We start from the raw sequence: 198,467 nt of genomic DNA on the forward strand, positions 1-198,467 counted from the left end.
TCCGCCTCCAGCGCCGCGATCTGCTGGGAGACCGCGGACTGGGTGTAGCCGAGCTCGCGGGCCGCCTCGGAGAACGAGCCAAGCCGGGCCACGGTGACGAAGGTGCGCAGCTGCTGCGGCTCCACGGCTATCACGTCCACTGATCGTCGGGTAAGGAATCATCGTTGGCGCTGATGCCGCGCCGGCGGTCAGGATAGCCGTATGACGCATCCCGCATCCCGCCTGGCCCTGGTCGGCGACCGCTCCGCCGCCGTCCGCTCGCACGCCCGCATCCCGGGCCTGCTCGACGCCCTCGCCGAGCGCGAGCAGCTCGTCCTGGACGCCTACTGGATCCCCACCGAGGACGCCGCGGCGCCCGGCGCGCTCGACGGCTTCGACGCGATCTGGCTGCTGCCCGGCAGCCCCTACCGCAGCGAGGACGGCGCGGTGGCCGCCGTCCGCACCGCCCGCGAGCGGCGCATCCCCTTCCTCGGCACCTGCGCCGGCTTCCAGCACGCGGTGCTGGAGTACGCGCGGCACGTCTGCGGCATCGACGGCGCCACGCACGACGAGAACCAGCCCGGCGGGGCGGAGCAGGTGATCGTGCCGCTCAGCTGCTCCCTGGTGGGGCACGAGGGCGCCGTGCGCCTGACGCCCGGTTCGCTGGCCGAGCGGGTGCTCGGCGCGCCGCGCACCGCGGAGCGCTACCACTGCGCATACGGGCTGAACGACGGCTACCTGGAGCGGCTGCGCGCGGGCGGCCTGCGGTTCACCGGCGCGGACGACGCGGGCCAGCCGCGGATCCTGGAGCTGCCGGCGCAGACCCACCCGTTCTTCCTGGCCTCGCTGTTCCAGCCGGAGCTGGCCGGGGACGGCACCAGGGCGCACCCGATGATCCGGGCCTTCGCCGCCGCGGCGGTCGCCCACGCCACCGAGGCCGCCCCCACCGCCTCGGTCTGATCCCGCGGGAGCCGGGGCCGGTCACCGACGGGCGGTCAGCCGCTCCCACACCTCGGCGACCCGGGGGGCCAGCTCCTCCAGCGGGCCGCTGTTGTCGATCACCAGGTCGGCGATCGCCAGCCGGTCCGGGCGGCTCGCCTGGGCGGCCATCCGGGCCCGGGCCTCGTCCTCGGTCATGCCGCGCAGCCGGACCAGCCGGTCGATCCGTACCTCGTCCGTCGCGTCGACCACGGCCACCAGGTCGTACAGCGGGCCGAGCCCGTTCTCGGCGAGCAGCGGGACGTCGTGCACCACCACCGCGTCGGGCGCGGCCGCCGCCTCCAGCTCGGCGGACCGCGCCCGGACCAGCGGGTGGACGATCGCGTTCAGTGCCTGGAGCCGGGCCGGGTCGGCGAAGACGATCGCGCCGAGCGCGGGCCGGTCCAGCGAGCCGTCCGCGGCGAGCACGCCCGGGCCGAACTCGGCGGCCACGGCCGCGAGCCCCGGCGTCCCGGGGGCGACCACCTCACGGGCGATCACGTCGGAGTCCACGATCACCGCGCCGTGGGCGGCGAGCAGCCGCGAGACCTCGCTCTTGCCCGCGCCGATGCCGCCCGTCAGTCCGATCTTCAGCATGGCGTCAGGCTACCCGTGCCGGTCGGCCCCACCCCGGGTCGGACCCACCCCGCTCGCCCCCGACCGCCCTCGACCCGCTCACCCCCGCCCCACTCACCCCAGGTCGAGGCTCTCCCCCTCGCCCAGGGTGCGCAGCTCCGCGCCGCCCGGACCGCCCGGGCCGACCAGGCGGGTGTGCACGGCGAGGCCGACCGGGCTGAGCACCGCGTCGTGCACCGGCACGGCCTGCCGCGCCCCGGCCTCGCGCACGTAGTCGACCAGCTCGCCGACCTTGGTCCAGGGCGCGGCGATCGGCAGCAGCAGGGTGTCCACCGGGTGCGGCGGGACGAGCAGCGCGTCACCGGGGTGGAAGAGCCTGCCGTCGAAGAGGAATCCGATGTTCCGTACCAGCGGGATGTCCGGGTGGATCACGGCGTGCCACTCGCCGTGCACCGAGACCGCGATCCCGCCGAGGTCGAAGGCGTCGCCCTCGCCGACCGCGGTCACCCGCCGGGCGACCCCGTCCAACTGCTTGGCCACGTCCGTGTTGGTCCACACCCGCAGCTCCGGATCCGCCTCCAGGGCGGCCCGCAGCCGGGCCTCCTCGAAGTGGTCCATGTGCTCGTGGGTGATCAGGACGGCGTCCGCGCCGGCCAGCGCGGCGGGGTCGGTGAAGGAACCCGGGTCGACGACCACGGTCGTCCCCCCGTGTTCGAGGCGTACGCAGGCATGTCCGAACTTGGTGATCCGCATAGGCAGAACATACAGCAAAGCTGCACAGTTTTGCTGTAGATATTCGCGGTAGGCTTCTCCCGTGAACAGTCCGCACCCCGAGACCCTCGAACTCGCCGCCGACCTGCGCAGCGCCATCGGCGAACTCGTCCGCGCACTGCGCCCCGACGACACGCTGCCGCAGAACCAGGCCGGCGTACTCGGTCTGCTGGTCCGCGACGACCGCTCCTACACCGTCGCCGAACTGGCCGCCCGGCAGCGCGTCCGACACCAGTCGATGGCCCGCACGGTCGCGCTGCTCACCGAGGCCGGCCTGGTCGCCCAGCAGCCGCACACCACCGACCGCCGCAAGCTGCTGGTCACCGCCACCGAGGCCGGCCGCGCCGCCCTGCACGAGCAGCGCGCCCGCCGCGAGGCCCGGATCGCCACGGCGATCGAGGCCCGCCTCAGCTCCGACGAGCGCGAGACCCTGCGCGCCGCTGTCGCCCTGCTCCGCCGCCTGCCCTGACCGGGCCCGCCCGCCCCGCCGCCCGCCTCTGACCGGGCCCGACGCCCGTCGAGCCCCCGGGAGACTACGAGGCCGCGCTGACCAGTTCCTCGGCCGGGCGCTGGGCGGGCAGTACGGCCGCCGGGGCGAGGTCCGGCAGGTCGACGTGCTCGCTCAGCCCGAACCGCTCGTGCAGCCGGCGCAGCGGGGCCGGCGCCCACCAGTTGAACTCGCCGAAGAGGCTCATCGTGGCCGGCACCAGCAGGCAGCGGACCAGGGTCGCGTCGACCGCCACGGCGACGGCCAGCGCGATGCCCATCTGCTTCACCATGAGCATGTCGCCGAGGGCGAAGCCGGCGAAGACGATCACCATCAGCAGCGCCGCCGAGGTGATGATCCTGCCGCTGCGCTGCACGCCCAGCTCCACGGCCCGGGTGCAGCTGTGGCCCTTGTCCCGCAGCTCCTTGATCCGGGCGAGCAGGAAGACCTCGTAGTCCATCGACAGCCCGAAGGCGAAGGCGAACACCAGCACCGGGATGAAGGTCTCCAGCCCGCCGGTCGGGCTGAAGCCGAGCAGGCCGCTGAACCAGCCGTCCTGGAAGACCAGGGTGAGCGCGCCGAGCGAGGCCCCCAGCGAGAGCAGGTTCATCAGCAGCGCCTTGACCGGCATCACCACCGAGCCGGTCATCAGGAAGAGCAGGATCAGCGTGCCGAGGGCCACCAGGCCCAGTGCGATCGGCCCCCGGGTGAGCAGTTCGTCCTGGAAGTCGACCACCGAGGCCGCCCCGCCGGTCACCTGGGTGGTGAGCCCGCCGCGGTCCGCGCGCAACTCCTCGACCACCTTCTTGGCCGCTCCGCCCTGCGGATCGCCGTGCACCAGGACGTCGATGGTGGAGACGGTGTCGCTCACCGGGGTGACGGCCCGCACGCCGCTGACGCCGGGCAGCTTGGCCACCACGTCGTCCGCGTAGGCCTGGGCGACCTTCGCACCGCTCTCCACCACCACCGTGATCGGGGCGGCGGAAGCCTGCGGGAAGCGCTGGTCGACGGTCTCGGCGACCTGCCGGCCGGCCGAGGAGGCGGGCAGGACGGCGGCCCCGGAGTTACGCATCTCGGCGTGCAGGAACGGCGCTCCGGCGGCCATCAGCACCCCGGTGCAGACCAGGGCGACGAGCACCGCCCGCTTGCGGACCCGGCGCACCGTCCGGCTGAAGAAGCCCTCGTCGGGGACGGGCGCGGTGGGCGTCCTGATCCGGCGGCCGGCGAAGCCGAGCAGCGCGGGGACGAGGGTCAGCGCGGCGGCCACCGCGATCACCACGACGCTCACCCCGGCCGCGGCGACGGCCCCGAGCACCGGGCTGGTGAAGACGAACAGGCCGGAGAGCGCGACGGCGACGGTCAGACCGGAGAAGGCGACGGTGCGCCCGGCGGTGGCGGCGGTCCGCTCGACGGCGGCGGCGATCGACGCGCCGTGGCCGCGTTCCTCGCGGAAGCGGTTCACCATGAGCAGCGCGTAGTCGATCGACAGGCCCAGCCCCAGCACGGTGGCGATCGGCAGCACGCTGGTGTCGATGTCCATGATCTTGCTGAAGCCGAACATGGCGAGCAGCGCGCCGCCCACCGAGGCGACGGCGCCGATCACCGGCAGGCTCGCGGCGGCCAGACCGCCGAACACCAGGACCATGACGATCAGGGTGAGCGGCAGGGTCACGATCTCGCCGAAGCGGGTGTCCTTTTCGGTCTGTTTCTTGACCTCGTCCTGGAGCACGAGGTCCCCGCCGACGGTCACCTCGGCGCCGTCGGCCTTGATGGCGGCGAGTCGCTGGGTGACGGCGGTGGTCTGCGCGGAGGTGCTGCTGTCGGCCATCCGTACCGAGACCAGGCTCGCGGTGCCGTCGGCCGAGCGGAGCCCGGCGGCGTCCGGGCCGGGGCCGTAGGCGTCGACGGCCGAGGAGACGCCGGGGAGGGCGGCGATCTCGGCGGTGGCCCGGGTGACGGCGTCGCGGACGGCCGCGTCGTCGACGGGCTTGCCGTCCACCACGGCCGTCACGGTGCCCCTGGCCGGGTCGGCGGCGGCGACCACGGCGCTGCCGCGGTCCGCCTCGGAGGAGGCGGAGGAGGCTCCGGCCACCGTGCCCTCGAAGACCCGCCCGCCGATCAGCACGCCTATGACCAGGACGACCGCCCAGAAGCCGAGCACCCAGCGCCGCTGCCGGTAGCAGAACCGGCCGAGCGCAGCGAGGCGTCCGGCGACCCGGAGGTCGTCGGACGTGCGGGGGGAGGCAGGGGTCACGGCGGTGCGACGGCGCATGTGCGGGGGGTGCCTAGCGTGTGGGGCCGGGTGAGCGGCCCATCGGGCAGTTCCACCCAAGGTAGGCCCTAGGTCCTGAATCGCCCATAGACATCCGATGAGCCCCTAATCACAAAAATCCCCCCATAAGGAATCCCTAAAGGAAAGCCGAAAAACAATGAACCCCGCTCGGAAACCGAGCGGGGTTCATCGGTGACGCTGTGCGCTATGTGCTCATCAGCGCGCGCCGATCAGCATCAGCGGCAGGGGCAGAGCCTCAGCTCTGGCCGCCGGCCAGCTTCTCGCGCAGGGCGGCCAGGGCCTCGTCCGAGGCCAGGGCGCCGGAGCCCTCGTCGCTGCTGGACGAGTAGGAGCCACCGGCCGCGGCGGCGACGGCGTCGCCACCCTCGGCAGCGGCCTCCGCGTCGGCCTCGCGGCTCTTGATGACCTGGGCCTGGTGCTGCTCGAAGCGGGTCTGGGCCTCGGCGTACTGCCGCTCCCACTCCTCGCGCTGCTTCTCGAAGCCGGGCAGCCAGTCGTTCGCCTCGGGGTCGAAGCCCTCCGGGTAGATGTAGTTGCCCTGGTCGTCGTAGGACGCGGCCATGCCGTACAGGGTCGGGTCGAACTCGACCTCGGCCGGGTTGGCACCCAGCGCCTCGTTGGCCTGCTTCAGCGAGAGGCTGATGCGACGACGCTCGAGGTCGATGTCGATGACCTTGACGAAGATCTCGTCGCCGACCTGGACGACCTGCTCCGGGATCTCGACGTGGCGCTCGGCCAGCTCGGAGATGTGGACCAGACCCTCGATGCCCTCGTCCACGCGGACGAACGCACCGAACGGAACCAGCTTGGTGACCTTACCCGGAACGACCTGGCCGATCTGGTGGGTACGGGCGAACTGCTGCCACGGGTCCTCCTGGGTCGCCTTCAGCGACAGGGAGACACGCTCGCGGTCCATGTCGACGTCGAGAACCTCGACGGTGACCTCCTGGCCGACCTCGACAACCTCGGACGGGTGGTCGATGTGCTTCCAGGACAGCTCGGAGACGTGCACCAGGCCGTCGACGCCACCCAGGTCCACGAAGGCACCGAAGTTGACGATCGAGGAGACGACGCCGGAGCGCACCTGGCCCTTCTGCAGGGTGGTGAGGAAGGTCTGGCGGACCTCGCTCTGGGTCTGCTCCAGCCAGGCACGGCGGGACAGGACCACGTTGTTGCGGTTCTTGTCCAGCTCGATGATCTTGGCCTCGAGCTCCTTGCCCACGTAGGGCTGGAGGTCGCGGACGCGGCGCATCTCGACGAGCGAGGCCGGGAGGAAGCCACGGAGGCCGATGTCGAGGATGAGACCACCCTTGACGACCTCGATGACGGTACCGGTGACGATGCCGTCCTCTTCCTTGATCTTCTCGATCGTGCCCCAGGCACGCTCGTACTGAGCGCGCTTCTTGGACAGGATGAGACGACCCTCCTTGTCCTCCTTCTGGAGAACCAGGGCCTCGATGTTGTCGCCGACGGCGACGACCTCGTGCGGGTCGACGTCGTGCTTGATCGACAGCTCGCGGGACGGGATGACGCCCTCGGTCTTGTAACCGATGTCGAGGAGGACCTCGTCACGGTCGACCTTCACGATGACGCCCTCGACGATGTCGCCATCGTTGAAGTACTTGATGGTCTCGTCGATCGCGGCCAGGAACGCCTCGGCGTCGCCGATGTCGTTGAGCGCGACCTGCGGGGTGGTGCTGAGGGAGGAGTCGGTGGGGCTCGTCATTAGGAAAAGGGCTCCGGTACGGACATGAAAGTCGTAGGTAATGCCACGCGGAGGGCCCGTATCGCTCCCACCGAAAGCCGGACAGCCAAGAACACGGAGCACCGGAAATCCCGTACAGGGAAGATCGGCGTCCGTCTTGCGACCGTGGGGTCTTCGACAGATGCGAGCGCGACCTGCTCCGTCCGAGGCGCGCAGGCCCGCAGCGCAACTTGTAGCATACGGGGACGGCCAGGCACGGTCAACGCCAACAACGGCAAGACGGTGGAGCCCGGCACGGATCAGGCCATATCCTCCGATTGCGCACCTCATGGGTGGCGGCCGCAGGGAACCCTTTCCCCGGATGCCACCGCCGGGACACCAGACCTTTCCGGGCCCGGTAGACGGCAGCGGCGCTTCCGCAGAACGACACCCTACGCGATGGGCCTTCTCACCGTGACCGGCACCCCCCACCCCGACCCGCACGATCTTGACGAGGACGGCGACGACGCGGTAAGGCGCTCCGCCGGCGTCGGCGAGAGCAGCCGCGCCAGCCGCCACTGGTGGGACCGCAACGCCGACGAATACCAGGACGAACACGGCGAGTTCCTCGGCGACGACCGGTTCACCTGGTGCCCCGAGGGCCTCGACGAGGCGGACGCCCGACTGCTCGGCGACGTCGCCGGCCGTACCGTGCTGGAGCTCGGCGCCGGCGCCGCCCAGTGCTCGCGCTGGCTGGCCGGCCGCGGCGCCCGCCCCGTCGCCCTCGACATCTCGCACCGCCAGCTCCAGCACTCCCGGCGGATCGACCTCTCCCGCGGCGCCGTGCCCGTCCCCGTCGTCCAGGCCGACGCCGCCGTGCTGCCCTTCGCCGACGCCTCCTTCGACCTCGCCTGCTCCGCCTACGGCGCGATCCCGTTCAGCGCCGACACCGGCGCGCTGATGCGCGAGGTGCACCGGGTGCTGCGGCCCGGCGGGCGCTGGGTCTTCTCGGTCACCCACCCGATCCGCTGGGCCTTCCCCGACGAACCCGGCGTCGAGGGGCTCACCGCCGTCTCGTCCTACTTCGACCGCACCCCCTACGTCGAGGAGGACGAGCAGGGCCGCGCCACCTACGTCGAGCACCACCGCACGCTCGGCGACCGGGTCCGCGAACTCGTCGCCGCCGGCTTCCGGCTGGTCGACCTCGTCGAGCCCGAGTGGCCGGAGGGCCACGAGCAGGACTGGGGCGGCTGGTCGCCGCTGCGCGGGCGGCTCATCCCCGGCACCGCGATCTTCGTCACCGAGCGGGGCTGACACCTTGCCACCCCACCGATCAGCAGGGGCGGCCTGGCGCGAGCTGCCCGTCCGCACCGCCCTGCCCGCGCTGCACGAGGCGCTGGACGGGCCGGGTGCCGCTGTCCTCGCCGCGCCGCCCGGCACCGGCAAGACCACCCTGGTGCCGCTCGCCCTGGCCGGGCTGCTCTCCGACGGGCCCCCCTCCGACGGGCGGCCCGTGCGCCGGGTGCTGGTCGCCGAACCGCGCCGGCTCGCCGTCCGGGCCGCCGCCCGGCGGATGGCGTGGCTGCTCGGCTCCGCCGTGGGCCGCGAGGTCGGGTACACGGTGCGCGGCGAGCGCCGGGTCGGGCCGGAAACCGTGGTCGAGGTGGTCACCACCGGCGTGCTGCTGCAACGCCTCCAGCGGGACCAGGAACTGCCCGGCGTCGACGTGGTCGTCCTCGACGAGTGCCACGAACGGCACCTCGACGCCGACACCGCGCTCGCCTTCCTGCTGGACGTCCGCGCCGCCCTGCGCCCCGAGCTGCGGATCGTCTGCGCCTCCGCCACCTCGGACACCGCGGCCTGGGCCGAACTCCTCGGCGGCGCACCCGTGGTCGAGGCGCACGGCGTCTCGCACCCGGTCGAGGTGGTGTGGGCGCCGCCGCCGCGCGCCGTCCGGCCCGCGCACGGCACCCGGGTGGACTACGCGCTGCTCGACCACGTCGCGGCCGTCGTCCGGCGGGCCCTCGACGAGCGCTCCGGCGACGTGCTCTGCTTCCTGCCCGGCGTCGGCGAGATCGCCCGGGTCGCCGGGCTACTGGCCGGTGTGCCGGTGGACGTCCTGCAACTGCACGGCCGTGCCCCGCAGGACGTCCAGGACGCGGCGCTCACCCCGTCCCCTTCACGGCGGGTCGTCCTCGCCACCGCCGTCGCCGAATCCTCGCTCACCGTGCCCGGCGTGCGGATCGTGGTGGACGCCGGGCTCGCCCGGGAGCCGCGCACCGACCACGCGCGCGGCCTCGCGGCGCTCGTCACCGTGCGCGCCTCGCTGGCCGCCGCTCGCCAGCGCGCCGGCCGCGCCGGACGGGAGGCGCCGGGCACCGTCTACCGCTGCTGGCACGAGGCCGAGGACGCCCGCGCCGCCCGCTTCCCCACCCCGGAGATCGCGCTCGCCGACCTGACGTCGTTCGCCCTCCAGGCCGCCTGCTGGGGCGACCCGGACGCCACCGGCCTCGCCCTGCCCGACCGGCCCCCGGCGGGCGCGATGGCCGCCGCGCGGGAGACCCTGCTCGCCCTCGGGGCGGTTTCCTCGGACGGCCGGGCGACTGAGCGCGGGGGGCGCCTCGCCCGCACCGGGCTGCACCCGCGGCTCGGGCGGGCGCTGGTGGACGGCGCACCCGCCGTGGGCGCCCGCCGGGCGTCCGAAGTGGTCGCGCTGCTCTCCGAGGAACCGCCGCGCGCGCTGGGGGACGACCTCGGCGCGGTGTGGCGGACGGTGCGCTCGTCGCGTGACCCCTATGCCGGCCGCTGGCGCGACGAAGTCCGCCGCCTGCAACGCGCCACCTCCGACGAACCCGCCACCCCGCTGCCGGACGCCACGGCCGTCGGCCTCGTCGTCGCCTTGGCCTTCCCCGAACGCATCGCCCGCGCCCGGGTCGAGCGACCCGCCCCGGGCGAGCGCAGCCCGTACCTGATGGCCTCGGGGACGGCGGCCGAACTCGCCCCCGGCACGGCGCTCGGCGCGCTGCCCTGGCTCGCCGTCGCGGTCGCCGACCGCCCGGCGGGGTCGCCGTCCGCGCGGGTGCTGCACGCCGCCGCGCTCGACGAGGGCACCGCCCTGCTCGCAGGCGCGTCGCTGCTGACCGACCGCGCCGAAGTCCACTGGGACACCCGGCGCGGTGAGGTCGTCTCCCGTCGCGTCGAATCCCTCGGCGCGATCGAACTCGCCGAGAAGCCCCTGCCCCGCCCCGACGTCTCCCTCGTACGCGCGGCCATCCTCGAAGGCCTCACCCGCGAGGGCGTCAGCGCCCTCCTGACCTTCCCCTCCAACCTCCGCGAACGCCTGGCCTTCCTCCACACGGCGATCGGCGACCCCTGGCCGGACGTCTCCGACGCAGCCCTCCTCGAACGCGCCGAGGAGTGGGTCGAACCCGAACTCTCCCGCGCCCGCCGCCGCGCCGACCTCGCCCGCATCAACACAACCGCCGCCCTGCAACGCCTGCTCCCCTGGGCGAGCGGACAGGCCGGCCGCCTCGACGAACTGGCCCCCGAACGCATCACTGTGCCCAGCGGTTCGAAGATACGGGTCGACTACAGCACCGAACGCCCGGTGCTGGCCGCCAAGTTGCAAGAACTCTTCGGCTGGAAAGCCGCCCCCGCCCTGGCCGGCGGCCGAGTCCCCCTCACCGTGCAGTTGCTCTCCCCCGCCGGCCGCCCCGCCGCCATCACCGGCGACCTGGAGGGCTTCTGGAAGAACGGCTACCACGCCGTCCGCGCCGACCTCAGAGGCCGCTACCCCCGCCACCCCTGGCCCGAGGACCCGACCACTGCCGAGCCGACGAAGCGCACCAACGCCAGGAAGTGACAGGCAGGTGTTGGCGAAACAGCGGCGCTCGGGTTGCACGACTGCGACTTGTGTCCTGAGGCAGTGGCTCCCGAAGGGACCGGGGAAGTACGGATCCCAGGCGAGGCCGGCATCGCATACGCCGCTCCGTTCCTGATCACGCACTACATCACCGTTCACGGCTATCGGCCGCCCCAGGTCTTCATCGACGCCGTTCTTGCCGTCGATCTCGACGCATGGGCTGCCGCAAGGTGGCCCGACGTCCCCTTCCCGTGGGTTCCCGATGAAGTGGAACGCATGCTGGAGTGAGACGAGCGAACCCCATGGATCAGACCATCTAGCGCACCGGGTCGTCCTCGTAGTCACGCCTGGGCACGATCTACCACCTCAGCTCACACGACGCGTCAGACGTCACCGAACTCGCCGGACCGGACAGCCGTCACGAACGCCTGCCACGCGGTTACCGGGAAGGCGAGCGCCGGCCCCTCCGGGTCCTTGGAGTCACGTACGGGAACAGTGCCGGGCAGGCTGTTGGACACCTCGATGCACTGCCCGCCATTGCTGCTGTAGGTGGACTTGAACCAGTCGAGGGTCATAGTTGCCTCCGTAGCTCGCGGATCATCGCCACCGAGTCCGCCTGTGAAAGAGCATGCGTTTGTAGCTGATAGTAGGACGCCAACTCGGCCGTCACAGCGCTGGCCTCCCTCTCCAACCGCCCTTGGTGCGCACTCTCGGCATAGGAGATCAGCGATCGGTCCGGCAACGTCAGAATGGACACCGGAAGATCGAATGCCCTGTCCTCCCCCAGCTGGTACGGGGCAAGCTGGAGCCTCACGGTGGGCTCGTCGGCGAACTCGACCAGGCGGTCGAGCTGAGCCGCCATCACAGCGCCCCCACCCACGATCCGACGAATGCAACTCTCATCCATGACCACATGGATCAAGGGCGGCGGCTCCCGACGCAAGCCGGCCTGGCGGTTTATGAGAACGCGCACTCGCTCGTCCGCCTGGTCCTGAGTGATGCTTCTCCGGCGCACAGCGCCCGCCGTGATGGCCGTTGCGTACTCCTTCGTCTGCAGCAGGCCCGGCACGATGCCGAGCTCGAAGAGTCGCAGTTCAACGGCCCGACGCTCTTGAATGACGAACTCGGCGAAGCCTTCCAGCAGCGCGCTGTACTTGACGTCGCTCGCCTTGTGCTTGAACGTGGCCGCCTGCGATGTACCAAATGCGCCGTCAAGTGCTGCCGCGATCCGCCGGGTTGGTTTCCTTCGACCATTTTCGAGAGCCGAGATGTGGGACGAGGTGCAGCCAACCAGCCCAGCAAGGCGCTCCTGCGTCCACCCTCGTTGCTCGCGTGACTCGCGAAGAAACGCTCCGAACTCAGCCGCAGGGGAGGACTGAGGATCAAGTTCCCTCTTGTTCACAGCGATTCACCCCACCAATCAAACAGCACAGTCAAGTTGAACAGCTCTGAAGCCTAGGGGAAAGTGGACGCGTTGAGTAGCCGTATCGCTACGCAATGAAGCAGCGCGCGCCGTCACTCCGCGCCGGCCTCACGCCCCCTCATCCACCCCCCGAGGTACTCCGTCATGCCCCTATACCGCCGCCCCCGCACGTTCGCCGCCCGGCTCGACTCCCACGCCGCCTCCACGCCCCTCGCCCGCCGCCTCCTCCGGGCCTACCTCGCCGCCCTCCCCACCGGCGACCGCTACTCCGACATCGCCGAACTCCTCCTCGGCGAACTCTTCGCCAACGCCGTCCAGCACAGCGACGCCGACGACGACCGCCTCATCGAGATCCGCTTCGCCGTCGTCGACGACCGCCTGCGCCTCGAAGTCCACGACGCCGGCACCGGCCGCCCCACCCTCCGAACCACCACCCCCGACGACGAGCACGGGCGCGGGCTCTTCCTCGTCAACGAACTCGCCGATCGCTGGGGCTGCTGCCCCCGCGCGGGTGGGATCGGCAAGTTCGTCTGGGCCCTGATCGCCCCCGCATTCACCCCGCCACCTGAAAGGCACGCAGCCCCGGCTCGCCGGACCGGAAGCCGCTCCCCGGCCGCCCGCGCCGCCCAAGCAACCGCCCCCTGAGCGCGGGAAGTCGGCCGCACCGACTTCCCGCGCTGAAGCACGCGGGCGGCACGGTCCCCAAGCCCGTGTGGCACACCTCGCACTCGGTCGGCGAGCAGGCTCAGGCCGTCTGGGTCCGCGAAGTCCGCACCGGGGAGATCACCGTGGCCGTGACGGTGTGCCCGCACATGTTCCAAGCCAGCCTTCCAACCCGAACGGGCAATGGGCGTGGCAGCCGACCGGGACCACCCATCAGATCGCGCACGCGATCGCCGACCGGCTGGAAAAAGCCCACGACCGGTGCCCACCTCCGGCATCCTGCGCGCCGCCTTGCTTCATGATCGCCCGCCCTCACGACCGGCCTCCTCGCCCGACCCTGGCGCTGCTCCCGGGGAGCAGCGCGCGAGCCGGATCGACCCCACGAAGCTCGATTCGTGGACCGGAAGCTGGGTCACTCAGCTCGCGGCGCCCTCGGCCGAACGGATGAGCAGTGGTGGGCAGCAGATCCTCTCGGACGTGGCCACCGGCTCGCAGGCCCGGACCGTGGTGCAGCGCGGGCCACTCCGCCTGTGGGACCAGGTGGAGACCGCCATCGAGACCTGGCAGGACGCGGGCGCGCCGCACCAGGTCGCCTTCGGCATCACCGTCTCGGCAGGCGGGCAACGGATCTGGCTCGACAACGAGGACGGTCCGGGCTGGAACCTGCCGATCTGCCCCGGGGGGACACCTCGGCACCCGAACCAACGCGCAGGAAGTCGGCCACACCGACTTCCTGCGCGCTCACCACCCCGCCGCGCCGCCCGCCCAGCGGCCGGCGCCCTACCTGGCGCGTCTGCGCACCTAAGCGGTGAGCCGGATCTCCGAAAGGATGCTCTCCGCACCCTGGTCCAGCAGGAGTCCGGCCACCTGCCCACCCAGCTTCTCCGGCTCGCCCAGCGGGCCGGAGAGGCGGGCCTCCACCTGTCGTCTGCCGTCCACGGAGGTGACCTGCCCGTGCAGGGTCAGCACGTCGCCGTCGACCTTGCCGAAGGCACCGACCGGCACCGAGCACCCGCCGTGGAGCTCGGCCAGCATCGCCCGCTCGGCCCGCACCTCCGCGTCGGTCACCGGGTCGCCGGAACCGGCCAGGATCTCGCGGGCCGACTCGTTGTCCTCCCGAATCTGGATACCCAGCGCACCCTGACCCGGCGACGGGGGGAACAGCCCGATCGACAGGATCTCGCTGATCTCCTCGCTGCGGTCGAACCGCTTGATCCCGGCTGCTGCCAGGACCACGGCGTCCAGCTGCTGCGTCCGGAGCTTGCCGAGCCTGGTCGGGACGTTCCCCCGGATCTCCACCGGCACCAGGTCCGGGCGGACGTGCAGCCTGGATCTGCTTGAGCCGGTGCTTCACCGCTCGGGTGATCTGGCCGAGATCAGCACGACATCACCCAATCAAGTTCAGTACCCACCTCGAACATGCCTGTTTTCCGATGGTATGTCGGAAAACAGGAAAGAAGCCTTCATACCGAAGGCCATCCGGACCATCCGCATCGGCGCCCGCACCTCCCCGACGTCGCCGGCCCGGGCCTCCCGGGTCACCAAGGAACTGCGCGACCGCTACCCGGACGCCCGGGTCAAGCTTGTTCCGTTCACTGCGGCCGGCGATCTCGAACCCGGCCAGCAGGCCGAACTGCTCCTTGGTGCCGTGGACCACCAACACCGGAGCGCGGACGGCGTCGAGGGGGAGGACGGGGCCCACTCGGACGGAAGGGGCGCACGGGAAGTCGGCGGGGCCGACTTCGCGTGCGCGGCGCCGTGGCTCAGGAGGAGGCCCACCAGGCCGAGGGCGATGCCACGGTGTAGCCCAGTGACTCGTACAGGGGCCTGCCCAGCTTCGAAGCGGTGAGGGTGGCCGGGTGGTCCGTCAGGTGGGCGAGGGCGCCGAGCATCACCGCCCGGCCCACACCCCGTGAGCGGAAGGCCGAGGACGTCGCGATCCAGTAGTGGCTGGCGACGCCGTCGGACACGACGCTCACGCCGGCTCCCGCGGGCACGCCGTCGACCGAGGCTATGAACACGTCCACGCCCGGCTGTTCGATCAGCGTCGGCGGGAAGAGCTCGCCCGGGTGGTAGGGCTCGAAGCCGGTGAGTTCGAAGCCCTCGATCACGATCCGCTCGGCCGCCTGGAGGTCCTCGGGCTGCCGTGCCCGGGTCACGTCCAGGGCCGGGGCGGCGACGGGGCCGGGCTGGCGCAGCATGATCGGCATCTGCCAGGTGCGCATGGCCAGGTGGCTCAGGTCGGTCGAGCTGAACGGGTCCTCGACGAGCGCCGGGCCGGCGGCCCGGCGGGTCAGCTCGCTCAACTCGGCCACTTCGCCCGGGGCGAGGTCGGGCTCCTGGACCAGGATCCGCAGGCCCGCACGGTCGTCACCGTCGACGGCGACGAAGCCGCGGCGCCGGATCACCTCGTGGCCCCGGGATCGGCCGGTCGCGGTCCAGAAGGCGGCGGAGTTGCGGGCCTGGAGCGTCGGTGCCTCGGCCAGGGTGGTGGGCCGGTCGGTCGAGAGGGATTCCGTCGTCATCGGGCCTACGGTAGTGCGAAATTGACCCCGTCACACGGACCGGCGAAGCGCACCGAGGCGCGACGCCGGCCCGGCGGCGGAGCGGCGGTGGAGCGGTGACGGAGCGGTGATGGTCAGAGCTGGCTGACCCAGTACGGCTCGACGGTCATCCAGCCGTTGCCGCGGGCGCCGTTGAGGCGGCCGCTGCTGGTGCGGGCGAGGGTGTACCAGGACTCCACGTAGTCCGGGTCGTCGGTCCACCAGGAGGTGGGCAGTGCCGCGAGGACGGCGTTGACCAGCGGGATGTAGGCGCCCTGGTCGGCGATGGTGAGCAGGACGGCGGCGACGGCCTGGGCGAGGGCCAGGTAGTTGGTGTCGCCGTCGTCCTCCATCAGCACGACGTCGGCCAGGTTGTACTTGTAGTTCGACCAGTTCACCAGGATCTGGTTCGGGTAGTACACCGTGCCGTCGTACTGGAGGTACGGCATGGCGACCGAGTCGACCCGGACCTTGCCGTCCAGGCCGAAGCCGGAGACCAGGCTGAACATCTCCGCGGCGCCCTTGAACCAGGGCTCCTCGTCGTCGTTCACCTGGACGGAGGTGAGCTTCGTGCCCCACCAGCCGGCGGCGGCCTGGGCGGCATCCGAGGCGGCGGCCGGGGCGATCCCCTGGGCGGCCAACTCCCGCTGGAGCAGGGCGATCCCGGCGGTCAGGGCCTTGGCCGTGTCGATGTCGACCAGGTAGACCGGGCGGGTGGGCAGGGTGCCGGCGTCGAGGCCGCGGGCCCGGCCGGCGGTGTCGTAGGCGCGGACGGTGCGGGCGTGCTCGTCGGTGCCGGCGGTCGCCACCAGCGGCGCCGTGCCCGCGTCCAGGGCCGCCCGCATCGACGGGTCGGCGAGTTGGACGCGCAGCAGCGGGCCGAGGTCGGCGCCGAGGCCCTTGGCGGCGGCGATGCCGCGGTCCGCGCGCGCGGTGGCGTCGGCGAGTCCGCGGGCGGCGGAGCCGGGCAGGCCGGCGTCCCGCCGGGCGAGTTCGGCGCCGTCGGCCAGGGTGGCGGTCGCGGCGCGCAGCCGCTCGCGCAGGGCCGGGTCGGCGAGCGAGGCGGCCAGCGTACGGGCGACCTCGTCCTCGATCGCCGTCACCTTGGAGACGGCGGCAGGGGCGGAGGCGGGAGTGGGGGTCGGGGCCGGGGCGGCCAGGGCCTGGCCGGCGCCGAGGGCGAGCAGGGGCAGAGCCGCGAACGCGACGGCGGCGCGCCGCAGGCGGGACTGGGACATACGGGATCTCCAGACTCGTCGGGTGAGGCGTCGGAGCATCGGAGCGGGTGGAGCGAGTGGAACGGGGTGGTGCGGCGCCCACGATCAAGGACGGCGGCGCCATGACAAGTGAAGTGCCTGTCCGACGCCGGATCAACCCCTGTCTCCCCACTCCGGTTCACCCGCCGCCGGAGAAGCTCCCGCCGGAGTTGGCCGAGCCCGAGCCGCCGTAGGCCCAGCCGCCGGAGGGGGTCCGGGGCTTGCGGCGGACGCGGCGTTCGGTGCGGTGGCGGACGAGGCCGCCGGCCGGGCCGAACAGGTCCTCCAGTGAACGCCGGAGCGCGTCGACGTCGGTACCCTTCGGCGCGCGGTGCGAGCGGCCGTCGGCGCCGGTCAGGGTCACCACCGTGATGTCGACGGTGTGGACGGCCGGCGCGGGGTCGCCCTCGTAGGGCTCCTCCACGGTCTCGTCCAGTTGGATGTGCCGCAGGTCGGAGATCGGGGCCCAGGCGTCGGCGCGGGCGCCGCGGACGAACCGCAGTTCGGTCGGAGCCTGGGCCGGGGCGAACTGCACCCGGCGGACCGACTCCAGTTCGGCGACCGCGGCGAACGGCCACAGGACCAGCACGGCGGACGCCCACAGCACCGCGCCCACGGTCACCGTGCCCACGAAGGTGGCGCCGACGATCACCGCGACCTCCACCAGCAGCAGGCCGGCGGGGAGGAAGGCCACGCCCATGGCGAGCAGGACGCCGAGGGTGCGCAGCACCAGGAGCGCGGCGGCGGGCCAGGAGCCCCCACCGGGCTCGAAGACCAGGTCGACGGTGGTGCCGTCACGGCCGCGGCGGATCAGCTCATCGGCAGGCATACCTGCCAGGGTAGGACCGCTCCCCCGCGCAGAGAAGACCCCGGGCACCGCCTCGACGAAGCGCTGCCCGAGGCCTGTTGACGGCGCGTCAGTGCGCGGCGGCCTCCCAGTCGGGGCCGACGCCGACCGAGACGTCCAGCGGGGCGCGCAGCGGGTAGGCGCCGGCCATCTGCTCGCGGACGATCGCCTCGACCGGCTCTCGCTCGCCCGGGGCCAGCTCCAGCACGATTTCGTCGTGCACCTGGAGCAGCATCCGGGACGCCAGCCCCGCCGAGCGCAGCGCCTCGTCCACCCGCAGCATGGCGATCTTGACGATGTCGGCGGCCGAGCCCTGGATCGGGGCGTTGAGCGCCATCCGCTCGGCCATCTCGCGGCGCTGGCGGTTGTCGCTGTTGAGGTCCGGCAGGTAGCGGCGGCGGCCGAGCAGGGTCTCGGTGTAGCCGGTGGCGCGCGCCTCCTCGACCACCCGGTGCAGGTAGTCGCGCACGCCGCCGAACCGCTCGAAGTAGGTGTCCATCAGGCCCTGCGCCTCGGCGGGCTTGATGCCCAGCTGCTGGGAGAGCCCGTAGGCGGAGAGCCCGTAGGCGAGGCCGTAGGACATCGCCTTGATCTTCCGGCGCATCTCGGCGTCGACGGCGGCGCCCGGGACCTCGAAGACCTGGGAGGCGACGGTGGTGTGGAGGTCCTCGCCGGTGGCGAAGGCCTCGATCAGCGCCGCGTCCTCGGAGAGGTGGGCCATGATCCGCAGCTCGATCTGCGAGTAGTCGGCGGTGAGCAGCGACTCGTAGCCCTCGCCGACGACGAAGGCGCGGCGGATCATCCGGCCCTCCTCGGTGCGGACCGGGATGTTCTGCAGGTTCGGGTCCTGCGAGGAGAGCCGGCCGGTGGCGGCGACCATCTGGTTGAAGGTGGTGTGGATCCGCCCGGCCGGGGAGACGGTCTTGAGCAGGCCCTCGACGGTGGTGCGCAGCTTGGCCTGGTCGCGGTGGCGCAGCAGGATGACCGGCAGTTCGTTGTCGGTCTGGCTGGCGAGCCAGGTGAGCGCGTCGGCGTCGGTGGTGTACCCGGTCTTGATCTTCTTGGTCTTGGGCAGCGCCAGCTCGCCGAAGAGGATCTCCTGGAGCTGCTTGGGCGAGCCGAGGTTGAACTCGCGGCCGGCCGCGGCGTGCGCCTCCTCGACCACCCGCTGGATCTCGGCGGCGAACTGCGCCTCCAGTCCGGTGAGCCAGGCGCCGTCGGCGGCGATGCCGGTGCGCTCCATGCGGGCGAGCAGGGCGGCGATCGGCAGCTCCATGTCGCGCAGCAGCTCGGTGGCGCCGACCTCGGCGAGGCGGGTGTCGAAGAGCGCGGCGAGGTCGAGGACGGCGCGGGCCTGGAGCATCAGCGCCTGCGCGCCGGCCGTCGGGTCCTCCTCCGGGGCGTCGAAGGCGAGCTGGCCGGACTCGGCGGCCGGGGCCGGGGCGAGCGAGCGGGCCAGGTACTCCTCGGCGAGCACGTCGAGGGTGAAGGTGCGGCGGCCGGGCTTCTCCAGGTAGGCGGCGAGGGCGGTGTCGGCGACGACCCCCTCGACGGTCCAGCCGCGCTCGGCGAAGGCCCGCATGACCTGCTTGGCGATGTGCAGGGCCTTGGGGGCGGCCGGGTCGGCCAGCCAGGCGGCGAAGGCGCGCTCGTCCTCCTCGGCGAGCAGCGCCGGGTCGAACCAGGCGGCGGACTCCCCGGCGGCGAGCGCCACCTCGGTGACCTCGCCGCTGCCGAGCGCCCACCGGTAGACGGCGGCCAGCGCGACCGGGGCCTTGTCCGTCGCGTGCTGCCGCAGCCAGCCGGCGAGGGTGCCGGGGTCGGTGAGGAGCTCGCCGTCGACCTCGACGCCGGGGGCGAGTTCGGCGGCCTCGGGCTCGGTGGCGGCGGCCGGGTCGATGCCGTAGACCCGGTCGCGGAAGTTGGCGTTGCGGAACTCCAGCGACTCCATGAGCGCGCCGACGGCCGGCTTGTCGAACGGCGCGCGGGTCAGCTCGGCGACGCCGAGCGGGAGTTCGACGTCGCGGACCAGCTCGGTGAGCACCCGGTTGCGCTTGACCGAGTCGAGGTGCTCGCGGAGCTTCTCGCCGATCTTGCCCTTGACCTCGTCGGCGCGGGCGACCAGCTCGTCGAAGGAGCCGAACTGGTTGACCCACTTGGCGGCGGTCTTCTCGCCGACCCCGGGGATGCCGGGCAGGTTGTCGGACGGGTCGCCGCGCAGGGCCGCGAGGTCCGGGTACTGGCGGGGGGTGACGCCGTACTTCTCGGCGACCTTCTCCGGGGTGTAGCGGGTGAGCTCGGAGACGCCCTTGGTGGGGTAGAGCACGGTGACGTGCTCGGTGACCAGCTGGAGCGAGTCGCGGTCGCCGGTGACGATGTCGACGTCGTAGCCGGCCGCCTCGGCGGCGGTGGCCAGGGTGGCGATGATGTCGTCGGCCTCGAAGCCCTCGGCGGTCAGCCGCGGCACGTTCATCGCGTCCAGCAGCTCGCCGATCAGGCCGACCTGGCTGCGGAACTCGTCCGGGGTCTTGGCCCGGTTGGCCTTGTAGTCGGGGAACTCGACCGAGCGGAAGGTCTGGCGGGAGAGGTCGAAGGCGACCGCGAGGTGGGTGGGCGCCTCGTCCCGGACGGTGTTGGCGAGCATCGAGGCGAAGCCGTACACCGCGTTGGTGGGCTGGCCGGTGGAGGTGTTGAAGTTCTCCACGGGCAGCGCGTAGAACGCCCGGTAGGCCATGGAGTGCCCGTCGAGCAGCATCAGGCGGGGCCGCGATCCGGCTCCGGCGGCACCCGCCGCGCCCTTGTCCGTACTCTGCGTAGCCACGTCAACGTCCGTTCCTGCCGATTCCACTACCGGCCACCGATCCTAGGGCCCACCACCGACAAAAGGGGCACGCCAGGGGTGGCGGCCCCTCGGGTGCGCTCACGCCGGGGACGGGCGCCCCTCGGGTGCGCTCGCGCCCCGGGTGCCACACCCGTTTCCCCCGGCCACCGCCTCTACCGCCGAGTAGGACGGTCGTACGATCACAGGCAGCACGACGACGCGACCCCCGAGCGGCAGGAGCTCCCCCATGACCGACCCGGCCCCCGACGCCGACCCGGCCACCGCCACCGCCAGCGGCACCGCCACCGACGCCGGCACCGCCCCCGGCGACGGCCGGCACCCCGCCGGCGGCCCCGGCGTCCCGCCCCGGCTGGACGTCCCGCAGGAGATGCTGGACCACTTCGCCAAGCTCGGCGTCGACCCGGCCACCTTCTCCGGCGGCCGGCTCGGCGACAAGCTGGGCATCCGGATCGTCGAGGCCTCGGGCGACCGGGTGGTCGGCACCATGCCGGTGGACGGCAACCAGCAGCCGTACGGGCTGCTGCACGGCGGCGCCTCGGCGGCGCTGGCCGAGACGCTCGGCTCGGTCGGCGCGATGCTGCACGCCGGCCCCGGCCGGTACGCGGTGGGCGTGGACCTCAACGCCACCCACCACCGCTCGGCGACCTCCGGCCTGGTCACGGGCGTGGCGACCGCGGTCTTCAAGGGCCGCACGGCCGCCACCTACGAGATCGCGATCACCGACGGCACCGGCAAGCGGGTCACCAGCTGCCGCCTCACCTGCATGCTGCGCGACCTCTGACCCGGTTCTCCATCAAATCCCTTGCCCGCCCTCTTGTTTGACCTTCAACTTCCATGGGAAGGCGTTGGTCCGGACAAGGGGGCGGTCTCGTCTCGGCCCAACCGCCTTGATGTCACCGTGCGTAACAAGCAGGAAATCCGCGCAGGCGAAGGCACCCGTGGGGCGAATCCACCCGAAACCTGCGCGACACCTCGCCGAACGTCCGATATTCGGATGCACACGCCCGATTCCAACGACCCGGACAGTTCCGTCCGGTAATCGGCGAGTTCAGGAGTCACCTGCTGTTCTACGCCTTACACAGGGCCAGTTGGTAAGGGAATCCCGGGGTGTGGCGCAACCGGCCGGGTCGAAACGACCACATGGTGAGACGACTCTCCGTGTGCTCATAACAAGAGAATCACAGGTCCGCCGCAACCCTGCCAGAGCCGCCGAACGGCATCTAGAGTCACGGCCAGTCACCGCGCCAGCGGACTGGGCCAGGCCCACCGCGTATCCAGGCTCCCGCCGTTCAGGCGCGGCGCCCTCCTGAACCGAAGGGGACCCCCCGTGCGTCATCGTTCAGCAGTTGTCGTGAGCATTGCCGTGATCGGCGCCCTCACCCTCACCGCCTGCGGCTCCCGCGACGACAAGAAGTCCGGGGACAGCGGTCAGGGCGGCGGCTCCACCACCGTCACCATCGGCATCTCCGTCCCGCTCACCGGCGACCTCTCCGCCCTCGGCCTCGGCATCCGCAACTCCGTCGAGCTCGCGACCAAGCAGGCCAACGAGAAGAACGAGGTGCCCGGCGTCAAGTTCCAGATCAAGGCCCTCGACGACACCGCCAAGCCCGCCCCCGGCCAGCAGAACGCCACCCAGCTGGTGGGCGACAAGGACGTCATCGGCGTCGTCGGCCCGCTCAACTCCAGCGTCGCCCAGTCGATGCAGCAGATCTTCAACGACGCCAACCTCGTCGAGATCTCGCCCGCCAACACCGGCGTCGCCCTCAGCCAGGGCGAGAAGTGGGCCAGCGGCACCAAGGCCCGCCCCTTCAAGACCTACTTCCGCACCGCCACCACGGACGCCGTCCAGGGCCCGTTCGCCGCGGACTTCCTGGCCAAGGACGCCAAGAAGAGCAAGGTCTTCCTCATCGACGACCAGAAGACCTACGGGGCCGGCCTCGCCGCCACCTTCAAGGGCCAGTTCATCAAGGACGGCGGCCAGATCGTGGGCGAGGAGCACGTCAACCCCGACGACCGCGACTTCGCCGCCGTCGTCACCAAGGTCAAGTCCTCCGGCGCCGAGGCCGTCTACTACGGCGGCGAGTACCCGGCGGCCGGCCCGCTCTCCCTCCAGCTCAAGGACGCCGGCGTCAACATCCCGCTGATGGGCGGCGACGGCATCCAGAGCGGCGACTTCATCAAGCTCAACCCCAAGAGCCAGGGCGACTACGCCACCGCCGTCGGCCTGCCCGTCGAGCAGCTGCCGACCGCCGCCAAGTTCATCGCCGACTACAAGACCGCCGGCTACAAGGACGCCTACGAGACCTACGGCGGCTACTCCTACGACAGCGCCTGGGCCATCATCGAGGGCGTCAAGGCCGTCGTCGCCGCCAACAACGGCAAGCTCCCCGACAGCCCCCGCGCCAAGGTCGTCGAGGCCGTCCAGAAGGTCTCCTTCGAAGGCGTGACCGGCAAGGTCTCCTTCGACGAGTTCGGCGACACCACCAACAAGCAGCTCACCGTCTACGCCGTCAAGGACGGCAAGTGGGCCGTGGAGAAGTCCGGCACCTTCACCGGCTGACCCTCGCCTGACCCAGGGTCAGGAACAGCACAGAACGTCGGAGTTACCGCGCGGGGGTGCCACGAGTGCCCCCGCGCGGACCCACATCCACCACCCACGCGGACAACCCCACACGCACAACGGAGGCCCAGCGGTGCACGACCTACCGCAGCAGCTGGCCAACGGCCTGATCCTCGGAGCCCTCTACGGCCTCGTCGCGATCGGCTACACGATGGTCTACGGCATCGTCCAGCTCATCAACTTCGCCCACGGCGAGATCGTCATGGTCGGCGGCTTCGGCGCCCTGACCGCCTACCTCGCCCTCCCCGGCGGCACCACCCTGTGGCTGGCCCTACCGCTGATGCTGATCGCCGGCATCCTGGTCTCCACCCTCACCGCCGTCGCCGCCGAGCGCTTCGCCTACCGGCCGCTGCGCTCCGCCCCCCGGCTCGCCCCGCTGATCACCGCGATCGGCCTGTCCATCGGCCTGCAGCAGCTGATCTTCGCCTTCTACCCGGACGCCAAGAAGGCCCGGGTCTTCCCGAAGATCCCCGGCGACCCCTTCGAGATCGGCTCCGTCGCGATCCAGCGCAGTGACGTCTTCCTGCTGATCGCCGCGCCGCTCTGCATGCTCGCCCTCGGCTACTTCGTCACCCGCACCCGCTCCGGCCGCGCCATGCAGGCGACCAGCCAGGACCCGGACACCGCGAAGCTGATGGGCATCGACACCGACCGGATCATCGTGATGGCCTTCGCCATCGGTGCCGCGTTCGCCGCCGTCGCCGCCGTCGCCTATGGCCTGCGCAGCGGCCAGGTCGACTTCCGGATGGGCTTCATCCTCGGCCTCAAGGCCTTCACCGCGGCCGTCCTCGGCGGCATCGGCAACATCTACGGCGCCATGCTCGGCGGCATCACCCTCGGCCTCGCCGAGGCCCTCGCCACCGGCTACATCCAGCACCTGCCCGGCATGCACCTCTTCGGAGGCGGCGCCTGGAAGGACGTCTGGGCCTTCGTACTCCTCATCGTCGTCCTGCTCGTCCGGCCCCAGGGGCTGCTGGGCGAGCGCGTCGCGGACAGGGCGTGAGCACCATGACCACCAGCAGCACCGAGACCACCCCGGTCATCGCCCTCCCCGGCCGCACCGCCGCGCTCCTCACCGGACTCGGCGCGGCCGCCACGGCCGGCTCCGCCCTGATGGCCTGGACCTGGACCTCCGAGTACCCGGGCGACCTGACCTACTACGGCTCCCCCGCCGGCCTCCAGTGGCTGGCGCTCACCGCCGGGCTGGTCACCCTCGTCCTGCTCCTCGCCAACCAGGGCGTCCCCGGCCTGCGCTGGGCCGCCCCGCGCCGCAGCAACAACGCCGTCGTACTGGCCGCCGTCGGCGGCCTCGCCGTCGCCTGGTTCTCGGTCATCTCGATCTCCACCGACCTCGGTGGCCTCGCCAATCTCGAGCCCGGCGGCTGGGTCCTCGCCGTCGGCTCCCTGCTCGCCCTCGCCGGCTCCCTCGGCCTGCCGCTCGACCGGCGCACCGCCGTCCCGCTGCGGATCCTCGACCGACGGCTCTTCCTGCTCGTCCCGATCGCCCCGGTGGTCTGGTTCGCCACCCACGCGATCCCCGAGGACAAGCCGGTCGCCCCCGTGCTGACCGCCCTCGCCGGCGGCCTCGCGATCGCCACCGGCGCCGTCCTGCTCGTCCAGCTCGGCCACCTCGCGAACAGCTGGCTGCGGCTCGGCACCGTCAACCGGCCGCTCCCCGCGCCGCGCGCCCTGCCCTCCTGGGTCGAGGTCGCGCTGATCGTGGTCGCCTTCGCGATCGGCCTGTTCGCCATCACCTTCGGCATCGACACCGAGTACGGCGAGCTCTTCACCGGCTACCTGCTGCTGGCCGCCTCGGTGGCCGCCGCGCTCGGCCGCTCCGGCCTGATCCCGCGGCTGCGCTCGCTGACCGTCAAGTACCAGACGGTCACCACCGGCGCCGCCTTCGCCGCCGCCGCCAGCTTCCCGTTCACCCAGACCAGCGACCAGTACACCTCGGTCGCCACCAACATCCTGATCTTCGCCACCGTCGCCCTCGGCCTGAACATCGTCGTCGGCCTGGCCGGCCTGCTCGACCTCGGCTACGTCGCCTTCCTCGGCGTCGGCGCCTACAGCGCCGCCCTGGTCTCCGGTTCCCCCGCCTCGCCGATCCACGTCCAGTTCCCGTTCTGGGGCGCGGTGCTGACCGGCGCCGTGGTCTCCATGGTCTTCGGCGTCGTCATCGGCGCCCCGACCCTGCGACTGCGCGGCGACTACCTCGCCATCGTCACCCTCGGCTTCGGCGAGATCTTCCGCATCACCATGCTCAACCTCAACGGCACCACCGGACCGAAGATCACCAACGGCTCCAACGGCATCCCCCGGATCCCCGACCTGGAGATCCTCGGCTGGAACCTCGGCAAGCCCACCACGATCTTCGGCTTCGAGCTCGGCCGGTTCTCCAACTACTACCTGCTGATGCTCCTCGTCACCGCCTTCGTCGTCCTGGTCTTCGCCCGGGTCGGCAACTCCCGGATCGGCCGCGCCTGGGTCGCCATCCGCGAGGACGAGACCGCCGCCGAGGCCATGGGCATCAACGGCTTCCGCCTCAAGCTCCTCGCCTTCGCCCTCGGCGCCTGCCTCGCCGGCCTCGCCGGCACCGTCCAGGCCCACGTCAGCTACACCGTCACCCCCGACCAGTACACCTTCGCCGAGGCCCTGCCGCCCAACTCCGCCTTCCTGCTCGCCGCCGTCATCCTCGGCGGCATGGGCACCATCAGCGGACCCCTGGCCGGCGCGACGCTGCTCTTCCTCATCCCGAAGAAGCTCGAATTCCTCGCCGACTACCAGCTGCTCGCCTTCGGCATCGCCCTCATCGTCCTCATGCGCGTGCGCCCCGAGGGCCTCATCCCCAACCGGCGCCGCCAGCTCGAGTTCCACGAGGCCGACATCCCGGCCCAGGCCACCGGCGACAGCGTCGCCCTCTCCAAGGCAGGGGCGTGACCCTCCACATGACCACCACCGACGCCCCCGCCCCCACCCCGGCTCCGGCACCCGCCCCGGCCGAGACCCTGCTCGACGTCTCCGGCGTGACCATGCGGTTCGGCGGCCTCACCGCCGTCAACAACGTGTCGCTCACCGTCGGCCGCGGCGAGATCATCGGTCTCATCGGCCCCAACGGCGCCGGCAAGACCACCTTCTTCAACTGCCTCACCGGCCTGTACGTCCCCACCGAGGGCACCGTCACCTACCAGGGCGCCGTCCTGCCGCCCAAGCCCCACCTGGTGACCCAGGCCGGCATCGCCCGCACCTTCCAGAACATCCGGCTCTTCGCCAACATGACCGTCCTGGAGAACGTCCAGGTCGGCCGGCACAGCCGGATGCACCAGGGCCTCTTCTCGGCCGTCCTGCGCGGCCCCGGCTACCGCCGCTCCGAGCAGGAGAGCCGCGACAAGGCCATGGAGCTCCTGGAGTTCACCGGCCTCGCCGGGAAGGCCGAGCACCTCGCCCGCAACCTCCCCTACGGTGAGCAGCGCAAGCTGGAGATCGCCCGCGCCCTCGCCTCCGACCCCGGCCTGCTGCTCCTCGACGAGCCCACCGCCGGCATGAACCCGCAGGAGACCCGCGCCGCCGAGGAACTCGTCTTCGCCATCCGCGACCGGGGCGTCTCCGTCCTCGTCATCGAGCACGACATGCGCTTCATCTTCAACCTCTGCGACCGCACCGCCGTGCTCGTCCAGGGCCAGAAGATCGTCGAGGGCGACCGCGAGACGGTCCAGAACGACGAACGCGTCATCACCGCCTACCTCGGCGCCCCGCTCGAAGGCACCGCCCCCGTTACGGAGACCGACCAGTGACCGCACTCCTCGAAGTCCAGGACCTCCGCGTCTCCTACGGCAAGATCGAAGCCGTCAAGGGCATCAGCTTCACCGTCAACCAGGGCGAGGTCACCACCCTGATCGGCACCAACGGCGCCGGCAAGACCACCACCCTGCGCACCCTGTCCGGCCTGCTCAAGCCCACCGCCGGCACCATCACCTTCGACGGCCGGCCGCTGGCCGCCGTCCCCGCCCACAAGATCGTCGCCCTGGGCCTGGCCCACTCCCCCGAGGGCCGGCACATCTTCCCGCGCATGACCATCGAGGAGAACCTCCTCCTCGGTGCCTTCCTGCGCAACGACGCCGACGGCATCACCAAGGACGTCGAACGGGCCTACGGCCTCTTCCCCATCCTCGGCGAACGCCGCAAGCAGGCCGCCGGCACCCTGTCCGGCGGTGAGCAGCAGATGCTCGCCATGGGACGCGCCCTGATGTCCCGTCCCAAGCTGCTGATGCTCGACGAGCCCTCGATGGGCCTCTCGCCGCTGATGATGCAGAAGATCATGGCGACCATCATCGAGCTCAAGGCCGACGGGACGACCATCCTGCTGGTCGAGCAGAACGCCCAGGCGGCGCTCTCGCTCTCCGACCGCGGCTACGTCATGGAGACCGGCAGCATCGTCCTCCAGGGCACCGGCGCCGACCTCCTGCACGACGAGTCGGTCCGCAAGGCCTACCTCGGCGAGGACTGACCCGCACCGACCCGCTCCACGACGAAGGGCCCGGCACTCAGGTGCCGGGCCCTTCGTCTCGCTGCTGCTACTCCGCGGGGTCCGCGGCCTCGTCGGCCTTCTTGCGGTCCTGCGCGGCGCCCTCCTCGATGACGGCCTCGGCCACCGCCGCCATCGTCATCCGGCGGTCCATCGAGGTCTTCTGGATCCACCGGAAGGCGGCCGGCTCGTTCAGGCCGAACTTGGTCTGGAGCACGCTCTTCGCGCGGTCCACCAGCTTCCGGGTCTCCAGCCGCTGGGTGAGATCCGCGATCTCCTCCTCCAGCGTCCGCATCTCCGTGTACCGGGACACCGCCATCTCGATCGCGGGCACCAGGTCGCTCTTGGAGAACGGCTTGACGATGTACGCCATCGCCCCGGCGTCCCGGGCCCGGTCCACCAGCTCGCGCTGCGAGAACGCCGTCAGCATCAGGACGGGCGCCAGGTGCTGCTCGTGGATCCGCTCGGCCGCGGACAGCCCGTCCAGCACCGGCATCTTCACGTCCAGGATCGCCAGATCCGGCTTCAACTCCTCCACCAGCCGGACCGCCGTGGCCCCGTCCCCGGCCTCGCCGACAACGGTGTACCCCTCCTCCTCCAGCATCTCCTTCAGATCGAGGCGGATCAACGCCTCGTCCTCGGCGATCACAATGCGGGTGATCTGGGGCGAATCGGTCTCAAGCGGCGATGCCTGCTCGTCGGCGGTGCTCACGGGGCTCCTCGTTCCGGCGGGGTACTGCATGCACGAGGGTACCCAGACACGGTATGTTTGAGTTCAAGCAGGGTCGGGGGCAACCTTCGAATCTGTGGATGCCCCGGTAGCCCAGCGGTAGAGGCAATGGTCTCAAACACCATCTAGCGTGGGTTCGAATCCCACCCGGGGTACTTTTCCTTCCATTCCAAAATCCCTCAGGAATCCTGAGGGTGGCGATCTCCCTATCCCACGCGCTGACGGCGGCGCGGCCCCCCGTCGAGGAGGGGCCGCGCCGCCGTCGGCGTGCGGGTCAGTTGTCCAGGGTGCCCACGTGGTGGACGCGGACGAGGTTGGTGGAGCCCGCGAGGCCGGGCGGGGAGCCGGCGGTGATGACGACGATGTCGCCCTTCTGGCAGCGGCCGAGGGAGAGGAGGGCCGCGTCGACCTGTTCGACCATCTCGTCGGTGGTGGGCGCGAACGGGCCGAGGAAGGTCTCCACGCCCCAGGTGAGGGCGAGTTGGCTCCGGACGGCCGGTTCGTAGGTGAAGGCGAGCACCGGGATCGGCGAGCGGTAGCGGGTCAGCCGGCGGGCGGTGTCGCCGGACTGGGTGAAGGCGATCAGGTACTTGGCGTGCAGGAAGTCGCCGATCTCGGCCGCCGCGCGGGCCACCGCGCCGCCCTGGGTGCGGGGCTTGTTGCTCGGGGTGAGGGCGGGCAGGCCGTCGGCCAGGACGTCCTGCTCGGCGGCCTCGATGATCCGGCCCATGGTCCGGACCGTCTCGGACGGGTACTTGCCGACCGAGGTCTCGCCGGAGAGCATCACGGCGTCGGTGCCGTCGAGGACGGCGTTGGCGACGTCGGAGGCCTCGGCGCGGGTGGGCCGCGAGGAGTTGATCATCGAGTCGAGCATCTGGGTGGCGACGATGACCGGCTTGGCGTTGCGCCGGGCGAGCTTGACGGCCCGCTTCTGGACCATCGGCACCTGCTCCAGCGGCATCTCCACGCCCAGGTCGCCGCGGGCCACCATGATGCCGTCGAAGCGGTCGACGATGGAGTCGAGGTTCTCCACCGCCTGCGGCTTCTCGATCTTGGCGATGACCGGGACGCGGCGCCCCTCCTCGTCCATCACCCGGTGGACGTCCTCGACGTCCCGGCCGCTGCGGACGAAGGAGAGCGCGACGAGGTCGGCTCCGGTCCGCAGGGCCCAGCGCAGGTCGGCGACGTCCTTGTCGCTGAGCGCGGGCACCGAGACGGCGATCCCGGGGAGGTTGAGGCCCTTGTGGTCGGAGACCAGGCCGCCCTCGACGACGAGGCAGCGGACCCGGGGCCCGTCCACCTCGACGACCTCCAGGGTGACCCGTCCGTCGTCGACGAGGATCCGCTCGCCGGCGGTGACGTCCCCGGCGAGGCCGGCGTAGGTGGTGCCGCAGCCGTTCTGGTCCCCCGCGACGCCCTTGTCGGTGGAGATGGTGAACTCGTCGCCGCGTTCGAGAAGTACGGGCCCCTCGGCGAAGGTGCCGAGGCGGATCTTCGGGCCTTGAAGGTCGGCGAGCACGCCGATGCTGCGGCCGCTCTCGTCCGCGGCCTTGCGGACCCGGCGGTAGCGCTCCTCGTGCTCGATGTGGGAGCCGTGGCTCAGATTGAATCGGGCGATGTCCATCCCGGCGTCGACCAGGGACTTGATCTGGTCGTAGGTGTCGGTGGCGGGCCCGAGGGTACAGACGATTTTTGCTCGGCGCATAGTGCTGAGCGTAGGCATTACCGGCGCGTAACTTCGACGTTGCTCCGGACAACGGGATGGCCGTTGCCATAAGGAGAGTTGAACACTCTGACACAACGTCGGACCGGCGTGCGAGAGGTCCCCGGAAGCCCTGCCGCACTCGATCCCCGATGCGATTCCGTGAAGGCCTGTTCACCCCCGGTTCACCGGAACTTACGCCCCCGCTCCCGGCCCGGCGGGACGCTCGTCACCCGGGTGGGGCCGAGATCGGCAGACGAGGGGGAAGCGTCCGGCATGAAGCGCGTGATCGGGGTGCTGACGGCACTACTGGTGCTCGGGGGCCTGGCGTTCGCGGTCCTGAACAGATCGAAGGACGACCCGAAGGCGGACCAGGGCAAGACCGTGACCGTGACCGGCATGGTCGGCTCGGAGAAGGGGGCGTTCTTCGACGACCAGCGCGTCAAGGAGGCGCTGAAGGCCCGGGGGCTCGTGGTGAACACGCAGAGCGCCGGCTCCTGGCAGATGAGTGAACTCAAGGACGACAAGCTGGACTTCGTCTTCCCGGCGAGCCAGCAGCCCGCCGAGGCGATCAAGGCCAAGCACAGCCTGAAGAGCACGCCGACCCGGCCGTTCTACTCGCCGCTGGTGATCGTCGCGCACAAGTCGACCGTCGACGTGCTCAAGGAGAACAACCTGGCGAGCCAGGACCAGAACAAGGTCTGGACCTTCGCCATGGACGCCTTCCTCAAGGGGATCGACGCCAACCAGACCTGGCAGCAGCTCCCGAGGCCGCCGGAGAAGCCCGGTGACCTCTCCGGGTCGATCTTCCTGACCACCACCAACCCGGAGACCTCCTCCTCGGGCGCCCTGTACGTCGCCATGGTGTCGTTCCTGCTGAACAACCGGCAGGTGGTCACGGACACCGGCGCGGTGCCGACGATCGGCGGCACGCTGCGCTCGGCGGTCACCAAGCAGGGGGTCATGAAGAACTCCACCGAGGAGCCGTTCATGGACTTCGTGTCCGGCAACGGCCGCCCGCTGGTGCTGGCGTACGAGTCCCAGGCGCTCGAACTGGTGCTGAAGCAGAAGGCGCCGGCGGACATGGTGATGCTCTACCCGGACACCACCGTGCTGTCCGACCACACCATCGTCGGGCTCTCCGACAACGGCCAGAAGCTCGCCGACGCGCTGGCCGACGACCCGAAGCTGCGCGAGCTGGAGATCCAGTACGGCTTCCGGCCGTCGGGCGCCGCCGGCGCGGACGCGTTCGCCGCCCAGCTGCGGAAGCTGCCGCAGGGCACGGCGGAGCCGCTGTTCGCCTTCGCCCCCGACCTGGGCGCGGCGAAGGTGGCCCAGGCCACGGTGCCGACGCCGGAGGTCATGACGAGCCTGATCGACGCCACCAAGAAGCAGTGACGGGGGACACGGTGACAGGAGCAGAGGCGATGCGCAGGAGCGGTGTGCGAGGTCTGGCGGCCGGGCTGGCGCTGCTGGTGGCGACGGTGACGGCGTGCACGTCCTCGCCGTCCGCGCCGCCGAAGCCCGGGCCGAGCGACCCGCCGGCCACCAACGCGCAGCCGGGGGTGCTGCGGGTGCTCGCGGGCAGCGAGCTCCAGGACATGGCACCGGTGCTGGAGGAGGCCCAGAAGGCCACCGGGGTGACGGTGCAGTTCGCCTGGACCGGTTCGCTGGACGGCGCGGACGCGGTGTCCTCGGGCAAGGCGGACGGCAAGTACGACGCGATCTGGTTCCCGTCCAACCAGTACCTGCACCTGGACGGGGGGAGCAAGGCGAAGCTGCTGTCCGAGACGCCGGTCATGACCTCGCCGGTGGCCTTCGGCATCCGCTCCTCGGTGCTGGCCGACCTGGCCTGGGGCGACGGCTCCAAGGTGACCTGGGGCAATCTGGCGGAGGCGGCGGCGGGCGGCAAGCTGGCCTACGGCATGGCGGACCCGTCCCGGTCGAACTCGGGCTTCTCGGCGCTGGTGGCGGTGGCCTCGGCGTTCTCGGGGGCGAGTTCGGCGCTGACGGAGGCGGACGTGCAGAAGGCGACGCCGCAGCTGAAGCAGTTCTTCACCGGCCAGAAGCTGACCTCCGGTTCGTCCGGCTGGCTGGCCCAGGCGTACGGCCGGGCCGAGCGGGGCTCGGTCGGGGCGCTGGTGAACTACGAGTCGGTGCTGCTGTCGATGAACCGGACGCTGGCCCCCGACCAGCAGCTCACCGTGGTCCGTCCGACCGACGGCGTGATCTCCGCCAACTACCCGCTGACGCTGCTGAGCTCCTCGCAGGAGCGGGAGCGGGAGGCGTTCCAGCGGCTCACCTCCTACCTGCTGAAGGAGGACGTGCAGAAGCGGATCTCGGAGCTGACGCTGCGCCGTCCGGTCACGCCGGGGGCCGGCCCGGCGGCCGGGCTGCCGACGGACCGGCGGCACGAGCTGCCGTTCCCGGGCACCCGGGAGGTGGCGGACGGGCTGCTGTCCGCGTACCAGAACGAACTGCGGCGGCCCTCGCGCACGGTGTACGTGCTGGACACCTCGGGGTCGATGGCCGGGCAGCGGCTGGCCTCGCTGAAGTCGGCGATGGGCCGGTTGACGGGCGCGGACGACCCCCGGGGGGTGCGCCGGTTCCGGGAGCGCGAGGAGGTCACGCTGGTCTCCTTCGCCTCCAAGGTGAAGTCGACGAAGACCCACTCGGTGCCGAAGGGCGCGGGGGCGCAGCAGGAGCTGGCGTCGATCGACGGGGACGTCCAGGCGCTGTCGGCGGACGGCGGGACGGCGGTGTACTCCTCGTTGCAGGAGGCGTACCGGGTGATCGAGCGGCAGCAGTCGGCGGCCGGGGACGACCGGTTCACCTCGATCGTGCTGATGACGGACGGGGAGAGCAACGAGGGGGCGACGGACAAGGACTTCCGGACCTTCTACGGGGGGCTGTCGCCGGAGCGGAAGGCGGTGCCGGTGTTCCCGATCCTGTTCGGTGACGCGGCGAAGGGGCAGTTGCAGGGGATCGCGGACCTGACCGGCGGGAAGCTGTTCGACGGGACGGGGTCGCTGGACGGGGCGTTCGAGGAGATCCGTGGCTACCAGTAGCGGTGGCGAGGGCGGGGGCGCCGCTGGTGGGCGGGGCGGCCGGTTCTGGGCGTACCTGACCTCCACCAAGCACTACGTGGCGGGCGGGGCGGCGGTGGCCGGGGCGGGGGCGGCGGTCGGGCTGCGGAGCCCGGTGGCGCTCTCGGCGCTGCTGGTGGCGGGGCCGTACGTCGCGACGGTGGCGCTCTGGCCGCGGGGGCCGGTGGGCCCGCCGGATCCGCCCCGGGTGGATCCGGGGGCGGGGGCGGCCCCGGCGGCGGCCCCGCCCGCCGTGGCGCGACCGCCGCGCCTGTGGCCGCAGTTGGAGGAGTTGGCCGCGTTCGTCGGTTCGGCGCCGCTGCCGCCGTCGGCGAACGTGCCGGGGCTGCTGGAGCGGTTGCGCAGCGCCGGGCCGGGGCCGACCACCGAGCCGATCGTCCGCCGTCGGCTGCCGCTGGCGGTGGACGGCTATCTGCGGGCGCTGACGTGGCAGCCGTGGGTGGTGGACGGCGCCGACCCGGTGGCCGAACTGGCCCGGGCGGTGGACGAGATGACGGCCCTGGTCCCGGCCGCCTGACCCGTTCTGAACACCTCTCCCGACGCCGCCGGTCAGGCCTCCAGCGCGCCGGAGAGTTCGAGCCGGCGCCGCACGCCCAGCTTGCGGAAGCTGTTGGTGAGATGGGTCTCCACCGTCCGCACCGCCAGGTGCAGCATGGCGGCGATCTCGGCGTTGGAGTGCCCCGCGGCGGCGAGCCGGCAGATCCGCAGCTCGCTGTCGGTGAGCGCCTCCGCGCCGGCGTGGTCGCCGCGGCCGATGCGCGCGCCGGAGGCCCGCAGCGCCTCCAGCGCGGCGGCCCGCTGCCGGACGGCGCGGAGGCGTTCGGCGCGACCGGCGGCCTCGCGCAGGGAACGGCGGGCGGCGCCGCGCCGGCCGCCGTCGGCGAGCAGTCGGCCGTAGGTGATGAGGGCGGGGATGAGTTCGGTGTCGACCTCGGCGGTGCGCAGCAGCAGGACGGCCTCGGCGGCGAGGTCGAGGCCGTGGCGGGGGCCGGGGGCGGCGGCGAGGGCGCGCAGGGCGCGGCCGACGGTGCGCGGGGTGCCCCAGGTCCGGGCGAGGCGGAGTTCCTCCTCGGCGAGGGCGACGGCGGGGCCGGGTTCGCCGAGTTGGAGGTGGCATTCGGCGGCGATGGAGCGCCAGGGGGTGACGATGGGGCTGTGGACCTGGCGTTCGCCCTGGCGGCGTCCGCATTCCAGGAGGTCGGCGAGGGCTTCGGCGGGTTCGCCGGAGGCGAGTCGGAGCAGGCCGCGGGCGTAGAGGAACTCGTTCCACTCCCAGGAGCCCTGGGCGCGGTCGGCGGCGACGACGCGGGCGAGGCCGTGGGCCTGCCAGAGCCGGCCGGTCTCGACGAGGGCGATCACGGCCTGGGCGACGAGGTGGGCGTTCTGCTGGCCGAGGAGTTCGGCGTAGCGGCCGGGGCCGGTCTCGTCGGGGCCGGTCTCGTCGGGGGCGGTCTCGTCGGGGGCGGGGCGGGGGTCGGGGGCGGCGGCGTTCCACCAGGAGCGGTCGGTGGCGGCATCGGGGGTGGCATCGGGGGTGCCGGGGGTGGGCGGCCCGGGCGGGCCCCAGGGCGTGGTCCGCAGGAGCGCGGGAGTGGCGGTGGAGCCGGCGGCGGTGAGGCCGTAGTCGTCGAGCAGGGCCTGGTACTCGCCGCGCATGATCCTGGTCTCGGCGCGGACGCTGAGCAGGCACTGGTAGCCGGGGTCGAGCGGGCCGCCGCGGTAGCCGGCGAGGCCGCGGACGACGAGGTCGTCGGCCTGGTCGAGGAGGTCGCACCACTGGGCGAGGGTGGCGAGGGAGACCAGCAGGTAGGAGCGGCAGAGCGGATCGACGGGCGCGTCCCGGAGCTCGTCGACGCGTTCGGCGACCTCGGTGGCGGCGAGCAGGCCGCTGGTGGCGTCGAACTCGGTGAGCAGGGCGTAGGCGGGCGGCGCGAGGCGGTGCGGGGTGCGGGCGGCGAGGCGTTGGACGCCTTCGACGACCTGGAGCCAGCTGCGGCCGTCGTGGGCGGCGATCTGGGCGGTGGCGGCCTGGACGGCGTGGAGGACGTCCTCCTGGTCGGCGAAGCGGTGCGCGAGCTCGTCCATGAGTTCGAGGGCGGCGGCGGTGTCGCCGCGGGTGGCGAGGACGGCGCCGAGGGTGCCGGCGGCGCGGAAGACGCCTTCGTCGGTCTGCTGGAGGTGGACGGCCTCGGCGAGGTGGCGCAGGCCGATGGTGCGTTCGGCGGGGCCGAGGGTGACTTCGAGGCTGCCGAGTTCGGTGAGCAGCAGTCCGCGCCGGCGGTCGGTGAGGGGTTCGGCGAGGACGCGGCGCAGCAGGGCGACGGCGTCGGCGGGGTGGTCGGTCTCGGCGGCGTTGCGGGCGGCGCGGCGCAGGGTGTCGACGGCCCAGTGCGGGGTGGGGGCGGGGGTGAGCAGGAGGTGGCCGGCGACGAGTTCGTCGGGGGCGCCGGTGTGGTGGAGGTGTTCGGCGGCGGCGAGGTGGACGTCGGCGCGGTGGCCGGGGGCGTGGCCGGTGAGGACGGCGTCGGCGAGCAGGGGGTGGGCGAAGCGGGGCCAGCTGCCGGCGTCGGGGGTGTCGAGATGGTGGTGGGCGGTGAGTTCGGCGAGCCAGCCGGTGAGCCGGCCGGGGTCGGCGGCGGAGAGGTGGGCGAGCAGGGGGACGGGGTCGAGCGGCGGGGTGCCGGGGGCGGGGAGGGCGTCGGCGGCGGGGTGTTCGCGCATTCGGGCGAGGACGCGGGCGGCGGTGACGGCCCGCTCGCCGGCGCCGTGCAGCCAGGTCTCGACGGCTTCGGCGAAGGCGCCGCCGGGCAGGGCGCCGCAGCTCTCGGGGAGAAATCCGGGGAGGGGGGACGCGCCAGGGAGGGCAGCGGAGCCCGCCGGGCCGGCCGCCGTGAGGTCGGCGAGCAGGGCCGTGAGCAGCAGCGGGTTGCCGCCGGTGGCGCGGGCGCAGTCGGCGGCGAGTCCGGGGGGCGTGCCGGGCCCGAGGCGCCGCTCGGCGAGGCGGCCCGCTGCCTCGGCGGCTAGCGGGGCGAGCCGCAGGGTGGTGGCGAGTTCGGGCGGCAGGTCGCGGGCGAAGCGGTCGGTCCGGCCGGCGAGGGTGGCCTGTCGGCGTTCGGTGGCGATCAGCAGGGCGGGCAGCCGGTCGATCCGGCGGGCGACCTGGCGCAGCCAGCGGCGGGAGGGTTCGTCGGCGAGGTGGATGTCGTCGATCGCGAGCAGCAGCGGGTGGTGGGTGCCGTGCAGGCGGAGCAGGGACCAGAGGGTGGCCTCGGCGGTGTCGGGCGCGTCGCCGTCCGTCGGGGTGCCGGCCGGGGTGCCGGGCGCGGGCTCGGGCGGGGCGCCCCAGGGGGTGCGGCCGTAGGGGACGGCGGGGGTGGGGCCGGTGTCGAAGAGCTGGCGGGCGGCCGCGTAGGGGGTGCCGCTCTCCTCGGCGGAGCAGCGGGCGCGCAGCACGGTGGTTCCGTCGGCGGCGGCGCGGCGGGCGGCTTCGGCGAGCAGCGCGGTGCGGCCGGTGCCGATGGCGCCGGTGAGCAGCAGGACGTGGCCGGCGCCGTGGCGGGCGGCGGCGGCCCGGTCGGCTATCAGGCTCAGCTGCGGTTCGCGGTCCACCAGGTGGGTGGACGTGGCGGTGCTCATCCGTGTTCTCCCTTCCTGCCCTTTCCGGGCGTTCGTCGGTGTCCGAACGGGCAGTGTCTGCCGTTGTACCGGCTGAACGGCTTGACGTCCTAACCACGCGTTACCGGTGAGGTCCGGTTTCCGCACCGTGAACCGGGGGCGCCGATCGGACGGGTGCGGGCGCCCGATCTGGCGGTGTCGCGGTGTCCCGCACGGCGTTCCCGCCGGCCTCCCCCGCATCCCTGACCACCTGGGGGGCCGGTTGCGTTGCCTCCGCCGATCGGCGGAGGCCGTCCGGCGGGCCCGATCTCGTGGTGGACCACGATGGCCGGGAGGCTGCCCCGGCGGGAAGCATGGTGGCTGTTTCCGGGGCACGGGCAGCGCTCCCGGAACGCCGTCGAAACGGTCGGCCTTCCCGGTTGGGGCGCCACGCCCTGACGTTCGGGGTCCGCCGGGTGGCCGGGCCGGCTTCTCAGAAGGGGGCCAGAATTTGACTGTTCTGCACACGGAGTACGACCGCCGGGGCACGGCGGTGCGGGCATCGGCGTCCGCCACGCGTACCGCTGCGCCGCAGCGTCCGACGGCAGCCCGTCCGGTCGCCGCGAGCGCCCACACGGTCGGTGCCGCCGCGACGGCCGCCCACTCCCAGGTCTCCGCCGCCGTGCGCGGCACGGCGGGTTCGGCCCGGCCCGCCGCCTCGGCGGCGGCCCGCAGCTCGACGGTGCCGGTCGCCGTCCAGGCCGCCGATCCGCTCTCCCGGGCGGGGGCGGAGGCGCAGTTGCGCCGCTTCCCCGGGGTGGCGGTGGTGGATCCGAGCGGTACGGCCACGCCGGGCGCGGTCACCGTGCTGGTGGCCGAGTCCGCCGACGCCGCGGCGACGGCGGCGCTGCGCCGGCTGGTGCGCGGGGCCGGGCAGCGGGTGGTGCTGGTGGTCGAGCGGTTGCGCGAGACCGAGCTGATGGAGGCCGTCGAGTGCGGGGTGGCGGCCATCCTGTGGCGCCGCGAGGCGACGCCGGAGCGGCTGGGCCGGGCGGTGCTGGCCGCGGCCCGGGGCGACGGCGACCTGCCGGCGGACCTCCAGGGGCGGCTGATCGCCCAGGTGGGCCGGTTGCAGCGGTCCGTGCAGGGCATGCCGGGGCAGGCGCCGACGGGTCTGTCGGAGCGTGAGTCGGACGTGCTGCGGCTGGTCGCCGAGGGCTGGGACACCGGGGAGATCGCGGCCCGGCTGTCGTACTCCGAGCGGACCGTGAAGAACGTGCTGCACGGGCTGACGACCCGTCTGCAGTTGCGCAACCGGGCCCACGCGGTGGCCCACGCGGTGCGCGAGGGCTACATCTAGACGAGTCGCCACATCGGGACGGGTCGCTGCATCGGGACGAGTCGCCACATCTGGACGGGTCCTCACGAATCGCGACAACACGGGCGGGCGGGTACAGCACCCGTCCGCCCGTGTCACGAACGAGTCGCCAAGATCTCACCTGTTGGAAATGTCGGGGGGCTATCCGCCGGCGGTGCCCGCACGGCAGACTTCTACGCGCGTACCTCTACGCGCGTCACCGAGCCTGTGCGCCGCCGCCTTGGGCGATGCGGTCCTCGTTGACGGTCCGTTTGCCGCCGTCCCCACCGGGAGAGTCGTCCATGCCCCTGAACCGCCGTGACTTCGTCACCCGGTCCGCCGCCACCGCCGCCGGCGCCGCCCTCGTGAGCGGTGCCGGCCTCGCCGCCGCCACTCCCGCGGCGGCGGCCGGACCGGACGAGGCCCGCGCCAAGGGCCGGAGCAAGCGTCAGGCCTTCACGGTCATGGGCACCACCGACCTGCACGGCCGGGTGCTCAACTGGGACTACTTCACCGACGCGGTCTACGCCGACAAGGCGCACAACGAGGTCGGCCTCGCCAAGATCTCCACGCTCGCCAAGCAGGTCCGCGAGGAGAAGGGCTGGGACCGCTGTCTGCTCATCGACGCCGGTGACACCATCCAGGGCACCCAGCTGACCTACTACTACGCCCGGGTCGAGCCGATCGCCACCGAGGCCGACACCGCGCCCGAGCACCCGATGGCGCTCGCCATGAACACCATGGAGTACACCGCCGCCGCGCTCGGCAACCACGAGTTCAACTACGGCATCGACACCCTGCGCGCCTACGAGGAGCAGCTGGACTTCCCGCTGCTCGGCGCCAACGCGCTGAACGCCCGCAACGACAAGCCGGCCTTCCCCCCGTACGTGATCCGCAAGCTGAAGCTCGGCAACGGCCCGGTCCTCAAGGTCGGCATCGTCGGCCTGACCAACCCCGGCATCGCGATCTGGGACAAGGCCAACGTCGCCGGGAAGATGACCTTCCCGGGCATCGTCGAGACCGCGAAGGTCTGGGTGCCCAAGGTGAAGGCCGCCGGCGCGGACGTCGTCGTGGTCGCCTGCCACTCCGGCATGGACGAGGCCACCTCCTACGGGGACCAGCTGCCGTGGGCGGAGAACTGCTCCGTCGCGCTGGCCGAGCAGGTCCCGGGCATCGACGCCGTCCTGGTCGGCCACGCGCACAAGGAGATCCCGCAGCGCCTGGTCGTCAACAAGGAGACCGGGAAGACCGTCGTGCTCTCCGAGCCGCTCTGCTGGGGCCAGCGGCTGACCTGCTTCGACTTCGAGGTCGAGCTCGACAAGGGCGCCTGGAAGGTCGTCTCGCTCGCCGCCCGGGTGCTGAACTCCAACACCGTCCCGGAGGACCCGGAGATCGTCGACCTGATGACCGACCAGCACAAGAAGGTCGTCGCCTACGTCAACCAGGTCATCGGCACCGCCAAGATCGAGCTGTCGATCGCCGAGGCGCCGTTCAAGGACACCCCGATCATCGACCTCATCGGCCGGGTCCAGGCCGACGTGGTGCGCGCCGCGCTGGCCGGCGGCCAGTACGGCAAGCTGCCGGTGCTCGCCCAGGCCGCGCCGTTCAACCGCTCCGCCCGGATCCCGGCCGGCCAGGTCAAGCTGCGCGACGCGGCCGGCCTGTACATCTACGAGAACACCCTGGAGGCCCGGATCCTGACGGGCGCCCAGATCAAGGACTACCTGGAGTACTCGGCGAAGTACTACAACCAGCTCGCCCCGGGCGCCCCGGTCGACAAGGCCACCCTGACCAACGCCCAGAACACGCCGGACTACAACTACGACTCGGTGTACGGCGTTTCGTACGACATCGACGTCGCCCAGCCGGCCGGCTCGCGGATCGTCAACCTCAGCTTCGAGGGCCGCCCGATCGACCCGAACGCCCAGTTCGTCCTCGCGGTGAACAACTACCGCGCCAACGGCGGCGGCAACTTCCCGCACGTCGCGGCCGCCCAGAAGGTGTGGGCCAACTCCGACGAGATCCGCAACGCGATGATCTCCTGGGTGAAGGCGAAGGGCACCATCGACCCGGCCGACTTCGCCGCCGAGTCCTGGCGCCTGGTCCGCGCGGGCCAGCCGGTCTTCTGACCGCACCGCACCACACCACACGCACCACACCCATCGGCACCCCGGGCGCACCCGCGCCCGGCACCGACCGGAACAGCCCCGGGGCCCGCACCCCGGGGCTGTTCCCCTTGGCGGGGCGGCGCCGTCAGGACCGGCCGACGCCCTCGGCCGACGCCCTCGGCGGACGGGCCCTTCCGCCGAGGCGGTCGGGTGGCGAGACGCTGGGACATCTTCCCGAGACAGCAGGATATTCAGCCGCGCGCCGGGGCTCCCTACCGTTGATCACGTCACCGAGAGAGCCACCTTCCGAGAAGGAGCAGTCCCATGCGCGCAGTCGTCCAGAAGACCCTTGGCGGCCCCGAGGTGCTGGAGGTCGTCGAGACCGAGCGGCCCGCCCCGCGCGGCGGCGAGGTGCTCGTCCGCGTCCACGCCAGCGGCGTCAACCCGGTGGACGTGGCGGTCCGTTCGGGCGCCTACCCGCTGCTCGGCGAGCCGCCGTTCGGTGTCGGCTGGGACATCTCCGGCGTCGTCGAGGTGGCTGGCCCCGGCGCCCGTTTCAAGGCCGGCGACGAGGTGTTCGGCCTGCCGTTCTTCCCCCGCGCCGCCACCGGCTACGCCGACTACGTCGCGGTGCCGTCCCGTCAGGTGGCCCGCAAGCCCGCCTCCTTGGACCACGTGCAGGCCGCCGCGCTGCCGCTGGCCGCGCTGACCGCCTGGCAGGGCCTGGTGGACGCGGCGGGCCTGTCCGAGGGCCAGCGAGTGCTGATCCACCGGGCGGCCGGCGGCGTCGGCCACCTCGCCGTGCAGATCGCCAAGGCCCGTGGCGCGTACGTGATCGCCCTGGCGAGCGAGCCGAAGCACGAGTTCGTGCGCGGCCTGGGCGCCGACGAGGTGATCGACTACCGCACCGAGGGCTTCCTGGCGCAGGTCGGCCAGGTGGACGTTGTGCTCGACTCCTCCTCGCAGGGCACCGCCTCGCTGGAGGTGCTGCGCGAGGGCGGCGTGCTGGTCTCGATCATGGAGCACTGGAACACCGCGCTGGCCGCCGAGGTCGAGGCCGCCGGGCGGCGGTTCGCCGGGGTCTCGGTGGAGCCGGACTACGCCTCGCTGGAGGCGATCGCCGCCCTGGTCGACGAGGGCCGGATCCGGCCGCACATCGCCGAGACCTTCCCGCTGGAGGAGGCCGGCAAGGCCCACGAGCTGATCGCCACCGGCCGCACCCAGGGCAAGATCGTCCTCACCGTCGCCTGACTCACCATCGCCTGACGCACCGTCGCCTGAGCCGTAGATTGCTCGGGGACACGACCACAGCGACCGGGGGAGGCCACGTGGACATCCTGACCGAGGCACTGAGCTCGATGCGGACCGGGCAGCCCGCCTCCGTCCGCACCGAGGGACGGGCCCCGTGGGGGCTGCGGCTGCCCCCGGTCGCCGGCGCCGGGTTCCACGTGGTGCTCTACGGCACCTGCTGGCTGGTGCCGCTGGAGGACGACGCGGCCGAGCCGATCGCGCTCAGCCCGGGGGACGTGGTCTTCCTCCGGGACGGCCGCGGCCACGTCCTCGCCGACCGGCCGGAGACCCCGGCCTTCCCCGAGCAGCCCTCGCAGTTCCGGCCGAGCCTGCCGATCGGCACCGTCAGCCTCGGCGGGGACGGGCCGCGCACCAGCCTGCTGTGCGGCAACTACCACCTCGACCAGGCGCGCCCGCACCCGCTGGTGCGGCAGCTGCCGGAAATCGTCCACCTGCAGACCCGGCACGGGCGCCACCCCGAGCTGAGCGCGGCCGTCCAACTCCTCGGCGCCGAGCTGGAGAACCCGCGGATCGGCTCGGCCGGCATCGTGCCGGCGCTGATCGACTCGCTGCTGCTGTACATCCTGCGGGCGTGGTTCGAGGAGCAGCCGCCCGCCACCGCGGCCGGCTGGGCGGCGGCGCTCGGCGACGCGGCGGTGGCCCCGGCGCTCACCGCGATCCACGAGGCGCCGTCGGCGTCCTGGACGGTGGAGTCGCTGGCCGCCCGGGCCGGGCTCTCCCGGGCGGCGTTCGCCCGGCGCTTCACCGCCCTGGTCGGCGAGCCGCCGATGGCGTACCTGACCCGCTGGCGGATGACCACGGCGGCCCGGCTGCTGCGCGAGTCGGAGGCGCCGCTGACCACCGTGGCCGCGCGGACCGGGTACGGCTCGGAGTACGCCTTCGCCAAGGCCTTCAAGCGGGAGTTCGGCCTGGCGCCGGGCGGCTACCGCCGCGAGTCCCGGGCCGCCTGAACCCGCCCACCCCGCGCGACCGCCCGACCTGCTCACCCCTTCGCGACCGCCTCCCGGACCGCCGGGGCGACCTCCCGCGCCCACCGTCCGAGGGTGACCGGGTCCGGCGAGCCGTGGTCGGTGGCGAAGAGGGTGAAGCCGGACGCGCCGTGCTCCAGCACCGCGCCGGTCAGCTCCTCCACCCACTGCCCCACCGAGCCGCCGAGCCACCTGCCCTCCGCGTCGCGGGTCGCGGCGAGCGGCCGGTCGGTGATCCGGCCGGGCAGGAAGCCGAGCGCGGCGTGCGCGTCCACCCGCCCGCCGAGGTAGGGGTGGTCGGACAGTGAGAAGTGGTCCAGCCCGTCCCGGTCGGCCTGCTGGACGACGTCCAGCAGCCGCGCGGTGCCGGCGAGGTCGCCGGGCGCGCCGATGCCGAAGACGACGGCCGTGTTCTCGATGCTCATCTCGTCCCTCTCCCCAGGTCTCAGGCGGTGCCGAAGAGTTCGGCGAACCGGCCGGTGAAGAGGTCGGCGCCCTTGTACTCGGCCACGGTCCGCGCCGGCGCCAGGGTCGGCCCGTCGGGGCCGGGCAGCTGACCGACGCCGCCGCGCGGGCCGAGCGGCACCAGCATGAAGGGTTCGGCGGTGGGCACGTGGACCGCCTCGGCGGGCTCGCCGCGCAGCTGGGCGGCGATGTTCTTCGCGACCACCTCGGCGTGCCGCATCGCGTTCCCGGCCATCTTGAGCTCCGGGACGGCGCTGAGGTCGCCGATCGCGTAGACGTGCGGGTGCTGTTCCAGGGCGAGGGTGGCGCCCACCGGGACGTGACCCCGCGCGGTGCGTTCGACGAGCCGGCCGTCGGCGAGGTAGTCGCCGTTGATCCGCACCCCGTACGCGCGGAACCAGAGGTCGGCGGTGAGCTCCTCGCCGGTGTCCAGCCGCACCGTGAAGGTGCCCGTCCGGCCGGGTTCGGTCGCGGGTTCGGCCACGAGCCGGACGCCGAGCCGCAGTTCGACGCCGAGGGCGTCGAGCTGGCGGTGCAGCTCCTCGCGCACCTCGGGGCGCAGGGCGGGCAGCAGCCGGTCGCCCGGGGCCACGACGGTCACCCGCTTCTCCGGCCACACCTCCTTGATCTCCCCGGCGAGCTCCAGCCCGACCGGCCCGGCGCCGGAGATCAGCACCCGGTCGGCCCCGACGAGTTCCTTGTGGGTGCCGCGCAGCTGCTCCAGCGCCTCCTCCCGGGAGTCGGCGGCCGGCTTGCCGGGGTGGGCGTAGTCGGAGCCGGTGGCGAGGACCAGGTAGTCCGCCGCCACCCGCCGTCCGGAGGCGAGCGTGACCCCGCCCGGGTCCGCCGAGACCACCCGGTCGCGGATCACCTCGCCGTGGGCGAGGAGGGTGTCGAACGGGAAGAAGATGCTGTGCGCCCAGTCGGGCCGCACCAGGGCCCGGAGCGATCCGGCGGAGTTGACGAACGCGTCACGCGGGTCGATGAGGACGACGTCGGCCTCGGCGTCCAGCGCCTTGGCGACCGCGGCCCCTCCGTAGCCCCCGCCGACCACGACAACGGTACGACTCATGTTCTCTTGCCCCCAAAACAGAAAAGAGCTGCAGTTCGTGCTACGAACCTATTAGTTCGTAGCACGAACTGCAACCCTCTTCCGGAGTCAGCCCGACTCGCCGAACACCGGAGGCACCTTGTTCTCCCGCACGATCCGCCCGAGCAGGCCGCCCAGCAGCTCCCGCTCCTCGGCGGAGAACCCGGCCGGCAGCTCGTCCACCCGGCGGCAGGTCTCCGCGTAGAAGCTCTCCGCCAGCACCGCCCCCTCCGCCGTCAGCGCCACCCGCACGGCACGCGCGTCACCCTCGCAACTCTCCCGCCGCACCAGCCCGTTGCGCTCGGTCCGGTCGACCAGCCCGGACAGGCTCGACTTGGCCAGCCGCAGCACCCCGCCCAGCTCCCCCATCACGTACGACCGCCCCAGCAGCACACAGAGCAACTGCCCCTGCTGCGGTGTCAGCCCGTGCACCCGCGCCGACTCGGCATACACCGCGTCCACCAGAAACGCCGCCCGCACCAGCCCCCCGACGACCCCGGTGTCGCCATCCTCAATCTTCGCCATCCCGCCACCCTAACAGCCGTAATTCGCGCCACGAACTACCACGTCGAAGCCCACCACCGGATGAGAGGATGGCCCCATGAGCGAGCTCCGGATCCCCGAACGGCATGCCCAGCTGCTGGCCTACGCCCAGAGCCTGACCCCGCCGTCCGGCTGGAAGATCGAGGTGTCGGGCGACGAGATCATCATGATGGCCGGGCCGTCGGTGATCCACCAGCGCGACCTGCTGCTCGTCCGCCGCCAGTTCGACGCCCACTGCCCGGCCGACCTGATGCCCAGCGAGAACACCGACCTCGCCTCCCCGCACACGGGCAAGCTCCGCAATCCCGACCTCACCTACATCCCCCTCGACACCGTCGAGCTTGGCGGCAACCAGGTCCCCGCCGAACTGGCCGCGATCGCGGTCGAGATCGTCTCCCCCTCCAACCCGGAGAACGACCTGGTCGGCAAGGTCCGCGACTACCCGCAGATGGGGATCCCGCTCTACCTGGTGATCGACCCGCGCGAGGGCACCCTCACCCTGCACTCCGAGCCCGGCCAGGGCTCCTACCACCGCCGGTGGACCGGGAAGTTCGGCGACACCGTGCCCGTCCCGGCGCCGTTCGCCTTCGAGCTCGCGACCGCCGAGCTGCTCCGCTACCCCGCTTAGGGCTTCTCCGCCACGCCCGCCCAGATGCCGACCTGGGAGTCGGTGGGCTGTTCGGGGGTGTCGGGGCGCCAGAGGGGGGCGGTGACCAGGCCCGGGTCGGTGAGCTTCAGGCCGTCGAAGAAGCGCAGCACCTGGGCGCGGTCGCGCATGCTGAGCTGGGCGGTGGCGCCGCGGTAGACGGCGGGGCCGCGGGGGGCGTCGGCGGCGGGGGTGAAGTCGAGGGTGCCGTGCGAGAGGACGAGGCGGCTGCCGGGCGGCAGGGCGTCCACCAGGGTGCGCACGATGCCGTACGGGTCGTCCGCCTCGTCGATGAAGTGCAGGACGGCGACGAGCAGCAGCCCGACCGGCTCGCCGGAGTCGAGGGCCGCGCGGACCTCGGGGGCGGCCAGGATGCCCGCCGGGTCGCGCAGGTCGGCCTGGACCACGGCGGTGCTCTCCGGGGTGGTGCCGCTCAGCAGGGCGCGGCCGTGCACCAGCACGATCGGGTCGTTGTCGAGGTACACCACGCGCGCGTCGGGCCGCACCCGCTGGGCGATCTCATGGGTGTTCCCGGCGCTCGGGATGCCGGTGCCGATGTCGACGAACCGGCGGATGCCCTCGGCGGCGAGGTGCCGCACCGCGCGGCCGAGGAAGGCCCGGTTGGCGAGGGCGCTGAGCCGCACCATCGGGCTGATCGCGAGCACCTTCTCGGCGGCCTCGCGGTCGGCCGGGAAGTTGTCCTTGCCGCCGATGTAGTAGTCGTACATCCGGGCGGGGTGCGGGATCTCGGGCCGCAGGTCGGCGGGCGGGCGGACGTCACCGCCGTCGCCGTCGCCGACGAGCCACTCCCGACTGATCTCCTGAAACTCGGTCACCCCGGCCACCCCTTCGGTCCGTTCCGGTCGAACACGGTCTCCGCGCGTTCCGATACCGCCGCATCATAGGCAACGGTGATCGGCAAGCGGAACCCGGCCGTCCCCTCCGCGGGGGCCGGCCGGGTCCGCCTCGGCGCGCCGCTCCGGCGGCGCGCCCGGTGCCACTCAGAACGGGAAGCGGCTGCGCCCGTGCTGGATCGAGATCCACTTCACCGTGGTGAACGCGTCCACCGTGGCCTCGCCGTTCAGCCGGCCGACGCCCGAGTTCTTCTCGCCGCCGAACGGCACCAGGGGCTCGTCCGCGATGGTCCCGTCGTTGACGTGGATCATGCCGGTCTCGATCCGCTGGGCGAACCGCACACCGCGCTCCACGTCGGCCGTGTGCACCGCCCCGCTGAGCCCGAACGGCGTGTCGTTGGCGATCCGCACCGCCTCGTCCTCGCCGTCGAACGGCACCACCAGCACCACCGGCCCGAACAGCTCGCGCCGCAGGATCGGCGCGTCGGCCGGCAGGTCGCCGAGCACGACCGGGTCCATCAGGCTGCCGACGGTGGTGCCGCGCAGCAGCGCGGTGGCGCCGCCGGCGATCGCCTGGTCGACCTGCGCGGAGAGGGCGTCGGCCTGGACGGGGTTGATCAGCGGGCCGATGTGGGTCGCCGGGTCCCTCGGGTCGCCGACCTTCAGGGAGGCGACCTTGGCGACGAAGCGGCGGGTGAACTCCTCGGCCACACCGCGGTCGACGAGCACCCGGTTGGCGGCCATGCAGACCTGGCCCTGGTGCACGAAGCGGCTGAACACCGCCGCGTCCACGGCGTAGTCGAGGTCGGCGTCGTCCAGCACGATCAGCGCGCTGTTGCCGCCGAGCTCCAGGACGGTCCGCTTGAAGTGCGAGGCGGCGACGGTGGCGACGTGCCGGCCGACCTTGTCGGAGCCGGTGAAGGAGATCACCTTGGGGACGGGGTGCTCGATGAACGCGTCGCCGATCTCGGCGATGTCGGTGATCACGACGTTCAGCAGGCCGGCCGGCAGGCCCGCCTCCTCGAAGATCTTGGCGATCAGGGTGCCGCCGATCACCGGGGTCTCCTGGTGCGGCTTGAGCACCACGCCGTTGCCGAGCGCCAGCGCCGGGGCGACGGCCTTCATCGACAGGAGCAGCGGGAAGTTGAACGGGCTGATCACCCCGACCACGCCCACCGGCAGCCGGTAGACCCGGTTCTCCTTGCCGTCCACCGGCGAGGGCAGCAGCCGCCCCTCGGCGCGCAGCGACAGCTGCATCGCCTCGCGCAGAATGTCCTTGGTCAGCGAGAGCTCGAACCAGGCCTTGACGGCGGTGCCGCCGAGCTCGGCCATGATGTCCCGGGTGATCTCCTGCTCGCGGTCCTCCAGGATCCGCAGGGCGCGTTCGAAGACCAGCCGCCGGGTGTAGGGGCTGGTGGCCGCCCACTCCTTCTGGGCGAGCGCCGCGGCCCGGTAGGCCTGGTCGACCTCGTCGACGGTGGCCACCGTGATGCTGGCGAGCTTCTCCCCGGTGTAGGGATCGACGTCGACGATGTCCCAGGAGCCGCTGCCCTCGCGCCACTCACCGTCGATGAACTGCAGCGCCAACTCGGAAAGGTACGACATCCGATCCCTCTCATGCCGTTCGGGAACGCCCGCGATTCACCGACGGTCGTTCGCGATCAGAACTGATCGAGCATCATCGTACTTACCTGCTACAGCTCTTGGCGTACGGAGCGGAGAAGTTCTCGTGTCCGCTCGGGGGAGAGGCTGTCCGACACCAGGCCGTCCATCGCGCCCGCGTACTCGGCGACTTCGGCCGGCTTGTCGAGGTAGAGGGCGGTGGTGAACTGCTCCAGGTACACGATGTCCGGCAGTTCCTGCTCGTCGAAGGCCAGTACCGAGAACGCCCCGCCCTCCGCGCGCAGCCCGCCGAAGACCAGCGGCATCACCTGGAGCACCACGTTCGGCAGTTCGGTGAGTTCCAGCAGGCGGTCGATCTGCGCCCGCATCAGCGCCGAGCCGCCCCAGGGCCGGCGCAGCGCGGCCTCGTCCAGCACCGCGACCAGCCGCGGCGCCCGCTCGGCGTCCAGCACCTCCTGCCGCTTGAGCCGGACCTCCACCCGCCGCTCGATCTCGGCCGGCTCGTGGACGTGGCCGCCGTGGGCGATCACCGCCCGCGCGTAGTCGGCGGTCTGCAGCAGCCCGTGGACGAACTGGACCTCGTAGCTGCGGATCTCGGCGGCGGCCTCCTCCAGGCCCAGGTAGTTCTGGAACCAGCCCGGCAGGACGTCCCCGTACCCGTGCCACCAGGAGGTCGCGTTGGACGCCCGGACGAGCCCGAGCACTGAGGCCCGCTCCGGCTCCGCCTCCACCCCGTACAGGGTCAGCAGGTCCGCGACGTCGCGCTCCTTGAAGCCGACCCGGCCGAGCTCCATGCGGCTGATCTTCGACTCGGAGGCCCGGATCGAGTACCCGGCCTCCTCGCGGCTGACCCCGCGGGCCTCCCGGAGCCGTCGCAGCTGCGACCCCAGCAGCAGACGCCGTACCGTGGCCCCGCCACCCGCCGCCTGAGTCGCACTCATCGCCTCAACCTCCGCACCTCACACAGCCCCCCGGCCGTGGCCGCAGTCTTCCACCAGGGACCGACGAACAACAGTCCTCGGACCGCCCTCGACGGGATCTCCGGTCCACGCCGGGGCCGCCGGACGACCAGCGTCCGGATACGCGCGGTAGCCGACCGGTAGCTCCCCGGAACGCACTCTAGTCCCCAGAAGTCGCCATGGACATCCCCAACCCCCGACGCGGCTCGGCCGGATCCACCGCGACTCAACCCCAGCGGCCCGCCCCCGGGCATGCGAACGGCGCCTGCCCCCAAACTGGTCGGGGATGTGGGCAGGCGCCAAGGACCGCGACGGCCCGGCAACGCTGACGGGGTGCGGCTCGGTGGGACCCGGCGATGCGGCGCCGGGTCACCTGGACCGGATCAGACCACCAGGGGGCGGTCCGTCGGCCGGATCGGTGCGGGCAGCGGGGTCTTGCCGCCCAGGTACTTGTCGACCGCCGCGGCGGCCGAGCGGCCCTCCGCGATGGCCCAGACGATCAGCGACTGGCCACGACCGGCGTCGCCGCAGACGTAGACGCCATCGACATTGGTGGCGAACTTCCCGTCCCGGGACACATTACCGCGTGCGTCGAGGTCCACGCCCAGCTGCTCGACCAGACCGTTCCGCACGTCCGTCCCGGTGAAGCCCATCGCCAGGGTGACCAGCTGCGCCGGGATGGCCCGCTCGCTGCCCGGCACCTGCTCGAACTTCCCGTCCTTGAACGCCACCTCGACGAGGTGCAGCTCCTGGACGTTGCCCTCCTCGTCACCGCTGAAGTTGGTGGTGGAGACGGAGTAGATCCGCTCGCCGCCCTCCTCGTGCGCGGAGGTGACCTTGTAGGTCATCGGCATGGTCGGCCACGGCTGGTTGCCAGGACGGTCCTCGCCCGGTCGCGGCATGATCTCCAGCTGGGTGACGGAGGCCGCCCCCTGCCGGTGGGCGGTGCCGACGCAGTCCGCGCCGGTGTCGCCGCCGCCGATGACCACGACGTGCTTGCCCTTGGCGCTGATCGGCGGCTCGACGAAGTCGCCCTCCTGCACCTTGTTGGCCAGCGGCAGGTACTCCATGGCCTGGTGGACGCCCTTGAGCTCGCGCCCGGGCACCGGCAGGTCGCGGGCGGTGGTGGCGCCGGCCGCGACGACCACCGCGTCGAAGCGCTCGCGCAGCTGCTGGCCGGTGATGTCCTCGCCCACGTGCACGCCGGTGCGGAACCGGGTGCCCTCCGCGCGCATCTGCTCGACGCGGCGGTTGATGTGGCGCTTCTCCATCTTGAACTCGGGGATGCCGTAGCGCAGCAGGCCGCCGATCCGGTCGGCCCGCTCGTACACCACCACGGTGTGCCCGGCCCGGGTGAGCTGCTGGGCGGCGGCCAGGCCGGCCGGCCCGGAGCCGACCACGGCGACCGTCTTGCCGGACAGCCGCTCCGGCACCTGCGGGGTGACCCCGCCGCGGTCCCAGGCCTTGTCGATGATGGTGACCTCGACGTTCTTGATGGTCACCGCGTCCTGGTTGATGCCGAGCACGCAGGCCGACTCGCAGGGCGCCGGGCAGAGCCGCCCGGTGAACTCCGGGAAGTTGTTGGTCGCGTGCAGCCGCTCGATCGCGCTCGCCCAGTCGTCCCGGTAGGCGAGGTCGTTCCACTCGGGGATGAGGTTCCCGAGCGGGCAGCCGTTGTGGCAGAACGGGATGCCGCAGTCCATGCAGCGGCCGGCCTGCTTGGTGATGATCGGCAGCAGGCTGCGCTCGACGTAGACCTCGTTCCAGTCCCGGATGCGCACGTCCACCGGACGCCGCTCGGCGAGCTGCTTGGGCGTGGTCAGGAAGCCCTTGGGGTCAGCCATGTGCCGCCTCCATCATCTTGCGGGTGGTCTCGGCCTCGGAGAGGCCATCGCGCTCCGCGGCGTCCTTGGCGGCGAGCACGGCCTTGTAGTCGGTCGGCATGATCGTGGAGAAGCGGGAGACACCGCTGCCCCAGTCCGCCAGGAGTTCGGCCGCGACGGTGGAGCCGGTCTCCTCGTAGTGCTGCTGCACGGTCTCGCGCAGCCATTCCCGGTCGGCGGCGGTGGGGGCCTCGATGCCCACCATGCCGCTGTTGACGTTCGCCGGGCGCAGGTCCAGCACGTAGGCGACACCGCCGGACATGCCGGCCGCCAGGTTGCGCCCGGTCTCGCCGAGGATGACGACCCGGCCGCCGGTCATGTACTCCAGGCCGTGGTCGCCCACGCCCTCGACGACCAGGGTGGCACCCGAGTTGCGGACGGCGAACCGCTCGCCGGCCTTGCCGCGCAGGTGGATCCGGCCGCTGGTGGCGCCGTAGCCGATGGTGTTGCCGGCGATGACGTGGTTCTGCGCGTCGTTGCCGATGGCCGCCGCGTCGCGGGCCGGGCGGACCACGAGCACGCCGCCGGACAGGCCCTTGCCGACGTAGTCGTTGGCGTCGCCCTCCAGCCGCAGCGTCACGCCGCGCGGCACGAAGGCGCCGAAGGACTGGCCGGCCGAGCCGGTGAAGGTGACGTCGATGGTGCCCTCGGGCAGGCCCTCGCCGCGGTACCGCTTGGTCACGTGGTGGCCGAGCATGGTGCCGACGGTCCGGTTGACGTTGCGGATCGGCAGCTGGATGCGGACGGCGTCGCCGTTCTCCAGGGCGTCCTGGGCCAGGTCGATCAGCTGGTTGTCCAGGGCCTTGTCCAGCGCGTGGTCCTGCGTGGCGGTGCGGTGCAGGGAGGCGCCCTCGGGCAGCTCGGGCACGTGGAACAGCGGGGCCAGGTCCAGCCCGGCGGCCTTCCAGTGGTCGACCGCGGCCTCGGAGTCGATGTGCTCGGCGTGGCCGACGGCCTCCTCGATCGAGCGGAAGCCCAGGGAGGCCAGGATCTCCCGGACCTCCTCGGCGATGAACTCGAAGAAGTTGACCACGAACTCCGGCTTGCCGGAGAACCGCTCGCGGAGCACCGGGTTCTGGGTGGCGACGCCGACCGGGCAGGTGTCCAGGTGGCAGACGCGCATCATGATGCAGCCGGAGACCACCAGCGGGGCGGTCGCGAAGCCGAACTCCTCGGCGCCCAGCAGCGCGGCGATCACCACGTCGCGGCCGGTCTTGAGCTGGCCGTCGGTCTGCACCACGATCCGGTCGCGCAGGCCGTTCAGCAGCAGGGTCTGCTGGGTCTCGGCGAGGCCGAGCTCCCAGGGACCGCCCGCGTGCTTGAGCGAGGTGAGCGGCGAGGCGCCGGTGCCGCCGTCGTGGCCGGAGACCAGCACGACGTCCGCGTGCGCCTTGGAGACGCCGGCCGCGACCGTGCCGACGCCGACCTCGGAGACCAGCTTCACGTGGATGCGGGCGTCGGGGTTGGCGTTCTTGAGGTCGTGGATCAGCTGCGCCAGGTCCTCGATCGAGTAGATGTCGTGGTGCGGCGGCGGCGAGATCAGACCGACACCCGGGGTGGAGTGCCGGGTCTTGGCGACCCACGGGTAGACCTTGTGGCCGGGCAGCTGGCCGCCCTCGCCGGGCTTGGCGCCCTGGGCCATCTTGATCTGGATGTCGTCCGCGTTGACCAGGTACTCGGAGGTGACGCCGAACCGGCCGGAGGCGACCTGCTTGATCGCCGAGCGGCGCTCCGGGTCGTACAGGCGGTCCGCGTCCTCGCCGCCCTCGCCGGTGTTGGACTTGGCGCCGAGGCGGTTCATCGCGATGGCCAGGGTCTCGTGCGCCTCCAGCGAGATGGAGCCGTAGGACATGGCGCCGGTGGAGAACCGCTTGACGATCTCGGCGACCGACTCGACCTCGTCGATCGGCACCGGGGTGCGGCCGAGCGCGTCCAGCTTGAACAGGCCGCGCAGCGTCATCAGCCGCTCGGACTGCTCGTTCACCCGGTCCGTGTACTGCTTGAAGATGTCGTACCGGCGGTTGCGGGTGGAGTGCTGCAGCCGGAAGACCGTGTCCGGGTCGAACAGGTGCGGCTCGCCCTCGCGGCGCCACTGGTACTCGCCGCCGATGTCCAGGGCGCGGTGCGCGGCCGGGATGCCGGAGGCCGGGTACGCCTTGGCGTGCCGGGCGGCGGTCTCCTTGGCGATCTCCTCCAGGCCGATGCCGCCGAGCTTGGTGGTGGTGCCGGCGAAGTAGGCGTCCACCACCTCCTGGGAGAGGCCGATCGCCTCGAAGACCTGCGCGCCGCGGTAGGAGGCGACGGTGGAGATGCCCATCTTGGACATCACCTTGAGCACGCCCTTGCCGAGCGCCTTGATCAGGTTCTTGATGGCCTTCTCGGGCTCCAGGGCGCCACCGTCCTGGTTCAGGTACGTGCCCTGCGCGACGAGGTCCTCGACCGACTCCATGGCCAGGTACGGGTTGACCGCCCCGGCGCCGTAGCCGATCAGCAGCGCGACGTGGTGCACCTCGCGCACGTCACCGGCCTCGACCAGCAGCGACACCTGGGTGCGCTGCTTGGTGCGGATCAGGTGGTGGTGGACGGCCGAGGTGAGCAGCAGCGAGGGGATCGGGGCGTGCTCGGCGTCCGAGTGCCGGTCGGAGAGCACGATGATCCGGGCGCCGTCGGCGATCGCCGCGTCGGCCTCGGCGGCGATCGCGGCGAGCCGGGTGGCCAGGCCCTCGCCGCCGGCCGAGACCCGGTACAGGCCGGACAGCGTGACGGCCTTGAGGCCGGGCTGGTCGCCGTCCGCGTTGATGTGGACCAGCTTGGCCAGCTCGTCGTTGTCGATCACCGGGAAGGTGATGCCGACGGACCGGCAGGAGGCCGCCTCGGCGGTCAGCAGGTTGCCCTCGGGGCCGAGGTTGGACAGCAGCGAGGTGACGAGCTCCTCGCGGATGGCGTCCAGCGGCGGGTTGGTGACCTGCGCGAAGAGCTGCACGAAGTAGTCGAACAGCAGCCGCGGCTTCTCGCTCAACGCGGCGATCGGCGAGTCGGTGCCCATCGAGCCGAGCGCCTCGCCGCCGGTCCTGGCCATCGGCGCCAGGATGACCCGCAGCTCCTCCTCGGTGTACCCGAAGGTCTGCTGGCGGCGGGTGACCGAGGCGTGGGTGTGCGCGATGTGCTCGCGCTCGGGGAGCGTGGCGAGCTGGATCTGCCCGCCGTCGACCCACTCCTCGTAGGGGTGCTCGGCGGCCAGCGCCGACTTGATCTCCTCGTCCTCGACGATGCGGTGCTCCGCGGTGTCGACGAGGAACATCCGGCCGGGCTGCAGCCGGCCCTTCTTGACCACCCGGGTCTGCTCGATGTCGAGCACGCCGACCTCGGAGGAGAGGACGACCAGGCCGTCCTCGGTGATCCAGTAGCGGGCGGGGCGCAGGCCGTTGCGGTCCAGCACGGCGCCGATCTGGACGCCGTCGGTGAAGGTGACGCAGGCCGGGCCGTCCCAGGGCTCCATCAGGTTGGAGTGGTACTGGTAGAACGCGCGGCGGGCCGGGTTCATGGTGGCGTGGTTCTCCCACGCCTCCGGGATCATCATCAGCACGGCGTGCGGCAGCGACCGGCCGCCGAGGTGGAGCAGCTCCAGGACCTCGTCGAAGGAGGCCGAGTCGGAGTGGTCGGGGGTGCAGATCGGGAAGATCCGCTCCAGGCCCTGGCCGTTCCGGTTGGCCGGGATCAGGTCGGTGGCGAGCTGGGACTCCCGGGCGGTCATCCAGTTCCGGTTGCCCTTGACCGTGTTGATCTCGCCGTTGTGCGCGACGAAGCGGTACGGGTGGGCGAGCGGCCAGCTCGGGAAGGTGTTGGTGGAGAACCGTGAGTGCACCAGGCCGAGCGCGGAGGCGTAGAGCCGGTCCGACAGGTCGGGGAAGAAGGGCTCCAGCTGGCCGGTGGTCAGCATGCCCTTGTAGACGATGGTGCGCGCGGAGAGCGACGGGAAGTAGACCCCGACCTCGCGCTCGGAGCGCTTGCGGACCACGAAGGCGACCCGGTCGAGCTCGATGCCGCTCCGGTCCGCGCCGCTCAGGAACAGCTGGCGGAACCGCGGCATGACGCCGCGCGCGGTGGCGCCCAGCAGGTCCGGGGTGACCGGGACGTCGCGCCAGCCGAGGACGGTCAGGTCCTCCTCGGCCGCGATGGCCTCGATCTGGGCAACGGCGGCGGCGTCCTCGGCGTCGGCGTCGGGCAGGAAGGCGATGCCGACCGCGTAGGAGCCGGCGGCCGGGAGGTCGAAGTCGACCTTGGCGCGCAGGAAGGCGTCCGGGATCTGGGTGAGGATGCCCGCGCCGTCACCGGAGTCGGGCTCGGCGCCGGTGGCACCGCGGTGCTCCAGGTTGCGCAGGACGGTCAACGCCTGCTCGACGACGGTGTGGTCGGCGATGCCGGTCAGCGTGGCGACGAATCCGACGCCGCAGGCGTCGTGCTCGTTTCGCGGGTCGTACAGGCCCTGAGCAGCAGGTCGCGCATCCGGAACGAGCGCGTACGGCGGGCGGGCGGCGCCGGCCTGGGGCTCGTTGGCGGAGTGCATGGATGCAGACAGCATCGGCTCTCCCGTCGTCGTCTTTGGAGGCTGGTGCAGTAGGGACGACGTTGGCCCTGATGCGATTTCGTGCAAGTTACATGATGCCGAAAATCCCGGGAAGCGGAATATCTCGTCCACATCGCGGGACGGATCCGCAGGTCACGGGCGTGGGGGGAGGACGTGCCGCGTCGCACGTCCCGACGATTGTGCCCGCGACTCGACCGCCTGAAACAGAGGCGAAATCCCCCCGCCACAGGGATCGATCAAGGGCACCTGCGAATCCATCCCGCCGCTCGATGCATGGGATGCGATTCCTCGGCCGACGAGCCCGAATGATGAGACAAGCCAGGCGGGTCCGGGTCGCCGTGTGCGCAACGTCACCCGGCTCTCTGCATAACAATGCAACGGCACACAGACCCACAAGCGGCCGCCAGACACGTCCTACCCCACATGGCCGCCGATCAGCCACCCCAGCAGGTAGGTCACCCCGGCCGCCGCCCCGCCCAGCACCAGCTGCCGCAGTCCGCTGAACCACCAGTTGCGCGCCGTCACCCTCGCCACCGCCGCACCGCAGGCGAACAGCCCGGCCGCCGAGAGCAGCAGCGCCGGCAGCAGCGAGGTCGCGCCCAGCAGGTACGGCAGCAGCGGCAGCAGCGCGCCCACCGCGAAGCAGACGAACGAGGACCCGGCCGCCACCCACGGCGAGGGCAGGTCGTTGGGGTCGATGCCCAGCTCCTCCCGGGCGTGGATCTCCAGCGTCCGGTCCGGGTCGGCGGACAGCTGCCGGGCCACCTGGTGGGCCAGCTCCGGGTCCACCCCGCGCTCGACGTACAGCTGGGCCAGCTCGGCCAGCTCGCCGTGCGGGTTGCGGTGCAGCTCCAGCCGCTCCACCTCGATCTCGGCCTGCACCAGCTCCCGCTGGGAGGCCACCGAGGTGTACTCCCCCGCCGCCATCGAGCAGGCGCCGGCCGCCAGCCCGGCCAGGCCGGTGAGCACCACGGTGCCGCTGGAGGCCGCGCCGCCGACGACGCCGGTCATCAGCGCGAAGTTGGAGACCAGTCCGTCCATGGCGCCGAACACGGCGGGCCGCAGCCAGCCGCCGTTGACGTCCCGGTGGTGTCCCGCGGCGGGTATCCGCGGGTGGTGCCCGGCCTCGTGCTCCAGGGTGGTCGCGGTCACGGCCGTTCCCCCTCCGTCCCTTGGGTCCTGTCCATTGGTCCGATCGCCTTACTTATCGACCGTAGCCCGCGTGACCTGGGCACTTCCAGCAAAGTAAGGCTGTCCGAACATGGCGGCGGCCGCCCTCCGCACGGGTGCGGAGGGCGGCCGGGGGTACGGATCCGCGCAGGTCAGGCCGGGTTCCTGGCGTCCTTCTCCAGCTTGTCGAGCTTCTCGGCGAGGGCGTCCGAGGCCTTGCCGCCCGACGTGCCGCCCGGCTTGTCACCCGGCTCTCCGTCCGACGCGCTGCCCGACTTCTCGGCCGACTTCTCGGCCGACTTCTCGCCCGACGTGCCGCCCGGCTCGTCACCGCTCCGGTCGGCCGGCTTCCCCGCCTCCTCGGCCTCGTGCGCCAGGGGGTCGATGCTCGCCGGGTCCTCGCGGCCGGGCCGCTTCTTCCCGACGATCACGAAGGCGGCGACGGCGCCGACGAAGACGAGGATCGCCACCCAGTCGTTCAGGCGCAGGCCGAGGATGTGGTGCGCCTCGTCGATCCGCAGCCACTCGGTCCAGAACCGGCCGAGCGTGTAGGCGGCCACGTACAGCGCGAAGGCCCGGCCGTGGCCCAGGGTGAACCGCTTGTCCGCCCAGATCACCAGCGCCGCGACGCCCACGCACCAGAGCGACTCGTAGAGGAAGGTGGGTTGGTAGATCCCGGTGACCACCTCACCGCTGGGCAGCGTCTTCTTGATCTCCAGGCCCCACGGCAGCGTGGTCTCCCGCCCGTAGAGCTCCTGGTTGAACCAGTTGCCCCAGCGGCCGATCGCCTGGGCCAGCGCGATGCCCGGGGCGATCGCGTCGGCGTAGGCGGGCAGCGGGACGCCGCGCCGGCGGGCGCCGATCCAGGCGCCGACCGCGCCCAGCGCGATCGCACCCCAGATCCCGAGGCCGCCCTCCCAGATCTTGAAGGCGTTCCAGGGGTTCTTCCCCTCGCCGAAGTACAGCTGGTTGTCGGTGATCACGTGGTACAGCCGGCCGCCGACCAGGCCGAACGGCACGGCCCAGACGGCGATGTCGCCGACGGTGTGTCTGCCACCGCCCCGGGCGACCCACCGCTTGCTGCCGAGCCAGACGGCCACGACGACACCGAGGATGATGCAGAAGGCGTAGGCGCGCAGCGGGACCGGTCCGAGATACAGGACGCCCCGCGACGGGCTGGGAATGTAGGCGATATCCATGGCAGCTCCGACGCTACAGGGTCGACGGCCCGTCCCGGGCACCCCGGCGGGTCACAGTCGGTGCACAGATCGGCCCGCGGGCCCGGCGCACGGCACGCCGCCGCCCTCTCCGGACGGGGAGGGGCGGCGGCCGTTCCGCAGCGTACGCGCCGGTCTCAGCCGGCGTTCGGCGAGGGGTTGTTGCTCTCCGAAGCGGTACTGGTCGGTGCCGGTGACTGCCCGTGGGTGCCCGGGGTGCCCAGGTTCTTGCCCTGGTTGGCGGCGTCCACCCACTTGACCAGGTTGGCCGGGGTGATCTCCTCGTTGTTGTACTTCGGGTAGATCGGCTGCCCGTTGAGCAGCACGGTCGGGGTGGACTTGTAGCTGGACTTGTCGAAGTCCTGCTGCACCGCCGACACCCATCCGCTGTACGTGGAGCCGTTGACGCAGGCCTGGAAGGCGGGGGTGTCCAGCCCGTTGACCTGCTTGGCGAGGTTGATCAGGGTCGCCTTGTCGCCGAAGGCGTCGTTGGTCTCGTCCGGCTGGTTGCGGTACAGCACGTCGTGGTAGTCGCGGAAGTGCCCGGCGTCCTGGGCGCAGGCGAGCGCGTTGGCCCCGTAGCGGGAGCCCTTGCCCGGCACCGCCCGGTCGATGAACGAGACGATGTGGTAGTTGGTGTAGATCTTGCCCGCGTCCTCCAGCTGGCTGATGGTGGGCGAGAACTCCCGCTCGAAGAGGCCGCAGGCGGGACAGCGCGGGTCCTCGTAGACGGAGAGGACGGCCGGCGAGTTGTCCGAGCCGACCGGAATGATCAGGTTCTTGTCCCCGATCGCGCCGGCCGGGGCCGCGGTGGGGGTCTCCGGCTTGGAGCGCTGGTCCTGCACCACCACGCCGGTGGCCACCGCGGCGGCGATCACCGCGAGCACCACCCCGCCGATGATCAGCTTCTTCCTCTTCCGGTCGCGGGCCTCCTCATCGGCCCGTTCCGCCAGCATCCGCTCACGGGCGGTGCGCTTGCCTTCTCGGTTCTTCTCGCTCATCAGCCTTGGACATTCCAGGTTCGGGGGCGGGGGTTCGGTGGCGGGGCGGGCCGGGCGCTCAGCGCGCCAGCCAGCCGTCCACCGAGAACTTGGTGCGCGGCCAGCGGATCAGCCAGCCGGCCAGCAGCAGGAACCCGGTGTCGCGCAGGATCTCCTGCAGGTACTCGGTCTGCGAGGAGTCGACCGCGCCGCCGCCGCCGAAGCATCCGCAGTCGATCGAGATGCCGCGCACCCAGGCGGAGGCGATTCCGCCGATGAAGGCGAGCAGCAGCACCGCCGAGACCACCGCGACCAGCCGCACACCCAGGCCGATCACCAGCAGCAGCGCGAGCGCCAGCTCCAGGAAGGGCAGCCCGTGCCCGACCGGCTTCACCAGCGACTCGGGGAGGATCTCGTACGCGCGCACCGCCTGGGCGGCCTCCGCCGGGTCGGCGATCTTCGCCATCCCGGCCCAGCCCCAGACCACGGCCAGGCCCAGTCGGGCCGCCGTGCCGATCCACTCCGTCACCGGCCCGGCCATCCGGACAACCCCCTCGGGAAACACCGTCACGCCCTATGAACCGCTTCCGGTGACGCCGGGTTCCTCCGGTTTCGCCACTTAAGCCGAAAGAGTGCGGATTGATGACGCTTGAAGCGCTTTCACCCTAACGAGTGAGGGGGTCGCAGCCGGGCGGCCACCCGAGGTCGTACCGGTCGACCTCGTACCGGCCCGGATCGTCACGACCGGCACCGGGGAAGGCGGGCCGCCCATCCGGCTCCGAGCGCCCGGCCCGCACCACCGCCTCCATCCGGACCGCCTCGGCGCACACGTACGCGTCCCGCTCGGCCCGCTCCACCCCCCGCTTGGCCAGCGCCGGGACGACCGCCGCCTGCGCCCCGAGCGCCGCGCCGAGGGCCAGGGCGGCCGCGGCCGCCCGCAGCAGCACGGCTCGCTGAAGTCCGGGCATCGGCCGACCCCTTCCGCTCGCTCCGCGCCTCCGGGGCACGTGGTTCGTGCACTCGTCCCTCCAGTCAACGCCGGTCAACCCCCGCTGATGCGCGTGCCCGGCACTGTTCACCCGTTCGGGTCGACCCGGCCGGGAAACGACGACGGCCCGCCACCTCCGCAGAGGTGACGGGCCGTCAGGATCTTTCGGACCTACCGCCGGCGGACGCCCTCCGCCAGCTCGCCGGCCAGCTCGCGCACCGCAGCCAGCGCGGCCGGCTCGTCCCCGTCCGCGTCCAGGATCCGCTGGACGAAGGCCGAGCCGACGATGACACCGTCCGCGAACCCGGCGACCTGCGCCGCCTGCTCACGGGTCGACACCCCGAGGCCGACGCAGACCGGCAGCTCGGTGGTGGCCCTGGTCCGGGCGACCAGGTCCTCGGCCAGGTCGCCGACCTGCGCCCGACTGCCCGTCACACCCATCACCGCGGCCGCGTACACGAAGCCGCTGCCGGCCGCCGTGACCTCCGCCAGCCGGCGGTCCTTGCTGCTCGGCGCGACCACGAACACGGTGTCGAGACCGTGCTCCTCGGCCGCCTTGCGCCACTCCACGGACTCCTCCACCGGCAGGTCCGGCAGGATGCAGCCCGCCCCGCCGGCCGCGGCCAGGTCGGCGGCGAACCGCGCGACCCCGTACCGGTCCACCGGGTTCCAGTAGGTCATGACCAGCACCGCCGCCTCCGGGTGCGCGGCGGCCACCTCCTGGACGGTGCGCAGCACGTCCTTGATCCGCACACCGCCCTTCAGGGCGATGTCGTCGGCGGTCTGGATGGTCGGGCCGTCCAGCACCGGGTCGGAGTGCGGCAGGCCGATCTCGACGACGTCGCAGCCGCCCTCGATCAGCGCGTTGACGGCGCGGATGCCGCCGTCGACGGACGGGAAGCCGGCCGGCAGGTAGCCGATCAGCGCGGCGCGGTCCTCCGCCTTGGCGGCGGCCAGGATGCCACTGAGCTTGGAAGCCATGGTCACTTACCCCCGTGGGCGGAGCCGGCGCCCGGCTCGTCGTAGAGGCCGAAGTACTCGGCGGCGGTGTGCATGTCCTTGTCGCCGCGCCCGGAGAGCGAGACCAGGATGGTGGCCTCGGGCCCGAGCTCGCGGCCCAGCTCCAGGGCGCCGGCCAGCGCGTGCGCGCTCTCGATGGCCGGGATGATGCCCTCGGTGCGGGACAGCAGCCGCAGTGCCCGCATGGCGGCGTCGTCGGTGACCGGGCGGTACTCGGCCCGGCCGGTGTCCTTCAGCCAGGCGTGCTCCGGGCCGACGCCCGGGTAGTCGAGGCCGGCCGAGATGGAGTGCGACTCGATGGTCTGGCCGTCCTCGTCCTGGAGGACGTAGGTGCGCGAGCCGTGCAGCACGCCGGGGTCGCCCTTGGTGAGGGTGGCCGCGTGCCGCGGGGTCTCGGCGCCCTCGCCGGCCGCCTCGCAGCCGATCAGCCGCACCCCGGCGTCCGGGATGAACTCGTGGAAGATGCCCATCGCGTTGGAGCCCCCGCCGACGCAGGCGACGACGGCGTCCGGCAGCCGGCCGGTGCGGTCCAGCACCTGCTGGCGGGCCTCGACGCCGATGACCCGGTGGAAGTCCCGGACCATCATCGGGAACGGGTGCGGGCCGGCGACCGTGCCGAACAGGTAGTGGGTGGAGTCGACGTTGGCGACCCAGTCGCGGAAGGCCTCGTTGATGGCGTCCTTGAGCGTCCGGCTGCCGGACTTCACGGCCACCACCTCGGCGCCGAGCATCCGCATCCGGGCGACGTTCAGCGCCTGCCGCTCGGTGTCGACCTCGCCCATGTAGATGGTGCAGTCGAAGTCGAACAGGGCGCAGGCGGTGGCGGTGGCCACGCCGTGCTGGCCGGCGCCGGTCTCGGCGATGATCCGGGTCTTGCCCATCCGCCGGGTGAGCAGGGCCTGCCCCAGGACGTTGTTGATCTTGTGCGAGCCGGTGTGGTTGAGGTCCTCGCGCTTGAGCAGGACGCGTGCGCCGCCCGCCTCGGCGGAGAACCGGTGCACGTCGGTCAGCGGGCTGGGCCGGCCGGTGTAGTCCTTGAGCAGCGCGTCGAGCTCGGCGGCGAAGGCCGGGTCGGCCTTCGCCTTCTCGTACTCCTCGGCGACCTGCTCCACGGCGGCGACCAGCGCCTCCGGGATGAAGCGGCCGCCGTACGCGCCGAAGTAGCCGCGCGCGTCCGGCACCTCGGCACCGGGCAGGTAGTCCTTCTCGGACCTTTCGGACTTTTCCGGATTTTCGGACATGGTGAAGTCCCTCGGGGTGATGACGACGGATGACGGTGACGTCTTGTGGCTGCGGTCAGCCGGACGTCGCGCGCCATCGCCGCCCCGGCACCTGCCCGGGCTCGCAGCCGATGACGTACCGCACCCGCCGCCCCAGCACCCGGCGCGCGGGCGCGCGGCAGCCGCGCGGGCGGCAGCCCGGGGCGAGACGAGTGGCGATCTTCATGGCGGCGGGATCAGTCCTTGTGCCGGATCGCCGGGTGGGCCCCGGCCGCGACCAGGTCGGCCACGGCGGCCCGCGGGTCCCGGCCGGTCACCAGGGACTCGCCGACCAGGACGGCGTCCGCGCCCTGGTTGGCGTAGGAGATCACGTCCAGCGGGCCGCGCACCCCGGACTCCGCGACCTTGACGATGCCGTCCGGAATCGCGTGGACGACGTTGCCGAAGGTGTTGCGGTCGACCTGGAGGGTCTTCAGGTTGCGGGCGTTGACGCCGATGATCCGCGCGCCGGCGTCCACCGCGCGCCCGATCTCCTCCTCGTCGTGCACCTCGACCAGCGGGGTGAGGCCGATCGACTCGGCGCGCTCGATCAGCGACACCAGGGCCGGCTGGTCGAGCGCCGCGACGATCAGCAGGGCGAGGTCCGCGCCGTGCGCGCGGGCCTCCCACAGCTGGTAGGCGGTGACGATGAAGTCCTTGCGGAGAATCGGGGTGTCCACGGCGGCGCGGACGGCGTCCAGGTCCGCCAGCGACCCGCCGAAGCGGCGCTGTTCGGTCAGCACGCTGATCGCGGCGGCACCGCCGGCCGCGTAGTCGATCGCGAGGGCGGCCGGGTCCGCGATCGTGGCCAGCGCGCCCTTGGACGGGCTGGAGCGCTTGACCTCACAGATCACCCGGATGCCGTCGCCGCGGAGCGCGGCCACGCCGTCCTTGGCGTCCGGGGCCTTGGCGGCGAGCTCCTTGAGCTCGTCCAGCGGGACCCGGGCCTGCCGCTCGGCGAGGTCCTCAAGGACCCCTTCGACGATCGAGTCGAGCACACTCACTCGGGCGCCCCCATCATGTTTGCCGATACTTCTGGCGAGGAGCCGGCGGCCAGTGGGCCTCCGGACCCTTCGATGGTATCGGCAAGGGGGGGCGCGCAGCGCATCCACCCGGCGCGCGTCTCGCCGTCCGGACACCCCACGGGGGCTCCGGCCTGCGCCTTCACCGCTCCGCCACCCGATTTCGCGGCCTCGCGGCCCCGCGCTCAGAGCGGCGGCGGGGCCAGTCCGGCGCCGACCGGCAGGTTGCGGACCACCGTGAAGACCAGGACGAACAGCGCGACCAGCACCCAGCGACGGGCCCCGAGCGCGAGGCGCGGACCGGGCAGCCCGCGCAGCGCCGCCCAGAGCCAGCGCGCCCAGAGCACCGCCAGCACGGCGAACAGCAGCACCGCCACCGCGTTGTCGTGCAGCGCGCCGTTGAAGTCCCCGTGGGTGAGCGCGTGCACACAGCGCAGACCGCCGCAGCCCGGGCACCACCAGCCGGTGGCCGCGAGGAAGGGACAGTCCGGGTAGTGCCCGGGGGCGTTCGGGTCCACCGCGGCGATGTACCCGACGGGGAGGGCCACGGCGACCGGTACGGCCAGCGGCGGCACCAGTCGGCGCGGCCCGGACGGCCGGGCGGAGACGGTGGGAGCGGGGGCGGCGTTCACGCCCATGATTGTGCCCCTCCCGGCGCCCGCGCGGGAGAAACGAAACGGCGGGCCCGTCCTGGGGTCCCGCCGTTCACGTGAGGTCTCGCGCCCGGTGTCAGGCCGAGGCGGGCGCGGCGGCCAGCGCGGCCTGCTCCTCGTGGGTGTACACCATGGTGCTGGGCTGCTTGCCCATGCCGGCCATCGACATGACCATCCCGACCACGCCACCCGCCACGACGACCGCCAGGCCGGCCCCGACCAGCAGCACCGACGGCAGGATCATCGCGACACCCGCGATGGCGAAGCCGATGAAGGCGATGGTCACGCCGGTCCAGGCGGCGAGGGTGTGGCCGCTAGCAGCCTTCGTTCCTGCTGACATCAGTCGTGCTCCTAGGCTCTCGGGGCCCGGCCGGGCCTTCGGGACCCCGGCGGGTTGACGCCTCCATTGTGCCGGGCCACACACCGACGGCCCAAAGCGGGTGGCGGGTCTATCGCGTCACACTGACGTCCGGCCCGCGCGGTCAGGCCTCGGTCAGCTCTCGGTCGGGTCCTCGCCCCGGTCCAGCGCCTTCCAGAGGTCCGCCGGGGTCCCGTCGGACGCCGTCCGACGGGCCTGCGCGCGGCCGGTCGGCGCCTCGTAGCGGCTGCCCAGGGCCGGCCAGCCGCGCCCGTACCGGGCGGTCAGGAATCCGGCCAGCGCCAGCAGCAGCCCGCCCAGCAGCGCCACCCACGGCCAGGCGGTGTGCCCGACCCCGGTCGCGGTGGAACCGGTCAGCGCGAGCTTGCTGGCCGCCTCGGCGTCCAGCGCGGCGGTGTCCCCGGCCCCCGCCGCGGCGGCCGCCGCGGCGCCCAGCCCGGCCAGCACGGTCAGCACGCCGACCGCCGACCGGCCCGCGCCGCGCACCGCGAACACCGCGACCGCCGCCGCCAGCGCCACCAGGGCCAGCCCGGCGGGGAGTTCGGAGATCCGCCCGCCGGTGACGGACACCTCCAGGGTGCCGGCCAGGCCGTCGGCCCAGACCCGGCCGGCGGCGGTCAGCACCAGCACCGCGCCCAGCACGGTGAGCAGCAGCATCACCATGAGCGTGCGCCGCCCGGCCCGCGCGGACGGCGCGGGTGCGGCGGCGGGCTCGGCGGACACGGTGTCGGTAGGGGCTTCAGCGCTCACCGGACCAGTGTCCCCCGCCCTCACCCCACCGCCGCACCCGGGGTGGGCGGCTCGACCGGGAAATCCCCCGTCTCCAGCACCAACGTCCGCTCCCCCAGCGGCAGGAAGAGATCGTTCCCGAACGGCACCCGCTCCGCCTCCCGGTACCCCGTACCGGGCAGCGGCCGGCTGTGCACCGTGCAGACCGCCTCCCCCGGATCCACCACGACGTACAGCGGGACGCCGCATTCGGCGAGGTACCGCTGTTTTCGGACGAAGTCGGTGTCCTGCCGCGCCCTCGGCACAACCTCCAGCACCGACACCACGTCCCGGGCCTCGTAGCGTGCCCGCGCGTTGTGGCGCGCACCGGGCGCGACGAGCGCGAGGTCGGGCGCGTAGCCGTGCTGGTCGCTCGGGAAGTCGACGACCACGCCCGACAGGACCCGCCCCGGAAACTGCTCCTTGGCCTGCGCGGCGGCGCTGAGAATGATCTCCGACGCCTCGGTCGTGCGTGGCGTCATGATGATCTTCCCGGCCGTGATCTCGACCCGGTACCCCTGTGGAAGCCGCACGCCCTCCAGCACGTCCCAGGCCGATCCGGTGCCCTGCTCGTCCGACATCCCGGCTCCCTACAGCGGCTCACACCGTCGGTGCCCGCAGCGTATTCGCGGTGGCCACCGCGCGCAGGACGGCGGCGGCCTTGTTGCGGCATTCGGTGTCCTCGCCGTGCGGGTCGGAGTCGGCCACCACGCCGGCGCCGGCCTGGACGTACGCGGTGCCGTCGCGCAGCACCGCGGTGCGGATCGCGATCGCGGTGTCGGAGTCCCCGGCGAAGTCCAGGTAGCCGACGCAGCCGCCGTACAGGCCTCGGCGGGTGGGCTCCAGCTCCTCGATGATCCGCATCGCCCGCGGCTTGGGCGCGCCGGAGAGGGTACCGGCCGGGAAGCAGGCGGTCAGCACATCGAAGGCGGTCCGCCCCGGGGCGACCCGGCCGGTCACCGTGGAGACGATGTGCATGACGTGGCTGTACCGCTCGATCTGCATGAAGTCGACCACCTCGACGGTGCCCGGCTCGCAGACCCGTCCGAGGTCGTTGCGGCCGAGGTCGACCAGCATCAGGTGCTCGGCCCGCTCCTTGGGGTCGGCGAGCAGTTCGGCGGCCAGCTCGGCGTCCTCGTGCGGGGTGGCGCCGCGGTGCCTGGTCCCGGCGATCGGGTGCACCATCGCCTCGCCGTCGGTGACCTTGACCAGCGCCTCGGGGCTGGAGCCGACCACGTCGAAGCCGCCCTCGGCGCCGCCGTCCGGGCCGGGGAAGCGGAACAGGTACATGTACGGGCTGGGGTTGGTGGTGCGCAGGACGCGGTAGACGTCCAGCGCGGAGGCCGGGCAGGGCGCCTCGAAGCGCTGCGAGGGCACCACCTGGAAGGCCTCGCCGGCCCGGATCCGCTCCTTGATCTCCTCCACCGCGGCCCGGTACGGCTCCCCGCCGAACGGCGAGCGGACCTCCCCGGGGCCGGTCGGGGTGAAGGTGGCCAGTCCCGGGTCGACCGGCCTGAGCAGGTCGGCCTCCATCGCGTCGAGCCGGGCCACGGCGTCCGCGTGGGCCTCGTCCACCCCGCTCGCCAGGTCGTTGTGGTTGACCGCGTTGGCGATCAGCAGCACGGTGCCGTCGACGTGGTCGAGCACGGCGAGGTCGGTGGCGAGCAGCAGGGTCAGCTCGGGCAGCTTCAGGTCGTCCGGGTTGAGGTCCGGCAGCTTCTCCAGCCGCCGCACCACGTCGTAGCCGAGGTAGCCGACCAGGCCGCCGGTGAGCGGCGGCAGTCCGTCGTCGGCGTGCCGCGGGGTGTGCAGGGCGCGCAGCGCGGCGCGCAGCACCTCCAGCGGGTCACCGGCGGTGGGGATGCCGACCGGCGGGTCGCCGAGCCAGCGGGCGCCACCGTCCGGGCCGACGGTCAGGGTGGCGTCGCTGCGGACCCCGACGAACGAGTATCGCGACCAGCTGCGGCCCTGCTCGGCGGACTCCAGCAGGAAGGTGCCGGGGCGCTCGGCGGCCAGGCTGCGGTAGAGGCCGATCGGGGTGAGGCCGTCCGCGAGGAGCCTGCGGGTGACCGGGATGACCCGGGTGTCGACGGCGAGCTTGCGGAAGGCTTCGAGATCCATGGCGGGCGGCACCTTACGGGGGAGGGCGGAACGGTCGGTCAGCCGAGCGGGAGCAGGTCGGCGTCGAAGCAGGTGCGGTCGCCGGTGTGGCAGGCCGCGCCGGTCTGGTCGACCTTGACCAGCAGGGTGTCGCCGTCGCAGTCCAGCGCGACCGACTTGACCTGCTGGACGTGGCCCGAGGTGTCGCCCTTCACCCAGTACTCGCGGCGGCTGCGGCTCCAGTAGGTGCAGCGGCCGGTGGTGAGGGTGCGGTGCAGCGCCTCGTCGTCCATCCAGCCCAGCATCAGCACCTCGCCGGTGTCGTACTGCTGCGCGACGGCCGGGAGCAGGCCGTCCTCGGTGCGCTTCAGCCGGGCGGCGATCTCGGGGGCGAGGGCGGTGGAACCGGGGGCGGCGGGTGTGGTGGACAGGTTGGTGGACATGGGGCCATTGTGTCAGCCCGGTCCGGCCGCCCCGGCCGCCGTCCGGATCGCGGCGGCGCCCGTGAGCTGCGGCGCGGCGCCCGGCACGGGCCCTAGCACGGGCCGGGCCGACCATCCGATCGAAGGAGTTGTGCCAACCTCCTGTCGGGCGCCCCCGGTCTGCGCCATTCTCGTGGTCATGACCTCCGAGCAGCACGCCGCCGAGCCCGCCGAGCCGCCCGGCGGGGACCGCTCCGACGCCGGCCGCTCCGACGCCGGCCGGTCCGCCACCGACCGGTCCGCCGCCGACCGCCCGGGCGGCGACGCGGCCCGGTCGTCCCGGGGCCTGCGGATCGGTGTCGCGGCGGTGCTCGCGGTCCTGCTCGCGGTGGTGGCGACGGTGCTGCTGTGGCCCGAGGACGACCCGGCCCCCCAGCCGCCCCCGCCCTCCCCCACGGCCACGCCGACCCCCACGCCGACACCCACCCCGACCCCGACGCCGACTCCCACCCCGACCCCGAGCAGGGTCGTGCCGTACAGCTTCTTCCCGGTCGGCACCTGCCTGGACCACCCGCAGCTGAGCAGGACGGTCACCAAGCCGGAGGCCCGCCCCTGCGAGGACAAGCACGACGGCGAGGCGATCGCCGACCAACTGCTGCCGGACGGCCTGTCCGGCGACTACCAGGTCGCCAACGCGATGCGGGACGGCTGCAAGGACGCCCAGGCCGCCGCCGAGGCGCGGCAGGGCGGCGGCGGGCCGTACTACAGCTACCCGGTGGGCCCGAGCTACGCCCTCTACCAGCAGGGCTGGCGCGACTACACCTGCATCCTGACCGCGGGCAACCGGCCAGATACGGGCAAGCTCACCGGCAAGCTTCGCTGAGCGGCCGTCCGGCCTCATAGGGTGGCCGCATGTCAAACCACGCCCTCGCCGAACGCCACCGACTGGCCGAACTGCTGGCCGCCGCCGGACCGGACGCGCCCACGCTCTGCGCCGGATGGTCCACCCGGGACCTCGCCGCCCATCTGGTGGTCCGCGAGCGGCGGCCGGACGCCGCCGCGGGCATCCGCGGCGGCCCGCTGGCCGGCTGGACGCAGCGGGTGCAGGACTCGTACGCCGAGCGGCCGTACGAGGAGCTGATCCGGCTGTTCCGCTCCGGCCCGCCGGCCCTCTCGCTGTTCGCCCTGCCCGGCGCGGACGAGGCGGCCAACACCATCGAGTACTACGTGCACGCCGAGGACGTCGCCCGGGCCGGTGACGACCCCCGGCCGCCGCGGCCGGTGCCGGCCGGCCGGGCCGAGGCGCTCTGGCGCCGGCTGTCGCTGCCCGCCCGGCTGGAGGCGGGCCGCCGTTCGCCGGTGCGGCTGGAGCTGTGCCACCCCGACGGCCGGAGCCTGGCCGTCGGCCCGGCCGGCCCGTCGACCGTGCGGATCACCGGCGAGCCGGGCGAGCTGGTGCTCTTCGCCTTCGGCCGGGGCGCCCGCACCGAGCTGGAGGTGGACGGCCCGTCGGACGCCGTCGAGGCACTGCGCCACGCCCTCCCGCTCCCCGAGCGCCCCTAGCGCCGTAGCCCTCCCGGCTGCGGATGTCGGTGGCGGGGTGCAGACTCGCAGATGGCCGGGAAGGGCCGCCGCCGGGCCCCCCTGCGGCGGCCCGCCCGGCCCCCCGCCCGTCGTTACCGTCTCCTTCGAAGGGACGCGACATGCTCACCACCGACTTCCCCGCCGGCTCCCCCTGCTGGGTCGACCTCGGCAGCCCGGACCCGGCCGCCGCCGCCGCGTTCTACGGCACGGTGTTCGGCTGGACCTTCCAGTCGGCCGGGCCGGAGGCCGGCGGCTACGGCTTCCTCCAGTTGGACGGCCGGACGGTCGCGGCCGTCGGCCCGCTCACCGAGGAGGGCGCGCACTCCGCCTGGACGACGTACTTCCGCACACCGGACGCCGAGGCCACCGCCACGGCCGTCGAGCAGGCCGGCGGCACCGTCCGGGTCGCGGCCTTCGACGTGATGGACGCCGGGCGGATGGCCCAGCTGACCGACCCGCAGGGCGCGCAGTTCGCGGTCTGGCAGCCCGGCAGCGTCAGCGGCCTGGACGCCGTCTCCGAGGACGGCGCGCTGATCTGGATCGAGCTGCACACCGGCGCGGTGGACGCCGGCTTCGACTTCTACCGGAAGGTCTTCGGCTGGCGCTCCGAGGACTTCCCGGCGCCCGGCATGACGTACAAGGTGCTGTCCTCCGCCGAGGGCGGCGATCTGCAGGCGACCAGCTTCGGCGGCATCGCCCCGGTGATGGACGCGGCCCAGCCGGCCGCCTGGACGCCGTACTTCGGCTCCTCCGACGTGGACGCGGTGGTCGCCCGGGCCACCGGCGCCGGCGCGACCGTGCTGATGGGCCCGGAGAGCGTCCCGGACGTCGGCCGGCTCGCCTGGCTGGCCGACCCGTTCGGCGCGCCGTTCGCCCTGATCAAGGGCGAACCGCCGAAGGAGACCTGAGCCCCCCCCGGGCCCGCGCTCAGCGGACCGGGTGCCCGGCCTCCCGCAGCGCGTTCTTGACCTCGCCGATCCGCAGGTCGCCGAAGTGGAAGACGCTGGCGGCCAGCACCGCGTCCGCGCCGGCCTCCACCGCCGGGGCGAAGTCGGCGAGCTTCCCGGCACCGCCGGAGGCGATCACCGGGACGGACACGGCCTTGCGCACGGCCCGGATCAGCTCCAGGTCGTAGCCGTCCTTGGTGCCGTCCGCGTCCATCGAGTTGAGCAGGATCTCGCCCGCGCCCAGCTCCGCGGCGCGGCCGGCCCACTCGACGGCGTCCAGGCCGGTGCCCTGGCGGCCGCCGTGGGTGGTGACCTCGAAGCCGGACGCGGTCTCGGTGCCCTCGGGGCAGCGGCGGGCGTCCACCGAGAGCACCAGCACCTGGCGGCCGAACCGCTGGGCGATCTCCCGGACCAGCTCGGGCCGGGCGATGGCGGCGGTGTTGACGCCGACCTTGTCGGCGCCGGCCCGCAGCAGCTTGTCGACGTCCTCGACGGCCCGGATGCCGCCGCCGACGGTGAGCGGGATGAACACCTGCTCGGCGGTGCGGCGGACCACGTCGTAGGTGGTCTCGCGGTCGCCGGAGGACGCGGTGATGTCGAGGAAGGTCAGCTCGTCGGCGCCCTCGGCGTCGTAGAGCTTCGCCATCTCGACCGGGTCCCCGGCGTCCCGCAGGTTCTGGAAGTTGACGCCCTTGACCACACGGCCGGCGTCGACGTCCAGGCAGGGGATGACACGTACTGCGAGGGTCACGGCTGATTGCCTTCCAGAGCTTCCAGGGTGGCGGCGAGTCCGGCGCGGTGGGCGTCGAGTTCGACCTCGACGAGGATCCGCGAGTCGACCAGGCTCTGGACCACCACGACGGCGGCCACCGGCCGCACGGCGCCGAAGAGGTCCTGGTGGGCGCGGCCCGCCGCGTCGATGTCACGGGAGTGGGTCAGGTACATCCGGGTGCGGACCACGTCGTCCGCCGTCAGACCGTACGCGGCCAGGGCCTCCAGCGCGTTGCCGAAGGCCGCCCCGGCCTGCTCGTAGGGGTCGCCCTCGCCGTGCAGCACGCCGTCGACCAGCGGCCTGGCGCCGGCCACGTGGACGTGGTCCCCGGCGGCCACCGCCTGCGACGCGCCGAGGAGTTCCTCCCAGGAGGAGAACCCGCCGACCCGGCCGCGCACGATCCGACGTTCCGTCATCCCGAAACCGCCTCCAACGCCTCTTCGAGGGTGAACTTGTGCTCGTAGAGTGCCTTGCCGACGATCGCGCCCTCGACTCCCTCGCCGACCAGGCCGGCGATCGCCCGCAGGTCGTCCAGCGAGGAGACGCCGCCGGAGGCGACGACCGGCCGGTCGGTGGCGGCGCACACGTCGCGCAGCAGCTGGAGGTTGGGGCCGGTCAGGGTGCCGTCCCGGTTGACGTCGGTGACCACGTAGCGGGCGCAGCCCTCGGCGTCCAGGCGGGCCAGCACGTCGAAGAGCTGGCCGCCGTCGCTGGTCCAGCCGCGGCCGCGCAGGGTGGTGCCGACCACGTCCAGGCCGACGGCGATCTTGTCCCCGTGCTCGGCGATGACCTTGGCGACCCACTCGGGGCTCTCCAGCGCGGCGGTGCCGAGGTTGACCCGGGTGCAGCCGGTGGCGAGGGCGGCGGCCAGCGAGGCGTCGTCGCGGATGCCGCCGGACAGCTCGACCTTGATGTCGAGGGTCGCGGTGACCTCGCGCAGCAGCTCGCGGTTGGAGCCGGTGCCGAAGGCGGCGTCGAGGTCGACCAGGTGCAGCCACTCGGCGCCGGCCTCCTGCCAGGCGAGGGCGGCGGCGAGCGGCTCGCCGAAGGAGGTCTCGGTGCCGGAGGCGCCCTTGACCAGGCGGACGGCCTGCCCGTCCCGGACGTCGACGGCGGGCAGCAGTTCGAGGCGGTTCATGGTGGACAACTCTTCCGTCGTCAGAGGGTGTTGACCCAGTTGGTCAGCAGGGCGGCGCCGGCGTCGCCGGACTTCTCGGGGTGGAACTGGGTGGCCCAGAGCGGGCCGTTCTCCACGGCCGCGACGAACGGCTGCCCGTGCGTCGACCAGGTGACCAGCGGCGGGTTGATCCGCGCGCTGTGCGTCTCCAGCTCCCAGTGCCGCACCCCGTAGGAGTGGACGAAGTAGAAGCGGGCGTCGGCGTCCAGGCCGGCGAACATCCGGTTGCCCTCGGGGGCGTCCACGGTGTTCCAGCCCATGTGCGGGACGACCGGCGCCTCCAGCGGCTCCACGGTGCCCGGCCACTCGTCGCAGCCGGCGGTCTCCACCCCGTGCTCGACGCCCTTCTCGAAGAGGATCTGCATGCCCACGCAGATGCCCATGACCGGCCGGCCGCCGGCCAGCCGGCGCCCGACGATCCAGTCCCCGCGGACCGACTTCAGCCCGCGCATGCAGGCCTCGAAGGCGCCGACGCCGGGGACGAGCAGGCCGTCGGCCTCCATCGCGGCCTGGTAGTCCGAGGTGACGGTGACGGTCGCCCCGGTCCGCTCCAGGGCGCGCTGCGCCGAGCGGAGGTTGCCCGAGCCGTAGTCGAGCACCACGACGTTCTTGCCCATGTTCAGGTGTCCAGTCTTTTCGTTCGCTCGGCGGTTACAGGCGCATCAGGCCGGCGGCCAGGCACATCGCCGAGCCCAGCGCGAGCACGAGGATGACGCCCTTCGACTGCTTCTGCTTCCAGAAGGAGATGACGCCGCCGGCCAGGAAGAGCCCCACGAAGATGAGGACGATCGTCACGTTGTTCACAGCGCACCCTTGGTCGACGGGAGGATGCCGGCCGCGCGCGGATCGCGCTCGGCGGCGTACCGCAGGGCCCGGGCCAGCGCCTTGAACTGGCACTCCACGATGTGGTGCGCGTTGCGCCCGTACGGCACGTGGACGTGCAGGGCGACCTGGGCCTGGGCCACGAAGGACTCCAGGATGTGCCGGGTCATGGTGGTGTCGTAGGCGCCGATCATCGGCGCGATGTTCTCCGGCTCGGTGTGCACCAGGTAGGGGCGGCCGGAGAGGTCGACGGTCACCTGGGCGAGCGACTCGTCCAGCGGCACGGTGCAGTTGCCGAACCGGTAGATGCCGACCTTGTCGCCGAGCGCCTGCCGGAAGGCGGCGCCGAGCGCGAGGGCGGTGTCCTCGATGGTGTGGTGGGTGTCGATGTGCAGGTCGCCGTCGGTCTTCACGGTGAGGTCGAAGAGGCCGTGGCGCCCGAGCTGGTCGAGCATGTGGTCGTAGAAGCCGACGCCCGTGGAGATGTCGGTCCTGCCGGTGCCGTCCAGGTCTATCTCGACCAGGACGGACGTCTCCTTGGTGGTGCGCTCGACGCGTCCGATACGGCTCATTGCGGGGTTACAGCTCCTTGATCACAGTGGCGACGGCGGCCAGGAAGGCGTCGTTCTCGGCGGGGGTGCCGGCGGTGACGCGCAGCCACCCGGGGACACCGTTGTCGCGGACCAGGACGCCGTGGTCGAGGATGGCCCGCCAGACGGCGTGGGTGTCGGCGAAGCGGCCGAACTGGACGAAGTTGGCGTCCGAGTCGGTCACCTCCAGGCCGAGCCCGCGCAGCGCCTCGACCAGCCGGTCGCGCTCGTCCTTGAGCCGGCCGACGTAGCCGAGCAGGGTGTCGGTGTGCTCCAGGCAGGCCAGCGCGGTCGCCTGGGTGACGGCCGACAGGTGGTACGGCAGGCGCACCAGCTGCACCGCGTCCACCACCGCCGGGTCGGCGGCCAGGTAGCCCAGGCGCAGCCCGGCCGCGCCGAAGGCCTTGGACATGGTGCGGCTGACCACCAGGCGGGGGCGGCCCTCGATCAGCGACAGCAGCGAGGCGCGGTGCGAGAACTCGACGTACGCCTCGTCGACCACCACCAGGCTGGGCCGGGCGGCCTGCGCGGCCTCGTACAGCCGCAGCACGGTGTCGGCCTCGACGGCGGTGCCGGTCGGGTTGTTCGGCGAGCAGACGAACACCACGTGCGGCCGGTGCTCGGCGATCGCCGCGACGGCGGCGTCCACGTCGATGGTGAAGTCGTCGCCGCGCGGGCCGGAGATCCAGCCGGTGCCGGTGCCGCGGGAGATCAGCGCGTGCATCGAGTACGAGGGCTCGAAGCCGAGCGCGGTGCGCCCGGGGCCGCCGAAGGTCTGGAGCAGCTGCTGGAGCACCTCGTTGGAGCCGTTGGCGGCCCAGACGTTCTCCCGGGCGACGGCGAAGCCGGTGGTCCGGGAGAGGTACGCCGCCAGGCCCTCGCGCAGCTCGACCGCGTCCCGGTCGGGGTAGCGGTTGAGGTGGCGGGCGGCCTCGGCGACCCGCTCGGCGATCCGGGCGACCAGCTCCTCGGGGAGCGGGTACGGGTTCTCGTTGGTGTTCAGCTGGACCGGGACATCGAGCTGCGGGGCGCCGTACGGGGACTGGCCGCGCAGCTCGTCCCGGACGGGGAGGTCGTTGATCTTCGTCACGTGCCCGGCACACTCCAGTCGAATCGGGCCTTGATCGCGTCGCCGTGACCGGGCAGGTCCTCGGCGTCCGCCAGGTTGACGACGTGCGCGGCGATGCCGGCCAGCGCCTCGCGGTCGTACTCGACGACCTGGACGCCGCGCAGGAAGGTCTGCACGGACAGGCCTGCGGAGTGGCAGGCGCAGCCGCCGGTGGGCAGCACGTGGTTGGAGCCGGCCGCGTAGTCGCCGAGCGAGACCGGGGTGTACCGGCCGAGGAAGATCGCGCCCGCGTTGCGGACCTTCGCGGCGACCGCGTGCGGGTCCCGGGTCTGGATCTCCAGGTGCTCGGCCGCGTACGCGTTGACCACGGCCAGGCCCTGCTCCAGGTCGCCGACCAGGATGATGCCGGACTGCCGGCCGCCGAGGGCCTCGGCCACCCGCTCGGCGTGCTTGGTCCGGGCGACCTGGGCCTTCAGCTCGGCCTCGACCGCCTCGGCGAGCGCCACCGAGTCGGTGACCAGCACCGAGCCCGAGGTCGGGCCGTGCTCGGCCTGGCTGATCAGGTCGGCGGCGACGTCCACCGGGTCGGCGCTGTCGTCGGCGAGGACGGCGATCTCGGTCGGCCCGGCCTCGGAGTCGATGCCGATCCGGCCGGCGAAGTAGCGCTTGGCGGCGGCCACGTAGATGTTGCCCGGGCCGGTGACCATGTTCACCGGCTCGCACTCCTCGGTGCCGAGCGCGAACATCGCGACCGCCTGGGCGCCGCCGACCGCGTACACCTCGGTGACGCCGAGCAGCGCGCAGGCCGCCAGGATCGTCGGGTGCACCCGGCCGCCGAACGCCTTCTGCGGCGGCGAGGTCACCGCGATGCCGCGGACGCCCGCCTCCTGGGCCGGCACCACGTTCATCACAACGGAGGACGGGTACACGGCCAGGCCGCCCGGCACGTACAGGCCGACCCGGTCCACCGGCACCCAGCGCTGGGTCACCGTGCCGCCCGGCACCACCTGGGTGGTGTGCCCCTCGCGGCGCTGGTCGGCGTGGACCAGCCGGGCCCGGCGGATCGACTCCTCCAGCGCGGCGCGCACCTTCGGGTCCAGCTCGGCGAGGGCCTCGGCGAGCTGCTCGGCCGGGACCCGGGTCGACTCCAGCCGCACGCCGTCGAAGCGTTCGGTGATCTCGATCAGCGCCGCGACCCCGCGATGATGCACGTCCTCGGCGATCGGGCGCACCGTCTCCAGGGCGGCCGCGACGTCGAAGTCGGCACGGGGCAGCAGGTCGCGCGGGTCGTCGAGCGAGCCGCGCAGATCGATTCGAGAGATCACGCCACCCAGTGTAAGGAGTGGCCGGAACCGACGGTCCCGCATTTCAGTCCGTGATACGAAGGTCGAGACGACCGGGGGACGCGGGGGGAAACATGACGGAACGGGCACCGGACGGCTGGACGGCGGCCGAGCAGGCCCTGTGGGGGGCGTTCCGGCACGGCCGGATCCACGACCTGCGCACCGGCGACCCCGCGCTGGACGACCCGTTCGGCGAGGCCGTCTGGGGCACCGACCGGACGATCCGCGCCCAGGTGCTCGCCCGGCTGCTGCTGGACGGGCCCGCCGCCGTCCCCGGCCGGGTCGCCTCGCTCAAGCTGACCGGCGCGCTGGTCACCGGCCCGCTGCGACTGGCCGGCGGCACCATCGGGCACTACGTCGAGCTGCACGACTGCCGCTTCGACCAGAAGATCCTGATGTCCGAGGCCGAGGCCGGCACCCTGCGCCTGGTCGGCTGCCTGCTCCCGCGGCTGGAGGCCTCCCGGCTGGTCACCTCCGGCGACCTCCACCTGGCCCGCTGCCGCGTCCCGCAGGGCGTCCGGCTCACCGACGCCCGGATCGGCACCGACCTGCTGCTCAACCAGGCCGTCCTCGGCGGCGACCGGTTCGGCCGCGCGCTGTCCGCCGACGGCCTCGCCGTCAGCCAGGACTTCGAGGCCGAGCGGTTGCAGTCCGTCGGCGAGCTCAGTCTGCGCACCGCCCGGATCGGCGGCCGGTTCTCGCTGCGCGGCGCCCTGCTGCGGGCCGCCCCCGACAACCCCAACGCGCTCAACGCCCCCCGAATAACCGTCGGCCACACCCTGTACCTGAGCAGCTCCGCCGACCACGGCTGGTCCGACTCGCAGTCCTACTACGGCTCCGGCTACGGCCAGGTCGTTCCGCCCGGCGCCGCCAGCACGCCGTTCCGGGCCTACGGCCGGGTCCGGCTCTCCGACGGCCGGTTCGAGAACTCCTGCCTGATCTCCGGCGCCGAGTTCCACCTCGGCGAGGGCGAGGAGCTGGCGCTGCGCCGGATCCAGACCCCCGAGCTGCGGTTCACCTGCCGCACCCCGCCCACCGGGACGGTCTCGCTCTCCCGCGCCCGGGTCGGCAACCTCGTCGACGCGCCCGACGCCTGGCCCCGGGGCAAGCACCTGGGCCTCACCGGCTTCACCTACGAGTGCCTGCGCCCGGCCGCGCCGTTCACCGTCCAGCAGCGGATCGCCTGGCTGGAGAGCGCCTCGGTGGAGTTCCAGCCGGAGTCCTACGAGCAGCTCGCCGCCGCGCTGCGCCGGGACGGCGCCGACGACGACGCCCGCGAGGTGCTCTACGCCAAGCAGCGCCGCCGCCGGCACACCCTGCCGCTGCCCGCCCGGGTCTGGGGCCGGATCCAGGACGCCACCGTCGGCTACGGCTTCCGCCCCGGCCGGGCCGCGCTCTGGCTGCTGCTCGCCTGGGCGCTCGGCAGCGCCTACTTCGCCACCCACGAGCTCCAGCCGCTCAAGGCCGACGAGCGGCCGCACTGGAACCCGGTGCTGTACGCGCTCGGCCAGCTGCTGCCGGTCGTCGACCTGGGCCAGGCCGGCTGGAACCCCGGCGGCGCCGCCCAGTGGGTCTCCGCCGGCCTGGTCGTGGTCGGCTGGGTGCTCGCCACCACCGTCGCCGCCGGCGCCACCCGGATGCTCCAGCGCGGATAACGCGGACAACGCGGACAACCCCGAAGCGCGCGTGCCGTCGGGGGAACTACGCTGTCCGCCGTGACAGAACGGCTGCCGCTCTTCCCGCTGAACAACGTGCTCTACCCGGGCCTGGTCATGCCCCTGAACGTCTTCGAGGAGCGCTACCGCCGTCTCGTCGCCGATCTGCTGGACGGGCCCGAGGACCGGCCGCGCCGCTTCGGCGTGCTCGCCATCAAGGACGGCCGCGAGGTCGCCCCGGTCCGCCTCGACGAGGGCCCGGCCGGCCCGCTGGACGGCCTCGGCACCGCCACCGGCGACCCGCTGGAGGCCCTGCACCACATCGGCTGCGTCGCGGACGTCACCTCCGTCCAGCCGCGGCCCGACGGCCGCTACGAACTGCTGGTGACCGGCACCACCCGGTTCCGGCTGCGCTCGGTCGAGGTCGGCGGCCCCTACCTGGTCGGCGAGGCCGAGGCGATCGAGGAGCGCGCCGGCGAGGGCTCGGGCGCCCTGGCCGCCGAGGTCGAACGCGCCTTCCGCACCTACCAGCAGCGGCTCGCCGGCGCCCGGGAGGCCAGCACCGTCGGCCGCCAGGAGCTGCCCGACGACCCGCAGGTGCTGTCCTACCTGGTCGCGGCGGCGGCCGTGCTGGAGGTCCCGCTCAAGCAGCGGCTGCTCGCCAGCCCGGACAACGCCCAGCGGCTGCGGGCCGAGCTCGACCTGCTGCGCCGCGAGAGCGCGGTGCTGGGCTGGCTCCCCTCGCTGCCCGCCGTCAACCTGACCCGTCAGTCCTTCAGTCCCAACTGATCGCGGAGGCCCCGTGGCCAAGAAGCCGAAGAAGGGCGGCCAGGGCACGCCCGCGACGGCCGCCCTGGAGACCGCCGCCGTGCCGTACACCGTGCACGCCTACCCGCACGACCCGGCGGCCGCCTCGTACGGCGGCGAGGCCGCCGAGGCGCTGGGGGTGCCCGCCGAGCGGGTGTTCAAGACCCTGGTCGCCGATGTCGACGGCGTCCTGACGGTGGGCGTCGTGCCGGTGGCCGGCAAGCTCGACCTCAAGGCGCTGGCCGCGGCGGTCGGCGGCAAGCGCGCCGCGATGGCCGATCCGGCCGCCGCCGAGCGCAGCAGCGGCTACGTCCTCGGCGGCATCTCGCCGCTCGGCCAGCGCCGTCCGCTGCGCACGGTCGTCGACGCGAGCGCGCTGGACCACCCCACCGTCTACGTCTCCGCCGGGCGCCGCGGTCTGGAGGTCGAGCTCTCCCCCGACCACCTCGTCGCGCTCACCGGCGCCCGCACCGCCGCCATCGCCCGCTGACCGGCGGCGCTGTTCCGGGAGGGGCGGCGGGGGGCCGTCAGCCCTCCCGCCGGTCCTCCGGCGGGGCGGCCGCGTCCACGACCGGGGGCCCCGGCACCCAGTACGGCGGCGGGTCCTCCTCGCGCTTGCCGAACGCCGCCGACAGCGCCAGCAGCAGCACCATCGCCGCCATCGGCCAGGTCAGCACCGCGCCGTACGCCCCGAGGTCGATGTCCGCCTGGAAGTGACCGCCGTTGCCGACCCGCCGCGCCTGCGCGATCAGGTCCCGGCTCGGCCCGAGCCACCGCCCGAGCCCCCACGCGCCCACCGAGGCCAGCAGGCCGCCGACCGCCAGCCCGACGGCCACCGCGATCCCGCCGCCCCGCCGCCGGGTGAACAGGAACGCGCCCAGCGCCGTCAGGACGCCCATGCCCAGGCCGATCAGCACGAACACGCTGTCGGCCCCGGCCCGCTGCTCGCCCTCCGGGTCCGCGTAGAGGATCTTGTTGCCGTCCACCACCAGCGGCACCTTGGGCGCCAGCCAGACCCAGAGCCCGGCCATCACGACGCCCAGCACCAGACAGGCCAGCACGGTGACCGCCCCGATCCGCAGCTCGGGCAGCAGCCGCCGCGCGAGCGGCTCGGCCGGCCCGGCCTTCCCGGACACCCCGTCCAGCCCGGGCGGCAGCCCGTACGGCTCGGACGCGGGCGCGGGCGCGGCGTACGGATCACGGTCGGCGGCGTACGGGGCGGGCACGGCGTCCGCCACGGAATCGGCGCCGCCGTCGGCGCGCGCGGGATCCGGAGGTGTGTTCGGTACGGTCACGCCCCCATCGTTTCACGGTCGCCGCCCCCACGACCCGGCCACCCACCGAAGCGGCCGGCCCCTCGGCGGAGGCTACCGCCGGGTCGCCCGCCGGTACGCGCGGGTGGCGACGGCGAGCGAGACCACGCCCACCCCCGCGCACACCCCGAGGTTCGCGATCACCGCCGCCCAGTCCGGCTCCGGCCGGAACGTCCGGGCGAAGGCCTCCACCGCGTAGGTGGACGGCAGCAGGTCGCGCAGCCACAGCACCGGCTGCGGCAGGTGGTCGACCGGCAGGACGCCGAGCAGCAGCGCCGCCGACATGCCGAGCTGCCCGAGCATGGTGGCGATCTCCTGCCGGGGAGCGAGCAGCCCGCAGGCCGCGCCGAGCCCGGCGAGCGCCGCCCCGGCCAACGGCACGACGGCCAGCAGCACCCACAGCTGTCCGAGCGGCAGCCCGAACATGATCGCGCCCGCGCCCGCCGTGACCAGCGTCCCGGGCAGGGTGAACGAGGCGAACGCGGCGGCCGCGCCGAGCACCACCGAGGCGGCGGGCACCGGCAGCGTCGCGTAGTGGTCCAGGCCGCCGCTGGCCCGCAGCCGCCCGAAGTACTGGGCGAGCAGGTTGAGCGCCACGAAGGCGACCACCAGCACGCTGGAGCCGGCCACCACGTACCGGGCGGCCGAGGTCTGCCCGGCGTCGACGACGCCCCGCATCATCACCAGGATGCCCAGCGACTGGAAGGTGGCCACGAACAGCAGCGGGATCCGGGCCACCCGGGCCCGGGCGAGCTGCGCCCGGTAGACGGCCGCGAGGGCGGGCAGCAGCCGGGCGGCGGGGGCGAGCGGGGCGGGCCCGCCGGCTGCGGCCGGGGTGGTGCGCGGCGGTGCCGAGAGCAGCGTCACTTGGCCAGTCCTCCGTGGCGGCCGCCCAGCTTGAGGTAGGCGTCCTCAAGGCTCGGGGTGGCCAGGGTGAAGTCGTCCAGGGCGGCGAAGGCCGGGCCGGTGGTGACGGCCGAGACCAGTTCGCGGGCCTGCTCGGGGGTGGTGCGGACGGTCCAGCGGCGGCCGGTGCGCTCGGCCCGCTCGGCCAGCGCGGCCACTGCGGGGACGCCCAGCGGTGCCTCGTCCCGCCAGACCAGGTCGAGCCGGACGTCGCCGTCGACCAGCGCCTTGAGCCCGCCGGGGGTGTCGCAGGCGATCACCCGGCCCTCGTCGATCACCGCGACCCGGTCCAGCACGGTCTCGGCCTCGATCACGTTGTGGGTGACCAGCAGCACGGTGGCGGAGCGCTCGGCCCGGCGGCGCTCGACCGCCGCCCAGACGGACCGGCGCGCGACCGGGTCCATCCCGGTGGTCGGCTCGTCCAGGACGAGCAGCGGCCGGTCGCCGACCAGCGTGGCGGCGAAGCAGGCGAGCCGGCGCTGGCCGCCGGAGAGCTTGGCGAGCGGCCGGTGGGCGAGCGGTTCCAGGGCCAGTTCGGTGATCACCTCGTCGGCGGCCGCCCGGGCCTCGGCGCGGCCGAGGCCGCGCAGCCGTCCGGTGGTCTCGGCGGCGAGGGCGACGGTCAGCTCGTCGAGCGCGGAGGACTCCTGGCCGAGGTAGCCGAGCAGCCGGGCGGCCCGTTCGGGGTGCCGGACGATGTCGTGGCCGAGGATCTCGATGCTGCCGGAGTCGGGCCGCAGCAGTCCGGTGAGCTGGCGGACCAGGGTGGACTTGCCCGCGCCGTTGGGCCCGAGCAGGCCGAAGATCTCGCCCTGCCGGACGGTCAGGGTGATGCCGTCGTTGGCCCGGATGTCGGTGGCGGCGGCGCCGCGCCCGGCGCGGTACGTCCGGACCAGGTCGCGTACGGCGCAGCACGGCGCGGTCTCCTGGGGTGCCCGCCCGGCCGTCTCGCTCACGTCCGAAGACTCTACGCGGTACGACCGGCGAACCGGACAACGGGGCCCGCTCCGCCCCGCCCCCCGCCGTCCGCCGCAGGTCAGTCGTCGACGACGACCAGGTGACCGCCGGGGACCCGGGTGGCGAGCTCCTTCCAGAAGCCGGCCCGGATCGCGTAGCGGTCGTGCTCGTCGATCTGGTCGTCCTTGTGCGCGAGCAGCCCGAACCGGGCGGCGTAGCGCAGCAGCTCGCCGTCGACCCGGTGCGGGATCCGCGGGTAGTCGGGCCACAGGACGGTGAGCCGTTCGACGTCGCCGATCCGGGTGGTCCAGCGGCGGGCGAAGACCTGGCCCACCTCGTGGGCGTCGCCCCCGATGGAGGTGATGTCCTCCTCGCGATCGGCCCAGCGCTGTTCGGCGGTGGTGACCTGGGCGAGGGTGGGCAGGCCGTCGCCGGCGGTGACGGCGGGTTCCTGGACGGGGCGCTCGATCCAGCCCCGGTCGGAGGACCAGCGCAGCACCGGGCCGGTCTGCTGGCGGTCGGTGGCGGTGGCCTGCCGGTCGGCGCTGCGCCCGGCGAGGTCCTTGGGGGTGGGGACGACCTTGAGCCCGGTGGCGGCGGCCGGCTGGGCGCGTCCGTTGACGGCCGGGACGGCCGCCGCGGCGACGGCGACGGCTGCGGCGGGGGCCCCGGCGGCGGGGCGGCCGGGCACCGGGGTGGCGGGCAGCGGGCCGGGCAACGGGCCGGGCAGGCCGGCCGGGGGCGCGGCGGGCGGGGCGGCGAGGATCTTGGCGATCTCGTGCCGGGCCCCGGGGGCGGGGAAGACGCTGGAGGTGTCGCGCAGGGTGAACGACCCCTCGATCCACTCGCGGTCCAGCACCCGCCGTTCGTCGGCCTCGGCGACGAGGTCCTCGGACTGGTTGAAGTCGCCGTCGGCGGCCTGGAGCGCCCAGAGATGGACGACGACGCCGTGCTCCTTGGCGGACATCATGCCGGGCAGCAGGTCCCCGTCGCCGGTGATCAGCACGACGTCGGCGCAGGCCCGGTTGCGGGCGAGTTCGGAGAGTTCGGCGTGCATCGCGGCGTCGACTCCCTTCTGCACCCAGCGGCCCTCGGCCCGGGTGAGCGCGCCCAGCCGGACGGTGACCCGGGGCAGTACGCGCAGCCGCCGGTGCTCGGGCATCGGGCGGCGCTCGGGCGCGGCGTCGAACCAGTAGATCCGCAGCAGCGGGAGGCCGGTCTCGGCCTCGGCGCGCTCGCGCAGGGCGGCGATCAGCGCGATGTGGTCGACGGTGACCTTGGAACGGGACGGGTCGCCGGCGAGCAGGCTGGCGGCGGCGCCCAGCAGGTATCCGGCGTCCACCAGGACGACACAGCGGTCCATCGCGCACCTCTTTCCGCTCGCCCTCGGGGTGGGGCTCCGCCGGGCCGGCGGTGCCGGGGTGGGCGCGCTCCGCCCGTCGTTCCGGGCGGGGTGGGGTGAGGGGGTGCCCCCAGCCGCCCGATCGTTGGGTCACCTTTTCCCCCTGACCCGCCCGCCGAACCTCGGGCTTTTGTCGCTGTCCGGCAACAGGCCGAAGGGCCCCGTCCGGGAGCGGACGGGGCCCTTCGGCGCGACGCGGCGGGTCAGCCCCGGAGTTCGGCGGCGACCAGCTCGGCCAGCTGGACGGCGTTGAGGGCGGCGCCCTTGCGCAGGTTGTCGTTGGAGATGAACAGCGACAGGCCGTGCTCGACCGTCTCGTCGGCCCGGATGCGGCCGACGTAGCTCGGGTCCCGGCCGGCGGCCTGGAGCGGGGTGGGGATCTCGCTCAGCTCGACGCCGGGGGCGGCGGCGAGCAGCTCGGCCGCGCGCTCGGGGCTGATCGGGCGCTCGAAGCGGGCGTTGATCTGCAGCGAGTGGCCGGAGAAGACCGGGACGCGCACGCAGGTGCCGGCCACCTTGAGCGCGGGGATGCCGAGGATCTTGCGGCTCTCGTGGCGGAGCTTCTGCTCCTCGTCGGTCTCGTTGGAGCCGTCCTCGACGATCGAGCCGGCCAGCGGGAGGACGTTGAAGGCGATCGGGCGCTTGTAGACCTTGGGCTCGGGGAAGTCCACCGCCGAGCCGTCGTGGGCCAGCGCGGCGGCGCCGTCGACGACCTTGGACGCCTGGTCCTGGAGCTCGGCCACGCCGGCCACGCCGCTGCCGGAGACGGCCTGGTAGGTGGAGACGACGAGGGCGGCGAGGCCGGCCTCCTCGTGCAGCGGGCGCAGCACGGGCATGGCGGCCATCGTGGTGCAGTTCGGGTTGGCGATGATGCCCTTGGGGCGGTCGGCGATCGCCTCCGGGTTGACCTCGGAGACGACCAGCGGGACCTCGGGGTCGCGGCGCCAGGCGGAGGAGTTGTCGATGACGACGGCCCCGGCGGCGGCGACCCTGGGGGCGAGCTCCTTGGAGGTGGCGCCGCCGGCGGAGAAGATCACGATGTCCAGGCCGGTGTAGTCGGCCGTGGCCGCGTCCTCGACGGTGACCTCGGTGCCCTGCCAGGGCAGGGTGCGCCCGGCCGAGCGGGCCGAGGCGAACAGCCGCAACTGCTCCACCGGGAGGTTGCGCTCGGCCAGGATCTCGCGGACCACGCCGCCGACCTGACCGGTGGCCCCGACAATACCGATCTTCATCCGACTACTCCTCTTGCTATCGCTGTTCACAGCCGCACTCCGCCCATCATGCCTTGTCACGGGCATCGGCCGACCGGGTATTTCACCCTGTGGTCATCAGTGGTCCAGACCACTAACCAGCTCCAGCGCCCGCGCGACCTCCGCCGGCCCGGCCGGCAGCAGCGGCAGCCGGACGTCCGGCGTCGGAATCCGCCCCTGCGCGTGCAGCACCCCCTTCACCACCGCCGGGTTCGGCGCCGCGAAGGCCGCCACCGCCAGCGCGGCCAGCCGGTGGCCCAGCGCCCGGGCGCGCACCGCGTCCCCGGCCCGCCAGGCCTCGGCCAGCTCGACATGGCGCGCGGTGGCCAGGTGGGCGGAGGCCAGGATGCCGCCGTCCGCACCCAGCGCCAGCAGCGGCGCGAGCACCGCGTCGTCCCCGCCCAGCACCGAGAACCCGGCCGGCGCCGCGGCCAGCAGCTCCACCGCCGCCTGGTCCACCCCGCCCGTCGCGTACTTGACGCCCACCACCCCGGGCACCGCGGCCAGCTCCAGCAGCGCGGCGCCGGACAGCCCCTGCCCCGTCCGGTACGGGATGTGGTAGACGACCAGCGGCACCGAACTCGCCGCGGCCAGCGCCCGGAAGTGCGCCACCGTCCCGGCCTCGCCCGGCCGGACGAAGGACGGCACGGTGACCAGCGCGCCCGCCACCCCCGGCACCCGCCCGGCGAGCCCGGCCAGCTCCTCGGCGGCCCCGGCGGTGCCCGGCCCGCCCGCGCCGACCAGCAGCGGCACCCCGCGGTCGGCGCAGACCGCCGCGCAGACCCCGGCCACCGCGCTCCGCTCGGCCGCGGTCAGCGCGGCCGGCTCGCCGGTGGTGCCGAGCGCCACCAGCCCGGCCGCGCCGTCGTCCAGCAGCGAGCCGGCCAGCTTCTCCAGCGCGTCCAGCGCCACTGAGCCGTCGGCCGCGAACGGGGTGACCAGGGGGACGAAAATGCCCTTGAGTTCCATGCCCACGATCCTGCGGCCGGGCAATCCCGCAGGTCCAGTTCATCTTTCTGACGCTTCTCGTAAGCTGAGCCGATGCTCGACGTCCGACGCCTGCGCCTGCTGCGCGAACTCGCCCACCTCGGCACCATCGCCGCCGTCGCCGAGGCGCTCAGCTTCAGCCCCTCGGCGGTCTCCCAGCAGCTGTCCGTCCTGGAGAAGGAGGCCGGCGTCCCGCTGCTCGAACGCACCGGCCGCCGGGTCGCCCTCACCCCGGCCGGCCGCAACCTGGTCCGGCACGCCGAGGCCGTACTGGAGCGGCTGGAGCAGGCGGACGCCGAACTCGCCCACGCCCGCGAGGGCCTGGCCGGCCCGCTGCGGATCGGCACCTACCCGTCGGCGGCCCGCGCGATCGTCCCCGCCGTCCTCGCCGAACTGGCCGGCTGGCACCCGGGGTTGGAGCCGATGGTCACCGAGGCCGACCCGGCCGCGGTCGCGCCGGCGCTGCGCGCGGGCGAGCTGGACGTGGCGCTGGTGCACGAGTACGACCTGGTCCCGGCCGACCCGGAGCCCGGCCTGGCGGTGACCCGGCCGATCTTCAGCGAGCCGATGTACCTCGCGGCCCGCGCCCCCGGCGGCGTCGCCGACCAGCGCGCCGAGCCGTGGATCCTCGCGCCGCCGGGCACCCTCTGCCACGCCATGGCCGTCCGCGCCTGCGAGAGCGCCGGCTTCGCGCCCCGGATCCGGCACCGGATCGACGACTTCGCCACCGTGCTCGCCCTGGTCGCGGCCGGCCAGGGGGTGGCGCTGGTCCCCCACCTCGGCATCGACCGGCCGCCGGCCGGGGTCGTCCTCACCCGGCTGCCGATATACCGCCGTACCCGCGCCGCCTTCCGGGCCGGCGCCGGGGCGCACCCCGCGATCTCCGCCTTCGTCTCGGCCCTGCACACGGCCGTCCCCGCCCCGCTGCGCAACTCGGCCTGAGGCCTGAGCGGGGCGTACGTCGGGGGCCCACCGTTCGACGGGCCCCCGACGTACGTTCGTCAACCCGCCAGGCAGCTCGGCCCGAGCAGCTGCTTCAGGTCGCCGAACAGCGCCGGGTCCGACTTCACCCGGTGCCGGTCCAGCCGCAGCACCGTCGTCCGGTCCCGCGCCTCCAGCCGGACCCGGACCTCCGTCGTCCCCCGGTGGCTGCTCAGCACCTCGCCGAGCCGCGCCACCAGCGGCGGCGTCACCTTCCCGGTCGGGATGTTGATGACGATCGGCGCCTCGGCGTGCGCGTTCGACAGGTCGGGGACGGACAGCTCCATGCCCATCAGCCGCGGCACGTCCTCCCGCTTGTCCAGCTTGCCGCGGACGAACACCACCGCGTCCTCGACCAGTTGCGAGGACACCAGCTGGTAGCTGGCCGGGAAGAACATGCAGTCGATCGAGCCCGCGAGGTCCTCGACCGTCGCGATCGCCCAGGCGTTGCCCTGCTTGGTCATCTTCCGCTGGAGGCCCGAGATGATGCCGCCGATGGTGACGATCGTCCCGTCCGGCCGCTCCGCGAGGTCGGCCACCGCGCAGTCCGCCCGGTCGGCGAGGACGTGCTCGATGCCGTGCAGGGGGTGCGAGGAGACGTACAGGCCGAGCATCTCCCGCTCCTGGGTGAGCAGGAAGGCCTTCTCCCACTCCTCCTCGGAGAAGACCACGTCCAGCCCGAAGCTCGGCTCGTCGCTCGTCGCGTCGCCGCCGAAGAGGTCGAACTGGCCCTCGGCCTCCTTGCGCTTGATGCCGACCACGTTGTCGATCATCGGCTCGAACTGCGCGGTCAGGCCCTTGCGGGTGTGCCCGAGCGAGTCGAAGGAACCGGCCTTGATCAGCGATTCGACGGTCCGCTTGTTGCAGACCACCGACTCCACCTTCTCCAGGAAGTCCGGGAAGGAGGAGAACTTCCCCTTCGTCCTGCGGGTCCGGATCATCGACTCGACGACCGGCCCGCCGACGTTGCGGATGGCGGTCAGGCCGAACCGCACCGTGGTGTCCCCGTGCGGGGTGAAGTCCGCGTCCGACTCGTTCACGTCCGGCGGCAGGACGTTGATGCCCATCTTCCGGCACTCGTTGAGGTAGACCGCCGACTTGTCCTTGTCGTCCTTGACCGAGGTGAGCAGGCCGGACATGTACTCGGCCGGGTAGTTGGCCTTGAGGTACGCCGTCCAGTACGAGACCAGCCCGTACCCCGCGGTGTGGGCCTTGTTGAACGCGTAGCCGGAGAAGGGGACGAGGACGTCCCAGACCGCCTGGATCGCCGCGTCCGAGTAACCGCGCTCCCGGCAGCCCTTCTGGAACGGGACGAACTCGGCCTCCAGGATCTCCTTCTTCTTCTTGCCCATCGCGCGGCGCAGCAGGTCGGCCTGGCCGAGCGAGTAGCCGGCCAGGATCTGCGCGGCCTTCTGCACCTGCTCCTGGTAGACGATCAGGCCGTAGGTGGGCCGGAGCACCTCCTCCAGGGGCTGCTCCAGCTCCGGGTGGATCGGGGTGATCTCCTGCTGCCCGTTCTTGCGCAGCGCGTAGTTGGTGTGGGAGTTGACGCCCATCGGGCCGGGCCGGTACAGCGCCAGTACGGCGGAGATGTCCTCGAAGTTGTCGGGCTTCATCAGCCGCAGCAGCGAGCGCATCGGGCCGCCGTCGAGCTGGAAGACGCCGAGCGTGTCGCCGCGGGCCAGGAGTTCGTAGGTCGGCTTGTCGTCGAGCGGCAGCTGGAGCAGCTCGATCTTCTCGCCCTTGTTCCGCTCGATCGCCTTGACGGCGTCGTCCATGATCGTCAGGTTGCGCAGGCCGAGGAAGTCCATCTTGAGAAGGCCGAGGCCCTCACAGGTGGGGTAGTCGAACTGCGTGATGGTGACGCCGTCGGTGTGCCGGGTCCAGACCGGGATGTGGTCGGTGAGCGGCTCGGCGGACATGATGACGCCGGCCGCGTGCACACCGGGCTGACGGATCAGGCCCTCGATGCCGCGCGCGGTGTCGATGACCTTCCGCACGTCGGGGTCGTTCTCGTACAGCCCGCGGATCTCGCCGGCCTCGCTGTAGCGCGGGTGGCCGCTGTCGGTGATGCCGGACAGCGGGATGCCCTTGCCCATGACGTCCGGCGGCATCGCCTTGGTGATCCGGTCGCCCATCGCGTAGGGGTAACCGAGGACCCGCGAGGAGTCCTTGATGGCGGCCTTCGCCTTGATGGTGCCGTAGGTGACGATCATGGCGACCTTGTCGGACCCCCACTTCTCCGTCACGTACCGGATCACGTCACCGCGCCGGCGCTCGTCGAAGTCGATGTCGACATCGGGCATGGAGATGCGCTCGGGGTTGAGGAAGCGCTCGAAGATCAGACCGTGCGGGATCGGGTCGAGGTCGGTGATGCCCATCGCGTACGCGACCAGCGAGCCGGCCGCCGAACCACGGCCGGGGCCCACCGCGATGCCCTGCCCCTTCGCCCACATGATGAAGTCGGCGACCACGAGGAAGTACGCCGGGAACCCCATCTGGATGATGGTGTCCATCTCGTACTCGGCGAGCTTCTTGTGCTCCTCGTCGTACCCGCCCGGGAAGCGCCAGTCCATGCCCTCCCAGACCTTGGACTTGAAGAAGTCCGCCTCGGACTCGAAGCCCTCCGGGATCGGGAAGCGCGGCATCAGGTTGCGGAACTCGAACATGCCGGCGGTGTCGACCCGCTCGGCCACCAGCAGCCGGCTGTTGCGGCAGCCCTCCTGCCAGGCGTCCGACTGGTCCAGCGCGTACATCTCGGCGGCCGACTTGATGTAGTAGCCGGTGCCGTCGAACCGGAAGCGGTCCGGGTCGGAGAGGTTCTTGCCGGTCTGCACGCAGAGCAGCAGGTCGTGGGCGCCGGCGTCGGCCTCGGTGGTGTAGTGCGAGTCGTTGGTGACGACCGGCGGGATGTCGAGCTTCCGGCCGATCTCGATCAGCCCGTCGCGGACCCGCTTCTCGATGTCGAGGCCGTGGTCCATCAGCTCCAGGAAGTAGTTCTCCTTGCCGAAGATCTCCTGGTACTCGCCGGCCGACCGCAGCGCCTCGTCGAACTGCCCGAGGCGCAGCCGGGTCTGCAGCTCGCCGGAGGGGCAGCCGGTGGTGGCCATCAGACCGCCGGACAGCTCGGAGATCAGCTCCTTGTCCATCCGGGGCCACTTGACCAGCCAGCCCTCGGAGTACGAGCGCGAGGTCAGCTTGAAGAGGTTGTGCAGGCCCTCCTTGTTCCGGGCCCAGATCGTCTTGTGGGTGTAGGCACCGGACGCCGAGACGTCGTCCTTCTTCTGGTGCGGCTGGCCCCACAGGATGCGCTTGGTGTTCGAGCGGGACTCCGGGGCGACGTACGCCTCGATGCCGATCACCGGGGTGATACCGGCGCCGGTGGCCTGCTTGTGGAACTCGGCCGCCCCGTACATGTTGCCGTGGTCGGTCATCGCGACATGGGTCTGCCCCAGCCGCTCGACCTCCTTGAACATCTGCTTCAGCCGGGCTGCACCGTCCAGCATCGAGTACTCGGTGTGGACGTGCAGGTGCGCGAACGGCTGATCGCTCAAGGCGGGGCCTCCGTAGGCTCGTGCTGGCAGGTGGGCCGGCGAACGCGCAGGTCACAGAGGGTGCCCGGAAACAGTTGCGGCCCGAGCCACTCACGGGGCCCGGACCAGCACTCACACGCTCACGCTCCTACTCTAGCCTCCTGAGGCAGCGTTGTTCCCGGCCACCCGCCGAGCCCGAAGGATCCCAAATGTCCCATCAGCCGTCCCCCGCCACCGACCGTGCCGAGGCCATCCTCGGCGTCTTCGAGACGGCCTTCGGCGACCTCCTCGCCCAGGACCCGGCGGCCTTCCGGGTGAAGTTCCGCAAGATGGCGGCCTCCGCCTTCGCCTTCTACCGGGGCACCGCCGCCCTCTACTACGCGGACCTCACCACCGCGCCGTTCGATTCCTTCGGCGCGCCCTTCCTCGACGACCGCACCGGCCGCGTCTGGATCCACGGCGACCTGCACGCGGAGAACTTCGGCACCTACCTCAACGCCGAGGGCCGCCTCGTCTTCAACGTCAACGACTTCGACGAGGCCTACGTCGGCGCCTTCACCTGGGACGTCCAGCGCCTCGCCGCCTCGCTCGCCCTGATCGGCTACGCCAAGGCGCTCTCCGACGACACGATCACCGAACTGGTGACCGCCTTCGCCGAGGCCTACCGGGCCCGGATCGCCGCCCACGTCACCTCCGGCGACGCCGACCCGTACACCCTGGACACCGCCACCGGCCCGGTCCTCGCCACCCTCCGGCAGGCCCGCCTCCAGACCCGGGTGTCCCTGCTGGACGGCGACACCGTGATCGAGGGCTACGACCGCCGCTTCCGCCTCGGCGGCGGCGCGATCGAGCTGGACGAGCCCACCAAGGCCGAGGTGCTGGCCGCCTTCGAGGCCTACCTGTCCACCCTCCCCGCCTCCTCCCGCGTCACCCCGACCGCCCTGCGGGTCAAGGACGTCGTCGGCCGCCGCGGCATCGGCATCGGCTCGGCGGGCCTGCCCTCCTACAACGTGTTGCTGGAGGGCCACACCGACGCCCTCGAGAACGACGTGATCATCTACATGAAGCAGGGCCAGACCCCCGCCGTGTCGCGCCACGTCACCGACCCCGCCATCGCCGGCTACTTCCAGCACGAGGGCCACCGGACGGTGATCTCCCAGCGCGCCCTCCAGTCCCACAGCGACCCGTGGCTCGGCTACACCACCCTGCGCGGCCGCGGCCAGCTGGTCGCCGAGGTGTCGCCGTACGCGGCCGACCTCGACTGGCGGGACCTCAACGAACTGCCCGACCTGCTCGCCGTCACCGAGTACCTGGGCCGGGCCACCGCCACCATGCACGCGGCGGCGGATGAATCGTCCAGCGGCCACACCCTGGTCCCGTTCTCCACCGAGCACGCCATCCACGAGGCCATCGCCCACGACGAGGCCGGCTTCACGGCGATGCTCGTCGACTTCGCCCACACCTACGGAGCCCGCGCCCGCGCCGACCACCAGCTCTTCGTCGACCTCTACCGCAACGGCCGCATCCCGGGCCTCTAACCCCTACCCGGTCAGGGCCGCCAACCGCTCCCGCGCGGCGGCCCTGACCTCTGCCGTCTCCAACTCGTCGTCCCGGAGGTACACCAACCTCCCCCGCACCGCCGGTTGATCCGGAGCCCGCTCGACCCCCAGCAACCGGGCGTCCTCCTCACAGTCCCAAAGACACTCCACGTACACCGACTCCAACCCCGTCGGGTCGATCTCCCTCAACGCCTCCAGGTAGCTCACCCGCTCGTAGGAGTGCGGCGTCCGCAGCCAGAACCGCCTGAGCAGCGACACCGCCCCCCGCGCCTCGGCCCCGAACCGCGCCAACCCGTCGGCCGTCCGCTTCGGCCCGCACCACCGCCGCTCCACCCAGTCCCGCTCCAGGTCCGCGACCAGTACAGGGATGTCCTCGACCTCCCCGCACTCGGCCAGCACATTGCGGCCCCGCAGCCTCAACCACTCCGGCTCCGTCACAGCAGCCCACTCCCGCGCGGCGGGCAGCGCCAGCGCCCCGAGCTTGTCGACCACTCCGACCAGCGGCCACAGGATGTACTTCCCGTCCGCTGTGCCCAGCGACGGCACCAGCGGGATCACCCCGGGCTCCGGCCCCCGATGATCGATCACGTCGAGCGCGGCGGTCTTCCGCTCATCCGACTCCTCGGGGTCCGCCAGCAACTTCAGCAACCCGGCGTTGTCGACCTCCGCCAACGGCTTCGGCCCCCGGGGCCCGCTCACCGGACGCGGCCCGGCCAGCCCCCCACCGGTGCCAAGGATCGGCCCACAGCTCCGCCCGGCCCCGGTCGCCCAGGCGCTCACGGGCCATCTCCTCCAGGTCGTCCCACCACTCCACTGGCCAGCGGCGTGCCATCTCCTCCAGCGCGGCGACCCAGTGCTCCCCCTCCCCCACGTACGCCCGCAAGACCTCCCGGGCCTCCCCCGACCCGTCCAGCGCCAGCAGCGCCAGCACTCGGGCAGCCCGCTCGCTCGACTCCTCCCCCGCTCCGAGCCCCTCCGCCACCGGCCCGAGCGGCAACTCCAAGTCCCGCACCAGCCGGGCCAGATACAGCGCCCGCTGATCCACGGAGTCCCACCGCCAGTCCCACCGGATGCACCCGTGGACCAGCTCGGCAGCAGCGGCCGGATCCTCGGCGGCCATCCGCGCCCCGAGTCCCCGCCCCCGCTGCACCAACCCGATCAACGACCCCGCCGGCGCATACCGCCCGTCATTCATCACCATCCCCCCATCCTCCCCTCCACCCCGGGGCGTTCAGCAACCGAATACATCCACCCAGGCGCAGACCGCCTTCCCCTCCGCCAACGGCTCCCGCCACACCCGCCGCCCGAAGAACCCCGGGTGCGATTCACTGACCCGAATCACCACCCTGCCCTCCGTGGCCATCCAAAGGGAGACGCCGACAATTTGCCCGCCGGCATCGCATTGGTCACCAGCTCTGTGACGACCAGCTCCACCCCAAGGAGTCGTGCAGCCCAATCCCCCAGGGCGGGAGAAGTCCCCGTTCAGCGGTGGCAGCGACAACTGCGTGGAGTTCGGCACCGTCGGCCAGTTCATCACCATCCGCGAATCCAAGAACCCCACACAGACCCCGCTGCTCTACACCCCCGCCGAAATCGGCGCCCTCCTCGACGGCGCGAAGTCCGGCGCCTTCGACCACCTGCGCTGATTCACGGCCGCCTTCGTCGCACACGACGAAGGCGGCCGAACCCCTTGCACAGGAAGTCGGCCAGCCCGACTTCCTGTGCAAGGGAGAGCAACCTCAGCCGGCCTATTCGTCCAGCTCGTCCAGGAAGCCCAACGCAGGCACGTCCTACACGGCTACCGAACGGATCATGGCGGCCCACGCGTTGGACTCGGCGAACGAGGTTGTGGCACGAATCGAAACAGCACCGCAGCCGCGGCGAATCCGGGGGCCCTCGCTGGGTCGGCCGACTACCTCAACCGCTTCCGCCTCGAAACCCCGCCCCACGACGACGTCGACCTCGGCCGGCTCCTGATGTTCCTCCTCAGGAGACTCGACTCCACCGCCTGGTTCGACAACGACGCTCAGAGCTTCGAAGCCGCCTGGGACAGCGCAAGACCCCGGACGCCCGAACCCGAGGGGACGACCCCGACGCCCCGAAGGCCAACACCCTGATCCCCGCCAGCAACCTGCTCGTGGTCGACGACAGCGGCGCCATCCTGCTGCAGCGCCGTCGCGACACCGGCCAGTGGGCGCTGCCGCGTGGAGCGCAGGACATCGGCGAGACCGCCGCCCATCGAGCGCCTGCGACACCCGGATCCCCCGCGCAGAAAGTCGACCACGCCGACTTCCTGCGCAGGGCACGGCACCCTCAGGCGGACTCTTCGTCCAGCTCCGTCAGGAAGGCCAGGGCCACCGCCCAGGTCTGGTCCGCCGCCTCGGCGTCGTAGTCGGGGAGGTCCTCGTCCGTGAAGACGTGGCCGGCGCCGTGGTAGCGGTGGATCTCGACGTCGGTGCCGATCTTGCGCATGTTGAGGTACCAGGCGTTCAGCCAGTCCTCCGGCTCGAACGGGTCCGGCTCGGCGACGTGCAGGTGGACGGGGATCGAGCTGGCCGCATCCTCGCGGATGTCCGAGGTGCCGTGCAGGAGGAGCAGGCCGCGCGCGTTCTCGTCGGCGAGTGCGAGGTTCTGGGCGAGCGCGCCGCCGAGGGAGAAGCCCGCGTAGACGAGGGTGGCGCCGGAGGCGAGCAGCGGGGCGGCCGCGGCCACGGCCCGGCGCAGCAGTTCGTCGCTGCCGACCTCCTCCTTGTACGCCATGCCCGCCTCGATGTCGTCGAAGGTCTTCCCCTCGAAGAGGTCGGGGGTGTGCACGGTGTGCCCGGCGGCGCGCAGCCGGTCGGCGGCGGTGTGGACGGCGGGACGCAGGCCGTACACGGAGTGCAGGAGCAGGATCTGGGCCACGAGAACAAACTTCCTTGCTGCGGAAGGGGGACCGCCCCATCATCGCGCATGTCCGCCGGGTGACCGTGACCACCCGGCGAAGTGGCGGGACGTCACGCGCCGGTGAATCGGCGACGAACAGTCAGTCCGACATATGGAACCCCTCGTTACCCGCCGGTAGCCTGTCGGCCGTGACTGACCTTGTCAATGACATGACCGCCGCCCGCCCCCACCGCCGCCAGGTGCTGAAGGCCACCGCCGTGGTCGCGGGCGCCGCCGCCCTGCCGCTCTCCCTCGGCGCGGCCGCCCAGGCCGCCACCGCCCCCCGGTTCCTGCACGGCGTCGCCTCGGGCGACCCGCTCCCCGACGGCATACTCCTCTGGACCCGGGTCACCCCGGCCCCCGAGGCCGTCCCCGGCTCCGGCCTCGGCGCCGACACCGAGGTCCGCTGGGAGCTCGCCGCCGACAAGGGCTTCACCCGGATCGCCGCGAGCGGCACCGTGACCAGCAGCGCCGCCACCGACCACACCGTCAAGGTGGACGTCCGCGGCCTCACCCCGGACACCGCCTACTGGTACCGCTTCTCCGCCGGCGCCGTGACCTCCCCCGACGCCGTGACCTCCCCCGTCGCCCGCACCCGCACCACCCCGGCCGCCGACGCCGCCGTCGACAGACTCCGCTTCGGCGTGGCCTCCTGCGCCAACTGGGAGGCCGGCTACTTCTCCGCGTACCGCCACCTGGCGGCCCGCGGCGACCTCGACGCCTTCCTCTTCCTCGGCGACTACATCTACGAGTACAAGAGCGGCGAGTTCTGCGCCCGGGGCTCCGTGGTCCGCCCGCACGCCCCCGCCCACGAGATCCTCACCCTCGCCGACTACCGCACCCGGCACGGCCGTTACAAGACGGACGAGGACCTCCAGGCGCTGCACGCGCAGGTCCCGACCATCGCGATCTGGGACGACCACGAGTTCGCCAACGACGCCTGGTCCGGCGGCGCCGAGAACCACACCCCGGGCACCGAGGGCGACTGGACGGCCCGGATGGCCGCCGCCAAGCAGGCCTACTTCGAGTGGATGCCGGTCCGCCCGTCCATCGCCGGCACCACCTACCGCCGGCTGCGCTACGGCAGGCTCGCCGACCTGCACCTGATGGACCAGCGCTCGTTCCGCTCCCAGCAGGTCAAGGTCGGCAACGGCGAGGTCGACTCGGCCGACCGCACCCTCACCGGCCGCGCCCAGATGGACTGGCTGAAGTCCGGCCTCGCCGCCTCCGACACCACCTGGCGCCTGATCGGCAACGAGGTGATGATCTCCCCGGTCGCCCTCTTCTCGCTGCCGGACTACCTGCTGCGCCCGCTGGCCAAGCTGCTCGGCCTGCCCGGCGAGGGCCTGGCGATCAACACCGACCAGTGGGACGGCTACACCCACGACCGCCGCGAGCTGCTCGACCACCTCCGGACGAACGGGATCACCAACACCGTCTTCCTGACCGGCGACATCCACTCGGCCTGGGCCGCGGACGTCCCGAACGAGGCCGCCACCTACCCGCTGTCGGGCAGCGTCGCCACCGAGTTCGTGGTCACCTCGGTCACCTCGGACAACATCGACGACATCCTCAAGGTCGCGCCGCAGACCCTCTCGCTGGTCGCCGCCGCCGCGATCAAGGGCGCCAACCGCCACATCCAGTGGGTCGACCTCGACTCGCACGGCTACGGCGTCCTGGAGGTCACCCCCGCCCAGACGCAGATGGACTACTTCGTCCTCTCCGACCGGACCCGCAAGGACGCCACCACCAAGTGGTCGCGCTCCTACCGCACCAGGTCCGGCACCCAGCAGATCGAGCGGGTCCACTCCCCCGTCAAGTAGCCCCCGTCAAGTAACCGCCTCGCCCCCGTCAAGTAGCCACCGCACGGAGGAACCCGCCCGCCGGTCAACGGCGGGCGGGTTCGCGCTTCCTCCGGGTGATCATCGGCGACGCCCCCGGCCCCGGCTCGTTGGTCGGACGGACAGCCCACATCACCCGTAAGGAGCAGCACCCATGAACCGCGCCACCCTCGCCACCACCGCCCTCGCCCTCACCCTCGGCTCCGCCACGCTCGCCGCCGCCACCCCGGCCGGCGCCGCCGGCCCGCAGGTCCCGATCAAGGGCGCGGCCACCCTCTGCCTCACCCCCGCCGCCGACCAGGCGCTCGCCGCCCAGGGCGTCGAGCTCGAAGCCACCGCCCCGGCGACGCTCGACACCACCGGCCCGACTCCGTGCGTCACCACGCCGGTCACCTCGGGTGCCGTCTCCCTCGACCTGGCCTCCGGCGGTGCCCCGATGGACGGCGCGCTCGCCTTCGTCCGCACCGCCGACGGCCGCCGCGCCGACTTCACCGAGCTGTTCAGCCACCTGGCCACCCGCACCATCACGGCCACCACCGCCGTCGACCACGGCACCCCCGCCCCGGTCGACTTCCTCACCTACACCGTCTCCGTCGACCACGTCCGGGTCAACCTGTCCGGCATCGACGCGGCCGGCCTGCCGATGAAGCTCGCCCCGGGCGGTGCGCAGACCCTCCAGGAAGCCTTCGGCGCCACCCCGGTCGCCGTCGGCGAGCCGCTGTTCACCATCGACGGCCACGCGGACCTGCTCCGCAGCGTCCTCGCCGTCCCGGTCGGCCTCACCGGCTGACAGCCCCCGAAGAGGCCGACCAGGCTGACGGACGACCAGGCTGACGGACGACCGGGAGTCCGACGGACCGCTACGACGCCCTACGACACCACGTCCTTGCGCGCGAACCCGCGGAAGGCCAGCGCCAGCAGCACCACCGCGTAGGACAGCGACAGCGAGACGCCCTGCACCATGCCGCCCCACTCCATCCGCGGCTGCAGGGCGTCCGCCCACGCGTACTGCCAGTGCGCCGGGAGCCAGCCCCGCAGGTCGCCGAGCGCCGTGATCGCGTCCAGCACCCCGGTGACGATCGAGGCGAACACCGCCCCGCCGACCGCGCCCAGCGGCGCGTCCGTGGCGGTGGAGAGCCAGAACGCCAGCGCGGCGATCACCACCTCGCTCAGGAACACGAACGCCACCGCGACCGCCAGCCTGGGCAGCGCCTCCCCGGCGGTCAGGCTCGCCCCGGCCGGCAGCTTCAGGTCCCCCCAGCCGTACGCCGCGGTGCCGACCGCCAGGCCGACCAGCGGCAGCAGCATCACGGCCGCCGCCGAGAACAGCAGCCCGACCAGGAACTTGCGCATCAGCAGCCGCGCCCGCGGCACCGGCGCGGCCAGCAGGTACCGCAGCGAGGACCAGCTGGCCTCCGAGGCCACCGTGTCGCCGCAGAACAGCGCGACCGGGATCACCAGCATGAAGCCGGTGCCCATGAAGAGCATGGTGGCGGCGAAGTTCGGCCCGGAGGAGGTCGCGAGCTCGATGAACGTGGTCCGGTCGGTCCGCCCCGGCGTGCCGGCCACGGCGAAGGCCGCCAGCACGATCAGCGGCATCGCGGCCAGCACCCCGCCGATCACCATCGTGCGGCGCCGCCGCAGCTGGCGGACCACCTCGACCCGGAACGGCAGGGTCCGCCCCGGCCGGTACCCGACCGCGTGATCGGACGACACCTCAGCAACCGCAGCGCTCACGCCGCACCTCCGATCAGCGACAGGAACGCGTCCTCCAGCCGGCGCTGCGCCCCGGCCGACTCCACCGGCACACCGAGCCGCACCAGCTCGGCCAGCAGCTGGCTGGGCGCCATGCCCTCCAGCCGGACGAGCAGCCCGCCCTCCACCGCCTCCGCCGCGCCGACCCCGGCCAGCGCGCCGACCTTGTCGGCCGCCGCGGCCAGCTCCGCCGCGCCGAACGAGGCGTCGGTGCCGATCAGCAGCTGCCCGCCCGCGCCGACGATCTCCGCGACGGCGCCGGTGGTGACCAGCCGACCGCGGTCCATCACCACCAGGTCGGTGCAGCTCTGCTCGACCTCGGCCAGCAGGTGGCTGGAGACGATGACGGTCCGGCCGGCCGCCGCGTACCGGATCATCACCTCGCGCATCTCACGGATCTGCGGCGGGTCGAGTCCGTTGGTCGGCTCGTCGAGGATCAGCAGGTCCGGCAGCCCGAGCATGGCCTGGGCGATCGCCAGCCGCTGCCGCATGCCCTGCGAGTAGGTGCGCACCGCCCGGTCCAGCGCCTCGCCGAGCCCGGCGATGGCCAGCGCCTCCGCCAGGTGCGCGTCCGCCTCCGGCCGGCCGGTGGCCTGCCAGTACAGCCGCAGGTTGGCCCGCCCGGTGAGGTGCGGCAGGAAGCCCGCGCCCTCGACGAAGGCACCCACCCGGGAGAGCACCGGCGCACCGGGCCGGACGCGGTGGCCGAAGATCCTGATCTCGCCGGCGTCCGGCCGGATCAGGCCCATCAGCATCCGCAGGGTGGTGGTCTTGCCGGCGCCGTTCGGGCCGAGCAGGCCGAGCACCTGCCCCTGCTCCACCCGGAAGCCCAGGTCGCGGACGGCGTAGCGGTCGGCGGCGCCCTTGTAGCGCTTGCTCAGGCCGGTGATCTGCAGCGGCACCCCGGCGAGCGCCGGGTCGTACGCCGGTCCGTGCGCCCGGCGCCCGGCCCGGGCGGCGCGCAGCCGCGGCAGCAGCACCAGCCCGACGGCCAGCGCGAGCGCGACCAGCGGCAGCACCCAGGTCCGGGAGGGCAGCGGCGCGGCCTCGGTGACCAGCCCGTCGACGGTCGGCAGGGTCACCGGTCCGGTGACGGCCGCCCGGTAGGTGGCGGGTTCGACGGGCGAGGCGTACGCGAGGTCGGTGGAGGCGAGCACCAGCCGCAGCCGGTGCCCGGCGTCGAAGGTGTGGTCGACGGTGGGCAGCGCCACCGTGACGTCCCTCCCCCCGGGCGCGTCCGCCCCGGTCACCCGCAGCGGGGCGGAGAGTTGCTGCGGCAGGCTCTGCTTGCCGTCCGGGGCTACGTCGTACAGCTTGGCGAAGAGCACCGCGTCCGGCCGGTCGGCCCGTACCCGCAGCGGCACGGTCGGCTGCCCGGTGAGGTGCACCGAGGCGCCCAGCGGCGCCGACTCGAAGGCGGCGTACTGTCCGGGGAAGTCCAGCGCGAGCCCGGCGCCCAGCGCGGACGCCTGCCCGAGCAGGCCGCCGAGGCCCGGCACCGCGGAGATGTTGGACGGCGCGCCGCCGGCCGGGTTCGCGAAGGTCTGCTCGGGTCCACCGGTGGGGGACTTCAGCTCGAACTGCCGCGAGCCGGTGCCGCCCAGGCCCGGGTAGCGGTCGGCGGTGGCGCCGCGCAGCACCGCCTGGAAGCCCGTCGAGTCGACCCCGCCGGTCCTGGTCACCCGGAACGCCGCGCCGGTGTCGCCGCCCGTCGAGCCGCCGCGCTTCAGGTAGTGGTCGAACCAGCCCGTCACCCGGTCGTCCACCCGGTCGCTGGTGTCGGTCGCGCCGTCGTGCCCGCCCGCGAACCAGTCGACCGCCACCGGGGCGCCGTTGGCGGCCACCGCCCGGGCGATCGCGTCGCCCTGGTCGAGCGGGAACAGCGAGTCCTGCTGGCCCTGGATCACCAGCGTGGGCGCCTTCAGCCGGTCCGCGACCGAGGAGGGGCTGGACCGGTCGAGCAGGGCGACGGCCTCCGGATCGGCGTGCCCGGCGGTCGCCACCCGGTCGTACATCCGGCACAGCTCGTCCAGGAACCGCCCGCAGCCGACCTGTCCGGCGCCCTGCTCGGGGGCGAGGGCCGGGCGCGCCGCGCCGCCGGACGGGCCGAGCTCGCCCACCGAACCGGTGGTGAAGAAGATCCCGGACCACAGCTTCTTGAACACGCCGTCGACCGCGCCCGAGCCGCGCACCCCCTGGGGGAACAGCGCGTCGGCCAGGTTCCACCAGGTGATCGAGGAGGCGACCGCGTCGATCCGGGGGTCGTAGGCGGAGCCGAGCAGCGCCACCGCGCCGCCGTAGGAGGCACCGGTGATGCCCACCCGCGGGTCACCGGGACCGTCCAGCTGCACCTCGGGGCGCTGGGCCAGCCAGTCGACCAGGTGCTTGACGTCCTCGACCTCGCGGTCCGGCGCGTTCAGCCCGATCTTCCCGCCGGAGCGCCCGAAGCCGCGCGCCGACCAGGTCAGCACCGCGTACCCCTGCCGGGCGAGCTTCTGGGCACGCTCGCGCTCGCCCTCCTTGGAGCCGCCGAAGCCGTGCCCGAGCAGGACGGCCGGGCGGGGGCTGCTGCCGGTGGTGAAGAAGGAGGTGTCGAGCTGGACGACCTGGTCGCTGCCCGGTGTCTCGGCCATCGCGAGGAAACGATCCTCCTGGCGGACGGACTGTTCGCCCCCGTCCGCGACGGCCACCGCCGTCCCGACTCCGGCCACGGCCACCAGGGCCACCGCCCCGGCCACCAGTCTCCGTCCGGCGACCGTCCCACGGCCTCGCCACCGGCGCCACGCCCCACCGAGCTCCATGGGCGTGATCGTAGCCGCCCCCGGAGTAGGCGTCCGATAAAAGCACCGCGGGCGGCGGACGATAGGGGCCCCTAGCGCGGGCCCGGACACGACTCCGCCGCCCAGCCCGGGCGGGCGTGAGCGGCGGAGCAGCGACTAAAGCAAGCGACTAAAGCAAGCGACTAAGGCAAGCGACTGAAGCAGGCGGCTACAGCACCCGGGTCATCGTCCGGTGCGGGATGCCGGCGTCGTCGTAGACCGGCCCCTCCGCCGCGTACCCGAGCCGCTCGTAGAACCCGAGCGCCTGCACCTGGGCGTGCAGCTCCACCTCGCGGGCCCCGCGCGCCAGGCCTGCGGCCTCGACGGCCCGCACCAGCTCGGCGCCGAGCCCGGTCCCCCGCGCCGTCTTCAGCACGGCGAGCCGGCCGAGCAGCACCCGCCCGTCGACACCGCCGGTGATCCGGAGCGCCTGGTCCCCGAAGATCAGCCGGGCCGTCCCAACGCCCTCACCCTCCGGGCCGACCGCCAGCAGGTGCTCCGAGGTGGGGTCGAGGTCGTCCCACTCCTCCTCCTCGGCGATCCCCTGCTCGACGATGAACACCTCCCGCCGGACCTCGTGCACCAGCGCGAGGTCCGCCTCCCCCCGCGCGATCCGGATCGTCACCGTCATGCCGGCTCTCCTCAGCTCTCCGAAGCGATGATGTCCAGCGCCTTCCGCAGGTCCGCGGGGTACTCGCTGGAGAACTGCACCCAGCCGCCGTCCGAGGGGTGCTCGAAGCCGAGCGACACGGCGTGCAGCCACTGCCGGGTCAGGCCCAGCCGCTTGGCGAGCGTCGGGTCGGCCCCGTAGGTGAGGTCGCCGACGCAGGGGTGGCGCAGCGCGGACATGTGCACCCGGATCTGGTGGGTGCGGCCGGTCTCCAGCTTGATGTCCATCAGCGACGCGGCCCGGTAGGCCTCGATGAGGTCGTAGTGGGTGACGGAGGGCTTGCCCTCGCGGGTGACGGCCCACTTCCAGTCGGAGCTGGGGTGGCGCCCGATCGGCGCGTCCACCGTGCCGCTGAGCGGGTCCGGGTGGCCCTGGACCAGGGTGTGGTACTTCTTCTCGGTCACCCGGTCGTGGAACTGCCGCTTGAGGTCGGTGTAGGCACGCTCCGACTTGGCCACCACCATCAGCCCGGAGGTGCCGACGTCGAGCCGGTGCACGATGCCCTGGCGCTCGGCGGCGCCGGAGGTGGAGATCCGGTAGCCGGCGGCGGCCAGCCCGCCGATCACGGTCGGGCCGGTCCAGCCGGGGCTGGGGTGGGCGGCGACGCCGACCGGCTTGTCGACGAGCACGATGTCCTCGTCGTCGTGGACGATGCGCATGCCCTCGACCGGCTCGGCGACGATCCGCACGGGTGCGGCGGGGGCGGGGATCTCGACCTCCAGCCAGGATCCGGCGGTCACCCGGTCCGACTTGCCGGCGACGGCGCCGTCGAGCGTCACCTTGCCCTCGGCGGCCAGTTCGGCGGCCTTGGTCCGGGAGAAGCCGAACATCCGGGCGAGGGCGGCGTCGAGGCGTTCGCCCTCCAGGCCGTCGGGAACGGGGAGGCTGCGGGTCTGCGCTGCGGTACTCACCCGTACGAGTATGCCGGACGCGCGGGCCCCCGCCCGCGCCCTGCCGGGGGCGCTACTCCGCCCCGCCGGCCTTCCCGGCCTTCTCGGCCCTGTCGTGCTTGTCGCTCTTGTCGTGCTTGTCCGCCTGCTGGTGCACGGTGCCGTCCGGGTTGCTGCCGCGGAAGGAGAGCAGGACGACCAGGATGCCGCCGCAGACGATCGCCGAGTCGGCGAGGTTGAAGACCGCGAAGTGCTGGACGGAGATGAAGTCGACCACGTGCCCGCGGAAGACGCCGGGCGAGCGGAACAGCCGGTCGGTGAGGTTGCCGAGCGCCCCGCCGAGCAGCAGGCCGAGCGCGATCGCCCAGGGCAGGCTGTACAGCCGCCGGGCGATCCGCCAGATCACCACGATGACGGCCGAGGCGATCATGGTGAACACGACGGTCAGCGCCTGCCCCATGCCGAAGGCGGCGCCGGAGTTGCGGATCACCTGGAAGGTCATCACATCGCCGATCACCTTGATCGCCGAGTGGTTCTCCAGCCGCGCCACGACCAGCAGCTTGCTGCCGAGGTCGACGAGGAAGGCGACCAGGGCGACGGCCAGGAGCACGCCGATCCGCCTGCGCCCCTTCGGCGCATCGGGCGCATCAGGCGCGCCTGGCACGTCAGCCTCGGCCGGGGTGACCGCGGGCGCCCCGGCCCCCTCGGGGGCCTCCGGCCCCGCGGCCGCCCCGCCGCCGGGCCCGGCCGGGCCCGGCGCCACGACGTCGGCGGGCGTCGGGACGGACTCGTCCCGCGTCTGGGGAGAACCTTGCGTACTGATGATCAGCTCCGCTGCCGTCACATGGGGGGCCGATGGGCCGGTGGGAACCCGATCTCCGAGGGATCAGGCGACGTTACGGGGTCGAGCCTACGGCAAGCCCGACCCCTCGCGTCGTCCCGGGCGACCGCCCGGAGCCGTCGGCCGGACAGGGCCCAGCCGTCAGCGGCGTTCCTGCTTGGCCTTGCACTGGACGCAGAGCGTCGCCCGCGGGAAGGCCTGCATCCGCGCCTTGCCGATGGCCTGGCCGCAGGACTCGCAGATGCCGAATCCGACGCCCTCCAGCCGGGCCAGCGCGTGCTCGGTCTGGGCGAGGCTGTCGCGGGCGTTGTTGGCCAGGGCCAGCTCGCTCTCCCGCGAGATGTTCTTCGTCCCGGCGTCCACCTGGTCGTCGCCGGCCCCGTCGTTGGAGTCGCGCATCAGACCGGTGATGGCCGCCTCGGCCGCGTCGATCTCGTGCTGGAGCCGCTCCAGCTCGCTGATCAGCTCGGCGTGCAGCTCGTGCACCTCCTCGGAGGTCCACGGGTCCTCGCCGGGGCGGACCGGCAGCTCGGCCGGGTCGACCGACTCGGCGCCCGCCGGACGCGCGGCGGTCCCGGCCGGGGCCGGGGTACGGGTGCGGCCCGGGGCCACGAGAGTGGTGTCGGTGGTGTTCTTGCGCCGTGCGGTAGTGGTCACGGTCCCCTCCCCTGGATCGCCTGCCACGGCCTTGCGTGCCCGCTTGGTGGCGGTACCCGCGCCGGTTGCCTTCTCAGCCATGGCTTCGACCCCATCTACGAACGAATCGAGCCGCCGGTTCCCGGCGGCCTCCAGTGCCGGAACGATAATCCCGATCAAAAATGGTCACAACATGACATACCGACGCCTCACAATGATCCCACCCAGCCAGCCGCCACAGGCGACACGCCCAGCACGCCGAACAGAGTTGTGCCCCCCGCGCGGGCGCGCCGAAACCGACTTGCGACGGCCGATACACTGGGCCTGCAAGGCGCAGATGGGGACGAGTACCGCAGTACGCAGCCACCAGCGACCCGGGGACGGTGCGAGCCCGGGGGTGTGCACGGCGCGAAGATCACCCCGGAGCCGCCGGAAGAACGGTCCGCGACACCCCTCGTCGGCCCGCTAGACCCGGCAGCAAGACCAAACAAGAGGGCCGCACGCAGCACCGCGGCCAAGGAGGGTGGTACCGCGGGGCGGCATGCCGTCTCGTCCCTCCGTCGGATCCCGTCCACGCATCCGCCGGAGGTAGACGCCCGCGATGGCCAGCTCTTACAACCCCGTTCCCGCGCAGGTCGACCTGCCCGCCCTCGAACACCAGATCCTGTCCTTCTGGCAGGACAACAAGGTGTTCCAGCGCAGCCTGGAGCAGTCCGAGGGCCGCCCCGAGTGGGTCTTCTACGAGGGCCCGCCGACCGCCAACGGCATGCCCGGCGCCCACCACATCGAGGCCCGCGTCTTCAAGGACGTCTTCCCCCGCTACCGGACGATGAAGGGCTACCACGTCGCCCGAAAGGCCGGCTGGGACTGTCACGGCCTCCCGGTCGAGCTCGCCGTCGAGAAGGAGCTCGGCTTCTCCGGCAAGCAGGACATCGAGGCGTACGGCATCGCCGAGTTCAACGCCAAGTGCCGCGAGTCGGTGACCCGCCACACCGACGCCTTCACCGAGCTCACCAACCGGATGGGCTACTGGGTCGACCTCGACCAGGCCTACCGCACCATGGACCCGTCCTACGTGCAGTCCGTCTGGTGGTCGCTCAAGCAGATCTTCGACAAGGGCCTGCTGGTCCAGGACCACCGGGTCGCCCCCTGGTGCCCGCGCTGCGGCACCGGCCTCTCCGACCACGAGCTGGCCCAGGGCTACGAGACGGTCGTCGACCCCTCGGTCTTCGTCCGCTTCCCGCTGACCAGCGGCCCGCTGGCCGACCGGGCCGCCCTGCTGGTCTGGACCACCACCCCGTGGACCCTGGTCTCCAACACCGCCGCCGCGGTGCACCCCGAGGTCACCTACGTGGTGGCCACCGACGGCACCGAGCGGTTGGTCGTCGCCGAGCCGCTGCTGGCCAAGGCCCTCGGCGAGGGCTGGGAGCCGACCGGCGAGTCCTTCACCGGCGCCGAGATGGAGCGCTGGGCCTACCGCCGCCCGTTCGACCTGGTCGAGATCGAGAACGCGCACTACGTCCTCAACGCCGAGTACGTCACCACCGAGGACGGCACCGGCATCGTCCACCAGTCGCCCGCCTTCGGCGCCGACGACCTCGCGACCTGCCGCAAGTACGGCCTCCCGGTGGTCAACCCGGTGCTGGCGGACGGCACCTTCGCCCCCGAGGTCCCGCTGGTCGGCGGCCAGTTCTTCAAGAAGGCCGACGAGGCCCTGGTCGCGGACCTCAAGGAGCGCGGCCTGCTCTTCCGCCACCTCCCGTACGAGCACAGCTACCCGCACTGCTGGCGCTGCCACACCGCGCTGCTCTACTACGCGCAGCCGTCCTGGTACATCCGCACCACCGCGGTCAAGGACGCCATGGTCCGGGAGAACGAGGCCACCAACTGGTACCCGGAGAACGTCAAGCACGGCCGCTTCGGCGACTGGCTGAGCAACAACATCGACTGGGCGCTCAGCCGCAACCGCTACTGGGGCACCCCGCTGCCGATCTGGCGCTGTGAGGAGAACCACCTCACCTGCGTCGGCTCCCTGGCCGAGCTGTCCGAGCTCACCGGCACCGACCAGAGCGCCCTCGACCCGCACCGCCCGTACATCGACGCGGTCACCTTCGACTGCCGCGACTGCGGCGGCACCGCCACCCGGGTGCCCGAGGTGATCGACGCCTGGTACGACTCGGGCTCCATGCCCTTCGCCCAGTACGGCTACCCGTACCAGAACAAGGAGCTGTTCGAGAAGCGCTACCCGGCGCAGTTCATCTCCGAGGCGATCGACCAGACCCGCGGCTGGTTCTACACGCTGATGGCGGTCGGCACCCTGGTGTTCGACAAGAACGCGTACGAGAACGTCGTCTGCCTGGGCCACATCCTGGCCGAGGACGGCCGCAAGATGTCCAAGAACCTGGGCAACATCCTGAAGCCGATCCCGCTCATGGACCAGCACGGCGCCGACGCCGTCCGCTGGTTCATGGCAGCCGGCGGCTCGCCCTGGTCGGCCCGCCGGGTCGGCCACGGCACGATCCAGGAGGTGGTCCGCAAGACCCTCCTCACCTACTGGAACACCGTCGCCTTCCAGGCCCTGTACGCCCGCACCTCCGGCTGGGCGCCGTCCGCGGCCGACCCGGCCCCGGCCGACCGCCCGCAGCTGGACCGCTGGGTGCTCTCCGAGCTGAACACCCTGGTCCGCGAGGTCGACGCGGCCTTCGAGGCGTACGACACCCAGCGCGCCGGCAAGCTGCTCTCCGGCTTCGTCGACGACCTCTCCAACTGGTACGTGCGCCGCGGCCGCCGCCGCTTCTGGCAGGGCGACGCCGCCGCGCTCGCCACCCTGCACGAGGCGCTGGAGACCGTCACCCGGCTGATGGCCCCGCTCACCCCGTTCATCACCGAGCGGGTCTGGCAGGACCTGGTCGTCCCGGTCGTCCCGGACGCCCCGGCCTCGGTCCACCTGGCCACCTGGCCGGAGGCGGACGAGTCGCTGATCGACGCCGAGCTCTCCCGCCACATGGCGCTGGTCCGCCGGCTGGTCGAGCTCGGCCGGGCCACCCGCGCCGAGTCCGGGGTGAAGACCCGCCAGCCGCTGTCCCGCGCGCTCGTCGCGGCCCAGGGCTGGGACGAGCTGCCGGCCGACCTGCGCGCGCAGATCGCCGAGGAGCTCAACGTCTCCACCCTGGAGTCGCTGGCTGAGGTCGGCGGCTCGCTGGTCGACACCACCGCCAAGGCCAACTTCCGAGCCCTGGGCAAGCGCTTCGGCAAGGGCGTGCAGGACGTCGCCAAGGCGGTCGCCGCCGCGGACGCCGCCAAGCTCGCCGCCGAGCTGCGCGCCGAGGGCACCGCCTCGGTCGAGCTGAACGGCGAGCCGGTCGCCCTCTCCCCCGAGGAGGTGATCATCACCGAGACCCCGCGCGAGGGCTGGGCCGTCGCCAACGAGTCCGGTGCCACCGTCGCCCTCGACCTGGCGATCACCCCCGAGCTCAAGCGCCTCGGTGTCGCCCGTGACGCGATCCGCCAGATCCAGGAGGCCCGCAAGAACTCCGGCCTGGACGTCGCCGACCGCATCGTCCTGCGCTGGCGGGCCACCAACGACGAGACCGCCGAGGCCATCGCCGAGCACGGTGCCCTGGTCGCCGAGGAGGTGCTCGCCACCGACTTCGCCGCCGGCGCCGCCGACTGGCAGTCGGACACCTTCGCCGACGACTCCCTCGGCCTGGCCTTCCAGCTCCGCAAGGCCTGACCGAACCCCGAAGCCGCCGCCGCCCCCCCCGGCGGCGCCGGCTTCGCCGTTCTCCGACCCTCCCACCCCGCGCACAGCGAAAAGCGCCCCCTCCCCGACCCCGAGGGGTCGAGAAGGGGGGCGCTCCGGCCGGCGACTACCGCTTAGTTGTCGCCGTCCTCGTCGATCAGGAAGCCCCGCATCGGCGCCGGAGCCTGCTGCATCGGCTGCGGCGGCTGCGGTCGGACGGCCGCCATCGGCTGGGTCATCCCGGCCGGCTGCATCTGCGGCGCACCCGAGTTGCCCGCGGAGGACGGCCCGCCGAAGCTCGACGCACCGGCGTTCCCACCGAAGGAGCTCTGCCCGCCGAACGAAGGCTGGCTACCGCCGAAGGACGGCTGGTTGCCACCGAAGCTCGGCGACGGGCTGCTCATCGCGCTCGCCCCGGCCGGAGCCATCGACGACGCGGCCGGCGGCAGCGAGGCGGTGGCCGGGATCCGCGGCGGCGCGAGCGAGTCGTCCGCCTGCGACTCCAGCTGACGCAGCTGGGTCTCCAGGTAGGACTTCAGGCGCGTCCGGTACTCACGCTCGAACGCCCGCAGGTCCTCGACCTTGCGCTCCAGCGTGGCACGGGCGGACTCCAGCGAACCCATCGCGACGCGGTGCTTCTCCTGGGCGTCCCGCTCCAGCGCGTCGGCCTTGGCGCGGGCGTCCCGCTCCAGACCCTCGGCCCGGCTGCGCGCCTCGCCGACGATCTTGTTGGCCTCGGAGCGCGCCTCGGAGATCGCCTGGTCGGCGGTCTGCTGGGCGAGCGCCAGCACACGGGCGGCACTGTCGCCGCCGGGGCCCTGCTGCTGCTGCATCGGAGCGCCGAGCGGGCCGCCCATCTGCTGCTGCGGGCCGCCCATCGGGCCGCCCATCTGCTGCATCTGCTGCTGGCCCATACCCTGCTGGCCCATGCCCTGGCCCATGGGGTTGCCCATGCCCTGCGGGCCGCCGGGGCCGCCCATCGGCTGGAGCATCTGACCGCCCATCGGCTGGACCAGCTGCTGCTGGCCGCCCATGGTCTGGCCCATCTGCTGCTGCTGCGGGCCGGGGCCCATCTGCTGCTGCGGACCGCCCGGGCCGGCGGGGAGCTGCGGGGCGCCGGACGGCAGGCCGAGCGGCTGGTTGCCCATCTGCTGCTGCTGCGGGCCGGGGCCCATCTGCTGCTGCTGGGGACCGGGGCCCATCTGCTGCTGCTGCGGACCGCCGGGGCCGCCCTGCTGGCCGGGGACCGGCGGGCCGGATATGGCGGCCGGCACCGGGGCGCCGGAGCGGGCGTCCTGCGGGGGCTCCTTGCGCATGTTGGCCTGGTTCTGCGCGGCGGCCCGGGTCGCGGCGGCCAGCTTGGCGCGCAGGTCCTCGTTCTCGCGGAGGAGACGGGTCAGCTCCGCCTCGACCTCGTCGAGGAAGGCATCGACCTCGTCCTCGTCATAGCCTTCGCGCAGGCGGACGGTCGTGAACTGCTTGTTCCGAACGTCCTCGGGGGTCAATGGCATCTCTTCACCTCAACGTGATCGTCGGCACACCGGCATCCTGTCGCATCGCTCACCTACGACTAGGGCCGCACAAGCGAGATCAGGACATACACAATGATCATCAGTACGAAGAAGGACAGGTCGAGCGCCACGCCCCCGAGACGCAGCGGCGGAATGAACCGCCGCAGAAGCTTGAGCGGCGGATCCGTGACAGTGTACGTGGCCTCCAGGACCAGGACCATGGCCTTGCCGGGCCGCCACGAACGCGCGAACTGGAAGACCCAGTCCATCACCAGCCGCACGAGCAGGAACACCAGGAAGACGGTCAGTGCGTAATAGAGCACTGCCCACACGATCTCCATCGCGCTTCCCTCTCCCCGGTTCTCGGCCCTGGGGCCGCTCGCCTGTCTAACTCACTGTCGATCAGATCCACACGTAAAGTCGTGGCCGGGTCAGCTCTGGTTGAAGAACCCACCCTCGGCGATCCGAGCCTTGTCCTCCGCCGTGACATCGACGTTAGCAGGCGACAAGAGGAACACCTTCTGTGTCACGCGCTCGATACTGCCGTGCAGACCGAAGACGAGTCCAGCGGCGAAGTCTACGAGTCGCTTGGCGTCGGTGTCGTCCATCTCGGTGAGATTCATGATCACAGGAGTCCCGCCACGGAACTGTTCCCCGATGGTACGGGCCTCGTTGTAGGTCCTCGGGTGCAGCGTGGTGATGCGGTAGGGCTCTCGTTCGTTCACTACCTTGGGCATGATCACCGGGGCGCTCTTCTCCAGGTTGTGGCGGCGTTCGGGTGTGATGGACGACACTGGGGCCATCCTCGGCGTCTCCTGGCGGATCGGGACCGCGGCCGGAACCGGCTGCGGGGTGATCGAGGAGACCGGCGCGGGCGTCGGCGCGGCCGGCCGGGGGATGTCCTCGGTGCGGCCGGTGCGGATCGGCTCCGGATCGGCGTCGTAGTCGTCGTCGGGGTCGTACCCCTGGCCGTCGTACGTCTCGTCCTCCACGAGGCCGAGGTAGACCGCCATCTTGCGCATTGCGCCGGCCATGCTCCTGTCTCCTCCGCTTGTGGTGGACCGACTCCGTCCCGACGGCCGGGCCGACGGGCCCCGTCCGCGGATTCCACGGTCCGCCCACGACGCTTCGTCAGGCCGACGGCCAATCAGAGTTCGTGGATGAGGGCCGCGGAGCTGCGATCCACGGTTGGCTAGCGCTCAGATAAGCTGCTAGCTTCTGTCCTATTTTGTCCTGCAGTCTGATCTACTACCCGGTGACGTTACCTGAGGGGTGACCGCACTCCGAGTACCGCCGTTCCGACGCGCACATGTGTCGCTCCGGCGGCGATGGCCTGTTCCAGATCGCCGCTCATCCCTGCCGAGACCATGGTGGCAGCCGGATGGGCCGCCCGTACGGCGGTTGCGATTTCCGCCAGCCGATCGAAGGCCGCGGCCGGGTCGCCGGCCAGCGGGCCCGCGAGCGGAGCGACCGTCATCACACCGTCCAGGCGCAGCCCGGGCGTGTCGGCGATCGCGTCGGCCAGCGCCAGGACGTCCGCCGGGGCGACCCCGGCCCGGTGCTCGACCTCGTCCCGCGCGGCGGAGCCGCCGAGCGGCCCCTCCTTGTCCAGCGCGATCTGCACCAGGCACCCGAGGTCGGCGCGCTCCACCTTGCGGACGGCCGCGCCGAGCGACTCCACCAGCCGCGGCCGGTCCACCGAGTGGACGTGGTCGGCGTACCGGACGACCGAGCGGACCTTGTTGGTCTGGAGCTGTCCGACGAAGTGCCAGTCAAGAGGAAGGTTTCTGCACTGCTCCGCCTTGGGCGCGGCGTCCTGGTCGCGGTTCTCCGCGACGTCGGTCACGCCCAGCCCGGCCAGCAGCGCGGTGTCCTCGGCGGGGTAGGTCTTGGTGACCACGATCAGCCGGACCTCCTCGCGGGCCCGCCCGGCCGCGGCGCAGGCGTCGGCGATCCGCCGCTCGACGACCTCCAGGTTGGTGCCCAGTTCCTCGTACCGGGCCCGCTGCCCCTCCGTCAGGGCGTCCAGCCAGACCTTGTCCGGAAAACGGGCGGGATCGCCCGGGAACGGTCCGAAGATGTCGTTCGTCATCACTGTTCAGAGCCCAACCAGACGTAGCTCGCGAGCCGGCCCGTGCGCTGCTCGCGGCGGTAGGAGTAGTGATCGGCGGATTCGAGGGTGCAGACCGGTGAGCGCACCGGCTCGGTGACGCCCGCAGCGGCCAGCTGCGCCGCGACTCCCGCCGGCACGTCCAGCGCCGGGGTCCCCCAGGAGGTCCGCGCGTAGGCGGCGGGCACCAGTTCGGCGACTTCGGCCCGCAGCGGCGCGGGCACCTCGTAGCAGCGGCCGCAGACGGCGGGGCCGGTGGCGGCGGTGATCCGACCGGGCTCGGCGCCGAGGGCCACCATCGCCCCGACCACCGCCGGGACCACGCCCGCGGCGAGGCCGGGCCGTCCGGCGTGGGCCGCGCCGACCACCCCGGCGACGGGGTCGGCCAGCAGCACCGGGGTGCAGTCCGCGGTCAGCACCGCCAGCACCAGCGGCCGGTCGGTGACCACCGCGTCGACCGTCGGGGCCTCCCCCGCCGGCTGGCGCTCCGTCACCACCGCGACGTCCGCGCCGTGCACCTGGTTCATCCAGACCACGTCGGCCGGCTCGACGCCGAGCGCGCGGGCCGCGATCGCCCGGTTCTCCCGGACGGCGGCCGGGTCGTCCCCGACCGCGCCGCCGAGGTTCAGCTCCCCGTACGGCGAAGTGCTCACCCCGCCCCACCGAGTGGTGAAGGCGAAGTGAGCACCGTCGCGGACCGCGTGGTCGATCACTTAAGGAAGTCCGGCACGTCGAGTTCCTCGGCCGGGCTCTCCACGAACGGCTGGCGGGCGGGCTGCACCTGCGGCGGCACCGGAGCGGCCGTCGCGGTGGCCGGCGCCTCGGCCGGACGCGCCGGAGCGGCGCTCTCGCCCTCCGGACGGGCGGTCACCGAGCCGATGCCACCGTACGCGGGCCGGCCGGCCGAACGCTCGGAGGCGGCGGACGGGGCCGGCGGGGTGGCCGGGGTCGCCTTGACCACCGGGTCGCGGACGATGGCCGGCGGCTGGCCGCCGTCGAAGCCGGCCGCGATGACGGTGACCCGGACCTCGTCGCCGAGGGCGTCGTCGATGACGGCACCGAAGATGATGTTGGCCTCGGGGTGCGCGGCCTCGCTGACCAACTGGGCGGACTCGTTGATCTCGAACAGGCCGAGGTCGGAGCCGCCGGAGATGGACAGCAGCACGCCGCGGGCGCCGTCGATCGAGGCCTCCAGCAGCGGCGAGGAGATCGCCATCACGGCGGCGGCCTTGGCGCGGTCCTCACCGCGGGCCGAGCCGATCCCCATGAGCGCCGAACCGGCGTCCGACATGACGGACTTGACGTCGGCGAAGTCGAGGTTGATCAGACCGGGGGTGGTGATCAGGTCGGTGATGCCCTGGACACCGGAGAGCAGCACCTGGTCGGCGGAGCGGAACGCGTCCAGCACGCTGACCTGGCGGTCCGAGATGGACAGCAGCCGGTCGTTGGGGATCACGATGAGGGTGTCGACCTCTTCGCGCAGCGAGGCGATACCGTCCTCGGCCTGGTTGGCGCGCCGCCGGCCCTCGAAGGTGAACGGGCGGGTGACCACGCCGATGGTGAGCGCGCCCAGCGAGCGGGCGATGTTGGCGACCACCGGCGCGCCGCCCGTGCCGGTGCCACCACCCTCGCCGGCGGTGACGAAGACCATGTCGGCCCCCTTGAGGACCTCCTCGATCTCCTCGCGGTGGTCCTCGGCGGCCTTGCGGCCGACCTCGGGGTTGGCGCCGGCGCCGAGGCCCCGGGTGAGTTCACGGCCCACATCGAGCTTGACGTCGGCGTCGCTCATGAGGAGGGCCTGCGCATCGGTGTTGATCGCGATGAACTCGACGCCCTTGAGACCGACCTCGATCATCCGGTTGATGGCGTTGACACCACCGCCGCCGATACCGACGACCTTGATGACTGCGAGGTAGTTCTGCGGTGCTGCCACGTCGAAGGCCTCTCGCCTCGAATTTCCGGGTCGGCCCGGGTGCCCCGGTTGAGGGCCGAACCGACGGATGTCGATGGGTAGGGAGCCTGGTTCCTGACGTAATGTCCGAAATGCCGACCGCCGACCCCAACCCTAAACTTGACCTTTAGGGTTAGTGCTGTGCCTCTGTCAGATCACCAGGGAACACAGTCTGGTGAGACAGGACACTAGGTGGCTCCGGCCACGCGTTTCAACGAACACGCCGAGCTTCCCTTTTTCTTTTGAGCCTATGTGATCATCAACCGGCGAATGACACCGGGGTGACCACCAAGGGTCGGGCCGACACGAAACCGCGTCAAGCCCGCCCGTCGCCCGCCGCCGCCCTTTCGACGACGCGCTCCGTGCACGCCCCTGCGCAGAGAACCTACCGGATCATCCGGACACCGCCGGCGCCTCCGGAGCGCTCACATCGAAGTTCGTACCCTTCTGATGCAGCAGCGCCACCAGCACCCGGGCTTTGCGATCCGTCTGCTCGGGGCTCCCCCAGCGCACCGTCGTCCCCCCGCCGAGCTGCAGCTGGATGTCGTCGTACGAATGCACGAGCACGGCCCCGGCCCGCTGCCGGACCTCGGCCGGGAGGCCGGCGGCCACCGCCACCGCGCCCTCCACCAGCCGCGCCCGGCCGATCACCGACTCAGCGTCGAGGGCCTGCTGGCTGAGCCTCAGCTCCACCACCGGCACCCCGGACGGGGCAGCCGGCTCGGTGGCGAAGCTCACCCCGCCCGCGTCGACCTGGGTGAACTGGCTGTCCTCGCCCTTGACCGCGGCGACCGCCGTCCGCTCGGTGACCTTCACCCGCAGGGTGTTCGGCCAGCCCCGCCAGACCTCCGCCCCGGCCACCCGGGGGATCGCCTCCACCCGCCGGCGGGCGTCGTCGAGGTCCACCCGGGCCAGCGGTCCCGACCCGACCCCGTCGATCGCCGCCCGGACCTCATCGGCCGTCAGCCGCTCGTCCCGCAGGCCCTGCACGGCGACGGAGCGCACCTCCAGCACCGAGGAGAAGAAGACCAGCCAGGACAGCACACCGAGCAGGAGCGCGACCAGGCCGCCCAGCACCACCACACCGCGCTGGGAGAGCCGGAGCCGGGGAGCGTGCTCCCCGGCCTCGAACTCCTCGTCCAGCGGGTCGGCGAGCCGGGCGTCAGCCACGACGGCGGCCGCCCCTGGCTGCCTCGATGGCCTCGTAGACCATGCCGACCAGCAGCTCGTCGGCGTCCCGGCGGCCGAACTCGGCGGCCGACCGGCTCATGTCCCAGAGCCGCTGCGGGTCGGTGAGCACCGGCAGCACGCTCTGCAGCACCCAGTCCGGGGTCAGCTCGGCGTCGTCGACCAGCAGGCCGCCGCCCGCCTTGACCATCGGTTGGGCGTTCAGCCGCTGCTCGCCGTTGCCGATCGGCAGCGGCACGAAGGCGGCGGGCAGGCCGACCGCGGCCAGCTCGGCCACCGTCATGGCGCCGGCCCGGCAGAGCATCATGTCGGCCGCCGCGTAGGCGAGGTCCATCCGGTCCAGGTACGGCACCGGGCGGTACGGCGGCATCCCGGGGATGTCGTCCACCAGGGGCAGCTCGTTCTTGGGGCCGACCGCGTGCAGGATCTGCACCCCGTACTGCTGGAGCCGGGGGGCGATCGCGGTGATCGTCTCGTTCAGCCGGCGGGCGCCCTGCGAACCGCCGGAGACCAGCAGGGTGGGCAGCCGCTGGTCGAGGCCGAAGTAGTGCCGTGCCTCCGGACGGGACGCGTTCCGGTCCAGGGTCGCGATGGTCCGGCGCAGCGGGATGCCGATGTACCGGGAGTCGCGCAGCTTGCTGTCCGGCGTGGAGACCGCGACGAAGTCGCTGTACCGGGCGCCGATCTTGTTGGCCAGGCCGGGCCGGGCGTTGGCCTCGTGCACCACGATCGGCACACCGGCCCGCTTGGCGGCCAGGTAGGCGGGCATCGCGACGTAGCCGCCGAAGCCGACCACGGCGTCCGCGTTGACCCGCTCGATGATCTCCTGGGCGGCCCGGACGGTGCCGCGCAGCCGGCCCGGGACGGTGATCAGCTCGGGGGTGGGCTTGCGGGGCAGCGGGACGGCCGGGATCAGCTCCAGCTGGTAGCCGCGCTCGGGGACCAGCCGGGTCTCCAGGCCGCGCTCGGTACCGAGGGCGGTGATCCCGACGGACGGGTCGTGCCTGCGGAGGGCGTCCGCGAGGGCCATGGCCGGCTCGATGTGACCGGCGGTCCCCCCGCCGGCGAGTACGACATGCACCGAAATTCACCGCTCCCTGCGTGCCGGTCCGGGGACCGGGCGCGCTGTGGTTCGTCGTCGTGGCAGCACCCGGGCCAGCTGCTTCCTGATCCGGGAGTTCTTGCTCCGGGCGGCCAGGGCCGCCTTCGCGCCCGAGCTGCTGCGTGCCAGGCAGAGCAGCACCCCGATCGCGGACATGGCCGACAGCATGGCGGAACCGCCGTAGGAGAACAGCGGGAGCGGGACGCCCGCGATGGGCAGCAGTCCCAGCGCCGACCCCAGGTTGATCACGGCCTGAGCCATGATCCAGGTGGTGGCGGCCCCCGCGGCGTACCTGACGAAGGGTTCCCTCGTACCGATGGCCACACGGATACCCGCGTAGCCTAGTGCCGCGAAGAGGCCGATCACCGACAGCGTCCCCACCAGACCCAGTTCCTCGCCGGTGGTGGCGAAGATGAAGTCGGTGTGCGCCTCGGGGAGCTGGCCCCACTTCTCCACGCCGGCGCCGAGTCCGGAACCGAACAGGCCACCCAGGCCGAACGAGTAGACGCCGTGCAGCGCCTGGAAGCAGGCGCCGGCCGGGTCGAGCTTGGTCACCCCGATGCAGGCCAGCCGCTCGGCCCGGTGCGGGACGGTGACCACCAGGGCGGTGCAGACCACCACCGCCACGCCGAGGGTGGCGACGAACAGCCGCAGCGGTGCCCCGACCATCCACAGCAGGCCGAACAGCATGGCCACCAGGATCATCGTGGTGCCCATGTCGCCGCCGATCATGATCAGCGCGAGCAGCAGCAGGGTGCCCGGCACCAGCGGGACCAGCAGGTGCTTCCACTGGTCGAGGGTTCCGGTCTTCTGCTTGCGGGCCAGCAGGTCGGCGCCCCAGAGCACCAGGGCGAGCTTGGCGAACTCGGACGGCTGGAACTGGAACACGCCGAAATCCAGCCAGTTCCGGTTGCCGTTGACCTCCATGCCGATGCCGGGGATCGCCACCAGCACCATGGCCCCGATCACCGCGAGCATCACCGGGTAGACGATCACCCGCAGCACGGCCACCGGGACCAGCGCGAAGCCGAGCAGCAGGGCGAAGCCGAGCACCACCGCGAGCAGCTGTTTGAAGAAGTAGAACTGGGTCGAGCGGTGCTGGCCCAGCGCGAGGATCTGCGAGGCCGAGAAGACCATCATCAGGCCGAGCACGACCAGCAGCAGCGCCGTGCCGGCGATCAGCAGGTAGGGCGTGAGCGGCCGGTCCAGGGCGTACCGCAGGCGGGCCCGGAAGGCCTGCAGGCGGACCATCGGACCGGCCGACTTGTAGGCCGTGGTGGTGGCCGAGATCACCCGCAGGGACTCGGCCTGGCGGCCCTTCTCCGGCGCGCTCGGACCACCCGCCCTGCCACCCTGCCCCGCCACAACGCTCCCCTTTTTTCGTGCCTCGCGCGCCTGTGCCTCGCGCGCCTGAGGGCCGCTCCGGTCCGGTGCCGGCGGTCGGCGCGCCCCTTCGGCTCACGAGGCGGGAAGGGGCGACGGCGGCCGGGGGCCGGCCGGGCCCGCTACCGGTTCCCGTCCGCCAGCTCCCGGACGGAGGCGGCGAAGAGGTCGCCGCGCTCGCCGTAGTTGGTGAACATGTCCATCGAGGCGCAGGCCGGGGCCAACAGCACCGTGTCACCCGTTCGGGCGAGCGACGCGGCCACGCGGACCACCTCGGTCATCGCCACCGCGCCAGTCTGGCCCTCGGCCGCCTCGATCACCGGGACATCCGGCGCGTGTCGCGCCAGCGCCTCCCGGATCAGCGCGCGGTCCTCGCCGATCAGCACGGCGGCCCGCAGCCGCTCGGCCGCGCCCAGGACCAGGTCGTCGAAGGTCGCGCCCTTGGCCAGGCCGCCGGCGATCCAGACGATCGGCCGGTACGCGGCGAGCGAGGCCGCGGCGGCGTGGGTGTTGGTGGCCTTGGAGTCGTCGACGTACGTGACGCCGTCGACCACCGCGACCTGGGCGATCCGGTGGGCGTCCGGCCGGAAGGCCCGCAGGCCCTCGCGGACGTCCTTCGGGTCCACCCCGTAGGCCCGGGCCAGCGCCGCGGCGGCCAGCGCGTTGGCGATGTTGTGCGGGGCCGGCGGGTTGACGTCCTCGACGGAGCCGAGCTCGGCGGCGTTCTTGGCCCGGTCCGGCACGAAGGCGCGGTCCACCAGCAGGCCGTCGACCACGCCGAAGTTCGACGGGCCGGGCGCGCCGAGGCCGAAGCCGATCGCCCGGCAGCCCTCCTCGACGTCGGCCTCGCGGACCAGCGCCTCGGTGGCCGGGTCGGCCAGGTTGTAGACGCAGGCGACGGTGTTGCCCTCGTAGATCCGCCCCTTGGCGGCGGCGTACTCCTCCATCGAGCCGTGCCAGTCGAGGTGGTCGGGGGCCAGGTTGAGCACGGCCGCCGAGTGCGGGCGCAGCGAGGAGGACCAGTGCAGCTGGTAGCTGGAGAGCTCGACGGCGAGCACGTCGTACGGCTCCTCGGCGAGCACCGCGTCCAGCACCGGGACGCCGACGTTGCCGACGGCGGCGGTGCGCTTGCCGGCGGCGGTCAGGATCGAGGCGAGCATCTGGACCGTGGTGGTCTTGCCGTTGGTGCCGGTGACGGCCAGCCAGGGGGCCGGCTCGCCGGTGGCGGCCAGCGGCCTGCGCAGCCGCCAGGCCAGCTCGACGTCGCCCCAGATGTCGAGGCCGGCCCGGTCGGCGGCGGCGAACAGCGGGCTGCTCGGCGGCCAGCCGGGCGAGGTGACGACGAGCCGGGTGCCCTCGGGCAGGGTGGCGCCGTCGCCGAGGCGGACGGTGATGCCCTCCGCCTCCAGCTCGGCCGCGCGGGCCCGCAGGCCCTCGCCGGAGCCGCCGTCGACGACCGTGACATGGGCGCCGAGGCCGTGCAGGACGCGGGCGGCGCTGACGCCGGAGACGCCGAGCCCGGCGACGGCGACCGGCATGCCGGGCCAGTCGGGCAGGTCCGACGGGCACCAGGGGCGGTGGGGCTCCCAGCGCTCGGGCCGGTCGGAGGAGGTCATCCGGTCACCCATCCCGCGTAGAAGAGGCCGAGGCCGACGGCCACGCACAGGCCCTGGATGATCCAGAACCGGACCACGACCAGGACCTCGCTCCAGCCCTTGAGTTCGAAGTGGTGCTGGAGGGGGGCCATCTTGAAGACGCGCTTGCCGGTCATCCGGAAGGAGCCGACCTGGATGATCACCGAGAGGGTGATGATCACGAAGAGGCCGCCCAGCAGGACGAGCAGGATCTCGGTGCGCGAGCAGATCGCCAGACCGGCCAGCGCGCCGCCGAGGGCCAGCGAGCCGGTGTCGCCCATGAAGATCTTGGCGGGCGAGGTGTTCCACCAGAGGAAGCCGAAGCAGGAGCCCATCAGGGCGGCGGCGACCACCGCGAGGTCCAGCGGGTCGCGGACGTCGTAGCAGTTGGCGGTCGCGGAGGAGACGTAGGCGCAGCTCTGGCCGTACTCCCAGACGCCGATGAAGGTGTAGGCGCCGAAGGCCATCACCGAGGCGCCGGTGGCCAGGCCGTCCAGACCGTCCGTCAGGTTGACGCCGTTGGAGGTCGCGGCGATCAGGAAGTACGCGAAGATGACGAACAGCACCGGGCCGACCGCCCACTCGAAGTCCCGGACGAAGGACAGGTGCTCCGAGGCGGGGGTGCGGCCGGCGTTGTCGGGGAACTGCAGGGCCAGGATCGCGAACGCCAGGCCGACGATGGACTGACCGGCCAGCTTGGCCTTGGCCCGCAGGCCCAGGGAGCGGCGCTTGACGACCTTGATGTAGTCGTCGAGGAAGCCGACCAGGCCCAGACCGGCCGTCAGGAACAGCACCAGCAGCCCGGAGGCGGTCGGGGTCTCGCGCGTTATCGCCTTGGTGGCGAAGTAGGCGACCAGGGTCGCCAGGATGAACGCGATGCCGCCCATGGTGGGCGTGCCCTTCTTGCTGTGGTGCGCCTTGGGGCCGTCGTCGCGGATGTACTGGCCGTAGCCCTGCCGGGCGAGCAGCTTGATCAGCGCGGGAGTGCCGGCCAGCGACAGGATCAGACCGATCATGCCGGAGAAGAGGATCTGCTTCATTACTCGGCCGCACCGTCCGCGAGGAGGGCCTCGGCCACCTTCTCCAGCCCCACCGAGCGGGACGCCTTCACCAGCACCACATCCCCCGGCCGCAGCTGACTGCGCAGCAGTTCGACCGCCGCGTCCGCGTCGGACACCAGCACCGACTCCTCACCCCACGAACCTTCGTTCCTCGCGCCCAGTTCCATGCAGGCCGCCTCGCGTCCGCCGACCGCCACCAGCTTGGTGACGTCCAGCCGGACGGCGAGCCGCCCGATGGCGTCGTGCTCGGCCAGGCTGTCCTCGCCGAGCTCCCGCATCTCGCCGAGCACCGCCCAGGTGCGACGGCGCTCCGGGCCGCGTCCCCCCATCGAGATCAGCGCCCGCAGCGCGGCCCGCATCGAGTCGGGGTTCGCGTTGTAGGCGTCGTTGACGACGGTGACACCATCGGCCCGGTCGACGACCTCCATGCGCCAGCGGGACAGCGCACCCGCCTCGCTCAGTGCTTCGGCGGTGTCGTCGACGGTCATCCCGAGCTCCATCGCCACCGCGGCGGCGGCGAGGGCGTTCGAGACGTGGTGCTCACCGTACAGGCGCAGCTGCACGGGTGCGGAACCGGCCGGGGTGCTCAGCGTGAACGATGGACGTCCGGTGGCGTCCAGGCGAACATCCCGTGCCCGGACGTCGGCCTCCGCGGACTCGCCGAAGAACACCACCCGGGCCCGGGTGCGCGCGGCCATGGCGCGCACCAGCCGGTCGTCCGCGTTGAGGATCGCCGCGCCGTCGGCCGGCAGCGCCTCGACGAGTTCGCCCTTGGCCTCGGCGATCGCCTCCTGCGAGCCGAACTCGCCGACGTGCGCGGTGCCGACGTTGAGGACCAGGCCGATCCGGGGCGGGGTGATCGAGGTGAGGTACTCGATGTCGCCCTTGTGCCGGGCGCCCATCTCCAACACCAGGTGCCGGGTGGCGTCCTCGACCCGCAGGGCGGTCATCGGGTGGCCGATCTCGTTGTTGAGCGAGCCGGGCGGGTAGACGGTGTCGCCGAGGCGCTGGAGCAGCTGGGCGATGAGGTCCTTGGTGCTGGTCTTGCCGGCCGAGCCGGTCAGCGCGACGACGGTGGCGTCGGCGCGGCCCACGACGGTGCGGGCCAGCTTGCCGAGCGCGTCCACCACGCTGTCGACCAGGACGGTCGGCCCGCCGACCGGGCGGGAGGCCAGCACCGCGACGGCGCCGGCCCCGATCGCGGTGGCGGCGTAGTCGTGGCCGTCCACGTGCTCGCCGACGAAGGCCGCGAAGAGACCGCCGGGGCGGACCTTGCGGGAGTCGACCTCGACCGGGGCGGTCACCAGGGCGTCCGGGTCGGCGTCGGCCAGGGTTCCCCCGACTGCGGCGGCCACCTCGGCGAGGGTCAGTGCGATCACGGCTGCTCTACTCCTCCGGTGCCCCGGGCGGCCGTGGTCCGCGCGATGGATTCGCGCAGCACCTCCCGGTCGTCGAAGGGGCGGATCTCGTCTCGTACGTACTGGCCCAGCTCGTGGCCCTTGCCGGCCACCAGCACGGTGTCGCCGGCCTGGGCACGGGCGACCGCCAGCTCGATCGCCTCGGCCCGGTCGGGCACGACCAGGACGGCGCCGCGCTCGGCCTCGGGCACCGCGGCGGCGCCGTTCAGCATGGTGGCCAGGATCGCCAGCGGGTCCTCGCTGCGCGGGTTGTCGCTGGTCAGCACCGCCGTGTCGGCGAGCCGGGCGGCGATGCCGCCCATCGGGGCGCGCTTGTGCGGGTCGCGGTCGCCGCCGCAGCCGACCACCACGTGCAGCCGCCCCTTGGTGACCTCGCGCAGCGAGCCGAGGACGGCCTCCAGGGCGTCCGGCTTGTGCGCGTAGTCGACCACGGCGACGTACGGCTGGCCGGCGTCCACCCGCTCCAGCCGGCCGGGCACGCCGGGGACGGCGGCGACCCCGGCCACGGCCCGCTCCAGCGGGAGCCCGGCGGTGGCCAGCACGGCGATCGCGGCCAGCGCGTTGGCGACGTTGAACGGGCCGGGCAGCGGGACGGCCGCGTCGGCCTCGGCACCGTCCGGGCCGAGCACCCGGAAGGTCGAGCCGACCGGGCCGAGCTGGACGTCCACCGCGCGCCAGTCCGCCTCCGGGGCGCCGGTGGCGGAGAAGGTGGCGACCGGGATCTTCGCCTCGGCGGCGAGCCGGCGGCCGTAGGCGTCGTCCAGGTTGGCCACGCCGGCCCGGGACTTGCCGGGCTGGAAGAGCCGGGCCTTCGCCTGGAAGTAGTCCTCCATGTCCGGGTGGAAGTCGAGGTGCTCGGGGGTCAGGTTGTTGAACAGCGCGACGTCGTAGACCACGCCGTCGGTGCGGCCGTAGACCAGGGCGTGGCTGGAGACCTCCATGGTCACCGCGTCCGCGCCGCGCTCGCCCATCACGGCGAGGATCGCGTGCAGGTCGGTGGCCTCGGGGGTGGTCCGCTCGCTCTTGATCCGCTCCTCGCCGACCCGCATCTCGACGGTGCCGATCACCCCGGGGTGGCGCCCGGCGCCGCGCAGGCCGCCCTCGACCAGGTAGGAGGTGGTGGTCTTGCCGTTGGTGCCGGTGAGTCCGATCATCAGCAGCCGCTCGGAGGGCCGGTCGTAGACGGCCGCGGCGAGCTCGCCCATCCGGGCCCGGGGCCGGTCGACGACCAGCAGCGGCAGGCCTGCGCCGGCCGCCAGCTCGGCCCCGGCCGGGTCGGTGAGCACCGCGACGGCGCCGGCCCCGGCGGCCTGTCCGGCGAAGGCCGCGCCGTGGTGGTTGGCCCCCGGGAACGCCACGTAGAGGTCGCCGGGGCGGACCTCGCGGGCGTTGTGGGTGACGCCGGTGACCTCGGGCCCCTCCACGGGGTCCAGTCCCAGCAGGCGGGCGACCTCGGCGAGCGGCCGGGCGCCGGTCCGCTCGGGGCGGGGCGGGCTCACGGTCTTTTGATCGGGTTTCGGCACGGCGGAGAGGCTATCCGCCGAAGGGTGTCCAGGGCCAAACCGGCCCTTTTCCGGGCCGGCGGCCGCACCCGCGCGGTCGTTGCTCATGGTCGATCACGGCTTCCACTCGACGGGCAGATTGGGCGCCTCGCTGCCGCTCGGCGGGACCTGGAGGGTCTTGAGGGTGAACTCCATCACCTGCTTGAAGACCGGGCCGCACAGCTGGCCGCCGAAGTGGCCGTTGACCGGGTCCTGGATCACGCAGGAGACGGTGACCCGGGGCTGGTCGGCCGGTGCGAAGCCGATGAAGGAGGCGGTATACCCGCGATAGCCGCCGTTCTTCGGGTCCACCCGGTTGGCGGTGCCGGTCTTGCCGGCGACCCGGTAGCCCGGGATCGCGGCCTTGCCGCCGGTGCCCTGCTCGTCGGAGACCACCGACTCCAGCATCTCGGTGAGGGTCTTGGCGGTCTGCTCGCTCACCACCCGGGACTGCGCGCCCGCCGGGGCCGGGGTGTACCTGCCGTCCGGCGCGGTGGTGCCCTGGACGACGCTGGGCGCCACCCGCACGCCGCCGTTGGCGATGGTGGAGAACACCGAGGTCGCCTGGAGCGCGTTGACCGACAGGCCCTGGCCGAACGGGATGGTGTACTGCTTGGACGCCTTCCAGTCCTCCGGCTTGTCGAGCAGTCCGGCGGTCTCGCCGGGGAAGCCCAGGCCGGTCTGCTGGCCGATCCCGAACTTCCGCAGGTAGTCGTAGAGCACCCGGTTGGCCTCGGGCTGGGTGGCGCCGAGGGTCTGGGCGGCCTCGATGGTGCCGATGTTGGAGGACTTGGCGAGCACGCCGGCCAGGGTCAGGTACCAGGTGTCGTGCTCGACGTCGTCCTTGAACGCGACGTCGCCGCGGACCAGCGGGTACGGCACGGTGACCTTGGTGTCCCAGGTGGCCTTGCCGGTGTCCAGGACGGCCGCCATGGTCATCAGCTTGGCGGTGGACCCGGGCTCGTAGGCGTCCTGCAGGGCGGCGTTGCCGAGCTGCGAGTTCCTGGCCGTGCTGAGGTCGTTCGGGTTGAAGCCGGGCGAGGTCGCCATGGCCAGGACCTGGCCGGTCTTCACGTCCTGGACGATCACGTAGCCCTTCTCCGCCCCGGCGTTGGCGACCTGGTCGGTGATGGCCCGCTGGGCGGCCCACTGGATGTCCCGGTTGATGGTCAGCCGCAGGTCGGTGCCGGGCACGGCGGGCTCCAGCGAGCCGCCGGCGGTCGGCACCAGCCGGCCGCCGGCCTGGGCGTAGCTGCTGTGGCCGTCCTTGCCGGCCAGCTGCTTCTGGAACTGCTGCTCCAGCCCGCCGGCGCCCTCGCCCTCGGCGTTGACGAAGCCGACCAGGTTGGCGGCCAGGCCGTCGGACGGGTAGACCCGCTTCTGGGTGTCCCGGTTGAAGACGCCGACCAGCGGGTTGACGCACTCGTTGTCGACCCGGGTGCGGCCGCCGTTCTCGACGGGCTTGTGCAGCAGCCGCCGCTGGGCCTGGCAGGCGCGCGAGCCGGCCTGCTTCTCCAGGCCGGCCTTGAGGTCGCTGATCTGGTTCTTGACGTCCGGGGTCTGCTGGGCGGCGAGCCGCTTGTAACGGGTCTTGGGGGTGTGCAGGTCGGCGGCGATCTTCTCCTTGGGCACGCCGAGGATCGGCGCCAGCAGGGCCGCGGCCTGCTCGGGGGCGTCGGGGAGGCCGGTCGCCTCGGGGGTGAACATCGCCGGGTCGGCGGTGATGTCGTAGGCGTCGACGGTCGCGGCCAGGGCGACGCCGTCGGAGGACGTTATCGAGCCGCGTTCGGCGGTGATCGGGATGTTCAGGTAGCGGTTGGTGTTGGCGTCGGCGGCCAGCGCGTCGGAGTCCAGCAGCTGGAGCTGGACCAGGCGGCCGGCGAACACCGAGAACACCACCGACAGCACGACGGTGATCACCCGCAGCCGGCGGCGCGGATCGGCCAGCCGGATCCCCCGGGCGACCGGGCGGCCCTGCCGGTGGCGGCGCGGGCCGTCCGGCGGGCCCCCCTCGGGGCGGCGCTGCTGCGGGGCGCGCGGACCGAGCCCGGCGGCACGGACCGCCTCGGCGGAGGGCTGCCCGGCCCGCGGGGACCGGGTCCCGGAGGGCTGCGGCCGGGCCGGGCGGACCTTGACGGGCGGTTCCTTCGGGGCCTGGCCCCGGGCGCCCTGGCCCTTGGCGGCCGGGGGCTTGGGCGGCGGCGGCTTGCCGGGCTGGGCCTTGGGGCTCTGCGCCTTCGGGTTCTGCGCCTTGGGGTTCTGGGCCCTGGGCGGCTGCGGCTTGCCGCCGGACTGTCCGCGCGGGGCGGCCGGGCGCGGGGCGGCGCCCTTGACGATCCGGCGGCCTCCGCCGGCGCCGCCGCCGGGGGGCTGACGAGGTGTGCTCATCGGCCGGCACCCCCGCCCGCGGCCGGCGCCGGCTGGGCCGGACCGGGGTTGACCTGGACGGTGACGTCGCCACCCGCCGCCGGTGCGGTGGTGGCGGGCGCGGCGGGCGCGCCCGGGGAGGGCTGCGCGCTCGGCTGGACGCTCGGCGCGGGCTGCTTCCCGGGCCACGGTTCCACGGTGGACCGTTTCACCGGCGGGCTGTCCTGGGCCGGCTTGGGCGTGCCGACCACCGCGCCGCCGTTCGGCAGGTCGAGGAAGGCCAGCCCGCCGGCCGGCACCATGCCCAGCTCGCCGGCCCGGCGGGCCAGCGAGTCCGGCGCGGAGTTCTGGTCGATCTGGTGCTGCAGCCCCTGCTGTTCGTCGGTCAGCGCGGTGGTCTGCCGGTTCAGCCGGGAGAGCTCGAAGGAGCCCTCGTTGAGCGCGGTGTTCAGCGCCAGCAGCCCGAGCAGCCCCGCCCCGAGCAGCAGCACCACCAGCACCGCGAACGGCGTCCGCCCCCGTACCGGCCGGCCCGGACGCACGGTGATCCGCGCCCTGCCGCCCTGCCCGGGGAACACCCGGCTCCCCGCCCCGCCTCCGGCCACCGGCCCCACCGTCTTTCCTCCGCCTTTCGGACCGCCCCGGTTCCGGTCAGCCCCGGGTGCTTCGGTCCCTGATCCTCTCCGCCACCCGCAGCCGCACGGGCGCGGCGCGCCGGTTCTCCTCGATCTCCTCCTCGGTGGCCAGCTCGGCACCGCGGGTGATCAGCTTGAGCCAGGGCTGGTGCTCCTCGGGGACGAACGGGAGCCCCGGCGGCGCGGTGCTGGTCGCCCCCGCCGCGAGGTACTGCTTGACCAGGCGGTCCTCCAGCGACTGGTAGGACATCACGACGATCCGCCCGCCGAGCGCCAGTACGTCCAGCGCCCCGGGGATCGCCCGGTCCAGGACCTCCAGCTCGCCGTTGACCTCGATCCGCAGCGCCTGGAACGTCCGCTTGGCCGGGTTCCCGCCGGTGCGGCGGGTGGCGGCCGGGATGGCGTTGCGCACCAACTCGACCAGACGCGCGCTGGTGGTGAACGGTTCCTTCTCGCGCTCCCGGAGGATGACCGAGGCGATCTTCCCGGCGAACCGCTCCTCGCCGTACACCTTGAGGATCCGGGCCAGCTGGCCGTGGCTGTAGGTGTTGAGCACCTCGGCCGCGCTGATCCCCCGGGTCTGGTCCATCCGCATGTCCAGCGGCGCGTCCTGGGCGTAGGCGAAGCCGCGGTCGGCCTCGTCCAGCTGCATCGAGGAGACGCCGAGGTCGAAGAGGACGCCGTCGACCTTCGGGATGTCCAGGCGGTCCAGCACCTCGGGGATCTCGTCGTAGACGGCGTGCACCAGGGTGGCGCGGTCACCGAAACGGGCCAGCCGCTCACCGGAGAGCTTGAGCGCGGCCGGGTCGCGGTCCACCGCGACCAGCCGGACGTCCGGGAACTGGGTGAGCAGCGCCTCGCTGTGGCCGCCGAGGCCGAGGGTCGCGTCCACCACCACCGCGTCGGGCCGGGAGATCGCCGGGGCCAGCGCGTCCATGCACCGCTGCAGCATCACCGGGACGTGCTTGGGGGCCGGATCGTTGGTGGTCATGCGCAGTGGCGCCCTTCCTCGGTGCGAAACCCGCCCGACGTCCCGGGGAGCTCCGACCATTCTCTCCCACCGGGTGGCGGAGCCGTCCCACGGGCCGGGCCGCGCGGCCCGTGGTCCCCGCCCGCTCCTGGGGAAGGTCGTGACCGCCCGGCACCGGGGAAGGTGCGCCAGGTGGCACGGGGAGCGGGTGGAGGCCACGGGCCGCGTCGGTCACGCACGGCCGGAAAGGCCCGGTTGACGGGCCTCGTCGGGTGTGCTCCACTGCGCCGCAACTCTATCGCGCACGCCCCGCCAGTCAATGGCCCGCTCCGGCGCACCACCCGGGCGGCGGTACGGATCACCGCAGGTCGCGAGGGTTGCTCGTGGCACATGCCAGGCACCGGCCGGCCCGCTCCCGGAGCCCGGGCGGCCCGGCGGCGGGCGTTGTGGATATGCGCTCGGTCACAAGGGCCCGCTCTGTAGCAATCAGCCTCACCACGACCGGGTAAATCGCACTAACGTCTTCACCATGACAGTGACCCCCGACCGGCCCACGCCGACCGCCGCTGCCGATTCCGCCACCCCGACCATCATCGACCGGTTCGTCGCCTCCAACCGCGAGTACGCGGTGACCTTCCGGGACGGCGGCATGGACGCGCGTCCCGTGCAGAAGATCGCCGTGGTCGCCTGCATGGACGCCCGGCTCGACCTGTTCGCCGCGCTCGGCCTCGAACTCGGCGACGCCCACGTCATCCGCAACGCGGGCGGCGTGGTCACCGACGACACCATCCGCTCCCTCACCATCAGCCAGCGCGCCCTCGGCACCCGCTCGATCGCGCTGATCCACCACACCGGCTGCGGCCTGCTCGGCCTCACCGAGGACTTCCGGCGCGAGCTGGAGCTGGAGGTCGGCCAGCGCCCGCAGTGGGCGGTCGAGGCCTTCGTCGACCTGGACGGCGACGTCCGGCAGTCGATGCAGCGGGTCCGCACCTCCCCGTTCCTGCTCCACACCGACGACGTGCGCGGCTTCGTGTTCGACGTCCACACCGGTCTGCTGCGCGAGATCCACTGATCCCCTGCCCGCCCGACCGGCCCGGCCGACGACGTCCGGGCCCACCGGGCCCACCCGCGCGGGAGACGCGGGAGGCAGGTGGACGATCCCACCCGACCTGAGCCCCGTTCAGGAGGCGGGCGGGCGACCCCGCCGGCGCTGAGCCCCGGTCAGGAGGCGGGCGGCGGGAACAGGGTGACTTCCGGCCCCCGCGCGGGGGAGAATGCGCCTGCCGGTCTGACCTCGAACCACCTGGGGCGGCCTGCCGCGAGCCGTACCCCGGCACCGGCTCCCGTCCGCGGAACCGCGCCCGGAGAGGCCGCGTCCAGCATGGGGTGGGGGGCCGGGCTCGGACGGAGCCGGCCGTGGTGTGCCAGGGAGCTAACGGGTGACGAGCTACAGCGATCAGGCCGATCTCAACGGTCGTGCGGGGGGCGACCGGGAGGCGGCGGACTACCGCCCGATCGGTCTGCCGGAACTCGCCGCCGTCGTCGACCGGGTCCGGGGCAACATCGAGAGCGTGATCGAGGGCAAGCCGGAGGCCGTCCGGATCGCCCTGACCGTCCTGCTCGCCGAGGGCCACCTGCTGCTGGAGGACGTGCCCGGCGTCGGCAAGACCATGCTGGCCAAGGCGCTCGCCCGCTCGGTCGACTGCACCGTGCGGCGCATCCAGTTCACGCCGGACCTGCTGCCCTCGGACGTCACCGGGACCAACATCTTCGACCAGCAGCAGCGCGACTTCGAGTTCCGCCCCGGCGCGATCTTCGCCCAGATCGTGGTCGGCGACGAGATCAACCGGGCCTCGCCGAAGACCCAGTCCGCGCTGCTGGAGTCGATGGAGGAGCGCCAGGTCACCATCGACGGCACCAGCTACGAGCTGCCCTCGCCGTTCATGGTGGTCGCCACCCAGAACCCGGTGGAGATGGAGGGCACCTACCCCCTCCCGGAGGCGCAGCGGGACCGCTTCATGGCCCGGATCTCGATGGGCTACCCCAGCCCCGAGGCCGAGTTCGCCATGCTCGACGTGCACGCCGGCGCCAGCCCGCTGGACGACCTCCAGCCGGTCGCGCACGCCGCCGACATCCTCAAGCTGATCGAGCTGGTCCGCACCGTGCACGTCGCCGACCCGGTCCGCCGCTACGCCGTCGACCTGGTCTCCGCCACCCGCACCAGCCACGAGCTGCGCCTCGGCGCCTCCCCCCGGGCCACCCTGCACCTGGTCCGGGCGGCCCGCGCCGCCGCCGCCCTGGACGGCCGCGAGTACGTCACCCCGGACGACGTCCAGCGCCTCGCCGTGCCGGTGCTCGCCCACCGCCTGATGCCGACCGCCGAGACGCAGCTCAGCCGCCGCACCGCCGAGCAGATCGTCACCGACCTGATCGCCCGCCTGCCGCTGCCGCGCCCGCAGGGCGGCCCGGCCGTCCGGAGGGGCTGAGGTGGGCCCGTCCGACGAACCGTCGGGCCTGCGCGCCGGCCTGCGCGGCCTCACCACCCGGGGGCGCTCCTTCCTCGCCGCCGGCCTGACCGCGGTGGTCTGCTCGTACCTGCTCGGCCAGGACGCGCTGCTGCGGGTCGGGGTGCTGCTCGCCGCGCTGCCGCTGGCCGCCGCGCTGCTGCTCGCCAACACCCGCTACCGGGTGGCCAGCGGTCGCCGGCTCAGCCCGCACCGGGCGGTCGCCGGCCAGGAGGCCCGGGTGCACCTGCGGGTGGACAACGTCTCCCGGGTGCCCACCGGCCTGCTGCTGCTGGAGGACAAGGTCCCGTACGTGCTCGGGCCGCGCCCGCGGTTCGTGCTGGACCGGGTCGAGCCGCGCGGCCACCGCGAGGTCGCCTACCGGGTCCGCTCCGACCTGCGCGGGCGCTACCCGCTCGGGCCGCTCCAGCTGCGGCTCTCCGACCCGTTCGGGATGTGCGAGCTGAACCGTTCCTTCGCCGCCTCCGACGTGCTCACCGTCGTCCCGCAGGTGCTGCCGCTGCCGCACGTCCGGCTCACCGGCGAGTGGGCCGGGCAGGGCGAGAGCCGCACCCGCTCCCTCGCGACGGCCGGCGACGACGACGTCATCCTGCGCGAGTACCGGGCCGGCGACGACCTGCGCCGGGTGCACTGGAAGTCCACCGCCCGGTACGGCGAGCTGATGGTCCGCCGCGAGGAGCAGCCCCGCAGGGCCCGGGCCACCGTCCTGCTGGACACCCGCGAGATCGGCCACCGGGGCAGCGGCCCGGCCTCCTCCTTCGAGTGGGCCGTCGCCTGCGCCGCCTCGGTCGCCGCCCACCTGCTGGAGCGCGGCTACCAGACCCGGCTGCTCACCGACACCGGCCGCGCCGTCCCCGGCACCGACGACGGCCACACCGCCGCCGACACCTCCGGCGTGATCCTGGACGCGCTCGCGGTCCTCGAACTCTCCGACGGCGCCGGGCTCTCCCGCGCCGAGGAGCCGCTGCGGGCCGGCGGCGAGGGCCTGCTGGTGGCCGTCCTCGGCGAGCTCGACGAGGAGCAGACCGCCCGGCTCGCGCGGCTGCGCGGGCGCACCGGCGGCGCCGTCGTCTTCCTGCTCGACACCGGCACCTGGACCGGGCTGCGGATGCTCGCCCCCGGGACCGGCGGCGAGGAGTTCCGCGACCGGGCCCGCCGGCTGCGCGAAGCCGGCTGGACGGTCCTGACCGTCGCCGCCGGCGACTCCCTCCCCGACCTGTGGCAGGCCGCCGACCGGCCCGAGTCGTCCGCCCCCTACCGAGAAGAGGCCGGCGCGTGACCACCCGGGCCAAACTGACCGTGTACTCGGCGCTGGCCACCGCCCTGGCCGCGCTGTGCCTGACCCCGCTGCTGACCACCAAGGGCTGGCTCACCCACGCCTTCCTGGTGGTGGCGGCCGTCGCGGCGGTCGGCGCCGGGCTGCGCCGCACCCCCTTCTACCGGTGGACCGTCCCGGCCGGCCAGCTGCTGGCGCTGTTCGTCCTGCTGCTGATCGGCTTCGCCTCCTCGGCGGCGGTCTTCGGCGGCCTGGTGCCCGGCCCCGAGTCGGTCCGGCTGCTCGGCCGGGTCCTCGGCCAGGGCCTCCACGACGTCCGCGACTACGCCATCCCCGCCCCGCCCAGCGCCGGGCTGCGGCTCATCCTGGTCGGCGCGGTCGGCCTGATCGCCGTCGTGGTGGACGCCGTCGCGGTCACCTACCGGCGCTCGGCCCTGGCCGGGCTGCCGCTGCTCGCGCTCTACTCGGTCGGCAACGGCCTGGCCGGCGACCAGGGCAACTGGCTCTGGTTCGCCGCCGCTGCCGCCGGCTACCTGGTCCTGCTCTTCGCCGAGGGCCAGGACCGGATCTCCCGCTGGGGCCGGATCTTCCGCGGTGCCGACCGGGGCGAGGGGGGCGGCGGCGTCGGCGCGCTCGGCCAGAACGGCCGCCAGATCGGCGTCCTGGCCCTGGCGCTCGCCCTGCTGCTGCCGGCCTTCCTGCCGCGCTGGGGCGACGGCCTGCTGCACGCCGGCTCCGGCACCAGCGCCGGCGGGCGCGGCCCCGGCGCGGTCAGCAGCCTCGACCCGCTGATCACCCTGACCGGGGCGATCCCCCGGCCGCGCAACATCGAGCTGTTCAGCTACCGGTCCGACAACCCGGACGCCGACTCCATCTATCTGCGCACCGGCTCGCTGGACGCCTTCGACGGCACCAGCTGGAAGCGCGGCTCGGTCGCCACGGTGCCCTTCACCGGCACCTTCCCGGCCCCCGAGGGCCTGGGCAGCGTCGACCTGGCCGCCGGGCAGCTGAAGACCGACGTCCGGATCGGCCCGCAGCTGGACGACGCCTGGCTGCCGATGCCCTACCCGGCGGTGGGCGCCACCCTCCGCGACAACTCCGCCTGGCAGCTCGACCCGGTCACCTCCAGCCTGCTGCCCGCCAGGGAGAAGGCGATCAAGGGCCTCAGCTACTCGGTCACCGCGCTGGACGTCCGGCCCACCGCGACCAGCCTGCGCACCGCGCCCCCGGCCCCCGACCGGATCCGCGACCAGTACCTCACCGTGCCGCGGGACCTGCCGCCGATGGTCCGGGACACCGCCCTGCGGATCACCGCGCGGGCGAAGACCGGGTACGACAAGGCCGTGGCCCTGCGCGACTGGTTCACCGGCCCCGATTTCACCTACGACGCCACCACCAGGACCGACAGCGGCAGCGACGCGATGAAGGACTTCCTGGAGCGCCGCCGCGGCTTCTGCGTCCACTTCGCCTCCACCATGGCCGTCATGGCCCGCATCCTGGGCGTCCCCGCCCGGGTCGCGCTCGGCTTCACCCCCGGCAACACCAAGGGCAACAACGTCTACTCGGTGACCGACGCGATGTACCACGCCTGGCCCGAACTGTACTTCGAGGGCTACGGCTGGCTGCGCTTCGAGCCCACCCCGACCCGCGGCGTCCAGCCCGACTACTCGGACCCGGTCTCCGCCCCGGCCACCCGGCCGACCAGCCAGCCGACCGTCCAGCCGCAGGCCAGCGCGCCCGTCCAGCTGCCGTCCGCCCACCCGGACTGCGACGCGAAGCTGCGCCGGACCGGCGACTGCGGCGACCGGCCCGAGAGCGCCGGCGGCGCCGCCGAGGAGTCCTGGCTGCTCTCCGGGAAGGTGCTGACCGGCCTGGTCACGGCCGCGCTGCTGCTCGCCCTGCTGCTCACCCCGATGGTCTGGCGCACCCTGCTGCGCCGGCGCCGGCTGGGCGCGGGCGGGCGGCGCCGCCCCGGCGGGCCGGGACCGGTCCGGCTCACCGACGCGCAGGTGCTGGCCGCCTGGGACGAGCTGATCGACTCCGCCTGGGACCTCGGCATCCCGCCGGACGACTCGCGTACCCCGCGCGCCACCGCCCGTCGGATCGCCGAGACCGCCGAACTGGACGAGACCGCGACGGCGGCGGCCGGGCGGGTGGCGCTGGCCACCGAACGGGTGCTCTACGCCCGCTCCGCCGAGGTCGACGAACCGCTCGCGGCGGACGTCCGGACGGCCCGGAACGGTCTGCGGGCGCACGCCGGGCGGCGCGGCCGGGTCAGGGCGGTGCTGCTGCCGGCCTCCTCCGCCCAGCTGCGGTGGCGCATCTCGGAAGCGCTGCTGACCGCCCGGCTGGCGGTCGGCGGCGTGGTGTCCCGGGCGGTCGGGACGGTCACCGGACCGGTCCGCCGGCTGGCGGCCCGGCGGCGCGACCGCCCCCGCAAGGGCGGCGGCGCGGAGTCCTGACCCCGCAGGGTGAAACGGTGAAACGGTGAAACGGTGAAACACCGAGGGCGGGCAGTCGGTCGACTGCCCGCCCTCGGTGCGTCCGTACCGGCGGCGGTACGGACCACAGGTCTCAGAATCCGCCACCGGTCTGCTCGTCGCGCCGGCGCTGCCAGCGCTGCTCGACCCGGTCCATCATCCCGGCCTTGCGGCGCGGCGCGGCGTCCGGGCCGGGGCGCTGCGCCTGGCCGGCGGGCCCGCGACGCCAACCCGTCACGGCGAAGACGGCACACCCGAGCATCACCAGGAAGCCGACCACACTGACCCAGATCTGGTCGGGTACGACCATGCCGCCCATCAGCAGGCCGATACCGATCACGAAGCCGCCGACGGCGAGATAGACCCGCCGCCGGGTGTAGGTGCGCAGACCGGTTCCCTCAAGCGCGGTAGCGAATTTGGGATCTTCGGCATACAGCGCTCGCTCCATCTGGTCGAGCAGTCGCTGCTCGTGCTCCGAGAGCGGCACGGAGTCCTCCTACTCGTCGGTCGCGGGTGCGACCGGTCCGCCGCCCCGGTCGGGGTGGCAAGTCCAAATCAGCCATCAGAACACGCGGTCGGACGCCTGTGCGGGGGCCCGGGCCCGTGTCGTCCATATGCCCCGAGCGTCCGGCGGTCATGCTTTCCGGCTTTACCCAGATCATACGGTCCACGGGCCCTCGACGGAGTGGTCGACCACGCGTGGGCCCGGCCACTTCGGCGGCTCCTCGCCGCACCAGACTCAACGCGGCGGGGCGCGGACAAGTGCCCGATCCGTTGGAATCGGCTCGGACCTGGGGAGATCCCGAGGAGAAGACGGGGGGACGAACGGGGGACGCGGCGTCGATCCGTCGGCGAACGGTGCGAGGCCCGTCGGCGAACGGCGGGCGTCCGTCGGGGGTCCGTCGGGCGTCCGTCCGGTCAGGCCAGGGTGGCCAGCAGGTGGAGCTGGGTCGCCACGGCGTGGAAGGCCGGCTGCCCGGCGGCGGCCTCCTCCAGCTTGAGCAGCGCCTCCATCGCCCCCGGCTCGGTGTCCACCAGGACGCCCGGGACGAGGTCGGCGAAGACCCGGACCCCGTGCACCGAGTCGACCCGCAGACCGGCCCCGACCGCCAGGCGGTCCAGCTCCTCGCCGGTGAAGCGGCGCGGCATCGGGTCGTGCTCGCCCCAGCGGCCGTCGGCGGCGCCCAGCACCGCGCGGGCCTCGGCGAAGTGGCCGCCGAGCGCCCGGGCGAGCACCGCGCCGTTGCGGTTGGCGGCCAGCAGGCTCACGAAGCCGCCCCGGCGCAGGGTGTCGGCCAGGCTGCCGAGCGCCTCGGCCGGGTCGTCCACGACCTCCAGCACGCCGTGGCAGAGCACCGCGTCGACGGTGCCGGGCGCGACCAGCTCGGGGAGGGTCTGGGTGTCGCCCTGGACGGCGCGGACCAGGTCGGTCACGCCGGCCTCGGCGGCCCGCCGCTCCAGCGCGAACAGCGCGTCCGGGCTCGGGTCGACCACGGTGACGCGGTGGCCCAGCCGGGCCACCGGCACGGCGAAGTTGCCGGTGCCGCCACCGGTGTCGACCACGTCGAGCACCGGCTGGTCCAGCTCGGCCGCGCGCTTCTCCAGGGCGGCCCGCACCACCTCCCACACCACGGCGGTACGCAGGGCGCTGCGGGGACGCGTCGGGTACAAGGCGAGGCTCCTTGGCACGTGCAGGGTCGATCAGGTTGTCTCCAACCTTAGGCCCTGTCCGCCCCGGCACCCGTCCGGCGGCTCCCCCGCTCCCCTCCTCTGTGACTTGTGCTCACCCCGCGCCGATCACCCGGCCTCCCGGGCGTCGGCCTCCGGACCGGCCGCGCCGTCCAGCGGCAGGCGCGGGGCCGGCGGGGCCGCGTGCAGGCCCAGCAGGCGCTCGACCAGGCGGAGGAACAGCGCCGAGTTGCGGATCAGGTCGTCGGCGTCCCGGGCCGAGGCCGCGCCCCTGATGCCCGCCTCGGCCGCCGCCCGGCGGCGCGCGCCCGCCGCGAAGTACGGCGCCCACTCGGCGAGCTCGGGTGCCACCTCGGGCAGGACCTCCCAGGCGCTGCGGATCGCCCGGCGGCGGCGTTCGCTCTTCTCCGGACGGCCGCGCACGGCGAGCACCGCGGCGACGGTGCGCAGCGCCGCGAGGTGCGCGGCGGCGTACCGCTCCAGCGGGTCCTCCCGGGCGCGGGCGCCGTCGAGGGTGCGGTGCGCCTCGGCGAGCAGGTCGAGGGCGGCGGGCGGGGCGGCGAGCCGGCTCAGCACCGGGTGGACGTCGGTACCGGCGGACGGACGGTGGGCGGCGGGGCGCGGTGCGGCCCCCGGTCGGTAGGCGGCGGAGTGGAGGCGGGCGGTGACGTGCTCAGGGTGGCTGATGGTCATGGTCTCCCCCGTTCCGAGGCAGCGCGCGGACCGAGTGGTCCGTGCCCCTCCATCGTGAACGGCACCACTGACAATCGGGCCCGGACGTGACAATCGGGCCCGGACGTGACAATCGGGCCCGGACGCCCTCCCCCACCGGTCGCCGAAGCGCCGTCCCCCCACGGGACGGCGCTTCGGAACTTCCCGGTCCCCCGGAGATGCCGGTCCCCCCTGACCCGCTCCGCCGCCCCGTGCCGGCGGTGCGCGGTCTCCGACCGGCTCCGGGGCGGACACCCCCCTCGGCACCACTCCGCCGGTCCCCCGTGAACCGGCGGCGGCCCGATCGTCCGCCCCTCGGGCCGAGGCGCCCGACGCGCTTCGTCCCGATGCGACAACTTTGACGTCTTCGCAGGTCGCAGGCCATCCGTGCAGGTACTCAATCGCGCGTCTGAGTATCCGTACTCAGACGGTCGGGGTGGGAACCGCAGGCCCGGCCGACGGCGTCCCGGTACGGTACGGCGAGCCGGATCGAACACCGGCGCGGACCGCGAGCAGAAAACGGACGGTGAACGGATGACGATCGTCCCGCTGATCTTCACCAGCGGACTGGCCAGCGGGATCAACGCCTACGCGGTGGTCCTGCTGCTCGGCCTGCTGGGCCGGTTCGCCGGGGCGGACTCGGTGCCGCCGGCGCTGGAGCGCACCGACGTGCTGATCGCCGCCGCCGTGCTCTTCCTGCTGGAGGCGGTCGCCGACAAGATCCCGTACGTGGACAGCGTCTGGGACGTCGCCCACACGGTGATCCGCCCGATCGCGGGCGCCACCGTCGGCGCGCTGATCGCCGCCGCCGACCCGGGCTCGCTGGGCGAGGTCGCGGCGGGCGCGATGGGCGGCACCACGGCCCTGGTCAGCCATCTGGTGAAGGCCTCGCTGCGGATGGCGGTGAACACCTCGCCCGAGCCGGCCAGTAACATCGCGGTCTCGCTGGCCGAGGACCTCTCGGTGGCCGGCCTGGTCACCCTGGCGATCTTCCACCCGTGGCTGGCCGCCTCGATCTCCGCCGTCCTGCTGCTGATCGGCGCCCTGCTGGTGTGGTTCGCGATCAACCGGATCCGCGCCTTCCGGGCCCGCCGCCGCGAACGCCGGGCCGCCCGCACCGCCGCGGCCGGCCGACGGCCCGTGGCGGAGGGGCTGCGGCGGCAGACCTAAGATCGAGGTCATGGCACGGATCGTCATCATCGGCGCAGGAATGAGCGGGCTCGCGGCGGCCTCCCGGCTGGCGACCCTCGGGCACAAGGTGACGGTCTGCGAGGCGCGCGACACCTACGGCGGCATGGTCGGGCGCTACGAGCGGGACGGCTTCGCCTTCGACACCGGCCCCGGCCTGCTCACCCTGCCCGCCGTCTACCGCGACCTCGCGCTGAAGACCGGGCGCGAGCCGCTGGAGCAGCTGGTCGGGCTGCGCCCGGTCGACCCGGAGAGCCGGCACCTGTTCGCGGACGGGACGGCGGTCTCCCTGCCCAACGCCTCCCGGGGCGGCGTGGTCCAGGCCCTCGACCAGGCCTTCGGCCCCGGCGCCGGGGAGCGGTGGGCCGCCGTGCTCAACCACGGCCGCACGGTCTGGGAGGCCACCCGCCGCCCGCTGCTGGAGGAGCCGCTGCCGGCCGACCCGAGGCCGCTGCACACCGATCCGTACCCGGTGCCGGACGCGGCCCCGGTCCGGCGCGGCCTGTTCGGCCGGCGGCGTGCCCCGCGCCGGTGGACGCTGGCCGACGTCGCCGCGGAACAGCTCGGCGGCCACCCGGGGCTGACCGCCCTGCTGCACGAGCACGCCCTGCGGTTCGGCCTCGATCCGCGCACCACCCCGGCCGGGGCCACCGTGCTGCCGTACATGGAGCAGTCCTTCGGCGTCTGGTACGTCGACGGCGGCCTGCGCGCGCTGGCCGCCGTCTTCTTCCGCCGTTGCGAGCAGCGCAAGGTGGAGTTCCGCTTCGGGACGCCGGTCGCCCGGGTGGTCGTCGAGGACGGCCGGGTCCGCGGTGTGCAGACCAAGGGCGACCGGATCGACGCCGACCTGGTGGTCTCCTCGATCGACGCGCGGGTGCTGCACACCCAGTGGATGGGCCCGGCCGAGAGCTCGGACGACTGGCCCGCCTCGGCCGACCGGCTGCACGGCGTCCCCGGCCGGGTCAGCGTGCTGCTCGCGCTGCGCGGCGCCCGCCCGGAGGGCACGGCGCACCGCACGGTGGTGCACGCCGCCGACCCGGCCGCCGAGCTGGCAGGCGTGTTCGACCCGGGTGCGCCGCTGTCCGGGCGGCCGACCGTACAGGTGCTGCGCCCGGACGACCCGTCGCTGCACCCGGCGGGGCACGAGGCCGTGGTGCTGACCGCGACCACGCCGTCCCTGGACCTCGGCTGGGGCGCGCCCGGGGTCGCGGAGTCCTTCGCCGACCGGATGCTCGACCACGTCGACGCGGCCGGTCTGGGCCTGCGCGAGCGGATGCTCTGGCGGGTGGTCCGCACCCCCGAGGACACCGAGCGCGAGACCGGTGCCTTCTTCGGCTCCGTCCCGCCCCCGGCCCTGGCGGGTGTCGACGGCGGCCTGCTCCAGGCCCCGAACGAGGACCACCCCGGGCTCTACCTCACCGGCGGCGCGGCCCACCCCGGCGGCGGACTGGCCCGGGTCGGCATGTCCGCCTGCATCGTGGCCAACCTCATCGGCCCGGCCTGAGCGGCCCCGGTCCGGCCGGGCTCAGCCCTGGTGCTGCTGCCAGGTGGGCTGCTGCTGGTAGCCGTACTGGTCGTACTGCGGCTGCTGCGGCTGCTGGGGGATGCCGGTGGGGTGCGGGTCGGGCTGCTGCTGGACCTGCCACTGCTGCTGTTGCTGCTGGTCGTAGCCGTACTGCTCGTGGTGCTGCTGCTCGTGGTGCTGCTGGCCGGTGTGCTGCTGCTCGTGCGGCTGGGGCTGGACGTGGGGCTGCTGCTGGTAGCCGCCGTAGGGGTCGGCCTGCTGCTGGTAGCCGCCACCGTACGGGTCCTGCTGCGGGTAGCCGCCGTAGCCCTGGTCGTAGCCGAAGGCCGGCTGCTGCTGGGCCTGCCACTGCTGCTGTTGCTGCTCGTAGCCGTACTGGCCGAGCTGCTGCTGCGCCGGGTCGTAGCCGGCCTGGTAGGCCTCCGCGTAGGCGTCCTGCTGGGGGACGGCCTGGGCGGTGCCGACCGACTGGAGCACCTCGGTCTGCTGCTGCTCGTAGTAGGCGGGCGCGTACACGCCGTCGGCGACCAGCTCCTGCATGGCGAACGCGGCGGTCTGCTCGACGGCCGGCGTCTCCTCCTCCGGCGCCGTGTCGGCGGACAGCTCCGCGGCCTCCTCGACGGCGCCGACCTCGCCGACCCGCTCCACCGCGACCGCCGCGGCGGCCACCACCGCGCCCCCGCCGGTGAGCGCACCGAGCAGCGGCACCTTGGCGAGCGGCCCGGGCAGGCCGCCGTCCGGCTGACGCAGCGACCACCCGGCCGCGTACCCGCGCTTCACCGAGAGCGTGACGAAGGTCTGGCCCACCGCGAACATCGCGGCGCCCCCGCCGATGACCGGGACGGAGCCGATCGCCATCCCGACGGCCACCGCGAGGAAGCCGACCAGGGCCAGGACGCGCCAGTGCACCGGGGCCCGGTTCTGGAACAGCAGCTCGGCGACCAGCCAGAGCGCCACCACCGCCAACGCGCCGTACAGCAGCAGGTATCCGATGCCCATCCCGCCCGCTACCTCCAGTCGCGTGCCCGCGCTCGCCGCGCGTGTGCCGCGACTGTACCGGTTCAACGGCCCGGGTACCGCATCGCGTTCCCACCCGTCGGGCGTACCGGGAAAGGCTGCCCGGCGGGCGGGAAGCGCGCAGCTCAGCGCTGGTGCAGACCGAGGTTCTGGTAGATCTCCAGGGTCGCCGTGGAGTGGTTCAGGGTGATGAAGTGCAGGCCGGGGGCGCCCTCCGCCAGCAGCCGCTCGGACATCGCGGTAGCGTGCTCCATGCCGATCTCGCGCAGCGCCGCCGGGTCGTCGATCACCGCGCGCAGCGCGGCCTCCAGGTCCGGCGGGAACGCCGAGCCGCTCAGCTGCGGGAACCGGTCCAGCTGCTTGGCGTTGGTGACCGGCATGATCTCCGGGATGATCGGCGCCTCGCAGCCCGCAGCCGTCACCCGGTCACGGAGCCGCAGGTAGTCGTCGACCTCGAAGAACATCTGGGTGATGGCGTAGTCGGCACCGGCCCGGATCTTCCCGACGAAGTGCCGGATGTCCTCGTCCCAGTCGGTCGACCGCGGGTGCATGTTGGGCGAGGCCGCCACGCCGACGCAGAAGTCGCCGATGCCCTTGATCAGTTCGACCAGCTCGTACGCGTAGGTGACGCCCTGCGGGTGCTTGACCCACTCGCCCAGCGGGTCGCCGGGCGGGTCGCCGCGCACCGCGAGGACGTTCCGGACGCCCTGGTCGGCGTACTGGCCGATGATGTTGCGCAGTTCCGCGACCGAGTGGTCGACGGCGGTCAGGTGGGCGACCGGGGTGAGGGTGGTCTCGGTGGCGATCCGGCCGACCATGTTCACGGTGCGCTCGCGGGAGGATCCGCCGGCGCCGTAGGTCATGCAGACGAAGTTGGGGTCGAGCGGTTCGAGCCGCCGGATGGCGTCCCAGAGCTTCTGCTCGCCGACTTCGGTGCGCGGTGGCATGAACTCGAAGGAGAAGGACCGCTTTCCGGCCGCCAGCAGGTCGCGGACGGTCTGTGCGCGGTCCGGTCTGGTCGAAGCGATACCGAGTGCCATGGTGGCAGGTTAGCCGTCGGTGGAAGGGCGCGGACAACTCGGTTCCACGTTTTGAGACACCGGATGGACGGCGGGTGGACCCCCGGTGGACGGCGCCCCGGGCGGGTGCGACGCGCGCGCGAACAGCCGCTCACCCCCGCGGCCGGAACTCGCCCGTACGGCTGTTCGCCCCTACCCCGGATACCCTTGCTGCACCCCAGCTACCTCCGGAGCCCCATCGTGACCTGGTCCAGCCAGCCGGCCAACCCCATTGACGTGGAGGACGTGCGCGAGCGCGTCAACGCGGCCCTCGTCGGCTTCATGGACGGCCAGTCGGCCCTGCTCAGCAAGGTCTCCCCGCAGCTGGACCCGGTCACCGACGCCCTGCGCGACTTCCTGCTGGACGGCGGCAAGCGGCTGCGCCCGGCCTTCTGCTACTGGGGCTGGCGCGGTGCCGGGGGCCCGGCGGCGGGCGAGGGGATCACCCGGGCGGCGGCGGCGCTGGAGCTGCTTCAGGCCAGCGCGCTCGTCCACGACGACCTCATGGACCGCAGCGACACCCGGCGCGGTCTGCCCTCCGTGCACCGCCGCTTCGAGGCGCTGCACCGCGAGCGGGGCTGGCGCGGCGACCGCGAGCAGTACGGCTCCTCGGCCGCGGTGCTGCTCGGTGACCTGCTGCTGATCTGGTGCGACGAGCTGTTCCTGAACTCCGGCCTGGACCCGGCGGCGGTGCTGGCCGCCAAGCCGATGTTCGACCTGATGCGTACCGAGGTGATGGTCGGCCAGTACCTGGACGTGCTGGAGCCGGTCGCCGGGGACTCCACCGACCAGGGCGCGCTGGAGCGGGCGCAGACCGTCCTGCACTACAAATCGGCCAAGTACACGATCGAGCGTCCGCTCCAGGTCGGCGCGCTGCTCGCGGGCGCCTCGCCGCGGCTGGTGGAGGTGTACGGCGCCTTCGGCCTGCCGCTGGGCGAGGCGTTCCAGCTGCGGGACGACCTGCTCGGGGTGTTCGGCGACCCGGCGGTCACCGGCAAGCCGGCCGGCGACGACCTGCGCGAGGGCAAGCGGACGCTGCTGGTCGCGCACGCGATGCGGGGGCTGTCGGCCGCCGAGGCCCGGCGGCTGGACGAGCGGCTGGGCGCGCCCGACCTGACGCCCGCCGAGGTCGCCGGGCTGCGCGAGCTGGTAGCCCGCAGCGGGGCGCCGGAGCGGGTGGAGCAGCGGATCGAGGAGCTGCTGCGCCAGGCGCTGGGCGCGCTGGAGGCAGCCCCGCTGGCCGACGAGCGGGCCCGCGAGGCGCTGCTGGCGCTGGCCGAGGCCGCCACCGTCCGCAAGTACTGACAGGTACTGACAGGTACTGAGCCGAACGGGCGACGGCGGCCCCGGGAAAGGCTGAGGGCCCCGAGGGGCCCCGGCAGGTCAGACGGCGCGCAGCCGCCGGGCGAACTCGGCGGCCGCCGCGCCCGGGTCCGCCGCGGCGGTGATGGCCCGGACGACCACCACCCGGCGGGCCCCGGCGTCCAGCACCTCGTCCAGGTTGTCGAGGTCGATGCCGCCGATGGCGAACCACGGCCGCGCGGTGGAGAGCTTCGCCGCGTACTCCACCAGGCCGAGGCCCGGGGCGAAACGGCCCGGCTTGGTCGGGGTCGGCCAGACCGGACCGGTGCAGAAGTAGTCCACGCCCGGCTCGACGGCCGCCGCGTCCACCTCGGACTCGGCGTGGCAGGACCGCCCGATCAGCACGTCCTCGCCGAGGATCGCGCGGGCGGCCGGCACCGGCAGGTCGTCCTGCCCGAGGTGCAGCACGTCCGGGCCCGCCGCGTGGGCGACGTCGGCCCGGTCGTTGACCGCGAGCAGCTTGCCGTGCCGGCGGCAGGCGTCGGCGAAGAGCTCCAGGGCGGCCAGCTCCTGCTTGGCCTCCAGCCCCTTGTCCCGGAGCTGGACGATGTCCACGCCGCCGGCCAGGACGGCGTCCAGGAACTCGGCGAGGTCGCCCTGCTCGCGCCGGGCGTCGGTGCACAGGTAGAGCCGGGCGGCGCCGAGCCGGCCCCGTCGGTCGGTCACAGCGCCATCGCCTGGGCGCGGCGCTTCACCTCGGTGGCCCGGTTCTCCCACAGGGCCTGGATCGGGCTGCCGGGCAGCGACGGGTCCTCGGAGAACATCCAGTCGAGGATCTCCTCGTTGCTGAAGCCGCTGTCCCGCAGCACCGTCAGCAGGCCGACCAGGTGCTTCACCGGGCCGGTCTCGTCGATGAACGCCGCCGGGACCTGCAGCGACCTGTTGGGTCCGCGGCGGACGGCGATCAGCTCACCCCGCTTGACCATGTCGCGGACCTCGGTGACCAGCACACCCCACTTCTCGGAGATGTCGGGCAGGTACAGCCACGCGTGGACCAGGGATTCGATCTTGGCTTCGTTCTCGCTCACGCCACCAGACTGCCACCTCGGCGGCCCGCCGCGCACCAATCGGCCTCGTGGGGACCTATCCGGCCAGCGCCGACTTCAGCGGAACGGCCGGGTCCGCCGCGCGCACCCGGTCCAGCACGGCACCGCGCTCGACCAGCCGCCGGCCCTGGGTCAGGTCGCGCGGGCGGTCCACCGCGAGCAGCGCCCGCAGGGCGCCGTCGCGCAGCCAGAGCACCGTCCAGTCCGCGTCCCCGGGTGAGCCGCGCCACAGCAGCTCGTCGCCCTCGCTGTGCCGGCCGGCGTACTGCACCATCCGCCCGAACTGCTCGGACCAGAAGTACTGCACCGGGTCGTACGCCGGCCCGTCCGCGCCGAGCAGGGTGCCGGCGACCGCCTCGCCGGACTGCAGCGCGTGGTCCCAGTGCTGGACGGTCAGCCGGCCGCCGGAGCGCGCCGAGGGGTAGCTGACGCAGTCGCCGGCCGCGAGGACGCCCGGCACGGTGGTGCGCAGCCGCTCGTCCACCAGGACGGCGCCGGCCGCGTCCAGGGCGACCCCGGTGCCGGCCAGCCAGCCGGTGGCCGGACGGGCGCCGATGCCGACCACCACCTCGTCGGCGGGCAGGTGGGAGCCGTCGGCGAGCAGCACCGCGCCCGGTTCGACGGCGGCGACCCCGGTGCCGCAGCGCAGGTCGACCCCGGCCCCGGCGTACCAGGCGGCCATCGCCCGGCCGACCTCGGCGGGCAGCGCGCCGGGGACGGGCGCCGGGCCGGCCTCGACCACGGTCACCTCGCAGCCGGCCGCCCGGGCGGCGGTGGCCACCTCGGCGCCGATCCAGCCGGCGCCGACCAGCACCAGGCGCAGGCCGGGCCGGAGCAGGGCGCGCAGCGCCAGCGCGTCGTCCAGGGTGTGCAGCAGATGGGCGCGCTCGGCGCCGGGCAGGGCGCGCGGTTCGGCGCCGGTGGCGATCACCAGCGCGTCGTACGGGACGTCCCCGGAGTCGGTGTGCAGCGCGCCGGGCGTGCCGGGGCCGCCGGGGGTGAGGCCGGTGGCGCGGCGGCCGGTGAGCAGGTCGACGTCGAGCTGCCCGAAGTCGAGGTCGAGGGCGGTGCTGTCGGCCTTGCCGAGCAGGACGTCCTTGGAGAGCGGCGGCCGGTCGTACGGCGCGTGCGGCTCCTCGCCGACCAGCGTGATCCGCCCCCGCCAGCCGTCGCGCCGCAGCACCGCGGCGCACTGCGCCCCGGCCAGCCCGGCGCCGACCACGACCACCCGATCCGTCTGTCCCGTCCCGCTCAACTCAGCCACGCCCGTCACTGTACTGAGCCCGGTCGCAGGCCTTCGGACCTAGGCCCGGTGCTCAGCCAGAGCCCCCTCACGGGCACCTTCATCCGCCGGACCCCCCGGAGTTAAGGTGGGGGCACCATCACGGGAGCCCGGCGAACCGGGCTGAGAGGCGGGCTGCCACGGCCTGCGACCGTCCGAACCTGATCCGGGTCATACCGGCGAAGGGAGAGCAGCGACTTTGACACGCTTGGCATCGGGAGACCGCGCCGAGGTGCTGGTGGTCGGCGGCGGGATCATCGGACTCGTCGTCGCCTGGCAGGCGGCCCGGCGGGGACTGGGCGTCACCGTGCTCGACCCGTCCCCCGGCGGCGGCGCCGCCCAGGTCGCGGCGGGCATGCTCGCCCCGGTCACCGAACTCCAGTACGGCGAGGAGCCGCTGCTCCGGCTCGGTATGGCCTCCAACGAGCGCTGGGCGGCCTTCGCCGCCGAGCTCACCGAGGCGAGCGGCGGCCTGGACACCGGCTACCGGCAGTGCGGCACGATCGCCGTCGCCCTCGACGCGGACGACCGCGAGGAACTGCGCGAACTGCACGCCTTCCACCGGCGGCTCGGCCTGGACTCGCAGTGGCTCACCGGCCGCGAGGCCCGCCGGCTGGAGCCGATGCTCGCCCCCGGCGTGCGCGGCGGGCTGCACGTCACCGGCGACCACCAGGTGGACGGCCGCCGGCTGGCCGCCGCCCTGGTCCGCGCCTGCGAACGGGCCGGCGTGGTGCTGCACCGCGCCGAGGCCGCCGCACTGCTGGTCGAGGACGACCGGGCCACCGGCGTCCGGCTGGCCGACGGCGAGGCGGTCACCGCCGAGCGGGTGGTGCTCGCGGCCGGCTCGCGCAGCCACCTGCTGGCCGGCCTGCCCCCGGGCGTGCTGCCCGCGATCCGCCCGGTGAAGGGCCAGATCCTGCGGCTGCGCGTGCCCGAGGCCTACCGGCCGTTCCTGTCCCGCAACGTCCGCGCCGTCGTCCGCGGCGGCCACCTCTACCTGGTGCCGCGCGAGAACGGCGAGCTGGTGATCGGCGCCACCAGCGAGGAGCAGGGCCACGACACCACGGTCACCGCCGGCGGCGTCTACGAACTGCTGCGCGACGCGCACGAGCTGGTCCCCGGCATCACCGAGCTGCCGTTGGTGGAGACCGGCGCCGGGCTGCGGCCCGGCTCGCCGGACAACGCGCCGCTGCTCGGCCCGACCGCACTGCCCGGCCTGGTCGCCGCGACCGGCCACTACCGCAACGGTGTGCTGCTGACGCCCGTCACCGGCGACCTGCTCGCCGCGTACCTGGCCACCGGCGACCTGCCGGAGCTCGCCCGACCGTTCTCCCCCCACCGATTCACGAAGGTCCCGGCATGAGCCCCCGCACCAGCGACATCCCCCTGAGCGTCAACGGCGAGCCCCGCGAGGTCCCCGCCTCGACCACCCTGGCCGAGGTGGTCGCCACCCTCAGCCAGGCCCACTCCGGCGTCGCCGCCGCGCTCAACGAAACCGTGGTGCCGCGCACCGCGTGGTCGCTCACCCCGCTGTCCGCGGGCGACCGGATCGAGATCCTCACCGCCGTCCAGGGAGGCTGACCGATGGCCGACGACCTTCTCACCATCGCCGGGACGAGCTTCTCCTCCCGGCTGATCATGGGCACCGGCGGCGCCCCCAGCCTGGAGGTCCTGGAGCAGGCCCTCCAGGTCTCCGGCACCGAGCTGACCACGGTGGCGATGCGCCGGGTCAACGCCGCCACCCAGGGGTCGGTGCTCGACGTCCTGACCCGCAACGGCATCCGCGTCCTGCCCAACACGGCCGGCTGCTTCACCGCCGGCGAGGCCGTGCTGACCGCCCGGCTGGCCCGTGAGGCGCTCGGCACCGACTGGGTGAAGCTGGAGGTGATCGCCGACGAGCGGACCCTCCTGCCGGACCCGATCGAGCTGCTGGACGCCGCCGAGACCCTGGTCGACGACGGCTTCACGGTGCTGCCGTACACCAACGACGACCCGGTGCTGGCCCGCAAGCTGGAGGACGTCGGCTGCGCGGCGATCATGCCGCTCGGTTCGCCGATCGGCTCCGGCCTGGGCATCCGCAACCCGCACAACTTCCAGCTGATCGTGGAGGGCGCCGGCGTCCCGGTGATCCTGGACGCCGGCGCCGGCACCGCCTCGGACGTCGCGCTGGCGATGGAGCTGGGCTGCGCCGCGGTGATGCTGGCCTCCGCGGTCACCCGGGCCCAGGAGCCGGTGCTGATGGCCGACGCGATGCGGCACGCCGCCGAGGCCGGCCGGCTGGCGTACCGGGCCGGCCGGATCCCGCGCCGCTTCCACGCCGAGGCCTCCTCCGCGATGGCCGGCCGGGCGGCCCTGGACACCCGCGAGCAGCCCGCGTTCTAGCGCGGTCCTTCGTCGATCCGGTGTCACGAACCGGGCACAGAGCGGCCCCGGGAGCGGTGTCTCCCGGGGCCCTCGAACGGCCACGCCCTAGACTCGCCGGGTGGACATGGCACTGCGCGACCCCCTGATCGGTACCCTGCTCGACGGCCGGTACCGGGTCGAGCGGCGGATCGCCGCCGGTGGGATGTCCACCGTGTACCGGGGCACCGACACCCGCCTCGACCGGGTCGTGGCGCTCAAGGTGATGCACCCCTCGCTGGCCGGGGACGCCGCGTTCACCACCCGCTTCATCCGCGAGGCCAAGGCCGTCGCCCGGCTCGCCCACCCGAACGTGGTGAACGTCTTCGACCAGGGCGCCGACGGCGGCCATGTCTTCCTCGCCATGGAGTACGTGCCCGGCCGCACCCTGCGCGAGCTGCTGAGCGACCGCGGCGCGCTCTCCATCCGGGCCGCGCTGGACATCCTGGAGCCGGTGCTCGCCGCGCTCGGCGCCGCCCACCGGGCCGGGCTGGTGCACCGCGACGTCAAGCCCGAGAACGTGCTGATCACCGACGACGGCCTGGTCAAGGTCGCCGACTTCGGCCTGGTCCGGGTGCTGAACGCGGCCGACGGCGCGGCCACCTCCGGCACCTCGACCACCGACACCGTGCTCGGCACCGTCTCCTACCTCGCGCCCGAGCAGATCCGCCCCGGCGCCGAGACCGACCAGCGGGTCGACGTCTACGCGGCCGGCATCCTGCTGTACGAGATGCTCACCGGCGCCCGCCCGCACACCGGCGAGAACCCCGTCCAGGTGATGTACCGCCATCTGCACGAGGACGTCCCGCCGCCGTCCGCGACCGTGCCCGGCGTGGTGCCCGAACTGGACGCGATAGTGGCCGGCGCCTGCGCCCGCGACCGCGCCGGCCGCCCGTACGACGCGGTGGAGCTGCTCGCCGCGCTCCAGCGGGTCCGCCGCGGGCTCACCCCGGCCCAGCTGGACGCCGAACCGCCCGCCTCCACCCGGCCCAGCCCGCGCTACCCGACCGGTGAGGCCACCTCGGTGCTCACCCCGGTGATCGACCCCGCGCCCCCGGTCGAGCGCACCAGCGTGCTGGACGTGCCGCCGGACGTCATGGAGCAGCTGCTCACCGAGCCCCGCCCCTACGACGAGCCGCCACCGGCGCGGGCGCCCCGCACCCGCCGCCCGCGCACCGGCGCCGCCCGCCGGCTGCCGCGCAAGCCGCTGCTCTGGACGGCCGTGCTCACCGCCCTGGTGCTGCTGGTCGGCGGGGCGACGTACGCGATCTCCGGCGCGGTGTACGGCACGGTGCCGGGCGTGCTCGGCAAGGACCGGGCCGAGGCGGAGCGGATCCTCGACGCCGCCGGCATGCACGGGCGGATCACCGAGGTGTACAGCGAGTCCGTCCCGGCCGGCCAGGTGCTCGCGGCCGCTCCCGGGGTCGGCACCCGGACCAGGAAGAGCGACGAGGTCACCCTCACCGTCTCGCGCGGGCCGAAGCGGATCGCCGTGCCGGACCTGGTCGGCAAGCCGTCCGCGCAGGCCGCCTCGGCGCTGGCCGGGGCGCAGCTGGCGGCCGGCACGGTGACCGAGACCAACAGCGACACCGTCCCGGAGGGCTCGGTGATCAGCAGCTCCCCGGCCGCCGGGCAGCAGGTGGCGGAGAACACGCCGGTGGCGCTGGTGGTCAGCAAGGGCATGGTGGCGGTCCCGGACGTGACCGGGATGTCCAAGGAGGCCGCGGAGAAGGCGCTCCAGGCGGCCGGTTTCGCCATGCAGAGCAGCGGGGTCAACCTGTTCGGCACCGGCAAGGTGAACGGTCAGTCCCCGGCGGGCGGCGAGCGCAGGCCGCAGCGCACCGTGGTGACGGTCACCTTCCCGTTCTTCTAGGCTCGCCGTCCGGGCTAGCGGAGCGGGCCGTCGCCCGGCTCCTCCTGGTAGGAGTAGCGCTGCTCGCGCCACGGGTCGGCCCGGTTGTGGTAGCCGCGCTCCTCCCAGAAGCCGCGCCGGTCGGCCCGCATGTACTCGACCGCCCGGACCCACTTGGGCCCCTTCCAGGCGTACAGCCGCGGGACGACCAGCCGGACCGGGAAGCCGTGCTCGGCGGTGATCGTCTCGCCGTTGCGGTGGGTGGCGAGCAGGGTGTCGGGGGCGGCGAAGTCGGCGAGCCGCAGATTGGCGCTGTAGCCGTACTCGGCCCAGACCATCACGTGGGTGACGTCCCGGTCCGGCGGCACCAGGTCGAGCAGGACGGAGGCGGCCACGCCGGTCCAGTCGCTGTCGAGCACGGAGAAGCGGGTGACGCAGTGCAGGTCGGCCCGGACGGTGGTGCGGGGCAGGGCGTTGAAGCCCTCGAAGTCCCAGCTGTGCTTCTCCGCCGAGGCGGTCGCGCCGAACACCTGGAGGTCCCAGGTCAGGGGCTTGAAGCGGGGGACCGGCCCGTAGTGCAGGGCGGGCCAGCCGCGTTGGACGCGTTGGCCCGGCGGGAGCCCGGGGTCAGACGGCGATGACTGTTCTTGTTCGGACTGACCCATGGATCCATGGTGACAGACGGCGGGCGGCGGTCCGCGCGCGCCCCTTTCCCACCTCGCGCGCCCCGCTCGGACGGGTCACCCGCGCCACGCGTACGGGCCAAGGTCGGAGCAAATCGGATATTCCGATACATGTCCTAGTGAGTGTGAACTTACTGGAATTTCTTCCCATCACGGTGCCAGGATGCGTGCAGCCGAAGGGTACGGCCGTGGTCCCCGCACGCACACCAGGAAGGCAGCGCCATGAAGGGCGACACCGAGGTCATCGAGTTCCTCAACGAGCAGCTCACCGCCGAGCTGACCGCGATCAATCAGTACTTCCTGCACGCCAAGATGCAGGAGAACTTCGGCTGGACGAAGCTCGCCAAGTACACCCGGCACGAGTCCTTCGACGAGATGAAGCACGCCGAGGTGCTCACCGACCGGATCCTCTTCCTCGACGGGCTGCCCAACTACCAGCGGCTCTTCCACGTCCGGATCGGCCAGACGGTCAAGGAGATGTTCGAGGCGGACCGGCAGGTCGAGGTCGAGGCCATCGACCGGCTCAAGCGCGGGATCGTGGTGATGCGCGCCAAGAACGACGTCACCTCGGCGAACATCTTCGAGTCGATCCTGGCGGACGAGGAGCACCACATCGACTACCTCGACACCCAGCTCGAACTGCTGGAGAAGCTCGGGGAGGCGCTCTACCTCGCCCAGCTGATCGAGCAGCCGGAGTCCTGACCGGGGCCGCGGCGCTCAGGCGGCGGCACGCACGCGGCGCTCAGGCGACGGCGCGCAGCGGTACCACCGGTGACGGGGACAAGGACGGTGCCGGGGCCGACCCGGGATCGGCCCCCGGGTCGGCCAGACCCAGCTTGGTGGCGAGCCGCGCGGTCGGGCAGGGCCGGGCGCCGTGCTCACCGAGCAGGGCCTGGATCCGCCGGACGCAGGACCCGCAGTCGGTGCCGGCCTTGCAGCCCTTGGCTATCTGGCGCGGCGTGTTGGCCCCCGCGTCGATCGCCCGCTTCACCTGGTCCTCGGTGACCGCATGACACATGCACACGTACATCGCGGTCTCTCCCGGGGTGCAGCGAGTGGATCTCGACTCAGTGGATCTTGACTAAGGCTTGCCTTAGTTCACTAAGCCTCACCTTACCCGCCGAACCGGGTACGCAAAAGCCTCTCCGGCCGGGGAAAACCCCAGGCCGGAGAGGCTTCGCTCACATTCGGGACGGTCTCAGACGGTGCCGCGGTACATCTCGGCGACCAGGAACGCGAGGTCCAGCGACTGGCTGCGGTTGAGCCGCGGGTCGCAGGCCGTCTCGTAGCGCTGGTGCAGGTCGTCGACCAGCACCTCGTCGCCGCCGCCGACGCACTCGGTGACGTCGTCGCCGGTCAGCTCCACGTGGATGCCGCCCGGGTGGGTGCCGAGCGCGCGGTGCACCTCGAAGAAGCCCTTGACCTCGTCGAGCACGTCGTCGAAGCGACGGGTCTTGTGCCCGCTGGACGCCTCGAAGGTGTTGCCGTGCATCGGGTCGCAGATCCAGACCGGCTGGGCGCCGGAGGCGGTGACCTTCTCCACCAGGGTCGGCAGGGCCTCGCGGACCTTGCCCGCGCCCATCCGGGTGATGAAGGTGAGCCGGCCGGGCTCACGCTCCGGGTCCAGCTTCTCGATCAGGGTCAGCGCCTCGTCGACCGTCGTGGTCGGGCCGAGCTTCACACCGATCGGGTTGCGGATCTTCGAGGCGAACTCGATGTGCGCGTGGTCCAGCTGGCGGGTGCGCTCACCGATCCACACCATGTGGCCGGAGACGTCGTACAGCTCGCCGGTGCGCGAGTCCACGCGGGTCAGCGCGGTCTCGTAGTCGAGGACCAGCGCCTCGTGGGACGAGTAGAACTCGACCGTCCGGAACTCCTCCGGCGCCACGCCACAGGCGTTCATGAACGCCAGCGCGTTGTCGATCTCGCGGGCCAGCTGCTCGTAGCGCTGACCGGCCGGCGAGTTGCGCACGAAGTCCTGGTTCCAGGCGTGCACCTGGCGCAGGTCCGCGTACCCACCGGTGGTGAAGGCGCGCACCAGGTTCAGCGTCGCGGCGGACGCGTTGTACATCCGCTTCAGCCGCTCCGGGTCCGGGATCCGGGACTCGGGGGTGAACTCGAAGCCGTTCACCGAGTCGCCGCGGTAGACCGGCAGGGTCACGCCGTCGCGGGTCTCGGTCGACTTGGAGCGCGGCTTGGAGTACTGGCCGGCGATCCGGCCGACCTTCACCACCGGCACCGAGGCCGCGTAGGTCAGCACCGCCGCCATCTGGAGCAGGGTCTTGAGCTTGTTGCGGATGTGCTCCGCCGAGACACCGTCGAAGGCCTCGGCGCAGTCACCGCCCTGCAGCAGGAAGGCCTCGCCACGGGCCACCGCACCGAGTCGGGCGCGCAGCTGGTCGCACTCGCCGGCGAAGACGAGGGGCGGATACGAGGCGAGCTCGGCAAGGGTCTTGCGCAGAGCCTCTTGGTCCGGCCATTCGGGCTGCTGCGCCGCGGGCAGGGACTGCCAGGTGTGGGGATTCGTCACGGTCACGCGGTCAAGGCTACGGGGTGCGGCAACCGAATCATGACCACCGCCCGAGGGATGAGACACCTTGCGGACATTCGAGTGACACCCCTCACGCCCGCCCGAGGATCCGCTAGGCTCGGTCCCGTGAACACGCCGCACACCCAATCCTGGTGGTGGGCCGACCCTCTGGGTGGCCCACAGTCCGCGCGTTCCTAGACGCACACGACGGCCGCCCCCCGGGGCGGCCGTCGGCGTTCTCCAGTCGGCCGGCAGCCTCCCGGGAGCGGAACCCCGCACCCGCCGCAGAAGCCACCCCGGAAGGAACGCCGCCACCGTGACCAGTGCCGCCGACCTGCTCGCCCGCCTCACCGCCGCCGACGCACCGGCCTTCGCCCTGCTGCACCGCCGCACCCCGCGAACCGCCCCGGACACGGTCGAGGTGCTGCTCGGCACCGTCTCCGACCACGACCGGCTGGCCGACCTGCCGGTCCGCCACGGCGTCCCCTCCGACGGCCCGGTCCACGACCTGCTCGCCCTCGTCCCCTACCGGCAGATCCGCGAGCGCGGCTTCGAGGCGCACGACGACGACACCCCGCTCCAGGCCCTCTCGGTCACCGAGCAGTACGCCCTGCCGCTCGCCGAGGTCACCGCGGCGCTGCCCCGGCTGCCCGTCACCCTGACCGGCGGAGGCTTCGACATCGACGACGCCGAGTACGCCGCGATCGTCCGCCAGGTGATCGACGAGGAGATCGGGCGCGGCGAGGGCGCCAACTTCGTCATCCGCCGCGACTTCACCGCGACCCTGGAGGCCCCCGGCGGAGCCGGCGAGGGCGGCTGCTCCCCCGCGCTCGCCCTCACCCTGTTCCGGCGGCTGCTGGAGCAGGAGCGCGGCGCCTACTGGACCTTCCTGGTGCACACCGGCGACCGCGTCCTGGTCGGCGCCTCCCCCGAGGTGCACGTCCGGCAGAGCGGCGGGACGGTCGTGATGAACCCGATCTCCGGCACCTACCGCTATCCCGCCGCCGGCTCCGACCTCGAATCGCTGATCTCCTTCCTCCACGACCCCAAGGAGTTGGAGGAGCTGACCATGGTGGTCGACGAGGAACTCAAGATGATGTGCACCGTCGGCGACCTCGGCGGCCAGGTGCTCGGCCCCCGGCTCAAGGAGATGTCCCACCTCGCGCACACCGAGTACGAGCTGCGCGGCCGCACCTCGCTGGACGTCCGGGAGGTGCTGAAGGAGACCATGTTCGCCGCCACCGTCACCGGCAGCCCGGTGCAGAACGCCACCCGGGTGATCAAGCGGTACGAGCGCGGCGGCCGCGGCTACTACTCCGGGGCGCTCGCCCTGATCGGCCGCGCGGCCAGCGGCGGGCAGCTGCTCGACTCCCCGATCTGCATCCGCACCGCCGACATCGACCCGGCCACCGGCCGGCTCGCCGTCCGGGTCGGCGCCACCCTCGTCCGCCACTCCGACCCGGAGTCCGAGGTCGCCGAGACGCACGCCAAGGCCGCCGGGGTGCTCACCGCGATCGGCGCCCGCCCGGCCCCCGACCGGCCGGCCGGCCGGAGCGGCCCCCGGCTCGGCGACAACCACCGCGTCCAGGCCGCGCTCGGCGCCCGGCGGGCCGGCCTCGCCCCGTTCTGGCTGCGGATGCAGCAGCCGTCCCTGGTCACCGAGGAGCTGGAGACCCTGGTCGTCGACGGCGAGGACACCTTCACCGCGATGCTCGGCCATCTGCTGACCTCGCTCGGCCACCGGGTCACCGTGGCCCGCTACGACGAGCCGGGCCTGCGCGAGCGGGTCGCCGCCCACCCCGGCGCGCTGGTGCTCGGCCCCGGCCCGGGCGACCCGGCCGCCGCCGACGACCCCAAGATGGCCGTGCTGCGCCCGATCGTCACCGACGCGCTGGCCGCCGTCCGGGACGGTCGGCGCACCGCCCCGCTGCTCGCCGTCTGCCTCAGCCACCAGCTGCTGTCCGCCGCGCTCGGACTGCCGCTGGCCCGCAAGGCCGTGCCGTACCAGGGCGCGCAGGAGACCGTGGACCTGTTCGGGACGCGGCGGACGGTCGGCTTCTACAACACCTTCACGGCCCGCTGCACGGACGCCGACGCCGCCCGGCTGGCCGCCGAGGGCGTCGAGGTGGCCCGCGACCCGCTGACCGGGGACGTGCACGCGCTGCGCGGGCCGGGCTTCGCCGGGCTGCAGTTCCACCCCGAGTCGGTGCTCACCCGGGAGGGTGTGGAGATCGTCGCCGGGATGCTGCGCGAGGCGGTGGCCGCCGGCCAGGGCTGAGCCTCCGGCGCCGGGCGGGGTGCGCGACCACCCCGCCCGGACGGCGGGCCCCGTCACACCTCGTCAGATCCCGTCAGATCCCGTCGTCCAGCCCCTGCTCGATCGCGTACCGGACCAGCTCGACCCGGTTGTGCAGCTGGAGCTTGCCCAGGGTGTTCTGGACGTGGTTCTGCACGGTGCGGTGGGAGAGCACCAGCCGATCGGCGATCTGCTTGTACGACAGGCCCTTGGCGACCATCCGCAGCACCTCGGTCTCCCGGGCGGTCAGCTGCGGGACGACCGGGGCGGCCGGGGCGGGCGGCTCGGCCGCCAGCCGGCGGAACTCGCCGAGCACCAGCCCGGCCAGGCCGGGGGTGAACACCGCGTCGCCGACGGCGGTGCGCCGCACCGCGTCCAGCAGCTCCTCCCGCCCGGCCGACTTGACCAGGTACCCGGTCGCGCCGGACTTCACGGCCTCCAGCACGTCCGCGTGCTCACCGCTCGCGGAGAGCACCAGGACGCGCACCGACGGGTCGTTGGCGACCACCTGGCGGCAGGCCTCGGCGCCGGACAGGCCGGGCAGGTTGAGGTCGAGCACCACGACCTGCGGGGAGCAGGCGCGGGCCCGGCGGACGGCCTCCTCGCCGTCCCCGGCGGTGGCCACCACGTCCAGCCCGGCCTCGGCGAGGTCGCGGGAGACGGCGTCGCGCCACATCGGGTGGTCGTCCACCACCATCACCCGCACCGGCCGGCCGGCGGCCGCCTGCTGGTCGATCGACTGGTCGGTGGTCATGCGCGGAACCCTTTCGCGGGAGGTGTGCGGGAGGTGTCGGGAGCGGTCACGGCCGGCCGGCCGGGGCGCCGGCCGCGGTGCGCGGGACCCTGAGCTCCACCTCGACGCCCTCCCCGGGCGCCGAGTACAGCTCCGCGGTGCCGCCGAGGTCCAGCAGTCGGCCGCGGATCGACTGGGAGACGCCGAGCCGGCCGGCCCGCTCCGCCTCGCCGAGCCGCCCGGGCGCGAACCCGGGGCCGTCGTCGCGGATCGACACGGTGACGGCCTCCGGCTCGTCCTCGACCAGGATCCAGGCACGCGCCGCGGGCCCGGCGTGCCGGCGGACGTTGTCCACCGCGGCGCCGACGGCGGCGGCCAGCTCACCGGCGGCCCGCGCGGGCAGCAGCACCGGGGTGCCGGGCGCCGACACGGTCACCCGCTCGTCCGCGTACGGGGTGAGCAGGCCGCGGAGGTCCTGCGGCTGCTCGGGTTCGCGCTGGGCGGGCAGCGGGCCGCCGCTCATCAGCGCGCGCAGGGCGCGCTCCTGCTCCCCCGCCAGCCGGCCCAGCTCGCCGAGGTCCGCGCCGCCGGCCGGCGCCTCGGTGCCCCGGCGCTGGACCAGCGCGAGCACCTGCAGCACCCCGTCGTGGATGTCCCGGGAGAGCCGCTCGCGCTCCCGGTTGGCCGCCTCGACCTGGAGCGCCCGGGTGAGCGTCGCCTCACTGGCCCGGGCCAGTTCGATGACGTAGCCGATCGCGCAGCCGGCCACCATGAGCAGCACGATGTTGTGGATGTTGTCGCCGGTCGCACCGCCGTGGCCGAGGATGTTGGCCACCCCGATCACCGAGCCGGCCGCCGCCGCCCAGCGCCAGCCGCCCCGGCCGGCGAAGCCGAGCACGGTGCCGGCCGCCCAGATGGTGGGCAGGGTCGGCGCGCCGTGGCTGATCCGGGCGGGATCGTCGACCATGCCGCTCATCACGATGCCGGTGACGACGAGCGTGAGGTCGGTGGTGAGCACGTACCAGGTGCAGCGGTGCGGGCCGGAGAACGCCCGGGTGGAGGCCAGCGTCCAGAGGGTCAGCGCGCCGAGGTAGATCCAGCCGGCGACGGGGTGCAGGAACTCCAGGTAGGAGTCGAAGTACCGGAGCAGCGCGTAGCACAGGGCCAGCACCCGGAAGAAGGAGATGGCCCGCCAGAGCGGCAGCTCGACGGACATGCCGCCCGCCGCCGCCGCCGCGCCGACCGCGCCCGGCCCCGCCGCGCCGCCTATGCCGCCTATGCCGCCGTCCGTCATGACTGCCGCCCTCCCCCCGGCGCCCGGCCGGCCCCGACTCAGGCCGACCCGGTCTCCTTCTGCTGCTCCTGCTCGGCCTTCTGCTGTTCGGCCTTCTCCTGCTCGGCCTTCTCCAGCTTCTCCGCCTCGGCCTTCTCGGCCTTGGCGGCGGCCTGCTCGGCCTTCTGCACGGCCTTGCGCTCGGCGTCGGCCTTCTTCTTGTCGTCGGCGATCTGCCGCTTGGCGGCGGTCGCGTAGATGTCCACGTACTCCTGGCCGGAGAGCCGCATGATCTCGTACATCACCTCGTCCGTCACCGAACGGAGGATGAAGCGGTCGTTCTCCATGCCGTGGTAGCGGGAGAAGTCCAGCGGGCGGCCGATCCGGATGCCCGGGCGGATGCCGAAGTTCGGGACCACCTGGCCGGGCGGCTGCACCTTCTCGGTGTCGATCATCGCGACCGGGATGACCGGCGCGCCGGTGGCCAGCGCGACGCGGGCCAGGCCGCCGACCTTGCCCCGGTAGAGCTTGCCGTCGGGCGAGCGGGTGCCCTCCGGGTAGACGCCGAACAGCTCGCCGCGGTCCAGCACGGCGATCGCCGAGCGGATCGCCGCCTCGCCGGCGCCGCGCACTCCCGAGCGGTCGACCGGGAGCTGGCCGACGCCCTTGAAGAAGGCGGCGGTCAGCCGGCCCTTGATGCCCGGCGTGGTGAAGTACTCCGCCTTGGCGATGAAGGTCACCCGGCGCTTGATCAACGCGGGGAAGAAGAAGGAGTCCGAGAACGAGAGGTGGTTGCTCGCGATGATCGCGGCACCTTCGGTGGGGATGTTCTCCTCACCCTCGATCCACGGCCGGAAGAAGATCCGAAGCAGCGGCGCGACGATCATCTTCATCAGTCGGTAGAACAACCCGGGCCTCCTGTATTGCGGACCGGTCGATCCTAATGCCCCCCGGCGCCCGCCCGTGCCCCGCCCCGCCCCGGCGGGGTGTTCCGGGGGGCGCGTGACCGGGCGTCGGGCCGGGTGCCCGGCGGGGGTGTACGCGGCGGGCGGGCCCGTGGGACGATGCGAATTCGGCCGCCTCCCGCACCGGGTCCGCCCCCGCACGCACGTGTCCGCACGCACCCGTACGTACTCATACGCACCCACCCGCACCCGTACGTCCAGCGCGTCCCGCTCGTACCAGCGCCACCCTCCAGCGTCCTCGCCCGCGAAGGAGCCCGCCATGTCGCTGCTGCCCGGCGCCGAACCGTACCGCCACCGGGGCGGGCCGGTGGGCGTCCTGCTCTGCCACGGGTTCACCGGCTCGCCACGATCGCTGCGGCCGTGGGCGGAGGACCTGGCCGCCGCCGGGTACACCGTCGCGCTGCCGGTGCTGCCGGGCCACGGCACGCGCTGGCAGGACCTGCAGATGACCCGCTGGGAGGACTGGTACGCCGAGGTCGAGCGGGAGCTGCTGGAGTTGGCGCAGCGGTGCGAGCAGGTCTTCGTCTGTGGGCTCTCGATGGGCGGCGGTCTGGCGCTGCGGCTGGCCGCCGTGCACGGGCCGAAGATCGCCGGACTGGTGCTGGTCAACCCGTCGGTGCGGTCGGACAACCCCGCGAGTGTCATTCTGCCGGTGCTGCGGCACCTGGTGCCGAGCCTGCCCGGGGTCGCCAACGACATCGCCCGGCCCGGCGCGGACGAGCTGGCCTACGACCGCACACCGCTGCACGCCGCGTGGTCGCTGGCCAGGCTGTGGAAGGACGTCCAGACCCGGCTGCCGCAGGTGACCCAGCCGGTGCTGCTCTTCCGCAGCCCGCAGGACCACGTGGTCTCCGCGGCCAACTCCGAGCTGGTGCTGGCCCGGATATCCTCGACCGATGTGACGGAGCGGCTGTGCCAGCGCAGCTATCACGTCGCGACGCTGGACCACGACGCGGCGGAAATATTCGCGGCCGCCCAGGACTTCATCCGACGGCTGGCGCCCGCGCACGCGGCGGGGGTCAGTGCGGGGGAATCCGACCACCACCAAGGCTGAAGGGCCGGAAGTGCACGAGAGCAGCACGGCGGGCGGCGAGGACGACGCGCCCCGCGAGGAGGGTGCGACCACGGGCGGCGCGCGGCCGGGCGCCGGGCGGCCGGACGGGGAGCAGCCGGGCCGCGGTCCGGCCGGGGGCACGGCGGCCCCGGCGGCGGGCGGCGAGGCGACGGCGACCGGCGCGTCCGGGGCTGGGGCTGGGAGCGGGTCCGGGGGCGCTGCCGGCTCCGGGACTGGCTCCGGGACCGGTGGTGTCCCGGTGACGGGCGAGGGCGGCGAGCCCGCCGAGCCGGCCCGTACGCGGCGCGCGCCCGAGCGCAGCCAGGCCGAGCAGGACGAGATCTTCGCCGCGCTGGTCGCCCAGTTCGACGACCCGGTGGACCTCAACAACCCCAACTGGCCGGAGATCGAGAACCTCCGGGCACGTGGCGAGTTCAAGAACGTCAAGGACCGCTCCGACACCGACCGCTTCCCCGGCGAGCCCGGCGACCTCGCCGACCTGGCGCCCCAGCCGCGCCCCCGCTCCGGCCGCCCGGTGATGCCGGCCGCCGGCTCCGGGCCGCGCGACTTCGAGCTCACCGAGGACGCCGACGAGGGCCACTTCGAGCCGCCGGAGCCGCCGCCGCTGCCGGAGGCCGACACCACCGCCAAGTTCGCCTGGCTCGCGGTGCTCGGCGGCCCCGCGCTGCTGCTCTTCGACGCGGTGGTCTGGCGCGAGGTCGCCGGCTGGCCGGCCTGGGTCGGGGTGGCCTCCTTCCTGGGCGGCTTCGCCACCCTGGTGGTCCGGATGAAGGACCACGACGAGGACGAGCCCGAGGACCCGCACGGCGGCGCCGTCGTCTGACGCCCGCGCGGCCCGTCCCCCGGCCCCTCGACCACTCGGTCGGGGGGCCGGGCTCGTCGACGGGCGGGACTTCCCGGCGCACCGGCCGCTCCACCGATCACTCCTCGGGGTGGAGTTCGGCGACCAGTGGGCGCAGCGGTGCCCTGACCTGCCGGGCCGCCGCACGGGCCGCCCCGAAGCTGTGTGCCGACGTTCCCGGGTCGGGCGCTCCTCGCGGACGAGGGGCCGGCCGGGGGCGGCGGGTGCACGGCGCACCCGTGGGACGACGAGGAGACTCACAGTGGACCGTTCGCCCAAGTCCAGGTCAGGCACACGGCCGGGGGTCGGCCGGGTCGCCGCGGTGGCAGCCGCCGGCCTGCTGCTCGTACTGGCGGTCCCCGGGGCGGCGCTCGCCGCGCCCGGCGACCTGGATCCGACCTTCGGCACGGGCGGAAGGGTGACCACCGACTTCGGCGGCGGGTCCGACGAGGCCCACGGGGTCGTCGTCCAGGCCGACGGCAAGATCGTGGTGGCCGGGTACGCGGGTGCCACCGACGACTTCGCCCTGGCCCGGTACAACCCGGACGGCAGCCTGGACAGCGGTTTCGGTACCGGCGGCAAGGTGACGACCGACTTCAACGGCGGCTCGGACGCGGCGCACGGCCTCGCCCTCCAGAGCGACGGCAAGATCGTCGCGGTCGGCCGCAGCGAGGTGCCCGAGGGCGGCGTCGGCTGGTTCTCGGTGGCCCGGTACAACACCGACGGCTCCCTGGACACCGGCTTCGGCACCGGCGGCAGGACCGTCGTCGACTTCGGCACCGGCGGCGCCGACGACGCGTTCGGCGTCGCGGTGCAGGGCGACGGCAAGATCGTCGCCGCCGGTCTGACGGGGGGTGACTTCGCGCTGGCCCGCCTCAACACCGACGGCACCCTCGACAGCGGCTTCGACAACGACGGCCGGGCCACCACCGACTTCGACGGTGGCGCCGACGCGGCTCGCGCGGTGGCGGTGCAGGGCGACGGGAAGATCGTCGCCGCCGGCTACACCGGCAGCGGCGCCGGCAACTACGACTTCGCGCTCGCCCGCTACACCTCCACCGGCGCCCCCGACACCGGCTTCAGCAGCGACGGCAAGGTCGCCACCACCTTCGGCGGCGTCGAGTTCGCCCACGCGCTGGCCCTGCAGCCCGACGGCAAGATCGTCGCCGCGGGCTACACCGGCAACGACTTCGCCCTGGCCCGCTACAACAGCGCCGGCAACCTCGACGGCGGCTTCGACACCGACGGCAAGGTCACCACCGACTTCGGCGGCGGTGAGGTCGCCTACGGCGTCGCGGTGCAGTCCGGCGGCGCGATCGTCGTCGTCGGCTCCACCTCGACGGGCAGCGGCGGCAGCGACTTCGCGCTCGCCCGCTACACCTCCACCGGCGCCCTCGACACCGGCTTCAGCGGCGACGGCAGGGCCACCACCGACTTCGGCGGGGGCTTCGACCAGGCGCTCGGCACCGCCGTCCAGCCGGACGGCCGGATCCTCGCGGCCGGATACAGCGACGGCGACGCGGCCCTCGCCCGCTACGACGGCTCCGCCGGTACGCCCGCCGGGGTGGACCTGTCGGTCACCAAGACCGGCCCCGGCAGCGTCACCGCCGGCGCCCAGGCCGCCTACACCGTGACGGTCACCAACAACAGCGCCACGGCCGCCACCGGCGTCACGCTCTCCGACTCGATCACCGGCCCGGGCACCGTGCTCTCGGCCACGCCGGGCCAGGGCAGCTGCACCACCACCGCCACCGGCGCCAGCTGCGCACTCGGCACCCTCGCGGCCGGCGCCTCCACCACCGTGACGGTCACGGTCGGCACCACCGGCGCGGGCACCCTCGCCGACACCGCGACCGTCGGCGCGACCCAGAGCGACCCCGTCCCGGCCAACAACACCGCCACCGCGAGCACCACCGTGAACGCCCCGTCCGGCGTCGACCTGTCGGTCACCAAGACCGGTCCGACCACGACCAGCATCGGCGACACCCCGGCCTACACCGTGACGGTCACCAACCGGAGCGGCAGCCAGGCCGCCACCGGCGTCACCCTCACGGACACCCTCACCGGCCCGGCCGCCCTGGTCTCCGCCGCGCCCGGCCAGGGCAGCTGCACCACCACCGCCACCAGCGCCAACTGCGCACTCGGCACCCTCGCGGCGGGCGCCTCCACCACCGTCACGGTGACCGTCGAGCCCCGGGCCACCGGCACCCTCACCGACACCGCGACCGCCGGCGCCACCCAGAGCGACCCCGTCCCGGCCAACAACACCGCCACCGCCACCACCGCCGTCAACAACGCCCACGGCTGCACGATCATCGGCACCGCCAACGCCGAGACCCTCGTCGGCACCGGCGGCAACGACGTCATCTGCGCGCTCGGCGGCAACGACACCGTCAGCGCGGGCAGCGGCTCCGACACCGTCTACGCCGGCTCAGGGAACGACATGGTCGACGGCGGGTCCGGCAACGACACGCTGTTCGGCGGCCTCGGGAACGACCAGCTGTTCGGCGGCCTCGGCAACGACTCGCTCAACGGCGGCCCCGGCACCGACACGCTGAACGGCGGCTCGGGCTTCGACAGTTGCACCGCGACCGCCGGCGACACGCTCATCAGCTGCCCGTAGCGTCCGGAGCGAGACGCGTTCGCGGCGCGGCACCCCTCGGGTGCCGCGCCGCATGTCCCTAAGGCCGTACGGGCAGTTGGAGCACCGCGAGCACCGGGAGATGGTCGGTGGCGGCCCGCAGGTCGGCCTCGGTGACGCCGGGCAGGCCGTGCGGGACGCCGCAGGCGAGCACCTCGATGCCGGGCGTCGCGAAGACGGCGTCGAGCCGCTGGTAGGGGTTGTCCGGGACGGAGGTCATCTCGCCGCCCCAGGGCGCCACCACATGCCCGTCCTGGAGCCGCCCGGCCAGCGACCGCCAGCCGGGGCCGTCCGGGTGCTCGTTGAAGTCCCCCGCGATCACGCCGAGTTCGGCGTGCCGCAGCTGTCCGGCGAGCAGTCCGAACTGCCGCAGCCGCTCGTCCGCGTCCAGGCTGAGGTGGCAGCTGGTGACGGTGAACGGCGCCGCGCCGGCCACCTCGACCAGCGCGGTCGCGAAGCCGCGCGCGTGCAGTCCGCGGGTCTTCGGCAGCAGCCGGTCATGGGTGGCCACCACCCGGACGCCGGGCCGGCCGAGCAGCAGCGGCCCGGCCGCGGTCCGGCCACCGCCGCTGAGGACCACCGTGCCGGTCGCCCGGGCGAGCCAGGCCGCCTGCCCCTCGGGGCGCCAGTAGCGCGGGGACTCCTGGACGCAGACCACGTCGGGCGCGCAGGCCCGGACCACCCGGGCCAGCGCGCGCCGGTCGTCGCGCAGCGAGCGGATGTTGTAACTGAGCAGCCGCAGCCGGCCCGGCGCGGGCGGCGGCAGTTCGGCCGGTGCGGTGGTCATCGCGGCACTCCTCCCCTGGGCGTCCCGGACGACGCTACCGCTCGTCAGGAGGCGCGACACGGCGGCGCAACACGACGGCGGCCCGGTTCGCGGGGAACCGGGCGGCCGTCCGACGGGACGGGGCGGATCAGAGCGTGCGGGCCAGGTCGGCCGCGCCGGCGATACCGGCGGCCGATCCCGTCGAGGCGAGCACCACCTCGGCGCGCGGACGGTGCACCCCACCGGTCAGGTAGTGCTCGAAGGCCTTGGCGACCGGGTCCAGCAGCAGCCGGCCGGAGTCGGAGACCCCGCCGCCGAGCACGAAGACGCCCGGGTCGAAGAGCGCCGCGAGGTCGGCCATCCCCCGGCCCAGCCAGTCGGCCAGCTCGGCGTAGCAGTCCAGGGCGAGCGGGTCGCCCTCCTCGGCGGCCTGGGTGATGTGGATGCCGCGGATCGTCTCGGCGACGCCGTCGTTGAGCTCCAGCATCCGCCGGCCGCGCACCTGGTCCTCGGCGGCGTGCTCCCGGCCGTACCGGCGCAGGGCGCGACCGGAGCCGTACTGCTCCCAGCAGCCCCTGCCGCCGCAGCCGCAGGGCAGGCCGTCCGGGACCATGTTGAGGTGGCCGATCTCGCCGGCCACGCCGAACCGGCCGCGGTGCAGCCGGCCGTCCAGGACGAGGCCGCCGCCGATGCCGGTACCGACGGTGATCAGCACCATGTCGCTGTGGCCGGAGCCGGCGCCGAAGCGGTACTCGGCCCAGGCGGCGCAGTTGGCGTCGTTCTCGATGACCGCGGGCAGGCCGGTGAGCTCCTCGACCCGGCCGCGCAGCGGCTCGTCCTCCCAGTCGATGTTGGGAGCGAAGATCACCGTCGAGCGGTCGCGGTCGACGAAGCCGGGGGCGCCGATGCCCGCCGCGACCACGTCGGGGTACTGGTCCTTGAGTTCGCGCACGGCCTGCGCGATCGCGTCGACCGCCCACTGCGGGTCGGCCGGGGTGGGCACCCTGGTCCGGGCGAGGATCTCACCGTCCTCGTCGACCACGCCTGCCGCGATCTTGGTCCCGCCGACGTCGACGCCGATGGTCAGAGCCATGTGTCCCTCAGCTATTCACTCGTTCCCGCTGGACGGAACGGTACCGCCCAACCCCGCCCGCGTACACACCGCCGCATACATTAACCGAAGACAGTCTGGCCCCGACGAGGCCGATCCCTTTCAAAAGTCGTACATTTTTCCCAATTGTGTCACAGTGCGTAGTTACGTCGTGACCCGGAGGGAATCAGGGGTTCACTGCTTGGCGGAGGGCCCCTCAGGGGCGTCCTCGTCCAGGTCCACCCGTTCGGGGCGGGCCGACTCCCCGGCCGTCCAGCGGCGCTCGCGGCCGGTCACCGCGGCCCGGTAGGCGGCCAGCAGCTCGGTCCCGGCGGCGGCGAGGTGGCCGTACACCTCGGGCTGCTTCTCGCGCAGGCGGTCGGCCAGCCCGGCCAGCGAGATCAGGGTCTCGGCGCTCGCCTCCTGGGCCTTCTCGCCGACGGCGGAGGCGAACCGGCGCACCTCGTCCACCAGCGGGCCCAGTTCCGGCCCGAACGGGTGCTCGGCGGTGGGCTCGGTCCGGTCGGTGCTGGTCATCGCGTGCGCCTCCTCAGCAGCGGCGACCGCACCCGCGGCCACCCGCCCCGACGCTACCGGACCCGGCCGGACGCCTTGGACGCTCGATCTACCTGGGCCAGAGGGCCGGGTCCGGGGCGAAGCGGATCGCCAGGACCCCGTCCTGCAGGCCCGCGCCGGCGACGTTGCACCGCCGCAGCGCCGACGGCAGCGGCAGTACCCGCCGGTGGGCGCCGAGGCCGACCACCAGTTCGTCCCCGCGCCGGACGAGGTCCAGGTCCTCGCGCTCGGCGCCGGGCAGCGCCAGGTGCCAGACCAGCAGGCCGTCCGCGGCCAGCCGGTCCTCGACGGTCCACGCCCCGGCCGGCCGCGCCTCGGGGCCGGGGCCGGCGCCGTAGAGGCGGTCGGCGACGGCCTCCAGGGTGGCCTCGGCGGGCCCGGTGGTGAGCAGCGGGATGCCGTCGCAGGCGGCGCCCAGCGCGGCGAGCTCCTCCCGGCGGCGCCCGGCGAGGGCGGCCAGCCACGGGTCGGGCGAGTCGGTGGCGGCGTCCGGCAGGACGCCGTGCACCACGACGGCGTCGGGGTGGTGGCCGTGCAGGGCGAGTCCGGCCCGGATCCGCCGCAGCTCCTCGAAGGGGTGGGCGTCGGCGGCGGTGACCAGGCGGACGCTGGTGCCGGGGGCGGTGATCGCGGCGCGCGCCGCGGCGAGCGCGCCGGCCGCCTTGACGCGCGCCTCGTACAGCCACTCGGCGGGCATCGGGACGCCGGCGAGGCCGGCCAGCAGGGGCCGCAGGGCCCGGGCGGCCTGGCGCTGCTCGGGGACGAGCCGGGCCAGGTAGCGCTCCAGCTGCTCGGGCAGGGCGAGGGTGGCGATCAGGTCGGCGGGCGGCGGGGCGAGCACCACCAGGACGTCCGCGTCGACGGCGGGCAGCGCGCGGAGCAGGGCGAGTCGGGCGGTGCCGGGGAGGGCGGTGAGCTCCTCGGGGTCGAGCGGCTCGGCGCCGAGCAGGTCGAGGGCGGGCTTGAGCCGGCCGCCGATCTCGTCGAAGGCGTGCCGGAAGGCGGCCTGCTCGTCGGTCCGGGCGACGGCCAGGCCGGGCGCGTACTCGGCCGGTTCGGCGTCCAGGCGGACGCCGAGGGCGGCGTCCAGGGTGCGGTGCGGGTCGTCGGCCGCCAGGAGCAGGGTGCGCCGGCCCTGCCGGGCGGCGTGCAGGGCGGTGGCGGCGGCCACCGTGGGCGCCGCCGGGTCGCCGCTGACCAGGATGGTGCGTGTCGCCGTCATGCCGTACCGCCCCCGTTCGTCGGTGCCGCCGGGCCTCAGAGCGCCTTGTCGGCGGCGGTGTCCTCGACCCGCTTCTTCAGGCCGGCCAGGGCCCGGTCGATGATGACCTTCTCGGCCTTGCGCTTGATCATGCCGAGCATCGGGATCTTGACGTCGACGGCGAGCTGGTAGGTGACCTCGGTGCGGTCGGCGCCGAGCGGGGCCAGCGTGTAGGAGCCGTCGAGCGAGCGGAGCATCTGGCTGCGGACCAGGGTCCAGCCGCACTCGCGGTCGCCGTCCCAGGTGTAGGCGAGGACGTGCTCGTCGCGGATGGCGCCGGCGTCCAGCACCAGCCGGACCTGGGCCGCGCGGCCGTTCTCGGCCGTCTCCAGGACCTCGATCTCCTTGACCTCGCCGGTCCAGGCCGGGTAGGCGGCGAAGTCGGCGATCACGGCCATGACCGTCGCCGGGGTCGCGTCGATGGTGATGCTCGACCTGGTGTGCTCCGCCATGGAATGGCCCTCCGCGTCGTCCCGTGCTGGTCCGGCCGAGCCTGCTCGGCCGGGTGCGCCCGGAGCAGGCTATCGCGCCCCGCGATCAGGTCGGCCCCTCGGCCCGCCCCCGGAGGCACCCGGGGGCGGACCGGCGCCGGAAGACGCCGTCCGTGACCGGGCGTTACCGGCCGGTCACCTCCGGGCTGTCGTAGGGTGCCATTCGAACGACCCGGTCCCGACCTGGTCGGAGGGGGGTCACGGTGTGACACTTCGAACACCGGAGCCGACCCCCCTGGCCGAAGCTGCCTACCGGGCAGTAACGTCCTGCCGTCCCGCAGCGTCGCGAACGAGGAGCAGTCTTGCTCGACTTCAGCCTTCCGGCCCTCTACCAGGTACCGAGCGGCGGTAACCTCTCCGACCTCGTGCACCAGAACGCCGAGCGGCACCCCGAGGTCGCGGTGCTCAGCCGCAAGGTGGACGGTCAGTGGCAGGAGTTGACCGCCGCGCAGTTCCTGGTCGAGGTGCACGCCGCCGCGAAGGGCCTGATCGCCGCGGGTGTCGAGCCGGGCGACCGGGTGGGCGTCATGTCCCGCACCCGGTACGAGTGGACGCTGCTGGACTTCGCGATCTGGACGGCCGGCGCGGTCACCGTGCCGGTGTACGAGACCTCCTCCGCCGAGCAGGTCGAGTGGATCCTCGGCGACTCCGGGGCGGTCGCGGTGTTCACCGAGACCGAGGCCCACAGCGCGGTGGTCGCGGAGGTCCGGGAGCGCCTGCCGGAGCTGCGGCACACCTGGCAGATCGAGGGCCCGGCGCTCGCCGCGCTGACCGAGTCGGGCCGCGAGGTCGCCGACACCACGGTCGCCGAGCGCCGCTCGGTCGCCACCGCCGACTCGCTCGCCACGATCGTGTACACCTCGGGCACCACCGGCCGCCCGAAGGGCTGTCAGCTGACCCACGGCAACTTCCTGGCCGAGTGCGGCAACGTGGTGGAGCGCCTGGCCCCGCTGTTCCGCACCGGTGAGAGCTCCGTCCTGCTCTTCCTGCCGCTGGCCCACGTGTTCGCCCGGATCGTCGAGATCGCCCCGGCGATGGCCCCGATCAAGCTCGGCCACGTCTCCGACGTCCGGGACGTCACCACCGAGCTGGCCACCTTCAAGCCCACCCTGATCCTGGGCGTGCCCCGGGTCTTCGAGAAGGTCTACAACACCGCCCGGGCCAAGGCGCAGGCCGACGGCAAGGGCAAGATCTTCGACAAGGCCTCCGACACCGCGATCGCCTACAGCCGGGCGCTGGACGCGGGCGGCGCCGGGCTGCTGCTCAAGCTCAAGCACGCCGTCTTCGACAAGCTGGTCTACAGCAAGCTGCGGGCCGCGCTCGGCGGCCGGGCGACCCACGCGATCTCCGGCGGCGCCCCGCTCGGCGAGCGGCTCGGCCACTTCTACCGGGGCATCGGCTTCACCGTGCTGGAGGGCTACGGCCTGACCGAGACCTGCGCGGCCACCGCCTTCAACCCGTGGGACAAGCCGAAGATCGGCTCGGTCGGCCAGCCGGTCCCCGGCGCCTCCGTCCGGATCGCCGAGGACGGCGAGGTGTTCTTCAAGGGCCCGCACGTCTTCACCGGCTACTGGAACAACCCGCAGGCCACCGCCGACACCCTGAAGGACGGCTGGATCGCCACCGGCGACCTCGGCTCGCTGGACGACGAGGGCTACCTGACGATCACCGGCCGCAAGAAGGAGATCATCGTCACCGCGGGCGGCAAGAACGTCGCCCCGGCGGTGATCGAGGACCGGATCCGGGCGCACGCCCTGGTCGGCGAGGTCATGGTGGTCGGCGACCGCAAGCCCTTCGTGGCCTGCCTGATCACCGTCGACGAGGACTTCTTCCCGAAGTGGAAGGAGTTGCACCGCAAGCCCGCCGAGGCCACGGTGGCCGACCTGCGCGAGGACCCGGACCTGCTGGCCGCCCTCCAGTCGGCGGTGGACGACGGCAACGCGGCCGTCTCGCACGCCGAGGCGGTGAAGAAGTTCCGCCTGCTCGACACCGTCTTCTCCGAGGAGAGCGGCCACCTGACGCCCTCGCTCAAGCTCAAGCGCAACGTCGTGCTGAAGGACTTCGCGGCCGACGTCGAGGCGATCTACCGCAAGTAGCTCCGCCGAGGCCTCCCCCCGGGCCGTACCAACGGCCCGGGGGAGGCCTCGGCTCAGCCCGCCAGCAGCGAGGTCAGCCGCCCGGCCAGCAGGTCCCAGCGCCAGGAGCGGTCCACCCAGCGCCGCCCGGCCTCGCCCATCCGCCGGCGCAGCTCCTCGTCCTTCAGCAGCCGGACGATCCGCTCGGCCGCCGCCGCGGGCGTGCCGCCCGGCACCACGTAGCCGGTCTCGCCCTCCAGCACCGCGTCCGGCGCACCGCCGGAGTCCCCGGCCACCACCGGCAGGCCGGTCGCCGAGGCCTCCAGGTAGACGATGCCGAGCCCCTCGACGTCCAGCCCGCCGCGCCGGGTGCGGCAGGGCATCGCGAAGACGTCGCCGGCGCCGTAGTGCGCCGGCAGCTCCTCCCACGGCACCGAGCCGGTGAACCGGACGGCGGAGCGCACGCCCCGGGCGTCCACCAGCTTCTCCAGGCCGGCCCGGTAGGGGCCGCCGCCGACGATCAGCAGCACGGCGTCGGGCACGTCGACGAGGATCTGCGGCATCGCCTCGATCAGGGTGTCCTGGCCCTTGCGCGGCACCAGCCGGGAGACGCAGACCACCACCGGCCGGTCGGCCAGCCCGAGCCGCTCGCGCACCGCGGCGCCGCCGGAGTCCGGGTGGAAGATCCGCTCGTCCACGCCGGGCGGCAGCTGCGCCATCCGCCCGGCCGGCTCCGGGCCGACCGCGGCGGCGATCCGGGAACGGGTGTACTCGCCGAGGTAGGTGAGCACGTCGGTGCCCTCGCCGATCCGGCGCAACAGCTGCCGGGCCACCGGCAGCTGGGCCCAGGCGGCCTCGTGCCCGTGGGTCATGCCGAGCAGCCGGCCGGCCCCGGCGCGGCGCAGGGCGGGGGCCATCAGCCCGAGCGGCGCGGCGGCGCCGAACCAGACCGAGTCGCAGCCCTCGGCCCGCAGGATCTCGGCGGCCCGCCGGGTGACCCGCGGTGTGGGAACCATCACCTTCGTCCGGTCGCGGATCACCGGGAACGGCTGCTCGGCGTCGAAGCGGGCCACCTCGCTGCCGTCGCGCCAGGTGGAGGCGTACACCACGATGCTTCCCGCGGGCTGACGGACGGCCATGTTGTGCACGAAGGCCTGGATACCGCCGGGCCTCGGCGGGAAGTCGTTGGTGACGATCAAGGTCTTGTGCATCAGGCCACGGCTCGCTCGGTCGGGGGGTGCTCGGTGTACCGCTGGGTGATCCGTACGATAGGTCAACACGACGACCCGCCGGGAACGGATCCACGCAGGGCAACCGTTCCACCCGTGGGTCTGTCCTACTACCTGGGTGGTCGGCGCGGCCGGCCCGGCCCCGCGCTGGTGGCCCGGCCCCGACGCGCCCGGACCGCCCGGGCGTCCGTCGCGCGGCGCCGCCGACGGGACGTCCGAGACGAACGAGGGAGCGCAGTGGAGTTGGCCCCGGCCACCGAGTCCGGTACACCCAGCGGCGCCGAGGGCTCCGGCACGGCGCTCGCCGTCCGCCGCGAGCCCGTGCAGCGCACCACGCGCCCCTCCGGCCGTTCCGGCGCGCTCCTGGCGCTCGGCGCGAGCTGGGTGGCCACCCGGACCCTGCTGCTGCTCCTGGTGACCGGTGTGCTGCGGCTGCCCGGCGGGGACATCACCGCCGACGTCTGGCTGATCTACCACGGCTGGTACGGGGTGCTGCAGACCGGCACCTTCCCGCTGGACGACGTCACCTGGCAGTACCCGCCCGGCGCCGCCCTGGTGATCCTGCTGCCCGGTCTGCTGCCCTGGTCCTACCTGGTCTCGTTCTGGGTGATCTGCGGGATCGCCGACGCGCTCGCGATGGCCCTACTGCTCCGCACCGGGCTGCGCAAGGGCCGGTCGCTGACCGGCGCCTGGGTCTGGGTGGCCGGCGTCCCCCTGCTCGGCCCGATGATCTACAACCGCTACGACGTGATCGTGACCGCGATCGCGGTGGCCGGCCTGCTGGCCCTGATCCGCCGCCCGGCGATCGGCGGCCTGCTGCTCGGCCTCGGCGGCATCGTCAAGATCTGGCCGCTGCTCGGCCTCATCGGCACCCCGTCCGGCCGCCGCACCCGGCGGTCCTGGACGGCCGCCGCCGCCGCGACCGCCTCGATCGGCTTCCTGCTGGCGGCCGGGATGAACGGCGCCTTCGAGTTCCTGACGTTCCAGAAGGACCGCGGCATCGAGGTGGAGTCGGTCGGCGCGCTGCCGATCCACTTCGCCCGGATCGCCGGGGGCTGGGACGGCAAGGTGATGATGAACTACGGCTCGGTCGAGATGCTCGGGCCGTGGGTGCCGCTGGTCAGCAAGGTGATGCTGGCCGGCACGGTGCTCGGCTTCGGCTGGCTGCTGCTCTGGCGGTTCACCGCCCGGCGGCGCAACGCGGCCACCATGTACGACGCGGCGCTCGCCGCGCTGCTGATCTTCACCGTGACCAGCCGGGTGATCAGCCCGCAGTACCTGGTCTGGCTGGTCGGCGTGGCGGCGGTCTGCCTGACCGTGCGCGGCACCAGCCAGCGGCCGGTGGCGCTGGTGATCCTGGCCGCGACCCCGCTGACCCTGGTGGAGTTCCCGCTGGTCTTCGGCGACGTGGTCGCGAGCAAGCCCGGCGCGATCGCCGTGCTGACCGTCCGCAACCTGCTGCTGCTGGTCGCCACCGTGCTGTCCTGCGTCCGGCTCTGGCGTTCGACCAGGCGCGCCGAGCGCCTCGCGGCCACCGTGGTGATGACCCGCCCCGAGCCGGTGCCGGCCGCCGCGTTCTCGGTGCGCCCGGGCATCGCGTACGAGCAGGACCTGCTGGACGGCATCGACCGGCCGACGGCCGCCCCGAGCGAGCGACGTTAGCGACTCAGGCTCTGGACCTCGGCGAGCCAGAGGCGGGTGAACTCGGCCAGGCCGAGGCCGAGCCGGTCCCGGAACAGCCCGTCCAGCCAGGCCTCCCGGTCCGCCCCGGGGGCCGCCGCGCCGACGGCCCGGTAGAGGGCCGTCAGCCGCTGCGGGCCCCACCGGCGGGCGATCAGGTCGCAGGCCAGCCAGGACTGCTCGTAGGCCTGCGCGAGGCCCTCCCCGCCGGCCGTCAGGGCGGCGTCCGCGGGCAGCGCGACGGGCAGCCGTCCGGCGGCGACGTCCCGGGCCAGCTCGGGGGCGATCTGCCGGGCCGACCGGCCCGAGTCGCGGTAGCCGGTCCAGTCGGCGACCCCCTCGGAGAGCCAGAGCGGCGTCCAGGCCCGGGTGTCGGCCCGGGTCGCCACGTGCATCGTCTCGTGGGTGATCACCACCTGCCGGCCGAAGTCGCTCAGCCGCGCGTACACCTCCGGGTTGACCAGCACCCGGTCCGCCGGGGTGTGCAGCGGCGCACCGGGGGCGGCGACGGTGACCGCGGCCAGCTCCGACCAGCCGGGCCGGTCCTCCGCCAGCAGCCGGGCGAACTGCTCCCCGGTGGCGGGCAGTTCGAGCAGCAGCCGGCCCGCCCAGGCGGTGCCCCAGAGCGCCTCGACGGCGGACACCGCCCGGTCGCCGACGGCGGCCGCCCCGTCGAGCGCCACCGGGCCCCCGGCGTCCGCGCCGTCCACCCCGAGCACCAGGCAGCGCGCGCCGGACGCGGCCCGGACGGCGCCGAGGTCCCAGAGCGGCGGCGGCCCGCCCGCACCCTCCTCGTGCTCGACCCGCCGGCCGACGGCGGAGCGGACCAGCGTCAACCGGCGCGGATGCACCACCGGCTGCTCGTCGTACCCGGTCACCGTGACGGTCAGTTCGGCGGTGGCGGTGCACCGGCCGGCCGCGTCCACCGGGCCGAGCAGCAGGTTCCGGTAGCCCGCGCGCAGCGGCAGCGGCGGCGGCCCGGCGGTCAGCGCCCGGGCCCGCTCGGCGAGCAGCGCCAGGACGTCGGCGTGGTCGTCCGAGGCCGCGGCGGCGGGCCGCGCCGGGCCGGCCCCGGGGAGCGACAGCTGGGCGAGGCCGCCGGCCGCGAGCAGCAGGGCGGTGCGCCGGGACGGGCCTTGGCCGCCGGCGAGGTCCGGGCGGCTCAGAGCCGGATCACCCCCGAGACCGGCATCGCGTTGACGCTCTCGTAGCGCACCCGGGCCCCCGGGTAGGGGGCGTGCACGATCACCCCGCCGCCGGCGTACATCCCGACGTGGTGCATGTCCCGGTAGAAGATCACCAGGTCTCCCGGTCGTGCCTCGGAGATGCTGACCCGCCGGCCGGCGTACGCCTGGGCCTGCGAGGTGCGCGGCAGGGTCACTCCGGCCTGCCGCCAGCTGTAGTACATCAGACCGGAACAGTCGAACGCCTTGGGCCCGGTGGAGCCGTAGACGTAGGGCGAGCCGATCATCCTCACCGCGGCGGCCAGCGCCGCGCCGCCGCGCTCGGAGGCGGGCGGGGTGGTGCCGAGGTCGAGCCGGTCGGTGCCGCGGGTGGCGCGCTGCTCGGCCTCGCGGGCGTCCTGGGCGGCGAGCCGGGCGCGTTCGGTGGCGCCGAGGCTGTTGAGCAGTTTCTGGGCCTTGGCGAGCCGCTGCTGGATCTGCTGCTTGCCGTCGGCCAACACCTTGCGGGTCTGCTCCAGCTCGGCGAGCTTGGCCGAGGCCTCGGCGCGGCGCTGGTCGAGCACCCGCTGACGGCCCAGCACGTCGTGCAGGGTCTCGTTCTGCCGCTCGGCGGCCTGGTCGAGGGTGCGGGCCCGGGACAGGTAGGCCGCCGGGTCGGTGGAGAGCATCAGCTGGACGGTCTGCGCCATCCCGCCGCCGCGGTACTCCGCGCCGGCCACGGTGGCCAGGTCACCGCGCAGCTGGTTGAGCTCGTCCTGGGAGAGCGCGATCTGCTGCTGCAGCGTGCCGGTCTCGTGCTGGAGCCGCTGCTGGGCCTCCTGGGCGGCGTTGAAGCGCTCGGAGGCCTGCTCGGCCTCGTCGTAGAGCTGCTCCACCTGCGCCTTGACGTCCTTGCGGTTCGTCGGGGCGTCGGGGGCGCCGGGAACGGCCCGGGCGGTGCCGGCGGTGGCCACGCCCAGCGCGGTGGTGGCCGCCGCGGTGAGCACCAGCGCCCGGGCGAGCGCATGCGCACCTGACAACGGGGAACGGCGGTGCACGGCCATGCGACGTCAGCTCCGATCCTGGGCCGGGGCCCGCCGCCGCTCCGGTACGGGCGGCTGTCGAAGCGGGCGTCCGGTGGCAGACGTTAGCGAGTCAGGGCAACCGTTTCCAAACCCCTCCGAATCCGAATATTCAGGCACTGATCGGACATCAGATCGGTTCGCCCGCCGGCCGTCCCGATGACCGGGGGAAAGCCGCGGGCCCGGTCTCCCCCACGGGGGAGACCGGGCCTGCCGGGAGCCTGCCGACCGGAGGGTCAGAGGCGCACGATGGAGTTGACCGGCATGTTCGACGCCGACTCGTAGCGGACCGACGCACCCGGCTTCGGGGCGTGGATGACCTGGCCGCCGCCGACGTAGATGCCCACGTGGTGGCGGTCGGCGTAGAAGATCACCAGGTCGCCGGGCTGGGCCTGGGAGATGTCCGAGCCGATCCGGGTACCGGCGTTGGCCTGGTCCTGCGAGGTGCGCGGCAGCGACACACCCGCCTGGGCGTACGCCCAGCCGGTGAGGCCCGAGCAGTCGAAGGAGTTCGGGCCGGTGGCGCCGTACACGTACGGGGCGCCGAGCTTGCTCGCGGCGGCGGCGATCGCGGCGGCGGCGCGCGAGCCGTTGGCGGCGGGCGCGGCCGGCGCGGCCGGCTTGGCGGCCGGGGCAGCGGCGGCGGCCGGCGCGCTCAGGTCGCTGCGGCTGGTGTCGCGGGTGGCGCGCTCGGCGTCCGCCTTCGCCTTGGCGGCCTTGGCGGCCTCGGCCTGCGCGGCGTCCGCCTTCGCCTTGGCCTCGGCGGCGGCCTTCTCCTCGGCGGCGCGGAGGGCCTGGCGCTCCTGCTCGGTGAGCGTGTTGAGCAGCTGCTGGGCCTGCGCCAGCTTGCCCTGGACGTCCTCCTTGGAGGTCTTCAGCTGCTGGGTGGTGGACTCCAGCTCGCCGAGCTTGGCCTGGGTCTCGGTGCGGTCCTGGTCCAGCCTGCGCTGCTGCTCCTGGAGCTCCTTCAGCGCGCCGGACTGGGTGGAACCGGCCTGGTTCAGCGCGTCGGCCTGGTTCAGGAAGTTGTCCGGGCTGGCGGAGAGCATCAGCTGGACGGTCTGCGAGATGCCGCCCGTGCGGTACTGCTCGCCGGCGATCTCGGCGAGGCCGCCCTGCGCCTCGGTCACCACGGCCTGCTGACGGGCCACCTTGTCCTGCAGGTCGGAGACCTGCTTCTGCAGTTCCTGCTGCTTGGCCTGGGCGCCGTTGTACTTCTCGGTCGCGACCTCGGCCTGCTCGTTGAGCTGGTCGACCTGCTCCTTGACCTGGTCCTTGGTCGGGGCCGGGTCGGCGTGGGCGCCGGACTGCGCGGAGAGGGCGACGGCAGCGGCGGCCAACCCGGTCAGGATCGAGACACGGGCACGGCCGGCGGGCTTGGGACGACGATGGGACGCCACGAAGGCGGACTCCTTCTTCCTCATCCGCCTACCGGGTGAGCTGACGGGTTCGGGCGGAAGCGTGCCCTACGACGCCTCACCGTCCGCGCGAGCGGGCGGCCTGGCGCCGATTCACCCCGGAGGAACGTGGTTCCCCGGCTCCGCTCCACAGCGGACCCCCGACTGCTGGGTCTTCGTCCGGACGGGCCCCTGCGGCCCCGCCCCGCTGCTTCGCGAACTCGGCGGCGAACCCCGCCGCCACCCGGGCTGGGTGATCGACTGTGCGTGGTTCGAGGCACGACCCTAGTAATAGAACCGTGATCCGTTCAAATCCTTGTCAGAAAAAAGCCGGAAGAATACCCAAGTTCCCTTGTGAAAATGACCGAGTGTGATCACGGGCCCACATCGAGCTGATCATTTTCGCCCGGACGGGCTAACGGCCGATCGAAACACCAGTGCCACCCCCGTCGGAGGTGGCACTGATCACAAGGCTCGGAGAACGGTCCCCGCGCGTGTCGTGGCGGTCCGTCAGACCCGTCAGAGCCCGCCGGACCCGTCGAAACCGGGGCAGACCCGTCAGACCCGGCGGATCGTGTTGATCGGCATGGCGTCGGCCTTCATCACCTTCACCACGTCACCGGTGTGCGGCGCGTGCACCACCATGCCGTTGCCGATGTACATCCCGACGTGGCTGCGGTCGGCGCGGTAGATGATCAGGTCGCCCGGCTGGGCCTCGGCCAGCGAGGGCACCCGGGTGCCGTAGTTGCCCTGCGCCTGCGAGGTGCGCGGCAGCGAGACGCCGGCCTTCCCGTACGACCAGACCATCAGACCGGAGCAGTCGAAGGTGGTCGGACCGGTGGCGCCCCAGACGTACGGCGAGCCCTGCTTGCTCATCGCGTTGGCGACGGCCGCGCCCGCCATGCCGCTGGCCTGCGGCAGGCTGCCCAGGTCGGTGCGCTCGCTGCCGCGCGAGGCGCGGTCGGCCTGCTGCTGCGCCGCCTTCACGGCCGCGCGGTCGGCGGCGCTCAGCGAGTTCAGCAGGTCCTGGGCTTCCTTGAGCTTCTTGTTGACCTCGGCCTTGGACTGGTTCAGGTCCTTGGTGGTGCTGTCCAGCGAGGCCAGGACGGCGGCCGCCTCGGACTTCTGCTGGTCGAGTCGGCGCTGCTGGTCCTGCAGGCCCTTGAGCGCCTCGGCCTGGCTGGAGCTGGCCTGCTGCACACTGGAGGCCTTGTCCAGGTATCCGGACGGGTCGGAGGAGAGCATCAGCTGGACGGACGGGTCGATGCCGCCGGTGCGGTACTGCTCGCCCGCCACCTCGGCCAGCCCCGACTGAAGCTGGGTCATCTGCTCCTGGCCGCGGGCGACCTGGTCCTGGAGCTGGTCCGCCTGCTTGCGCAGCTGGTCGGCCCGCTCCTTGGCGCCGTTGTACTTCTCGGTGGCCTGCTCGGCCTCTTCGTTCAGCTGGTCGATCTGCGCCTTGACGTCGTCCTTCTTCGGCGACGGGCTCGGCGCTGCGTGGGCGGCGACCTGGGCGGAGAGAGCGACCGCGGTCGCAGCGGCAGCGGTGAGCACGGAGACCCGCGCGCGGCTGGGCTGCTTGGGACGGCGGTGGGAGGCCAAGAGACCCGCTCCTTCTTCCAATGGCCTCACCCGATTGGGCGAGAATCCGGAAAATAGGTTTGACGCCAGACCCTAGTGAAGATCCACGTTTCGCGCCACTCCCACGATTGCGCGAACCTGGCCTCCGCACCCCGGCTTCACGAAACCCGCACAAGACCGCGATCCCGGCGCTGACCAGCCGTCATTCCGGTCACACCTCGACCGGCTACGGCCGGGCCAGCCGGTTCAGCAGGAGCACCGACGCGACGGGGCGCGCGCCGGCCTTCCGCACGCCCTCCGCCACCTCCCGGTCCGTGGAGACCACCACCACCGGGCGGCCCTGCGGCTCCGCCCGGACCAGCCGGCGGATCAGCTCGTCCGCCGTCTCCCCGGTCCGGCTGAACCGCACCCGCACCCCGCGCGGGGGCGCCATGATCACCGGCACGTCCAGGTCCTGGCCGTCGAACACACAGGTGACCTCCGCCTGGGTGCGCTGCGCCAGCATCGCCAGCCCGCCCAGCAGGCGGATCCGCTGCTGCTCCAGCGGCAGCGTCGGATAGCCCGTCTTGGTCACGTTGTAGCCGTCCACCACCAGATGGACCTGCGGGATCGCCAGCAGCTGGTCCAGCAGCGCCGGGTCGTCCTCGGCCAGTCCGCGCCGCGCCACGTCGTGCGGCGAGGCCGCGCCCGGCACCACCGCCTCCACCAGGTCCGCCGGGCGGATCTGGGAGACCGGCAGCGCCAGCTCCCGCTGGAGGCCCTGCGCCGACTGCAGCACGGTGTCCAGCAGCAGCCGCAGCCGCATGTCCTCGACGCTGCGCCCCTCGCGGGCCGACCGGCGGCCCTGCTCGACGGAGGTCTCCAGCTCCGTGACCCGGTGCCGCAGCCGCCGCGCCTCGCCCTCCGCGGCGCTGCGCTCCGCCGCCGCCTGCGCCCTGACCGCCTCCAGCTCGGCGGTGACCTTCCGGGTCTCCGCCTGCGCCCGGCGGGTGTCGCTCTCCAGCGAACGCAGCCGCCGGCGCAGCGACTCGGCCTCCTTGCGGACGTCCTCCGACTCGGCCCGCTGCCGCTCCAGGTCGGACCGGGCCGTGGTGCGCAGCTCGGCCAGTTCGGCCTGGAGCTTCTCGACCAGCCGGGTCGCCTCCGCCACCGCGCCCTCGGTGCCGGCCCGCTCGGCCTCCTCGCCGGCCTCGGCCACCAGCCGGCTCCAGCCGGCGGACCGCACCAGATAGGCGGCCGCGGCCACGTCCATCGGGTCGGCGGCGCCCGGCACGGTGCCCGACTCCAGGGCCCTGACAAGGTCCGGCTGGCCCAGCCGCAGCCGCTCCGCTATCCGCACCCGGAAGGCCGGCTCCGCCTCCAGCGCCGCGGCCAGCGCGGTCGCCGCGTACTTGGCCCGGCGGGCGGGGGTGAACTTGGCGTACTGGCGCAGCGACTGGGGCAGCTCGCCGAGCGGGAGGCCGCCGAGCGCGTCCGAGGCCAGGCCGACCACGCGCCGGCGCACGCCCTCGGGCAGCGGCCGGTCCAGCGTCTCGGGCGCCGTACGGTCGCCCTCCCCGCCGTCGCCGCCGGTCGACTCCCCCGCGTCCGGCTCGCTCGGTCCGCCCGGTCCGCCCGGTCCGCCCGCGCCGCCGAGGGCTGCCGCCGGCTCGTCACCGCCGCCGGACTCCTCCCCGGCCGGCGCCTCCGCCGGGGCCACGGTGCCGGAGGGGGCGGCCACTGCCGCGTCCGGCGCCTGCGCGTCCACAGCGGGCTGCCGCCCCTGCGGCCCGGCGGGCTCCTTCGCTGCGTCCACCACGTCCTCGGCTCCGATCCTGGTCCAGCGGGGTACGGCCGTCGGCCGCCACCCCCGTCACACTCCGTGCGTTCTCTCCGTATTGTCCCGTGCGGCGGGCGGCCACGCCGCCCGCCGCCCACCCACGAGCGGTCAGCCCTGCTCGGGGGCCCCGGCGGCCTCGTCCGCGCCGGGGCGGGCGATCAGCTCGACCTGGTCCACCGCGTTGCACCAGCGACAGCGCACCGACTCCACGGTCTCGCTCAGCACCTGGGTCTCCTCGACCTTGGACTCGCCGGCCAGGTCGAAGTGGAGGAACTCGGTGACCCGGGCGGTCCGGGTCACGTCGAAGCGGGTCAGGTTGCCGCAGAGCGTGCAGCGCCAGCGCGTCTCGGAGGTCAGGGCGGGGACGGTCATCGGGGATCCTCTCGGTGGTCCCGGAACGGGCTCAGGCGCTCCCCCCGGGGCCCCGGCGTCGGCGGCGGGAGGCGGGAATGCCCGGCCCAAGCCTATTGCCTGGGGCAACCTTCCCGGCCACCGGCCGACCGCTCCGGAGCCGTAGCCCACCTGCCGTAACCGCGCGGTGCCCGGCCCGCCCCGGGGGGATGCTGGGGCCCATGGCGATCCCGGTCCCCGCCCACGCCGGAGCGCACCGCGGCCGACCGGCCGCCACCGCCCCTGCCGTCTGCTACGCGCTGATCGCGCTCAACACCGCGGTCTTCCTGCTCGGACCGGCCGCCGGACTCAACCCGCTCTACGGCCGCGGCCAGACCCGGGTCTGCGCGGAGCAGCGCTACGAGCAGCGCTGGGGGGCCGTCCCCGCCGAACTGCTGACCGGCCACCCGCTGACCGCCGACCAACTGGCCGAGGCCCCCGACCCGGTGCCCGGCTGCCCGGCCGCGGCCACCCCGGGCAAGCACCCCGCGCTCGCCGTGCTCAGCGCGCTCTTCCTGCACGGCGGCTGGCTGCACCTGCTCGGCAACCTGCTCTTCCTGTACGTCTTCGGCCCCACCGTGGAGCGCCGGCTCGGCCGCTCCCGGTTCCTCCTCTTCTATGTGGCGGCCGGCGCGCTGACCACCTACGGCTTCTCGCTGGCCGAGGCGCACTCGCCGGACTCGACCCGGGTGCTGATCGGCGCCTCGGGCGCGATCTCCGCCGTGCTCGGCGCCTATCTGCGCTTCCACCCGCGTGCCCGGGTCACCACGCTCGTCCCGCTGCTGCTCTTCCTGCCGCTGCGCTTCCCGGCCTGGCTGGTGCTGGGGCTCTGGTTCGCCCTCCAGTGGTGGTCCGTCCACTCCGCCGGGCCTGGGGTCGCGTACCTGGTGCACGTGATCGGCTTCGCGGCCGGCTTCCTCTACGCCTGCACCCTGATCGAGCGCCGGCCCCGGCGCACCGGCACCCGCACCCGCCCCCGCCCCCGCCCCCGCGACGGTGCGGCCGATGCCCGATACCCTGGCGGCACCTCACAAAGGAGTACGCGACCGTGATCACCGCCATCGTCCTGATCAAGACCAGTGTCGACCGCATCCCGGAGATCGCCGAGGCGATCGCCGCCATCGAGGGCGTCAGCGAGGTCTACTCGGTGACCGGCGGCTACGACCTGGTGGCGATGGCGCGGGTGCGCCGGCACGACGACCTCGCCGAGGTGATCCCCGGCCGGCTGAACAAGGTCCCGGGCGTGGCCCACACCGAGACCCAGATCGCCTTCCGCACCTACTCCCAGCACGACCTGGAGGCCGCGTTCGCGATCGGCCTCGACGAGTAGCCGACCGGAGGCCTCAGCCCTCGCGACGGGTGTCCACGACGCAGCGGCCGCCCTCGTTCCGGTAGGTCCACGCCGCGCCGTCCGTGACCAGCTCCCGGACGGCGGCCAGGAACCGGTCCACGTGCTCGTCCGGGGTGCCCGCGCCGAAGCTCACCCGGATCGCGTTCAGGCTGCGCTCGCCCGGCAGCGACGGCTCCGGCGCGCCGCACTCGGAGGGCGCGGCCTCCTCGTCGCCGAGCAGCGTGCGCACCAGCGGGTGGGCGCAGAAGAGGCCGTCCCGCACCCCGATGCCGTACTCGGCGGAGAGCGCGGCCGAGAAGTGCGAGCTGTTCCAGCCCCGGACGACGAAGGACAGCACGCCCACCCGGGCCGCGTCGGCGCCGAACAGGTTCAGCACCCTGACCTCCGGGATCTCCGCCAGGCCGGCGTCCAGCCGGGCGATCAGCGCCCGCTCGCGGGCCTCCAGCGCGTCGAACCCGGCCTCGCCGAGCGCCCGACAGGCCGCGGCGATCGCGTAGACGCCGATGACGTTCGGCGAACCGGCCTCGTGCCGGGCCGGACCGGTGTTCCACTGCACGGCCACCGAGCCGTCCGCCTCCCGGGCCACCGTACGGGTGGCGCCGCCGCCGGCCAGGTACGGCTCGGCCGCGTCCAGCCAGTCGGCCCGGCCGGCCAGCACCCCGGCGCCGAACGGCGCGTACAGCTTGTGGCCGGAGAAGGCGATCCAGTCGACGCCCAGCTCGCGCACCGAGACCCGGTGGTGCGGGGCCAGCTGCGCGGCGTCCAGCACCACCCGGGCGCCGTGCCGGTGGGCGGTCCGGGTCAGCTCGGCGACCGGCCAGAGCTCGCCGGTGACGTTCGAGGCGCCGGTGACACAGAGCAGCTTGGGGCCCTCGGGCGCCTCGGCGAGCGCGGCGTCGAAGGCGGCGACCGCCTCGGCGTGCGAACGCGGGGCCCGCAGGTAGGTGACGCTCAGACCGGCGTGCGCCCAGGGCAGCAGCGAGGCGTGGTGCTCGGTCTCGAAGGCGAACACCCTGGTCCCGGCCGGGACGGCGCCGGCCAGCAGGTTGAGCGAGTCGGTGGTGGCGCGGGTGAAGACCACCTGGTCGTCCTCGCGCAGGTCCAGGAACTCGGCGACGGTGCGGCGGCTCTGCTCGAACAGGTCGGTGGAGAGCTGCGACAGGTAGCCGGCGCCGCGGTGCACGCTGCCGTAGTACGGGGCGTAGGCGGCGACCTCGTCCCAGACCCGCTGGAGGGCCGGGGCGCTGGCGGCGTAGTCGAGCGCCGCGTAGGTGACCTTGTCACCGTTGGCGAGCGGGACCTGCACGTCGTGGCCGAGGACGGCGAGGGGGGTGCTCGGGAGGGGCCGCGCGGAGCGCGCCGAATCAAGGGTGGCGGCGGGCGACGGGCGGGCGGCGACAGAAGACATGGGGATGCACTCCTATACGGGTCAGGGACCCCGGGAGTGCGATGTGATCCGGGCGTCCGCGCTTGCCACGCGGACGGAACGCCACGTGACCCGGTCCTCACCCAGGGCACCCCGCCACGGACGGAGGGTTGCCGGACAGCAAGCTGGGGCTTGTCGCTGTCGCTCATGACCTGGCCAAGACTGTAGGTCGAGTCCACCCCCCGGTCAAACAGGAGTCCACATCCCGGACACGCGCAGGGGCCCACCGGGCGAACTCCCGATGGGCCCCCAACCGCCGTGTCACACCCGGGCGGTGGCCTCCGACCAGTGCTTCAGCAGGTCCGCCGCGGCACCCGAGTCGACGGCCTCGGCGGTACGCCGCATGGCCGCCCCGAGCTGCTCCGCGAGCGGGGCGCCGGTCAGGTCGAGCGCCACCAGCGCCGCCGCCGAGTTCAGCAGCACCGCGTCGCGGACCGGGCCGTGCTCCCCGGCGAGCATCCGGCGCGCGACCTCCGCGTTGTAGGCCGGGTCGCCGCCGCGCAGCGCCTCGATGCCGACCGGCTGGATGCCGACCTCGCGCGGGTCGAAGCTGGTCTCGGTGACGGCGCCGTCGCGGACGACCCACACCCGCGAGGTGGTGGTGATGGTCAGCTCGTCCAGCCCGTCGTCGCCCCGGAAGACCAGGGCGGTGGCGCCGCGCCGGGCGAGCACGCCGGCGATCAGGGCCGCCAGGCGGGTGTCGAAGCAGCCGATCGCGTGCGCCGTCACCCGGGCCGGGTTGGTGAGCGGCCCGAGGATGTTGAAGGCGGTGGGCACCCCGAGGTCGCGCCGGGCCGGCGCGGCGTGCCGCATCGACGGGTGGAAGGTGGCCGCGAAGCAGAAGGTGAGCCCGACCTCCTCGGCGACCTCGGCGACCCGGCGCGGCCGGAGGTCCAGCCTGATGCCCAGCTTCTCCAGCACGTCCGAGGAGCCGCTGGCCGAGGAGGCGGCCCGGTTGCCGTGCTTGACGACCTTGGCGCCGGCCGCGGCCGCGACGATCGCCGACATGGTGGAGATGTTGACGGTCTTGGCCCGGTCGCCGCCGGTGCCGACGATGTCCACGGCCGGACCGGGGATGTCCAGCGGCTCGGCGTGCGCGTACATCGAGTCGACCAGGCCGGAGATCTCGTCGACCGTCTCGCCCTTGGCCCGCAGCGCCACCATGAAGCCGGCGACCTGGACCGGGGAGGCCTCGCCGCTCATGATCCGGTCCATCGCCCACGCGGTGGCCGCGCGGTCGAGGTCCTCCCCCCGCAGCAGAGCCGACAGGATGTCCGGCCAGGAGCGGACCACCTGCGCGGGGTCGTTGCCGCCGTTCGCAGGGTGCACGTTCACCATGGCTGACTCCAGCTCTCGCTCCCCGGACACGGGGAAGGACGTAGGGACGGAGTCAGCCTATCGAGCGGCGGGGTGCCGGGGCTCCGCCGTTCACCCTTCTTCTCTTGTACTGAGACGCCGGGTGAGACACGGGGGCGGGGCACCGGCCCGCGCCACCGGAGCCGGGGCCCGGGCCGGACGGCTGCCGGGTGGCTACCGGGCGACGGGCGCCCGCTTGGCCAGCCGGGAGCGCAGCAGCGCGGCGGCGGCCTCGGCCAGCGCCACCGGGTCCACCGGCCGGGAGATCGCCGCGTCGGCCCGGCTCCAGGCGGCCAGCCAGGAGTCCTGCGGCCGGCCGATCAGCACCAGCACCGGCGGGCACCCGTAGATCTCGTCCTTCAGCTGCCGCGCGAGCCCGAGTCCGCCGGCCGGCACCGCCTCGCCGTCCAGGACGCAGAGGTCGACCCCGCCCTTCTCCAGCGCCTTGAGCACCGCGGGGGTGGTCGCGCACTCCAGGTAGGCCAGCTCCGGCAGGTCCGCCGCGGGCCGCCGACCGAGCGCGGTCAGCACCTGCTCGCGGGTGGTGCGGTCGTGGCTGTAGACGAGAACGGTCAGCGTCTCGTCGGTCGTGTACGCCATGGGCCCTGCTCCCTCAGTGTGATCCGGACCACGTTCGCCTCACCCCGGATGCTACTCCCGATCACCGGTGGCAGAGCCCTTCCCGCCGCGATCTCTTCCCGAGCCGCGCCGCCGACGGCTGGTCCGGGCGGAGCACGGCGCGTCACCCCCGGCCGCACAGACCACCCGTACGGCTGACGGGTGGGCTCTCCCCTTACTACCGACGGCACCCCGGAGCACCCCTCGACACGCCGGACGGGGCCGTAAGGGGCCGTCGAGGAACCGTCAGAAAAGGGACACGCCGCTGCTCAACGACGGTCCGGACGCCCCGTCGGGTGCCAGGGGGGCATACCGCACGCACCGGACACTCCGAGGGAGACCCCCCGACGTGAAGACGGAATAAGGGACCGACATAATGTCCGTCGTGGCGACAGCAACAGCAGTAGAAACCGGGCACGCGCACGGATCGGTCAACCGGCCGAACATGGTCAGCGTCGGAACGATCGTCTGGCTCAGTTCCGAGTTGATGTTCTTCGCGGCCCTCTTCGCGATGTACTTCACGCTCCGCTCCGTCAAGGGGCCGGAGTTCTGGACCGAGAAGGCGCACGCCCTCAACGTGCCCTTCTCCTCGGTCAACACCACGATCCTGGTGCTCTCCTCGCTCACCTGCCAGCTCGGCGTCTTCGCCGCCGAGCGCGGGGACGTGAAGAAGCTCCGCTCGTGGTTCGTCATCACCTTCGTGATGGGCGCGATCTTCATCGGCGGCCAGATCTTCGAGTACACCGAGCTGGTCAAGAAGGACGGCCTCTCGCTGTCCTCCGACCCGTACGGCACGGTGTTCTACCTGACCACCGGCTTCCACGGTCTGCACGTGACGGGTGGTCTGATCGCCTTCCTGCTCGTCCTGGGACGGACCTACGCAGCCAAGCGCTTCACTCACGAGCAGGCCACCGCCGCGATCGTGGTGTCGTACTACTGGCACTTCGTCGACGTCGTGTGGATCGGCCTGTTCGCGACCATCTACCTGATCAAGTAACCAGCTGATCAGGTCGCTGGCCACCGGCCTCGGGTCCCGCCCTCACCGGCGACGGCCCGATTTCGCCGGTGGCGACGCTCCCACCGACCGACCGCGCGCGCAGCCCTAGACAGGCAGCCTCGTGCCGGCCAGACCGGCCGCCGGGTGCACCCACCAGTCGACCAGATCCTGACACCGGGGTTATTCCGTGAAAAAGCTCTCCGCACGACGGCGCCACCCACTGGCGGCGCTGGTCGTCCTACTTCTCGCCCTGGCGGCAACCGGGGGGCTGTACGCCGCGTTCGCGCCCGCCGACAAGGCGCAGGCCGACGTCGCCGCGCAGTCGCTCGCGATCGATGAGGGCAAGAAGCTCTTCGCCGTGGGCTGCTCCTCCTGCCACGGCCTGAACGGGCAGGGCGGCTCCGACGGCCCGAGCCTGGTCGGCGTCGGCTCCGCCGCGGTCGACTTCCAGGTGGGCACCGGCCGCATGCCGGCCCAGCAGCCCGGCGCCCAGGTGCCGCGCAAGAAGAACATCTACTCGCAGGCGGAGATCGACCAGCTCGCCGCCTTCGTCGCTTCGCTCGGCCCCGGTCCGGTGACGCCGACCGAGGAGCAGTACACCTCGACCAACCCCGACGACCTGTCCAAGGGTGGCGAGCTGTTCCGCACCAACTGCGCCCAGTGCCACAACTTCGCCGGCCAGGGCGGTGCCCTGACCCAGGGCAAGTACGCCCCGTCGCTGGAGGGCGTGGACGCCAAGCACATCTACGAGGCCATGCAGACCGGCCCGCAGAACATGCCGTCCTTCCCGGAAGGCACCATGCCCGAGGAGCAGAAGAAGCAGATCGTGGCCTTCGTCCGCCACACCACCAACGATGAGCCCAACCCCGGCGGTCTCACGCTCGGCAGCCTCGGTCCGGTGACCGAGGGTCTGTTCGGCTGGATCTTCGGTCTCGGCGCGCTCATCGCGGTCGCGATCTGGGTCGCCGCCCACACCACCAAGGCCAAGAAGTCATGAGCCAGGACATGTCAGAAGAGAAGCTCCCGGAGTCCCACGGCTCCGCCGGGCACCACGAGGTGGCTGCCCACGGCGATCCGTTCGCCGACCCTGGCCTGCCGGCCCACGAGCCGCGCCGCACCGACATCGACGAGCGGGCCGCCAAGCGGGCCGAGCGCCAGGTGTCGCTGATGTTCGTCGTCTCGATGATCGCCACCATCGGCTTCATCGCCTCGTACGTGGCCATCGACCCGGACAAGATCGTCTACATCTGGCCGCTGGGCCACGTCAGCGCGCTGAACTTCGCGCTCGGCATGACCCTGGGCGTGGCGCTCTTCCTCATCGGCGCGGGCGCGGTCCACTGGGCCCGCACGCTGATGTCGGACCACGAGATCCCGGCCGAGCGTCACCCGATCGAGGCCGACGACGAGGTCCGCGCGGACGTCATCGAGCAGTTCCGGACCGGTGCCGCGGAGTCCGGCTTCGGCCGCCGCAAGATGATCCGCAACACCCTCATCGGTTCGATGGCGCTGGTTCCGCTGTCCGGCGTGGTCCTGCTGCGCGACCTGGGCCCGCTGCCCGAGGACAAGCTGGAGCACACCGGCTGGGAGGAGGCCACCGAGGCCAAGCCCCTGCAGCTCATCAACATGAACACCAACCTGCCGATGAAGGCCGAGGACATCGTCGCGGGGTCGCTGACCTTCGCGATGCCCGAGGGCCTGCACACCCACGACGAGGACTTCCAGCAGCGCATCGCCAAGGACGCCCTCATGCTGGTGCGCATCGCGCCGGAGAACATCAAGGACGACAAGTCCAAGGAGAAGGGCTTCGAGGGCATCCTCGCCTACTCCAAGATCTGCACCCACGTCGGCTGCCCGATCAGCCTGTACGAGCAGCAGACCCACCACGCGCTCTGCCCCTGCCACCAGTCGACCTTCGACCTGGCGGACGGCGCGCGCGTGATCTTCGGCCCGGCCGGTCACCCGCTGCCGCAGCTGAAGATCACCACTGACGAGAAGGGCTTCCTGGTCGCCCACGGCGACTTCGACGAGCCCGTCGGCCCGAGCTACTGGGAGCGTGCTCGATGAGCCGTGCGAGCAGCACCACCTCCGGTGCCGCCAAGCCCGCCAGCACGCGCGCCAAGCCCGCGAACAAGTGGGAGCAGGCGGCGGACTGGACGGACGGTCGGCTGGGGATCTACTCCCTCGCCAAGACCAACCTGCGCAAGATCTTCCCGGACCACTGGTCCTTCATGCTGGGCGAGATCTGCCTCTACACCTTCATCATCATCATCCTGACCGGCGTCTACCTGACGCTGTTCTTCAAGCCCTCGATGGGCGAGGTCATCTACGACGGCTCGTACGTGCCGCTCAAGGGCATCCCGATGTCCGAGGCCTACGCGTCGACGGTCGACATCAGCTTCGAGGTGCGCGGCGGTCTGCTGGTCCGCCAGATCCACCACTGGGCCGCCCTGGTCTTCGTGGCCGCGATGCTCGTGCACATGATGCGCGTGTTCTTCACCGGCGCGTTCCGCAAGCCGCGTGAGATCAACTGGGTCTTCGGCTTCCTGCTGCTGGTCCTCGGCATGTTCGACGGCTTCTTCGGCTACTCGCTGCCCGACGACCTGCTCTCCGGTACCGGTATCCGGTTCATGGAGGGCGTCATCCTGGCGACCCCGCTGATCGGCACCTACGTCCAGATGTTCCTGTTCGGGGGCGAGTTCCCCGGCCACGACATCGTGCCGCGGTTCTTCACCATCCACGTCCTGCTGATCCCGGGCATCATGCTCGGCCTGCTGGTCGCGCACCTGATCCTGGTCTTCTACCACAAGCACACCCAGTGGGCGGGCCCGGGCAAGACCGAGAAGAACGTCGTCGGCATGCCGCTGATGCCGGTCTACATGGCCAAGGCCGGTGGCTTCTTCTTCCTGGTGTTCGGTCTGATCGCGGCCATCTCGGCGATCGCCTCGATCAACCCGATCTGGGCGTACGGCCCGTACCGCCCCGACCAGGTGTCCACGGACGCCCAGCCGGACTGGTACATGGGCTTCTCCGAGGGCCTGATCCGCATCATGCCGGGTTGGGAGATCGGCCTCTGGGGCCACACCCTGAACCTGGGTGTCGTCATCCCGCTGATGGTGCTCTTCCCGCTGATCCTGGTCGCGATCGCCGTCTACCCGTTCATCGAGGGCTGGATCACCGGCGACAAGCGCGAGCACCACATCCTGGACCGCCCGCGCAACGCCCCGGTCCGCACCGGGCTGGGTGCCGCCTGGATCAGCCTCTACCTGATCCTGCTGGCGGCCGGTGGCAACGACCTGTTCGCCACCCACCTGCACCTGTCGCTCAACGCCATCACGTACTTCGTGCGGGTCGGCATGTTCGTCGTGCCGGTCGCGGTCTTCATCATCACCAAGCGCTGGTGCCTCGGCCTCCAGCGCCGTGACAAGGAGAAGGTGCTGCACGGTCGCGAGACCGGCGTCATCAAGCGCCTGCCGCACGGCGAGTTCATCGAGGTGCACGCCCAGCTGCCGCAGAAGGACCTGCACAAGCTCACCGCGCACGAGCAGGTGGAGCCGTTCGAGCTGCCGGCCGCGACGGACGAGAACGGCGTGGCCCGCAAGGCCAACGTCATCGACCGCACCCGGGCCAAGCTCTCCCGCGGCCTCTACGGCGAGGGCAGCCAGATCCCCAAGCCGACCGCCGAGGAGCACCACGAGATCACCAGCGGCCACGGCCACCACTGATCCCGTACGCACCCCGCGTCGCACCCCGAGGGCCGCTGACCAGAGTTCTTCTGGTCGGCGGCCCTCGGGCTTTCCCGTCTCCGGGGGCCGCCCGTCCGGCACCGTGCCGCACTCCCCCGCCCCCATCGAACGTCAGGAGCCCACCGTGCAGCTGTCCGTCGACCCGGCCTCCGGCACTCCCCCGTACGAGCAGATCCGCGCCCTGATCGCCGAACAGGCCCGCACTGGCGAGCTGGCGACCGGGACCAGGCTGCCCACCGTCCGCGCGCTGGCCGAGCAGCTCGGGCTGGCGGCCGGGACGGTCGCCCGCGCCTACCGGGAGCTGGAGGCGGACGGGGTGGTGGAGACGCACGGCCGGCGCGGCACCCTGGTCGCCGCGGTCGGCGACTCCGCGCACCGGCTGGCCGCCGCGGCCGCCGCCGAGTACGCGGAGCGGGCCCGGCGGCTCGGGGTGCCGCTGGCGGACGCCCTGGGCGCCGTGGACAACGCGCTGCGGGTCGCCTACCGGGAGGACGCCGCGGCGGGCTAGGCGGGCCGTACAGCCTCGTGGCGGCCCGGTCAGAGCAGCGGGGCGATCATCCCGCTGGCGGGGGCCCGGGTGGCCGGCGTGGTGGTGCTGACGGGCTGCCCGAGGGCGCTGTGCTTGACCCAGTCGGTCCAGGTGATGTTCCAGTCGCCGAAGCCGTTGCCGAACGGCTCCATGGCCTTGCCCCGGCTGTTCACCACGGTCACCAGGTCCCCCACCCTGGTGTTCTGGTAGAACCAGTGGGCGTTCTCGGTGCTCATGCCGGTGCAGCCGTGGCTGACGTTCTCCACCCCCTGGGAGCCCACCGACCAGGGCGCCGCGTGCACGTACTCGCCGCTCCAGGTGACCCGGGTGGCCCACTCGACGTCGAGGTCGTAGGACTCGTCGCTGCCGGCCGCTATACCGATCGTCTCGCCGCTCATCCGGACCTTGCGCTCCTGGCCGAGCACCACCTTGACGCCGTTGCGGGTGTCGAAGCCGGGCTTGCCGGTGGTGACCGGGATCGTCCGGACCACCTGGCCCTCGCGCTTGAGGGTCAGCTCGTGGGTGCCCGCGTCCACCACCGACTCGACGCGCTCGCCGATCCGCAGGGCCAGGGCCGAGCGGTCGCCACCGTACAGGCCGTCGGAGACCCGGCTGCCGGTGGCCTCGAAGGCCAACGCGACGGTGGTGCCGGTGGGCCAGTACTCCTCGGGGCGGAAGTGCAGGTTCTTGTCGTCCACCCAGTACCAGGCGCCGGTGACGGCGGGCTGCGAGGTGACCGTCAGCGCGCGCTCCACCTCCTGCCGGGCCTGCGGGTCCTTGACCGCCTCGGAGAGCTGGACGGTGAGCGGCTGGCCCACGCCGTAGACGCCGCTGCCCGAGGAGTCCGGGCCGAGCTTGGCGGTCAGCAGCCGCTGGGCGGCCAGGGTGGCGAAGCCTGAGGTGGTCTCGCCGCGGCCGCCGTTGCCGTCCTCGGCGGCGATCCGCACGGTGTACGCGGTGGACGCCTTCAGCCGGCCGGTGGTCTGCCAGCTGCGCTGGTCCTCCGAGAGCCGCCCGGCGACGACCCGCCCGTCCGGGCCGACCACGGTGACGTCGGTCAGCCGGCTGCCCGGCTCGGCGGTGACGGTGACCGGCTGGGAGGGGTCCACCTTCTCGGTGGCGGAGAGGTGCACCAGGCCGGCGGCGTCGACCTTGCGAACGGCCTCCGCGACCTCCTCGCCGCCGCCGGAGGTGCAGCCGGCCACCGGGGCCAGTACGACGAGGGCCAGCGTGATGCCACCGAGACCCGCGATTCCGCGCCTGTCGGCCATGACCGCCTCCCAGGGATTCGCACGATTGGTCAGATCGTAGGAACGGCGTCCGGCTGAGCGACATCCGAACGGGGCGCCGTTGGGCCGGCGGGGTGAGGCCGTCACTCCGGGGACGCAACAGGGCCGGGCTTCCCGTGCGGGAAGCCCGGCCCTGTGGGAGAGAACCGGTTCCTACTGGTTCTGGTTCTCGCCCCGGTAGAACTCGAAGACCCAGCCGAAGAGGCCGATCAGGATCACCGGCAGCGACCAGAACAGCAGCCACCAGCCGAAGATCACACCGAGGAAGGCCAGCGCGCCACCGACGGCCAACGAGAGCGGCTGCCAGCTGTGCGGGGCGAAGAAGCCCAGCTCGCCGGAGTCGTCCGCGACCTCGGCCTCGGGGTTGTCACCCGCGCCGCTGTCCACCCGGCGGGCGGTGAAGGCGAGGTAGTACCCGATGAAGGCGCACAGCGCGAAGGCGAGGAACAGCGCGGTGGTACCGGCGGCCTCGATGCCGTGGTCGGAGTGGTTGGTCCACAGGCCGTAGGTGATCGCCATGGCCAGCACGAAGACCGCCAGGCCCAGGAAGATCTTTCCCTGTTCCCTCATCAGGCGTCGCCCTCCTTCTTGCCCTTGCCCAGCTTCGGGGCGTCGTACTTCGCCGGAGTCACACCCGCGAAGTGCTTGGCCGGCTCACCGTGGTACTCCAGGTAGTCCAGCGCGGCGATCTCCGGGTAGTGGAGGTCGAAGGCCGGGGATTCGGAGCGGATCCGGGGCAGGGTGAGGAAGTTGTGCCGCGGCGGCGGGCACGAGGTCGCCCACTCCAGCGAGCGGCCGTAGCCCCACGGGTCGTCGACCTCGACCTTCTCGCCGTACTTCGCCGTCTTCCAGACGTTGTACAGGAACGGCAGGATCGACAGGCCGAGCAGGAACGAACCGATGGTCGAGACGGTGTTCAGGGTGGTGAACCCGTCGGCGGCCAGGTAGTCCGCGTAGCGGCGGGGCATGCCCTCCGCGCCGAGCCAGTGCTGCACCAGGAAGGTGGTGTGGAAGCCGATGAACAGCGTCCAGAAGGTGACCTTGCCGAGGCGCTCGTCCAGCATCTTGCCGGTCATCTTCGGCCACCAGAAGTGGAAGCCGGCGAACATCGCGAAGACGACGGTGCCGAAGACCACGTAGTGGAAGTGGGCGACGACGAAGTACGAGTCCGAGACGTGGAAGTCGATCGGCGGGGAGGCCAGCAGGACACCGGTCAGACCACCGAAGAGGAAGGTGACCAGGAAGCCGACGGTCCAGAGCATCGGGGTCTCGAAGCTCAGCGAGCCCTTCCACATGGTGCCGACCCAGTTGAAGAACTTCACACCGGTCGGGACCGCGATCAGGAAGGTCATGAAGGAGAAGAACGGCAGCAGCACCTGCCCGGTGACGTACATGTGGTGGGCCCACACCGTCACGGACAGACCGGCGATCGCGATGGTGGCCGCGATCAGGCCGGAGTAGCCGAACATCGGCTTGCGGCTGAAGACCGGGATGACCTCCGACACGATGCCGAAGAACGGCAGCGCGATGATGTAGACCTCGGGGTGGCCGAAGAACCAGAACAGGTGCTGCCAGAGCAGCGCGCCGCCGTTGGCCGGGTCGAACACGTGGGCGCCGAACTTGCGGTCCGCCTCCAGGGCGAACAGCGCGGCGGCCAGCACCGGGAAGGCCAGCAGGACCAGCACCGCGGTCAGCAGGACGTTCCAGACGAAGATCGACATCCGGAACATCGTCATGCCGGGCGCGCGCATGCAGATGATCGTGGTGATGAAGTTGACCGCACCGAGGATCGTGCCGAAGCCGGAGAAGGCCAGACCCATGATCCACATGTCGGCGCCGATGCCCGGCGAGCGGACCGCGTCCGACAGCGGCGCGTAGGCGAACCAGCCGAAGTCGGCGGCGCCCTGCGGCGTGAGGAAGCCGGCGACGGCGATCAGCGAGCCGAACAGGTACAGCCAGTAGGCGAACATGTTCAGACGCGGGAAGGCGACGTCCGGCGCGCCGATCTGCAGCGGCATGATCCAGTTCGCGAAGCCCGCGAACAGCGGCGTCGCGAACATCAGCAGCATGACCGTGCCGTGCATCGTGAACGCCTGGTTGAACTGCTCGTTCGACAGGATCTGGGTCCCGGGACGAGCCAGCTCGGCGCGCATGACCAGCGCCAGGATGCCGCCGATCAGGAAGAAGGCGAACGACGTGCCCAGGTACAGCGTGCCGATCGTCTTGTGGTCAGTGGTGGTCAGCCACTTGATGATGGTGGAACCCGGCTTCCGGGTCCGCTGCGCCCCGACCGTGACGGCCCCGGCGCCCCCGCCGGCCGCGGCGGGCTCGTTGAGGATGGTCACTTCTCTTCACTTCCCATGGTCGTGATGCCGGAGGGCACCGCGCCGGTCTGACCCTTGGCCCGGAGGTCCTTCAGGTGCTGCTCGTACTCGGCACGGTCGACGACCTTCACGTTGAACAGCATGCGCGAGTGGTCGACGCCGCAGAGCTCGGCGCACTTGCCCATGTACTCACCCTTGACGGTCGGGGTGACCTCGAACTTGTTGACCACGCCCGGCACGACGTCCATCTTCATCATGAAGTTGATGGGCCAGAAGTCGTGGATCACGTCACGGGAGGTCAGCCGGAACTGCACCGACTCGTTGACCGGCAGGTACAGGGTGGGCGGCTCACCGGGAGTACCCACGTCGTACGCGGCCTGCTGGTTGGCCGGGTCGGGGTTCTCGGTGTTCTCGTAGTTGAACGCCCAACTCCACTGGAAGCCCACCACGTTGACGGTGTGCTGCGGCTTCTCGGAGACGGCGGTCAGCTTCGACTCGTCGCGGGCGACGAAGTAGAAGAGGACCGACACGATGATGATCGGGACCGCGGTGTAGAGCGCCTCGATGGGCACGTTGTACCGGGTCTGCGGGGGGACCTGCACACCGGTGCGGCTGCGCCGGTGGAAGATCACGCTCCAGATGATCAGACCCCACATCAGTACGCCGACCACCAGCGCCGCGATCCAGGAGCCCTGCCACATGTGGAGGACCATCGGCCCTTCCTTGGTGACAGGGCTCGGGAGGCCAAGCCTGGGGAGGTCGTTGGCCGAGCAGCCGGTGGCGGTCGCGATGACGAGGCCCAGTGCCAGCGCCTGAGGCAGCTTCCGCCGCATCGTGCGCCGCGGCGAGCGGTCGGAGCCGTTGGGACTCACGTAGCGCCTTCCCGAAGTCTCGCCCGCCTTCGCGTCGCCCCGGGGAGGCTTTCGCTCCCCGGCGACCCGTCCACGGGCACGGTTTGAATGCTTATGCGGGCCAAACCCTACTCCAGCCTTATGCGCTGCTGACGGGCAGGTCCCAGTAACGCGCCGCCCGGACACCCGATCAGGCCCGGTAGGGGCTGCGCCGCAGGTCATCCTAGGCATTCGGGGTCCGTACGCCCGATCGAGGGATGACTTCGGACAACGTGGTGACGCCCCGTCGGAGGCGGACGATCCGGACATTCGGGATGATCGACTGACGGAGGATGACCCGCCGGCGGAGCCCCGGACACGCCCGCCGGTGCCGTTAAATGTGACCGTGTACTTCGATGTGGCCTCCACCGCACCGCTCCACCCCGTCGCGCGGCAGGCGCTGACCGCCGCCCTGGACGAGGGCTGGGCCGACCCGGCCCGGCTCTACCGCTCCGGGCGCCAGGCCCGGATGCTGCTGGACGCCGCCCGGGAGACCGTGGCCGAGGTGCTCGGCTGCCGGGCCGACGAGATCGCCTTCACCGCCAGCGGGACCCAGGCCGTCCAACTCGGCGTGCTGGGCGCGCTGCACGGCAACCGGCGGCGCGGCGGGCACCTGGTGCACTCCGCCGTCGAGCACTCCAGCGTGCTGCACACCGCCGAGAAGCACCTCGCCACCGGCGGCGAGGTCACCGCGGTGCCGGTGGACCGGCACGGCCGGGTGGACCCGGCGGCCTTCGCCGCGGCGCTGCGGCCGGACACCGCGCTCGCCGTCCTGCAGTCCGCCAACCACGAGGTGGGCACCGTGCAGCCGGTCGCCGAGGTGGCCGCGCTCCGCGGGGAGGTACCGCTGCTGGTGGACGCCGCGCAGAGCGCCGGGCGGACGGACCTGCCGGCCGGCTGGTCGCTGCTCACCGCCAGCGCGCACAAGTGGGGCGGGCCGGCCGGGGTCGGGGTGCTCGCGGTGCGCAAGGGCGTCCGCTACCTCTCGCCGCTGCCCGCCGACGAGCGCGAGTCCGGCCGGGTGCCGGGGTACGTCAACGTGCCGGCGATCGTCGCGGCGGCGGCCTCGCTGCGCGCGGTGCGGGCCGAGGCGGAGCGGGAGAACGCCCGGCTGCGCGAGCTGGTCGAACGGATCCGGAGCCGGGTGCCGCGGCTGGTGCCCGAGGTGGAGGTGGTCGGCGACCCGGTGCGGCGACTGCCGCACCTGGTGACCTTCTCCTGTCTGTACGTGGACGGCGAGGTGCTGCTCGGCGAGCTGGACCGGGCCGGGTTCGCGGTCTCCTCCGGCTCCTCCTGCACCTCGTCCACGCTGACCCCGAGCCATGTGCTGGCGGCGATGGGCGTGCTCACCGAGGGGAACGTCCGGGTCTCGCTGCCGTTCGGCACCACCGAGGCGGACGTCGAGCGCTTCCTGGCCGTACTGCCGGAGGTGGTGGCCGGGGTCCGCGCCCCGCTCGGCCTGGACCTGGCGCCGCCGGCGGCCGGGGAGGCCTCGGAAGGCCCGCTGGACCCGCTGGTCCTGGACGCGCTGGTCCTGGACGCTTTGGGGAAGCGCTGCCCGCTGCCGGTGATCGAGCTGGCGAAGCGGATCGGCGAGGTGCCGGTGGGCGGGACGGTCGCCGTGCTGGCCGATGACGAGGCGGCCCGGCTGGACGTGCCGGCCTGGTGCGGGATGCGCGGCCAGGAGTACCTGGGCGAGGCCCCGGCCGCCGAGTACGGCGGCGACCGGGGCTCGGCCTACCTGGTGCGGCGGGTCAGTTGACCAGGCGCGCCCGGATGTCGGCGCCGGCCTCGTCGCCGTAGGCGCCGACGAAGCGCTGCAGGAAGTCGTGCGGGCGCAGCTCGTACTCCTGGGTGCCGACGGTCTCGATCACCAGGGTGGCGAGCATGCAGCCGAGCTGGGCGGCGCGCTCCAGCTCCAGCTCCCAGGAGAGGCCGGTCAGGAAGCCGGCGCGGAAGGCGTCGCCGACACCGGTCGGGTCGGCCTTGGTGGTCTCGGGGGCGCAGCCGACCAGGATCGGGGCCTCGCCCTTGCGCTCGATCCGGACGCCCTTGCTGCCGAGGGTGGTGATCCGGGTGCCGACCCGGGTGAGCAGTTCCTCCGCGTCCCAGCCGGTCTTGGACTCGATCAGCGCGGCCTCGTACTCGTTGGTGAAGAGGTACGCGGCGCCGTCGACGATCTGGCGGATGTCGTGGCCGTCGAGGCGGGCCAGCTGCTGGGACGGGTCGGCGGCGAAGGCGTAGCCGCGGGTGCGGCACTCCTGGGTGTGGCGGACCATCGCCTGCGGGTCGTCGGCGCCGATCAGCACCAGGTCGAGGCCGCCGACGCGGTCGGCGATCGGCTTGAGCTCGATGTTGCGGGCCTCGGCCATGGCACCGGTGTAGAACGAGGCGATCTGGTTGTGGTCCTCGTCCGTGGTGCACATGAAGCGCGCGGTGTGCCGGGTCTCGGAGATGTGGACGGACCGGCAGTCCACGTTGTTGCGCTCCAGCCAGCTGCGGTACTCGGCGAAGTCCGCGCCGGCCGCGCCCACCAGGACGGGGCGCAGGCCGAGGACACCCATGCCGAAGGCGATGTTCGGCGCGACGCCGCCGCGGCGGATGTCGAGGGTGTCGACCAGGAAGGACAGCGACACGGTGTGCAGCTGCTCGGCGACCAGCTGGTCGGCGAACCGGCCGGGGAAGGTCATCAGGTGGTCGGTCGCGATCGAGCCGGCGACGGCGATACGCACGGGGTCTCCTCAGGATGGCAGCGGGGCCATGGGACAGCGGGGGTGGAACCCACCCACGGTACCCGGCCGGGCCGGGGCCCCAGCAAGACGACGGGGTTGATACAGGCCGTCCGCTGTCACCCGGCGGACCCGATGGTGTACTACCACGGGGTAGCTCTGGTGGGCGCCGGACACCCGGCCTAGGGTCGCAGACAGGGGCTCTTCCCGGCCCCGCCCGCGACCGTGGCGGCGCTGCCACGGCAGGTGGATCGGAGTTGATGGCCCGATGATGCCCAGTCACCACCCGCTGCGGGTTCCCCCCGCCCTGCTCGGCGACGCCGACGGCGAGTCGCTGGACGCGCTGGTGGACTCCTCGCACCGGCTGCGGCGGTTCTGGCCGCTGCTGGCGACCGGCCCGCAGGACAGCACGCCGGCCGGCTCCGGGTTCCGCGTCCCCTCCCGGGCGCAGCGCGTGGTCGCGGCGATGCCCGAGTACGGGCCCTGAGCGGAGGTCCCTTCGGCCGGAAGGCCCGAGGGTCCCGGGATGCGGCGGGGGCGGGCGGGGAACCGGAATCGTCCGGGGCACGTCACATCCGCGCGGAGCGGCCGCCAAGGCGCACCGCTGAGCTCTCGGGAGGAAGTGCAGATGGATCTGGAGACCATGCCCCGGCGGACCGGCCGGGCGCGCGCGACGGCGCTGGCGGGCCTGGCGCTGGCGGTGGCGGCCGTCCTGGCCGGGTGCGACGACGGGAACAAGGCGGCCTCGGACGCGGCGACCTCCGGTGCGGAGCGGTCGGCGAGCGCGTCCGCCTCCCCCGGCGCGGCGACCGGCGGCACGGATCCGACCGCCACGACCGCGGCCCCGTCCGCGCCGGCTCCGGCGACCACGCCGCCGTCCGATCCGACGGCCACCACCCCGGACCCGCGGCCGGCGTCCCCCGGCCCGTCCACCGCCGCCCCGACTCCCGCGCTGACGCCGACCCCGGCGCCCACGCCCCCCGGTGCGGGCGGCAACGGCATCGCGGTGGGCGAGCCGGCGCCGAACGGCTCCGGGAACGGCTCGCCGGTGCACCCGGCGATCACCTACCGGGTCGACGGCAGCAAGTTGACGGTCTGGTTCTACGGCGGGGTCTGCCAGCGGTACGCGCTCAAGGCGGACGAGTCGAAGCCGGGCCGGGTGGACGTCCGGGTGACCACGGCGGCGCCGGTCCCGGCCGGGCAGGCCTGCGCCGAGCTGGCGAAGCGGCAGACGGTGACGGCCGACCTGAAGCAGCCGCTGCAGGGCCGGGCGGTGACCGACCTGGCGACCGGGCAGGCGGTGCCGCTGGAGGCGGACCCGAAGATCGGCCCCGACCCGGGCGGCCCGGAGATCTCCGGCACCCCCTGACCCTGGCGCGGACACCGCGCGGACACGACGAAGGCGGGCCCGGGGATTCCCCGGGGCCGCCTTCGCGTCGAACTCAGTCGGACTCAGCCGGACTTAGCTGAACGAGTCGCCGCAGGCGCAGGAGCCGGTGGCGTTCGGGTTGTCGATCGTGAAGCCCTGCTTCTCGATGGTGTCCACGAAGTCGACGGTGGCACCGCCCAGGTACGGGGCGCTCATCCGGTCGGTGACGACCTTCACACCGTCGAAGTCCTTGAGCACGTCGCCGTCGAGCGAACGCTCGTCGAAGAACAGCTGGTAACGCAGGCCCGAGCAGCCGCCCGGCTGAACGGCGACGCGCAGCGCGAGGTCGTCCCGGCCTTCCTGCTCCAGCAGGGCCTTGACCTTGCCCGCGGCGGCATCGGTGAGGAGGATGCCACTCTCGACAGTGGTCTCGTCCTGGACGGTCATCTGCTTTCTCCCGGTCTTGACGACGGTCTGCCGCCAGTGCCAACCGACGGCCGTCCGGATTCATTTCCCGGACGGCGAGGTGTTTTCGGCGGGTTCGTGGCGGCGACGTCGTTCCGTGGGCCGGGTGTGCACCCGTTCCCCATACGTCTCCCATGCTCGCACACCGGCGGACCTCGGTCATCGCACGATCGGACCGATCCGGGCGAACCGGCCCCGGCGCGCGGGCCGGGCGGCCAGGATGGTGGGCATGATCCTGCGCCCGGTCCAGGACACCGCCGCCGACGCGGAGGTCGTCCGGCACATCGCCCGCGCCGCGTTCGCCGCCCTCCCCGACGCCCCGCCGCCCGCCACCGAGCCGGCCGCGTCCTCCGTCTTCCAGCTGGCCCGCACCAGACACCTCACGCGCACCGACCCGCAGGGCTGCTGGCTGGCCGAGCTGGACGGTGAGCCGGTCGGCACGGTGCTCGCGCTGCGCCGCGAGGGCGTCTGGGTGCTGGCGCTGCTCGCGGTGCTGCCGCGGGCCCAGGGCAAGGGGGTGGGGCGGCTGCTGCTGGAGCGGGCCGTCGCGTACGGGCGCGGCTGTCTGCGCGGGATGCTGTGCGCCTCGCCGTCCCCGGCCGCCGTGCGCCGCTACCGGCTCGCCGGGTTCACGCTGCACCCGGCGATGCGGCTGACCGGGCGGGTGGACCGAGCCGGTCTGGTCGATCCGGGGGACCTCCCGGTGCACCCGGGCAACCCCACCCACCGGCACCTGCTGGACTCGGTGGACCGGCGGCTGCGCGGCGCCGCGCACGGCCCGGACCACGAGCTGCTGCTCGCCCACTGCGAGGAGCTGCTGGTCGCGGACACCCTGGCCGGCAGCGGCTACTGCTACCGGGAGGGCGGGGAGGTGCGGCTGCTGGCGGCCACCTCCAAGCGGATCGCCACCCGGCTGCTGCGCGAGGCGCTGGCCCGGGTGCCGGACGGGGTGGAGGCGCGGGTGGAGGCGCTGACCGCCGAGCAGGAGTGGGCGCTGGACGTCGGGCTGGAGGTGGGCCTGTCGGTGGAGACCCGGGGGTACCTGGGCCTGCGCGGGATGCGCCCGCCGGCGCCGTACGTGCCGGACGGCGGGCTGCTGTAGCACGATGGGAGAGCGCGCCGACCCCCGCCGGGCGGGCCCGGCGGGGGTCGGTTCGCGGACGCGCGTCACGCCATGGTGGCGAGGATCTCCCGGACCATCTCCATGGTGGTGCCCGGGTGCAGGAAGGCGAAGCGGGCGACGGTCTCGCCGTCCCAGCCGGTGGGGGTGACGAAGCCGATCTGGTCCGCGAGCAGCTGCTGCGACCAGCGGTAGTAGTCGTCGTTGGTCCAGCCCGTGCGCTTGAAGCAGACCGCGGAGAGCTGCGGGTCGAAGAGCAGCTCCAGGTGGTCGGTGTCACGGATCAGCTGCGCGGTGTCGCGGGCCAGCTGGAGGCCGGTCTCGATCGCGTCGGTGTACGCCTGGACGCCGTGCACGGCGAGCGAGAACCAGAGCGGCAGGCCGCGGGCGCGCCGGGTCAGGTGGTAGGCGTAGTCGGTGGGGTTCCACTCGTCGCCCTCGGTGTGCAGGACGTCCAGGTAGGAGGCGTCCTGGGTGTGCACGGCGCGGGCGAGCTGGGGGTTGCGGTAGATCAGCGCGGCGCAGTCGAACGGCGCGAACAGCCACTTGTGCGGGTCGACGACGAAGGAGTCGGCGTGCTCGATGCCGTTGTAGCGCTCCCGGACGGAGGGGGCGAACAGGCCCGCGCCGCCGTAGGCGCCGTCCACGTGGAACCAGAGCCCGCGCTCGCGGGCGACCTCGGACAGGCCCTGGAGGTCGTCGACGATGCCCTCGTTGGTGGTGCCGCCGGTGCCGACGACGGCGATCACCGTCTCCGGGTGGGGATCGGCGGCCAGGGCGGCGCGCAGCGCCTCACCGGTGAACCGGCGGTCGACGGTCGGGACCTTGAACGCCTCGACACCGATGATGTTGAAGGTGTTCTTGACCGAGGAGTGCACCTGGTCGGCGACCGCGATCCGCAGCCGGGCCTCCGTCCCGACGCCCAGCCGGCGGCGGGCGGTGTCACGGGCGACCACCAGCGCGGAGAGGTTGCCGGCCGACCCGCCGGAGACGAAGGTGCCGCCGGCCGAGGCGGGCATGCCCGCGCGGTCCGCTATCAGGCGCAGCACCTGGTTCTCGGCGGCGATCGCGCCGGCCGCCTCCAGCCAGGAGATGCCCTGGAGCGAGGCGCAGGAGACGACCATGTCGAAGAGCAGCGCGGCCTTGGTGGGGGCGCACGGGATGAAGGAGAGGTAGCGCGGGCTGTCGGCGGAGATCACCGCGCGGGAGAGCTCGTGGTCGTAGAGCTTGAGCACGTCGGCCGGGTCGTTGCCGTCCTGGTTGAGCAGGCCGGACAGCTGGGCGCGCAGGTGCTCGCCGTCACCGGGGTGGTCGAGCGGGACGGGGTCGTACTGCAGCCGCTCGCGCATGTAGTCGAAAACCAGGTCGACCAGGTCGCTGTCGGGCCGGTGCATGCGGTCGGGGGCTGCGGACACGGGTGTCCCTCTCGGCTGTGGGGGTCGGTGAGGGCCCGGTGGCACGGGGGTTGCCACCGTACGGCCGGACATGATCAGCCTAGGCAGCCACCCGCCTTCCCCGCGCGTCGGAACGCGGCTGGTCAGGCAGCTTTCGAGCGTCTTCGACGGGCCCCGCGCAGGATTCCTGCGCGGGGGCGGACTGGGCCGGACGGGGTGGTTCCGGGCGCTAGGGCCCGTCTTCAAACCCCCGTCGTCCGCCCGAAGGGCGGGCGGGGCGGCGTTGGGGTGCGTGCATCGGCGGCGCCGAGGAGGGAGTC

175 protein-coding genes, 1 tRNA gene, 2 pseudogenes and 3 riboswitches (1 of these 181 running past the window's edge) are annotated in these 198,467 nt (G+C 73.1%); of the genes and pseudogenes, 64 read left to right on the forward strand and 114 right to left on the reverse strand.

Going from position 1 to position 198,467, the window contains the following annotated elements:
• Window positions 1–140, reverse strand: partial view of a LysR family transcriptional regulator gene (locus ACFP3U_RS03005; protein ID WP_380223536.1) — the 5' end (the start) only. It extends 775 nt beyond the left edge of the window; only the first 140 of its 915 coding nucleotides appear in the window; it begins with the start codon at window positions 138–140; the stop codon falls past the left edge of the window.
• Between the two features lie 61 nt (window positions 141–201).
• Between ACFP3U_RS03005 and ACFP3U_RS03010 the strand changes: the two genes are divergently transcribed.
• The gene (locus ACFP3U_RS03010) at window positions 202–939 is read left to right on the forward strand and encodes a CTP synthase C-terminal region-related (seleno)protein (protein WP_380223537.1); all 738 of its coding nucleotides are present in this window, start codon (window positions 202–204) and stop codon (window positions 937–939) included.
• A gap of 21 nt (window positions 940–960) precedes the next feature.
• Here ACFP3U_RS03010 and coaE read toward each other — a convergent pair whose 3' ends face one another.
• Window positions 961–1,554 (reverse strand): dephospho-CoA kinase, encoded by a 594-nt coding sequence (gene coaE, locus ACFP3U_RS03015; protein WP_380223538.1) that lies wholly within the window; start codon window positions 1,552–1,554, stop codon window positions 961–963.
• A 93-nt stretch (window positions 1,555–1,647) separates the two neighbouring features.
• Complete coding sequence (locus ACFP3U_RS03020) at window positions 1,648–2,286, reverse strand: MBL fold metallo-hydrolase (RefSeq protein WP_380223539.1); 639 nt, start codon at window positions 2,284–2,286, stop codon at window positions 1,648–1,650.
• A 61-nt stretch (window positions 2,287–2,347) separates the two neighbouring features.
• Between ACFP3U_RS03020 and ACFP3U_RS03025 the strand changes: the two genes are divergently transcribed.
• Window positions 2,348–2,773, forward strand: a complete 426-nt coding sequence (locus tag ACFP3U_RS03025; RefSeq protein WP_380223540.1) for a MarR family winged helix-turn-helix transcriptional regulator — start codon at window positions 2,348–2,350, stop codon at window positions 2,771–2,773.
• 64 nt (window positions 2,774–2,837) lie between these two features.
• On the opposite strand, the gene ACFP3U_RS03030 is transcribed toward ACFP3U_RS03025, so the two are convergent.
• A complete protein-coding gene (locus tag ACFP3U_RS03030; RefSeq protein WP_380223541.1) occupies window positions 2,838–5,063 on the reverse strand; it encodes an MMPL family transporter in 2,226 nt (741 codons plus the stop codon).
• 256 nt (window positions 5,064–5,319) lie between these two features.
• Window positions 5,320–6,810 (reverse strand): 30S ribosomal protein S1, encoded by a 1,491-nt coding sequence (rpsA, locus tag ACFP3U_RS03035; protein ID WP_030307517.1) that lies wholly within the window; start codon window positions 6,808–6,810, stop codon window positions 5,320–5,322.
• A gap of 417 nt (window positions 6,811–7,227) precedes the next feature.
• Between rpsA and ACFP3U_RS03040 the strand changes: the two genes are divergently transcribed.
• The 3 genes from ACFP3U_RS03040 to ACFP3U_RS03050 are packed head-to-tail and all read left to right on the forward strand — an operon-like array spanning window position 7,228 to window position 10,918.
• Window positions 7,228–8,082, forward strand: a complete 855-nt coding sequence (locus ACFP3U_RS03040; protein WP_380223542.1) for a class I SAM-dependent methyltransferase — start codon at window positions 7,228–7,230, stop codon at window positions 8,080–8,082.
• 4 nt (window positions 8,083–8,086) lie between these two features.
• Entirely contained in the window at window positions 8,087–10,630 is a 2,544-nt protein-coding gene (gene hrpB / locus ACFP3U_RS03045; protein WP_380223544.1) for an ATP-dependent helicase HrpB, read from the forward strand.
• 33 nt (window positions 10,631–10,663) lie between these two features.
• Window positions 10,664–10,918 carry a DUF7919 family protein gene (locus tag ACFP3U_RS03050; protein WP_465261952.1) on the forward strand — a complete coding sequence of 85 codons (255 nt, stop codon included), beginning with the start codon at window positions 10,664–10,666 and terminating at the stop codon, window positions 10,916–10,918.
• 95 nt (window positions 10,919–11,013) lie between these two features.
• Here the strand turns inward: ACFP3U_RS03050 and ACFP3U_RS03055 are convergent, their stop codons facing one another.
• Together ACFP3U_RS03055 and ACFP3U_RS03060 are read right to left on the reverse strand one after the other, a co-directional pair.
• Window positions 11,014–11,205, reverse strand: a complete 192-nt coding sequence (locus tag ACFP3U_RS03055) for a DUF397 domain-containing protein (protein ID WP_380223547.1) — start codon at window positions 11,203–11,205, stop codon at window positions 11,014–11,016.
• Window positions 11,202–12,032, reverse strand: a complete 831-nt coding sequence (locus ACFP3U_RS03060; protein WP_380223549.1) for a helix-turn-helix domain-containing protein — start codon at window positions 12,030–12,032, stop codon at window positions 11,202–11,204. Before ACFP3U_RS03060 ends, ACFP3U_RS03055 begins: the two co-directional genes overlap by 4 nt.
• Before the next feature lie 165 nt (window positions 12,033–12,197).
• Between ACFP3U_RS03060 and ACFP3U_RS03065 the strand changes: the two genes are divergently transcribed.
• Window positions 12,198–12,698: an ATP-binding protein gene (locus ACFP3U_RS03065; RefSeq protein WP_380223550.1), complete on the forward strand. Its 501-nt coding sequence runs from the start codon at window positions 12,198–12,200 to the stop codon at window positions 12,696–12,698.
• Window positions 12,699–13,011: 313 nt separating this feature from the next.
• Window positions 13,012–13,388: pseudogene (locus ACFP3U_RS03070) on the forward strand (ATP-grasp peptide maturase system methyltransferase); the annotation flags it as partial.
• Window positions 13,389–13,517: 129 nt separating this feature from the next.
• Here ACFP3U_RS03070 and ACFP3U_RS03075 read toward each other — a convergent pair.
• From ACFP3U_RS03075 to polA, 5 genes are all read right to left on the reverse strand, one after another.
• Window positions 13,518–14,042: a hypothetical protein gene (locus ACFP3U_RS03075; protein WP_380223710.1), complete on the reverse strand. Its 525-nt coding sequence runs from the start codon at window positions 14,040–14,042 to the stop codon at window positions 13,518–13,520.
• Window positions 14,043–14,479: 437 nt separating this feature from the next.
• Window positions 14,480–15,241, reverse strand: a complete 762-nt coding sequence (locus ACFP3U_RS03080) for a GNAT family N-acetyltransferase (RefSeq protein WP_380223551.1) — start codon at window positions 15,239–15,241, stop codon at window positions 14,480–14,482.
• A 113-nt stretch (window positions 15,242–15,354) separates the two neighbouring features.
• On the reverse strand, window positions 15,355–16,497 hold the full coding sequence (locus tag ACFP3U_RS03085) for a DUF3103 family protein (RefSeq protein ID WP_380223553.1): 1,143 nt from the start codon (window positions 16,495–16,497) through the stop codon (window positions 15,355–15,357).
• A 157-nt stretch (window positions 16,498–16,654) separates the two neighbouring features.
• Window positions 16,655–17,344 (reverse strand): hypothetical protein, encoded by a 690-nt coding sequence (locus ACFP3U_RS03090; protein WP_380223554.1) that lies wholly within the window; start codon window positions 17,342–17,344, stop codon window positions 16,655–16,657.
• 88 nt (window positions 17,345–17,432) lie between these two features.
• Entirely contained in the window at window positions 17,433–20,117 is a 2,685-nt protein-coding gene (polA, locus tag ACFP3U_RS03095) for a DNA polymerase I (RefSeq protein ID WP_380223712.1), read from the reverse strand.
• A 454-nt stretch (window positions 20,118–20,571) separates the two neighbouring features.
• On the opposite strand from polA, the gene ACFP3U_RS03100 reads away from it, so the two are divergent.
• From ACFP3U_RS03100 to ACFP3U_RS03125, 6 genes are all read left to right on the forward strand, one after another.
• Window positions 20,572–20,985: a PaaI family thioesterase gene (locus tag ACFP3U_RS03100; RefSeq protein WP_380223713.1), complete on the forward strand. Its 414-nt coding sequence runs from the start codon at window positions 20,572–20,574 to the stop codon at window positions 20,983–20,985.
• A 546-nt stretch (window positions 20,986–21,531) separates the two neighbouring features.
• Entirely contained in the window at window positions 21,532–22,764 is a 1,233-nt protein-coding gene (locus ACFP3U_RS03105; RefSeq protein WP_380223555.1) for a branched-chain amino acid ABC transporter substrate-binding protein, read from the forward strand.
• A 133-nt stretch (window positions 22,765–22,897) separates the two neighbouring features.
• Window positions 22,898–23,827, forward strand: a complete 930-nt coding sequence (locus ACFP3U_RS03110; protein ID WP_380223557.1) for a branched-chain amino acid ABC transporter permease — start codon at window positions 22,898–22,900, stop codon at window positions 23,825–23,827.
• A 5-nt stretch (window positions 23,828–23,832) separates the two neighbouring features.
• Complete coding sequence (locus ACFP3U_RS03115; RefSeq protein ID WP_380223714.1) at window positions 23,833–25,764, forward strand: branched-chain amino acid ABC transporter permease; 1,932 nt, start codon at window positions 23,833–23,835, stop codon at window positions 25,762–25,764.
• A gap of 8 nt (window positions 25,765–25,772) precedes the next feature.
• A complete protein-coding gene (locus ACFP3U_RS03120; RefSeq protein ID WP_380223559.1) occupies window positions 25,773–26,618 on the forward strand; it encodes an ABC transporter ATP-binding protein in 846 nt (281 codons plus the stop codon).
• Complete coding sequence (locus ACFP3U_RS03125; protein WP_380223561.1) at window positions 26,615–27,331, forward strand: ABC transporter ATP-binding protein; 717 nt, start codon at window positions 26,615–26,617, stop codon at window positions 27,329–27,331. The genes ACFP3U_RS03120 and ACFP3U_RS03125 overlap by 4 nt, the downstream gene beginning before the upstream one ends.
• Before the next feature lie 67 nt (window positions 27,332–27,398).
• Here ACFP3U_RS03125 and ACFP3U_RS03130 read toward each other — a convergent pair whose 3' ends face one another.
• On the reverse strand, window positions 27,399–28,061 hold the full coding sequence (locus ACFP3U_RS03130) for an ANTAR domain-containing response regulator (RefSeq protein WP_380223562.1): 663 nt from the start codon (window positions 28,059–28,061) through the stop codon (window positions 27,399–27,401).
• A gap of 100 nt (window positions 28,062–28,161) precedes the next feature.
• Between ACFP3U_RS03130 and ACFP3U_RS03135 the strand changes: the two genes are divergently transcribed.
• Window positions 28,162–28,234: transfer RNA gene (locus tag ACFP3U_RS03135), tRNA-Leu, on the forward strand.
• 119 nt (window positions 28,235–28,353) lie between these two features.
• Here ACFP3U_RS03135 and pyk read toward each other — a convergent pair.
• The gene (gene pyk, locus ACFP3U_RS03140) at window positions 28,354–29,784 is read right to left on the reverse strand and encodes a pyruvate kinase (RefSeq protein WP_380223563.1); all 1,431 of its coding nucleotides are present in this window, start codon (window positions 29,782–29,784) and stop codon (window positions 28,354–28,356) included.
• 273 nt (window positions 29,785–30,057) lie between these two features.
• Here pyk and ACFP3U_RS03145 point away from each other — a divergent pair, with 273 nt between their 5' ends.
• The 3 genes from ACFP3U_RS03145 to ACFP3U_RS03155 are packed head-to-tail and all read left to right on the forward strand — an operon-like array spanning window position 30,058 to window position 33,405.
• Window positions 30,058–31,179, forward strand: a complete 1,122-nt coding sequence (locus ACFP3U_RS03145) for a substrate-binding domain-containing protein (RefSeq protein WP_380223565.1) — start codon at window positions 30,058–30,060, stop codon at window positions 31,177–31,179.
• A gap of 29 nt (window positions 31,180–31,208) precedes the next feature.
• A complete protein-coding gene (locus ACFP3U_RS03150) occupies window positions 31,209–32,849 on the forward strand; it encodes an extracellular solute-binding protein (RefSeq protein WP_380223566.1) in 1,641 nt (546 codons plus the stop codon).
• Window positions 32,836–33,405, forward strand: coding sequence for a hypothetical protein (locus ACFP3U_RS03155; RefSeq protein WP_380223568.1), 570 nt, complete (start codon window positions 32,836–32,838; stop codon window positions 33,403–33,405). The genes ACFP3U_RS03150 and ACFP3U_RS03155 overlap by 14 nt, the downstream gene beginning before the upstream one ends.
• 32 nt (window positions 33,406–33,437) lie before the next feature.
• Here ACFP3U_RS03155 and ACFP3U_RS03160 read toward each other — a convergent pair whose 3' ends face one another.
• Complete coding sequence (locus ACFP3U_RS03160) at window positions 33,438–36,524, reverse strand: helix-turn-helix transcriptional regulator (protein ID WP_380223570.1); 3,087 nt, start codon at window positions 36,522–36,524, stop codon at window positions 33,438–33,440.
• 640 nt (window positions 36,525–37,164) lie between these two features.
• Here ACFP3U_RS03160 and ACFP3U_RS03165 point away from each other — a divergent pair.
• The 4 genes from ACFP3U_RS03165 (at window position 37,165) to ACFP3U_RS03180 (ending at window position 42,208) form a co-directional block, all read left to right on the forward strand.
• Window positions 37,165–37,842, forward strand: coding sequence for a helix-turn-helix transcriptional regulator (locus tag ACFP3U_RS03165; RefSeq protein ID WP_380223715.1), 678 nt, complete (start codon window positions 37,165–37,167; stop codon window positions 37,840–37,842).
• A gap of 299 nt (window positions 37,843–38,141) precedes the next feature.
• Window positions 38,142–39,968: a bifunctional metallophosphatase/5'-nucleotidase gene (locus tag ACFP3U_RS03170; protein WP_380223571.1), complete on the forward strand. Its 1,827-nt coding sequence runs from the start codon at window positions 38,142–38,144 to the stop codon at window positions 39,966–39,968.
• A gap of 303 nt (window positions 39,969–40,271) precedes the next feature.
• A complete protein-coding gene (locus tag ACFP3U_RS03175) occupies window positions 40,272–41,198 on the forward strand; it encodes an NADP-dependent oxidoreductase (protein ID WP_380223572.1) in 927 nt (308 codons plus the stop codon).
• Window positions 41,199–41,275: 77 nt separating this feature from the next.
• On the forward strand, window positions 41,276–42,208 hold the full coding sequence (locus ACFP3U_RS03180; RefSeq protein ID WP_380223573.1) for an AraC family transcriptional regulator: 933 nt from the start codon (window positions 41,276–41,278) through the stop codon (window positions 42,206–42,208).
• Window positions 42,209–42,240: 32 nt separating this feature from the next.
• Here the strand turns inward: ACFP3U_RS03180 and ACFP3U_RS03185 are convergent, their stop codons facing one another.
• From ACFP3U_RS03185 to ACFP3U_RS03195, 3 genes are all read right to left on the reverse strand, one after another.
• Entirely contained in the window at window positions 42,241–42,651 is a 411-nt protein-coding gene (locus ACFP3U_RS03185) for a hypothetical protein (protein WP_380223574.1), read from the reverse strand.
• A gap of 20 nt (window positions 42,652–42,671) precedes the next feature.
• Window positions 42,672–43,763 (reverse strand): NAD(P)/FAD-dependent oxidoreductase, encoded by a 1,092-nt coding sequence (locus ACFP3U_RS03190; RefSeq protein ID WP_380223575.1) that lies wholly within the window; start codon window positions 43,761–43,763, stop codon window positions 42,672–42,674.
• 87 nt (window positions 43,764–43,850) lie between these two features.
• The gene (locus ACFP3U_RS03195; protein WP_380223576.1) at window positions 43,851–44,306 is read right to left on the reverse strand and encodes a MarR family winged helix-turn-helix transcriptional regulator; all 456 of its coding nucleotides are present in this window, start codon (window positions 44,304–44,306) and stop codon (window positions 43,851–43,853) included.
• Window positions 44,307–44,382: 76 nt separating this feature from the next.
• Here ACFP3U_RS03195 and ACFP3U_RS03200 point away from each other — a divergent pair, with 76 nt between their 5' ends.
• Window positions 44,383–44,952, forward strand: coding sequence for a Uma2 family endonuclease (locus ACFP3U_RS03200; protein ID WP_380223577.1), 570 nt, complete (start codon window positions 44,383–44,385; stop codon window positions 44,950–44,952).
• Here the strand turns inward: ACFP3U_RS03200 and ACFP3U_RS03205 are convergent.
• From ACFP3U_RS03205 to hisI, 20 genes are all read right to left on the reverse strand, one after another.
• Complete coding sequence (locus tag ACFP3U_RS03205; RefSeq protein ID WP_380223578.1) at window positions 44,949–45,806, reverse strand: SAM-dependent methyltransferase; 858 nt, start codon at window positions 45,804–45,806, stop codon at window positions 44,949–44,951. The two genes, ACFP3U_RS03200 and ACFP3U_RS03205, sit on opposite strands and share 4 nt — an antisense overlap.
• Window positions 45,807–45,971: 165 nt before the next feature.
• Window positions 45,972–47,429 (reverse strand): aldehyde dehydrogenase family protein, encoded by a 1,458-nt coding sequence (locus ACFP3U_RS03210; protein WP_380223579.1) that lies wholly within the window; start codon window positions 47,427–47,429, stop codon window positions 45,972–45,974.
• Window positions 47,430–47,518: 89 nt separating this feature from the next.
• Complete coding sequence (locus ACFP3U_RS03215; RefSeq protein WP_380223580.1) at window positions 47,519–48,388, reverse strand: helix-turn-helix domain-containing protein; 870 nt, start codon at window positions 48,386–48,388, stop codon at window positions 47,519–47,521.
• Window positions 48,389–48,789: 401 nt separating this feature from the next.
• Complete coding sequence (locus ACFP3U_RS03220) at window positions 48,790–50,250, reverse strand: glutamate synthase subunit beta (protein WP_380223581.1); 1,461 nt, start codon at window positions 50,248–50,250, stop codon at window positions 48,790–48,792.
• Window positions 50,243–54,856 (reverse strand): glutamate synthase large subunit, encoded by a 4,614-nt coding sequence (gltB, locus tag ACFP3U_RS03225; protein ID WP_380223716.1) that lies wholly within the window; start codon window positions 54,854–54,856, stop codon window positions 50,243–50,245. The genes ACFP3U_RS03220 and gltB overlap by 8 nt, the downstream gene beginning before the upstream one ends.
• A 435-nt stretch (window positions 54,857–55,291) precedes the next feature.
• Entirely contained in the window at window positions 55,292–56,014 is a 723-nt protein-coding gene (locus tag ACFP3U_RS03230; protein ID WP_380223717.1) for a VIT1/CCC1 transporter family protein, read from the reverse strand.
• A gap of 185 nt (window positions 56,015–56,199) precedes the next feature.
• Window positions 56,200–57,246, reverse strand: coding sequence for a prolipoprotein diacylglyceryl transferase (lgt, locus tag ACFP3U_RS03235; protein ID WP_380223582.1), 1,047 nt, complete (start codon window positions 57,244–57,246; stop codon window positions 56,200–56,202).
• Between the two features lie 155 nt (window positions 57,247–57,401).
• Window positions 57,402–58,265: a DsbA family protein gene (locus ACFP3U_RS03240; protein ID WP_380223583.1), complete on the reverse strand. Its 864-nt coding sequence runs from the start codon at window positions 58,263–58,265 to the stop codon at window positions 57,402–57,404.
• A 58-nt stretch (window positions 58,266–58,323) separates the two neighbouring features.
• Window positions 58,324–58,785, reverse strand: a complete 462-nt coding sequence (locus ACFP3U_RS03245) for a MauE/DoxX family redox-associated membrane protein (RefSeq protein WP_380223584.1) — start codon at window positions 58,783–58,785, stop codon at window positions 58,324–58,326.
• 124 nt (window positions 58,786–58,909) lie between these two features.
• Window positions 58,910–59,212: a hypothetical protein gene (locus ACFP3U_RS03250; RefSeq protein ID WP_380223585.1), complete on the reverse strand. Its 303-nt coding sequence runs from the start codon at window positions 59,210–59,212 to the stop codon at window positions 58,910–58,912.
• A gap of 191 nt (window positions 59,213–59,403) precedes the next feature.
• Window positions 59,404–60,213 (reverse strand): tryptophan synthase subunit alpha, encoded by an 810-nt coding sequence (trpA, locus tag ACFP3U_RS03255; protein ID WP_380223586.1) that lies wholly within the window; start codon window positions 60,211–60,213, stop codon window positions 59,404–59,406.
• A 2-nt stretch (window positions 60,214–60,215) separates the two neighbouring features.
• A complete protein-coding gene (gene trpB / locus ACFP3U_RS03260) occupies window positions 60,216–61,493 on the reverse strand; it encodes a tryptophan synthase subunit beta (protein ID WP_380223587.1) in 1,278 nt (425 codons plus the stop codon).
• 55 nt (window positions 61,494–61,548) lie between these two features.
• Window positions 61,549–61,698, reverse strand: coding sequence for a tryptophan biosynthesis modulator TrpM (gene trpM, locus ACFP3U_RS03265; protein WP_350543990.1), 150 nt, complete (start codon window positions 61,696–61,698; stop codon window positions 61,549–61,551).
• Between the two features lie 10 nt (window positions 61,699–61,708).
• Window positions 61,709–62,515, reverse strand: coding sequence for an indole-3-glycerol phosphate synthase TrpC (gene trpC / locus ACFP3U_RS03270; RefSeq protein WP_380223588.1), 807 nt, complete (start codon window positions 62,513–62,515; stop codon window positions 61,709–61,711).
• A 203-nt stretch (window positions 62,516–62,718) separates the two neighbouring features.
• Complete coding sequence (locus ACFP3U_RS03275; protein WP_380223589.1) at window positions 62,719–63,171, reverse strand: DUF2752 domain-containing protein; 453 nt, start codon at window positions 63,169–63,171, stop codon at window positions 62,719–62,721.
• A 91-nt stretch (window positions 63,172–63,262) separates the two neighbouring features.
• On the reverse strand, window positions 63,263–63,526 hold the full coding sequence (locus tag ACFP3U_RS03280) for an HGxxPAAW family protein (protein ID WP_380223590.1): 264 nt from the start codon (window positions 63,524–63,526) through the stop codon (window positions 63,263–63,265).
• 153 nt (window positions 63,527–63,679) lie between these two features.
• Window positions 63,680–64,315, reverse strand: coding sequence for a TIGR02234 family membrane protein (locus tag ACFP3U_RS03285; protein WP_380223591.1), 636 nt, complete (start codon window positions 64,313–64,315; stop codon window positions 63,680–63,682).
• A 20-nt stretch (window positions 64,316–64,335) separates the two neighbouring features.
• Window positions 64,336–64,914, reverse strand: coding sequence for a Uma2 family endonuclease (locus ACFP3U_RS03290; RefSeq protein ID WP_380223592.1), 579 nt, complete (start codon window positions 64,912–64,914; stop codon window positions 64,336–64,338).
• Between the two features lie 19 nt (window positions 64,915–64,933).
• Window positions 64,934–66,454, reverse strand: a complete 1,521-nt coding sequence (locus ACFP3U_RS03295; RefSeq protein WP_380223593.1) for an anthranilate synthase component I — start codon at window positions 66,452–66,454, stop codon at window positions 64,934–64,936.
• 38 nt (window positions 66,455–66,492) lie between these two features.
• Window positions 66,493–66,864 carry a phosphoribosyl-AMP cyclohydrolase gene (hisI, locus tag ACFP3U_RS03300; RefSeq protein ID WP_380223718.1) on the reverse strand — a complete coding sequence of 124 codons (372 nt, stop codon included), beginning with the start codon at window positions 66,862–66,864 and terminating at the stop codon, window positions 66,493–66,495.
• A gap of 190 nt (window positions 66,865–67,054) precedes the next feature.
• Here hisI and ACFP3U_RS03305 point away from each other — a divergent pair, with 190 nt between their 5' ends.
• The 3 genes from ACFP3U_RS03305 to ACFP3U_RS03315 all read left to right on the forward strand — a co-directional run bounded on the left by ACFP3U_RS03305 (window position 67,055) and on the right by ACFP3U_RS03315 (window position 69,347).
• Complete coding sequence (locus ACFP3U_RS03305; protein WP_380223594.1) at window positions 67,055–67,738, forward strand: hypothetical protein; 684 nt, start codon at window positions 67,055–67,057, stop codon at window positions 67,736–67,738.
• Window positions 67,739–67,767: 29 nt separating this feature from the next.
• Window positions 67,768–68,418 (forward strand): TIGR03085 family metal-binding protein, encoded by a 651-nt coding sequence (locus ACFP3U_RS03310; protein ID WP_380223595.1) that lies wholly within the window; start codon window positions 67,768–67,770, stop codon window positions 68,416–68,418.
• A 140-nt stretch (window positions 68,419–68,558) separates the two neighbouring features.
• The gene (locus ACFP3U_RS03315; RefSeq protein WP_380223596.1) at window positions 68,559–69,347 is read left to right on the forward strand and encodes a VOC family protein; all 789 of its coding nucleotides are present in this window, start codon (window positions 68,559–68,561) and stop codon (window positions 69,345–69,347) included.
• Between the two features lie 19 nt (window positions 69,348–69,366).
• On the opposite strand, the gene hisF is transcribed toward ACFP3U_RS03315, so the two are convergent.
• Genes hisF through hisD form a run of 8 tightly spaced genes read right to left on the reverse strand, consistent with a single transcriptional unit; the run spans window position 69,367 to window position 75,141 of the window.
• Window positions 69,367–70,137, reverse strand: a complete 771-nt coding sequence (hisF, locus tag ACFP3U_RS03320; RefSeq protein WP_380223598.1) for an imidazole glycerol phosphate synthase subunit HisF — start codon at window positions 70,135–70,137, stop codon at window positions 69,367–69,369.
• Complete coding sequence (locus ACFP3U_RS03325; protein ID WP_380223599.1) at window positions 70,134–70,574, reverse strand: Rid family hydrolase; 441 nt, start codon at window positions 70,572–70,574, stop codon at window positions 70,134–70,136. The genes hisF and ACFP3U_RS03325 overlap by 4 nt, the downstream gene beginning before the upstream one ends.
• Window positions 70,571–71,296, reverse strand: a complete 726-nt coding sequence (gene priA / locus ACFP3U_RS03330; protein WP_380223600.1) for a bifunctional 1-(5-phosphoribosyl)-5-((5-phosphoribosylamino)methylideneamino)imidazole-4-carboxamide isomerase/phosphoribosylanthranilate isomerase PriA — start codon at window positions 71,294–71,296, stop codon at window positions 70,571–70,573. Before priA ends, ACFP3U_RS03325 begins: the two co-directional genes overlap by 4 nt.
• A gap of 20 nt (window positions 71,297–71,316) precedes the next feature.
• On the reverse strand, window positions 71,317–71,952 hold the full coding sequence (gene hisH, locus ACFP3U_RS03335) for an imidazole glycerol phosphate synthase subunit HisH (protein WP_380223601.1): 636 nt from the start codon (window positions 71,950–71,952) through the stop codon (window positions 71,317–71,319).
• Between the two features lie 34 nt (window positions 71,953–71,986).
• Window positions 71,987–72,139, reverse strand: coding sequence for a hypothetical protein (locus tag ACFP3U_RS03340; RefSeq protein WP_380223602.1), 153 nt, complete (start codon window positions 72,137–72,139; stop codon window positions 71,987–71,989).
• Window positions 72,136–72,729 carry an imidazoleglycerol-phosphate dehydratase HisB gene (gene hisB, locus ACFP3U_RS03345; protein ID WP_380223603.1) on the reverse strand — a complete coding sequence of 198 codons (594 nt, stop codon included), beginning with the start codon at window positions 72,727–72,729 and terminating at the stop codon, window positions 72,136–72,138. Before hisB ends, ACFP3U_RS03340 begins: the two co-directional genes overlap by 4 nt.
• Window positions 72,730–72,736: 7 nt before the next feature.
• Window positions 72,737–73,837, reverse strand: coding sequence for a histidinol-phosphate transaminase (locus tag ACFP3U_RS03350; protein WP_380223604.1), 1,101 nt, complete (start codon window positions 73,835–73,837; stop codon window positions 72,737–72,739).
• Window positions 73,834–75,141 (reverse strand): histidinol dehydrogenase, encoded by a 1,308-nt coding sequence (gene hisD, locus ACFP3U_RS03355; protein ID WP_380223606.1) that lies wholly within the window; start codon window positions 75,139–75,141, stop codon window positions 73,834–73,836. The genes ACFP3U_RS03350 and hisD overlap by 4 nt, the downstream gene beginning before the upstream one ends.
• A gap of 92 nt (window positions 75,142–75,233) precedes the next feature.
• Here hisD and ACFP3U_RS03360 point away from each other — a divergent pair, with 92 nt between their 5' ends.
• The 3 genes from ACFP3U_RS03360 to ybaK are packed head-to-tail and all read left to right on the forward strand — an operon-like array spanning window position 75,234 to window position 78,111.
• Entirely contained in the window at window positions 75,234–76,814 is a 1,581-nt protein-coding gene (locus ACFP3U_RS03360) for an oxidoreductase (RefSeq protein ID WP_380223608.1), read from the forward strand.
• A gap of 51 nt (window positions 76,815–76,865) precedes the next feature.
• A complete protein-coding gene (locus ACFP3U_RS03365) occupies window positions 76,866–77,603 on the forward strand; it encodes an LON peptidase substrate-binding domain-containing protein (RefSeq protein WP_380223719.1) in 738 nt (245 codons plus the stop codon).
• A gap of 13 nt (window positions 77,604–77,616) precedes the next feature.
• Window positions 77,617–78,111 (forward strand): Cys-tRNA(Pro) deacylase, encoded by a 495-nt coding sequence (gene ybaK, locus ACFP3U_RS03370; RefSeq protein ID WP_380223609.1) that lies wholly within the window; start codon window positions 77,617–77,619, stop codon window positions 78,109–78,111.
• Window positions 78,112–78,148: 37 nt separating this feature from the next.
• On the opposite strand, the gene ACFP3U_RS03375 is transcribed toward ybaK, so the two are convergent.
• The 6 genes from ACFP3U_RS03375 to ACFP3U_RS03400 all read right to left on the reverse strand — a co-directional run bounded on the left by ACFP3U_RS03375 (window position 78,149) and on the right by ACFP3U_RS03400 (window position 84,418).
• Window positions 78,149–78,916: a hypothetical protein gene (locus tag ACFP3U_RS03375; RefSeq protein ID WP_380223610.1), complete on the reverse strand. Its 768-nt coding sequence runs from the start codon at window positions 78,914–78,916 to the stop codon at window positions 78,149–78,151.
• A gap of 72 nt (window positions 78,917–78,988) precedes the next feature.
• Window positions 78,989–79,801: an ABC transporter permease gene (locus tag ACFP3U_RS03380; protein ID WP_380223611.1), complete on the reverse strand. Its 813-nt coding sequence runs from the start codon at window positions 79,799–79,801 to the stop codon at window positions 78,989–78,991.
• Window positions 79,798–80,796: an ABC transporter ATP-binding protein gene (locus ACFP3U_RS03385; RefSeq protein WP_380223612.1), complete on the reverse strand. Its 999-nt coding sequence runs from the start codon at window positions 80,794–80,796 to the stop codon at window positions 79,798–79,800. Before ACFP3U_RS03385 ends, ACFP3U_RS03380 begins: the two co-directional genes overlap by 4 nt.
• An 80-nt stretch (window positions 80,797–80,876) precedes the next feature.
• The gene (locus tag ACFP3U_RS03390; RefSeq protein ID WP_380223613.1) at window positions 80,877–82,160 is read right to left on the reverse strand and encodes an NYN domain-containing protein; all 1,284 of its coding nucleotides are present in this window, start codon (window positions 82,158–82,160) and stop codon (window positions 80,877–80,879) included.
• Window positions 82,161–82,402: 242 nt separating this feature from the next.
• Window positions 82,403–83,431: an aspartate-semialdehyde dehydrogenase gene (locus ACFP3U_RS03395; RefSeq protein WP_380223614.1), complete on the reverse strand. Its 1,029-nt coding sequence runs from the start codon at window positions 83,429–83,431 to the stop codon at window positions 82,403–82,405.
• Window positions 83,432–83,527: 96 nt separating this feature from the next.
• Window positions 83,528–84,418 (reverse strand): dihydrodipicolinate synthase family protein, encoded by an 891-nt coding sequence (locus ACFP3U_RS03400; protein WP_380223615.1) that lies wholly within the window; start codon window positions 84,416–84,418, stop codon window positions 83,528–83,530.
• Between the two features lie 72 nt (window positions 84,419–84,490).
• Between ACFP3U_RS03400 and ACFP3U_RS03405 the strand changes: the two genes are divergently transcribed.
• Entirely contained in the window at window positions 84,491–85,378 is an 888-nt protein-coding gene (locus tag ACFP3U_RS03405) for a LysR family transcriptional regulator (RefSeq protein ID WP_380223616.1), read from the forward strand.
• Window positions 85,379–85,437: 59 nt separating this feature from the next.
• On the opposite strand, the gene dnaE is transcribed toward ACFP3U_RS03405, so the two are convergent.
• Window positions 85,438–88,971: a DNA polymerase III subunit alpha gene (dnaE, locus tag ACFP3U_RS03410; protein WP_380223617.1), complete on the reverse strand. Its 3,534-nt coding sequence runs from the start codon at window positions 88,969–88,971 to the stop codon at window positions 85,438–85,440.
• 188 nt (window positions 88,972–89,159) lie between these two features.
• Here dnaE and ACFP3U_RS03415 point away from each other — a divergent pair, with 188 nt between their 5' ends.
• The gene (locus tag ACFP3U_RS03415; protein ID WP_380223619.1) at window positions 89,160–90,488 is read left to right on the forward strand and encodes a DUF2252 domain-containing protein; all 1,329 of its coding nucleotides are present in this window, start codon (window positions 89,160–89,162) and stop codon (window positions 90,486–90,488) included.
• 3 nt (window positions 90,489–90,491) lie between these two features.
• Here ACFP3U_RS03415 and ACFP3U_RS03420 read toward each other — a convergent pair whose 3' ends face one another.
• Together ACFP3U_RS03420 and ACFP3U_RS03425 are read right to left on the reverse strand one after the other, a co-directional pair.
• Window positions 90,492–91,157 carry a hypothetical protein gene (locus ACFP3U_RS03420; RefSeq protein ID WP_380223620.1) on the reverse strand — a complete coding sequence of 222 codons (666 nt, stop codon included), beginning with the start codon at window positions 91,155–91,157 and terminating at the stop codon, window positions 90,492–90,494.
• The gene (locus tag ACFP3U_RS03425; protein WP_380223621.1) at window positions 91,120–91,710 is read right to left on the reverse strand and encodes a hypothetical protein; all 591 of its coding nucleotides are present in this window, start codon (window positions 91,708–91,710) and stop codon (window positions 91,120–91,122) included. Before ACFP3U_RS03425 ends, ACFP3U_RS03420 begins: the two co-directional genes overlap by 38 nt.
• Window positions 91,711–91,954: 244 nt before the next feature.
• Between ACFP3U_RS03425 and ACFP3U_RS03430 the strand changes: the two genes are divergently transcribed.
• The gene (locus ACFP3U_RS03430; protein ID WP_380223622.1) at window positions 91,955–92,155 is read left to right on the forward strand and encodes a DUF397 domain-containing protein; all 201 of its coding nucleotides are present in this window, start codon (window positions 91,955–91,957) and stop codon (window positions 92,153–92,155) included.
• Window positions 92,156–92,553: 398 nt separating this feature from the next.
• Window positions 92,554–92,754, forward strand: a pseudogene (locus ACFP3U_RS03435) (hypothetical protein); the annotation flags it as partial.
• Window positions 92,755–92,822: 68 nt separating this feature from the next.
• Here the strand turns inward: ACFP3U_RS03435 and ACFP3U_RS03440 are convergent.
• Window positions 92,823–93,413 carry a dienelactone hydrolase family protein gene (locus tag ACFP3U_RS03440; RefSeq protein ID WP_380223623.1) on the reverse strand — a complete coding sequence of 197 codons (591 nt, stop codon included), beginning with the start codon at window positions 93,411–93,413 and terminating at the stop codon, window positions 92,823–92,825.
• A gap of 191 nt (window positions 93,414–93,604) precedes the next feature.
• On the opposite strand from ACFP3U_RS03440, the gene ACFP3U_RS03445 reads away from it, so the two are divergent.
• Together ACFP3U_RS03445 and ACFP3U_RS03450 are read left to right on the forward strand one after the other, a co-directional pair.
• On the forward strand, window positions 93,605–95,257 hold the full coding sequence (locus ACFP3U_RS03445; protein WP_380223720.1) for an alkaline phosphatase D family protein: 1,653 nt from the start codon (window positions 93,605–93,607) through the stop codon (window positions 95,255–95,257).
• 172 nt (window positions 95,258–95,429) lie between these two features.
• Window positions 95,430–96,065: a hypothetical protein gene (locus ACFP3U_RS03450; protein WP_380223624.1), complete on the forward strand. Its 636-nt coding sequence runs from the start codon at window positions 95,430–95,432 to the stop codon at window positions 96,063–96,065.
• An 80-nt stretch (window positions 96,066–96,145) separates the two neighbouring features.
• Here the strand turns inward: ACFP3U_RS03450 and ACFP3U_RS03455 are convergent, their stop codons facing one another.
• From ACFP3U_RS03455 to ACFP3U_RS03480, 6 genes are all read right to left on the reverse strand, one after another.
• The gene (locus ACFP3U_RS03455) at window positions 96,146–97,012 is read right to left on the reverse strand and encodes an ABC transporter permease (RefSeq protein WP_380223625.1); all 867 of its coding nucleotides are present in this window, start codon (window positions 97,010–97,012) and stop codon (window positions 96,146–96,148) included.
• Window positions 97,009–99,831, reverse strand: coding sequence for an alpha/beta fold hydrolase (locus ACFP3U_RS03460; RefSeq protein ID WP_380223626.1), 2,823 nt, complete (start codon window positions 99,829–99,831; stop codon window positions 97,009–97,011). The genes ACFP3U_RS03455 and ACFP3U_RS03460 overlap by 4 nt, the downstream gene beginning before the upstream one ends.
• A gap of 187 nt (window positions 99,832–100,018) precedes the next feature.
• Window positions 100,019–100,480, reverse strand: a complete 462-nt coding sequence (locus ACFP3U_RS03465) for a GNAT family N-acetyltransferase (protein WP_380223627.1) — start codon at window positions 100,478–100,480, stop codon at window positions 100,019–100,021.
• Between the two features lie 11 nt (window positions 100,481–100,491).
• Window positions 100,492–101,430 (reverse strand): RluA family pseudouridine synthase, encoded by a 939-nt coding sequence (locus tag ACFP3U_RS03470; RefSeq protein ID WP_380223628.1) that lies wholly within the window; start codon window positions 101,428–101,430, stop codon window positions 100,492–100,494.
• A 52-nt stretch (window positions 101,431–101,482) separates the two neighbouring features.
• Entirely contained in the window at window positions 101,483–102,253 is a 771-nt protein-coding gene (lspA, locus tag ACFP3U_RS03475) for a signal peptidase II (RefSeq protein WP_380223629.1), read from the reverse strand.
• Window positions 102,254–102,391: 138 nt separating this feature from the next.
• Window positions 102,392–102,907 carry a TraR/DksA family transcriptional regulator gene (locus tag ACFP3U_RS03480; RefSeq protein ID WP_380223630.1) on the reverse strand — a complete coding sequence of 172 codons (516 nt, stop codon included), beginning with the start codon at window positions 102,905–102,907 and terminating at the stop codon, window positions 102,392–102,394.
• Between the two features lie 580 nt (window positions 102,908–103,487).
• On the opposite strand from ACFP3U_RS03480, the gene ileS reads away from it, so the two are divergent.
• Window positions 103,488–106,619 carry an isoleucine--tRNA ligase gene (gene ileS / locus ACFP3U_RS03485; RefSeq protein ID WP_380223631.1) on the forward strand — a complete coding sequence of 1,044 codons (3,132 nt, stop codon included), beginning with the start codon at window positions 103,488–103,490 and terminating at the stop codon, window positions 106,617–106,619.
• Between the two features lie 143 nt (window positions 106,620–106,762).
• Here the strand turns inward: ileS and ACFP3U_RS03490 are convergent, their stop codons facing one another.
• The 16 genes from ACFP3U_RS03490 to rsmH form a co-directional block, all read right to left on the reverse strand.
• Window positions 106,763–108,139: a DivIVA domain-containing protein gene (locus ACFP3U_RS03490; protein WP_380223632.1), complete on the reverse strand. Its 1,377-nt coding sequence runs from the start codon at window positions 108,137–108,139 to the stop codon at window positions 106,763–106,765.
• A 59-nt stretch (window positions 108,140–108,198) separates the two neighbouring features.
• Entirely contained in the window at window positions 108,199–108,480 is a 282-nt protein-coding gene (locus tag ACFP3U_RS03495) for a YggT family protein (protein ID WP_030301231.1), read from the reverse strand.
• 90 nt (window positions 108,481–108,570) lie between these two features.
• On the reverse strand, window positions 108,571–109,173 hold the full coding sequence (locus ACFP3U_RS03500) for a cell division protein SepF (RefSeq protein WP_030301230.1): 603 nt from the start codon (window positions 109,171–109,173) through the stop codon (window positions 108,571–108,573).
• 227 nt (window positions 109,174–109,400) lie between these two features.
• Complete coding sequence (locus ACFP3U_RS03505; RefSeq protein ID WP_380223633.1) at window positions 109,401–110,231, reverse strand: YggS family pyridoxal phosphate-dependent enzyme; 831 nt, start codon at window positions 110,229–110,231, stop codon at window positions 109,401–109,403.
• Window positions 110,231–110,962, reverse strand: coding sequence for a peptidoglycan editing factor PgeF (gene pgeF / locus ACFP3U_RS03510; protein WP_380223634.1), 732 nt, complete (start codon window positions 110,960–110,962; stop codon window positions 110,231–110,233). Before pgeF ends, ACFP3U_RS03505 begins: the two co-directional genes overlap by 1 nt.
• Window positions 110,959–112,182 carry a cell division protein FtsZ gene (gene ftsZ / locus ACFP3U_RS03515; RefSeq protein ID WP_380223635.1) on the reverse strand — a complete coding sequence of 408 codons (1,224 nt, stop codon included), beginning with the start codon at window positions 112,180–112,182 and terminating at the stop codon, window positions 110,959–110,961. Before ftsZ ends, pgeF begins: the two co-directional genes overlap by 4 nt.
• Before the next feature lie 411 nt (window positions 112,183–112,593).
• On the reverse strand, window positions 112,594–113,370 hold the full coding sequence (locus ACFP3U_RS03520) for a cell division protein FtsQ/DivIB (RefSeq protein ID WP_380223636.1): 777 nt from the start codon (window positions 113,368–113,370) through the stop codon (window positions 112,594–112,596).
• Window positions 113,363–114,469 (reverse strand): undecaprenyldiphospho-muramoylpentapeptide beta-N-acetylglucosaminyltransferase, encoded by a 1,107-nt coding sequence (gene murG, locus ACFP3U_RS03525; protein ID WP_380223637.1) that lies wholly within the window; start codon window positions 114,467–114,469, stop codon window positions 113,363–113,365. Before murG ends, ACFP3U_RS03520 begins: the two co-directional genes overlap by 8 nt.
• Before the next feature lie 6 nt (window positions 114,470–114,475).
• A complete protein-coding gene (gene ftsW, locus ACFP3U_RS03530) occupies window positions 114,476–115,741 on the reverse strand; it encodes a putative lipid II flippase FtsW (protein WP_380223721.1) in 1,266 nt (421 codons plus the stop codon).
• 254 nt (window positions 115,742–115,995) lie between these two features.
• Window positions 115,996–117,411 (reverse strand): UDP-N-acetylmuramoyl-L-alanine--D-glutamate ligase, encoded by a 1,416-nt coding sequence (gene murD, locus ACFP3U_RS03535; RefSeq protein ID WP_380223723.1) that lies wholly within the window; start codon window positions 117,409–117,411, stop codon window positions 115,996–115,998.
• Between the two features lie 74 nt (window positions 117,412–117,485).
• Window positions 117,486–118,547: a phospho-N-acetylmuramoyl-pentapeptide-transferase gene (gene mraY / locus ACFP3U_RS03540; RefSeq protein WP_380223638.1), complete on the reverse strand. Its 1,062-nt coding sequence runs from the start codon at window positions 118,545–118,547 to the stop codon at window positions 117,486–117,488.
• A complete protein-coding gene (locus ACFP3U_RS03545; RefSeq protein ID WP_380223639.1) occupies window positions 118,547–119,947 on the reverse strand; it encodes a UDP-N-acetylmuramoyl-tripeptide--D-alanyl-D-alanine ligase in 1,401 nt (466 codons plus the stop codon). Before ACFP3U_RS03545 ends, mraY begins: the two co-directional genes overlap by 1 nt.
• Window positions 119,944–121,596, reverse strand: a complete 1,653-nt coding sequence (locus ACFP3U_RS03550) for a UDP-N-acetylmuramoyl-L-alanyl-D-glutamate--2,6-diaminopimelate ligase (RefSeq protein ID WP_380223640.1) — start codon at window positions 121,594–121,596, stop codon at window positions 119,944–119,946. The genes ACFP3U_RS03545 and ACFP3U_RS03550 overlap by 4 nt, the downstream gene beginning before the upstream one ends.
• Before the next feature lie 6 nt (window positions 121,597–121,602).
• Window positions 121,603–123,915, reverse strand: a complete 2,313-nt coding sequence (locus ACFP3U_RS03555) for a peptidoglycan D,D-transpeptidase FtsI family protein (protein ID WP_380223641.1) — start codon at window positions 123,913–123,915, stop codon at window positions 121,603–121,605.
• The gene (gene ftsL, locus ACFP3U_RS03560) at window positions 123,912–124,472 is read right to left on the reverse strand and encodes a cell division protein FtsL (RefSeq protein ID WP_380223642.1); all 561 of its coding nucleotides are present in this window, start codon (window positions 124,470–124,472) and stop codon (window positions 123,912–123,914) included. The genes ACFP3U_RS03555 and ftsL overlap by 4 nt, the downstream gene beginning before the upstream one ends.
• Before the next feature lie 73 nt (window positions 124,473–124,545).
• Entirely contained in the window at window positions 124,546–125,520 is a 975-nt protein-coding gene (gene rsmH / locus ACFP3U_RS03565) for a 16S rRNA (cytosine(1402)-N(4))-methyltransferase RsmH (protein ID WP_380223643.1), read from the reverse strand.
• A gap of 508 nt (window positions 125,521–126,028) precedes the next feature.
• On the opposite strand from rsmH, the gene ACFP3U_RS03570 reads away from it, so the two are divergent.
• From ACFP3U_RS03570 to ACFP3U_RS03585, 4 genes are all read left to right on the forward strand, one after another.
• Window positions 126,029–126,571: a beta-class carbonic anhydrase gene (locus ACFP3U_RS03570; RefSeq protein WP_380223644.1), complete on the forward strand. Its 543-nt coding sequence runs from the start codon at window positions 126,029–126,031 to the stop codon at window positions 126,569–126,571.
• Window positions 126,572–127,013: 442 nt separating this feature from the next.
• Window positions 127,014–127,985, forward strand: a complete 972-nt coding sequence (locus tag ACFP3U_RS03575) for an AAA family ATPase (protein WP_380223724.1) — start codon at window positions 127,014–127,016, stop codon at window positions 127,983–127,985.
• 1 nt (window position 127,986) lies between these two features.
• The gene (locus tag ACFP3U_RS03580) at window positions 127,987–129,303 is read left to right on the forward strand and encodes a DUF58 domain-containing protein (RefSeq protein ID WP_380223645.1); all 1,317 of its coding nucleotides are present in this window, start codon (window positions 127,987–127,989) and stop codon (window positions 129,301–129,303) included.
• Entirely contained in the window at window positions 129,300–131,762 is a 2,463-nt protein-coding gene (locus tag ACFP3U_RS03585) for a transglutaminase TgpA family protein (protein WP_380223646.1), read from the forward strand. Before ACFP3U_RS03580 ends, ACFP3U_RS03585 begins: the two co-directional genes overlap by 4 nt.
• A gap of 112 nt (window positions 131,763–131,874) precedes the next feature.
• On the opposite strand, the gene ACFP3U_RS03590 is transcribed toward ACFP3U_RS03585, so the two are convergent.
• The 3 genes from ACFP3U_RS03590 to ACFP3U_RS03600 all read right to left on the reverse strand — a co-directional run bounded on the left by ACFP3U_RS03590 (window position 131,875) and on the right by ACFP3U_RS03600 (window position 134,162).
• On the reverse strand, window positions 131,875–132,267 hold the full coding sequence (locus ACFP3U_RS03590; RefSeq protein WP_380223647.1) for a DUF3040 domain-containing protein: 393 nt from the start codon (window positions 132,265–132,267) through the stop codon (window positions 131,875–131,877).
• A gap of 431 nt (window positions 132,268–132,698) precedes the next feature.
• A complete protein-coding gene (locus tag ACFP3U_RS03595) occupies window positions 132,699–133,451 on the reverse strand; it encodes a methyltransferase domain-containing protein (protein ID WP_380223648.1) in 753 nt (250 codons plus the stop codon).
• 126 nt (window positions 133,452–133,577) lie between these two features.
• Window positions 133,578–134,162 carry an SAV_6107 family HEPN domain-containing protein gene (locus ACFP3U_RS03600; RefSeq protein ID WP_380223649.1) on the reverse strand — a complete coding sequence of 195 codons (585 nt, stop codon included), beginning with the start codon at window positions 134,160–134,162 and terminating at the stop codon, window positions 133,578–133,580.
• Between the two features lie 552 nt (window positions 134,163–134,714).
• Between ACFP3U_RS03600 and ACFP3U_RS03605 the strand changes: the two genes are divergently transcribed.
• Together ACFP3U_RS03605 and ACFP3U_RS03610 are read left to right on the forward strand one after the other, a co-directional pair.
• The gene (locus ACFP3U_RS03605) at window positions 134,715–135,350 is read left to right on the forward strand and encodes a DUF4126 domain-containing protein (RefSeq protein ID WP_380223650.1); all 636 of its coding nucleotides are present in this window, start codon (window positions 134,715–134,717) and stop codon (window positions 135,348–135,350) included.
• Between the two features lie 10 nt (window positions 135,351–135,360).
• A complete protein-coding gene (locus ACFP3U_RS03610; RefSeq protein WP_380223651.1) occupies window positions 135,361–136,872 on the forward strand; it encodes a phytoene desaturase family protein in 1,512 nt (503 codons plus the stop codon).
• A gap of 21 nt (window positions 136,873–136,893) precedes the next feature.
• Here the strand turns inward: ACFP3U_RS03610 and ACFP3U_RS03615 are convergent, their stop codons facing one another.
• Both ACFP3U_RS03615 and metF read right to left on the reverse strand, forming a co-directional pair.
• Window positions 136,894–137,892, reverse strand: coding sequence for a hypothetical protein (locus ACFP3U_RS03615; protein ID WP_380223652.1), 999 nt, complete (start codon window positions 137,890–137,892; stop codon window positions 136,894–136,896).
• 143 nt (window positions 137,893–138,035) lie between these two features.
• Window positions 138,036–138,950 (reverse strand): methylenetetrahydrofolate reductase [NAD(P)H], encoded by a 915-nt coding sequence (gene metF, locus ACFP3U_RS03620; protein WP_380223653.1) that lies wholly within the window; start codon window positions 138,948–138,950, stop codon window positions 138,036–138,038.
• Between the two features lie 219 nt (window positions 138,951–139,169).
• Here metF and ACFP3U_RS03625 point away from each other — a divergent pair, with 219 nt between their 5' ends.
• Window positions 139,170–140,273, forward strand: a complete 1,104-nt coding sequence (locus ACFP3U_RS03625; protein WP_380223654.1) for a polyprenyl synthetase family protein — start codon at window positions 139,170–139,172, stop codon at window positions 140,271–140,273.
• A 78-nt stretch (window positions 140,274–140,351) separates the two neighbouring features.
• Here ACFP3U_RS03625 and thiE read toward each other — a convergent pair whose 3' ends face one another.
• Genes thiE through ACFP3U_RS03640 form a run of 3 tightly spaced genes read right to left on the reverse strand, consistent with a single transcriptional unit; the run spans window position 140,352 to window position 142,640 of the window.
• The gene (gene thiE, locus ACFP3U_RS03630; protein WP_380223655.1) at window positions 140,352–140,996 is read right to left on the reverse strand and encodes a thiamine phosphate synthase; all 645 of its coding nucleotides are present in this window, start codon (window positions 140,994–140,996) and stop codon (window positions 140,352–140,354) included.
• Complete coding sequence (locus tag ACFP3U_RS03635) at window positions 140,993–141,358, reverse strand: Rv2175c family DNA-binding protein (protein WP_380223656.1); 366 nt, start codon at window positions 141,356–141,358, stop codon at window positions 140,993–140,995. The genes thiE and ACFP3U_RS03635 overlap by 4 nt, the downstream gene beginning before the upstream one ends.
• Before the next feature lie 55 nt (window positions 141,359–141,413).
• On the reverse strand, window positions 141,414–142,640 hold the full coding sequence (locus ACFP3U_RS03640; protein WP_380223657.1) for an NAD(P)/FAD-dependent oxidoreductase: 1,227 nt from the start codon (window positions 142,638–142,640) through the stop codon (window positions 141,414–141,416).
• 110 nt (window positions 142,641–142,750) lie between these two features.
• Window positions 142,751–142,863, forward strand: a riboswitch (TPP riboswitch).
• Between the two features lie 3 nt (window positions 142,864–142,866).
• Between ACFP3U_RS03640 and thiO the strand changes: the two genes are divergently transcribed.
• The 4 genes from thiO to pknB all read left to right on the forward strand — a co-directional run bounded on the left by thiO (window position 142,867) and on the right by pknB (window position 146,931).
• Window positions 142,867–144,021, forward strand: coding sequence for a glycine oxidase ThiO (thiO, locus tag ACFP3U_RS03645; protein WP_380223658.1), 1,155 nt, complete (start codon window positions 142,867–142,869; stop codon window positions 144,019–144,021).
• Entirely contained in the window at window positions 144,018–144,239 is a 222-nt protein-coding gene (gene thiS / locus ACFP3U_RS03650) for a sulfur carrier protein ThiS (RefSeq protein ID WP_199926131.1), read from the forward strand. Before thiO ends, thiS begins: the two co-directional genes overlap by 4 nt.
• Window positions 144,240–144,242: 3 nt before the next feature.
• Window positions 144,243–145,040, forward strand: a complete 798-nt coding sequence (locus ACFP3U_RS03655; RefSeq protein WP_380223659.1) for a thiazole synthase — start codon at window positions 144,243–144,245, stop codon at window positions 145,038–145,040.
• Window positions 145,041–145,146: 106 nt separating this feature from the next.
• Window positions 145,147–146,931: a Stk1 family PASTA domain-containing Ser/Thr kinase gene (gene pknB, locus ACFP3U_RS03660; RefSeq protein WP_380223725.1), complete on the forward strand. Its 1,785-nt coding sequence runs from the start codon at window positions 145,147–145,149 to the stop codon at window positions 146,929–146,931.
• Window positions 146,932–146,945: 14 nt separating this feature from the next.
• On the opposite strand, the gene ACFP3U_RS03665 is transcribed toward pknB, so the two are convergent.
• Window positions 146,946–147,575 (reverse strand): sulfite oxidase-like oxidoreductase, encoded by a 630-nt coding sequence (locus ACFP3U_RS03665; protein WP_380223660.1) that lies wholly within the window; start codon window positions 147,573–147,575, stop codon window positions 146,946–146,948.
• Between the two features lie 240 nt (window positions 147,576–147,815).
• Between ACFP3U_RS03665 and bfr the strand changes: the two genes are divergently transcribed.
• Window positions 147,816–148,295, forward strand: a complete 480-nt coding sequence (gene bfr, locus ACFP3U_RS03670; RefSeq protein WP_045938212.1) for a bacterioferritin — start codon at window positions 147,816–147,818, stop codon at window positions 148,293–148,295.
• Window positions 148,296–148,335: 40 nt separating this feature from the next.
• On the opposite strand, the gene ACFP3U_RS03675 is transcribed toward bfr, so the two are convergent.
• Both ACFP3U_RS03675 and ACFP3U_RS03680 read right to left on the reverse strand, forming a co-directional pair.
• Complete coding sequence (locus ACFP3U_RS03675; protein WP_380223661.1) at window positions 148,336–148,623, reverse strand: (2Fe-2S)-binding protein; 288 nt, start codon at window positions 148,621–148,623, stop codon at window positions 148,336–148,338.
• A 168-nt stretch (window positions 148,624–148,791) separates the two neighbouring features.
• Window positions 148,792–150,129 (reverse strand): class II 3-deoxy-7-phosphoheptulonate synthase, encoded by a 1,338-nt coding sequence (locus ACFP3U_RS03680; RefSeq protein WP_380223662.1) that lies wholly within the window; start codon window positions 150,127–150,129, stop codon window positions 148,792–148,794.
• 310 nt (window positions 150,130–150,439) lie between these two features.
• On the opposite strand from ACFP3U_RS03680, the gene ACFP3U_RS03685 reads away from it, so the two are divergent.
• The gene (locus ACFP3U_RS03685; protein ID WP_380223663.1) at window positions 150,440–152,401 is read left to right on the forward strand and encodes an anthranilate synthase family protein; all 1,962 of its coding nucleotides are present in this window, start codon (window positions 150,440–150,442) and stop codon (window positions 152,399–152,401) included.
• A gap of 73 nt (window positions 152,402–152,474) precedes the next feature.
• Here ACFP3U_RS03685 and ACFP3U_RS03690 read toward each other — a convergent pair whose 3' ends face one another.
• The 3 genes from ACFP3U_RS03690 to ACFP3U_RS03700 are packed head-to-tail and all read right to left on the reverse strand — an operon-like array spanning window position 152,475 to window position 155,318.
• Complete coding sequence (locus ACFP3U_RS03690; protein ID WP_380223664.1) at window positions 152,475–153,173, reverse strand: response regulator; 699 nt, start codon at window positions 153,171–153,173, stop codon at window positions 152,475–152,477.
• 46 nt (window positions 153,174–153,219) lie between these two features.
• Complete coding sequence (gene macS, locus ACFP3U_RS03695; protein WP_380223665.1) at window positions 153,220–154,446, reverse strand: MacS family sensor histidine kinase; 1,227 nt, start codon at window positions 154,444–154,446, stop codon at window positions 153,220–153,222.
• A gap of 38 nt (window positions 154,447–154,484) precedes the next feature.
• Entirely contained in the window at window positions 154,485–155,318 is an 834-nt protein-coding gene (locus ACFP3U_RS03700) for a lysophospholipid acyltransferase family protein (protein ID WP_380223726.1), read from the reverse strand.
• Between the two features lie 331 nt (window positions 155,319–155,649).
• Here ACFP3U_RS03700 and ACFP3U_RS03705 point away from each other — a divergent pair, with 331 nt between their 5' ends.
• The 3 genes from ACFP3U_RS03705 to ACFP3U_RS03715 all read left to right on the forward strand — a co-directional run bounded on the left by ACFP3U_RS03705 (window position 155,650) and on the right by ACFP3U_RS03715 (window position 159,929).
• Entirely contained in the window at window positions 155,650–156,444 is a 795-nt protein-coding gene (locus tag ACFP3U_RS03705; protein ID WP_380223666.1) for an alpha/beta hydrolase, read from the forward strand.
• A 259-nt stretch (window positions 156,445–156,703) separates the two neighbouring features.
• A complete protein-coding gene (locus tag ACFP3U_RS03710; RefSeq protein WP_380223667.1) occupies window positions 156,704–157,288 on the forward strand; it encodes a hypothetical protein in 585 nt (194 codons plus the stop codon).
• 340 nt (window positions 157,289–157,628) lie between these two features.
• Window positions 157,629–159,929 (forward strand): calcium-binding protein, encoded by a 2,301-nt coding sequence (locus tag ACFP3U_RS03715; protein ID WP_380223668.1) that lies wholly within the window; start codon window positions 157,629–157,631, stop codon window positions 159,927–159,929.
• Between the two features lie 58 nt (window positions 159,930–159,987).
• Here ACFP3U_RS03715 and ACFP3U_RS03720 read toward each other — a convergent pair whose 3' ends face one another.
• The 5 genes from ACFP3U_RS03720 to ACFP3U_RS03740 all read right to left on the reverse strand — a co-directional run bounded on the left by ACFP3U_RS03720 (window position 159,988) and on the right by ACFP3U_RS03740 (window position 164,092).
• On the reverse strand, window positions 159,988–160,734 hold the full coding sequence (locus ACFP3U_RS03720) for an endonuclease/exonuclease/phosphatase family protein (RefSeq protein WP_380223669.1): 747 nt from the start codon (window positions 160,732–160,734) through the stop codon (window positions 159,988–159,990).
• 127 nt (window positions 160,735–160,861) lie between these two features.
• Window positions 160,862–161,806, reverse strand: a complete 945-nt coding sequence (locus ACFP3U_RS03725; RefSeq protein ID WP_380223670.1) for an ROK family glucokinase — start codon at window positions 161,804–161,806, stop codon at window positions 160,862–160,864.
• A 192-nt stretch (window positions 161,807–161,998) separates the two neighbouring features.
• Window positions 161,999–162,340, reverse strand: coding sequence for a DUF5304 family protein (locus ACFP3U_RS03730; protein WP_380223671.1), 342 nt, complete (start codon window positions 162,338–162,340; stop codon window positions 161,999–162,001).
• Between the two features lie 88 nt (window positions 162,341–162,428).
• Window positions 162,429–163,601 carry an ArsA family ATPase gene (locus ACFP3U_RS03735; protein ID WP_380223672.1) on the reverse strand — a complete coding sequence of 391 codons (1,173 nt, stop codon included), beginning with the start codon at window positions 163,599–163,601 and terminating at the stop codon, window positions 162,429–162,431.
• 35 nt (window positions 163,602–163,636) lie between these two features.
• Window positions 163,637–164,092, reverse strand: a complete 456-nt coding sequence (locus ACFP3U_RS03740) for an SRPBCC family protein (RefSeq protein ID WP_376084123.1) — start codon at window positions 164,090–164,092, stop codon at window positions 163,637–163,639.
• A 341-nt stretch (window positions 164,093–164,433) separates the two neighbouring features.
• Here ACFP3U_RS03740 and ACFP3U_RS03745 point away from each other — a divergent pair, with 341 nt between their 5' ends.
• Window positions 164,434–166,227 (forward strand): AMP-dependent synthetase/ligase, encoded by a 1,794-nt coding sequence (locus ACFP3U_RS03745; protein WP_380223673.1) that lies wholly within the window; start codon window positions 164,434–164,436, stop codon window positions 166,225–166,227.
• A 53-nt stretch (window positions 166,228–166,280) separates the two neighbouring features.
• Here ACFP3U_RS03745 and ACFP3U_RS03750 read toward each other — a convergent pair whose 3' ends face one another.
• Window positions 166,281–167,417, reverse strand: coding sequence for a glycosyltransferase family 4 protein (locus ACFP3U_RS03750; RefSeq protein ID WP_380223675.1), 1,137 nt, complete (start codon window positions 167,415–167,417; stop codon window positions 166,281–166,283).
• Between the two features lie 255 nt (window positions 167,418–167,672).
• Between ACFP3U_RS03750 and ACFP3U_RS03755 the strand changes: the two genes are divergently transcribed.
• Complete coding sequence (locus ACFP3U_RS03755; RefSeq protein ID WP_380223676.1) at window positions 167,673–169,097, forward strand: glycosyltransferase 87 family protein; 1,425 nt, start codon at window positions 167,673–167,675, stop codon at window positions 169,095–169,097.
• Here the strand turns inward: ACFP3U_RS03755 and ACFP3U_RS03760 are convergent.
• The 6 genes from ACFP3U_RS03760 to ACFP3U_RS03785 all read right to left on the reverse strand — a co-directional run bounded on the left by ACFP3U_RS03760 (window position 169,094) and on the right by ACFP3U_RS03785 (window position 176,529).
• A complete protein-coding gene (locus ACFP3U_RS03760) occupies window positions 169,094–170,041 on the reverse strand; it encodes a hypothetical protein (RefSeq protein ID WP_380223677.1) in 948 nt (315 codons plus the stop codon). The two genes, ACFP3U_RS03755 and ACFP3U_RS03760, sit on opposite strands and share 4 nt — an antisense overlap.
• A 236-nt stretch (window positions 170,042–170,277) precedes the next feature.
• A complete protein-coding gene (locus ACFP3U_RS03765; RefSeq protein ID WP_380223678.1) occupies window positions 170,278–171,318 on the reverse strand; it encodes a C40 family peptidase in 1,041 nt (346 codons plus the stop codon).
• 278 nt (window positions 171,319–171,596) lie between these two features.
• Complete coding sequence (locus ACFP3U_RS03770) at window positions 171,597–172,760, reverse strand: C40 family peptidase (protein ID WP_380223679.1); 1,164 nt, start codon at window positions 172,758–172,760, stop codon at window positions 171,597–171,599.
• A gap of 10 nt (window positions 172,761–172,770) precedes the next feature.
• A riboswitch (cyclic di-AMP (ydaO/yuaA leader) is annotated at window positions 172,771–172,923 on the reverse strand.
• Window positions 172,924–173,315: 392 nt separating this feature from the next.
• Complete coding sequence (locus ACFP3U_RS03775; RefSeq protein ID WP_380223680.1) at window positions 173,316–174,359, reverse strand: C40 family peptidase; 1,044 nt, start codon at window positions 174,357–174,359, stop codon at window positions 173,316–173,318.
• Between the two features lie 205 nt (window positions 174,360–174,564).
• Complete coding sequence (locus tag ACFP3U_RS03780) at window positions 174,565–175,866, reverse strand: NYN domain-containing protein (protein ID WP_380223727.1); 1,302 nt, start codon at window positions 175,864–175,866, stop codon at window positions 174,565–174,567.
• 399 nt (window positions 175,867–176,265) lie between these two features.
• Window positions 176,266–176,529 (reverse strand): hypothetical protein, encoded by a 264-nt coding sequence (locus ACFP3U_RS03785; RefSeq protein ID WP_380223681.1) that lies wholly within the window; start codon window positions 176,527–176,529, stop codon window positions 176,266–176,268.
• Window positions 176,530–176,729: 200 nt separating this feature from the next.
• On the opposite strand from ACFP3U_RS03785, the gene ACFP3U_RS03790 reads away from it, so the two are divergent.
• Entirely contained in the window at window positions 176,730–177,599 is an 870-nt protein-coding gene (locus tag ACFP3U_RS03790) for a rhomboid family intramembrane serine protease (RefSeq protein ID WP_380223682.1), read from the forward strand.
• Window positions 177,596–177,877 carry an Lrp/AsnC ligand binding domain-containing protein gene (locus ACFP3U_RS03795; RefSeq protein ID WP_380223684.1) on the forward strand — a complete coding sequence of 94 codons (282 nt, stop codon included), beginning with the start codon at window positions 177,596–177,598 and terminating at the stop codon, window positions 177,875–177,877. Before ACFP3U_RS03790 ends, ACFP3U_RS03795 begins: the two co-directional genes overlap by 4 nt.
• A 13-nt stretch (window positions 177,878–177,890) precedes the next feature.
• Here the strand turns inward: ACFP3U_RS03795 and ACFP3U_RS03800 are convergent, their stop codons facing one another.
• The 3 genes from ACFP3U_RS03800 to ACFP3U_RS03810 all read right to left on the reverse strand — a co-directional run bounded on the left by ACFP3U_RS03800 (window position 177,891) and on the right by ACFP3U_RS03810 (window position 181,280).
• Entirely contained in the window at window positions 177,891–179,306 is a 1,416-nt protein-coding gene (locus ACFP3U_RS03800) for an aminotransferase class V-fold PLP-dependent enzyme (RefSeq protein ID WP_380223686.1), read from the reverse strand.
• A 53-nt stretch (window positions 179,307–179,359) separates the two neighbouring features.
• Window positions 179,360–179,477: riboswitch (SAM riboswitch) on the reverse strand.
• 108 nt (window positions 179,478–179,585) lie between these two features.
• On the reverse strand, window positions 179,586–180,662 hold the full coding sequence (gene trpD / locus ACFP3U_RS03805; RefSeq protein ID WP_380223687.1) for an anthranilate phosphoribosyltransferase: 1,077 nt from the start codon (window positions 180,660–180,662) through the stop codon (window positions 179,586–179,588).
• A 192-nt stretch (window positions 180,663–180,854) separates the two neighbouring features.
• Entirely contained in the window at window positions 180,855–181,280 is a 426-nt protein-coding gene (locus tag ACFP3U_RS03810; RefSeq protein WP_380223688.1) for a hypothetical protein, read from the reverse strand.
• A 394-nt stretch (window positions 181,281–181,674) separates the two neighbouring features.
• On the opposite strand from ACFP3U_RS03810, the gene ctaE reads away from it, so the two are divergent.
• The 5 genes from ctaE (at window position 181,675) to ACFP3U_RS03835 (ending at window position 186,546) form a co-directional block, all read left to right on the forward strand.
• Window positions 181,675–182,295, forward strand: coding sequence for an aa3-type cytochrome oxidase subunit III (ctaE, locus tag ACFP3U_RS03815; RefSeq protein WP_030301107.1), 621 nt, complete (start codon window positions 181,675–181,677; stop codon window positions 182,293–182,295).
• Between the two features lie 187 nt (window positions 182,296–182,482).
• A complete protein-coding gene (gene qcrC, locus ACFP3U_RS03820) occupies window positions 182,483–183,292 on the forward strand; it encodes a cytochrome bc1 complex diheme cytochrome c subunit (protein ID WP_380223690.1) in 810 nt (269 codons plus the stop codon).
• 8 nt (window positions 183,293–183,300) lie between these two features.
• Window positions 183,301–184,359: a cytochrome bc1 complex Rieske iron-sulfur subunit gene (gene qcrA / locus ACFP3U_RS03825; RefSeq protein WP_380223691.1), complete on the forward strand. Its 1,059-nt coding sequence runs from the start codon at window positions 183,301–183,303 to the stop codon at window positions 184,357–184,359.
• On the forward strand, window positions 184,356–186,017 hold the full coding sequence (gene qcrB / locus ACFP3U_RS03830) for a cytochrome bc1 complex cytochrome b subunit (protein ID WP_380223692.1): 1,662 nt from the start codon (window positions 184,356–184,358) through the stop codon (window positions 186,015–186,017). The genes qcrA and qcrB overlap by 4 nt, the downstream gene beginning before the upstream one ends.
• A gap of 145 nt (window positions 186,018–186,162) precedes the next feature.
• A complete protein-coding gene (locus ACFP3U_RS03835) occupies window positions 186,163–186,546 on the forward strand; it encodes a GntR family transcriptional regulator (protein ID WP_380223693.1) in 384 nt (127 codons plus the stop codon).
• Window positions 186,547–186,575: 29 nt separating this feature from the next.
• Here ACFP3U_RS03835 and ACFP3U_RS03840 read toward each other — a convergent pair whose 3' ends face one another.
• The 4 genes from ACFP3U_RS03840 to ctaC form a co-directional block, all read right to left on the reverse strand.
• Entirely contained in the window at window positions 186,576–187,838 is a 1,263-nt protein-coding gene (locus ACFP3U_RS03840) for a L,D-transpeptidase (protein WP_380223694.1), read from the reverse strand.
• Between the two features lie 171 nt (window positions 187,839–188,009).
• On the reverse strand, window positions 188,010–188,426 hold the full coding sequence (locus ACFP3U_RS03845; protein WP_380223695.1) for a cytochrome c oxidase subunit 4: 417 nt from the start codon (window positions 188,424–188,426) through the stop codon (window positions 188,010–188,012).
• Window positions 188,426–190,201: an aa3-type cytochrome oxidase subunit I gene (gene ctaD, locus ACFP3U_RS03850; protein WP_380223696.1), complete on the reverse strand. Its 1,776-nt coding sequence runs from the start codon at window positions 190,199–190,201 to the stop codon at window positions 188,426–188,428. Before ctaD ends, ACFP3U_RS03845 begins: the two co-directional genes overlap by 1 nt.
• Window positions 190,198–191,052 (reverse strand): aa3-type cytochrome oxidase subunit II, encoded by an 855-nt coding sequence (gene ctaC / locus ACFP3U_RS03855; RefSeq protein ID WP_380223697.1) that lies wholly within the window; start codon window positions 191,050–191,052, stop codon window positions 190,198–190,200. The genes ctaD and ctaC overlap by 4 nt, the downstream gene beginning before the upstream one ends.
• A 364-nt stretch (window positions 191,053–191,416) precedes the next feature.
• On the opposite strand from ctaC, the gene ACFP3U_RS03860 reads away from it, so the two are divergent.
• Window positions 191,417–192,832 carry a cysteine desulfurase/sulfurtransferase TusA family protein gene (locus ACFP3U_RS03860; RefSeq protein WP_380223698.1) on the forward strand — a complete coding sequence of 472 codons (1,416 nt, stop codon included), beginning with the start codon at window positions 191,417–191,419 and terminating at the stop codon, window positions 192,830–192,832.
• On the opposite strand, the gene ACFP3U_RS03865 is transcribed toward ACFP3U_RS03860, so the two are convergent.
• A complete protein-coding gene (locus ACFP3U_RS03865; protein WP_380223699.1) occupies window positions 192,825–193,802 on the reverse strand; it encodes a carbohydrate kinase family protein in 978 nt (325 codons plus the stop codon). The two genes, ACFP3U_RS03860 and ACFP3U_RS03865, sit on opposite strands and share 8 nt — an antisense overlap.
• Before the next feature lie 265 nt (window positions 193,803–194,067).
• Here ACFP3U_RS03865 and ACFP3U_RS03870 point away from each other — a divergent pair, with 265 nt between their 5' ends.
• A complete protein-coding gene (locus ACFP3U_RS03870; RefSeq protein ID WP_380223700.1) occupies window positions 194,068–194,286 on the forward strand; it encodes a hypothetical protein in 219 nt (72 codons plus the stop codon).
• A gap of 141 nt (window positions 194,287–194,427) precedes the next feature.
• Window positions 194,428–195,168, forward strand: a complete 741-nt coding sequence (locus tag ACFP3U_RS03875; protein ID WP_380223701.1) for a hypothetical protein — start codon at window positions 194,428–194,430, stop codon at window positions 195,166–195,168.
• A gap of 93 nt (window positions 195,169–195,261) precedes the next feature.
• Here ACFP3U_RS03875 and ACFP3U_RS03880 read toward each other — a convergent pair whose 3' ends face one another.
• Window positions 195,262–195,615 (reverse strand): HesB/IscA family protein, encoded by a 354-nt coding sequence (locus ACFP3U_RS03880; protein WP_380223702.1) that lies wholly within the window; start codon window positions 195,613–195,615, stop codon window positions 195,262–195,264.
• A 247-nt stretch (window positions 195,616–195,862) separates the two neighbouring features.
• Here ACFP3U_RS03880 and ACFP3U_RS03885 point away from each other — a divergent pair, with 247 nt between their 5' ends.
• Window positions 195,863–196,735: a GNAT family N-acetyltransferase gene (locus ACFP3U_RS03885; RefSeq protein WP_380223703.1), complete on the forward strand. Its 873-nt coding sequence runs from the start codon at window positions 195,863–195,865 to the stop codon at window positions 196,733–196,735.
• Between the two features lie 65 nt (window positions 196,736–196,800).
• Here the strand turns inward: ACFP3U_RS03885 and ACFP3U_RS03890 are convergent, their stop codons facing one another.
• Entirely contained in the window at window positions 196,801–198,168 is a 1,368-nt protein-coding gene (locus ACFP3U_RS03890; protein ID WP_380223704.1) for a pyridoxal phosphate-dependent decarboxylase family protein, read from the reverse strand.
• Between the last annotated feature and the right edge of the window lie 299 nt (window positions 198,169–198,467).

The sequence above is a fragment of the Kitasatospora misakiensis genome (genome assembly GCF_042656005.1).
Lineage (GTDB): Bacteria > Actinomycetota > Actinomycetes > Streptomycetales > Streptomycetaceae > Kitasatospora > Kitasatospora misakiensis.

What these genes read in the sequence shown, in the direction of transcription:
- ACFP3U_RS03010 (WP_380223537.1), top strand. Translation starts at nt 202, where the DNA reads ATGACGCATCCCGCATCCCGCCTGGCCCTGGTCGGCGACCGCTCCGCC.
- coaE (WP_380223538.1), bottom strand. Translation starts at nt 1,554, where the DNA reads ATGCTGAAGATCGGACTGACGGGCGGCATCGGCGCGGGCAAGAGCGAG.
- ACFP3U_RS03020 (WP_380223539.1), bottom strand. Translation starts at nt 2,286, where the DNA reads ATGCGGATCACCAAGTTCGGACATGCCTGCGTACGCCTCGAACACGGG.
- ACFP3U_RS03030 (WP_380223541.1), bottom strand. Translation starts at nt 5,063, where the DNA reads ATGCGCCGTCGCACCGCCGTGACCCCTGCCTCCCCCCGCACGTCCGAC.
- rpsA (WP_030307517.1), bottom strand. Translation starts at nt 6,810, where the DNA reads ATGACGAGCCCCACCGACTCCTCCCTCAGCACCACCCCGCAGGTCGCG.
- ACFP3U_RS03040 (WP_380223542.1), top strand. Translation starts at nt 7,228, where the DNA reads ATGGGCCTTCTCACCGTGACCGGCACCCCCCACCCCGACCCGCACGAT.
- ACFP3U_RS03055 (WP_380223547.1), bottom strand. Translation starts at nt 11,205, where the DNA reads ATGACCCTCGACTGGTTCAAGTCCACCTACAGCAGCAATGGCGGGCAG.
- ACFP3U_RS03065 (WP_380223550.1), top strand. Translation starts at nt 12,198, where the DNA reads ATGCCCCTATACCGCCGCCCCCGCACGTTCGCCGCCCGGCTCGACTCC.
- ACFP3U_RS03080 (WP_380223551.1), bottom strand. Translation starts at nt 15,241, where the DNA reads ATGACGACGGAATCCCTCTCGACCGACCGGCCCACCACCCTGGCCGAG.
- ACFP3U_RS03085 (WP_380223553.1), bottom strand. Translation starts at nt 16,497, where the DNA reads ATGTCCCAGTCCCGCCTGCGGCGCGCCGCCGTCGCGTTCGCGGCTCTG.
- ACFP3U_RS03090 (WP_380223554.1), bottom strand. Translation starts at nt 17,344, where the DNA reads ATGCCTGCCGATGAGCTGATCCGCCGCGGCCGTGACGGCACCACCGTC.
- polA (WP_380223712.1), bottom strand. Translation starts at nt 20,117, where the DNA reads ATGCTGCTCGACGGGCACTCCATGGCCTACCGGGCGTTCTACGCGCTG.
- ACFP3U_RS03100 (WP_380223713.1), top strand. Translation starts at nt 20,572, where the DNA reads ATGCTGGACCACTTCGCCAAGCTCGGCGTCGACCCGGCCACCTTCTCC.
- ACFP3U_RS03115 (WP_380223714.1), top strand. Translation starts at nt 23,833, where the DNA reads ATGACCACCAGCAGCACCGAGACCACCCCGGTCATCGCCCTCCCCGGC.
- ACFP3U_RS03120 (WP_380223559.1), top strand. Translation starts at nt 25,773, where the DNA reads ATGACCACCACCGACGCCCCCGCCCCCACCCCGGCTCCGGCACCCGCC.
- pyk (WP_380223563.1), bottom strand. Translation starts at nt 29,784, where the DNA reads ATGCGCCGAGCAAAAATCGTCTGTACCCTCGGGCCCGCCACCGACACC.
- ACFP3U_RS03145 (WP_380223565.1), top strand. Translation starts at nt 30,058, where the DNA reads ATGAAGCGCGTGATCGGGGTGCTGACGGCACTACTGGTGCTCGGGGGC.
- ACFP3U_RS03150 (WP_380223566.1), top strand. Translation starts at nt 31,209, where the DNA reads ATGCGCAGGAGCGGTGTGCGAGGTCTGGCGGCCGGGCTGGCGCTGCTG.
- ACFP3U_RS03160 (WP_380223570.1), bottom strand. Translation starts at nt 36,524, where the DNA reads ATGAGCACCGCCACGTCCACCCACCTGGTGGACCGCGAACCGCAGCTG.
- ACFP3U_RS03170 (WP_380223571.1), top strand. Translation starts at nt 38,142, where the DNA reads ATGCCCCTGAACCGCCGTGACTTCGTCACCCGGTCCGCCGCCACCGCC.
- ACFP3U_RS03175 (WP_380223572.1), top strand. Translation starts at nt 40,272, where the DNA reads ATGCGCGCAGTCGTCCAGAAGACCCTTGGCGGCCCCGAGGTGCTGGAG.
- ACFP3U_RS03185 (WP_380223574.1), bottom strand. Translation starts at nt 42,651, where the DNA reads ATGAGCATCGAGAACACGGCCGTCGTCTTCGGCATCGGCGCGCCCGGC.
- ACFP3U_RS03190 (WP_380223575.1), bottom strand. Translation starts at nt 43,763, where the DNA reads ATGAGTCGTACCGTTGTCGTGGTCGGCGGGGGCTACGGAGGGGCCGCG.
- ACFP3U_RS03195 (WP_380223576.1), bottom strand. Translation starts at nt 44,306, where the DNA reads ATGGCGAAGATTGAGGATGGCGACACCGGGGTCGTCGGGGGGCTGGTG.
- ACFP3U_RS03200 (WP_380223577.1), top strand. Translation starts at nt 44,383, where the DNA reads ATGAGCGAGCTCCGGATCCCCGAACGGCATGCCCAGCTGCTGGCCTAC.
- ACFP3U_RS03210 (WP_380223579.1), bottom strand. Translation starts at nt 47,429, where the DNA reads ATGTCGTACCTTTCCGAGTTGGCGCTGCAGTTCATCGACGGTGAGTGG.
- ACFP3U_RS03215 (WP_380223580.1), bottom strand. Translation starts at nt 48,388, where the DNA reads ATGAGTGCGACTCAGGCGGCGGGTGGCGGGGCCACGGTACGGCGTCTG.
- ACFP3U_RS03220 (WP_380223581.1), bottom strand. Translation starts at nt 50,250, where the DNA reads ATGGCTGACCCCAAGGGCTTCCTGACCACGCCCAAGCAGCTCGCCGAG.
- gltB (WP_380223716.1), bottom strand. Translation starts at nt 54,856, where the DNA reads ATGCACTCCGCCAACGAGCCCCAGGCCGGCGCCGCCCGCCCGCCGTAC.
- lgt (WP_380223582.1), bottom strand. Translation starts at nt 57,246, where the DNA reads ATGGATATCGCCTACATTCCCAGCCCGTCGCGGGGCGTCCTGTATCTC.
- ACFP3U_RS03240 (WP_380223583.1), bottom strand. Translation starts at nt 58,265, where the DNA reads ATGAGCGAGAAGAACCGAGAAGGCAAGCGCACCGCCCGTGAGCGGATG.
- ACFP3U_RS03245 (WP_380223584.1), bottom strand. Translation starts at nt 58,785, where the DNA reads ATGGCCGGGCCGGTGACGGAGTGGATCGGCACGGCGGCCCGACTGGGC.
- ACFP3U_RS03250 (WP_380223585.1), bottom strand. Translation starts at nt 59,212, where the DNA reads ATGCCCGGACTTCAGCGAGCCGTGCTGCTGCGGGCGGCCGCGGCCGCC.
- trpA (WP_380223586.1), bottom strand. Translation starts at nt 60,213, where the DNA reads ATGGCTTCCAAGCTCAGTGGCATCCTGGCCGCCGCCAAGGCGGAGGAC.
- trpB (WP_380223587.1), bottom strand. Translation starts at nt 61,493, where the DNA reads ATGTCCGAAAATCCGGAAAAGTCCGAAAGGTCCGAGAAGGACTACCTG.
- trpM (WP_350543990.1), bottom strand. Translation starts at nt 61,698, where the DNA reads ATGAAGATCGCCACTCGTCTCGCCCCGGGCTGCCGCCCGCGCGGCTGC.
- ACFP3U_RS03275 (WP_380223589.1), bottom strand. Translation starts at nt 63,171, where the DNA reads ATGGGCGTGAACGCCGCCCCCGCTCCCACCGTCTCCGCCCGGCCGTCC.
- ACFP3U_RS03280 (WP_380223590.1), bottom strand. Translation starts at nt 63,526, where the DNA reads ATGTCAGCAGGAACGAAGGCTGCTAGCGGCCACACCCTCGCCGCCTGG.
- ACFP3U_RS03290 (WP_380223592.1), bottom strand. Translation starts at nt 64,914, where the DNA reads ATGTCGGACGAGCAGGGCACCGGATCGGCCTGGGACGTGCTGGAGGGC.
- ACFP3U_RS03295 (WP_380223593.1), bottom strand. Translation starts at nt 66,454, where the DNA reads ATGGATCTCGAAGCCTTCCGCAAGCTCGCCGTCGACACCCGGGTCATC.
- ACFP3U_RS03305 (WP_380223594.1), top strand. Translation starts at nt 67,055, where the DNA reads ATGACCTCCGAGCAGCACGCCGCCGAGCCCGCCGAGCCGCCCGGCGGG.
- ACFP3U_RS03310 (WP_380223595.1), top strand. Translation starts at nt 67,768, where the DNA reads ATGTCAAACCACGCCCTCGCCGAACGCCACCGACTGGCCGAACTGCTG.
- ACFP3U_RS03315 (WP_380223596.1), top strand. Translation starts at nt 68,559, where the DNA reads ATGCTCACCACCGACTTCCCCGCCGGCTCCCCCTGCTGGGTCGACCTC.
- ACFP3U_RS03325 (WP_380223599.1), bottom strand. Translation starts at nt 70,574, where the DNA reads ATGACGGAACGTCGGATCGTGCGCGGCCGGGTCGGCGGGTTCTCCTCC.
- priA (WP_380223600.1), bottom strand. Translation starts at nt 71,296, where the DNA reads ATGAACCGCCTCGAACTGCTGCCCGCCGTCGACGTCCGGGACGGGCAG.
- hisH (WP_380223601.1), bottom strand. Translation starts at nt 71,952, where the DNA reads ATGGGCAAGAACGTCGTGGTGCTCGACTACGGCTCGGGCAACCTCCGC.
- hisB (WP_380223603.1), bottom strand. Translation starts at nt 72,729, where the DNA reads ATGAGCCGTATCGGACGCGTCGAGCGCACCACCAAGGAGACGTCCGTC.
- ACFP3U_RS03360 (WP_380223608.1), top strand. Translation starts at nt 75,234, where the DNA reads ATGACGGAACGGGCACCGGACGGCTGGACGGCGGCCGAGCAGGCCCTG.
- ACFP3U_RS03390 (WP_380223613.1), bottom strand. Translation starts at nt 82,160, where the DNA reads ATGGACCGCTGTGTCGTCCTGGTGGACGCCGGATACCTGCTGGGCGCC.
- ACFP3U_RS03395 (WP_380223614.1), bottom strand. Translation starts at nt 83,431, where the DNA reads ATGAAGATCGGTATTGTCGGGGCCACCGGTCAGGTCGGCGGCGTGGTC.
- ACFP3U_RS03400 (WP_380223615.1), bottom strand. Translation starts at nt 84,418, where the DNA reads ATGGAACTCAAGGGCATTTTCGTCCCCCTGGTCACCCCGTTCGCGGCC.
- ACFP3U_RS03405 (WP_380223616.1), top strand. Translation starts at nt 84,491, where the DNA reads ATGCTCGACGTCCGACGCCTGCGCCTGCTGCGCGAACTCGCCCACCTC.
- ACFP3U_RS03415 (WP_380223619.1), top strand. Translation starts at nt 89,160, where the DNA reads ATGTCCCATCAGCCGTCCCCCGCCACCGACCGTGCCGAGGCCATCCTC.
- ACFP3U_RS03425 (WP_380223621.1), bottom strand. Translation starts at nt 91,710, where the DNA reads ATGGTGATGAATGACGGGCGGTATGCGCCGGCGGGGTCGTTGATCGGG.
- ACFP3U_RS03445 (WP_380223720.1), top strand. Translation starts at nt 93,605, where the DNA reads ATGACCGCCGCCCGCCCCCACCGCCGCCAGGTGCTGAAGGCCACCGCC.
- ACFP3U_RS03450 (WP_380223624.1), top strand. Translation starts at nt 95,430, where the DNA reads ATGAACCGCGCCACCCTCGCCACCACCGCCCTCGCCCTCACCCTCGGC.
- ACFP3U_RS03460 (WP_380223626.1), bottom strand. Translation starts at nt 99,831, where the DNA reads ATGGAGCTCGGTGGGGCGTGGCGCCGGTGGCGAGGCCGTGGGACGGTC.
- ACFP3U_RS03465 (WP_380223627.1), bottom strand. Translation starts at nt 100,480, where the DNA reads ATGACGGTGACGATCCGGATCGCGCGGGGGGAGGCGGACCTCGCGCTG.
- ileS (WP_380223631.1), top strand. Translation starts at nt 103,488, where the DNA reads ATGGCCAGCTCTTACAACCCCGTTCCCGCGCAGGTCGACCTGCCCGCC.
- ACFP3U_RS03490 (WP_380223632.1), bottom strand. Translation starts at nt 108,139, where the DNA reads ATGCCATTGACCCCCGAGGACGTTCGGAACAAGCAGTTCACGACCGTC.
- ACFP3U_RS03495 (WP_030301231.1), bottom strand. Translation starts at nt 108,480, where the DNA reads ATGGAGATCGTGTGGGCAGTGCTCTATTACGCACTGACCGTCTTCCTG.
- ACFP3U_RS03500 (WP_030301230.1), bottom strand. Translation starts at nt 109,173, where the DNA reads ATGGCCGGCGCAATGCGCAAGATGGCGGTCTACCTCGGCCTCGTGGAG.
- ACFP3U_RS03505 (WP_380223633.1), bottom strand. Translation starts at nt 110,231, where the DNA reads ATGACGAACGACATCTTCGGACCGTTCCCGGGCGATCCCGCCCGTTTT.
- ftsW (WP_380223721.1), bottom strand. Translation starts at nt 115,741, where the DNA reads ATGGTCCGCCTGCAGGCCTTCCGGGCCCGCCTGCGGTACGCCCTGGAC.
- murD (WP_380223723.1), bottom strand. Translation starts at nt 117,411, where the DNA reads ATGCCGGTCGCCGTCGCCGGGCTCGGCGTCTCCGGCGTCAGCGCCGCC.
- mraY (WP_380223638.1), bottom strand. Translation starts at nt 118,547, where the DNA reads ATGAAGCAGATCCTCTTCTCCGGCATGATCGGTCTGATCCTGTCGCTG.
- ACFP3U_RS03550 (WP_380223640.1), bottom strand. Translation starts at nt 121,596, where the DNA reads ATGAGCAACGACCGCGCGGGTGCGGCCGCCGGCCCGGAAAAGGGCCGG.
- ACFP3U_RS03555 (WP_380223641.1), bottom strand. Translation starts at nt 123,915, where the DNA reads ATGAGCACACCTCGTCAGCCCCCCGGCGGCGGCGCCGGCGGAGGCCGC.
- rsmH (WP_380223643.1), bottom strand. Translation starts at nt 125,520, where the DNA reads ATGACCACCAACGATCCGGCCCCCAAGCACGTCCCGGTGATGCTGCAG.
- ACFP3U_RS03570 (WP_380223644.1), top strand. Translation starts at nt 126,029, where the DNA reads ATGACAGTGACCCCCGACCGGCCCACGCCGACCGCCGCTGCCGATTCC.
- ACFP3U_RS03600 (WP_380223649.1), bottom strand. Translation starts at nt 134,162, where the DNA reads ATGACCATCAGCCACCCTGAGCACGTCACCGCCCGCCTCCACTCCGCC.
- ACFP3U_RS03605 (WP_380223650.1), top strand. Translation starts at nt 134,715, where the DNA reads ATGACGATCGTCCCGCTGATCTTCACCAGCGGACTGGCCAGCGGGATC.
- ACFP3U_RS03610 (WP_380223651.1), top strand. Translation starts at nt 135,361, where the DNA reads ATGGCACGGATCGTCATCATCGGCGCAGGAATGAGCGGGCTCGCGGCG.
- ACFP3U_RS03615 (WP_380223652.1), bottom strand. Translation starts at nt 137,892, where the DNA reads ATGGGCATCGGATACCTGCTGCTGTACGGCGCGTTGGCGGTGGTGGCG.
- metF (WP_380223653.1), bottom strand. Translation starts at nt 138,950, where the DNA reads ATGGCACTCGGTATCGCTTCGACCAGACCGGACCGCGCACAGACCGTC.
- thiS (WP_199926131.1), top strand. Translation starts at nt 144,018, where the DNA reads ATGAGCCCCCGCACCAGCGACATCCCCCTGAGCGTCAACGGCGAGCCC.
- ACFP3U_RS03655 (WP_380223659.1), top strand. Translation starts at nt 144,243, where the DNA reads ATGGCCGACGACCTTCTCACCATCGCCGGGACGAGCTTCTCCTCCCGG.
- pknB (WP_380223725.1), top strand. Translation starts at nt 145,147, where the DNA reads ATGGCACTGCGCGACCCCCTGATCGGTACCCTGCTCGACGGCCGGTAC.
- ACFP3U_RS03665 (WP_380223660.1), bottom strand. Translation starts at nt 147,575, where the DNA reads ATGGGTCAGTCCGAACAAGAACAGTCATCGCCGTCTGACCCCGGGCTC.
- bfr (WP_045938212.1), top strand. Translation starts at nt 147,816, where the DNA reads ATGAAGGGCGACACCGAGGTCATCGAGTTCCTCAACGAGCAGCTCACC.
- ACFP3U_RS03675 (WP_380223661.1), bottom strand. Translation starts at nt 148,623, where the DNA reads ATGTACGTGTGCATGTGTCATGCGGTCACCGAGGACCAGGTGAAGCGG.
- ACFP3U_RS03690 (WP_380223664.1), bottom strand. Translation starts at nt 153,173, where the DNA reads ATGACCACCGACCAGTCGATCGACCAGCAGGCGGCCGCCGGCCGGCCG.
- macS (WP_380223665.1), bottom strand. Translation starts at nt 154,446, where the DNA reads ATGACGGACGGCGGCATAGGCGGCATAGGCGGCGCGGCGGGGCCGGGC.
- ACFP3U_RS03700 (WP_380223726.1), bottom strand. Translation starts at nt 155,318, where the DNA reads ATGAAGATGATCGTCGCGCCGCTGCTTCGGATCTTCTTCCGGCCGTGG.
- ACFP3U_RS03705 (WP_380223666.1), top strand. Translation starts at nt 155,650, where the DNA reads ATGTCGCTGCTGCCCGGCGCCGAACCGTACCGCCACCGGGGCGGGCCG.
- ACFP3U_RS03720 (WP_380223669.1), bottom strand. Translation starts at nt 160,734, where the DNA reads ATGACCACCGCACCGGCCGAACTGCCGCCGCCCGCGCCGGGCCGGCTG.
- ACFP3U_RS03725 (WP_380223670.1), bottom strand. Translation starts at nt 161,806, where the DNA reads ATGGCTCTGACCATCGGCGTCGACGTCGGCGGGACCAAGATCGCGGCA.
- ACFP3U_RS03730 (WP_380223671.1), bottom strand. Translation starts at nt 162,340, where the DNA reads ATGACCAGCACCGACCGGACCGAGCCCACCGCCGAGCACCCGTTCGGG.
- ACFP3U_RS03735 (WP_380223672.1), bottom strand. Translation starts at nt 163,601, where the DNA reads ATGACGGCGACACGCACCATCCTGGTCAGCGGCGACCCGGCGGCGCCC.
- ACFP3U_RS03740 (WP_376084123.1), bottom strand. Translation starts at nt 164,092, where the DNA reads ATGGCGGAGCACACCAGGTCGAGCATCACCATCGACGCGACCCCGGCG.
- ACFP3U_RS03750 (WP_380223675.1), bottom strand. Translation starts at nt 167,417, where the DNA reads ATGCACAAGACCTTGATCGTCACCAACGACTTCCCGCCGAGGCCCGGC.
- ACFP3U_RS03785 (WP_380223681.1), bottom strand. Translation starts at nt 176,529, where the DNA reads ATGACCGTCCCCGCCCTGACCTCCGAGACGCGCTGGCGCTGCACGCTC.
- ACFP3U_RS03790 (WP_380223682.1), top strand. Translation starts at nt 176,730, where the DNA reads ATGGCGATCCCGGTCCCCGCCCACGCCGGAGCGCACCGCGGCCGACCG.
- ACFP3U_RS03800 (WP_380223686.1), bottom strand. Translation starts at nt 179,306, where the DNA reads ATGTCTTCTGTCGCCGCCCGCCCGTCGCCCGCCGCCACCCTTGATTCG.
- trpD (WP_380223687.1), bottom strand. Translation starts at nt 180,662, where the DNA reads ATGGTGAACGTGCACCCTGCGAACGGCGGCAACGACCCCGCGCAGGTG.
- ACFP3U_RS03810 (WP_380223688.1), bottom strand. Translation starts at nt 181,280, where the DNA reads ATGGCGTACACGACCGACGAGACGCTGACCGTTCTCGTCTACAGCCAC.
- ctaE (WP_030301107.1), top strand. Translation starts at nt 181,675, where the DNA reads ATGTCCGTCGTGGCGACAGCAACAGCAGTAGAAACCGGGCACGCGCAC.
- qcrA (WP_380223691.1), top strand. Translation starts at nt 183,301, where the DNA reads ATGTCAGAAGAGAAGCTCCCGGAGTCCCACGGCTCCGCCGGGCACCAC.
- qcrB (WP_380223692.1), top strand. Translation starts at nt 184,356, where the DNA reads ATGAGCCGTGCGAGCAGCACCACCTCCGGTGCCGCCAAGCCCGCCAGC.
- ACFP3U_RS03840 (WP_380223694.1), bottom strand. Translation starts at nt 187,838, where the DNA reads ATGGCCGACAGGCGCGGAATCGCGGGTCTCGGTGGCATCACGCTGGCC.
- ACFP3U_RS03845 (WP_380223695.1), bottom strand. Translation starts at nt 188,426, where the DNA reads ATGAGGGAACAGGGAAAGATCTTCCTGGGCCTGGCGGTCTTCGTGCTG.
- ACFP3U_RS03870 (WP_380223700.1), top strand. Translation starts at nt 194,068, where the DNA reads ATGATGCCCAGTCACCACCCGCTGCGGGTTCCCCCCGCCCTGCTCGGC.
- ACFP3U_RS03875 (WP_380223701.1), top strand. Translation starts at nt 194,428, where the DNA reads ATGGATCTGGAGACCATGCCCCGGCGGACCGGCCGGGCGCGCGCGACG.
- ACFP3U_RS03880 (WP_380223702.1), bottom strand. Translation starts at nt 195,615, where the DNA reads ATGACCGTCCAGGACGAGACCACTGTCGAGAGTGGCATCCTCCTCACC.
- ACFP3U_RS03885 (WP_380223703.1), top strand. Translation starts at nt 195,863, where the DNA reads ATGATCCTGCGCCCGGTCCAGGACACCGCCGCCGACGCGGAGGTCGTC.